At 72.3% G+C, this 226284-nt stretch carries 211 protein-coding genes, 1 tRNA gene and 3 pseudogenes (2 of these 215 only partly in view); 121 read left to right on the plus strand and 94 right to left on the minus strand.

The window, feature by feature from the left end; genetic code table 11:
* A protein-coding gene (locus OG361_RS31740) for a DUF4239 domain-containing protein (protein WP_405858986.1) crosses the window boundary here: on the plus strand, positions 1–220 show its final stretch. It extends 572 nt beyond the left edge of the window; the window shows 220 of its 792 coding nt (coding positions 573–792); its start codon lies off the left edge, out of view; its stop codon occupies positions 218–220.
* 126 nt (positions 221–346) lie between these two features.
* Here OG361_RS31740 and meaB read toward each other — a convergent pair whose 3' ends face one another.
* The 5 genes and pseudogenes from meaB to OG361_RS31765 all read right to left on the minus strand — a co-directional run.
* Positions 347–1333, minus strand: coding sequence for a methylmalonyl Co-A mutase-associated GTPase MeaB (gene meaB, locus OG361_RS31745; RefSeq protein ID WP_405858988.1), 987 nt, complete (start codon positions 1331–1333; stop codon positions 347–349).
* A gap of 4 nt (positions 1334–1337) precedes the next feature.
* On the minus strand, positions 1338–3512 hold the full coding sequence (scpA, locus tag OG361_RS31750) for a methylmalonyl-CoA mutase (protein ID WP_384561530.1): 2175 nt from the start codon (positions 3510–3512) through the stop codon (positions 1338–1340).
* A gap of 8 nt (positions 3513–3520) precedes the next feature.
* The gene (locus tag OG361_RS31755; RefSeq protein WP_405858990.1) at positions 3521–5338 is read right to left on the minus strand and encodes a methylmalonyl-CoA mutase family protein; all 1818 of its coding nucleotides are present in this window, start codon (positions 5336–5338) and stop codon (positions 3521–3523) included.
* 130 nt (positions 5339–5468) lie between these two features.
* Positions 5469–6026: a GNAT family N-acetyltransferase gene (locus OG361_RS31760; protein ID WP_405858992.1), complete on the minus strand. Its 558-nt coding sequence runs from the start codon at positions 6024–6026 to the stop codon at positions 5469–5471.
* Between the two features lie 81 nt (positions 6027–6107).
* A pseudogene (locus OG361_RS31765) lies at positions 6108–7425 on the minus strand (hypothetical protein); the annotation flags it as partial.
* A 3-nt stretch (positions 7426–7428) separates the two neighbouring features.
* Here OG361_RS31765 and OG361_RS31770 point away from each other — a divergent pair.
* Positions 7429–7605 (plus strand): annotated as a pseudogene (locus OG361_RS31770) (TOBE domain-containing protein); the annotation flags it as partial.
* A gap of 112 nt (positions 7606–7717) precedes the next feature.
* Here OG361_RS31770 and modA read toward each other — a convergent pair.
* The 3 genes from modA to OG361_RS31785 all read right to left on the minus strand — a co-directional run bounded on the left by modA (position 7718) and on the right by OG361_RS31785 (position 9723).
* Positions 7718–8533, minus strand: a complete 816-nt coding sequence (gene modA, locus OG361_RS31775) for a molybdate ABC transporter substrate-binding protein (protein ID WP_405858994.1) — start codon at positions 8531–8533, stop codon at positions 7718–7720.
* Positions 8534–8615: 82 nt separating this feature from the next.
* The gene (locus OG361_RS31780; protein WP_405858996.1) at positions 8616–9008 is read right to left on the minus strand and encodes a molybdopterin-binding protein; all 393 of its coding nucleotides are present in this window, start codon (positions 9006–9008) and stop codon (positions 8616–8618) included.
* Positions 9009–9324: 316 nt separating this feature from the next.
* Entirely contained in the window at positions 9325–9723 is a 399-nt protein-coding gene (locus OG361_RS31785; protein WP_405858998.1) for a molybdopterin-binding protein, read from the minus strand.
* Between the two features lie 126 nt (positions 9724–9849).
* On the opposite strand from OG361_RS31785, the gene OG361_RS31790 reads away from it, so the two are divergent.
* Positions 9850–10692, plus strand: coding sequence for a CPBP family intramembrane glutamic endopeptidase (locus OG361_RS31790; protein WP_405859000.1), 843 nt, complete (start codon positions 9850–9852; stop codon positions 10690–10692).
* Positions 10693–10868: 176 nt separating this feature from the next.
* On the opposite strand, the gene OG361_RS31795 is transcribed toward OG361_RS31790, so the two are convergent.
* Positions 10869–11465: a TIGR03086 family metal-binding protein gene (locus OG361_RS31795; RefSeq protein WP_405859002.1), complete on the minus strand. Its 597-nt coding sequence runs from the start codon at positions 11463–11465 to the stop codon at positions 10869–10871.
* A gap of 29 nt (positions 11466–11494) precedes the next feature.
* Positions 11495–12121 carry a helicase-related protein gene (locus tag OG361_RS31800; protein WP_405859003.1) on the minus strand — a complete coding sequence of 209 codons (627 nt, stop codon included), beginning with the start codon at positions 12119–12121 and terminating at the stop codon, positions 11495–11497.
* 518 nt (positions 12122–12639) lie between these two features.
* Here OG361_RS31800 and OG361_RS31805 point away from each other — a divergent pair.
* Together OG361_RS31805 and OG361_RS31810 are read left to right on the plus strand one after the other, a co-directional pair.
* Positions 12640–12849, plus strand: coding sequence for a hypothetical protein (locus OG361_RS31805; protein WP_405859005.1), 210 nt, complete (start codon positions 12640–12642; stop codon positions 12847–12849).
* A gap of 65 nt (positions 12850–12914) precedes the next feature.
* Positions 12915–13385, plus strand: a complete 471-nt coding sequence (locus tag OG361_RS31810) for a hypothetical protein (RefSeq protein WP_405859007.1) — start codon at positions 12915–12917, stop codon at positions 13383–13385.
* A gap of 88 nt (positions 13386–13473) precedes the next feature.
* Here OG361_RS31810 and OG361_RS31815 read toward each other — a convergent pair whose 3' ends face one another.
* The 9 genes and pseudogenes from OG361_RS31815 to OG361_RS31855 all read right to left on the minus strand — a co-directional run bounded on the left by OG361_RS31815 (position 13474) and on the right by OG361_RS31855 (position 22604).
* A complete protein-coding gene (locus OG361_RS31815; RefSeq protein ID WP_405859009.1) occupies positions 13474–13950 on the minus strand; it encodes a hypothetical protein in 477 nt (158 codons plus the stop codon).
* A gap of 288 nt (positions 13951–14238) precedes the next feature.
* On the minus strand, positions 14239–14655 hold the full coding sequence (locus OG361_RS31820; protein WP_405859011.1) for a hypothetical protein: 417 nt from the start codon (positions 14653–14655) through the stop codon (positions 14239–14241).
* Entirely contained in the window at positions 14648–16333 is a 1686-nt protein-coding gene (locus OG361_RS31825; RefSeq protein WP_405859013.1) for a hypothetical protein, read from the minus strand. The genes OG361_RS31820 and OG361_RS31825 overlap by 8 nt, the downstream gene beginning before the upstream one ends.
* Positions 16334–16347: 14 nt before the next feature.
* Positions 16348–16716, minus strand: coding sequence for a hypothetical protein (locus OG361_RS31830; protein WP_405859015.1), 369 nt, complete (start codon positions 16714–16716; stop codon positions 16348–16350).
* A gap of 508 nt (positions 16717–17224) precedes the next feature.
* Positions 17225–18307, minus strand: a complete 1083-nt coding sequence (locus OG361_RS31835) for a serine hydrolase domain-containing protein (protein WP_405859017.1) — start codon at positions 18305–18307, stop codon at positions 17225–17227.
* 52 nt (positions 18308–18359) lie between these two features.
* Positions 18360–18772, minus strand: a pseudogene (locus OG361_RS31840) (glycosyltransferase); the annotation flags it as partial.
* 1209 nt (positions 18773–19981) lie between these two features.
* Positions 19982–20683, minus strand: coding sequence for a hypothetical protein (locus OG361_RS31845; RefSeq protein WP_405859019.1), 702 nt, complete (start codon positions 20681–20683; stop codon positions 19982–19984).
* Positions 20680–21276 carry a hypothetical protein gene (locus tag OG361_RS31850; RefSeq protein ID WP_405859021.1) on the minus strand — a complete coding sequence of 199 codons (597 nt, stop codon included), beginning with the start codon at positions 21274–21276 and terminating at the stop codon, positions 20680–20682. Before OG361_RS31850 ends, OG361_RS31845 begins: the two co-directional genes overlap by 4 nt.
* Positions 21277–21497: 221 nt before the next feature.
* Positions 21498–22604: a magnesium and cobalt transport protein CorA gene (locus OG361_RS31855; protein WP_405859023.1), complete on the minus strand. Its 1107-nt coding sequence runs from the start codon at positions 22602–22604 to the stop codon at positions 21498–21500.
* A gap of 133 nt (positions 22605–22737) precedes the next feature.
* On the opposite strand from OG361_RS31855, the gene OG361_RS31860 reads away from it, so the two are divergent.
* Positions 22738–23865 carry a winged helix DNA-binding domain-containing protein gene (locus OG361_RS31860; protein WP_405859025.1) on the plus strand — a complete coding sequence of 376 codons (1128 nt, stop codon included), beginning with the start codon at positions 22738–22740 and terminating at the stop codon, positions 23863–23865.
* A 72-nt stretch (positions 23866–23937) separates the two neighbouring features.
* On the opposite strand, the gene OG361_RS31865 is transcribed toward OG361_RS31860, so the two are convergent.
* Positions 23938–24771 carry a response regulator transcription factor gene (locus OG361_RS31865; RefSeq protein ID WP_405859027.1) on the minus strand — a complete coding sequence of 278 codons (834 nt, stop codon included), beginning with the start codon at positions 24769–24771 and terminating at the stop codon, positions 23938–23940.
* A 116-nt stretch (positions 24772–24887) separates the two neighbouring features.
* Between OG361_RS31865 and OG361_RS31870 the strand changes: the two genes are divergently transcribed.
* Positions 24888–26573 (plus strand): AMP-binding protein, encoded by a 1686-nt coding sequence (locus OG361_RS31870; protein WP_405859029.1) that lies wholly within the window; start codon positions 24888–24890, stop codon positions 26571–26573.
* A complete protein-coding gene (locus tag OG361_RS31875) occupies positions 26570–28168 on the plus strand; it encodes an AMP-binding protein (protein WP_405859030.1) in 1599 nt (532 codons plus the stop codon). Before OG361_RS31870 ends, OG361_RS31875 begins: the two co-directional genes overlap by 4 nt.
* A 158-nt stretch (positions 28169–28326) precedes the next feature.
* Here the strand turns inward: OG361_RS31875 and OG361_RS31880 are convergent, their stop codons facing one another.
* The 3 genes from OG361_RS31880 to OG361_RS31890 all read right to left on the minus strand — a co-directional run bounded on the left by OG361_RS31880 (position 28327) and on the right by OG361_RS31890 (position 31359).
* Positions 28327–28842: a GNAT family N-acetyltransferase gene (locus OG361_RS31880; protein ID WP_405859032.1), complete on the minus strand. Its 516-nt coding sequence runs from the start codon at positions 28840–28842 to the stop codon at positions 28327–28329.
* A 19-nt stretch (positions 28843–28861) separates the two neighbouring features.
* Positions 28862–29689, minus strand: a complete 828-nt coding sequence (locus tag OG361_RS31885) for a TIGR04222 domain-containing membrane protein (protein WP_405859034.1) — start codon at positions 29687–29689, stop codon at positions 28862–28864.
* Positions 29690–29823: 134 nt separating this feature from the next.
* Entirely contained in the window at positions 29824–31359 is a 1536-nt protein-coding gene (locus tag OG361_RS31890) for a hypothetical protein (protein ID WP_405859036.1), read from the minus strand.
* A gap of 234 nt (positions 31360–31593) precedes the next feature.
* Between OG361_RS31890 and gcl the strand changes: the two genes are divergently transcribed.
* Positions 31594–33381, plus strand: a complete 1788-nt coding sequence (gcl, locus tag OG361_RS31895; protein WP_405859038.1) for a glyoxylate carboligase — start codon at positions 31594–31596, stop codon at positions 33379–33381.
* A 114-nt stretch (positions 33382–33495) separates the two neighbouring features.
* On the opposite strand, the gene OG361_RS31900 is transcribed toward gcl, so the two are convergent.
* On the minus strand, positions 33496–34488 hold the full coding sequence (locus OG361_RS31900) for an ArsR family transcriptional regulator (RefSeq protein ID WP_405859040.1): 993 nt from the start codon (positions 34486–34488) through the stop codon (positions 33496–33498).
* A gap of 73 nt (positions 34489–34561) precedes the next feature.
* Between OG361_RS31900 and OG361_RS31905 the strand changes: the two genes are divergently transcribed.
* The gene (locus OG361_RS31905) at positions 34562–35797 is read left to right on the plus strand and encodes an MFS transporter (RefSeq protein WP_405859042.1); all 1236 of its coding nucleotides are present in this window, start codon (positions 34562–34564) and stop codon (positions 35795–35797) included.
* Here the strand turns inward: OG361_RS31905 and OG361_RS31910 are convergent.
* From OG361_RS31910 to OG361_RS31925, 4 genes are all read right to left on the minus strand, one after another.
* Positions 35733–36398 (minus strand): HNH endonuclease, encoded by a 666-nt coding sequence (locus tag OG361_RS31910; RefSeq protein WP_384561378.1) that lies wholly within the window; start codon positions 36396–36398, stop codon positions 35733–35735. The genes OG361_RS31905 and OG361_RS31910 overlap by 65 nt on opposite strands.
* A gap of 621 nt (positions 36399–37019) precedes the next feature.
* A complete protein-coding gene (locus OG361_RS31915; protein WP_405859044.1) occupies positions 37020–38477 on the minus strand; it encodes a catalase in 1458 nt (485 codons plus the stop codon).
* Between the two features lie 185 nt (positions 38478–38662).
* Positions 38663–39553, minus strand: a complete 891-nt coding sequence (locus OG361_RS31920) for a 2-hydroxy-3-oxopropionate reductase (protein WP_405859046.1) — start codon at positions 39551–39553, stop codon at positions 38663–38665.
* 57 nt (positions 39554–39610) lie between these two features.
* Entirely contained in the window at positions 39611–40444 is an 834-nt protein-coding gene (locus OG361_RS31925) for a TIM barrel protein (protein WP_405859048.1), read from the minus strand.
* 140 nt (positions 40445–40584) lie between these two features.
* On the opposite strand from OG361_RS31925, the gene OG361_RS31930 reads away from it, so the two are divergent.
* From OG361_RS31930 to OG361_RS31970, 9 genes are all read left to right on the plus strand, one after another.
* Positions 40585–40836: a hypothetical protein gene (locus OG361_RS31930; RefSeq protein ID WP_351904120.1), complete on the plus strand. Its 252-nt coding sequence runs from the start codon at positions 40585–40587 to the stop codon at positions 40834–40836.
* A 44-nt stretch (positions 40837–40880) separates the two neighbouring features.
* Positions 40881–41219: a helix-turn-helix domain-containing protein gene (locus OG361_RS31935; protein ID WP_405862553.1), complete on the plus strand. Its 339-nt coding sequence runs from the start codon at positions 40881–40883 to the stop codon at positions 41217–41219.
* 155 nt (positions 41220–41374) lie between these two features.
* Entirely contained in the window at positions 41375–41890 is a 516-nt protein-coding gene (gene uraD, locus OG361_RS31940; protein ID WP_405859050.1) for a 2-oxo-4-hydroxy-4-carboxy-5-ureidoimidazoline decarboxylase, read from the plus strand.
* Positions 41887–42276 (plus strand): hydroxyisourate hydrolase, encoded by a 390-nt coding sequence (gene uraH, locus OG361_RS31945; RefSeq protein WP_384569743.1) that lies wholly within the window; start codon positions 41887–41889, stop codon positions 42274–42276. Before uraD ends, uraH begins: the two co-directional genes overlap by 4 nt.
* A 5-nt stretch (positions 42277–42281) precedes the next feature.
* Positions 42282–43205 (plus strand): factor-independent urate hydroxylase, encoded by a 924-nt coding sequence (gene pucL, locus OG361_RS31950; RefSeq protein WP_314621909.1) that lies wholly within the window; start codon positions 42282–42284, stop codon positions 43203–43205.
* Between the two features lie 69 nt (positions 43206–43274).
* Positions 43275–44681, plus strand: a complete 1407-nt coding sequence (locus tag OG361_RS31955; protein WP_405859053.1) for a nucleobase:cation symporter-2 family protein — start codon at positions 43275–43277, stop codon at positions 44679–44681.
* A gap of 48 nt (positions 44682–44729) precedes the next feature.
* Positions 44730–46118: an 8-oxoguanine deaminase gene (locus OG361_RS31960; RefSeq protein ID WP_384561358.1), complete on the plus strand. Its 1389-nt coding sequence runs from the start codon at positions 44730–44732 to the stop codon at positions 46116–46118.
* Positions 46119–46407: 289 nt separating this feature from the next.
* Positions 46408–47856 (plus strand): nucleobase:cation symporter-2 family protein, encoded by a 1449-nt coding sequence (locus tag OG361_RS31965; protein ID WP_405859055.1) that lies wholly within the window; start codon positions 46408–46410, stop codon positions 47854–47856.
* Between the two features lie 62 nt (positions 47857–47918).
* Positions 47919–48581, plus strand: coding sequence for an aspartate/glutamate racemase family protein (locus OG361_RS31970; RefSeq protein ID WP_405859057.1), 663 nt, complete (start codon positions 47919–47921; stop codon positions 48579–48581).
* Positions 48582–48593: 12 nt separating this feature from the next.
* Here the strand turns inward: OG361_RS31970 and OG361_RS31975 are convergent, their stop codons facing one another.
* The gene (locus tag OG361_RS31975) at positions 48594–48770 is read right to left on the minus strand and encodes a hypothetical protein (RefSeq protein WP_405859059.1); all 177 of its coding nucleotides are present in this window, start codon (positions 48768–48770) and stop codon (positions 48594–48596) included.
* A gap of 4 nt (positions 48771–48774) precedes the next feature.
* On the minus strand, positions 48775–49386 hold the full coding sequence (locus OG361_RS31980) for a hypothetical protein (protein WP_405859061.1): 612 nt from the start codon (positions 49384–49386) through the stop codon (positions 48775–48777).
* 131 nt (positions 49387–49517) lie between these two features.
* Here OG361_RS31980 and OG361_RS31985 point away from each other — a divergent pair, with 131 nt between their 5' ends.
* Both OG361_RS31985 and OG361_RS31990 read left to right on the plus strand, forming a co-directional pair.
* The gene (locus tag OG361_RS31985) at positions 49518–50489 is read left to right on the plus strand and encodes a fibronectin type III domain-containing protein (RefSeq protein WP_405859062.1); all 972 of its coding nucleotides are present in this window, start codon (positions 49518–49520) and stop codon (positions 50487–50489) included.
* A 76-nt stretch (positions 50490–50565) separates the two neighbouring features.
* Positions 50566–52365, plus strand: coding sequence for a hypothetical protein (locus OG361_RS31990; protein WP_405859064.1), 1800 nt, complete (start codon positions 50566–50568; stop codon positions 52363–52365).
* An 89-nt stretch (positions 52366–52454) separates the two neighbouring features.
* Here OG361_RS31990 and OG361_RS31995 read toward each other — a convergent pair whose 3' ends face one another.
* The 3 genes from OG361_RS31995 to OG361_RS32005 form a co-directional block, all read right to left on the minus strand.
* Positions 52455–53618 (minus strand): GDSL-type esterase/lipase family protein, encoded by a 1164-nt coding sequence (locus OG361_RS31995; RefSeq protein ID WP_405859066.1) that lies wholly within the window; start codon positions 53616–53618, stop codon positions 52455–52457.
* A gap of 240 nt (positions 53619–53858) precedes the next feature.
* Positions 53859–55481 (minus strand): malate synthase A, encoded by a 1623-nt coding sequence (gene aceB / locus OG361_RS32000; RefSeq protein WP_405859068.1) that lies wholly within the window; start codon positions 55479–55481, stop codon positions 53859–53861.
* Between the two features lie 238 nt (positions 55482–55719).
* A complete protein-coding gene (locus OG361_RS32005) occupies positions 55720–56334 on the minus strand; it encodes an NTP transferase domain-containing protein (RefSeq protein WP_405859070.1) in 615 nt (204 codons plus the stop codon).
* 193 nt (positions 56335–56527) lie between these two features.
* Between OG361_RS32005 and OG361_RS32010 the strand changes: the two genes are divergently transcribed.
* Positions 56528–56851: a DUF5955 family protein gene (locus tag OG361_RS32010; RefSeq protein WP_384561329.1), complete on the plus strand. Its 324-nt coding sequence runs from the start codon at positions 56528–56530 to the stop codon at positions 56849–56851.
* Between the two features lie 39 nt (positions 56852–56890).
* Here OG361_RS32010 and OG361_RS32015 read toward each other — a convergent pair whose 3' ends face one another.
* Positions 56891–57520, minus strand: a complete 630-nt coding sequence (locus OG361_RS32015; protein WP_384561326.1) for a response regulator — start codon at positions 57518–57520, stop codon at positions 56891–56893.
* On the minus strand, positions 57517–58623 hold the full coding sequence (locus OG361_RS32020; RefSeq protein ID WP_405862555.1) for a sensor histidine kinase: 1107 nt from the start codon (positions 58621–58623) through the stop codon (positions 57517–57519). The genes OG361_RS32015 and OG361_RS32020 overlap by 4 nt, the downstream gene beginning before the upstream one ends.
* A 256-nt stretch (positions 58624–58879) precedes the next feature.
* Here OG361_RS32020 and OG361_RS32025 point away from each other — a divergent pair, with 256 nt between their 5' ends.
* Together OG361_RS32025 and OG361_RS32030 are read left to right on the plus strand one after the other, a co-directional pair.
* On the plus strand, positions 58880–59956 hold the full coding sequence (locus tag OG361_RS32025) for an ABC transporter permease (RefSeq protein ID WP_405859073.1): 1077 nt from the start codon (positions 58880–58882) through the stop codon (positions 59954–59956).
* Complete coding sequence (locus tag OG361_RS32030; RefSeq protein ID WP_405859075.1) at positions 59953–60633, plus strand: ABC transporter ATP-binding protein; 681 nt, start codon at positions 59953–59955, stop codon at positions 60631–60633. The genes OG361_RS32025 and OG361_RS32030 overlap by 4 nt, the downstream gene beginning before the upstream one ends.
* 87 nt (positions 60634–60720) lie before the next feature.
* Here the strand turns inward: OG361_RS32030 and OG361_RS32035 are convergent, their stop codons facing one another.
* A complete protein-coding gene (locus tag OG361_RS32035) occupies positions 60721–61530 on the minus strand; it encodes an IclR family transcriptional regulator (protein WP_384561317.1) in 810 nt (269 codons plus the stop codon).
* A 334-nt stretch (positions 61531–61864) separates the two neighbouring features.
* Between OG361_RS32035 and allB the strand changes: the two genes are divergently transcribed.
* Together allB and alc are read left to right on the plus strand one after the other, a co-directional pair.
* On the plus strand, positions 61865–63199 hold the full coding sequence (gene allB, locus OG361_RS32040; protein ID WP_405859077.1) for an allantoinase AllB: 1335 nt from the start codon (positions 61865–61867) through the stop codon (positions 63197–63199).
* A 1-nt stretch (position 63200) separates the two neighbouring features.
* The gene (gene alc / locus OG361_RS32045) at positions 63201–64316 is read left to right on the plus strand and encodes an allantoicase (protein ID WP_384561312.1); all 1116 of its coding nucleotides are present in this window, start codon (positions 63201–63203) and stop codon (positions 64314–64316) included.
* Between the two features lie 307 nt (positions 64317–64623).
* On the opposite strand, the gene OG361_RS32050 is transcribed toward alc, so the two are convergent.
* Complete coding sequence (locus OG361_RS32050) at positions 64624–65364, minus strand: SDR family NAD(P)-dependent oxidoreductase (RefSeq protein WP_405859080.1); 741 nt, start codon at positions 65362–65364, stop codon at positions 64624–64626.
* Positions 65365–65533: 169 nt separating this feature from the next.
* Here OG361_RS32050 and OG361_RS32055 point away from each other — a divergent pair, with 169 nt between their 5' ends.
* The 3 genes from OG361_RS32055 (at position 65534) to OG361_RS32065 (ending at position 67560) form a co-directional block, all read left to right on the plus strand.
* Entirely contained in the window at positions 65534–66142 is a 609-nt protein-coding gene (locus OG361_RS32055) for a dihydrofolate reductase family protein (protein ID WP_405859082.1), read from the plus strand.
* A 117-nt stretch (positions 66143–66259) separates the two neighbouring features.
* A complete protein-coding gene (locus OG361_RS32060) occupies positions 66260–67195 on the plus strand; it encodes a DMT family transporter (protein ID WP_384561303.1) in 936 nt (311 codons plus the stop codon).
* A gap of 11 nt (positions 67196–67206) precedes the next feature.
* Positions 67207–67560, plus strand: coding sequence for a hypothetical protein (locus OG361_RS32065; protein ID WP_405859084.1), 354 nt, complete (start codon positions 67207–67209; stop codon positions 67558–67560).
* A gap of 19 nt (positions 67561–67579) precedes the next feature.
* Here OG361_RS32065 and OG361_RS32070 read toward each other — a convergent pair whose 3' ends face one another.
* On the minus strand, positions 67580–67801 hold the full coding sequence (locus OG361_RS32070; RefSeq protein WP_405859086.1) for a hypothetical protein: 222 nt from the start codon (positions 67799–67801) through the stop codon (positions 67580–67582).
* Between the two features lie 145 nt (positions 67802–67946).
* Here OG361_RS32070 and OG361_RS32075 point away from each other — a divergent pair, with 145 nt between their 5' ends.
* From OG361_RS32075 to OG361_RS32085, 3 genes are read left to right on the plus strand one after another with little or no spacing between them, the layout of a single operon-like run.
* Positions 67947–69173 (plus strand): sensor histidine kinase, encoded by a 1227-nt coding sequence (locus tag OG361_RS32075; RefSeq protein ID WP_405859088.1) that lies wholly within the window; start codon positions 67947–67949, stop codon positions 69171–69173.
* On the plus strand, positions 69170–69853 hold the full coding sequence (locus OG361_RS32080; protein WP_405859089.1) for a response regulator: 684 nt from the start codon (positions 69170–69172) through the stop codon (positions 69851–69853). The genes OG361_RS32075 and OG361_RS32080 overlap by 4 nt, the downstream gene beginning before the upstream one ends.
* A gap of 17 nt (positions 69854–69870) precedes the next feature.
* Entirely contained in the window at positions 69871–71049 is a 1179-nt protein-coding gene (locus OG361_RS32085) for a cytochrome P450 (RefSeq protein WP_384561289.1), read from the plus strand.
* 210 nt (positions 71050–71259) lie between these two features.
* Here the strand turns inward: OG361_RS32085 and OG361_RS32090 are convergent, their stop codons facing one another.
* A complete protein-coding gene (locus OG361_RS32090; protein ID WP_405859090.1) occupies positions 71260–72261 on the minus strand; it encodes a Gfo/Idh/MocA family oxidoreductase in 1002 nt (333 codons plus the stop codon).
* A gap of 153 nt (positions 72262–72414) precedes the next feature.
* On the opposite strand from OG361_RS32090, the gene OG361_RS32095 reads away from it, so the two are divergent.
* From OG361_RS32095 to OG361_RS32120, 6 genes are all read left to right on the plus strand, one after another.
* The gene (locus OG361_RS32095; protein ID WP_405862557.1) at positions 72415–73143 is read left to right on the plus strand and encodes a GntR family transcriptional regulator; all 729 of its coding nucleotides are present in this window, start codon (positions 72415–72417) and stop codon (positions 73141–73143) included.
* A 135-nt stretch (positions 73144–73278) separates the two neighbouring features.
* Positions 73279–74262, plus strand: a complete 984-nt coding sequence (locus OG361_RS32100) for a sugar ABC transporter substrate-binding protein (protein WP_384561521.1) — start codon at positions 73279–73281, stop codon at positions 74260–74262.
* On the plus strand, positions 74259–75308 hold the full coding sequence (locus tag OG361_RS32105; protein WP_405859092.1) for an ABC transporter permease: 1050 nt from the start codon (positions 74259–74261) through the stop codon (positions 75306–75308). The genes OG361_RS32100 and OG361_RS32105 overlap by 4 nt, the downstream gene beginning before the upstream one ends.
* The gene (locus OG361_RS32110) at positions 75305–76099 is read left to right on the plus strand and encodes an ATP-binding cassette domain-containing protein (protein ID WP_405859094.1); all 795 of its coding nucleotides are present in this window, start codon (positions 75305–75307) and stop codon (positions 76097–76099) included. Before OG361_RS32105 ends, OG361_RS32110 begins: the two co-directional genes overlap by 4 nt.
* 37 nt (positions 76100–76136) lie before the next feature.
* Positions 76137–77312, plus strand: a complete 1176-nt coding sequence (locus OG361_RS32115; protein ID WP_405859096.1) for an ROK family glucokinase — start codon at positions 76137–76139, stop codon at positions 77310–77312.
* Complete coding sequence (locus OG361_RS32120) at positions 77309–77887, plus strand: hypothetical protein (RefSeq protein WP_405859098.1); 579 nt, start codon at positions 77309–77311, stop codon at positions 77885–77887. Before OG361_RS32115 ends, OG361_RS32120 begins: the two co-directional genes overlap by 4 nt.
* A 113-nt stretch (positions 77888–78000) precedes the next feature.
* Here OG361_RS32120 and OG361_RS32125 read toward each other — a convergent pair whose 3' ends face one another.
* A complete protein-coding gene (locus tag OG361_RS32125) occupies positions 78001–80346 on the minus strand; it encodes a M4 family metallopeptidase (RefSeq protein ID WP_405862559.1) in 2346 nt (781 codons plus the stop codon).
* A gap of 809 nt (positions 80347–81155) precedes the next feature.
* On the opposite strand from OG361_RS32125, the gene OG361_RS32130 reads away from it, so the two are divergent.
* The 9 genes from OG361_RS32130 to OG361_RS32170 all read left to right on the plus strand — a co-directional run bounded on the left by OG361_RS32130 (position 81156) and on the right by OG361_RS32170 (position 90201).
* Entirely contained in the window at positions 81156–83372 is a 2217-nt protein-coding gene (locus OG361_RS32130) for a M4 family metallopeptidase (RefSeq protein WP_405862561.1), read from the plus strand.
* Between the two features lie 160 nt (positions 83373–83532).
* Positions 83533–84792, plus strand: a complete 1260-nt coding sequence (locus tag OG361_RS32135; RefSeq protein ID WP_405859099.1) for an alpha/beta fold hydrolase — start codon at positions 83533–83535, stop codon at positions 84790–84792.
* A 10-nt stretch (positions 84793–84802) separates the two neighbouring features.
* Positions 84803–85435, plus strand: coding sequence for an MBL fold metallo-hydrolase (locus tag OG361_RS32140; RefSeq protein ID WP_405859100.1), 633 nt, complete (start codon positions 84803–84805; stop codon positions 85433–85435).
* Positions 85436–85474: 39 nt separating this feature from the next.
* Entirely contained in the window at positions 85475–86254 is a 780-nt protein-coding gene (locus tag OG361_RS32145; protein WP_405859101.1) for an exodeoxyribonuclease III, read from the plus strand.
* 87 nt (positions 86255–86341) lie between these two features.
* Positions 86342–86788, plus strand: coding sequence for a DUF6278 family protein (locus OG361_RS32150; protein WP_405859103.1), 447 nt, complete (start codon positions 86342–86344; stop codon positions 86786–86788).
* A gap of 217 nt (positions 86789–87005) precedes the next feature.
* Positions 87006–87752 carry an amino acid ABC transporter ATP-binding protein gene (locus OG361_RS32155; protein ID WP_405859105.1) on the plus strand — a complete coding sequence of 249 codons (747 nt, stop codon included), beginning with the start codon at positions 87006–87008 and terminating at the stop codon, positions 87750–87752.
* Positions 87753–87766: 14 nt separating this feature from the next.
* Complete coding sequence (locus OG361_RS32160) at positions 87767–88684, plus strand: glutamate ABC transporter substrate-binding protein (RefSeq protein WP_405859107.1); 918 nt, start codon at positions 87767–87769, stop codon at positions 88682–88684.
* 18 nt (positions 88685–88702) lie between these two features.
* Positions 88703–89347: an amino acid ABC transporter permease gene (locus OG361_RS32165; protein WP_405859109.1), complete on the plus strand. Its 645-nt coding sequence runs from the start codon at positions 88703–88705 to the stop codon at positions 89345–89347.
* Positions 89344–90201, plus strand: a complete 858-nt coding sequence (locus tag OG361_RS32170; RefSeq protein WP_405859111.1) for an amino acid ABC transporter permease — start codon at positions 89344–89346, stop codon at positions 90199–90201. Before OG361_RS32165 ends, OG361_RS32170 begins: the two co-directional genes overlap by 4 nt.
* Before the next feature lie 37 nt (positions 90202–90238).
* Here OG361_RS32170 and OG361_RS32175 read toward each other — a convergent pair whose 3' ends face one another.
* Both OG361_RS32175 and OG361_RS32180 read right to left on the minus strand, forming a co-directional pair.
* Positions 90239–91804: an alpha/beta fold hydrolase gene (locus OG361_RS32175; protein WP_405859113.1), complete on the minus strand. Its 1566-nt coding sequence runs from the start codon at positions 91802–91804 to the stop codon at positions 90239–90241.
* 99 nt (positions 91805–91903) lie between these two features.
* Positions 91904–93184, minus strand: coding sequence for a hypothetical protein (locus OG361_RS32180; RefSeq protein ID WP_405859115.1), 1281 nt, complete (start codon positions 93182–93184; stop codon positions 91904–91906).
* 166 nt (positions 93185–93350) lie between these two features.
* On the opposite strand from OG361_RS32180, the gene OG361_RS32185 reads away from it, so the two are divergent.
* Complete coding sequence (locus OG361_RS32185) at positions 93351–94658, plus strand: cytochrome P450 (protein WP_405859117.1); 1308 nt, start codon at positions 93351–93353, stop codon at positions 94656–94658.
* On the opposite strand, the gene OG361_RS32190 is transcribed toward OG361_RS32185, so the two are convergent.
* Positions 94609–95340: a hypothetical protein gene (locus OG361_RS32190; RefSeq protein ID WP_405859119.1), complete on the minus strand. Its 732-nt coding sequence runs from the start codon at positions 95338–95340 to the stop codon at positions 94609–94611. The genes OG361_RS32185 and OG361_RS32190 overlap by 50 nt on opposite strands.
* Before the next feature lie 266 nt (positions 95341–95606).
* Here OG361_RS32190 and ggt point away from each other — a divergent pair, with 266 nt between their 5' ends.
* Entirely contained in the window at positions 95607–97415 is a 1809-nt protein-coding gene (gene ggt / locus OG361_RS32195) for a gamma-glutamyltransferase (RefSeq protein ID WP_405859121.1), read from the plus strand.
* A 137-nt stretch (positions 97416–97552) separates the two neighbouring features.
* Here the strand turns inward: ggt and map are convergent, their stop codons facing one another.
* A complete protein-coding gene (gene map / locus OG361_RS32200; RefSeq protein WP_405859123.1) occupies positions 97553–98320 on the minus strand; it encodes a type I methionyl aminopeptidase in 768 nt (255 codons plus the stop codon).
* A gap of 32 nt (positions 98321–98352) precedes the next feature.
* Here map and OG361_RS32205 point away from each other — a divergent pair, with 32 nt between their 5' ends.
* Entirely contained in the window at positions 98353–98604 is a 252-nt protein-coding gene (locus tag OG361_RS32205; RefSeq protein WP_384561227.1) for a helix-turn-helix domain-containing protein, read from the plus strand.
* Positions 98605–98689: 85 nt separating this feature from the next.
* Here OG361_RS32205 and OG361_RS32210 read toward each other — a convergent pair whose 3' ends face one another.
* The gene (locus tag OG361_RS32210; protein WP_405859125.1) at positions 98690–99394 is read right to left on the minus strand and encodes an NAD(P)-dependent oxidoreductase; all 705 of its coding nucleotides are present in this window, start codon (positions 99392–99394) and stop codon (positions 98690–98692) included.
* 61 nt (positions 99395–99455) lie between these two features.
* Between OG361_RS32210 and OG361_RS32215 the strand changes: the two genes are divergently transcribed.
* The 7 genes from OG361_RS32215 (at position 99456) to OG361_RS32245 (ending at position 106607) form a co-directional block, all read left to right on the plus strand.
* Positions 99456–99896: a winged helix-turn-helix transcriptional regulator gene (locus OG361_RS32215; RefSeq protein WP_405859127.1), complete on the plus strand. Its 441-nt coding sequence runs from the start codon at positions 99456–99458 to the stop codon at positions 99894–99896.
* Positions 99897–99925: 29 nt separating this feature from the next.
* Complete coding sequence (locus tag OG361_RS32220) at positions 99926–100348, plus strand: PPOX class F420-dependent oxidoreductase (RefSeq protein ID WP_405859129.1); 423 nt, start codon at positions 99926–99928, stop codon at positions 100346–100348.
* Positions 100349–100472: 124 nt separating this feature from the next.
* Positions 100473–101801 carry a UL36 very large tegument protein gene (locus OG361_RS32225; protein WP_405859131.1) on the plus strand — a complete coding sequence of 443 codons (1329 nt, stop codon included), beginning with the start codon at positions 100473–100475 and terminating at the stop codon, positions 101799–101801.
* A 214-nt stretch (positions 101802–102015) separates the two neighbouring features.
* Complete coding sequence (locus OG361_RS32230) at positions 102016–102858, plus strand: nitrilase-related carbon-nitrogen hydrolase (protein WP_405859133.1); 843 nt, start codon at positions 102016–102018, stop codon at positions 102856–102858.
* On the plus strand, positions 102855–104135 hold the full coding sequence (locus OG361_RS32235) for an aspartate aminotransferase family protein (protein ID WP_405859134.1): 1281 nt from the start codon (positions 102855–102857) through the stop codon (positions 104133–104135). The genes OG361_RS32230 and OG361_RS32235 overlap by 4 nt, the downstream gene beginning before the upstream one ends.
* 28 nt (positions 104136–104163) lie before the next feature.
* The gene (gene hydA / locus OG361_RS32240) at positions 104164–105567 is read left to right on the plus strand and encodes a dihydropyrimidinase (protein ID WP_405859136.1); all 1404 of its coding nucleotides are present in this window, start codon (positions 104164–104166) and stop codon (positions 105565–105567) included.
* A 23-nt stretch (positions 105568–105590) separates the two neighbouring features.
* Positions 105591–106607 carry a TIGR03842 family LLM class F420-dependent oxidoreductase gene (locus OG361_RS32245; RefSeq protein WP_405859138.1) on the plus strand — a complete coding sequence of 339 codons (1017 nt, stop codon included), beginning with the start codon at positions 105591–105593 and terminating at the stop codon, positions 106605–106607.
* An 11-nt stretch (positions 106608–106618) separates the two neighbouring features.
* Here the strand turns inward: OG361_RS32245 and OG361_RS32250 are convergent, their stop codons facing one another.
* Positions 106619–107146 carry an RICIN domain-containing protein gene (locus tag OG361_RS32250; RefSeq protein WP_405859140.1) on the minus strand — a complete coding sequence of 176 codons (528 nt, stop codon included), beginning with the start codon at positions 107144–107146 and terminating at the stop codon, positions 106619–106621.
* A gap of 73 nt (positions 107147–107219) precedes the next feature.
* Here OG361_RS32250 and OG361_RS32255 point away from each other — a divergent pair, with 73 nt between their 5' ends.
* Positions 107220–108752, plus strand: coding sequence for an NCS1 family nucleobase:cation symporter-1 (locus tag OG361_RS32255; RefSeq protein WP_405859142.1), 1533 nt, complete (start codon positions 107220–107222; stop codon positions 108750–108752).
* Here OG361_RS32255 and OG361_RS32260 read toward each other — a convergent pair.
* Positions 108706–109494 carry a serine protease gene (locus OG361_RS32260; RefSeq protein WP_405859144.1) on the minus strand — a complete coding sequence of 263 codons (789 nt, stop codon included), beginning with the start codon at positions 109492–109494 and terminating at the stop codon, positions 108706–108708. The genes OG361_RS32255 and OG361_RS32260 overlap by 47 nt on opposite strands.
* 160 nt (positions 109495–109654) lie before the next feature.
* Positions 109655–110545, minus strand: coding sequence for a hypothetical protein (locus tag OG361_RS32265; protein ID WP_405859146.1), 891 nt, complete (start codon positions 110543–110545; stop codon positions 109655–109657).
* A 263-nt stretch (positions 110546–110808) separates the two neighbouring features.
* On the opposite strand from OG361_RS32265, the gene OG361_RS32270 reads away from it, so the two are divergent.
* From OG361_RS32270 to OG361_RS32305, 8 genes are all read left to right on the plus strand, one after another.
* Positions 110809–111645: an inositol monophosphatase family protein gene (locus OG361_RS32270; RefSeq protein ID WP_405859148.1), complete on the plus strand. Its 837-nt coding sequence runs from the start codon at positions 110809–110811 to the stop codon at positions 111643–111645.
* An 81-nt stretch (positions 111646–111726) separates the two neighbouring features.
* On the plus strand, positions 111727–113130 hold the full coding sequence (locus OG361_RS32275; protein ID WP_405862563.1) for a phytoene desaturase family protein: 1404 nt from the start codon (positions 111727–111729) through the stop codon (positions 113128–113130).
* A 9-nt stretch (positions 113131–113139) separates the two neighbouring features.
* Complete coding sequence (locus OG361_RS32280) at positions 113140–113760, plus strand: L-threonylcarbamoyladenylate synthase (RefSeq protein WP_405859150.1); 621 nt, start codon at positions 113140–113142, stop codon at positions 113758–113760.
* A gap of 112 nt (positions 113761–113872) precedes the next feature.
* Positions 113873–114661: a metallophosphoesterase gene (locus tag OG361_RS32285; RefSeq protein ID WP_405859152.1), complete on the plus strand. Its 789-nt coding sequence runs from the start codon at positions 113873–113875 to the stop codon at positions 114659–114661.
* Between the two features lie 199 nt (positions 114662–114860).
* A complete protein-coding gene (locus OG361_RS32290) occupies positions 114861–116345 on the plus strand; it encodes an AlkA N-terminal domain-containing protein (protein ID WP_405859154.1) in 1485 nt (494 codons plus the stop codon).
* Positions 116346–116351: 6 nt separating this feature from the next.
* Positions 116352–116855 (plus strand): methylated-DNA--[protein]-cysteine S-methyltransferase, encoded by a 504-nt coding sequence (locus OG361_RS32295; RefSeq protein ID WP_405859156.1) that lies wholly within the window; start codon positions 116352–116354, stop codon positions 116853–116855.
* 331 nt (positions 116856–117186) lie between these two features.
* On the plus strand, positions 117187–117675 hold the full coding sequence (locus OG361_RS32300) for an RICIN domain-containing protein (RefSeq protein WP_405859158.1): 489 nt from the start codon (positions 117187–117189) through the stop codon (positions 117673–117675).
* 148 nt (positions 117676–117823) lie between these two features.
* A complete protein-coding gene (locus OG361_RS32305) occupies positions 117824–118330 on the plus strand; it encodes a DinB family protein (RefSeq protein WP_405859160.1) in 507 nt (168 codons plus the stop codon).
* 113 nt (positions 118331–118443) lie between these two features.
* Here the strand turns inward: OG361_RS32305 and OG361_RS32310 are convergent, their stop codons facing one another.
* Genes OG361_RS32310 through OG361_RS32320 form a run of 3 tightly spaced genes read right to left on the minus strand, consistent with a single transcriptional unit; the run spans position 118444 to position 121808 of the window.
* The gene (locus tag OG361_RS32310) at positions 118444–118938 is read right to left on the minus strand and encodes an NUDIX domain-containing protein (protein ID WP_405859162.1); all 495 of its coding nucleotides are present in this window, start codon (positions 118936–118938) and stop codon (positions 118444–118446) included.
* Positions 118935–120122 (minus strand): ADP-ribosylglycohydrolase family protein, encoded by a 1188-nt coding sequence (locus OG361_RS32315; RefSeq protein WP_405859164.1) that lies wholly within the window; start codon positions 120120–120122, stop codon positions 118935–118937. Before OG361_RS32315 ends, OG361_RS32310 begins: the two co-directional genes overlap by 4 nt.
* Before the next feature lie 6 nt (positions 120123–120128).
* Complete coding sequence (locus tag OG361_RS32320) at positions 120129–121808, minus strand: BCCT family transporter (protein ID WP_405859166.1); 1680 nt, start codon at positions 121806–121808, stop codon at positions 120129–120131.
* Between the two features lie 112 nt (positions 121809–121920).
* Between OG361_RS32320 and OG361_RS32325 the strand changes: the two genes are divergently transcribed.
* Entirely contained in the window at positions 121921–123072 is a 1152-nt protein-coding gene (locus OG361_RS32325) for a glycerate kinase (protein WP_405859168.1), read from the plus strand.
* 365 nt (positions 123073–123437) lie between these two features.
* On the opposite strand, the gene OG361_RS32330 is transcribed toward OG361_RS32325, so the two are convergent.
* Positions 123438–124637: a PucR family transcriptional regulator gene (locus OG361_RS32330; protein WP_405859170.1), complete on the minus strand. Its 1200-nt coding sequence runs from the start codon at positions 124635–124637 to the stop codon at positions 123438–123440.
* Between the two features lie 195 nt (positions 124638–124832).
* On the opposite strand from OG361_RS32330, the gene OG361_RS32335 reads away from it, so the two are divergent.
* From OG361_RS32335 to OG361_RS32355, 5 genes are all read left to right on the plus strand, one after another.
* On the plus strand, positions 124833–125651 hold the full coding sequence (locus OG361_RS32335) for an ABC transporter ATP-binding protein (RefSeq protein WP_405859172.1): 819 nt from the start codon (positions 124833–124835) through the stop codon (positions 125649–125651).
* The gene (locus OG361_RS32340; RefSeq protein WP_405859174.1) at positions 125648–126496 is read left to right on the plus strand and encodes an ABC transporter ATP-binding protein; all 849 of its coding nucleotides are present in this window, start codon (positions 125648–125650) and stop codon (positions 126494–126496) included. Before OG361_RS32335 ends, OG361_RS32340 begins: the two co-directional genes overlap by 4 nt.
* Complete coding sequence (locus tag OG361_RS32345; RefSeq protein ID WP_384561149.1) at positions 126493–127383, plus strand: branched-chain amino acid ABC transporter permease; 891 nt, start codon at positions 126493–126495, stop codon at positions 127381–127383. The genes OG361_RS32340 and OG361_RS32345 overlap by 4 nt, the downstream gene beginning before the upstream one ends.
* A gap of 127 nt (positions 127384–127510) precedes the next feature.
* Positions 127511–128617, plus strand: coding sequence for a branched-chain amino acid ABC transporter permease (locus tag OG361_RS32350; RefSeq protein ID WP_405862565.1), 1107 nt, complete (start codon positions 127511–127513; stop codon positions 128615–128617).
* The gene (locus OG361_RS32355; protein WP_405859176.1) at positions 128614–129879 is read left to right on the plus strand and encodes an ABC transporter substrate-binding protein; all 1266 of its coding nucleotides are present in this window, start codon (positions 128614–128616) and stop codon (positions 129877–129879) included. Before OG361_RS32350 ends, OG361_RS32355 begins: the two co-directional genes overlap by 4 nt.
* Here OG361_RS32355 and OG361_RS32360 read toward each other — a convergent pair.
* A complete protein-coding gene (locus OG361_RS32360) occupies positions 129867–130718 on the minus strand; it encodes an NAD-dependent epimerase/dehydratase family protein (RefSeq protein WP_405859178.1) in 852 nt (283 codons plus the stop codon). The genes OG361_RS32355 and OG361_RS32360 overlap by 13 nt on opposite strands.
* A 58-nt stretch (positions 130719–130776) precedes the next feature.
* Between OG361_RS32360 and OG361_RS32365 the strand changes: the two genes are divergently transcribed.
* Positions 130777–131868 (plus strand): GNAT family N-acetyltransferase, encoded by a 1092-nt coding sequence (locus OG361_RS32365; protein WP_405859180.1) that lies wholly within the window; start codon positions 130777–130779, stop codon positions 131866–131868.
* Positions 131869–131949: 81 nt separating this feature from the next.
* Here OG361_RS32365 and pssA read toward each other — a convergent pair whose 3' ends face one another.
* The 9 genes from pssA to OG361_RS32410 all read right to left on the minus strand — a co-directional run bounded on the left by pssA (position 131950) and on the right by OG361_RS32410 (position 142860).
* On the minus strand, positions 131950–132816 hold the full coding sequence (pssA, locus tag OG361_RS32370) for a CDP-diacylglycerol--serine O-phosphatidyltransferase (RefSeq protein WP_384561509.1): 867 nt from the start codon (positions 132814–132816) through the stop codon (positions 131950–131952).
* Positions 132809–133465 carry a phosphatidylserine decarboxylase gene (locus OG361_RS32375; protein WP_405859182.1) on the minus strand — a complete coding sequence of 219 codons (657 nt, stop codon included), beginning with the start codon at positions 133463–133465 and terminating at the stop codon, positions 132809–132811. The genes pssA and OG361_RS32375 overlap by 8 nt, the downstream gene beginning before the upstream one ends.
* A gap of 169 nt (positions 133466–133634) precedes the next feature.
* Positions 133635–134840 (minus strand): acyl-CoA dehydrogenase family protein, encoded by a 1206-nt coding sequence (locus tag OG361_RS32380; RefSeq protein WP_384561139.1) that lies wholly within the window; start codon positions 134838–134840, stop codon positions 133635–133637.
* Between the two features lie 2 nt (positions 134841–134842).
* Entirely contained in the window at positions 134843–135367 is a 525-nt protein-coding gene (locus tag OG361_RS32385; RefSeq protein ID WP_030320137.1) for a MaoC family dehydratase, read from the minus strand.
* Positions 135368–135372: 5 nt separating this feature from the next.
* Positions 135373–136338, minus strand: coding sequence for an HpcH/HpaI aldolase/citrate lyase family protein (locus OG361_RS32390; protein ID WP_376407775.1), 966 nt, complete (start codon positions 136336–136338; stop codon positions 135373–135375).
* Positions 136335–138371: a protein meaA gene (locus tag OG361_RS32395; RefSeq protein ID WP_405859185.1), complete on the minus strand. Its 2037-nt coding sequence runs from the start codon at positions 138369–138371 to the stop codon at positions 136335–136337. The genes OG361_RS32390 and OG361_RS32395 overlap by 4 nt, the downstream gene beginning before the upstream one ends.
* A 14-nt stretch (positions 138372–138385) precedes the next feature.
* The gene (gene ccrA / locus OG361_RS32400) at positions 138386–139723 is read right to left on the minus strand and encodes a crotonyl-CoA carboxylase/reductase (RefSeq protein ID WP_376407771.1); all 1338 of its coding nucleotides are present in this window, start codon (positions 139721–139723) and stop codon (positions 138386–138388) included.
* 421 nt (positions 139724–140144) lie between these two features.
* On the minus strand, positions 140145–140963 hold the full coding sequence (locus tag OG361_RS32405; RefSeq protein WP_405859187.1) for a TetR family transcriptional regulator: 819 nt from the start codon (positions 140961–140963) through the stop codon (positions 140145–140147).
* 115 nt (positions 140964–141078) lie between these two features.
* Positions 141079–142860, minus strand: a complete 1782-nt coding sequence (locus tag OG361_RS32410) for a 3-hydroxyacyl-CoA dehydrogenase family protein (RefSeq protein ID WP_405859189.1) — start codon at positions 142858–142860, stop codon at positions 141079–141081.
* Between the two features lie 339 nt (positions 142861–143199).
* On the opposite strand from OG361_RS32410, the gene OG361_RS32415 reads away from it, so the two are divergent.
* Entirely contained in the window at positions 143200–143802 is a 603-nt protein-coding gene (locus tag OG361_RS32415; protein WP_405859191.1) for a HEAT repeat domain-containing protein, read from the plus strand.
* Here OG361_RS32415 and OG361_RS32420 read toward each other — a convergent pair.
* From OG361_RS32420 to OG361_RS32435, 4 genes are all read right to left on the minus strand, one after another.
* On the minus strand, positions 143773–145047 hold the full coding sequence (locus tag OG361_RS32420) for an MFS transporter (protein WP_405859193.1): 1275 nt from the start codon (positions 145045–145047) through the stop codon (positions 143773–143775). The genes OG361_RS32415 and OG361_RS32420 overlap by 30 nt on opposite strands.
* A gap of 142 nt (positions 145048–145189) precedes the next feature.
* Complete coding sequence (locus tag OG361_RS32425) at positions 145190–145636, minus strand: RidA family protein (RefSeq protein WP_405859195.1); 447 nt, start codon at positions 145634–145636, stop codon at positions 145190–145192.
* Positions 145637–145752: 116 nt separating this feature from the next.
* A complete protein-coding gene (locus tag OG361_RS32430; RefSeq protein ID WP_405859197.1) occupies positions 145753–147438 on the minus strand; it encodes an alpha/beta fold hydrolase in 1686 nt (561 codons plus the stop codon).
* Between the two features lie 229 nt (positions 147439–147667).
* Positions 147668–148495 (minus strand): radical SAM protein, encoded by an 828-nt coding sequence (locus OG361_RS32435; RefSeq protein WP_405859199.1) that lies wholly within the window; start codon positions 148493–148495, stop codon positions 147668–147670.
* A gap of 26 nt (positions 148496–148521) precedes the next feature.
* Here OG361_RS32435 and OG361_RS32440 point away from each other — a divergent pair, with 26 nt between their 5' ends.
* From OG361_RS32440 to OG361_RS32450, 3 genes are all read left to right on the plus strand, one after another.
* Positions 148522–149907 (plus strand): recombinase family protein, encoded by a 1386-nt coding sequence (locus OG361_RS32440; RefSeq protein WP_405859201.1) that lies wholly within the window; start codon positions 148522–148524, stop codon positions 149905–149907.
* A 587-nt stretch (positions 149908–150494) separates the two neighbouring features.
* A complete protein-coding gene (locus OG361_RS32445) occupies positions 150495–150938 on the plus strand; it encodes an SRPBCC family protein (protein WP_405859203.1) in 444 nt (147 codons plus the stop codon).
* 238 nt (positions 150939–151176) lie between these two features.
* The gene (locus OG361_RS32450) at positions 151177–153669 is read left to right on the plus strand and encodes an MFS transporter (RefSeq protein WP_405859205.1); all 2493 of its coding nucleotides are present in this window, start codon (positions 151177–151179) and stop codon (positions 153667–153669) included.
* A 97-nt stretch (positions 153670–153766) separates the two neighbouring features.
* On the opposite strand, the gene OG361_RS32455 is transcribed toward OG361_RS32450, so the two are convergent.
* Positions 153767–155011, minus strand: coding sequence for a hypothetical protein (locus OG361_RS32455; protein WP_405859207.1), 1245 nt, complete (start codon positions 155009–155011; stop codon positions 153767–153769).
* Between the two features lie 247 nt (positions 155012–155258).
* Between OG361_RS32455 and OG361_RS32460 the strand changes: the two genes are divergently transcribed.
* The 6 genes from OG361_RS32460 to OG361_RS32485 all read left to right on the plus strand — a co-directional run bounded on the left by OG361_RS32460 (position 155259) and on the right by OG361_RS32485 (position 164384).
* Positions 155259–157106, plus strand: coding sequence for a hypothetical protein (locus OG361_RS32460; protein WP_405859209.1), 1848 nt, complete (start codon positions 155259–155261; stop codon positions 157104–157106).
* A 96-nt stretch (positions 157107–157202) separates the two neighbouring features.
* Complete coding sequence (locus OG361_RS32465) at positions 157203–158036, plus strand: M55 family metallopeptidase (protein ID WP_405859211.1); 834 nt, start codon at positions 157203–157205, stop codon at positions 158034–158036.
* On the plus strand, positions 158029–159363 hold the full coding sequence (locus OG361_RS32470) for a M20/M25/M40 family metallo-hydrolase (RefSeq protein ID WP_384561099.1): 1335 nt from the start codon (positions 158029–158031) through the stop codon (positions 159361–159363). Before OG361_RS32465 ends, OG361_RS32470 begins: the two co-directional genes overlap by 8 nt.
* Before the next feature lie 130 nt (positions 159364–159493).
* A complete protein-coding gene (locus tag OG361_RS32475; protein WP_405859213.1) occupies positions 159494–161497 on the plus strand; it encodes a prolyl oligopeptidase family serine peptidase in 2004 nt (667 codons plus the stop codon).
* Positions 161494–162447 (plus strand): LD-carboxypeptidase, encoded by a 954-nt coding sequence (locus OG361_RS32480; RefSeq protein WP_405859215.1) that lies wholly within the window; start codon positions 161494–161496, stop codon positions 162445–162447. The genes OG361_RS32475 and OG361_RS32480 overlap by 4 nt, the downstream gene beginning before the upstream one ends.
* A gap of 215 nt (positions 162448–162662) precedes the next feature.
* On the plus strand, positions 162663–164384 hold the full coding sequence (locus tag OG361_RS32485; protein ID WP_405862566.1) for a CocE/NonD family hydrolase: 1722 nt from the start codon (positions 162663–162665) through the stop codon (positions 164382–164384).
* A 129-nt stretch (positions 164385–164513) separates the two neighbouring features.
* Here the strand turns inward: OG361_RS32485 and OG361_RS32490 are convergent, their stop codons facing one another.
* Entirely contained in the window at positions 164514–165602 is a 1089-nt protein-coding gene (locus OG361_RS32490) for an adenosine deaminase (protein WP_405859217.1), read from the minus strand.
* Positions 165603–165707: 105 nt separating this feature from the next.
* Positions 165708–166502, minus strand: a complete 795-nt coding sequence (locus tag OG361_RS32495; protein WP_405859219.1) for a GntR family transcriptional regulator — start codon at positions 166500–166502, stop codon at positions 165708–165710.
* A 203-nt stretch (positions 166503–166705) separates the two neighbouring features.
* Here OG361_RS32495 and OG361_RS32500 point away from each other — a divergent pair, with 203 nt between their 5' ends.
* The 3 genes from OG361_RS32500 to OG361_RS32510 all read left to right on the plus strand — a co-directional run bounded on the left by OG361_RS32500 (position 166706) and on the right by OG361_RS32510 (position 168123).
* Entirely contained in the window at positions 166706–166957 is a 252-nt protein-coding gene (locus tag OG361_RS32500) for a DUF1049 domain-containing protein (RefSeq protein WP_405859221.1), read from the plus strand.
* A complete protein-coding gene (locus OG361_RS32505) occupies positions 166954–167313 on the plus strand; it encodes a hypothetical protein (protein WP_405859223.1) in 360 nt (119 codons plus the stop codon). Before OG361_RS32500 ends, OG361_RS32505 begins: the two co-directional genes overlap by 4 nt.
* Before the next feature lie 261 nt (positions 167314–167574).
* Positions 167575–168123 carry a GNAT family N-acetyltransferase gene (locus tag OG361_RS32510; protein ID WP_405859225.1) on the plus strand — a complete coding sequence of 183 codons (549 nt, stop codon included), beginning with the start codon at positions 167575–167577 and terminating at the stop codon, positions 168121–168123.
* A 42-nt stretch (positions 168124–168165) separates the two neighbouring features.
* Here the strand turns inward: OG361_RS32510 and OG361_RS32515 are convergent, their stop codons facing one another.
* A complete protein-coding gene (locus tag OG361_RS32515; RefSeq protein WP_405859227.1) occupies positions 168166–168498 on the minus strand; it encodes a DUF6204 family protein in 333 nt (110 codons plus the stop codon).
* Positions 168499–168674: 176 nt separating this feature from the next.
* Here OG361_RS32515 and OG361_RS32520 point away from each other — a divergent pair, with 176 nt between their 5' ends.
* Complete coding sequence (locus OG361_RS32520) at positions 168675–170627, plus strand: DUF5107 domain-containing protein (RefSeq protein ID WP_405859229.1); 1953 nt, start codon at positions 168675–168677, stop codon at positions 170625–170627.
* 380 nt (positions 170628–171007) lie between these two features.
* Here the strand turns inward: OG361_RS32520 and OG361_RS32525 are convergent, their stop codons facing one another.
* The gene (locus OG361_RS32525; protein WP_405859231.1) at positions 171008–171844 is read right to left on the minus strand and encodes a methyltransferase domain-containing protein; all 837 of its coding nucleotides are present in this window, start codon (positions 171842–171844) and stop codon (positions 171008–171010) included.
* A gap of 90 nt (positions 171845–171934) precedes the next feature.
* Positions 171935–172498, minus strand: coding sequence for a GNAT family N-acetyltransferase (locus tag OG361_RS32530; protein ID WP_405859232.1), 564 nt, complete (start codon positions 172496–172498; stop codon positions 171935–171937).
* 212 nt (positions 172499–172710) lie between these two features.
* On the opposite strand from OG361_RS32530, the gene OG361_RS32535 reads away from it, so the two are divergent.
* The 3 genes from OG361_RS32535 to OG361_RS32545 all read left to right on the plus strand — a co-directional run bounded on the left by OG361_RS32535 (position 172711) and on the right by OG361_RS32545 (position 176525).
* On the plus strand, positions 172711–173952 hold the full coding sequence (locus OG361_RS32535; RefSeq protein ID WP_405859234.1) for a sulfite oxidase: 1242 nt from the start codon (positions 172711–172713) through the stop codon (positions 173950–173952).
* 166 nt (positions 173953–174118) lie between these two features.
* Positions 174119–175351: an aminotransferase class I/II-fold pyridoxal phosphate-dependent enzyme gene (locus tag OG361_RS32540; RefSeq protein WP_405859236.1), complete on the plus strand. Its 1233-nt coding sequence runs from the start codon at positions 174119–174121 to the stop codon at positions 175349–175351.
* A gap of 106 nt (positions 175352–175457) precedes the next feature.
* On the plus strand, positions 175458–176525 hold the full coding sequence (locus OG361_RS32545; protein ID WP_405859238.1) for an MBL fold metallo-hydrolase: 1068 nt from the start codon (positions 175458–175460) through the stop codon (positions 176523–176525).
* On the opposite strand, the gene OG361_RS32550 is transcribed toward OG361_RS32545, so the two are convergent.
* Both OG361_RS32550 and OG361_RS32555 read right to left on the minus strand, forming a co-directional pair.
* Positions 176496–177242: a DedA family protein gene (locus OG361_RS32550; RefSeq protein ID WP_405859240.1), complete on the minus strand. Its 747-nt coding sequence runs from the start codon at positions 177240–177242 to the stop codon at positions 176496–176498. The two genes, OG361_RS32545 and OG361_RS32550, sit on opposite strands and share 30 nt — an antisense overlap.
* Positions 177239–178018: an MBL fold metallo-hydrolase gene (locus OG361_RS32555; protein ID WP_405859242.1), complete on the minus strand. Its 780-nt coding sequence runs from the start codon at positions 178016–178018 to the stop codon at positions 177239–177241. The genes OG361_RS32550 and OG361_RS32555 overlap by 4 nt, the downstream gene beginning before the upstream one ends.
* 137 nt (positions 178019–178155) lie before the next feature.
* On the opposite strand from OG361_RS32555, the gene OG361_RS32560 reads away from it, so the two are divergent.
* The 5 genes from OG361_RS32560 (at position 178156) to OG361_RS32580 (ending at position 183541) form a co-directional block, all read left to right on the plus strand.
* Positions 178156–178560: a hypothetical protein gene (locus tag OG361_RS32560; protein ID WP_405859244.1), complete on the plus strand. Its 405-nt coding sequence runs from the start codon at positions 178156–178158 to the stop codon at positions 178558–178560.
* A 194-nt stretch (positions 178561–178754) separates the two neighbouring features.
* On the plus strand, positions 178755–180791 hold the full coding sequence (locus OG361_RS32565) for a phage holin family protein (RefSeq protein ID WP_405862568.1): 2037 nt from the start codon (positions 178755–178757) through the stop codon (positions 180789–180791).
* 125 nt (positions 180792–180916) lie between these two features.
* Positions 180917–181303 carry a hypothetical protein gene (locus OG361_RS32570; RefSeq protein ID WP_405859246.1) on the plus strand — a complete coding sequence of 129 codons (387 nt, stop codon included), beginning with the start codon at positions 180917–180919 and terminating at the stop codon, positions 181301–181303.
* A 61-nt stretch (positions 181304–181364) separates the two neighbouring features.
* Positions 181365–181541, plus strand: coding sequence for a hypothetical protein (locus tag OG361_RS32575; RefSeq protein WP_405859248.1), 177 nt, complete (start codon positions 181365–181367; stop codon positions 181539–181541).
* A 146-nt stretch (positions 181542–181687) separates the two neighbouring features.
* Complete coding sequence (locus OG361_RS32580) at positions 181688–183541, plus strand: alpha/beta hydrolase (RefSeq protein WP_405859250.1); 1854 nt, start codon at positions 181688–181690, stop codon at positions 183539–183541.
* Positions 183542–183661: 120 nt separating this feature from the next.
* Here the strand turns inward: OG361_RS32580 and OG361_RS32585 are convergent, their stop codons facing one another.
* Positions 183662–184867 carry a low temperature requirement protein A gene (locus OG361_RS32585; RefSeq protein ID WP_405859252.1) on the minus strand — a complete coding sequence of 402 codons (1206 nt, stop codon included), beginning with the start codon at positions 184865–184867 and terminating at the stop codon, positions 183662–183664.
* 153 nt (positions 184868–185020) lie between these two features.
* Positions 185021–185692 carry a hypothetical protein gene (locus OG361_RS32590; RefSeq protein ID WP_405859254.1) on the minus strand — a complete coding sequence of 224 codons (672 nt, stop codon included), beginning with the start codon at positions 185690–185692 and terminating at the stop codon, positions 185021–185023.
* A 386-nt stretch (positions 185693–186078) separates the two neighbouring features.
* On the opposite strand from OG361_RS32590, the gene OG361_RS32595 reads away from it, so the two are divergent.
* Positions 186079–186501 (plus strand): hypothetical protein, encoded by a 423-nt coding sequence (locus OG361_RS32595; RefSeq protein WP_384561040.1) that lies wholly within the window; start codon positions 186079–186081, stop codon positions 186499–186501.
* On the opposite strand, the gene OG361_RS32600 is transcribed toward OG361_RS32595, so the two are convergent.
* A complete protein-coding gene (locus OG361_RS32600; protein WP_405859256.1) occupies positions 186491–187312 on the minus strand; it encodes a helix-turn-helix domain-containing protein in 822 nt (273 codons plus the stop codon). The two genes, OG361_RS32595 and OG361_RS32600, sit on opposite strands and share 11 nt — an antisense overlap.
* A gap of 91 nt (positions 187313–187403) precedes the next feature.
* Between OG361_RS32600 and OG361_RS32605 the strand changes: the two genes are divergently transcribed.
* Positions 187404–187709, plus strand: coding sequence for a 4a-hydroxytetrahydrobiopterin dehydratase (locus OG361_RS32605; protein WP_405859258.1), 306 nt, complete (start codon positions 187404–187406; stop codon positions 187707–187709).
* 71 nt (positions 187710–187780) lie between these two features.
* Positions 187781–188515, plus strand: a complete 735-nt coding sequence (locus tag OG361_RS32610) for a class I SAM-dependent methyltransferase (RefSeq protein WP_405862570.1) — start codon at positions 187781–187783, stop codon at positions 188513–188515.
* Between the two features lie 98 nt (positions 188516–188613).
* Here the strand turns inward: OG361_RS32610 and OG361_RS32615 are convergent, their stop codons facing one another.
* Complete coding sequence (locus OG361_RS32615; protein ID WP_405859260.1) at positions 188614–189534, minus strand: NmrA family transcriptional regulator; 921 nt, start codon at positions 189532–189534, stop codon at positions 188614–188616.
* 128 nt (positions 189535–189662) lie between these two features.
* On the opposite strand from OG361_RS32615, the gene OG361_RS32620 reads away from it, so the two are divergent.
* Positions 189663–190595 (plus strand): cupin domain-containing protein, encoded by a 933-nt coding sequence (locus OG361_RS32620; RefSeq protein WP_405859262.1) that lies wholly within the window; start codon positions 189663–189665, stop codon positions 190593–190595.
* Positions 190596–190736: 141 nt separating this feature from the next.
* A complete protein-coding gene (locus tag OG361_RS32625) occupies positions 190737–191660 on the plus strand; it encodes a class I SAM-dependent methyltransferase (RefSeq protein WP_405859264.1) in 924 nt (307 codons plus the stop codon).
* Positions 191661–191768: 108 nt separating this feature from the next.
* Here OG361_RS32625 and OG361_RS32630 read toward each other — a convergent pair whose 3' ends face one another.
* The 4 genes from OG361_RS32630 to OG361_RS32645 form a co-directional block, all read right to left on the minus strand.
* A complete protein-coding gene (locus OG361_RS32630; RefSeq protein WP_405859266.1) occupies positions 191769–192233 on the minus strand; it encodes an RICIN domain-containing protein in 465 nt (154 codons plus the stop codon).
* A gap of 54 nt (positions 192234–192287) precedes the next feature.
* Complete coding sequence (locus OG361_RS32635; RefSeq protein ID WP_384561500.1) at positions 192288–193082, minus strand: aldo/keto reductase; 795 nt, start codon at positions 193080–193082, stop codon at positions 192288–192290.
* Positions 193083–193307: 225 nt separating this feature from the next.
* Positions 193308–195137: an AMP-dependent synthetase/ligase gene (locus OG361_RS32640; RefSeq protein ID WP_405859268.1), complete on the minus strand. Its 1830-nt coding sequence runs from the start codon at positions 195135–195137 to the stop codon at positions 193308–193310.
* Between the two features lie 515 nt (positions 195138–195652).
* Positions 195653–196519 carry a LysR substrate-binding domain-containing protein gene (locus OG361_RS32645; protein ID WP_405859270.1) on the minus strand — a complete coding sequence of 289 codons (867 nt, stop codon included), beginning with the start codon at positions 196517–196519 and terminating at the stop codon, positions 195653–195655.
* A gap of 122 nt (positions 196520–196641) precedes the next feature.
* On the opposite strand from OG361_RS32645, the gene OG361_RS32650 reads away from it, so the two are divergent.
* Genes OG361_RS32650 through OG361_RS32660 form a run of 3 tightly spaced genes read left to right on the plus strand, consistent with a single transcriptional unit; the run spans position 196642 to position 198627 of the window.
* The gene (locus tag OG361_RS32650; protein ID WP_405859272.1) at positions 196642–197700 is read left to right on the plus strand and encodes a bile acid:sodium symporter family protein; all 1059 of its coding nucleotides are present in this window, start codon (positions 196642–196644) and stop codon (positions 197698–197700) included.
* A gap of 25 nt (positions 197701–197725) precedes the next feature.
* Positions 197726–198247 (plus strand): isochorismatase family protein, encoded by a 522-nt coding sequence (locus OG361_RS32655; protein WP_405859274.1) that lies wholly within the window; start codon positions 197726–197728, stop codon positions 198245–198247.
* Positions 198244–198627, plus strand: coding sequence for a (2Fe-2S) ferredoxin domain-containing protein (locus OG361_RS32660; protein WP_384561009.1), 384 nt, complete (start codon positions 198244–198246; stop codon positions 198625–198627). The genes OG361_RS32655 and OG361_RS32660 overlap by 4 nt, the downstream gene beginning before the upstream one ends.
* A 20-nt stretch (positions 198628–198647) precedes the next feature.
* Here OG361_RS32660 and fdhD read toward each other — a convergent pair whose 3' ends face one another.
* Entirely contained in the window at positions 198648–199475 is an 828-nt protein-coding gene (fdhD, locus tag OG361_RS32665) for a formate dehydrogenase accessory sulfurtransferase FdhD (RefSeq protein WP_405859276.1), read from the minus strand.
* Positions 199476–199710: 235 nt separating this feature from the next.
* Between fdhD and OG361_RS32670 the strand changes: the two genes are divergently transcribed.
* From OG361_RS32670 to OG361_RS32690, 5 genes are all read left to right on the plus strand, one after another.
* Entirely contained in the window at positions 199711–200667 is a 957-nt protein-coding gene (locus tag OG361_RS32670) for a beta-ketoacyl-ACP synthase III (protein WP_384561002.1), read from the plus strand.
* A 321-nt stretch (positions 200668–200988) separates the two neighbouring features.
* The gene (locus tag OG361_RS32675; protein WP_405859278.1) at positions 200989–201549 is read left to right on the plus strand and encodes a hypothetical protein; all 561 of its coding nucleotides are present in this window, start codon (positions 200989–200991) and stop codon (positions 201547–201549) included.
* 126 nt (positions 201550–201675) lie between these two features.
* Complete coding sequence (locus tag OG361_RS32680; RefSeq protein WP_405859280.1) at positions 201676–202350, plus strand: class F sortase; 675 nt, start codon at positions 201676–201678, stop codon at positions 202348–202350.
* Between the two features lie 430 nt (positions 202351–202780).
* Positions 202781–202865 (plus strand) — tRNA-Leu (locus OG361_RS32685).
* Positions 202866–202971: 106 nt separating this feature from the next.
* Positions 202972–203331 (plus strand): zinc ribbon domain-containing protein YjdM, encoded by a 360-nt coding sequence (locus OG361_RS32690; RefSeq protein ID WP_384569572.1) that lies wholly within the window; start codon positions 202972–202974, stop codon positions 203329–203331.
* Here OG361_RS32690 and OG361_RS32695 read toward each other — a convergent pair.
* The 3 genes from OG361_RS32695 to OG361_RS32705 all read right to left on the minus strand — a co-directional run bounded on the left by OG361_RS32695 (position 203318) and on the right by OG361_RS32705 (position 205071).
* Positions 203318–204043, minus strand: a complete 726-nt coding sequence (locus tag OG361_RS32695; protein WP_405859282.1) for a class I SAM-dependent methyltransferase — start codon at positions 204041–204043, stop codon at positions 203318–203320. The genes OG361_RS32690 and OG361_RS32695 overlap by 14 nt on opposite strands.
* A gap of 66 nt (positions 204044–204109) precedes the next feature.
* Positions 204110–204622: a hypothetical protein gene (locus OG361_RS32700; RefSeq protein WP_405859284.1), complete on the minus strand. Its 513-nt coding sequence runs from the start codon at positions 204620–204622 to the stop codon at positions 204110–204112.
* Between the two features lie 5 nt (positions 204623–204627).
* Positions 204628–205071, minus strand: a complete 444-nt coding sequence (locus tag OG361_RS32705; RefSeq protein WP_405862572.1) for an ATP-binding protein — start codon at positions 205069–205071, stop codon at positions 204628–204630.
* Between the two features lie 263 nt (positions 205072–205334).
* On the opposite strand from OG361_RS32705, the gene OG361_RS32710 reads away from it, so the two are divergent.
* The 3 genes from OG361_RS32710 to OG361_RS32720 all read left to right on the plus strand — a co-directional run bounded on the left by OG361_RS32710 (position 205335) and on the right by OG361_RS32720 (position 207357).
* Positions 205335–206240 (plus strand): helix-turn-helix transcriptional regulator, encoded by a 906-nt coding sequence (locus OG361_RS32710; protein WP_405859286.1) that lies wholly within the window; start codon positions 205335–205337, stop codon positions 206238–206240.
* On the plus strand, positions 206241–206477 hold the full coding sequence (locus OG361_RS32715; protein WP_024761545.1) for a DUF397 domain-containing protein: 237 nt from the start codon (positions 206241–206243) through the stop codon (positions 206475–206477).
* A gap of 73 nt (positions 206478–206550) precedes the next feature.
* Positions 206551–207357, plus strand: coding sequence for an SAM-dependent methyltransferase (locus OG361_RS32720; RefSeq protein WP_384569560.1), 807 nt, complete (start codon positions 206551–206553; stop codon positions 207355–207357).
* A gap of 147 nt (positions 207358–207504) precedes the next feature.
* Here OG361_RS32720 and OG361_RS32725 read toward each other — a convergent pair whose 3' ends face one another.
* Positions 207505–209400: a M64 family metallopeptidase gene (locus tag OG361_RS32725; RefSeq protein ID WP_405859289.1), complete on the minus strand. Its 1896-nt coding sequence runs from the start codon at positions 209398–209400 to the stop codon at positions 207505–207507.
* Positions 209401–209469: 69 nt separating this feature from the next.
* Positions 209470–210813: a 6-phospho-beta-glucosidase gene (locus OG361_RS32730; protein WP_405859291.1), complete on the minus strand. Its 1344-nt coding sequence runs from the start codon at positions 210811–210813 to the stop codon at positions 209470–209472.
* A gap of 100 nt (positions 210814–210913) precedes the next feature.
* Here OG361_RS32730 and OG361_RS32735 point away from each other — a divergent pair, with 100 nt between their 5' ends.
* Positions 210914–211363 (plus strand): YchJ family protein, encoded by a 450-nt coding sequence (locus OG361_RS32735; protein ID WP_405859293.1) that lies wholly within the window; start codon positions 210914–210916, stop codon positions 211361–211363.
* Positions 211364–211448: 85 nt separating this feature from the next.
* On the opposite strand, the gene OG361_RS32740 is transcribed toward OG361_RS32735, so the two are convergent.
* The 3 genes from OG361_RS32740 to OG361_RS32750 form a co-directional block, all read right to left on the minus strand.
* Positions 211449–213548 carry an MDR family MFS transporter gene (locus tag OG361_RS32740; protein ID WP_405859295.1) on the minus strand — a complete coding sequence of 700 codons (2100 nt, stop codon included), beginning with the start codon at positions 213546–213548 and terminating at the stop codon, positions 211449–211451.
* 155 nt (positions 213549–213703) lie between these two features.
* Complete coding sequence (locus OG361_RS32745) at positions 213704–213955, minus strand: hypothetical protein (protein WP_405859297.1); 252 nt, start codon at positions 213953–213955, stop codon at positions 213704–213706.
* A 404-nt stretch (positions 213956–214359) separates the two neighbouring features.
* A complete protein-coding gene (locus OG361_RS32750; protein WP_405859299.1) occupies positions 214360–215418 on the minus strand; it encodes an ATP-dependent DNA ligase in 1059 nt (352 codons plus the stop codon).
* 52 nt (positions 215419–215470) lie between these two features.
* On the opposite strand from OG361_RS32750, the gene ligD reads away from it, so the two are divergent.
* Positions 215471–216526 (plus strand): non-homologous end-joining DNA ligase, encoded by a 1056-nt coding sequence (ligD, locus tag OG361_RS32755; protein ID WP_405859301.1) that lies wholly within the window; start codon positions 215471–215473, stop codon positions 216524–216526.
* Positions 216527–216650: 124 nt separating this feature from the next.
* Complete coding sequence (locus OG361_RS32760; RefSeq protein ID WP_405859302.1) at positions 216651–217550, plus strand: alpha/beta hydrolase; 900 nt, start codon at positions 216651–216653, stop codon at positions 217548–217550.
* A gap of 210 nt (positions 217551–217760) precedes the next feature.
* Here OG361_RS32760 and OG361_RS32765 read toward each other — a convergent pair whose 3' ends face one another.
* From OG361_RS32765 to OG361_RS32775, 3 genes are all read right to left on the minus strand, one after another.
* Positions 217761–218468: a TetR/AcrR family transcriptional regulator gene (locus OG361_RS32765; RefSeq protein ID WP_405859304.1), complete on the minus strand. Its 708-nt coding sequence runs from the start codon at positions 218466–218468 to the stop codon at positions 217761–217763.
* 185 nt (positions 218469–218653) lie between these two features.
* Complete coding sequence (locus OG361_RS32770; protein ID WP_405859306.1) at positions 218654–219478, minus strand: NAD(P)H-binding protein; 825 nt, start codon at positions 219476–219478, stop codon at positions 218654–218656.
* A gap of 102 nt (positions 219479–219580) precedes the next feature.
* Positions 219581–220390, minus strand: coding sequence for an IclR family transcriptional regulator (locus OG361_RS32775; protein WP_405859308.1), 810 nt, complete (start codon positions 220388–220390; stop codon positions 219581–219583).
* A 199-nt stretch (positions 220391–220589) separates the two neighbouring features.
* Here OG361_RS32775 and OG361_RS32780 point away from each other — a divergent pair, with 199 nt between their 5' ends.
* From OG361_RS32780 to OG361_RS32810, 7 genes are all read left to right on the plus strand, one after another.
* Positions 220590–220703: a putative leader peptide gene (locus tag OG361_RS32780; RefSeq protein ID WP_384569494.1), complete on the plus strand. Its 114-nt coding sequence runs from the start codon at positions 220590–220592 to the stop codon at positions 220701–220703.
* A gap of 460 nt (positions 220704–221163) precedes the next feature.
* Complete coding sequence (locus tag OG361_RS32785; RefSeq protein WP_405859310.1) at positions 221164–222186, plus strand: ABC transporter substrate-binding protein; 1023 nt, start codon at positions 221164–221166, stop codon at positions 222184–222186.
* Between the two features lie 96 nt (positions 222187–222282).
* Positions 222283–223293, plus strand: a complete 1011-nt coding sequence (locus tag OG361_RS32790; protein WP_405859312.1) for an ABC transporter substrate-binding protein — start codon at positions 222283–222285, stop codon at positions 223291–223293.
* Positions 223290–224114 carry an ABC transporter permease gene (locus OG361_RS32795; protein WP_405859314.1) on the plus strand — a complete coding sequence of 275 codons (825 nt, stop codon included), beginning with the start codon at positions 223290–223292 and terminating at the stop codon, positions 224112–224114. Before OG361_RS32790 ends, OG361_RS32795 begins: the two co-directional genes overlap by 4 nt.
* Complete coding sequence (locus tag OG361_RS32800) at positions 224111–224959, plus strand: ABC transporter ATP-binding protein (RefSeq protein WP_405859316.1); 849 nt, start codon at positions 224111–224113, stop codon at positions 224957–224959. The genes OG361_RS32795 and OG361_RS32800 overlap by 4 nt, the downstream gene beginning before the upstream one ends.
* A complete protein-coding gene (locus OG361_RS32805) occupies positions 224956–225819 on the plus strand; it encodes an ABC transporter substrate-binding protein (protein ID WP_405859318.1) in 864 nt (287 codons plus the stop codon). Before OG361_RS32800 ends, OG361_RS32805 begins: the two co-directional genes overlap by 4 nt.
* Before the next feature lie 4 nt (positions 225820–225823).
* Positions 225824–226284 carry the start of an LLM class flavin-dependent oxidoreductase gene (locus tag OG361_RS32810; RefSeq protein ID WP_405859320.1) on the plus strand. It continues 730 nt past the right edge of the window, so the window shows 461 of its 1191 coding nt (coding positions 1–461); it begins with the start codon at positions 225824–225826; its stop codon lies beyond the right edge, outside the window.

Below are 226284 nucleotides of genomic sequence, written 5' to 3' on the forward strand. Positions count from 1 at the left end.
GGCGCTGGCCTTCGGGGGCGCGATCGTCCTGATCCCGCTCACCTTCCTCTACGGCATGCGCAAGCTGCGGATCCAGCTCCTCTTCGTCGCCTCCGTAGCCGCGCTCATCGGCTTCAGCCTGCTGCTGGTCTTCGTCCTCGACCGCCCGTTCGCCGGCGATCTCAGCGTGAGTCCCGCGCCGTACCGGGAGGGAGCGCTCGCGCGGTACTGGACGCCGTGACCGACCGCAGGACGATCAACACGACCGACATCACCTGCATCACCGACATCGGCATCACCGAGATCACCGAGATCACCGAGATCACCGGCATCACCGACACCGGTGGCACCAGGACTCGCGAACGCCTCAGTCCCGCCGCTCCCCGAACGCGCCCAGGATCCGCTCCGCCGCGAGCGTCGCGGTCAGCTCCCCGTTCCTGACCAGCCGCTCGACCTCCGGGGTGAGCGCCCGGACCGCCGGATGGGAGTGGAGCCGGCCCAGCAGCTCGTCCCGCACCATCGTCCAGGCCCAGTCGACCTGCTGCTCCCGCCGCCGGGCATCGAGCCGGCCCGCGGCGTCGAGGAGCGAGCGGTGGTTCTCCAGCCGCTCCCACACCTCGTCGAGGCCGGTCGACTCGCGCGCGCTGCAGCTGAGGACCGGCGGTGTCCACACCGCCTCCCGGCCGTGCATCAGCCGTAGCGCGCCCGCCAGTTCCCTGGCCGCGGCGCGCGCGTCGGTCGTGTGCGGACCGTCCGCCTTGTTCACCGCCACGACGTCCGCCAGCTCCAGGACGCCCTTCTTGATGCCCTGCAACTGGTCGCCGGTGCGCGCCAGCGTGAGCAGCAGGAAGGAGTCGACCATGTTCGCCACGGCCGTCTCCGACTGGCCGACGCCGACCGTCTCGACCAGGACCACGTCGTAGTCGGCGGCCTCCATGACCACGATCGACTCCCGCGTCGCCTTGGCGACACCCCCGAGGGTGCCGGCGGTGGGGGAGGGGCGGATGAAGGCCGCGGGGTCCACCGCGAGCCGCTCCATCCGTGTCTTGTCGCCCAGGATCGAACCGCCGGTCCGGGTGGAGGACGGGTCGACGGCGAGGACGGCGACCCGGTGCCCGAGGCCCGTGAGCATCGTGCCGAAGGCGTCGATGAACGTCGACTTCCCCACGCCGGGAACGCCGCTGATGCCGATCCGCCGCGCCCGGCCGCTGTACGGCAGCAGCCGGGTGAGCAACTCCTGGGCGAGTGCCCGGTGATCGGGCCGGGTGGACTCCACGAGGGTGATGGCCCGCGCCACGAGGGCGCGCTTCCCCTCGCGCACGCCCTTCACGTACGTGTCGATGTCGATGGCCATGGGATCAGAGATCGTGTCCCAGGTCGGCGGAGAGCCGGCGCACCAGGTCCGCGGCCGCGTCCGGGATCACCGTGCCGGGCGGGAAGACGGCGGCGGCCCCCATTCCGAGGAGCGTGGGGACGTCCTGGGGCGGGATGACCCCGCCGACCACGATCATGATGTCCTCCCGGCCCTCGGCGGCGAGCTCCTCCCGCAGCGCGGGGACGAGCGTGAGGTGGCCGGCCGCCAGCGACGAGACGCCCACGATGTGGACGTCCGCCTCGACGGCCTGTCGGGCCACCTCGGCCGGGGTCTGGAAGAGCGGGCCGACGTCGACGTCGAAGCCCAGGTCGGCGAAGGCGGTGGCGATCACCTTCTGGCCGCGGTCGTGACCGTCCTGTCCCATCTTGGCGACCAGGATGCGGGGGCGCCGGCCCTCGGCCTCCTCGAAGGAGTCGACGAGCGCGCGGGTGCGGTCCACGGTCGGGGACTCGCCTGCTTCGTTGCGGTACACCCCGGAGATCGTACGGATCTGGCCCGCGTGGCGCCCGTACACCTTCTCCAGGGCGTCGGAGATCTCCCCGACGGTGGCCTTCGCGCGCGCCGCGCGGACGGCCAGCTCCAGCAGGTTCCCGGAGCCCCCGGCGGCCCGGGTGAGGTCGTCGAGCGCGTCCTGGCAGGCCCGCTCGTCGCGCTCCGCGCGCAGCCGGCGCAGCTTCTCGATCTGCTGCGCCCGGACGGAGGAGTTGTCGACCTTGAGGACGTCGATCTGCTCGTCCCCGTCGACCCGGTACTTGTTCACCCCGATGACCGGCTGACGCCCCGAGTCGATCCGCGCCTGCGTACGGGCGGCGGCCTCCTCGATGCGGAGCTTCGGGATGCCCGCGTCGATGGCCTTCGCCATGCCGCCGGCCGCCTCGACCTCCTGGATGTGCTGCCAGGCCCGGCGCGCCAGGTCGTACGTCAGCCGCTCCACGTACGCACTGCCGCCCCACGGGTCGATGACCCGGGTCGTGCCCGACTCCTGCTGGATCAGCAGCTGCGTGTTGCGCGCGATGCGCGCCGAGAAGTCGGTCGGCAGCGCGAGCGCCTCGTCGAGGGCGTTGGTGTGCAGCGACTGGGTGTGGCCCTGGGTGGCCGCCATCGCCTCCACACAGGTGCGGGTGACGTTGTTGAAGACGTCCTGCGCGGTCAGCGACCAGCCCGAGGTCTGCGAATGGGTGCGCAGGGACAGGGACTTGGAGTTCTTCGGGTCGAACTCCTTGACCAGCTTGGCCCACAGGAGGCGGGCCGCACGCAACTTGGCCACCTCCATGAAGAAGTTCATGCCGATCGCCCAGAAGAACGACAGGCGCGGCGCGAACGCGTCCACGTCGAGGCCGGCCTCCCGGCCCGCCCGGATGTACTCGACCCCGTCCGCCAGCGTGTACGCCAGCTCCAGGTCGGCCGTCGCCCCCGCCTCCTGGATGTGGTAGCCGGAGATGGAGATGGAGTTGTAGCGCGGCATGTGCTGGGAGGTGAAGGCGAAGATGTCGGAGATGATCCGCATCGACGGCTTCGGCGGATAGATGTAGGTGTTGCGGACCATGAACTCCTTGAGGATGTCGTTCTGGATGGTCCCCGTGAGCTTCTCCGCCGGCACCCCCTGTTCCTCGGCCGCGACGATGTACAGCGCGAGGACGGGCAGCACCGCGCCGTTCATCGTCATCGACACCGACATCTTGTCCAGCGGGATGCCGTCGAACAGCTGCCGCATGTCGTAGATCGAGTCGATGGCCACACCCGCCATGCCGACGTCGCCGGTGACGCGCGGGTGGTCGCTGTCGTAACCGCGGTGCGTCGGCAGGTCGAAGGCGACCGACAGGCCCTTCTGGCCGGCCGCCAGGTTCCGCCGGTAGAAGGCGTTGGACTCCTCGGCGGTCGAGAAGCCCGCGTACTGGCGGATCGTCCACGGCTGGTTGACGTACATCGTCGGGTACGGGCCGCGCAGGTACGGCGCCGTGCCCGGGTACGTACCGAGGAAGTCGACGTCCTCCAGGTCACGCCCGGTGTACAGCGGCTGGACCGCGATGCCCTCGGGCGTCTCCCAGAGCAGGTCGTCCCCGCCGGACGCCCGCTTGACGGCGGCGCGCCACTCCTCGGCGCCGCCGGCGGCGGACGGCGACCCCAGTTCGATCCCGGTGAAGTCGGGGATTCCCATGGTTCCCATCAGGACACTCCCATGCGGTCGAGGGCGGCGGTGAGCACGGCGACCGCGTCGCACCCCGCGAAGACGTACGTGTCGACACCGGCGTACGAGCCGGGCCGGCCGGCCAGGGCGACGTGCCGGGCCCCGGCCTCCCGGAGGGCGGCCGCGGCGGACTCGGCCTGCTCCTCGTACAGGGCGTCGCTGGAGCACAGGCAGACCTCGGTGGCGCCGCTGTCCTCGAACGACCCCTCGGTGACGGGCTCGATGCCGCCCGCCTGGAGAAGGTTGGCGGTGAAGGTGAGGCGTGCCGTGTGTGCGGCGGCGGGTCCGAGGGGCGCCAGGTAGACGCGCGGCCGGGAACCCGTCGCGGCGAGGTGGGCGTCGGAGCGCGCCCGCAGCGCCTCGTACGCCTCGTCGCGCCGGACGCGCGGAAGTCCGCCGCCCGGCTCGGCGGGCGCCGGCTCGCGTGCCACCGGCTTCTCCGCCAGGTGCGGGAACTCGCTAACGCCGGTGACGGGTTCGCGGCGCTTGGCGAGCCGCTCGCTGCGCACCGCCCAGGTGGCGGCGAGCTCCCGGCCGACCAGGCCCGAGCGCAGGGCCGCGGCCTGGCCCCCCGACCGCTCGATCTCCTGGAAGAACTCCCAGGCGGCTCGCGCCAGTTCGTCGGTCAGCGACTCCACGTACCAGGATCCGCCGGCCGGGTCGATCACCCGGGACAGGTGCGACTCCTCGATGAGGATCGTCGAGGTGTTCCGGGCGATCCGACGGGAGAAGGCGTCCGGCAGACCCAGCGCGTGGTCGAAGGGGTGCACGGTGACCGAGTCGGCGCCCCCGACGCCGGCCGCCAGTGTGGCGATCGTCGTGCGCAGCATGTTCACCCACGGGTCGCGGCCCGTCATCATGACCGAGGACGTCACCGCGTGCTGCCGCTGCGCCCCGGCCGCCGGCGCACCGCAGGCCTCGGCCACCCGCGCCCACAGCCGGCGGGCGGCGCGCAGCTTGGCGATGGTCAGGAACTGGTCGGCGGTGGCCGCGTACCGGAACTCCAGCTGCCCGAAGGCCTGTTCCACCGTCAGCCCGCCCTCGGTGAGCGCCCGCAGATAGGCGACACCAGTGGCGAGCGCGCAGCCGAGCTCCTGCGCGGTGGAACCCCCGGCCTCGTGGTACGGCAGGGCGTCCACGGTCAGGGCCCGCAGCTTCGGGTAGGTCTCCGCGCAGCGCCGCGCCAGACCGACGGCGCCGGGGAAGCCGTCACCGTCGTACGCCTCTCCGGTCCGGGCCTCGGTGCCGAGCGGGTCGGCGCCGAGATTGCCGCCGACGGCCTCGGGCGCCACGCCACGCCGTTCGTGGACCGCGAACAGTTCCTCCGCCGCGGCCGAGGTCTCCCGGCCGGCGTCGAGGACGACCGGGGCCAGGTCGAGGTAGACGCCCCGGAGGACCCGGTCGAGCTCCGACACCGGAACGCCGTTCGGCCCGACGGCCAGCCACAGCGAGGTGACGCCGTTCTCCAGGTCGGTGAGGACCGCCTCGGGATCGGCCGTCGTCTGCCGCTGGCGTACGTCCCAGCCGCTCGCGGTGTTGCCCTCCGCCCGGCCGCCGCGGACGAACGGGGCGAAGCCGGGGACGCCGGGATCGGGCGCGCCGTCGGCGGCCGTGTACAGGGGGCGGGCGCGCAGGCCGTCTTCCAGGGCGGTGGACAGCGCGTCCTCGGCCTCGGCGTCCGGTACGTCCTTGCCCGACCTGCTCAGCACGCCCGCCACCAGGCGACGCCACTGCGCGTGGGTCGCTTCGGAGAACTCGGCGGCCAGCGAGAGGCCATCGTCAGGCAGCACAGTCATGCCTCGGATGCTAGGTGAAGGCACTTGAGCGGCAGCAGGGTGATCGGCTGTGACCTTGCCCTCTCCGGGACGGCCTTGATCGGGAAGCGCCTTCCGTGATCGCACGACGGGAGCGGCGCCACGGCTCTCATCAGCAGCCCACCACGGGAAGCCCGGCGAGCGCCGGATGACGCGGACCGAGGAACACCACCCGTTCCGGGCCCGCCCCCAGCCGGGGGAACACTGTCTGGCGCCAGCCCTGGTGACGGAAGAAGGAGAGCGCCGCGGTGTCCCGGTGATCGGGCGCCACCCAGACCCGGTCGTCGAGCGCGGGCACCGTCAGGGTGTCCAGGATCCGCGTCGCCACGCCGCGCCCCCGCGCCGCGGGAGCGACGACCAGGTCCGATATGCGCATGGCTCCGGCAAGCCACTCCTGGGCGCGGCCGGGTCCGAGCAGCGGTTCCCCGGAGTACGGATCCGGGGTGCGCGTGGCCGTTCCGAACGCGCACAGGAGACTGTCCGCCCGTGCCGTCACCGCCAGGAAGCCCGGTGTTCCGGCGTCCGCGGCGATCCGGCGGCGCAGCTCGTCGGCGCGTCGGTCGTCCTGCTCGGGCACCCGGCCGCGCGAGGCGAGCCGCCGCAGATGGACCAGCTCCTCCACGAGCCCGAGGGCGGCGTCTCCCGGATAGACCACCGTGGTGATGTCCATGAACCATCCTCTTCTTGCGAACTGTTGTGGTGCCGGGGGCGGAGCACGGGGTGCCCCGCCCCCGGCCGGAGGCCGTCCGGGTCAGGACGCGGGGAGCTCACCGCGGACGATACGGGCGGCCGCCACGAGGTTCTCCAGGGAGGCGCGGGTCTCGGGCCGGCCGCGGGTCTTCAGGCCGCAGTCGGGGTTGACCCAGAGCCGCTCGGCGGGGATCGCCCGGAGAGCGGTGCGCAGCAGCTCGGCCACCTCCTCCCGGTTCGGGACACGGGGCGAGTGGATGTCCCAGATGCCGGGCCCGGCTTCGCGCGGGTAGCCGTGGGCGGAGAGTTCGCGGGCGACCTGCATGTGGGAGCGGGCCGCCTCCAGGCTGATGACGTCGGCGTCGAGGTCGTCGATGGCCTGGACGATGTCGCCGAACTCGGCGTAGCACATGTGGGTGTGGATCTGGGTGGCCGAGCGCACCCCGCCGGTGGTGAGACGGAACGCCTCGGTGGACCAGTCCAGGTAGTCGGGGTGGTCGGCGGAGCGCAGCGGCAGCGTCTCGCGCAGGGCGGGTTCGTCGACCTGGATCACCGTGATGCCGGCGGCCTCCAGGTCGGCGACCTCGTCGCGCAGGGCGAGGGCGACCTGGCGCGCGGTGGCGGCGAGGGGCTGGTCGTCGCGGACGATGCGCTCCTCGTATCCGGCACCGTCGATGACCCCGGCCCGCAGCTCGGCGCGGGCGGTGCGCAGTTCACCGGTCTGCGGGAAGGAGCCGATGGTGGTGGTCGGCAGCAACGGCAGCCGCAGGAGCGCCCGTTGCGCGGAGGTCCTCTCCGCGTACGGCTGGGAGCGGCGGGGCGTCGGACCCGGTGACGGCGGCGGCGCGGGCCCGTACCGCCGGGTCGCGCGTGATCGGCGAGCCGGCGCGGGAGGTCAAGCCGGCCCGGTTGACCGCCAGTTGGCCGGAGACGGCGCCGGTGCCGCCGCCGAGACCCTTGGCGAGCGTGACGATCTCGGCGGTCTTCTGCCGGGCGAAGGAGAGCCACCGCTGGATCCGGGGATCGATGTCCCGCTCGACGGCGGCGTCGAGCGGGACGTGGAGCAGGGAGCAGGAGGCCGACACGTCGACCCGGTCGGCGAGACCGAGGAGCGTGCCGAGGGTGGCGAGGGACTTCTCCAGGTCGTTGATCCAGATGTTGCGGCCGTCGACCACTCCGGCGATCAGACGCTTGCCCGGCAGTCCGCCGGCGGCGGCGAGCGCGTCGAGGTTGGCCGAGGCCCGTCCGGTGAAGTCGAGCGCGAGCCCTTCGACCGGAGCCTTGGTCAGAACGGGCAGGGCGTCGCCGAGCCGGTCGAAGTACGAGGCGACGAGCAGCCGCGGCCGGTCGGTGAGCGCACCGAGCTCCCGGTAGGCCCGGGCGGCTCCGTCACCGAGGTGTCGACCGGCGGCGCCATGGGGTCGGTGAAGGTCTCCGTCGAGGGCGGGGAACTGACCGCCGCGATCACCAAGGACGCGGTCGAGGACCTCGGCCTGAACGCGGGCACCTCCGTCGTCGCCCTGATCAAGTCGACCGAGATCTCCCTCGCCTCCGCCTGATCCCCCTGCCGGAGCCGGAACGGCAGGAGGGGCTGTCCGTTCCCCCGGGACGGACAGCCCCTCGCGATACACGTGATCCGGACGGGTTGCGGCTTCCAGAAGCCGTCACCCGTTACGGCTTCTGGAAGCCGGCGCCCTGGAGGATCTTCTGGCCCTCGGGCGAGGACAGCCAGGCCACGAACGCGGCTGCGGCCTCGGCGTTCTTGGAGTCCTTGAGCGTGGCGGCCGGGTACGTGGCGATGGCGTTCTGCGCGTCCGGGATCTCGACGGCGTCGACCTTGTCGGCGGCGGAGGCGGCGTCGGTCTTGTAGACGAGACCGGCGTCGGCCTCGCCCAGCTCGACCTTGCTCAGCACGGCGCGGACGTTCGGCTCCTGGGAGACCGGCTTCACCGTGATCTTCTGCGCGTCGAGGACCTTCTTGCTGTACTTGCCCGCGGGCACCTCGGGAGCGGCGAGGACGACCTTGAGCCTGGTGTCGGCAAGGTCCTTCAGCTCGTCGACCTTGAAGGGGTTGCCCTCGCCGGTGGCGATGACGAGCCGGTTCTTCGCGATGATCGCCGGGGTGCCGGTGTCGGCCTTGACCTTGTCCATGCTCTTGGTGTCGGCGGTGACCAGGACGTCGGCGGGCGAGCCCTGCGACACCTGGGCGACGAGCTCCTGCGAGCCGGCGAACGAGAAGGTGATCCTCGTGCCCGGGTGGGCCTTCTCGTAGGCGGCACCGGCCGTCTTGAACACGTTGGTGAGGGACGCCGCCGCGAGGACGGTCAGGTTCGCCCGGGGCGCGGCACTCGCGGAACCGGAGGGTGTGGACCCGGCGGTGCCCTTCTCGGCGTCGTCGTTGCCGCAGGCGGCGAGGGGGACCAGCAGGGCAGCGGTGAGGGCGGCAGCGGCGGCACGGCGTCTCGTGAGGGTGAGGGCGAGGGACATGAGGGTCTGAACTCCATGGGGACGAAAGGAAAGTGCGGAGCGGTGGGCCGGCCGCGCCGACGGACCAGGGGGTGTCTGCCGGTCAGGTGCGGTCGATGTGCACGCTGGTCGACTTCACGCGGGCGGTGGCCTGCATGCCGACTTCCAGTCCCAGTTCCTCCACGGCCTCACGGGTGAGGAGGGAGACCAGCCGGTGCGGACCGGCCTGGATGGTGACCTGGGCCGCGATGTCGCCGAGCTTGATCGCGGTGACGATGCCGGGGAACGCGTTGCGCGCAGAGGTGTACGACGAGTCGTCCTCGCCGTCGCCCTGCGCGATCTCCACGGAGAACGCGGCCAGGGACGTGCCGTCGATCACCCGCCGGCCGCTCTCGTCGCGGTGGGTCGCGACCCGGCCCGCGTCGGCCCAGCGCCGCGCGGTGTCGGGGCTCACGCCCAGCAGACGCGCCGCCTGGCCGATGGTGTAGGACTGCATGTGCCACACCGTAGGGCGGTCTGGCTCTCATCTGCAACAATCTTGTGGGACTCTCCATGGCGAATGCGAGATGAGTCGTACGAAGGGACGAGAGGAGCCGTCCAGCGGTCTCAGCCCTCGGACGCCGGGGCTCAGGGGAGTCGTGGGCGTTGCGGAAGCCCGCGCGGAAACGCACGATGCCGCGCTCGTGAGCGACGCGTACCCGACTCGTATATCGCCTCGTGCATACGGGAAGGCGGGCAGGGACCTGTCCCGCCTCGACCCACGACACGGACCTGCGCGCGGCGGTGCTCCGCCGCTGACGTTCCCGGACCGGTCAGGGCACGTCGATGTGCACGCTCGTCGACTTCACCCGCGCGGTCACCGTGACGCCGACGTCCAGCCCCAGCTCTTCGACGGCCTCGCGCGTCACGAGCGACACCAGCCGGTGCGGACCGGACTGGACCTCCACCTGCGCGGCGACGTCGTCGACCCGTACGGCCGTCACGATCCCCACGAAGGAGTTCCGGACGGAGGTCGGCACGTCGTCCTGCGGAACGGCGTGCAGTCCCGCACCCCGTTCCTTCGCGAAGAGGGCCAGAGCCGTACCCTCGATGACCCGCTTACCGGCCCCGTCGCGCTCCATGCCCAGCCTGCCGCCGTCCGCCCACCGGCGAACGGTCTCCGAACTCACTCCGAGCAGCTGCGCGGCCTGCCCAATGCTGTACGACGGCACACCCGCACTCTAGGCCACGTCGGGCGCGGAGCTTCTTCCGGGTCTATGTCGATTTCACCCTTCAAGGACACTCTCGTACTCTATCGTTCGATAGTCCGAAAAGAGCAGCGGTGAGTGAGGTGGGCGATGACGGAGAGAGTCGACGACGGTCCGGTCACGACCTGGAAGGGCTTCTTCGACCGGCCGACCACGGGGAAAGCGGTCCTGGTGATCGCCGCGTACCTGGCCTACTACCTGCTCGTCGGCCTCGCCATCGGCGCCGTCTTCGGTGACGAGGTCGACGAGGGCAACGTGCTGGCGACCGGTGCAAGCATCTTCTTCGCCTTGATGCTGCCCATCGCGATCGGCGCCGTCACCCTGCTCGGCTTCACCGCCTCCATCGGCCGGCTCCACTCCGTCTTCGGCAGGCAGACGGTCGCGGGCCGGCCCTGGATGTGGATCGGCCCCGCGCTCGTGATCACCGCCATCGTCGCCCATGCCGCTGCCACCGACTGGAGCAGCTGGCAGCCGGAGCAGATCGTCCTCATCGCCCTCCTCGGCGTCTGCGTGGGCCTCGCCGAGGAACTCGCGACACGTGGCCTCGCGGTCCAGATGCTGCGCGGCGCCGGTCACTCCGAGCGGTTCGTGATGGTCGTGTCCTCGCTCCTGTTCTCCCTCATGCACGTGACCAACGTGCTGTCCGGGATGAAGGTGAGCACGGTGCTCCTCACCGTCGTCTACACCTTCGGCTTCGGCGTGTGCATGTACCTCACGATGCGCGTGACCGGCACCATCTGGGCCGCGATCGCCCTCCACGCCCTCACGGACCCGACGACCTTCCTCGCCAGCGGCGGCGTCGACGAAGCCGTCACGAACCAGACCGGAGGCTGGTCCGCCCTCGCCTCGACGGTCGCGATCCTCATGATCGCCTTCTCGTTCGTGGCCGTCTTCCTGGTCCGCGGGAACCGACGCGTCCCCGTGGGCGGCTGATCGCCGAGCCGCCGCACACGCACGGGAAGGGCGGCCAGGCTGGTGCCTGGCCGCCCCTTCGTGCGGGCCTTCCCGCCCACTACGGCTCGGGAAAGCGCGTCCGTACGAGGCCGAGGAACCGGGCCATCGACGGAACCCGGGACGCGACGATCAGATGATCGGAAAGAAGCCCCTGGCTAGGCCGGGCGCCAGTCGGGCCGACGGCCGCTGAGGCCGATCACGCGGTCCAGGAGGGGCGCGCCGTCCGGCACCGCGACGACGGGGCCGAAGAACCCCTCGCCGGAGGCGTCGTCGGCCGGAGTCAACAGAGCCTCGGAAACCCTCAGCTCCGCCTCGCTCACCTCGTACGCCTGACCGCTCGCCCGCGCCAGGTCCCAGCCGTGGATCAACAGCTCGTCGAGCGCGACCCGGCCCATGACGGCGGCCGGCAGCTCGACCCCGCCCGCCCGCGTGTCCCCCTCCCAGGCGCCAGGCTCCCGCCAGGCGGCGGCCAGCTCTTCCAGCGCCTTCGGCAGGGCCGTCCGCCAGTCGTCCGCCAGCACCGGACGGGACGAGCCGGGCGGCGTGCCGGTCGTCGGCCCGAACTGCTTGCGGGCCGCGTCGCGAAAGGCGACGCTGAGCCCCGCGACATGAGCGAGGACCTCCCGTACCGCGTACTCGGGGCAGGGCGTCGGGTCGCCGAGCTGCTCGTCGCCGATGCCCTCCGCGAGCCGGGCGACGCGCTCCGCGGCCGCCCCCAGATCGATCAGCCCCGTGCGTGAAGTGTTTTCCATGCAGGGCAGACCGCCGGGCCACCCGAAACTCATCGCTCCGCGCCCCGGGTTCTTCGGCTACAGCCAGTCCCGCCGCTTGAAGATGAAGTACGGGCTCGTGCCTGGTCCGTCGCTCCGGCGCTGTGCACCGCCCACGTCCGCCGAATCACGCCCGGTGCGTCGCCGCTGCCCACGGCGAACGAGAGGAAGGAGAAGGCCGACTGCTCTTCGCCTTCCAACGTGCCGATTTCCAGAGTGCCGCCGAGGACCTTCTCGATGAGGCTGTCGAGCCTGCTTCCGATGTCGTTTGCGGCGTCTTCCTGAGTCAGGAAGTGCGCGTCGGCCGCCCTGGCTACCTGTGCGCCATTGGCGCCAGCCGCCACGTGCGTGGCCCGCCCGGGCACGACCACCGCGATCGACCGCGCGGACGTGTAGGCGCGTCCCGCTCGGCCTATGGCGTTCAGGAGCTGGGTCCGTGAGCGGCGTTCACGCTCGGTTGCTGACGCATTCTGGTCGAACCCCATCTGTGTCCCGCCGATCACCACCGCAGTGGCTGGCAGGTTCAGGCCTTGCGAGAGCGTGCCCGTTGCGAAGAGCACTCGTATGCGGTCCCGGTCGAAGGCCATCTCGCTGGCCCGTTGTTCCTCCCTCAATAGCGCGCCGGTGTGTACTCCCACACCCTTCGCGAGGGCTTCCCTCAGCTGGACGCGACACCCAGCTCTGCGTCCGCCAGGTCCAGCAGGACGTCGATGTCCCCGTCGGCGCCGGTAGGCACCCAGCTAGGGGAACCGGGCTGCTTCACGGCTTGGGTGAAACAGTCGTGCCGGTTCTGCGGGAGGAAAGCGATGACACGGTGGTCGTCTCGGAGAGACCAGGGGGGCCGGACCAGCGCGTAGTCCGCGGGTTCGCTGGATGTCCAGGCTCCTTGAAGTCCCACTAGCAGCGATATGGGGGCCTTGTAGTCGAGCATCTTTCGACGGGTGGGAAGCGTAGCCAGGTCCCTCTCTGCGATGGAGCGAGCGGTTTCGTTACCTGTCCTGTCGAATCCTGCGATGGCGCGCAGTGTCCTCGTGGGACGCCACGGGTGGCTGATGGACACGGCTTCGACCCCGGTCGCCGTGGTGAGCCACTCTGCGAGTTCGTCCGCGTTGGCAACCAGCGCTGACAGGAACAGGGTCCTGACGTGCGGAGCTCGGTGCAGCACTTCGGCGATGACCAGCTCGGTGAGAGCGCCACGTCCGTGAGGTTCCTCGATGAGGTGCGCCTCGTCGAGGACACACAGTCTGAGAGGGCGGTTCGTGACTCTATGAGCAGTTATGTCGCCGTGTCCGCCCGCATCGTGGACGGAGTATTGTTCGAGACCGTCGTGGTCGAGAACTCCCCCGATTGGCAGACGACATGGTGAGGGTCGAAGAGCTGGAGGCCGCGCTGCCTTCGATGACACGGTGGCGTGTGCCAGGCGGACGCAGCGTGGACTGGGCCGCCCTCGAGGCGGGCCTCGGGACGGCGCTGCCCTCGGACTTCCGCTCACTGGCGGAGGTGTACCCGGTGCTTGTCATCGATGATTTCCTCATGGTGTCCCTTCCGACGCCCGGCGACGAGGCGCCATGGGCGTCCGAGTCCAGGGACGACGAGATCCTTCAGGATCTGTACGAGATGGGCGACACCGAGGACTACGTTCCCTACCCGCAGCCGGGAGGCCTGATCTCCTGGGCGTCGTCCAATTCGGGGGACACCTTCTACTGGAGGACGAGCCCTGCGGACCCGGACGCATGGCCGGTGGTCGTCCGCACGGACAACGCCGACTGGATCGAGTTCCCAGTCGGTGCCGTCGAGTTCCTGGCCGGCGTGTACGGGCGCACCATCGACGTGTCGGGCATGCCCAGGAACTTCCCCAGCGACGACCCGAAGGTGCTGGGCCTGAGCGACCGCATCGACTGATCGGCAACTCAGAGGGTGCATGTGAAGTTGGTGCCCGTGTTGCCCTTTCACTTGAGGCGAGCGGCCTGGCCGCGGGTTCGCTGGGCGGCTATGGCCGCGGCTGGGTGAACAAGCCCTGCTCGGCCTCGACCAGGATTCCGCGTTCGACCAGCCGCTTGAGCTTCAGGCGGACGTTGTTGATGTTGTTGGGCGCGATCTCCACGTCTATCGCCTCGCACACCGCTCGCGCCCGCAGCGGGGCGTCGGCTGTGGCGAACACTGCCATGATCTGGTGGTAAGCCGGATGGTCCGGCAGTTTCGCGGTCGGCGGCGCGGGCGGCCGCGGATCGGGCAGCTCGAGCAGCGTCTTGCGGGTGATCCGGATCTCCTCGGTGACCCTGCCGAGCCCGTCCAGAAGCACGGTCAGCTCGGCGATCTTCTCCCGGGCCGTCTCGGCCTGCGCGGCGATCTCCCGCTCCCGCTCCTCCAGGCGCGCGATCAGGCCGGAGGTCTCGACGTCGACCAGAGCCCAGTCGTTCGCGTAGTCGGGCAGGTGTGACACGTCGAGCGCGGCGGCGAAGGGCATGACAGTAAGGATGATCCGGACGCGATCCCGGCTTCAACCCGAATGCTGATTTGTCCCCGCAGTCTTACCGAGAGACCATCCCGAAACTTTGGGCCGTTCTTTCGGGCCGAACGGTTCCCGGAGGCCGCCTCTGGCAAAAAGAACCTCCCGAAGGAGGGTCAGTCGCGGAGCGCCCCCGGCCGGACTCGAACCTGCGGCCAAGTCCTCAGAAGGCACTTGGCGGGGTGGGAGCGTGTGGCGGCTCCGACCTTCGTAAACGCGCCCAGCTGCTGCCCTTGCCCAGAACTGCTAGGAACCAGGGGGCGGTGTGAGCCCTGGCTCGATCGTCGAGCGGAGGTAGATCCGGGTCGTGCCCGGTGTGTATTCGTGAGAGAACACCTTCACGCAGTACGCGAGGTGCTCGGCATCGGGCGAATCGACGTTGTCGGGGCAGAACCCTCCCATCAGCATCCCGTCGACGAGTGTCTCGGGCTCCGGAAGCCTGAGGTGCGTGAATCCGGCTGCCGGACGGTAGTCCGCCGGTTCGGGCTCCACGTTGCGGATCATGCGGGCACCCTTGGGTGTCAGCGGAGCCAGGTACGCCTTCGCTTCGAGGGTCGGCAGTGTGAAGCTGAGTAGCCCCGTGTCGTACCGCTCGCCGACCTTGTATCCGGCCCGCCGGTCCGCGGCCTTCTCGGGGACGCGCAGGCCGATCTGCTCACTCATCCACGCGGGCGTGGCTCCGGTCTCCCAGCAGCACTCCTTCTCCTTCCGGGCAGAGTCGGAGAGCCACTTGTCCGCGATCAGGTAGAACGTGCCGAGGGCCACGATGACGACTCCCACGAGCCCCGCGGCTGCGACAAGCAGCCGACGCCTCAGGCGTGAGCCACCTGGCCGCACGCTGTCCACAGCACTCACCTGCCTGTACCTGCCCGTCCTTCGCGTGTCTCCCGACCGTTGTCCGTGCGGCCTCCCTCGCGGCCCGGCTCGTCGGGTTCTGGTAGCGGACCGTCGTTCGGCGTCGAGGAGCCGAGATCGTAGTGCTTGACGGAGCTGCTTCCTGACATGTCGAACTCCTGTGCGAGACCTGTCGTGTGCAGTCGTGTGCCATCTGGCCGTCGGGAATGTCCATCACGCCGAAGATGTCCACGCCCTTGTTCTCGTCCCAGTTGTAGCGGTCCCAAGCGTTGGCTTGGTAGTCGAGGCCGACCTTGGGGTTGCCGTCGGCATCAGGGACGACTGTGACGACGCCGGTGACGTTCGCCCTGGTGGAGCCGACTGCGTAGAACCAGTTCTGGTTGCTCTCCTGGGTGAAGCTGTAGTCGTTGATGTTGGGCGTCTCCACCGGGATCGACACCGGCTTCCCGTCATTGGCCTTGAACTCGGCGAGAGCCATCTCCCGCCATTCGTCTTGATACATCCTGATGTGCCCGTCGATGTGCTTCCTGAAGCCGTCGTCGTCGGCCATCATCTTGTCGACGGGCAGGTTGATGGGTTTGCCGTCGTTGTCCAGGTAGTGATCCATGTGGCGGCCCGCGTCGACCAAGTCCATCGCGTCCGCGCCTTCCGTGATCCCCCGCATCTTCGCGAGGGTGGCCCACTCCTGGAAGCCCGGCTTCTCCACGTCGTACGGACCCGATCCCTTGTCCGGGGCGATCTGCTTCATCGAGGGGCTGAGCAGCCCGGCCGCCACCAGGTTGTTTTCTTGTTTCGCCCACAGCTCCGCCCTGGCTTCCGGACTCAGCGAACGCCACAGACGTACCAGCTCGGCGCGTTGTTCGTCGTTCGCGCCCTTGCCGAGCGATGCGAGCTTGGTCGCGCGGGGCAGCTGGTCCTCGTCGAGCGAGGTGTATACGGCATGGCCGGCGTTGTGCACATCGCCGCCGTGGCTGCGCCGCAGGGCCCGGGTGGCGGCGGCGTCGATCTCAGCGGCATGGGAGAGGAGACCGGTGAGGGTGTCCGCGTACCACCGCATCAGGTCCTTGGTGCGCTGCGTCGTCCCCTCCGGGGTGCACATCGCCTCCATGACTCGGACGGTGCCGTTGTCGCCGTCCGTCACCAGCAGACCGGGGTCCTTCTCCGAGCCCTTGGCGGCTTCCTCGGTGAGCGTCTTCGCCCGCTTCTGGATGCTGACGAGCTCAGTGTGGGCGTCCGCGAGAACGGCGTGGATGCTGGTGGCCTCGGACTTGAGATCCGTGATCTCCTTCGCGGCGCCGGCCACGAACTCCCTGGTGACGTCGGCATTGACGCCCTTCCACCGGGCCTGTTCCGACCTGCGCAGCAAGCCATCCCTGGCGGCGGTCTCCAGCTTGGCGAGCTTGGCGGCCATGGCCTTCCAGTCACCGACGGCGGTATCGAGCTTGCCGAGGTCCATGCCCATGAGGTCGGTATACGTGAGCGTCATCGGTCCACCGTCCTTCAGCGCACGTACTTGGAGATCTCCGAGACCGACACGGCGGTGCCGTCGCGGTGCCGCAGCGAGTCTTCGATGCGCTTGTCGTTCTGCGCGTACGACCTCTTCGAGTAGTCGAGGTGGTTCGAGATGTGTGCGCACATCTGCAGGACCGTCTTCACCTGTGAATCCCACACGGAGAGTGTGGTCAGCAGCTCATTGCCCATCGTCATGTGCCGGAAAGACAACTCGTTGGCGGCCTGCGCCGTCGACCCCTCCCCGCTCTTGTCGCTGCCGACGCCCGCGATGTCGGCCTCTTCGCGTAACTGCTCGTGCAGCAGATATGCCTCGTGCCCCACGGCACCCAGGTCGTCCTGTGTGACGACCAGATTCATCGGGCCCGAACCCGCATCTCCGGGACCGGCCGAGTTGAGCTGAGTGCCCGCCGACTGTCGATCCCGTGACGCGGACACGACCGCGGCCCAATCGTCATCGAACCCCATGGCTTTCCCCCGCTCGACGTCAATGGATTACCGAAAGGCCCATGGTAGGAGGGATGTTGGCGTCATCGCACATGCTGTGAGGTGACCACTCCTGCACGAGGGGCCGATATTTTTCCCGCAGAGGAGTCCAAGGGCGGACTGGGAATGCTGCTTTACATCCGCACAGCACTGGGCACCCCTTCGCGTTCGAAGCTGTCGTCTGGGCGGACGCCGGCCCCGTCGAGTTCGATCCGGAATCGGACGAGGAGCCGTGCGCTCTGCCCATCCGTGGCCTGAAACTGAGCAACGTCGCCCTTCGCGCCCACTTCGACGATCCTTGCGCCCTCGCGGTCCCACCCACGCGTTTGTCCTGCGTGCCCCCGGATGCCGGCCGCGTGCGCCGAACTGGTACGCGACGCGCTCATCGTTCACGGGCGACGGGCGCCTCGCATTGTGGTTCACCCTTGGTGCTGTCCGAAAACACAGCTTTGCAGAAGGAGTTACGAAGCGCGGCGAGGGGTTCGCGGTCGCGGGTGAAGTAGAGCTTGTTGGAGAGGAGGACTGCCCAGTGCTGCTGCTTCGGGCTGATCCACATGCCTGTGCCGGTGAAGCCGAAGTGGACCCAGACGCCGTCCCGGAGCTCGGTGCCGGGTGCGGGATGCCAGAAGAGACCGCGGGCGGGAGTGAGTTCGCCGGTGCGGATGCGGAGGGAGTCGGTGATCCAGGGCCGGCCGAAGGCGGCCTGCGTCGGGGCGAGCATGTACTGGAGGAGGCGGCTGAGGTCGGCGAGGGTGGAGAAGGCGCCGGCGATGCCGCAGGTGCCGCCGAGGAGGCGGGCGGAGAAGTCGTGGGCGGTGCCCTTGAGGTGGGTGCCGGTTGCCTCGTCGAGTTCGGTGGGGGCGCAGCGGGCGATCGTGGCTGCGGGCAGGGGGCCGAAGCGGGTCTCGGTCATGCCGAGGGGGTCCCAGATCCGGCTTGCGGCCAGGTGGTCGAGAGGTTGGCCGGCGAGGTACTCGGCCAGGTAGCCGAGGATCAGGGCGGCTCGGTCGGTGTACTCGACGGCCTGGCTGGGTTCGCGGTGGAGAGCCTCGTGGAGGACGCCGTCGCGGATGTCCTGGGGGTCGGTGCCGTAGAGGTTCCTGAGGTTGGCGCGTAGAGGCAGGCCGGCCGTGTGGGTCAGAAGCTCGTGGGTGGTGACCTGGGCGAGTGGGTGGCCGGTGACCTCGGGCCAGAAGGTGCCGAGCGGGGTGTGGAGCTGGAGCTTGCCTTCTTCGACGAGCGTGCCGATGACGGCCCACACGGCGACGATCTTGGTGAGGCTGGCGATGTCGAAGACGGTGTCGAGTAGCGTCGGCTCGTCGGGACGGGCCGGGTCAAGGAAACCGGCAGCCCCGCTCGCCGTCGTACCGGAGGCGTTGCCGACGGCCCAGACAGCTCCCGGGTAGACCCGGTCGCGGACACCGTCCTGGAGGAGCTGCTCAATGCGCGGGATGTCGAGCGTCATGGTGGTCCGATCGTAGTGAGACGGCCGGCCCTGATGGGGGCGCCACGGGTGATCAGGCGAGCCGCTGGCCGAGCTCGGCGAGGGCTGCGGCGGTGGCGCTCAGGGGAAGCGGGCCACGTTGATGGCGCCGGCCGCGCGGAGCGCAGGGAGGAGGCCGGGGCTGGTGCGGAGGCGGTCGGGTTCGCGGGCGACGGCGTGCGGGTCGGCGAAGTCGGTGGCGAGGCCGGTGCCGCCCAGTGCCTCGGTGAGGCCGGGAACGGGTTGGTAGAGGACGGGGAGCCCGCATGCCTGGGCTTCGAGCGCGACGAGGCCCATGGCCTCCAGTGTCGTGGAGGGCATGACGAGGACGTCGTGGTCGGCGAAGGTCCTCCAGAGCTGTGGCCGGCGTAGCCAGCCGAGGTAGTGCACGTGTACTCCGCGCTGGTGGAGGCGGGGGCGGATGGCGTGGAACTCGGCTCGGGGTGCGTCTCCGCGAAGAGGAGGTCGGTCCCGTGGACCAGGGCGATCCGAGGGCGCTTCGGGAAAGCTCTGAGTAGGGCTGGCGTGGCACCGAAGGCCTACGGGACTGCGGTGGAAGGGCGGTCGGGTCGGGGCGTACGAGACGTGTGGAACACGAGGTGAGAGAGGCGACGGCTCACTCCCCAGGGCGGCGCATTCTCCCCAGATTCTCCCCAGGCGAGGCCTTGTTTGTCTGGGGCACCTCAGTTCAGGTAACGATTGAGATCGAAGCATGCTGGGCCGGTGTTTCGGCTGGGCATCCATCAGCAGGTGGCTTGCCGGACGGGCACCAATTCGGTATTGGAATTGGGTCGGGTGGCACGACGGCGAGCGGATCGGTCGACTGGCTCCGAGGCCCTCCGGCGGCCAGGCGACAGGAGAGGCCGTCACGTTGGCACCGCTCGGCGACCGGGCCCCGGCCGTTTAGACGGCAGCGTCACCGCCACCCCCTGTCCCTGCGCCATCTCCCAGACCTGTGCCCTACCGGCCACCCGGAGCGGGTGCGCCGGGCACGCGCTCCAGGTCGCCGGGGACACGGCGAGCGCCACCCGGACCAGGACCCCGGCCTACGGGACCTGATCGGTGAGCCGCGGTGTCACCCGAAGCCCAAGGTCCGCCTGCACGCCCACCGGTCCTTGCGGGCCCTGCTGGAGCAGCAGACCTACCTGCACCGCACGTCGATCCTGCTACGACCTGCAACCGGACCTGGTCCGCACGACCATCCGAACCCTCTGCCAGACGAGTTTGGCACCCCAATCCCGGCCCGGACAGGGTTGCTGGAGCACGGCCATCCCGCCGCGCGTAAGACTGCAGTCAAGGGCGCATCGACATGGGTAGCCCGGTGATCCCCGTCCTCAGCCATGCCGCCGTCCGCGTCCGCCCCGACGGACGCTCGCTCTACGCAGAGGCCCTCGAATAGGCGCGACGGCAGTGAGTCGCTGACCCGGGGCAGACAAGCTGGAGTCGATCATCATGGTTCGGCCCTCGGAGCAGTTCCTGACGCCACGCACCGAGCCTTCGAGGTGGTCTGCTCCACGCGGCTGATCACCACCGGACCGTCTCGCCCTTTGCCGGTCGGGGGAGTGGGGTGGCTCTGTCCTGGGCGAACGGACTCGGGCGCTGGCCGTCCCGAAGGCCTCGGGCGTTTTCGGGACGGCCAGCGCTCTTGCGGGTGTCTCACCAGTGGGTGAGGTCATAGACGCCGGCAGGTGCGTAGGGGTCTACGGCGGGGGAGCGGTTGCCGTCGAGTTCGTCGGGCACGAGTGAGGGCAGTGCGGCCATGAGGGCCGTGTTGCCGACACGGACTCGGCCGTTCAGGTCGTGGAGGGAAACGTCGAGCCCGAGGGGGCCCGCGGTGTCGGGTGCGGTGACGTACAAGCGCGCGGTGGTGTCGTCCTGCAGGAGGAAGCCGTCCAGTCGCAGGTGACTCCTGTCGTCCGGCTTGTCTTCGGGCTGAAGCATCAAGGCGGAGGCGTGGAGGGCGTCTCCGAGCTCGAACGTGACCTGGTCGAGGGCGTCGAGCACGTGTCGACGTGCGTCCGCGATCGGGATGCCCACGGGGTCGGTGTCGTCGGGCGCGGGGGGATGGACGAGGACCTGCCGGAGAGCTGCGACCAAGTGGCTCCAGGGGATGTTGTCACCTCGTGGATGGACGAGAGGCACGTCGTACGCGACCGAGCGCTCCAGGCGACGGCCATCCCAGAGCACGACACGGGTGATGCCTCGTCGTTCCGGTGGCAGTAGTACACCGCGGACGAGCCTCACGTCGGTGGTGCCCGAGAGCGGCGATGACGTGAAACGGAGCAGTTGCCACATCAGGATGCGGTGCAGGTCCGCCAGTCCCTCGCCGTCCCACTCCGGTGACAGCTCCTCGGTCATGTCTGGTTGACCTTGTCGGGGCAGCGGTTGCGGGGGACGCTGCGGCAGTAGGCCGTGATGACGCCGATCTTGGCGTTCCTGTCGCTGAGGGAGTATCGGTTGTCCGCCGTCTGCCAGTGGTACTGGACGATGATGCGGATGTTGGCGATCTTGCGGGGCGGATCGAGCAGCCCGCCTTTTGCTACGAGGGCACCGTCGTAGACGAGCCGGTGCGGTTTGTCCCTGCTCGTCGTCGGGTTGCTGGTGCCGCCGATGATCTTCTTGACGACGTCGGGGTTCGTGATGTTGTGCGGGCTGGAGAAGTGCTTCCAGCCAAGTTCGTTGTTTCCGACCCGGGTCGGTACCACCTTGCCGCGTCGGTCCGTGCTGTTGAACTTCACCGTGGCCCAGCCCGGGGCCGCCGAGGCAGTTGCCGGGCTCTCGATACGGGGCGTCGCCAGAGGTGGTGCGGCGGCCCGCCCCCGACTGCCGAGCATCTCCTCGTACTGCTCGTTCGACATCACGGTCAGCTCCTCCAGCTCGTCCATGGCTTGTGCGGGAGTGCTGCCGAGGACGAGGGCTGTGGTGACGGCGAATGCGCTGAGACGGAGCAAGGACAACCTCCGGACGAACGTGATCCAAGGCGATCTGCTGACGCCTCACCGTAGCCGTTCGTCACGGAGAGTTTTCGGAGGCCGGGAGAGTCCTGTGGTCTGGGAGGCTGCGGCCCGCAGCCTCGGCGTCGCCAATTCTCCCCAGATTCTCCCCAGGGGCTTCTGGAGGTGACATCCGAAGTTTGCTCATGCGAAGTGGATCAAGGGCCTGGGGTGGGTGGCTACAGCCAGTCCTTCTTCTTGAAGACCACGTACAGGCTCGTGCACACCACCGCCATCAGCACCACCGCGAACGGATACCCGCCCGCCCAGTGGAGCTCCGGCATGGTGTCGAAGTTCATGCCGTAGATCGTTCCCACCAACGTGGGTGCAAACAGAATCGCCGCCCACGAGGAGATCTTCTTGATCTCCTCGTTCTGTTCGAAGCCGGCCTCCGCCAAGGCGCGCATTTCCGCGTTCTGTTGTTGGGTGACCAGGGTCGCGTTGACCGTGAGGATGTCCGTCAGGGCCTGGCGGAAGACGTCCACGCGTTCGCTGGTGTGGGTGACGTGGTCGGCCACGTCGCGGAGGTAGCGCTGGAGTTCCTCGTCCGTGCCGTACTTGGTGAAGCCGGCCATCAGGCCGTGGAGCATGCCCACCAGGGGGCGGGTCGCGCGTTGGAACTCGACCATCTCGCGGGAGAGTTCGTAGATGCGGCGGGAGACCGCGGGGTCGCCGCCGAAGACCTCCGTCTCGATCTCGTCGATGTCGTTCTGGACGCCCGCCACCACCGGGGCGTACCCGTCGACCACCGCGTCGAGGATCGCGTACAGGACCGCCTCCGGGCCGAGGGCGAGGAGGTCCGGGTTCTCCTCCATGCGGCGGCGGACCGTGGAGAGGTCAGGGGCGGCGCCGTGGCGGACCGTGATGAGGAAGTCCGGGCCCACGAAGATGTGGAGTTCGCCGAACTCGACCTCCTCCTGGGCGTCGAGGTAGCGGGCGGCGCGCAGGACGACGAAGAGGGTGTCGCCGTACCGCTCCAGTTTGGGGCGCTGGTGGGCCTCCAGGGCGTCCTCCACCGCCAGCTCGTGGAGGTCGAACTCCGCCGCCAGGGAGTGGAGTTCCTCCTCGGTCGGGCGTTGCAGGCCGATCCAGGCCATGCCGTCCGGGTGCTCGCGCAGCTGACGGAACGTGTCCGCGAGCGTGGCGGGGGAGGAGACCCGTCGGCCTTCGCGGTAGAGGCTCGCCTGCACCACGCTCGGCCGGTCGGTGGGCCCTGGCGTCGACTCGGGCTCGGACGACGGTTCCGTATGGCGGCGCCAGGCCGCGCGGGGACGGCGGTCGGACACGGTGCCCTCTCCTCCTGTGTGGCCTTGGGCTTCGTGGTCCTTCGCAGGATATATGGGGCCAATCGCACCGGCTCTGGCCGCCCCGCCGCATTGCGGACCGCAACTGTCCGCAAGTCCACGTAGCGTCCCTCGCATGGTCACCACGACGAAGCACCCGGTCCTCAGCCCCCGCGCCCTGAACCGCGCCACCCTCGACCGTCAGCTGCTCCTGCGCCGTTCCCCCCTCGGCGTCGAGGACGCCGTGGCCCATCTGCTCGGCCTCCAGGCGCAGAACACCAAGCCCCCCTACTACGCGCTCGCCGCCCGCCTCGAAGGCTTCCGGCCCGAGCAGCTGTCCACGCTCATGGAGTCCCGCGCCGTCGCCCGCATCGTGACCATGCGTTCCACCGTGCACACCCACACCGCCCGGGACGCGGTCGCCCTGCGCCGCCTCGTACAGCCCGGGGCCCCCGACCGGGAGCTCGCCGTCTTCGTCGGCCGCAAGGGGCTCGACGGCGTCGACCTGGAGCGGCTCGCCGCTCGCTCCCGCGAGCTCGTCGAGGAGCGGCCCCACACCCCCAAGCAGCTGCGCGAGGAACTCCTCCAGGAGTGGCCCGACGCCGACCCGCTCTCCCTCTCCGTCGCCGCCCGCTGCATCCTGCACCTGGTCCAGGTCACCCCGCGCGGCCTCTGGGGCCGCGGCGGGCAGGTCGCCCTCACCACCACCGACGTCTGGTTCGGGGACGCCGTCCCGGCGGAGACCGCCGACCTCGACGAGACCGTGCTGCGCTACCTCGGAGCCTTCGGCCCGGCCTCCGTCAAGGACATGCAGACCTGGTGCGGCCTCACCCAACTCCGTGCGGCCTTCGAGCGGCTCCGGCCCCGGCTCCTCGTCTTCCAGGACGAGCGCGGCACCGAGCTGTTCGACCTCCCCGACGCGCCCCGCCCCGACGAGGACACCCCCGCCCCGCCCCGCTTCCTCCCCGAGTTCGACAACCTCCTCCTGTCGCACGCCGACCGCACCCGGGTCGTCACCCCCGAGAACCGCTCCCGCAGCTGGAAGGGCAACCAGGCGTTCAGGGTCTTCCTCCTCGACGGCGTCCTCGCCGGGCTCTGGCACCTGGAGGAGACCAAGGAACGCGTGACCATGGCGATCGAGCCCTTCGAGGCGATCGACCGGCGGCAGCGGGAGGAGCTTCTCGCCGAGGCCGAGCGGACCCTTGAGGTCATGGGCCCGCAGGGCGTTCCGTACGAGATCGTCTTCCGCGCCCCGGAGCGATGACCGCGCCCCCTCCCGGAGGCGATGACCACGCCCCCTCCCGGAGCGATGACCACGCCCTCGCGGCGCCGACCGTCACGGCAACGCGCCCGCCCGGCGGGCCGCCACCACCGCCTCCAGGCGGGTGTGCGCGCCCAGCTTCCGCATCGCCGAGCGCAGATAGCCCTTCACCGTCTCCGGCCGCAGCCCGAGCCGCTCCGCCGCCGTCGCGTTCGTCGCCCCCGAGGCGACCGCCGCCAGGACGTCCGTCTCGCGCGGGGTCAGCGCCACCCGCGGGACGGGCGCCCCAGGGACCGGCGACGCCGACGAGCCGGAGGCCGCCTCCAGGCGCCCGCACACCGCGAGCAGCCGCTCCCGCAGCTCCTGGTCCGCCACCCGGGGCACCAGCTCCCGCAGCTCCCCGTACGCCTGCCGCACCTCCTCCCAGGACGGTCCCGAGGGCGGCGGGGCCAGCAGCTGCCGGACCTCGTCCCGTACGGCGAGCGCCTGCTCCAGGTCCCGGGCCGCCGCGACCGCCGCGTCGAAGACCCGCTCGCCGATCGGCAGCGCGTCGCGCAGCGCCCCGTACATCACGCCGCGCACCTTGCGGCGGACGACGACCGGCACCGCGATCACCGAGCGCAGCCCCTCCGCCGAGACCGGCACGTCGTACTCGTGCGTGATGTGCCGGGCCGAGGGGTAGTCGGTCACCGCGCACGGCCGGGCGAGGGCCAGGCACTTTCCCCCGAGTCCCCAGCCGTTCGAGATCGCGAGCCCGTGCAGCGACGGGGTCACCGCCCCGTTCAGCTCGGTGATCCGCAGGGCGCGGCCGTCGTGGAGCAGTCCCCCGAACACCACGGGGAGACCGGTGGTGCGGCGCAGCCGCAGCAGCGCGCCGCGCAGCTCCACCGATTCGGCGTGCTCGCGCACCGTTCACTCCCCGTCGTCCGTTGGCTGGGTGGCCGGTTCACCCCCGAACGGGGGTAGTGAGACCTGGGTCACCGATTACACGATGTCCGGGACCGGTCCCGCAACGAGGAGGACACATGACGGCAGCGAGCGCGACCAGCGCGACGGAGACGTTCAGGGAGGCCCGGGACTTCCTGCTCCACCATCGCGAGGAGTACGAGACGGCTTACGAGGGCTTCGTCTGGCCCCGGTTCGACCGTTTCAACTGGGCGCTCGAGTGGTTCGACGTCATCGCCGCCGGCAACGACAGAACCGCCCTGCACATCGTCGAGGAGGACGGTTCCGAGACGAAGCTGAGCTTCGCCGAGATGTCCGCCCGCTCCAACCGGGTCGCGAACTGGCTGCGCGCCCAGGGCGTCCGCGCGGGGGACCGGATCATCGTCATGCTCGGCAACCAGGCCGAGCTGTGGGAGACGATGCTCGCCGCGATGAAGCTGCGCGCCGTCGTCATCCCCGCCACCCCCCTCCTCGGCCCCGCCGACCTGCGCGACCGCGTCGAGCGCGGTCGCGCCCGCCATGTCATCGCCCGCGCCGAGGACACCGCCAAGTTCGACGACGTCCCCGGCGACTACACCCGCATCGCGATCGGCGGCGACGGAGTGAGCTGGCTGGGCTACGAGCACACGGCCCAGGAGTCCGCGGAGTTCGAGCCCGACGGCATCACCTTCGCCGAGGACACGCTGATGCTGTACTTCACCTCCGGCACGACCGCCCGCCCGAAGCTCGTCGAGCAGACCCACACCTCGTACCCGGTCGGCCACCTCTCGACGATGTACTGGATCGGCCTCAAGCCCGGCGACGTCCACCTCAACATCTCCTCGCCCGGCTGGGCCAAGCACGCCTGGTCCAACCTCTTCGCCCCGTGGAACGCGGAGGCGACCGTCTTCATCCACAACTACACGCGCTTCGACCCCACCCGCCTGATGAGCGAGATGGACCGGCACGGCGTCACCAGCTTCTGCGCCCCGCCGACCGTGTGGCGGATGCTGATCCAGTCCGACCTCGGCCGGCTGAAGACCCCGCCGCGCGAGGTCGTCGCCGCCGGCGAACCGCTCAACCCCGAGGTCATCGAGGCGGTACGGCGCGCCTGGGGCGTCACCATCCGGGACGGCTTCGGCCAGACGGAGACAGCGGTTCAGGTCTCCAACAGCCCCGGTCAGCGGCTCAAGGAGGGCTCCATGGGCCGCCCGAGCCCCGGCTTCCGCGTCACCCTGGTCGATCCGGCGAGCGGTCTGGCGGACGTGGCGGAGGGCGAGATCTGCCTCGACCTGTCGGCCAACCCGGTGGGCCTGATGACCGGCTACCACGGCGACCCGGAGCGTACGGCCGAGGCGATGGCCGGCGGCTACTACCGCACCGGCGACATCGGCGCCCGCGACGACGAGGGGTACATCACCTACATCGGACGCGCGGACGACGTCTTCAAGGCCTCCGACTACAAGATCAGCCCCTTCGAGCTGGAGAGCGCGCTCCTGGAACACGAGGCCGTCGCCGAGGCTGCCGTCGTCCCGGCCCCCGACCCGCTGCGGCTCGCCGTCCCCAAGGCGTACGTCGTCCTCGCGGCGGGCTGGCAGCCGGACGCCGAGACCGCGCGGGTCCTCTTCGCCCACTCGCGCACGGTCCTCGCCCCGTACAAGCGGATCCGGCGCATCGAGTTCGCCGACCTGCCCAAGACCGTCTCCGGCAAGATCCGGCGGGTCGAACTGCGCCGGCTCACCGCCGAGGGCGGCGGCACGGAGTACACCGAAGGAGACCTCGGATGACGGCGACGGCACTCTCCTACGCGCACGGCGCGTCCGGCACCCCCCTCCTCGGCGACACCATCGGCGCCAACCTCGACCGGGCCGTCGCCGCCTGGCCCGACCGGGAGGCGCTCGTGGACGTGCCCAGCGGGCGGCGCTGGACGTACGCGCAATTCGGCGCCGACGTCGACCGGTTGGCCGGTGCGCTGCTCGGGAGCGGCGTCCGGAAGGGCGACCGGGTCGGCATCTGGGCGGTGAACTGCGCCGAGTGGGTCCTCGTCCAGTACGCCACCGCCCGCATCGGCGCGATCATGGTCACCATCAACCCCGCCTACCGCGCCCACGAGTTGGCGTACGTCCTGAACCAGGCGGGGATCTCCCTGCTCTTCGCCACCCTCACCCACAAGACGAGCGACTACCGGGTCATGGTCGAGGAAGTGAGGGGAGACTGCCCGGAGTTGAGGGAGGTCGTCCACTTCGGGGACCCGAGCTGGGACGAACTCCTCACCCGTACGGCCGGGGAGCTGCGCCCGGAGCCGCTCTCCTGCGACGAGCCGGTCAACATCCAGTACACCTCGGGGACCACCGGTTTCCCCAAGGGAGCCACCCTCTCCCACCACAACATCCTCAACAACGGTTACTTCGTCGGGGAGATGATCGCCTACAGCGAGCAGGACCGGATCTGCGTCCCGGTCCCCTTCTACCACTGCTTCGGCATGGTGATGGGCAATCTCGCCGCCACCTCGCACGGCGCCTGCACGGTGATCCCCGCGCCCTCCTTCGACCCCGCCGCCACCCTCCGGGCGGTGCAGGAGGAGCGCTGCACCTCCCTGTACGGGGTGCCGACGATGTTCATCGCCGAGCTCAACCTCCCCGACTTCGCCGGGTACGACCTCTCCACGCTCCGCACCGGGATCATGGCCGGTTCGCCGTGCCCGGTGGAGGTGATGAAGAGGGTCGTCGCCGAGATGAACATGGCGGAGGTGTCGATCTGTTACGGCATGACCGAGACCTCGCCCGTCTCCACCCAGACCCGGCGCGACGACGACCTGGAGCGGCGTACCGGCACGGTCGGCCGGGTCATGCCGCACGTCGAGGTGAAGGTCGTCGACCCGGCGACCGGGCTGACCGTGGAGCGCGGCGCGGCGGGCGAGCTCTGCACCCGGGGCTACAGCGTGATGCTCGGGTACTGGGACGAGCCGGAGAAGACCGCCGAGGTGATCGACGCGGGACGCTGGATGCACACCGGGGACCTGGCGGTCATGCGGGACGACGGGTACGTCCAGATCGTCGGCCGTATCAAGGACATGATCATCAGGGGCGGGGAGAACGTGTACCCGCGCGAGATCGAGGAGTTCCTCTACGGATACGCCAAGATCGCCGACGTCCAGGTCGTCGGTGTCCCCGACGCGCGGTACGGCGAGGAGATCCTGGCCTGCGTGATCCCCCGCGACCCGGCCGACCCGCCGACCCTGGAGGAGGTCACGGCCTTCTGCCGTGACCGGCTCGCCCACTACAAGATCCCGCGCCGGGTGGAGATCCTCGGCGAGTTCCCGATGACGGTCAGCGGCAAGGTGCGGAAGGTGGAGCTGCGGCAGCGGTACGGGAGCGAGTAGCGATTGGTGAGGAGGGTTGGCGAGCAGCGAGTAGCGAGTAGCGGGAAGGGGCGGGCGGGTCCGGGGCGTGGCGCCGGTGGTCGGGTGTGCCGGTCGCGTCGGGCGTGCCGACCGCGGGTGGCGCGTCCGGAGGCGGTGCCGCCCCGGACCCGCCCGTATCAGCAGACCTCGCGGCGCATGCACACCCGGGGCCAGAAGGAGAGGCCGTGGGCCGCCTCCGCGAGGCTGATCGCGCGCAGACCGTCGGTGAGCGCCGGGTCGGACTCGGTGAGCGGGCGGAAGCCGAGCCGCGCGTAGTACGGGGCGTTCCACGGGACCTCGGTGAAGGTCGTCAGGGTCAGTGCCTTCAGACCCTGCTCCCTGGCGGCCGCGGCCAGGTGCTCGATCAGCTCCCGTCCGACGCCCCGGCGGGCGGCGTCCGGGTGCACCGACACCTGCTCGATGTGGGCGGAGCCGTCGACGGTGTCGGCGAGCAGGTACGCGACCGGGCGGTCGGCCGCGTCCACCGCCACCCAGGCCCGCCCCTCACAGCGGTATGCCTCCAGGACGTCCAGGGGCAGGGGGTCGTCGTCGGCGATCGCCGCCATACCGAGAGAACGGAACGGCTCGCCCGCCGCCCGTTCGATGTCCTGGAGCAGCGGAAGTTCGGCCGGAGCGGCCGCTCTGATGCGCATACGACAGTATGGCGCGGCCTCAGGACGAGGAGGGTCTCGCGTCCCTGCCGGGCCCTGGGGGCGGCCGGTTCTCGTCCGCTTCCCGCGGGCGGTCGAGCAGCCCGCCGTCCCGGGAGAAGCGGGGCAGGAACAGCGCGAGCGCCGGATCCCCGTACAGCGCGACGTACAGCTGGACGAGACGCCCGTCCGTCACCTCGCGCCGGTGGGCCGGCAGCGGATGCCGCTCCCGCAGCCCGGCGAGCAGGCGCCGCGCGGCACGCGTGGCCGGCGGCAGCCGCAGCAGCAGCGCGGCGACGAGGACCGGCGGCACGGCGACCGCGACGGCGAGGCCGACGGAGCCGGCACCGGAGGCGGCTTCTCCGTACCCGTTGCCGGCCCAGGCCACGAGCAGCCCGGCGCCGATCGTCAGCGGTACGCACGCGAGCAGGACCCGCGCGGCCCGCAGCCGGGCGGGCGGCCGCAGCAGCCCGGCCCGGCCGAGCTCCCCGCGCAGCGCGTCCACGGCCCGCCGCGCCTCGGGGCGCAGGGCGAGCGCCCGCAGGGCCAGGGCCCGGTGCAGCGCCCCGTGCACGCCGAGCTGTACGGGGTCACGGGTCCGGCCCGGGCCTCCGTTGGCCCGAATCGTACGTTTGCGGCCGGCGGCGACCGCGCCGCGCTGGTGCAGCGCGACGAGCGCGACCGTCACGGCCGCCCGGCGCCCTCCCCGCAGCAGCGCGAGGGCCTGCGGGGGCGGCTCGGCGCCCGTCGGCCACACTCCGCTTTCCTGGCTGCGGGTTCGCAACAGGGCGGCGGCGACTATCAGTTCCGCGCAGGCCGCCCCCATGAACCACCACATCGCCGTCGACATGACGCCACCCCCCGAGGGTGTTGTGCCCGGGGGAGCGTGATCGTCACGCGTGAATGGCCGGTTTCGGATGGCGAGGTGTTGTGTCGGGGTGCGGTGGGGGCCGGCGGGCGAGCCGGTGGGGCCAGGGGGCGGGGTCAGGCGCCGCCGGCGGCCAGTTCGTCGGCGGCGTTGTTGACGGGCTGCGGGGTGCCGGTCAGGTCGAGGACGAAGAGCGGGAGGCCTATCTCGGCGGCGCGCTTACGGGCCTCCGGGGTGTAGCCGGCCAGCGAGAAGAACACGCTCACGCTCTCGGTGGGCGAGCTCAGGCCGTTGAGCCAGAGGCATTCCACGGCCCGCAGACCGGCGGGCCGGGTGCTCGGGTCCACCTGGGCGACGAGCCCGGGAGCCCGCAGGTCCACGCCGGAGGCGGGGCGGTCCTCGGGCTGGACGACGTCCCGGAAACCGAGCCAGCGCAGGTACCCGGCGGCCGCGGCCACCGCGTCCCGCGCGGTCCGGATCGTCACCGGCCGGAAGGCTCCCCGCACCGGTGCCGGGCGAGGGGCCGTCGGTGGCGGCGGGATGTGCGCGGGGTACCGCTCGGCGAAGGTGCGGTGCGTGTGGGCCCGGGGCCGGCCGGCCGCCGCACCACGCCGACCCGCGGTGCCGGACCCGAAGCCGGTGGCGCCGGTGGGGGAGCCGTCCGGTTCGGGGGCGTCCGGGTCGGCGTCGTCGTCGGCGGGTCCGTCTGTACCCGCGCTCGTGCCTGTACCCGCGCTCGTGCCTGCATCCGCGCTCGCGCCCGTACCCATACCCGCACTCGTACCCGCGCTCGTACCCGCGCTCGTACCCGTGTCCGTACCCGTACCCGTGCCGTCCCGGCCGGTGGGTCCCGTGCCGAACCACTCCGAGCCGGGCTCGACGGACCGGGGCCGGGCCGCACCACCGCCTGGTGTCTCCGGTCCCCGGCGGCCGCCCTGGGCCTCCACACCATCGAAACCGCCGCCGCCCACCGCACCGCCCAGGCCGCCCGAGCGGCCGATACCGCCCGAGCCGTCTACGCCGCCGGGCCCGTCCACGCCACCCGCACGCCCCGAGCCAGCGGTGCCGCCCAGTCCGCCCGAGTCGCCGGCACCGCCCAGTCCGCCTGAACCGTTCGCGCCGCTCAGGCCGCCGAGGCCACCCGTCCCGCTCAAGCCACCCACGCTCGCCGAGCCACCGAAGCCACCCGTGCTTGCCGATCCGCCCGTGCTTGCCGATCCGCCCGGGCTCGCCGATCCGCCCGGGCTCGTCGATCCGCCCGCGTTCGCCGACCCGCCCGCGCCGTGCGATCCGCCCGCGCCGTGCGAGCCCCCGTCCGCCGTTCCCGCCGCCGGGGCATCCGCGCCGCCGTCCGCCCCGCCGGCCGCCCCGTCCGGGCCGGATTCCGCTCCCACCGGCCGGACCGGGACCCGGAGGACCGTGCCGCAGGCGCAGCCGAGCTCAGGGTGGGGCCAGTCGTCCTCGCGCCCGCAGGCGCCGCAGCGCACGGTGACCCACGCGTCCGTCCAGTTCCGGTGCGTGAGCGGTTCCGCCGTGGCGCCCGCCGTCACCGGCGGCGCCACCGGGCTCCCGCACGCGCAGGGGAAGACGGGCGCCGCGTACGCCTGCGTCCGCTGGCACTCCGGGCAGCGCACCGGTACCGACTCACCCACAACTCCGACCCCCTGTCGTTCCGCTCCATCGTCCACCCATCGGCCACCTCGGGGGAGGGAGTTCGGCCACTTCCGGATCCCGCGGGGCGGACTTCTCTTGACGGCTCTCCGCCACCCCACCTACATTACTTCCGTATAGCAGAACAGTATTTCCGCATTACGGAAACAAGCCTCCCGGGCTCCCCGAGCCGAAGGGCGTGCTTGCCTCCGACCGGCCGAAGCAGGAGCACTCCCATGCCTCGTATGACCGCCGCCGCAGCGGCCGTTGAGATCCTCAAGCGCGAAGGCGTCACCACCGCGTTCGGCGTGCCCGGCGCGGCGATCAACCCCTTCTACCGCGAGCTCAAGAACGTCGGCGGCATCGGCCACACGCTGGCCCGCCACGTCGAGGGCGCGTCCCACATGGCGGAGGGGTACACCCGCGCCAAGGCCGGCAACATCGGCGTCTGCATCGGGACCTCCGGCCCCGCCGGCACCGACATGATCACCGGCCTCTACTCGGCGATCGCGGACTCCATCCCGATCCTCTGCATCACCGGCCAGGCCCCGGTCTCGAAGCTCCACAAGGAGGACTTCCAGGCCGTCGACATCGCCGCGATCGCCAAGCCGGTCACCAAGGCCGCGACGACCGTCCTGGAGGCCGCGCAGGTCCCCGGCGTCTTCCAGCAGGCCTTCCACCTGATGCGCTCCGGCCGTCCCGGCCCGGTCCTCATCGACCTGCCGATCGACGTCCAGCTGACCGAGATCGAGTTCGACCCGGAGACCTACACGCCGCTGCCGGTCTACAAGCCGCAGGCGTCCCGCGCCCAGGCCGAGAAGGCCGTCCAGTTCCTGCTGGAGTCGGAGCGCCCGCTGATCGTCGCCGGTGGCGGCATCATCAACGCCGACGCCTCCGACCTGCTGGTCGAGTTCGCCGAGCTCGTCAACGTCCCGGTCATCTCCACCCTGATGGGCTGGGGCGTCATCCCGGACGACCACGAGCTGGCCGCCGGCATGGTCGGTGTCCAGACGGCCCACCGCTACGGCAACGCCACGTTCCTGGAGTCCGACCTCGTCCTGGGCATCGGCAACCGCTGGGCCAACCGTCACACCGGTTACAACCTGGACGCGTACACCAAGGGCCGGAAGTTCGTCCACGTCGACATCGAGCCCACCCAGCTCGGCAAGATCTTCGCCCCGGACTTCGGCATCGCCTCCGACGCCAAGGTCGCGCTCGAACTCTTCATCGAGATCGCCAAGGAGCTGAAGGCGGCCGGCAAGCTGCCGGACTTCAGCGCGTGGGCCGCGTCCGCGCAGGACCGCAAGGCGACGCTGCAGCGCCGTACGCACTTCGACAACATCCCCCTGAAGCCGCAGCGCGTCTACGAGGAGATGAACAAGGCCTTCGGCCCGGAGACCCGTTACGTCACCACCATCGGCCTCTCCCAGATCGCCGCCGCGCAGTTCCTGCACGTCTACAAGCCGCGTCACTGGATCAACTGCGGCCAGGCCGGCCCGCTCGGCTGGACCATCCCGGCCGCCATCGGTGCCGCCACCGCGGAGCCGGAGACCCCGATCGTCGCGATCTCGGGCGACTACGACTTCCAGTTCATGATCGAGGAGCTGGCGGTCGCCGCCCAGCACAAGGTCCCCTACGTCCACGTCCTCGTGAACAACGCCTACCTGGGTCTGATCCGGCAGGCGCAGGGCGGTCTGGGCATCAACTTCGAGGTCAACCTCGAGTTCGAGAACATCAACACCCCGGAGATCGGCGTCTACGGCGTCGACCACGTCAAGGTCGCCGAGGGCCTGGGCGTCAAGGCCATCCGCGTCACCGACCCGGACAAGCTGGGCGAGGCCTTCGAGGAGGCCAAGAAGCTGGCGCAGGAGTTCCAGGTCCCGGTCGTCGTCGAGGCCATCCTGGAGCGCATCACCAACATCGCGATGAGCAAGACGGTCGACATGAGCGACGTCACCGAGTTCGAGGAGCTCGCGACCGAGCCCGGCCACGCGCCGACCGCGATCAAGGCCCTCAAGGTCTGAGGGACCCGAAGGGCCTGACGGACCCGAAAGGCCTGAGGGACCCGAAAGGTCTGATCCGGGTGCCGTGACACGGCCCCCGCCCCGAGGAGCACCGGGGCGGGGGCCGCCCCACGTCTAGGGCCCGTCCGGCGGGCCGGCCCTCTGCGCCCGCACCAGAACCGCGCCCGCCTCCGTCCACTCGTACAGGACGGACCGGCCCGCCCGCCCCCGCCGTACGAGCCCGGCATCCAGCAGCACCTTCAGATGACGCCCCACCGACCCGAGGCCCTGTCCGGTCAGCGCCACCAACTGGCTGGTGGACTTGGGGGATTCGAGCCGTACGAGGACCCCGGCGCGCGCCCCGCCGAGCAGCGCGCCGAGCGCCTCGGGCACGAGGGGGCCCGTCCCGCCCGTGAGGGCGCCGGAGCACGCGTACACGATCGCGAACCGCTCGGAGCCTTCCCAGGAGACCCACGCCTGGTGCGGCGTCACGGGGACGAAGAGCAGCCGGCCGCCGTCGACCCGTCTCGGCGGATACGCGCGGGGGTTGACCTGGAGCCGCCCGTCCCCCAGCCAGCGCATCTTCCCCGGGGACAGCTCGTCGAGCGCCGCCGCCCAGCCGTCCCGGGCCAACCGCGCGGTCCGCGCCACCACATCGGCCTCCAGGACCCGGCGGCGGCGCGGCCAGTCGGGAAGCACCGTCTCCCGCCACACCCACTCCAGAACTCCCGCCATCCGGTGCGGCAGATCCCTCGCCGACCGCAGCGGCTCGGGTACGGGGCCGCCGACCGCCACCTCCAACTGCGGTACGGCGTCCAAGGGTTCCGCCTCGCGGACCGCCGCGACCTCCTCCTCGAAGGACCGCTCGCGCTCGCCCGTCGGCGTCGGCGTCAGGAAGTCGGCGTTCCAGGTGGCCCCCAGAGCCGCCCGTACGAGCAGTGCGTCGAGCGGTTCGGCGGCGAGGTGTTCCCGGTACGCGGGCAGGTGCGCCGTCAGCCAGGCCCGCTCGCCCGGGTGGGCGCCGACGGCGGCGTGCAGGGTCTTCAGGGCCGCGATCGTCTCGGCGAGCGGCGAGACGACGAACCTGCTCCCGGCGAGCGAGTCCGTACCGATCCGCCACCAGCCCATGGCCCCCGCCCCGTCGTTTCGCCTCCACGCGAAACAGTACCGGCGCGGACGGGCCGCCCGGAGACTCCCCGGCATGCCCCGCTACCGCGCGCTCTTCCGGACCCCCGAGTTCACGCCGCTCTTCCTCACCGGCTCCGCCCACAACGCCGCCCAGACGATCGCAGGGCTCGGTCTCGCCACGCTCGTGTTCCGCGCGACCGGCTCCCCGCTCCTCTCCGCCCTCGCGCTCTTCGGGCCGTCCCTCGCCCAGTTGATCGGCGCGACCACCCTGCTCTCGGCCGCGGACCGGCTGCCGCCGCGCGCCGCGATCGCCGGGCTCGCCCTCTTCTTCGCCCTGGGCACCGCCGTCCTGGCGATCCCCGCGCTGCCGACCTGGGCGGTCTTCGTGGTCCTCCTCGCCGAGGGGCTCGCGGCCTCGCTCGGCGGCGGCGTGCGCTACGGGCTCCTCAACGAGATCCTGCCCCGCGGGGAGTACCTCCTCGGCCGCTCCGTGACGAACATGGCCGTCGGCGTCTGCCAGATCGGCGGCTTCGCGGCCGGCGGCGTCCTGATCGCCCTGCTCTCGCCGCACGGCACGGTCCTCGTCGGCGCCGGGCTCTACCTCGCCGCCGCGCTCCTCGCCCGCCTCGGCCTCGGGAAGCGCCCGCCCCGCGCCGGCGGACGGGCCTCGGTCGCCGAGACCTGGCGCACCAACCGGCGCCTGTGGTCCTCGCCCGCGCGCCGCCGCTGCTACCTCGCCCTGTGGGTGCCCAACGGGCTGATCGTGGGCTGCGAGTCGCTCTTCGTGCCGTACGCCCCCGAGCGCGCCGGGCTCCTCTTCGCCTGCGCGGCGCTCGGGATGCTGGCGGGGGACGTCGCCGTCGGCCGGTTCCTCCCGGCACGGCTGCGCGGCCGGCTCCGCTTTCCGCTCCAGGCGCTGCTCGCGGCCCCGTTCCCGGTGTTCGCCCTGGACCCCGCGCCACCGCTCGCGCTCCTCGCGGTGACGGTCTCGGCGGTCGGGTACGGGGCGAGCCTGCTGCACCAGGAACGGCTGATGGAACTGGTGCCGGCGGAGCTGAGCGGCCACGCGCTCGGGCTCCACACCTCCGGGATGCTCGCCCTCCAGGGCGTGAGCGCGGCGCTGGCGGGCACCCTCGCCCAGTACACGTCACCGCGTACGGGGATGGTGCTGCTCGCCCTCGCCTCGCTCACCGTGACCCTGGCACTCGCGCGGGCCGACCGGAAGGCCGACGAGCCGCCACGTCCTACCGAGGCGCCTTCGAGCGGAACACGACCGTCTCCTCGCACGGCCCGTCGGCGAACAGCTTGAGCGCCTCCACCTCGTCCTTGTCGGCGGAGAGGCCCCAGCGCAGCTTGGTGCTCACCCACGCGCCGACGTAGGGGCAGTAGCGGCCGGCGTCCGTGGGCACCCACTCGGCCGGGTCGCGCCCGGCCTTCTCCTTCTGGCTGCGGGCGGTGACGGCGACGAGGGTCGCGGCGGCGCCCTGGTCGTTGGCGTACTGCTCGCGCCGGGCCGCCGTCCAGCCGGAGGCCCCCGACTGCCAGGCCTCCTCCAGCGCGACGAGGTGGTCGACGCGGAGCGCGGTCGGGTCGGTGACGCTCTGGCCGTCGTAGGAGGAGGTCCACCGGCCGCCGCTCAGCGCGCATTTCGCGCCGGACTTCGGGGCGTCCTGGGCCTCGGAGATGAGGACCTCGGAGCTGGTGTCGCAGCCGTCGGCCGGGTCGAGGCCCTGGTTCCAGTGGCGGAACGCCGTCGCCTTGTAGCCGTCCGGGTCCTCGGCCGCCTCGGTGAGCTCGGCGAGCGCGTCGGGGAAGAGGATGACGTTGGCGGAGAGGGCGGGGGAGGGGACGGCGAGCGGGGACAGGATCAGGGCGAGCGGCGCGAGACCGCGCATCAGGTTCTTGATCATGTACCAGTGGATAGCGCCGGTCGCGGGGCGCACAGGGCCCAAATCGCGGTGCGCTCGTCCGAGCGGGTGCGGATCTTCACCGCAGAAACGATGCGCTGGGCTCCCGTACGCCCGTCGGTGGACGTGTCCCTCCGTACATACGAAGAAGAGCGCGGAACCAGGGACCGTAAACCTGGTTCCGCGCTCTCCGGTGATGCCCGTCCGACGGCACGAGGCTGGCGCGACAGGACGTTCGCGCCGCCGGACGGAGTCTGTGGGCGTACCTGCTTCCGGGGCCGGCGGACGGAGTCCGACGCAGCCGTCCGAAGCCTGCGAAGCAGTGCGAGGGCGGCGTCGGGAGTGGGACGTTCGCGCCGCCGGACGGAGTCTGTGGGGCCCCACGGAGGGGCGGGGAGGGGCTGGGCGTTGGGACCGCGGCGGTGCCGACGGGCGTGCCGGCCGTCCCTTCTTTCAGGTCAAGAAGGGGGCCCGACGTCCTTACCACCGCACTGGCTCGGCGCCGCCGCGGTCCTCACGCTTGTCCGGTCCGCCGACCACCCCTCATCCGGGCCGGCGATCCGGACCGCGTACGGCACTGACCTCCCGTCAGGCGCCGTACGCAGTCTGGGTGCTGCGGTGCTGTCAGTCCTCGCGCAGGGCGCGGACCGCCTCGGCCACGCGCTTGCCGTACTCCGGGTCGGCGGCGGCGAAGTGCGCGAGGTTCTTCTCGATGACGTCCTCGCGGGACACCTGGGAGAGACCGCCGGCGATGTTGGCGATCAGACGGTTCTTCTCCTCGGCGGACATCAGGCGGTAGAGCTCGCCGGCCTGGAAGAAGTCGTCGTCCTTGGTGTGCGCGGGCGCCTCGTGGGTGCCGGTCCAGCCGTGGATCGCGAGCGGCGCGGAGAGCGCGGCGTCGGTCTGGGCCGGGCCCTGGTACGAGTTGGGCTCGTAGTTCTTGTCGTGGCGCGAGCCGTTGCGGGTGGCCATGAAGCCGTCGCGGCCGTAGTTCTCGGCCGTGGTCGCCTTGGGGGCGTTCACCGGCAGCAGGGTGTGGTTCACGCCGAGGCGGTAGCGGTGGGCGTCCGCGTAGGCGAAGAGACGGCCCTGGAGCATCTTGTCCGGCGAGGGACCGATGCCGGGGACGAAGTTGTTCGGGGAGAAGGCGGCCTGCTCGACCTCGGCGAAGACGTTCTCCGGGTTGCGGTCGAGGACCAGGCGGCCCACGCGCTGCAGCGGGTAGTCGCTGTGCGGCCACACCTTGGTGAGGTCGAAGGGGTTGAAGCGGTAGTCCACGGCCTCGGCGGCCGGCATGACCTGGACGTACAGGGTCCACGAGGGGTTCACACCGCGCTCGATGGCCTGGAGCAGGTCGGTCTGGTGCGAGTTCGCGTCCTTGCCGACGAGCTCGGCGGCCTGGTCGGCGGAGAGGCTGCGGATGCCCTGGTTCGTCTTGAAGTGGTACTTGACGAAGAAGGCCTCGCCCGCCTCGTTGGTCCACTGGTAGGTGTGCGAGCCGTAGCCGTTCATGTGACGGTACGAGGCCGGGATGCCGCGGTCACCCATGAGCCAGGTGATCTGGTGCGTCGCCTCGGGGGCGTGCGCCCAGAAGTCCCAGACGTTGTCCGCCTCCTGCTTGCCCGTGAAGGGGTCGCGCTTCTGGGAGTGGATGAAGTCGGGGAACTTGATCGGGTCCTTGATGAAGAACACCGGGGTGTTGTTGCCGACGAGGTCGTAGTTGCCCTCTTCGGTGTAGAACTTCAGGGCGAAGCCGCGGGGGTCGCGGACCGCGTCCGCGCCGCCGAGCGAGTCGGCCACGGTGGAGAACCGGATGAAGGTCTCGGTCCGCTTGCCGACCTCACCGAGGAAGTCCGCCTTGGTGTACGCGGTGACGTCGTCGGTCACCTCGAAGTAGCCGTACGCGCCGGAGCCTCGGGCGTGCACCACGCGCTCCGGGATCCGCTCACGGTTGAAGCGCGCGAGCTTCTCCAGCAGGTGCTGGTCCTGGAGGAGGATGGGGCCACCGACGCCGGCGGTGGCGGAGTTCTGGTTGTCGGCGACGGGGGCGCCGGACTCGGTCGTAAGCACGCGCTTCGACATCGTGACCTTCCGTACGGGAACTCTGCTGACGGTCCGAGGAGCGTAAATTCGGCCCGAACGTAACGTCAACAGTTTGTTGAAAATGAAGTGTGGTGTTCCGGTCGGCGGCGGCGCCTGGGCGCGACAGGACAGGTGTCAGCGCCGCCGCCGACCGGAAATCAGGGGCCCCGTTACGGGGCGCTGGGTCAGACCTGCTGGCCGGAGAGGCGCTCGACGGCGCGCAGCAGGGCCGAGTGGTCCAGGCCGCCGTCACCCTGAGCGCGCAGGGAGGCGACGAGCTGGGCGACGACGGCACCGACCGGGAGGGCCGCACCGACGTTGCGGGCGGCGTCGGTGACGATGCCCATGTCCTTGTGGTGCAGGTCGATCCGGAAGCCGGGCTTGAAGTCCCGGTTCAGGAAGTTGTCCTTCTTGCGGGTCAGGACCGTGGAGCCGGCCAGACCGCCGTTGAGGACGTCCAGGGCGGCCTGGAGGTTCACGCCGGACTTCTCGAGGAAGACGACGGCCTCGGCGCAGGCCTGGATGTTGACCGCGACGATCAGCTGGTTGGCGGCCTTCACCGTCTGGCCGGAGCCGTGCGGGCCGCAGAGCACGATGGTCTTGCCGAGGGCCTCCAGGATCGGGAGGGCCTCGTCGAAGTCGGCCTGCTCGCCGCCGACCATGATCGAGAGCACGGCCTCGATCGCGCCGGCCTCGCCACCGGACACCGGGGCGTCGATGACGCGGATGCCCTTCTCGGCGGCGTTCTTCGCGAGGTCGACCGAGGTCTGCGGGGTGATCGACGACATGTCGACGATCAGCGCGCCCCGCCTGGCGTTCTCCAGGATGCCCTCGGGGCCGTAGGAGATGGCCTCGACGTGCGGCGACGCGGGCACCATCGTGACGATGACGTCGGCGTCCTTCACGGCCTCGGCGATCGACGCGGCGGAGGTGCCGCCGGCCTTGGCCAGCCGGTCCAGCTTGTCCTGCTCCAGCGTGAAGCCGGTGACCGAGTAGCCGGCCTTCAGCAGGTTCTCGGACATGGGCGAGCCCATGATGCCGAGACCGATCCAGGCGATCTTGGGGAGATTGCTCATCGTGAGGGTGCCTCTCAAAACTGGTGGTACTGGGGAGGGTGGCGGCGGGGCCGCGCGTCAGCGGGCCGGGCGGGCCTCGGCCGGGAGCCACTCGAAGGACGCGGCGGCGTCGGCGGCCTTGTACTCCAGGCCGATCCAGCCGTCGTAACCGGCCTTCTTCAGCTCGTCGAGGAGCTGCTCCAGGGGGAGCTCGCCGGTGCCCGGCGCGCCGCGGCCCGGGTTGTCGGCGATCTGGACGTGGCCGGTCTTGTCGGCGTACTCCGCGATGACCCGGCTGACGTCCTCGCCGTTCATCGACAGGTGGTAGATGTCGAGCAGGAACTTGGCGTTGCCGAGCCCGGTCGCCTCGTTGACCTTGTCGACGACCTCGATCGCGGAGGGGGCGCTCACCAGCGGGTAGAGCGGCGACTCCGGCTTGTTGAGGGTCTCGATCAGCAGGATCGCGCCGACGCGGTCGGCGGCCCGGGCCGCCAGGACCAGGTTCTCCAGGGCGAGGGCGTCCTGGACCGCCGGGTCCACGCCCTCGACGCGGTTGCCGTAGAGCGCGTTGAGCGCCTTGCAGCCGACCGAGGCGGCGAAGTCCGCGGCGATGTCGATGTTGGCCCGGAAGCGCTCGGACTCCTCGCCCGGTACCGAGACCGCGCCGCGGTCCGGGCCGGGGAGCTGTCCGGCGTAGAAGTTCAGGCCCACCAGCTGGGTGCCGGCGTCCTCAAGGGCTTTCTTGAGGGCGTCGAGCTCGCTCTGCTCGGGGGTGGCGGTGTCGATCCAGGGCCACCACAGCTCGACCGCCGTGAAGCCCGCCGCGGCGGCCGCCGCGGGGCGCTCCAGGAGCGGGAGTTCCGTGAAGAGGATCGACAGGTTCACATCGAAGCGCTGGTCCGTGTATCCCATGAGGGGCGGCGCTCCTTCCGTATCGCGGAAGTAAGTTTCTGTCTGACGGAATGTTGCAAGCAGGGCGTCCCACTTGTCAAGAGGTCCCCGCAGGTCCGGGGCTCCCGCGGGCCGGAGCGGGGCCGTACTTTGGGTCCATGGTGCGTTTGAGAGTGGAGTTCACGACCGAGCCGTTCGACCTCGACGAGGCGCCGGCGCACGCGGTCGTGGCCCGTGAGGTCATCCAGTCGGCCGAACTGGACGCGGTCGACGTCGGCCCCTTCGGCAACACGGCGGAAGGTGGCGCCGACGAGGTGCTCACCGCGGTCGACGCGCTGCTGCGCAGCTCGCTCGCGGCCGGTGCCACCCGTGTCTCGCTCCAGGTGAATGTGATCGGGGAGGGCGAGAAGTGACGGAACACCCCTTGGTCGCGGCGGTGAAGCCGCTGGTCGACGCTATGGGAGCGGAGCTCGTCGGCGCCGCGCAGGCGGAGGCCGACGACGTGGTCCTCTCCTGGGAGGGGGAGGACGTGCTCGCCGTACGGCTGCCGCAGCTCTCGGACTCCCTGGACCGGATCCTCGCCGCGATGGAGCGGCGGCACGGGATGCCGCTGGCCGAACTCGACCGCAAGGCGAAGCAGGAGGCCGTCCGCCTTCTGGAGGCGCGCGGTGCCTTCTCGGTACGCCATGGGGTGGAGACCGTGGCGGGTGCGCTGGGTGTCAGCCGCTTCACCGTGTACAACTACTTGAACAGAGAAACCGCCCTGAACAGGGAAAAGGCCGCCGAGAACGGCTAGTTGATCTTGTTTGACCACAAGCCGTCGTCCAGATGTCGGGACGACGGCTTTTGTGTGGCCGAGTTTTCAACAAAGTGTTGACGTTGTGTTGCGGAGGGCGTTAGCTATCCGCAGCCCGTCCGACGCACAGCGAAAAACAGCCACGGAGGCTTCCCGTGACTTCAGGTACGACACCGGGTCTCACCCGGTTCAACACCTCGGCGGACAGCGAGGCCCTTGCCGCGCTCCACGAGGTGTGCTCCAGCTCGGCGTGGGGGAGCAAGCTTGTCGCCCAGCGCCCGTACACCACCGCCGAAGCCCTCTTCCTCGCCAGCGACGCCGCCATGGCCGACCTGACCGCCGAGGACCTGGCCGACGCGATGGCGGGCCACCCGCCGATCGGTCGTCCGAAGGCCGGGGACCCGACCTCCTCCCGCGAACAGAGCGGGATGGCCGGCGCCTCCGCGGAGCTCAAGGCCGAGATGCTCGAACTCAACCTGGCCTACCAGGACAAGTTCGGTCATGTCTTCCTCATCTGCGCCACCGGCAGGACCGGCGAGCAGATGCGCGACGCGGTCCGGGACCGGATCGGGAACTCGCCCGAGGAGGAGCGGGAGATCGTCCGCACCGAACTGGGCAAGATCAACCGCATCCGGCTGACCCGTCTCGTAGAGGAAGAGAGCTCCGCATGAGCACCGACACCACGGCCTCGGTGTCCACCCACATCCTGGACACCAGCATCGGCCGCCCCGCCGAGGGCGTGGCCATCACGCTCGCGGCCCGCAGCGGCTCCGACGCCGAGTGGGTCGCGCTCGGAGGCTCCGCCACCGACGCGGACGGGCGCTGCAAGGACCTGCCGGCCCTGCCGGAAGAAACCACCCACGTACGTCTCGACTTCGAGACCGAGACGTACTTCGCCAAGAAGCAAGCCGAGGCGCAGCAGGACGCCCCCCGCGTAAGGGACAGCGGTGCGTTCTTCCCGGAGGTGGCGATCACGTTCGCCGTCAAGCCGGGCGAGCACTATCACGTACCGCTGCTGCTCAACCCGTTCGGCTACTCCGTTTACCGAGGGAGCTAGCAGACATGCCCACGATTCTCGGCCAGAACCAGTACGGCAAAGCAGAGAACCGCGTCGTCAAGATCACGCGGGACGGCGACACCCACCACATCAAGGACCTGAACGTCTCCGTCGCCCTCTCCGGCGACCTCGACGACGTCCACCTCACCGGCTCCAACGCCCACTGCCTCCCCACCGACACGACGAAGAACACCATCTTCGCGTTCGCCAAGGAGTACGGCATCGAGTCCGCCGAGCAGTTCGGCATCCACCTCGCCCGTCACTTCGTGACGAGCCAGGAGCCGATCAAGCAGGCGCGCATCCGGATCGAGGAGTACTCCTGGGAGCGCATCGCCTCCTCCGACGCCAACTCCAAGTTCATCGGCGCCGAAGAGGTCAACCACTCCTTCGCCCGCAAGGGCCAGGAGACCCGCGTCACCCAGGTCACCTACGACGGCGAGAAGTGGGAGGTCATCTCCGGCCTCAAGGACCTCGTCGTCATGAACTCCACCAACTCGGAGTTCTGGGGCTACATCAAGGACAAGTACACGACGCTCCAGGAGGCGTACGACCGCATCCTGGCCACGCAGGTCTCCGCCCGCTGGCGGTTCAACTGGACCGACGACGACCAGCGCATGCCCAACTGGGAGCGGTCCTACGAGCAGACCCGGAAGCACATGCTCGAGGCCTTCTCGGAGACGTACTCGTACTCCCTCCAGCAGACGCTGTACCAGATGGCCACGCGCATCATCAACCACCGCTCGGAGATCGACGAAGTCCGCTTCTCGCTCCCGAACAAGCACCACTTCCTGGTCGACCTCGAGCCCTTCGGTCTGAAGAACGACAACGAGGTCTACTACGCCGCCGACCGCATGTACGGCCTCATCGAGGCCACCGTCCTCCGCGACGGAGCGACGGCGCAGATCCCGGTCGACATGACCAACCTCTAAGCGCCATCTGAGTGACGGCCCCGCCCGCCCGCAGTCGGGCGGGGCCCGCACCAGCCCGGAGGAACTCCCATGGCACAGCCTGCAATGGGGCCGGCATCCGCCGAAGGCCCGTGTTCCACCCCACCGGACACCACACACCAGGTCCATCCGGTGGACGAAAAGCTTCCCGCCTCGCGGCTCGTCCCCGCGGCACTCCAGCACATCGCCGCCATGTACGCCGGTGTCGTCACCCCTCCGCTCATCATCGGCCAGGCCGTCGGCCTGGACGCGGCAGGGATGACCCGGCTCATCGCCGCCAGCCTGCTCATCGCCGGCTGTGCCACGATCCTGCAGACCCTCGGCATCCGAACCTTCGCCGGCAACCGGCTCCCGTTCGTCAACGCCGCCTCCTCCGCGGGCATCGCGCCGATGCTCGCCATCGCCGAGACCAGTGCTCCCGGACACCAACTCCCCGCCATCTACGGCGCGGTGATGGTCGCCGGAGTCTTCTGCCTCGCCGTGGGCCCCTTCTTCGGGAAGCTCCTGCGCTTCTTCCCGCCGCTCGTCACCGGCGTCGTCATCACCCTCATCGGGGTCACCCTGATGCCCGTGCCCGTCGGCTGGGCCCAGGGCGGCGACAAGACCGCCGCCGACTTCGGCGCCATGAAGTACCTGGCGCTCGCCGGCTTCACCCTCGTCGTCATCCTGCTCTTCCAGCGCTTCGGCAAGGGCTTCGTCAAGCAGATCGCCCTGCTGCTCGGCCTCTTCATCGGCACCCTCGCCGCGATCCCCTTCGGGATGGCGGACTTCACCGCCCTGCGTGAGGCGCCCGTCGCGGCCCTGCCCGCTCCCTTCGCCTTCGGCGCACCCGAGTTCCAGCCCGCCGCGATCCTCTCCCTGTGCATCGTGATGCTCGTCCTGATGACCGAGTCCAGCGCCGGCATGCTCGCCCTCGGCGAGATCTGCGACCGGCGCAGCGACGGGAAGACCATCACCCGGGGCCTGCGCACCGACGGCATCGCGACCCTGCTCGGTCCGGTCTTCGGTGGCTTCCCGACCTCGGCCTTCGCCCAGAACGTCGGCGTCGTCTCGCTGACCCGGGTCCGCTCCCGGTACGTCGTCGCCGTCGCCGGCGGCGCCCTGCTGGTCCTCGGCGCCTTCCCGGTCCTCGGCGCGGTCGTCTCCACGGTCCCGATGCCCGTCCTCGGCGGCGCCGGCATCGTCCTCTTCGGCTCGATCGCGGTCAGCGGCATCCGCACCCTGTCGGAAGCCGGACTCGACGACAGCTCCAACATCATCCTGGTGGCCGTCGCGCTCGGAGCGGGCATCATCCCGCTCGCCGCTCCCACCTTCTACGCCGACTTCCCGGCCTGGGCGCAGACCGTGCTCGGCTCCGGCATCAGCGCGGGCGCGCTCGTCGCCGTCCTGCTCAACCTGTTCTTCCACCATCTCGGCACCCGGAGCCGTCACACGGCTCCGGCACTCAAATCCTCCTAGGGTCCTGCCGTGCCCACACCACCCCCGAGGAATGAAGGAAGCACCGCCATGGCAGCACCTTCGGCAGCCCAGCGCATCGTCATCGAGAACGCGGCGATCGCGACCGTCGACGCGAACGACACCGAGTACGCCTCCGGCTACCTCGTCGTCGCCGACAACAAGATCGAGTCCATCGGTGCCGGCAAGGCCCCCGAGGGTCTGGAGAACGTGGTCCGCCGGATCGACGCCACCGGTCATCTGGTGACGCCCGGTCTGGTCAACACCCACCACCACTTCTACCAGTGGATCACCCGGGGCCTGGCCACCGACCACAACCTCTTCAACTGGCTGGTCGCGCTCTACCCGACCTGGTCGCGGATCGACGAGTCGATGGTCCGCGTCGCCGCCCAGGGCTCCCTCGCGATGATGGCCCGCGGCGGTGTCACCACCGCCATGGACCACCACTACGTCTACCCGAAGAACTCCGGCGACCTGTCCGGCGCGATCATCGGCGCCGCCTCCGACATGGGCGTCCGCTTCACCCTCGCCCGCGGCTCGATGGACATGAGCGAGAAGGACGGCTTCCTGCCGCCGGACTTCGCCGTCGAGACCACCGAGGGCGCGCTCGCCGCGACCGAGGAGACGGTGCGGAAGTTCCACGACGCCTCCTTCGACGCGATGACCCAGGTCGCCGTCGCCCCCTGCTCCCCGTTCTCCATCTCCACCCAGCTGCTCAAGCAGGGTGCCGAGCTGGCCCGCCGGCTCGGTGTGCGCATGCACACCCACGGCTCGGAGACCGTGGAGGAGGAGAAGTTCTGCCACGAGCTCTTCGGCATGGGCCCGACGGACTACTTCGAGTCCACCGGCTTCCTCGGCGAGGACGTGTGGATGGCGCACTGCGTCCACATGAACGACTCCGACATCGCCGCCTTCGCCCGCACCGGTACGGGTGTGGCGCACTGTCCCTCCTCCAACGCGCGCCTCGCCGCCGGCATCGCCCGCGTACCGGACATGCTCAAGGCGGGCGTCCCGGTCGGCCTCGGCGTCGACGGCACCGCCTCGAACGAGTCCGGCGAGCTCCACACCGAGCTGCGCAACGCGCTCCTCATCAACCGCCTCGGCGCCCACCGCGAGGCCGCGCTCAACGCCCGCCAGGCCCTGCGCCTCGGCACCTACGGCGGTGCGCAGGTCCTCGGCCGCGCCGACAACATCGGCTCGCTCGAAGCCGGCAAGCTCGCCGACTTCGTCCTCTGGAAGATCGACGGCCTCGGCCACTCCTCGATCGCCGACCCGGTCACCGCCGTCGTCTTCGGCGCCGCTGCCCCGGTCACCGCCTCCTTCGTCAACGGCAGGCAGATCGTCGAGAACAACCGACTGCTGTTCGCCGACGAGGAGCAGATCGCGCGCGACGCACGCGCGGAGGCGCAGCGCCTGGCCCGTATCACGGCCCAGAGCTGACCCTCCCCATGGAGTCCGACCGAGGGGGACGGCCCTCGGCCGGTCGCCGTGGACCCGAGCGGGGTCCGCGGCAGCCCGACCGGGGGGTGCCGTACGCAGAAGACGTACGGCACCCCCCGGGAAGGTGATGCCTGCCCGCACCCCCACCGGGCACCCGTCCCGCAGCGCCTCCTCCCCAGCGCACCGCTCCACCCCGCAACGAGCCGCACCTCCTGTACTTCGCACCGCATCGCACCACCTCCCTGAACCCCGCGTCACTGCCGACGTGTAACCGACCGGAGGAACCGCCGTGGCCGCCAAGCCCCAGGTTCGCAATGCACAAGACGCAGGCTCCGCCCCCGAAGACCGCGAGAAGCATCCGGTCGACGAGACGCTGCCCCCACTGAAGATGCTCACCAGCGGCCTCCAGCACGTGGCCGCCATGTACGCGGGCGTCGTCGCGCCGCCCCTGATCGTCGGAGCGGCCGTCGGCCTCTCCGGCACCGAACTGACCTTCCTCACCGGCGCGAGCCTCTTCACCGCCGGTCTCGCGACCTTCCTGCAGACCCTCGGCGTCTGGAAGATCGGCGCCCGGCTCCCGTTCGTCAACGGCGTCACCTTCGCCGGTGTCGCCCCGATGCTCGCGATCGTCGACACCACCGACGACAAGGCCGACGCGCTGCCCGTCATCTTCGGCGCGATCATCGTCGCCGGACTGCTCGGCTTCCTTGCGGCCCCCTGGTTCTCCCGGCTCGTGCGGTTCTTCCCGCCGGTCGTGACGGGCACTGTGATCACCCTCATCGGTGTCTCCCTCCTCCCGGTCGCCTTCGGCTGGGCCCAGGGGCCCAACCCCAGGGCGGAGGACTACGGTTCGACGACCTACCTCTCCCTCGCCGCCGTCACGCTCGTCGTGGTCCTGCTGCTGCGCCGCTTCACCCGCGGCTTCCTCAAGCAGGTCGCCGTCCTGGTCGGCCTGGTCATCGGCACGCTCATCGCCATACCGTTCGGGGTCACCGACTTCTCGCCGGTGACCGAGGCGGACATCGTCGGCTTCCCGTCCCCGTTCCACTTCGGCGCCCCGCAGTTCGCGCTCGCCGCGATCATCTCCATGTGCGTGGTCATGCTGGTCTCCATGACCGAGTCGACCGCCGACATGCTGGCGCTCGGCGAGATCGTGGAGCGTCCCGCCGACGAGAAGACCATCGCGGCCGGTCTCCGCGCCGACACACTTGGCTCGGCGATCAGCCCGCTCTTCAACGGCTTCATGTGCAGCGCCTTCGCCCAGAACATCGGTCTGGTCGCCATGACCAGGATCCGCAGCCGCTTCGTCGTGGCCTGCGGCGGTGGCTTCCTGGTCCTGATGGGGCTCTCCCCGGTCGCCGCCTCGCTGATCTCGGTCGTCCCCCGGCCGGTCCTCGGCGGCGCGGGGGTCGTCCTCTTCGGCTCGGTCGCCGCCAGCGGCATCCAGACCCTGGTCAAGGCCGGTCTGGAGAAGGACAACAACGTCCTGATCGTGGCCGTCTCCCTGGCCGTCGGCATCATCCCGATCACGGCGCCGGAGTTCTACCACGCCTTCCCGGAGACCGCGAAGATCATCCTGGACTCCGGGATCTCCACCGGCTGTGTCGCGGCCGTCCTGCTCAACGTGGTCTTCAACCACCTGGGCCGGGGCCGGGACGACGACGAGGTCACCGCGCCGATGGAGCCGGGCGAGGAGATCTCCGGCAGCCACACGGCGAAGGCGGCGCACGTCCACTGAGCCCGCTCGTCGTCCCACCGACCGCCCCGGTCCCCGCGCACGCCGCGGGGCCCGGGGCCGTCGTGCTGATCAACCCCAACACCTCGGCGGAGACGACCGCGATGATGACCGCCATCGCCCGCCGGGCCCTGGGGGCTCCGGGCGCCCGTGCCGGCGCCCGGACGGTCCGTGGGGTCACCGTGTCCCGCGGCCCCGGCATGCTCACCGACCCCGCCGCCCTGCGCGCCGCCGCCCCCGAGGTCCTCGCGGCCGGACTCCGGGCCGCCGCCGAGGGCGACTGCGCGGCGCTCCTCGTCGGCGCCTTCGGCGACCCCGGCCTGGATGCGCTCCGCGCGGCGACCGGCCTGCCCGTGGCGGGCCTGGGCGAGGCGGCCCTCCTGGAGGCCGCCTCCGACGGCGCCCCGTTCGGCATCGCCACCACGACGCCGCTCCTGGCCGACTCCATCGCCGAGCGGGTGGCGGCCCTCGGCCTCGCCGACCGGTACACGGGCCTCCGGCTCACCGCCGGCACCCCCGAACGGCTCTCCGCCGATCCCGCGCTGCTCCTCGACCGGCTGGAGCGGGCCGTCCGCGCCTGCGCCCAGCGGGACGGGGCGCGCGCGGTCGTCATCGGTGGCGGCCCGCTGGGCGAGGCCGCCGAGGAGCTCCGCGCCCGGTGCGCGATCCCGGTCGTCGCCCCGATCCCGGCGGCCTGCCGCGCGCTCGCCCGCCTGCTGACCGCCTGACGCCACCCCCGATCAGCCAAGACGCCCCAGACCCAGACCCAGGCCCAGGCCGACGCCCAGGCCCAGGCCCAGGCCCAGGTCCAGGTCCAGGTCCAGGCCCAGGCCCAGGCCCAGGCCCAGGCACGGGCCCGGGCCCGGGCCCGGGTCCAGGCCCCGTACCCAGCCCCGTCCCAGGCGCCGGCCCCGCACCCGTTCACCGCTCCACCACGATCCGCCGCCGGCACTCCTCGGCCAGCGCCGGGTAGGCGGCGGCGATCGCCTCGTACAGCCGCCGCCGCAGCAACCGCTCGGCCTCCCGGCGGCCGCTCTCCCCGTACAGCCCGTCGAGCAGTGACTCGTACCGGGAGAGGGCGTGCCGCAGATAGTTCACCTGCCACCGCACCAGCGCGCCCTGAGGGGCGCCGCCGGGTGTGGCCCCGGCCCCGCCCGCACCCCCGCCGGGGCCCCGCGCGCCCAGCAGGTGCCGGTGGCGGACGGCGCGTCGCTCCAGCTCGGGGCCGGGGAGTCGCGGTACCTCGATCGGCTCGGCCCGGATCGCGGTGAGCACGGCGGCCCGTCGCCGCTCCGCGTACACCCCGGCCGCCGCCGACCTGGCCTTCGAGAGCACGGTGGCGGTGGTGAACTCGGCGGTCCGCTCCACCGTCTCCACGCGGGCCAGGAGATAGAGGCGCACGGGCGTGAGGGACCAGCGGCGCGGATCGCGCCCCTGGACGTCGGGCACGCCGAGCAGGTCCCGCACCATCGAGTCGGTCCAGCCCCGGCGGCGCACCCCGGTGAGCGTCACATAGATCGTACGGTCCGTCATGATTCCCCCTGATTCGACTACGGAGCGTGACTGTTTCAGTGAAGCGCACGCCACTGACAACGCCCTCTTGCCGGGCGCGGCCCGGCTGTGCGATATAGGTCTGGACCTTTTCGACGGACGGAGGGCTTCCCGTGCAACGCCCGCTCGCCGCACGCCTGTTGACCGCCCTGGCGCTGACCTTCGCGCTCGCCCTCACCGGCTGCTCCGGCTCCCCGGAACCCCCGCCGAAGGACACCCGCGCCCCGACCGTCCCGACCGGAGTCACCGCCACCGCCGGCAGCGCCGGCACCGTCCACGTCATGTGGAGCGCCGCCGCCGACGACCGCGCCGTCACCGGCTACGAGGTCTACCGCGAGGGCCGCAAGGTCAAGGATCTCCCCGCCACCACCGTGATGACCGACATCGTCGGACTCGCGCCCGCGACCCGGTACAGCTTCACGGTCCGCGCCCGCGACGCGGCAGGGAACGTCTCGCCCCCGAGCGCCACCGTCGCCGCGACCACCCTCCGCGCGACCGTCGAGGACCGCACGCCCCCCACCGCCCCGACCGCGCTCCGCGCCACCGCCGACGGCAGCCGCGCCGCCACCCTCGGCTGGACCCCGTCCCGCGACGACACCCGCGTCACGGCGTACGACGTCTACCAGGGGGACACCCGCGTCCACACCGCCCCCGGCGCCGCCACCACGGCCCGCGTCACCGGCCTGCGCCCGGGCACCGCCTACGCGTTCACGGTCCGCGCCCGCGACGCCGCCGAGAACTCCTCCCCGGACAGCCCCCGCGTCGAGCTCACCACGGCCACCGCCCCCGGCGCACCCCCGAACACCGCACCAGGGAACCTCACCGCTACGGCCGGCAAGGGTGAGGTCACCCTCACCTGGACCCCGCCGCGTACCGGAGCCCCCGTCACCCACCACGAGCTCCACCTCGACGGCCGCTTCACCACCACCATCGTCTGGGGCGCCACCCCGCCCCCCGGCCGCGCGACCTACACCTTCCCGGTCCAGGACCCCCCGGGCACCCGCTACACGGTCACCCTCCGCGCCCAACTCCCCGACGGCACCTGGGGCGACTTCTCGGCACCCCGCGTGGTGGTGGTGCGCTGACCGGCCACCGGGTCCGACACTCGCCCGGAGTGTCCCGTATGCCCGGAATCCCCTCCCCGGAACTACCCTGGGAAGCGTGGCCGAGACCGTTCTGACCAACACCGGGCTCGACAGCTTCCTCGACGGAACGCCCGAGCGCCGCGACCCCGTCTTCACACGCGCCGCCGAAGCGGTGCTCGGACTGCTCGCCCTGCGCGGGGCGGACCGGCGGACGGGGGTCCCCGAGCCGACGCCCGGGCTGGTGCGGCAGCTCCTCGTGGAGGACCTGCCGACGTTCGTGTACGCGGCGCCAGGGGAGCTCGGCGCCTATCCGGCCGTGCTCGGGGCGCTCGCCGCGCGCTTCGACGGCGGACGCGGCGAGCAGGTCGTCGCCGTGGTCGCGGAGGCCGGTCCCGACTTCGAGCGCGCCATGAACGACCCCGGCAACCTCACCTGGCACCGCTGGTACGCCTCCCTCCTGCGGAGCTGCGGCACCGACCTCGCCGACCCCGAGGACGTCCGCCGCCGGCTCGCCGCCCTCGACGGCGCGCCCCTGCCCGACGGCGTGCGCCGGGCGGACCTCATGGGCCGGACGGCCCTCGCCGACGTCCTCCTCGCGGAAGCGCTCACCCGGGCGTACGTACGGGATGCCGAGGCCGACCCGGCCTCCGGACCGCTGCTCACGGACCACGCCGTCGCCACCGGCATCGCACAGGTGGCCGCCGCGCTTCAGGACCGGTGGACCGCCGCCGGTCTCGCCGAACAGCTCGCCGGGCCGTACGCGCGCTTCGCCCCCGGCCCCGACGCCTTCCCCCACCTCGTCCTGGCCGACGCCCTCCTCGACGAGCACCTCGACTACTACGGCGACTCCGCCGCCCCCGTACCCCCGCCGCCCGCGATCGAGACACCGACGGCGCCCGGGGCCGTCGAGGAGGACGCCGACGCGCTCGCCGCCGCCGTCGAGAGCCTCGCGGAGGGGGAGTTCGGCTCCTACGGCGGCGAGGCGTCCCACCTGCTGTACGTGGTCTACCAGCGCGGCTGCTCCGCCGAGTCCGTCGCCCGCAAGACCGCCGAGTACGAGGACTGGACCGTCGACCCGGCCGTGGAGGACCTGCCCGTACCGGTCCCGGAGGAGGGGCCCACCGCGTACGCGATCCCGTCCCTGCCGGAGCTCGTACGGCTCCTCGGCACGCCGGAGCTGACCGAGGCGGACCGGAAGCGGCTCGCCGGTCCCGCCCGCGACCTGGCGGCCGTCGTCGACCGGCTCGCCGCCACCGGCCTGCTGTTCCGCACCGGCGACGCCTTCGGGCTCACCCCGCGCGGCGCGGGCGTGCTGCGCTATCTGCTCCGAGTCCGCGGGATCGCCGCCCCCGACGCGGGGGAGGCCGCGGCCTGGGCCGCGCCGACCGTCGTCGCCGCGGCCGCGGGCTGGCCCGCGGCGTCCGCCGCGCGCGTGCTCGCCGACTGGCTCCACGCGCGCGTGGACACCGCCGAGGCCTGGTCCCAACTGCTCGCCGCCCTCGGCATCGCCCACGCGGGCGCCACCGAAGCGGCCGACGCCCGGCGCCTCGTCGAGGTCCTCGACACGGCCGAGGCCCCCGTCGAGGCCCTGCGCGGCGCCCTGCGCGACCCGGCGATCGGGGAGTACGCCCACGAGGTCCTGCGCGCCAGGGGCGAGCGGCCGGACCACATCCAGGTCCCCACCTCGGCGCGAGCGCTGTACGTCCTCGACGGACTGCCGGCCAAGAAGGGGCCCCTGGAGTCCCGCCGCGCCGCCTTCGACGCGGCGGCGGCCGCCTGGCCCGGCGGTTCCGCCGCCCTGGTCCGGGCGATGGCCGAGGCGGACCGCCACGAGACCGCCCGGGTCCTCGGCCCCCTCGGCATCACCCCGACCTGAGGCGGGCCCGTCGTGAAGCGGGGCCTCACCCGGTCGTGAAGCGGGCCCCGCCGCGAAGCGGGGCCCCACTCTGCCGTGAAGATCCGGTCTCACCCCGCCGTGAGGTACATCCCCGAGGCCCCCGCACCCGCCGTGTTCCGGCAGCTGTGGTTTCCGGTGGGGCGGGCGTGGACGAGCGCCAGGCACCGGCCCAGGGCCTGCTGGCCGTATGCGTTCGGGTGCATCGACTCCTGGACGAGCCCCTGCGTGCTCTGGCTGTCGATCCAGCGCGCCCACTCGCTCGTCGTCGCCGAGGCCGGCACGGTCGACGTGACCTGCTTGCTCGCCTTGGCGCAGACCTCGCGTCCCTGGAGCGCGTCCCGCAGGTCCATGAACTGCACGCCCTTGGCCGTGGCGACCCCCTTCAGCCGGTTCGCGAGCTGCGGGACCAGGGAGTCCCGCGCCCAGGTGGAGTCGGCGTTCCAGAAGGGGCAGCCGCCGGTGTTGGTGCGGGTCCAGCCGCTCTCGCCGTACCGGTTGTCGGCGGCGCGCGGGATGGGGGAGGGGTACGACTGGAGCACGATCCGGTAGTCCGAAGAGGAGTACCCCGCGCCCGCCATGACGGCCCGGATCTCGTCGACCGACCGGCCGACGTCCGCCATCACGCCGTCGATCCGCGCGTCGACCTCGGCCTGCTGGTCGTCGTGGCAGTACGAGTACCAGACGATGTAGTCGGTCGCGCAGGTGGTGATGATGTCGGCGAAGCCGAGGTCGTTGCCGCCGATGGAGAGCGCGATGAGCTCGACGTCGTGCGAGGCGGCGACGGCCGCCAGCTGGTCGGCCTGCGGGGCCTCGCCCTTGTATGTCTGGCCGCCCTGGGAGGCCCGGATGACGTTCTTCGTGGTCGCCCCGGAGCAGGCGAGGTTGATCAGGGAGGAGGCGATCGCGCCGGCGCTCTTCACCTCGGCGGTGTCCGAGCGGTGACAGCCGCCCGCGGTGGTTCCGTACACCCGGGACGGGTCGTAGGCGCTGCCCGTCCAGGCCCGGTCGGTGCCGTTGCGGCTGCCGGAGTTGGTCAGGCTGTTGCCCTGCCAGCGTCCGGCCTCGCCGGAGATGTAGCTGTCGCCCATGGTGACGACGGCGGTGGGGCCGGTGCCGGGGGAGGCGGTGCCTGCGGCTGAGGCCGAGGCTGATGGAGCGGCGACGGAGGCGAGCCCGGCGGCGGTACAGAGAGCCAGGAATCCGCGCAGCGCACGGTGGGGGGTCGAAGGCATGGCTGTGCTCCTGCGGTATGCGGTGCGCAGTGACGTGGGGGACAGCCGCCGGCCGGTGGCAAGGCGGAATCTGACACGCGCCGGCTTGTTACCGCTAGGTAGCTGCATATCTCGGTTCAGTCACGTCACCTGTGACACGACAGGGAGCGGCACAGGGCTCTGCCCCCGGTGCCTGTGCGGACACCGGGGGCAGAGCCCTGTGCGGAACGCTGTTCAGTTCACTGTTCGGCCGCTGTGCGGTCAGCCGACCAGCTGTTCGTAGGCGGGGAGCGTCAGGAAGTCCGCGTAGTCCGCGTCGAGGGAGACGTGCAGCAGCAGGTCGTGCGCCTGCTGCCACTTGCCGGCCGCGAAGGCCTCCTCGCCGAGCTCCGCGCGGATGGCTGCGAGCTCCGCGGCGGCGACCTCGCGGGCCAGCTCCGGAGTCGCCGTCTTCCCGTTCTCGAAGACGACGCCCGCGTTGATCCACTGCCAGATCTGCGAACGCGAGATCTCGGCGGTGGCCGCGTCCTCCATCAGGTTGAAGATGGCGACGGCGCCGAGGCCGCGCAGCCACGCCTCGATGTAGCGGATGCCGACCTGGACGGCGCTGACCAGGCCGTCGTAGGTGGGCCGGGCGTCGAGCGAGTCGATCGCGATCAGGTCGCCGGGCGCGACGGAGACGTCCTCGCGGAGCCGGTCCTTCTGGTTCGGCTTCTCGCCGAGGACGGCGTCGAAGGAGGCCATCGCGATCGGGACCAGGTCCGGGTGCGCGACCCAGGAGCCGTCGAAGCCGTCGCCGGCCTCGCGGTCCTTGTCGGCCTTGACCTTCTCGAAGGCGACCTTGTTGACCTCGGCGTCCTTGCGGGACGGGATGAAGGCCGCCATGCCGCCGATCGCGTGCGCGCCGCGCTTGTGGCAGGTGCGGACGAGGAGTTCGGTGTACGCGCGCATGAACGGGGCCGTCATCGTGACCGCGTTGCGGTCCGGGAGGACGAACTTGCTGCCGCCGTCACGGAAGTTCTTGACGATGGAGAACAGGTAGTCCCAGCGGCCCGCGTTGAGGCCGGCGGCGTGGTCGCGGAGCTCGTAGAGGATCTCCTCCATCTCGTACGCGGCCGTGATGGTCTCGATGAGGACCGTGGCGCGGACGGTGCCCTGCGGGATGCCGACGTAGTCCTGGGCGAAGACGAAGATGTCGTTCCAGAGGCGGGCCTCCAGGTGCGACTCCGTCTTCGGGAGGTAGAAGTACGGGCCCTTGCCGAGGTCGATCAGACGCTGGGCGTTGTGGAAGAAGTACAGGCCGAAGTCGACGAGCGCGCCGGGGACCGGGCGTCCGTCGAAGGTGAGGTGACGCTCCTCCAGGTGCCAGCCGCGCGGGCGCATGACGACCGTGGCCAGCTCGTCGGCGGGCTTGAGGGCGTACGACTTGCCGGAGCGGGGGTCCGTGAAGTCGATGTTCCGGCTGTACGCGTCGATCAGGTTGACCTGGCCGAGGACCACGTTCTCCCAGGTCGGCGCGGAGGCGTCCTCGAAGTCGGCGAGCCAGACGCGGGCGCCGGAGTTGAGCGCGTTGATCGTCATCTTGCGGTCGGTCGGACCGGTGATCTCGACACGGCGGTCGTTCAGGGCCGCCGGGGCCGGCGCGACCTTCCAGGAGTCGTCGGCGCGGATCGCCGCGGTCTCCGGCAGGAAGTCCAGGGTGGAGGTACGGGCGATCTCGGCGCGGCGCTCCGCCCGGCGGGCGAGGAGCTCGTCCCGGCGCGGGGTGAACCGCCGGTGCAGTTCGGCGACGAAGGCCAGAGCGGCCTCGGTGAGCACTTCCTCCTGACGCGGCAGGGGCTCGGCATCGACGACGGCCAGGGGGGACGGCGCTGGTGCGGACATGAACTGTCACTTCCTTCAGCGAACTTCACGGGCGGTGCCAGGCGGCCGCCGGGCGTCGCGGGACGGCACGGAGTGCCGCAGGCGCCGAGATACGGCCGCGAGCGCCCTCTGAACTGGCAGGCGCTTCTGAACAGTGGATACTAGTTTCCTCATGGTGGAAGTTCAATGGTTTGTTGATGTCGAGATTCTCCGGATCGACAGAACATGGCGCGGGGTGCCACGGCCCGTGCCCCGCCGTTCACTCCAGGTGCGCCAGATCCGCCTCCGTGTCGATGTCGTAGGGCTCGGCCACATCCGAACAGTCCACCGGCGTGATCGCATCCCGGTGCGCCGCCAGATAGTCCCGTGCGCCCCGGTCACCGACCGCCCCCTCGGCGATCCCTGCCCAGTGGCCGGCGCCGAAAAGCACCGGATGGCCCCTCTCCCCGTCGTACGCGGCCGCCGCCAGGGACTCCCGCGAGCGGTACGCCGCACGGACCCGGGCCACCGCCGCCGGTCCGATCCCCGGCTGGTCCACCAGGAACACGAGCGCAGCGTCCACCCCGCGCGGATCCGCGGCGAGCGACGCGAGCCCGGCGCGCAGCGAGGAGCCCATCCCCTCGGCCCACTCCGGGTTCTCCACGAGCACGCACCCGGGCAGCTCGGCCCGCTCCCGTACGGTCCCGGCCGCCGCGCCCAGGACGACGTGCACCACCTCGCAACCGCCCTCGCGCAGCACCCGCACCGCGTTCTCGACGAGGGGACGCCCCCGATGGGGCAGGAGGGCCTTGGGCCGCCCCCCGAGCCGCCGTCCGCCCCCGGCGGCGAGCAGCAGTCCGGCGACGAGCGGGGTTCGATCTTCCGTAGCTGTCATGGGGCCTGCATACCTCATCAGGCGGAATCACACGCTCGCCTGAATTCCGTCCGTGGAGGGTGGCGCGCCGGGGTGGCGAAGGAGTTAACTGGCCCGCGACTCCCGGCGCCCGACCGCCGAGCCGGCGGGTCGGCGGGGCGTGTTCGGTGTGGTCGGAGTGGTGTGCGCACAGCGTTGTGCGAGGGGGAGAGCCATGTTGCGAAGCGTGGGGCAGAGGCGAGTGACCGGCGAGGGCGTGGACCCCAGGGTGGCCGAACTGCGGTCCGCCGTGTCCCGGCTCCGGCGCGAATTAGCAGGTCACCGGGTTGAGTTCGCCGACCGTGGCATCGCCGAGGACGAGCTGGCCGCCCTGGACGCCATGGCCCTCAGCGGCGCCCCCGAGGTACGGCGGCTGCGCCGCTCGCTGCTGCTGATCGCGGGCTCGGTCGGCTCCGTGAGCGCACTGGCCGAGGGCCTCGCCGGGGTCCGCCGCGCCGTCGAACTCTTCGGTCCGCCGCCGCAGGGACCTGTCGTCTGACGGGCCTATCCCTGATCAGGCGTCGGGCGTCTGACGGTCCTACCGCCTGATCAGGCGTCGGGCCGTCGCCGCCGCCACCGCGGCCGTACGCGAGTCCACGCCCAGCTTCGCGAAGATGTGCACCAGATGAGACTTCACCGTCGCCTGGCTCAGGAAGAGCGCCTTGCTGATCTGCTGGTTCGACAGGCCCTCGCCCACCAACTGGAGCACCTCCAACTCCCGCTTCGTGAGCGCCTCCGCCGGTGTCCGCATCCGGTCCATCAGCCGGTGCGCCACCGCCGGGGCGAGCGCCGACTGCCCGGCCGCAGCCGTCCGTACCGCCGCCGCCAGCTCCTCCGGCGGCGCGTCCTTCAGGAGGTAGCCGGAGGCGCCCGCCTCCACCGCCGCCAGGATGTCCGCGTCCGTGTCGTAGGTCGTCAGGACCAGTACCTTCGGCCCGCCGGGCACCGCCGTGATCGCCGCCGTCGCCTCCGAACCGTGCATCCCGGAGCCGAACTGCAGGTCCATCAGGACCACGTCCACGCTCCCGGTGCCGGCCAGCTCCACGGCCCGCTCGGCCGTGGCGGCCTCGGCGACCACGGTGAAGTCCGGCTCCGTGTCGAGGACCGCGCGCAGGCCCGCCCGTACCACCGGGTGGTCGTCCGCGAGGAGAAGCCTGATGGTGGTCATACGGAGACTCCTGCGGGGAGAGGGAGGGACACGGCCACCGCCGTGCCCTGACCGGGTGCCGACTCGACGGTGAAGGTGCCGCCCAGCGACTCGGCCCGTGAGCGCATCGCCGGAAGCCCGAAGCCGCCCTCGGAGGACTGCCGTACCGAGCCCGGCTCAAAACCCTTGCCGTCGTCGACCACGTCCAGGGTCACCGAGGCGTCCATGAACGACAGCGTGATCTCGGCCCGCGAGGCCGAGGCGTGCCGCACGGTGTTCGCGAGCGCCGACTGCGCGATCCTCAGCAGCGCCACCTCGTACGGGGTCGGCAGCTCGGCCGGCGTCCCGCTCACCGAGAACCGGACCCGAGGTCCGCCGCTCACCCCCGGCTCGCACAGCCGTTCCAGCGCGGCCGCCAGCGAACCGTGCTCCAGGTCCGGCGGCGACAGCGCCCGCACGAAGCGCCGCGCCTCCGCCAGGTTGTCCTGCGCCGCCTGCCGCGCCCGGTCGATGTGACCGGCGGCCGGCGAGCCCGGCGGCAGCGCCCGCTCGGCGGCGCGCAGCAGCAGCTGGATCGAGGACAGGCCCTGGGCGAGCGTGTCGTGGATCTCCCGGGCGAGCCGCTCGCGCTCGGCCAGCGTCCCCGCGTGCCGCTCGGCGGCCGCCAGCTCCGCCCGGGTCTCGATGAGCTCCTCGATGAGCCGGCGCCGCCGCTCGCTCTCCCGGTAGAGGGCCTGGTAGCCGAGGACGGTCGCCACCGCGACCGCTCCGCCGAGCAGCGGCCCGATGAAGACCCCCGGGTTGAGCGGGGCGCCGTGCCCCACGTACGAGAGGATGGCCGCGCCCGCCGTCAGCGCGACCGCCGGCAGCGACCAGCGCGCGGGCAGCAGGTGCAGCTGGAGGAAGTACAGGGGGAAGGCCACCCACAGCGCCTCGGGGGTCAGCCAGAGCAGCGCCAGCCAGGACGCGCCCAGGGCCGCCAGCCAGACGGCGGCGGCCCGCTGCGAGCTCCCCACGGACGGCAGGAACGATCCGGCCGCGTAGACCGCGCCGACGAGCACCGCCATCACCGTCCCGGCTGCCGAGTCCGCCTGTACCGCCGCGAGGACGAGAAGGCCCGCCATCAGCAGATGCAGGCAGAGGCGCAGCACGCGCGGAGCGGGGGTGAGGAAACGCCGGGCGGGGTGGAAGGAAGGGTGCTGTGTGGGGTGGAGGGAAGAGTGCTGTGCGGGGTGGGGGGAGGAGTACGGATCCATGTCCCCTCAAGCGTAGACAGCGGGCGGGCGGCAAACGGGCAATCCGGACTCAACCGAAAGTTTGATTGCGGAGCCATCCGTGGCGCGATGCCCCGACGGCCCCCCTCGCACCACCCTGGTCACCATGTTCGTGGCATGGAGAGACCTGAGATTCGCCAAGGGGCGATTCGCCCTCATGGGCACCGTGATCGTGCTGATCACCCTGCTCGTGGGGTTGCTGTCCGGGCTGACCGCCGGGCTCGCGCGAGAGAACGTCTCCGCGATCACCGGCCTGCCCGCCGACCGGCTGGCCTTCGCGGCGCCGCCGTCCGGGCAGTCGGTCTCCTTCACCAACTCGACGGTGACGGAGGACCAGTGGAGCCGGTGGGCGGACCGGCCGGGGGTGACGGCCGCCGAGCCGCTCGGCATCCGCACGCTCAACGCCGCCGCCGGTGACCGCACCGCCGCCGTCTCCGCCTTCGGTACGGAGCCGGGGGCCGGGCTCGCTCCCGGGACCGTCGGCGCCGGCAAGGCGGTCCTCTCGGAGTCGGCGGCGGAGGAGCTGGGCGTGGGCGTCGGCGACGCACTGCGCCTCGGCCCCCTGGAGGCCACCGTCACGGCGGTCTCCGGTGACGCCTCGTACAGCCACACCCCGGTGGTGTGGACCTCCCTCGACGACTGGCAGAAGCTCGGTCACAGCGGCACCACCCCGCAGGAACAGGCCACCGTCATCGCGCTCAGCGGCGGCGGGATCGACTGGGCCGCCGGTGACGGGGCCGCCGGGACCGAGGCCCGGACCGTCGACGGGGCGCTCACCGCCATAGGGTCCTACCAGGCCGAGAACGGCTCGCTCCAGCTCATGCGCGGCTTCCTCTTCGCCATCTCCGCGCTCGTCATAGGAGCCTTCTTCACCGTCTGGACCATCCAGCGCAGCGGCGACGTCGCCGTCCTCAAGGCGCTCGGCGCCTCCACGCCGTACCTCCTCAGGGACGCCCTCGGGCAGGCCGTCCTCATGCTCGGTGCCGGCACGCTGCTGGGCACCGGCCTCGCGGTCGGGATCGGGGCTCTGGTCAGCGGCGGGAACGTGCCCTTCGTCCTGGAGCCGCTCACCGTCCTCGGGCCCGCCGCCGTGATCATCGTGCTCGGTGTGCTCGGTGCGGCCCTGTCCATCCGGCGGATCACCGCCGTCGATCCCCTCACCGCCCTCGGGAGCGCCCGATGAGCCTCGTCCTCGACGCCGTCACCCTGACCTATCCCGACGGAGACGGTCGGCTCACCGCCCTCGACTCCGTCTCCCTCACCGTCCCCGCGGGCTCCCTCACGGCCGTCGTCGGCCCCTCCGGCTCCGGCAAGTCCAGCCTGCTCGCCGTGGCGGCGACCCTGGTGACCCCGGACCGGGGCCGGGTCGTCGTCGCCGGTACGGACACGGGGCCGCTCACCCCGGCCGCCCGGGCCGAGCTGCGGCGCGAGCACATCGGGATCGTCTTCCAGCAGCCCAACCTGCTGCCCTCGCTGAGCGCGGCGGAACAGCTCCAGGTGATGGCGCACCTCTCGGGGCGGGCGCCCAAGTCCGTACGGAGCCGGGCGCTCGACCTGCTCGACGCGGTGGGCCTCGCGGACCAGGCGCACCGCCGTCCGCACCAGCTGTCCGGCGGTCAGCGGCAGCGGGTGAACATCGCGCGTGCGCTGATGAACGAGCCGTCCGTGCTCCTGGTCGACGAGCCGACCAGCGCCCTGGACCACGAGCGGGGCGCGGCGGTCATGGACCTGCTGGCCGGTCTGACGGCGGAGCGGGGCACGGCGACGGTGCTGGTGACGCACGACCGCACCCACCTGGCCCGTACGGACAGCACGGTCACGGTCCAGGACGGCCGGCTGACAGAGGCCGAGCGGGTGTGACGCACGCGGAAGGGCGCCCGGAACCTCGTAGGGTCCGGGCGCCCTGCCGCGTATGGCGTCTTCCGCGTCCGCGGTACGGCCGCGAGCTCAGCCCTGGCCGTTGCCCGCCGTGTTGGCGAGCGCCGCCGACAGTTCGCGGGCGACCTGCTGGAGGATCGGGACGATCTTCTCCGTGGCCGCCTCGGTGACCCGGCCCGCCGGGCCCGAGATCGAGATCGCCGCGGCGGTGGGGGAGTCGGGGACCGGCACCGCGAGGCAGCGGACCCCTATCTCCTGCTCGTTGTCGTCGACCGCGTACCCCGTCGAGCGGACCGCTTCGAGGGCCTCCAGGAAGCCGTCCGGCGTGGTGATCGTCTTCTCGGTGGCGGCCGGCATGCCGGTACGGGCGAGCAGCGCGCGCACCTCCTCCGCCGGGGTGTGCGCGAGGAGCGCCTTGCCGACGCCGGTCGAGTGCGGCAGGACCCGGCGGCCGACCTCGGTGAACATGCGCATCGAGTGCTTGGAGGGCACCTGGGCGACGTAGACGATCTCGTCCCCGTCCAGCAGCGCCATGTTCGCGGTCTCGCCGGTCTCCTCGACGAGCCGCGCCAGGTAGGGGCGGGCCCAGGTGCCGAGGAGGCGGGAGGACGACTCGCCGAGCCGGATGAGGCGGGGCCCGAGCGCGTACCGACGGTTGGGCTGCTGGCGCACGTAGCCGCAGGCGACGAGGGTGCGCATCAGCCGGTGGATGGTGGGGAGCGGCAGTCCGCTGCTGGCGGAGAGCTCGCTCAGCCCGACCTCGCCCCCGGCGTCGGCCATCCGCTCCAGGAGGTCGAAGGCACGCTCAAGGGACTGGACGCCGCCGCTCGCGGAGGAGGGCTTGGCGGCGTCGGTGGTGCTGGCGCTGGACGTCGGCACGTCAACGGTCCTTTCGAGGCAGGCGGGCAAGTCAGCAGCCTACCGGGCCACCGGCCGGGGCACCTGGTCCCAGTGCCGGCGTACGGGCCGGTCAGGGGGTGTTTGTCCGGTGTCGGGGAGGGCCCGGCGGGGTCCGGGTCTGCCCCACATGTGCGGAGCTACGTTCTACTGTACGGAATTTCTATTCCACTTTGTGGAAACGTCCAAGTCGGGTTCACCGACGGCCGATGCTGGAAGTGTGCCCTTGACGACATGTCGTCCGGAAGTGAAGACTCCTTCAACAGTTCGTTGAATTTCTCGGTTTCCCAGTGGATCGCTTGAAGAAGGGGTACGGGTGGACGTCAACCTGGTCCTGCGCTCGACTCGCGTCATCACCCCCGAGGGGACGCGCCCGGCGTCGATCGCCGTCTCCGGAGGGACGATCGCGGCCGTGCTGCCGTACGAGGCCGAGGTGCCCGCCGGCGCCCGGCTGGAGGACGTCGGCGACGACGTCGTCCTGCCCGGCCTCGTCGACACCCACGTCCATGTGAACGACCCGGGCCGCACCGAGTGGGAGGGCTTCTGGACCGCCACCCGCGCGGCCGCCGCCGGTGGCATCACCACCCTCCTCGACATGCCGCTCAACTCCCTGCCGCCGACCACCACCGTCGAGAACCTGCGGATCAAGCAGGAGGTCGCCCGCACCAAGGCGCACATCGACGTCGGCTTCTGGGGCGGCGCCCTGCCCGACAACGTCAAGGACCTGCGCCCGCTCCACGACGCCGGGGTCTACGGCTTCAAGTGCTTCCTGTCGCCGTCCGGCGTGGAGGAGTTCCCGGAGCTGGACCAGGAGCAGCTGGCGAACTCGCTCGCCGAGATCTCCGGCTTCGACGGCCTGATGATCGTGCACGCCGAGGACCCGCACCACCTCGCGGCCGCGCCGCAGAAGTCCTCCACCGCGTACGCCGACTTCCTCGCCTCCCGCCCCCGGGACGCCGAGAACACGGCCATCGAGAACCTGGTCAACCAGGCCCGCCGGCTCAACGCCCGCGTGCACGTCCTGCACCTCTCGTCCTCCGACGCGCTGCCGGTCATCGCCGCCGCCAAGGCCGAGGGCGTCAAGATCACCGTCGAGTCCTGTCCCCACTTCCTCACGCTCACCGCCGAGGAGATCCCGGACGGCGCCACCGAGTTCAAGTGCTGCCCGCCGATCCGCGAGGCCGCCAACCAGGACGCCCTGTGGCAGGGACTCGCGGACGGCACGATCGACTGCATCGTCTCCGACCACTCCCCGTCCACCGCGGACCTCAAGACCCCCGACTTCGCCTCCGCCTGGGGCGGCATCTCCTCCCTCCAGCTCGGCCTGCCCGCCATCTGGACCGAGGCCCGCCGCCGCGGCCACACCCTGGAGGACGTCGTCCGCTGGATGTCCGAGGGCCCGGCCCGGCTCGCCGGACTCACCCGCAAGGGCGCCATCGAGGCCGGCCGCGACGCCGACTTCGCCGTCGTCGACCCGGAGGCCACCTTCACCGTCGACCCGGCCGAGCTCCAGCACCGCAACCGGATCACCGCCTACGCGGGCAAGACCCTGCACGGTGTCGTCGCCTCCACCTGGCTGCGCGGAGAGCGGATCGTCGACCGCGGCACCCTCGCCGATCCCTCCGGCCGCCTCCTCGAAAGGAACAACTGACGTGTCCGTCATACCCAGCTTCACCGGTGACGCGAGCCCCTACGGCGGCGGCGACCCGTACGCCGACTACCGGACGGCCGACTTCCCCTTCACCCAGTACGCGGACCTCGCCGACCGGCGCCTCGGCGCGGGTGTCGTCGCCGCCAACGACGAGTTCTTCGCCGAGCGGGAGAACCTGCTCAAGCCCGAGCCCGCCGAGTTCGACCCCGAGCACTTCGGCCACAAGGGCAAGATCATGGACGGCTGGGAGACCCGCCGCCGCCGCGGCGTCTCGGCCCAGCAGCCGCACCCCACCGAGGACGACCACGACTGGGCCCTCGTACGGCTCGGCGCCCCGGGCGTGGTCCGCGGCATCGTCCTCGACACCGCCCACTTCCGCGGCAACTACCCGCAGGCCGTCTCCGTCCAGGCCGCCTCGGTCGCCGGCTCGCCCTCGCCCGAGGAGCTCCTCGCCGACGACGTGAAGTGGACGACGCTCGTCCCGCGCACCGCCGTCGGCGGCCACGCCGCCAACGGCTTCGCCGTCGACGTCGAGCAGCGCTTCACGCACCTGCGCGTCAACCAGCACCCCGACGGCGGCATCGCCCGCCTCCGTGTATACGGAGAAGTGGCCCCCGACCCGCGCTGGCTGGCCGTCCTCGGCACCTTCGACCTCGCGGCGCTGGAGAACGGCGGCCAGGTCGAGGACGCCTCCGACCGCTTCTACTCCCCGGCCACCAACACCATCCAGCCGGGCCGCTCCCGCAAGATGGACGACGGCTGGGAGACCCGCCGCCGCCGCGACAAGGGCAACGACTGGATCCGCTACCAGCTCGTCGCCGAGTCCGAGATCCGCGCCGTCGAGATCGACACCGCGTACCTCAAGGGCAACAGCGCCGGCTGGGCCGCCCTCTCTGTCGCGGCCGAGGGCTCCGAGGAGTGGGCCGAGATCCTGCCCCGGACCCGCCTCCAGCCCGACACCAACCACCGGTTCGTGCTCGACACCCCGGCGGTCGGCTCCCGGATCCGGATCGACATCTACCCGGACGGCGGCATCTCCCGCCTCCGTCTCTTCGGCTCGCTCACCGAGGCGGGCGCGGCGCGTCTGACGGCGCGCCACCAGGAGCTGGGCGGCTAGGGCTGCCGGTCTCCCCAAGAACCGGGCGGGTACGACACCCCGCCCGGCCCGCGAGGGCGCACCGACCCGACAGCACGGTGCGCCCTCCCCCCTTTTTTTGGGCTCGGTTCGCCTCCGGGGCGCTCCAGCCGGGCTCACGGGGTCGACCGTGCTCGACCCCTCCTTCGTCGGGGGCTCCGCGCGCTCGACCCCGTTCCCCCGGCCGCGCCCCTTCGGCTCACTCGCCGGTCCCGTGGGTGACGGCTACCCGCTCGCGGTGGCACACGTGCCCGGCGGCGCACCTATCCCGTGGCCCCCGTGCCCGGGGTCACGCCGCGTGTCCGCCGTCCACCGCGAACTCCGCTCCCGTCACGTACCGCCCCTCCGGACCCGCGAGGAAGGCGACCGTCGCCGCCACCTCGTCCGCGGTGCCGAAGCGTCCGAGTGCCGTCATCGCCGCCTGGCCCGCCGCGTACGGTCCGTCCGCCGGGTTCATGTCGGTGTCGATCGGACCGGGGTGGACGATGTTGGCCGTGATGCCGCGCCCGCCCAGCTCCCGGGCGAGCGCCTTCGTCAGGCCGATCAGCGCCGACTTGCTCGTCGCGTACAGCGTGCCGCCCGGCCCGGGCACCCGCTGGGCCATGCAGCTGCCGATGGTGACGATCCGGCCGCCCTCCGGCAGGCGTCCGGCCGCCGCCTGTGAGGCGAGGAAGGCCGCCCGGACGTTCACCGCGAGGACCCGGTCCACCTCCGCGAGGGTCAGTGACTCCAGCGGGCCGATGGCCCCGACGCCCGCGTTGTTGACCAGGACGTCGAGCCGGCCCAGGGTGTCCGCCGCCCACTCCACCGCGCCCGCCGCGTCCCCGGCGTCGGCCGCGTCGGCCCGCAGGGGCAGTGCCTTGCGTCCGGCCGCCTCGATCCGCGCGGCGACCTCCTTGGCCGCCGCCTCGTCCCGTACGTAGGTGAAGGCCACATCGGCGCCCTCCCGGGCCAGGCGGACGGCCGTGGCCGCGCCGATCCCGCGGCTGCCGCCCGTCACCAGAACCGCCGTGCCGTTCATCGTGGACATCCCGAAACCTCCGTGAGAAGTACTTAGTTGTTGCGGGTTCAATGAAAGTCGGAGGTGTGGCCGGACGCTGGCGGGAAACGGACGCCGACCCGATCACCGATGAGTTCCGCCGAGCGGTGCGGTCCGAGCTTCTGGGACACGATGGACAGAACCAGAAAGGGCACCCGCCATGGCCACGCTCAGCCTCACCCAGTTCCTCACCCTCGACGGCGTCCACCAGGCGCCCGGCGGCCCGCAAGAGGACCCCAGCGGCGGCTTCGAGCACGGCGGCTGGTCCGTGCCGTACGGCGACGAGGACTTCGGGCGGTTCATGACCGAGGTCTTCACCCGCCCCACCGCCTTCCTCCTCGGCCGCCGTACCTACGAGATCTTCGCGGGCTACTGGCCGCAGCACACCGACCCCGCCGACCCCGTCGCCTCCAAGCTCAACGCCCTCCCCAAGTACGTCGCCACCACCACCCTCTCCACCGCCGACTGGGCCGGGACCACCCTGCTCCGCGGCGACGTGGTGAAGGAGGTCGCCGACCTCAAGGAGAGCCTCGACGGCGAGATCCAGATGCACGGCAGCGGCGGCCTCGCCCGGACCCTGCTCGACCACGACCTGATCGACACCCTCCACCTGCTCGTCTTCCCGGTGATCCTCGGATCCGGCCGCCGCCTCTTCTCCGACGGGGTGCGCCCCACCGCCTTCCGGCACACCGAGGCGCGCACCACCGGCTCGGGCGTCGCGCTCCACACGTACGAGCTCGGGGGCCGCCCCACGTACGGCAGCTACTGACCCGAGGGGGCCGCGGAAAGGTGTAGCCACCACCGGCCGGTCCGGGTACGGTGATCCCTCCGCGTGCGAGCCGTCGAAGTCTCCACCCCACCGCAAGAGTTGGAGAATCGGCCCGCAATGTCGGTTTCGTCTTCGATCGCCGCCCCCGTGTCCCTCGGCGCCCCGCGCCGGGCCTGGCTCACCGACCTGCCCGTACTGCTCGTCGCCGTCGTCTGGGGCGCCAGCTATCTCGCGGCCAAGGGCATCACCACCACGCACACCGTCATCGCGGTCCTCGTGCTGCGGTTCGCGGTGGTGCTGCCCGTCCTCGTCGTCGCCGGGTGGAACAAGCTCCGTGCACTGACCGCGGCCCAGTGGCGCGGCGCCGGCGCCCTCGGGCTGATCCTCAGCGGGATCTTCCTCCTGGAGACCTACGGCGTCGTCCACACCTCCGCCACCAACGCGGGCCTGATCATCAGCCTCACGATGATCTTCACCCCGCTGGCCGAGGCCGCCGTCACCCGCGTCCGCCCGCCCCGCGCCTTCCTCGCCGCCGCCGCGCTCTCCGTCACCGGCGTCGTCCTCCTCACCCAGGGCGGCGGCTTCACCGCCCCCTCCCTCGGCGACCTCCTCATGCTGCTCGCCGCCCTCGCCCGTACCGTCCACGTCCTGGCCATGTCCCGGATCAAGGCGGTCCGTTCGGCCGACTCGCTCTCCCTCACCACCGTCCAGCTCGGCTCCGCCGTCGCCGTGTTCGCCGTCATCGCGGCCTTCCCCGGCACGGGCGCCACCCCCTGGGCCGTGGCCCTCGACTTCGGCCCCCGCGAGTGGGCCGGGCTGCTCTTCCTCTCCGTCTTCTGCACGCTCTTCGCCTTCTTCGTGCAGATGTGGGCGGTCCGCCGCAGCTCCCCGTCCCGGGTCAGCCTCCTCCTCGGTACGGAGCCGCTCTGGGCCGCCGCCGCGGGCATCGCCCTCGCCGGTGACCGCCCCGGAATCCTCGGCCTCGCGGGCGCGATCCTCGTTCTCGCGGGCACCAGTTGGGGCCGCCGTACGGCAGACGAGGACGCCCGGTAGGTTCTTCGATCATGCGTTCACTTGCCTACGACACCGACTTCCGCGCCCGCGCCCGGCGCACCCAGGGCTGGGGCCTCGGCCTCCTCACGGTGGCCGGCCTGCTCTGGGTCTGGTTCGGAGTCCTGCTCCTCACCCCGTTCGAGCCGGGCGACAGCAGCAACACCTGCCCCGCGCTCATCACCAGCGAGTACGTCCACGACAAGGCCTGCGTCGAGTCGCGCGACTGGCCCCAACTCGTGGGGATCATCGGCGGTTCCGTCCCCGTCGCCGTGATCGGCGCGGTCCTCTACACCAGCGGCTCCGTCTCCCACCGCATGGCCGAGCACCTCGCCGAGGTGACCCGGCTCGACACGGCGAGCGCCTGACCGTGCGCCGGCCGTCCGCTCAGGACTTCCGCACCCGGTCCGACATGACCATGAGCACCAGGCCGAGCACGGCGATCACGATGTTGACGAACAGCTCCCGGCCCTCCATGAACCAGACGTTCTCGGTCAGGAAGCGGGTCAGGCCCATCAGCCTGAACCAGCCGTCCGTCAGCTCGCGGATCACCCCGCAGACGCCGAACACGGTGAGCAGGAAACCGGCGACCTCCAGAAATCTCTTCATGAAGTGATCATGGCCAGGCGACGGGTCCCGCCGCGTCCGACTCCGGTCCACGGCCACCGATACCGAAGTACCGACCCGTGCGACTTCGGTAGCGTCCCGCCCGCCCCTCACCCGCGCGGGGCCCCGGGCTGCGTACATTGCCGATATGACCCGTACGGACCGGCAGCGCTGGCTGCTCCCCTCCCACCTGGTCGAACCGGGCGAGAGCGGCGCGGCCAGGCCCCGCCGTACCGTCCGCGACTGGATCGTCGACACCTCGCTCTTCCTCCTCGCGGCCCTCGTCGGCCTCGTCGCCGCCGACGCCGGCGCGGAGTACAGCAGCGAGCCCGTCATCCTCTTCGACCAGCTCGTCGGCGCCGCCGCATGCTGCGCCCTCTGGCTGCGCCGCCGGTGGCCCGTCGGGCTCGCCGTCGCCCTCTCCCTGGTCAGCGTCGTCGCCCCGGTCGCCGGCGGTGCCGTCCTCGCGAGCCTCTTCAGCGTCGCCGTACGCCGCCCCTTCCGCGAGGTCGCCTGGATCGGGGCGCTCGCCGTCGCCGCCTCCACCGTCCAGGTCTTCGTCCGCCCCGACCCCACCCTCAACGCCGGGATCGCGGTCGTCCTCGGCTTCGTCCTCATCCTCCTCGTCACCGCCTGGGGCATGCTCGTCCGCTCCCGGCGCCAGCTCGTCGAGGCCCTCCGCGAGCGCGCCCGCCGCGCCGAGGCCGAGGCCGAACTGCGCGCCGCCCAGGCCCAGCGGCTCGCCCGGGAGGCCATCGCCCGCGAGATGCACGACATCCTCGCCCACCGCCTGACCCTGCTGAGCGTGCACGCGGGGGCCCTGGAGTTCCGGCCCGACGCCCCGCCCGAGCAGGTCGCCCGCGCCGCCGGTGTCATCCGCGACAGCGCCCACGAGGCCCTCCAGGACCTGCGCGAGATCATCGGCGTCCTGCGAACGCCCGGCGAGAACGGCGACGGCGGCGGCGACCGGCCCCAGCCCACCCTCGCCACCCTCGACGCGCTCGTCGCCGAGTCCCGCGAGGCCGGCGCGGACGTCGTCCTCGACCTCGACGTCGACACCGCCGAGGACACACCCGCCGTCCCCGCCTCCACCGGCCGTACCGCCTACCGCATCGCCCAGGAGGGGCTGACCAACGCCCGCAAGCACGCCCCCGGCACCAAGGTCACCGTCACCGTGCGCGGCCGCCCCGGCGAGGGCCTCGACGTCACCGTCCACAACCCCGCACCCGCCGGACCCGTCCCGCACGTCCCCGGCTCCGGCCAGGGACTCATCGGACTCACCGAGCGCGCCGCCCTCGCCGGCGGCCGGATGGAGCACGGCCCGGCCCCCGACGGCGGATTCGCCCTGCACGCCTGGCTACCGTGGCCCCCATGACCATCCGGCTGCTCATCGTCGACGACGACCCCCTGGTCCGCGCGGGCCTCACCCTCATGCTCGGCGGCGCCGAGGACCTGCGGATCGTCGGCGAGGGCGCCGACGGCCGGGAGGTCCCCGAGCTCGTCGACCGGCTCGCCCCGGACGTCGTCCTCATGGACATCCGCATGCCCGACGTCGACGGGCTGACCGCCACCGAACGCCTCCGCGCACTCCCCGGCGCCCCCGAAGTCGTCGTCCTCACCACCTTCCACGCCGACGAGCAGGTCCTGCGCGCCCTGCGGGCGGGCGCCGCCGGCTTCGTCCTCAAGGACACCCCGCCCGCCGAGATCGTCGCCGCCGTCCGCCGGGTCGCCGCAGGGGACCCGGTGCTCTCCCCGGCCGTCACCCGCCAGCTGATGACCCACGTCGCGGGAGAGCCGGACCAGCCCGACCGGCGGGAACGGTCACGCCGCGCCGCGATCTCCACGCGCCTCGCCGAACTCGCCGCACGCGAACGGGAGGTGGCCGTCGCCGTCGGCCGGGGCCGCTCCAACGCGGAGATCGCCGCCGAGCTGTACATGAGCGTCCCCACCGTCAAGACCCACGTCTCGCGCGTCCTCGCCAAGCTCGGCCTCAACAACCGCGTCCAGATCGCCCTCCTCGTCCACGACGCGGGCCTCCTCGACGAGGACGACTAGTCGGCTAGTCTGCTTCGATGTCCGTCATCGAACTGGGGGAGTACGGCGCGGACTTCACCGCGAACCCGTACCCCTACTACGCGAGGCTCCGCGACTCCGGCCCGGTCCACGAGGTGCGCACACCCGACGGCTTCCAGTTCTGGCTGGTCGTCGGCCACGACGAGGGACGCGCGGCGCTGGCCGACCCCCGGCTCGCCAAGTCCCCGTCCGTCATCGGCGTACGGCCGCCGGAGGAGGACATCATCGGCGTCCACCTCCTCGGAGCGGACGCCCCCGACCACACCCGGCTGCGCCGACTCGTCACGGGGGAGTTCACGGGCCGCCGGGTCGAGAGCCTGCGCCCCCGCATCGAGCGGCTCACCCGGGAACTCGCCGACGCGATGGAACCGGCCGGACGCGCCGACCTCGTCGACGCCTACGCCTTCCCGCTGCCGGTCACCGTCATCTGCGAACTCCTCGGCGTCCCCGCCGAGGACCGGGAGACCTTCCGCCACTGGTCGAACGAGCTCGTCACCCCGGGCAGCGAGGACGGCATGGTCGAAGCGATGGAGGGCTTCGGCGGCTACCTCGACGAGCTCATCGAGGACAAGCGGGCCGCCGGGCCCGCCGACGACCTGCTCTCCGGCCTGATCGCCGCCCGCGCCGAGGACGGCGACCGGCTCTCTGGACCCGAACTCCGCGCCATGGCCTATCTGTTGCTCATCGCCGGCCACGAGACCACCGTCAACCTGATCGCCAACACCGTCCGCAACCTGCTCACCCATCCCGAGCAGCTCGCCGCCCTGCGTGCCGACCCCGGCCTCCTCGACGGGGTGATCGAGGAGTCCCTGCGGTACGACGGGCCCGTGGAGACCAGCACGTTCCGCTTCACCCGGGAGGCCGTCACGATCGGCGACACCGTGATCCCGGCGGGCCAGAGCGTCCTCGTGGGGATCGGCGCGCTCGACCGCGACCCGGCCCGCTTCCCCGATCCCGACCGATTCGACATCCACCGCGACACCCGAGGCCACCTCGCCTTCGGCCACGGCATCCACTACTGCCTGGGCGCCCCGCTCGCCCGCCTGGAGGGCAGGATCGCCCTCCGCACCCTCCTGGACCGCTTCCCCCGGCTCGAACTCGACCCCGAGGGCGACCCCTGGGAGTGGCTGCCCGGCCTCCTCATGCGCGGAGTCCGCCACCTCCCGGTCCGGTGGTGAGCGGAGCGCCGACCGTCTCCGGGCGGTGAGCGGAGCGGCCGGCCCCGGTGGGGAACGGAGCAGCCGTCTCCGGTGGTCAGCGGGGCTTCGGCCGTCTCAGGCGGTCAGCGGGGGCCTCGGCCGTCTCCAGTGGCAGCGGGGCATCAGTCGGCCCCGGGTGGTCGGCGGGGCATCAGTCGGCTCCGGGTGGTCGCCGGAGCCTCAGCCGGCTCAGGGAGCGGTGCCGTCCACCCGCACCGGCCGCCGCTCCCGGCGCGAGCGCTCGCACGCCTCGGCGACCCGGAGCGCCGCCAGCGCCTCCCGGCCGTCGCACGGATTGGCCGCCTCGCCGCGCACCAGCCGGACGAAGGCGTCGAGCTCCGCCTCGTACGCCGGGGCGAACCGCTCCAGGAACCCCGGCCAGGGCTTCCCCGGAGCGGGCGGCCCCTGCGGCTCCACCGAGGTGAGCGGGGTCCGGTCGTCCAGGCCCACCGCGATCTGGTCCCGCTCGCCCGCCAGCTCCATCCGCACGTCGTACCCGGCGCCGTTGCACCGGGTCCCCGTCACCGTCACGAGCGTGCCGTCGTCCAGGGTGAGGAGCGCGGCGGCCGCGTCCACGTCCCCCGCCTCCCGGAACATCGCGGGACCCGCGTCCGAGCCCGTCGCGTACACCTCCACGACCTCCCGGCCGGTCACCCAGCGGACGATGTCGAAGTCGTGCACCAGACAGTCCCGGAAGAGACCGCCGGAGAGCGGCAGGTACGCGGCGGGCGGCGGCTCCGGGTCGGACGTCACCGCCCGCACGGTGTGCAGCCGGCCGAGCCGCCCCGACCGCACCGCCTCGCGCGCCGCCCGGTACCCGGTGTCGAAGCGGCGCATGAACCCCAGCTGGAGCTCGGTGCCCGCCTCCGCCACGGCCCGCAGCGCCGTTCGCGTGCCGGCCACGTCCAGGGCGATCGGCTTCTCGCAGAAGGCCGGAAGACCGGCGCCGGCGGCCCGGGCGATCAGCTCCGCGTGCGCGGCCGTCGCCGAGGCGATCACCACCGCGTCCAGGGCGTGCCCCAGCAGCGCCGCCACGTCCGGGGCCGCCTCCGCCCCGAGGGCCCCCGCGACCCCGGCCGCCCGGGTCGCGTCCGCGTCGGCCACGACCAGCGACTCGACCTCCGGGTGGCGGGCCAGTACCCCCGCGTGGAAACTCCCGATCCGTCCCGTACCGATCAGTCCGATGCGCATGGCCCCACCGTGGAGCCGTACGGCCACAGTGTCAAGGATTTGTCAGGACAACCGGACGTCACGACTTCCCGTCATCAGCTTCCTGTCACCGGCGCGCCCGGATACGCTCCCCCCGTGTCCAAGCAGCCCGGCTCCCCCCTGCCTCCGCTCTCCGTGGACCGCACCAGCCCGGTCCCGCTCTACTTCCAGCTCGCCCAGCAGCTGGAGAGCGCGGTGGAGGACGGGACGCTGCCGCCCGGCACCCTCCTCGGCAACGAGATCGACCTCGCCACCCGCCTCGGCCTCTCCCGCCCCACCGTCCGCCAGGCCATCCAGTCCCTCGTCGACAAGGGCCTCCTGGTCCGCCGCCGCGGCGTCGGCACCCAGGTCGTGCAGAGCAGGGTCCGGCGCCCGCTGGAGCTCGGCAGCCTCTACGACGACCTGGAGGCCGCGGGCCGCCGCCCCGCCACCCGGGTCCTCACCAACCGCCTCGAACCCGCCACCGGATCCGTCGCGGCCGCCCTCGGCGTACCCGAGGGCAGCGAGGTCCACTACCTGGAGCGGCTGCGGACCGCGTACGGCGAACCCATGGCGTACCTGCGCAACCACCTGCCCGCCGGGCTCCTCGAACCGGACGAATCGAACACGGAACGACTGGAGACCACCGGCCTCTACCGGATGCTCCGATCCGCCGCGCTCACCCTGCACAGCGCCCGCCAGTCCATCGGCGCCCGCGCCGCGACCGCCGACGAGGCCGCGCTGCTGGACGAGCGGGAGGGTGCCCCGCTCCTCACGATGGAACGCACCACCTTCGACGACAAGGGCCGGGCCGTCGAGTACGGATCCCATCTCTACCGGGCCGCCCGCTACTCCTTCGAGCTCCAGCTGATGGTCCGTCCGTAGCCCCCGGCCGGGTCCCCGACGGCCCCCCTGACAAGTGCCACGACCTGCATGACCGATACTGCAATGCACGCAGAAGGACACAAAGGAGGGCACGGCCTCGTGACCAGGCTTCGGACAGGAGGGGTACGGGCCGCCATCGGCGCCGTGCTCGCGCTCGCGCTCACAGGAGCGCTGGCGGGGTGCAGCAGCACCGGCGGAAAGCGGGCGGAGGACGCCCGCAAGGCCGCGGCGGCACAGGGCAGGGCGGCCGTCGACACCCCCCGCTGGACCTTCGCCATGGTGACCCACTCCGGCGACGGCGACACCTTCTGGGACATCGTCCAGAACGGTGCCAAGCAGGCCGCCGTCAAGGACAACATCAACTTCCTCTACGCCCACAGCGACGAGGCCCAGCAGCAGTCCCAGCTCATCGACTCGTACATCGCCAAGGGCGTCGACGGACTCATCGTCACCCTCGCCAAGCCCGACGCGATGAAGGCCTCCGTCGAGAAGGCCGTCAAGGCCGGCATCCCGGTGATCACCGTGAACTCGGGCGCCGAGCAGTCCAAGGCCTTCGGCGCCCTCACCCACATCGGGCAGGACGAGACCGTCGCCGGTGAGGCCGTCGGCGACGAGCTCGACAAGCGCGCCAAGAAGAAGGCCCTCTGCGTCCTGCACGAGCAGGGCAACATCGGCCACGAGCAGCGCTGCGCCGGAGCGAAGAAGACCTTCGGCGGCGAGCTCGTGAACCTCTACGTCGACGGCACCAACATGCCCGACGTCAAGGCCTCCATCGAGGCCAAGCTCCAGTCCGACAAGGCCATCGACGCCGTCGTCACCCTGGGCGCCCCCTTCGCCGACGCCGCCGTCCAGGCCGCCGAGAGCGCCGGGAGCAAGGCCGAGATCGACACCTTCGACCTCAACGCCAAGGTCGCCACCGCCCTCCAGGCCGGCACCCTCGGCTTCGCCGTCGACCAGCAGCCCTACCTCCAGGGGTACGAGGCCGTCGACCTGCTCTGGCTGTACCGCTACAACGCCGACGTCCTCGGCGGCGGCAAGCCCGTCCTCACCGGCCCGCAGATCATCACCAAGGACCAGGCCGGCGCGCTCAAGGAGTACGCGGAGCGGGGCACCCGATGAGCTCCTCCGCCCCATCCGGCATCGACCACGTCGACGAACGGCTGCTGCGCACCACCCCGCTGAAGAAGCTCCTCGCCCGCCCCGAGCTCGGCTCGGTCGTCGGCGCGATCGCCGTCTTCGTCTTCTTCTCGTTCGCCGCCGACAGCTTCCTGCGCGCCGCCAGCCTCGGCACCGTGCTGTACGCGGCCTCCACCATCGGCATCATGGCCGTCCCCGTCGCCATGCTGATGATCGGCGGCGAGTTCGACCTCTCCGCCGGCGTCATGGTCACCAGCTCCGCGCTCGTCTCCTCGATGTTCAGCTACCAGATGACGGCGAACGTCTGGGTCGGCGTCGGCGTCTCGCTGATCGTCACCCTCGCGATCGGTGTCTTCAACGGCGTCATGCTGACCCGCACCAAGCTGCCCAGCTTCATCATCACGCTCGGCACCTTCCTCATGCTGACCGGCCTGAACCTCGGCCTGACCAAGCTGATCAGCGGCACCGTCTCCACCAAGACCATCGCCGACATGGAGGGCTTCCCCTCCGCCCGGAAGCTCTTCGCCTCCCAGGTGACCGTCGGCGGCGTCGAGCTCAAGGTCACCATCCTGTGGTGGCTCGGCCTCGTCGCCCTCGCCACCTGGATCCTGCTGCGCACCCGCTTCGGCAACTGGATCTTCGCCGTCGGCGGCGGAGCCGACGCCGCCCGCGCGGTCGGCGTCCCGGTCTACCGGACGAAGATCGGCCTCTACATGGGCGTGGCCTTCTGCGCCTGGATCTCCGGACAGCACCTGCTCTTCTCCTTCGACGTCGTCCAGTCGGGCGAAGGCGTCGGCAACGAGCTGACCTACATCATCGCGGCCGTCATCGGCGGCTGCCTGATCACCGGCGGATACGGCTCCGCCATCGGCTCGGCGGTCGGCGCCCTCATCTTCGGCATGACCAGCAAGGGCATCGTGTACGCCGAGTGGAACCCGGACTGGTTCATGTTCTTCCTGGGAGCGATGCTCCTCCTGGCGACGCTGCTGAACGCCTGGATCCGCAAGCGCGTGGAGGCGACCAAGTGACGACGGAAACCAGCGCGCTGGTCGAGCTCGACGACGTCAGCAAGTACTACGGCAACATCCGCGCCCTCGAAGGGGTCTCCCTGAGGGTGGACGCGGGCGAGATCACCTGTGTCCTCGGCGACAACGGCGCCGGCAAGTCCACCCTCATCAAGATCGTCGCCGGACTCCACCGGCACGACGCCGGCACCTTCCGCATCGAGGGCGAGGAGGTCACCCTCGCCAACCCGCGCGACGCCCTCGACCGGGGCATCGCCACCGTCTACCAGGACCTCGCCGTCGTCCCCCTCATGCCGGTCTGGCGGAACTTCTTCCTCGGCTCCGAGCCCACGAAGGGCTCCGGCCCGTTCAAGCGGCTCGACGTCGACCTCATGCGCACCACCACCCGCGAGGCGCTGCTGCGCATGGGCATCGACCTGCGCGACGTCGACCAGCCCATCGGCACCCTCTCCGGCGGCGAGCGCCAGTGCGTGGCCATCGCCCGCGCCGTCCACTTCGGCGCCAAGGTCCTCGTCCTCGACGAGCCGACCGCCGCGCTCGGCGTCAAGCAGTCCGGGGTGGTCCTGAAGTACGTGGCCGCCGCCCGTGACCAGGGCCTCGGCGTGGTCCTCATCACGCACAACCCCCACCACGCCTACCTCGTCGGCGACCGGTTCGTCCTGCTCAAGCGCGGAGTGATGGCCGGCAGCCACACCAAGAGCTCCGTCACGCTCGACGAGTTGACCCGCCAGATGGCGGGCGGCAGCGAGCTGGAGGACCTCCGCCACGAGCTGGAGCGGCCCTCCGGCACATAACGGCCCCCTCACACCACACCTGGCAGAATCGGAGCCGATGAGTACCTACCGCGACCTCACCCACCGGGGATCCGCCCGGGGCACCGTGCTGCGGACCGTCGGGACCCGGGAGCGGCGCTCCCACCTGACCGCGCCCCGGGTGCCGACCGTCGGCATCGACATCGGCGGTACGAAGGTGATGGCCGGCGTCGTCGACGCGGACGGCAACATCTTGGAGAAGCTCCGCACCGAGACCCCGGACAAGTCCAAGAGCCCCAAGGTCGTCGAGGACACCATCGTCGAGCTCGTCCTCGACCTCGCCGACCGGCACGACGTGCACGCCGTCGGCATCGGCGCGGCCGGCTGGGTCGACGCCGACCGGGCCCGGGTCCTCTTCGCCCCCCACCTCGCCTGGCGCAACGAACCCCTCCGGGACTCCCTGCAGGGCCGGCTCGCCGTCCCCGTCATGGTCGACAACGACGCCAACACCGCCGCCTGGGCCGAATGGCGCTTCGGCGCCGGACGCGGCGAGGACCACCTCGTCATGATCACCCTCGGTACGGGCATCGGCGGCGCGATCCTGGAGGACGGCCAGGTCAAGCGCGGCAAGTACGGTGTCGCCGGCGAGTTCGGGCACATGCAGGTCGTCCCCGGCGGCCACCGCTGCCCCTGTGGCAACCGCGGCTGCTGGGAGCAGTACAGCTCGGGCAACGCGCTCGTCCGCGAGGCCCGCGAGCTGGCCGCCGCCGACTCCCCGGTGGCGTACGAGATCATCGAGCGGGTCAAGGGGAACATCTCCGACATCACCGGACCGCTCATCACCGAGCTCGCCCGCGAGGGCGACGCCATGAGCATCGAGCTGCTCCAGGACATCGGCCAGTGGCTCGGCGTCGGCATCGCCAACCTCGCCGCCGCCCTCGACCCCTCCTGCTTCGTCATCGGCGGGGGCGTCTCCGCCGCCGACGACCTCCTCATCGGCCCCGCCCGCGACGCCTTCCGCCGCCACCTCACCGGCCGCGGCTACCGGCCCGAGGCCCGCATCACCCGCGCCCAGCTCGGCCCCGAGGCCGGAATGGTCGGCGCCGCCGACCTCGCCCGGCTCGTCGCCCGCCGCTTCCGCCGCGCCAACCGGCGCCGCGTCGAGCGGTACGAACGGTACGAGCGCTACGCCCAGGCCCTGCGCAGCGGGACCTCCGTCCGGGCCCCCCGTACCCCCGAGGACCCTTCTTCATGACCGTGCCCCACCCGACCCGCCCTCCCCTGGGGCGGCCCGACAAGCTGCCCGAGGACCACCGGCACATGATCCGCCGGCGCTGGCTGACGGCCGTCATCATCGTGCTGCTCGTCGGCATCCCGGCCGGCTACCTCGTCGTCTCCGCCGGCCAGAGCCGCGACAGCGGCCGCGACAAGGAACGCGAGTCCTCGGCGGCCGGCCTCCAGACGAACCGGCCCTCGCAGATGAAGCGCCGGGTCTTCGAGGTCCCGATCCCCGCCGGGGCCTGGGACGTCGCGTACTACGAGACCAGCAACTGGAAGACCAGCCGGCTCTACGTCCAGTTCACGACGACCGCCACCGGCCTCGACACCTTCCTCGCCGAGTCCGGCACCGCCCGCACACTGCTCACCCCCGGGCGGATCGCCGTCGGTGACCGTGACGCCGACATCGCCGGCTGGACCTTCGTCGAGGGCATGAACTGGTCGGGAACCACCGTCAGGCGCGAGGAGCCGCGCCCGACCACCGACATCACGGTCGACCTCACCGACCCGGCCTTTCCCCGGGTGTACGCGGTCTCCACCACCAGCCCCTGACCCCCGGCACGACCACGATCACCTGACGAGCCGCGCCGCGGCTCGTCAGGGCCTCAGCTGTGTGCAGGGGTTCAGCTGTGTGCAGGGGTTCAGGGGTTCAGGGGTTCAGGAGTTCAGGGGTTGATGGTGATGGCGACGTCGTCGATCACGAAGGACGTCTGGTACCAGCTGTCCTCCGTGCCCGCGAACTTCAGGGTGACGCTCTGCCCGGCGAAGGCGGACAGGTCGTAGGTCTTCTTCACGTAGCCCTCGTTCGCGTCCAGGTTGGAGAACGTGGCCAGAGTGGTCGCGTTGGCCTGGACCGTCAGCTTGTCGTACTGGTTTCCGGCCATGGGCTCTTCGGTGTCGATGTGCTGCCAGTAGGTCAGGGTCGCGCCGCAGCCGGCCGGGATGGTCACCGTCTGGGAGAGGGTGTCGCTGTGGGTGTCGCCGTAGCCGGCCAGCCACGCCCTCCACGTACCGGTGTGCGCCGGCTGGATGGAGTAGTCGCCGATGACGCCGGGAGTGGCGGTCCATACGGTCTTACCGGACTCGAAGCCGGGGTTGCCGAGCAGCTGCTTCGGGTCGCAAGGGCCGGGCGTGTAGATCTTCCAGGTGAAGGTGGTGGTGCCGGTGGCGTTGGTGGAGTCCTTCGCCGTGACGGTGACGTTGCTGGTGCCCAGCGTGGTGGCAGTGCCGGAGATCAGGCCGGTGGAGGCGTTGATCGACAGGCCCGCGGGCAGGCCGGTGGCCGAGTAGGTCAGCGGGCCGGGGTTGGTGCTGGTGGCCTGGATCTGCAGGCTCGCGGCGCCGTTGACCGCCGTGTACTGGCTGCCCGGGTTGGTGGCCGTCACGCCCAGGACGATGCGGGGGCCGACGTTGACGGCGGCCCAGGCGTTGGTGGCGTTGTTGTAGGTGGGGCTGTATATGCCGTAGAGGTCGGCGGCGGCCTGGAGGGTGGCGGTGCGGGCGCCGGAGTAGGTGGTGGTGGAGGTCATGTAGGTGGTGAGCGCCCGGTACCAGATCTTGGCGGCGGCGTCGCGGCCGATCGCGGTGACAGGCAGTCCGTCGGAGGTCGGGGAGTTGTAGCTGACGCCGTTGATCGTCTTGGCGCCGCTGCCCTCGGAGGCCAGGTAGAACCAGTGGTTGGCCGGGCCGGAGGAGTAGTGGACGTCGATGTCCTTGATGCCGTTGTACCAGTAGTCCTTGGAGGCGCCGTCCTTGCTCGGCTTGTCCATGTAGCGCAGCGGGGTGCCGTCGCCGTTGATGTCGATCTTCTCGCCGAGCAGGTAGTCACCCTGGTCGGAGGCGTTGTTGGCCCAGAACTCCACCGACGTACCGAAGATGTCGGAGGTGGCCTCGTTCAGGCCGCCGGACTCGCCCGAGTAGCGCAGGTCGGCGGTGTAGGAGGTCACACCGTGCGTCATCTCGTGCGCGGCGACGTCGATCGAGGTCAGCGGCTTGGCGCTGCCCTCGCCGTCGCCGTAGGTCATGCAGAAGCAGGACGGGTCCCAGAAGGCGTTGACGTAGGCGCTGCCGTAGTGGACCCGGGAGTAGGCGGCCACGCCGTCGTTGCGGATGCCGTTGCGGGCGTGCACGTTCTTGTAGTAGTCCCAGGTCAGCTGGGCACCGTAATGCGCGTCCACGCCGGCGGTCTGGGCGTTGGCGGGCAGGCCGTTGCCCCAGACGTCGTCGGCGTCGGTGAACAGCGTGCCGGTGCCCGAGCGGCCGCCGTTCAGGTTGTAGGTCTTGTGACCGCCACGGGCGGCGTCGTTCAGGGTGTAGCTGCTGCCGGACCCGGAGGTGCCGATGGTGACCTGGCCGCTGTACTGGCCGGTTCCGGTGCCGGTGTGCACGCCCTGGTACTCGAAGAGCTTGGCGCCGGTGGTGGCGTTGGTGATCACGTGCAGTTCGGAAGGGGTGCCGTCGTGCTGGAGTCCGCCGATAACGGACTCCCAGGCGAGGGCGGGCTTGCCGGAGCCGGCCCAGATGACCTTGCGCACCGACTCGGCCGTGGGAGTCTTGGCGCCCTTGGCCTTCGCCCGGCCCAGGGCGAAGGACTTCGCCGACTCGGCGCTCTCGGCCGCGGCGGTGGAAGCCACCGTGATCGCAGAGGGGGCGCTCCTGGTGACGCCCTTGACCGTGCCGTTGGCGGCGGTGTGGACCACCAGGTCGCCGCCGAGTACCGGCAGGCCGGCGAAGGTGCGCTCGTAACGGGTGTGCACGCTGCCGTCGGCGTCCTTGGTCACCGAGCGGGGCAGCAACGCCTCCTGCCCGCCCAGACCCAGGGCCTTGGCGGTGACGGCCCGTTCGGCGTGGGCGTCGGCCAGCAGCGCGGCGCGCTCGGCCGGGCTGAGCTGGAGCGGCAGCGCGCCGGAACGGGCCTGCGCCGAGGGCGCCGGGGCCTGGGCCTGGGCCTGAGCCTGGGCCGGGGTGCCGGCGCTGGCGCTGGCGTTGCCGGGGAGCGCGACGGCGACCATCGCGGCACCGGCGAGTAACGCGCCCGCGGCGAGGGCCCTGTGGGGGAGAAGACTCAACGGAACTCCTTCTTCGGCGGCCGAGGGTCTCGGCCTGTGACAGCCGGCCGCATGGGGTTGTGAGCCGACCGGGAGAGCGGTGGAGCGGTAACCCCTGGGATTCCCCAGGGGGTTGGGTGTCGTTACCCGTGCGCGCACCGCGCACCGGAACGGGCGCAAGATTGGCAGAACTGACCCGTTCATGTCACTAGCGCGCAGGAACGAACTGCCGTTGCCGACATCGATACCTGCGGACAAGCCGGTGGTCATGCCCCTGATCGGCGGCCTGGCGATGCCTCCGGAGCCGTGCACCCCCGGGGGCGTGCGATCGACAGGAGGAGGAATTCAGCCAACTCCGTTGGCTGGGGGCCTCGTTGCGGAGCCATCGAGAAGGTAATGGGCCTCGTCGGTCGTTGTCTCCGAGCGCGGCATGGCGTGGTCGTGTGCTCGATCGGGGCGAACGGCCGCTCCCCCGGGGCTCGTTGATGCCCTCCGGATGCTGCGTGTTGATTGACTATCCTGCGCGCTAGTGACATGCGCGGGTCAGTTCTGGCAATCTCACGTCAGTTCTTGTGCGCTTAACGCGCATGTGCAACGGCATCAACTCCTGGGGAATCCCGGGGGTTACCCGCTTCACAGCTCTAACGGTCGGCTCACAACCCCATGCAGCCGGCTGTCACCGGCCGAGACCTTCGGCTGCCGCAGAAGGAGTTCCGTTGAGTTTCATCCCACCTAAGGTCCTCGCCGCGGGCGCGTTACTCGCCGGTGCCGCGATGGTCGCCGTCGCGCTCCCCGGCAACGCCAGCGCCAGCGCCGGCACCCCGGCCCAGGCCCAGGCGGCGCCCTCGGCGCAGGCCCGTTCCGGCGCGCTGCCGCTCCAGCTCAGCCCGGCCGAGCGCGCCGCGCTGCTGGCCGACGCCCACGCCGAACGGGCCGTCACCGCCAAGGCCCTGGGTCTGGGCGGGCAGGAGGCGTTGCTGCCCCGCTCGGTGACCAAGGACGCCGACGGCAGCGTGCACACCCGTTACGAGCGCACCTTCGCCGGCCTGCCGGTCCTCGGCGGCGACCTGGTGGTCCACACCGCCGCCAACGGCACGGTCAAGAGCGTCACCAAGGCCACCAAGGCCGCCATCACCGTCGCCTCCACCGCCGCAACCAAGAGCGCCGAGTCGGCGAAGGCCGTCGCGCTGGGCCGGGCCAAGGCCGGGGGCGTCAAGGCCCCGACCGCGGAGTCGGTGCGCAAGGTCGTCTGGGCCGGCTCCGGCAAGCCGGTGCTGGCCTGGGAGTCCGTGGTCGGCGGGGTGCAGCACGACGGCACCCCTTCCGAGCTGCACGTGATCACCGACGCCACCACCGGTGCCAAGCTCTTCGAGTACCAGGGGGTGCACACCGGCACCGGCAACAGTTCGTACAGCGGCACGGTGAACATCGGCACCTCGCTGTCCGGCTCGACGTACCAGCTGAACGACCCCAGCCGCGGCGGCAACAAGACCTACAACCTCGGCGGCGGCACCTCGGGCACCGGCACGCTGTTCACCGACGCCGACGACGTCTGGGGCAACGGATCCCCCTCCAACGCCCAGACCGCCGGCGTGGACGCGCATTACGGTGCCCAGCTGACCTGGGATTACTACAAGAACGTGCACGCCCGCAACGGCATCCGCAACGACGGTGTGGCCGCCTACTCCCGGGTCCACTTCGGCAACGCGTACGTCAACGCCTTCTGGTCCGACGGCTGCTTCTGCATGACCTACGGCGACGGCGAGAACAACGCCAAGCCGCTGACCTCGATCGACGTCGGCGCCCACGAGATGACGCACGGCCTGACCGCCAGCACCGCCAACCTCGTCTACAGCGGCGAGTCCGGCGGCCTGAACGAGGCCACCTCCGACATCTTCGCCGCCGCGGTGGAGTTCTGGGCGAACAACCCCGACGACGCCGGTGACTACCTGGTCGGCGAGAAGATCGACATCAACGGCGACGGCACCCCGCTGCGTTACATGGACAAGCCGAGCAAGGACGGCGGCTCCGAGGACTACTGGTACTCCGGCATCGGCTACATCGACGTCCACTACTCCTCCGGGCCGGCCAACCACTGGTTCTACCTGGCCTCCGAGGGCAGCGGCGCCAAGACGATCAACGGTGTGAGCTACGACTCCCCGACCTCCGACGGACTTCCGGTCACCGCGATCGGCCGCGACGCCGCCGCCAAGATCTGGTACCGGGCGCTCACCACCTACATGACCTCCGTCACCAGGTACGCCGGTGCCCGCACCGCGACGCTGAACGCCGCCGCCGACCTGTACGGCCTGAACAGCACCACCTACCTCAACGCCGCCAACGCCTGGGCCGGCATCAACGTCGGCCCCCGCACCGCCCAGGGCGTGACGGTCACCAACCCGGGCAGCCAGACCGCCCTGGTCAACGCCGCCACGAGCCTGCAGATCCAGGCCGGCAGCACCAACCCCGGCGCGCTGACCTACACCGCCACCGGCCTGTCCGCCGGCCTGTCGATCAACGCCTCCACCGGCCTGATCTCCGGCACCCCGACCACGCTGGGCACCAGCAACGTCACCGTCACGGTCACCGACTCCACCGGCGCCTCCTCCACCGCCACGTTCACCTGGAACGTCGCCAGCGTGATCACCACCTTCGAGAACATCACCGACGTAACCATCCCCGACGGGGGCGCCGCGGTGTTCTCCGACATCAACGTCATAGGCCAGAGCGGCAATGCGCCGAAGAAGCTCAAGGTGGGCGTCGACATCAAGCACATGTGGCGCGGTGATCTGGTCATCGACCTGGTCGCCCCCGACGGCACGCTGTATCGCCTGAAGGACTCCGACCTCGACGACGGGGACGCCAACGTGATCGACGCCTACACGGTGAACGCCTCCAGCGAGGTCGCCAACGGCACCTGGAAGCTCAAGGTCCAGGACATGTTCGGAGTCGACACCGGCTACATCGACAGCTGGAAGCTGACCTTCTGATCCACGGCGACCACCGGCCCGCCGACCGGTGACACCGATCCATCACACCCGACTGCTCCGCCGCCCGCCGCCTCGGTGGGCGGCGGAGCAGTTGTGGTACCCATGAACGTCGTGGGCCCCGACCACAGGGGGTTCCGTGAGAGATGAGAGGGTCTTGCGGGTGAGTGAGACATCGACGAACACCCTGCAATACCGCGTAGACGGGCGAGAAGACGCTCCGGTCCTGGTCATAGGGCCATCCCTGGGTACCACCTGGCACATGTGGGACCGGCAGATACCCGAGCTCACCCGCGAGTGGCGGGTCGTCCGCTTCGACCTGCCCGGTCACGGCGGCGCCCCCGCCCAGCCCTTCACCTCCGTCGCCGAGCTCGGGGACCGGCTCCTCGCCACCCTCGACGTGCTCGGCGTCGAGCGGTTCGGCTACGCGGGCTGCTCCCTCGGCGGCGCGGTCGGCCTCGACCTGGCCCTGCGCGCACCCCACCGGGTCGCCTCGCTCGCCCTGGTCGCCACCTCGCCCCGGTTCGGCAGCGCCGACGAGTTCCGGCAGCGCGGTGTCATCGTCCGTGCCAACGGACTGGAGCCGATGGCCCGCGCCGCGCCCGAGCAGTGGTTCACGCCGCTCTTCGCCGGAGCGCAGCCCGCCATCGTCGACTGGGCCGTGCAGATGGTCCGGACGACCGACCCCGCCTGCTACGTCGCCGCCTGCGAGGCCCTCGCGGTCTTCGACGTCCGCGAGGCCCTCGGCCGGATCGGCATCCCCGCCCTGGTCCTCGTCGGCTCCGAGGACCAGGTCACCGGCCCCGCCGAGGCCCGCACCCTGGTCGCCGGCATCGCCGACGCCCGGCTCGCCGTCGTGCCCGGCGCCTCGCACCTCGCCCCCGTCGAGCAGCCCGCCGCCGTCACGGACCTGCTCACCGAGCACTTCGCGGGCACCGCGCAGGAGGCCGGCGGCACCCTGACCGTGCCGCCGCTGCCGGCGGTGACGGACCCCGCCGCCGAGCCCGCCCCCGCGGCCCCGGCCGCCGAGCCCGCCGAGGCCGGCCGCCCCGACCCGTACGAGACGGGTCTCGGCCTGCGCCGCGAGGTCCTCGGCGACGCCCACGTGGACCAGGCCCTCGCCGACGACCCCGACAGCCCCTTCCAGGAGCTCCTCACCCGGTACGCCTGGGGGGAGGTCTGGAGCCGCGAGGGCCTCGACCGGCGCACCCGCAGCGTCGTCACCCTCACGGCCCTCATCGCCGGAGGCCACCGGGAGGCCCTCGCCGACCACACCCGCGCCGCCCTCCGCAACGGCCTGTCGCCCGACGAGCTCCGCGAGATCGTGCTCCACACGGGCGTCTACTGCGGCCTCCCGGCCGCCGAGACCGCCCTGCGCGTGGTCACCCGCGTCATCCAGGAGGAGACGACCCCTCCCGCGTAATCTGGGCCGCGTGAAGCTGACGAAGAAGTCCCACTCCTGCGTCCGGCTGGAGAAGGACGGGCGGACGCTCGTCCTCGACCCGGGGAATTTCACCGAGGAGGACGCGGCCCTCGGGGCCGACGCCCTGCTCGTCACCCACGAGCACCCGGACCACTTCGACGAGGGCCGGCTGCGCGCGGCCCTGGACGCCAACCCGGCCGCCGAGATCTGGACGCTGCGGAGCGTCGCCGCACAGCTCTCGGCGGCCTTCCCCGGCCGTGTGCACACCGTCGGCCACGGTGACACCTTCACCGCGGCCGGCTTCGACGTCCAGGTCCACGGCGAGCTGCACGCGGTGATCCACCCGGACATCCCGCGCATCACCAACGTGGGCTACCTCGTCGACGGAGCCGTCTTCCACCCCGGCGACGCGCTCACCGTCCCGGACCGGCCGGTCGACACCCTGCTGCTGCCGGTCATGGCCCCCTGGAACAAGATCTCCGAGGTCATCGACTACGTACGCGAGGTGAAGCCGCGCCGGGCGTACGACATCCACGACGCCCTCCTCACCGACCTGGCCCGGCCGATCTACGACCGTCAGATCGGCGCCCTCGGCGGCACCGACCACGCCCGCCTCGCGCCGGGCGCGTCCGCCGAGCTCTGAATCCGCCGACTGTCACACCCCGCCAGTAGGCTTGCGCCCATGCGCATCGCCACCTGGAACGTCAATTCGATCACCGCCCGGCTGCCCCGACTCCTTGCCTGGCTGGAGAGCAGCGGCACGGACGTGCTGTGCATCCAGGAGACCAAGTGCACCGCCGAGCAGTTCCCCACCGAGGAGCTGCGCGCCCTGGGGTACGAGTCGGCGGTCAACGCCACCGGACGGTGGAACGGCGTCGCCCTGGTCTCCCGGGTCGGCCTCGCGGACGTGGTCACGGGGCTGCCCGGTGGCCCCGAGTACGAGGGAGTGCAGGAGCCGCGGGCCATCTCCGCGACCTGCGGCCCGGTCCGCGTCTGGTCGGTCTACGTGCCGAACGGCCGCGAGGTCGTCCACGAGCACTACGCGTACAAGCTGCGCTGGCTGGAGGCGCTCAAGGCGGCCGTCGCGGAGGACGCGGCGGGGGAGCGGCCCTTCGCCGTCCTCGGCGACTACAACATCGCCCCGACCGACGAGGACGTCTGGGACATCGCCGTCTTCGAGGGCGCCACGCACGTCACGGAGCCGGAGCGGGCCGCCCTCGCGGGCCTGCGCGAGGCCGGTCTCGGCGACGTGGTCCCGCGCCCCCTCAAGTACGACCACCCCTACACGTACTGGGACTACCGCCAGCTCCGCTTCCCGAAGAACAAGGGCATGCGCATCGACCTGGTCTACGGGAACAAGCCCTTCGCCGAGGCCGTCTCGGACAGCTACGTGGACCGCGAGGAGCGCAAGGGCAAGGGCGCCTCGGACCACGCGCCCGTCGTGGTCGACCTCGACGTCTAGAAACCGCCCGGGGCGAGGCCCGGCACGCCGAGATGATCTCCGCGCGCCGGGTGGTCGACCCGTGGGTGACGGTGCGACGCTGTTCGGATGAACATCCCGTTTCTGGACAACTGGCGCAAGCGTCACGAGCCCGAGGACGACGCCGGCTCACCGCTGGCCACGGCCTTCGACCGCGACCCCGAGGGAGTGGGGGAGCTGCTCTCCGAGTGCGAGCTGCTCCGCGCCCGCGTCGAACAGGCCGGGGTGGCGCTCGACGACAGCCCGCGCTCCCTCCAGGAGCTGGACCAGCTGCCGCCCCGCTGGCGGGACGACCCGGAGGAGCTGCCCTGGGTCGGCAACGACGCCGGTCTCTACCTCGGCACCGTGATCGTCCGGAACGTCCCCGGGGCCCGGTGGCAGGTGTGGCCCGGTGGCAGTCCGGTGGTGCGGCTCGCATCCGGCCGGGAGATCCAGGTCGTCGAGGCCGGTATCGACTGGGCGATGACGGGTGCGCCGGAGCTCTACCAGGTGTACGCGGAGGCGGCGGAGTACTGAGCGGGCGCCCGCGCGGACCCCACACCGATCCCGCACCGACCCCGTACCAACCCCCGCATCGACCCCGCCGGAACCCCCTTCCGGCTCCACTCCACGCCACCCTTTTGCAGTAAATACGGCTTATTCCCGTTTCATGCGTGTCGGCCGTGAAGTCCCTTTTTCTGGTGGATAGTTTGCGCTGACCGCGACACCGCTGAGAAACGGGGCAGGGCAGCGTATGGCCGTCGTCGATCCGCTGATCGAACTGCGTGGCGTCAACAAGCACTACGGCGCGCTGCATGTCCTCCAGAACGTGGATCTCACCGTCGGCCGTGGCGAGGTGGTCGTCGTCATCGGCCCCTCCGGCTCCGGCAAGTCCACCCTCTGCCGGGCGATGAACCGGCTGGAGAACGTCGAGTCGGGCGAGATCGTCATCGACGGGCAGCCCCTCCCCGGCGAGGGCAAGGCGCTGGCCCGGCTCCGGGCCGAGGTCGGCATGGTCTTCCAGTCCTTCAACCTCTTCGCGCACAAGACCGTCCTCGCGAACGTCTCCCTCGCGCAGATCAAGGTCCGCAAGCGCAAGAAGGAGGAGGCCGACCGGCGTTCGCGCGAACTCCTCGACCGGGTCGGACTCGCCGCACACGCCGAGAAGTACCCGGCCCAGCTCTCCGGCGGCCAGCAGCAGCGCGTGGCCATCGCCCGCGCCCTCGCCATGGACCCCAAGGCGCTCCTCTTCGACGAGCCGACCTCCGCCCTCGACCCCGAGATGATCAACGAGGTCCTCGAGGTCATGCAGCAACTCGCCCGGGACGGCATGACGATGGTGGTCGTCACCCACGAGATGGGCTTCGCCCGCTCCGCGGCCAACCGGGTCGTCTTCATGGCCGACGGACGGATCGTCGAGGACCGCACGCCGGAGGAGTTCTTCACGAGTCCGCGCAGCGAGCGCGCCAAGGACTTCCTCTCCAAGATCCTCAAGCACTGACCGGGGTGGGAACCATGCAGCGCACGCGCCGGACCCTGGCCGCCCTCGCCCTGCTGCTCGCCGCGACGGCGCCGCTCGGCGGCTGCGGCAAGGAGGGCAGCCCCCCGGTCAAGGGCCCCCAGCCCGACCAACTCCCCGTCTACCAGGTCCAGTCGGGCTTCACCCTGCCCGACTCGGGCACCTGGAACCGGGCGAAGAAGCGCGGCCGTCTCGTCGTCGGCGCCAAGGAGGACCAGCCCTACATGGGCGAGAAGGACCCCGCCACCGGCCGCTACTCCGGCTTCGACATCGAGATCGCCAAGATGATGGCGGCCTCCCTCGGCTTCGATCCGGCCGGCATCGACTTCCGCACGATCGCCTCGGCCAACCGCGAGACCGCCCTGCAGAACGGCCAGATCGACTACTACGTCGGCACCTACACCATCAACGACAACCGCAAGAAGCTCGTCGGCTTCGCCGGACCCTACTACCAGGCGGGCCAGTCCCTCCTGGTGCGCACCGACGAGAACGACATCGCGGGACCGCAGGACCTGGACGGCAAGCGGGTCTGCTCGGCCGCCGGGTCCACCCCGTACCAGCGGATCGAGAAGGACTACCCCGAGGCCGAACTCGTCGCCTACGACACGTACTCCGTCTGCGTGGACAACCTGCTGACCTACCAGGTCGACGCGGTCACCACCGACGACACGATCCTCATGGGGTACGCCGCCAAGGTCCCCGACGAACTCAAGGTCGTCGGCAAGCCGTTCTCGAAGGAGCCGTACGGCGTCGGCGTCCCGCACGGGGACGACGCGCTGCGCTTCGCCCTCGACGACGCCATCGCCGCCCACGAGAGGAACGGCGACTGGAAGAAGGCCTACGACGCCACCCTCGGACTCTCCGGAGTCCCCGCCCCGACGCCGCCCGCCATCGACCGCTACCCGGCGAGCTGACCGGAGGAGCCTCCCGACATGGACGTCCTGACCGACAACTTCTCCCTCTATGCCGAGGGCTTCTTCGGCACCGTCGAACTCACCGTCTACTCATCGGTGTTGGCCCTCGTGCTGGGCTTCGTCATGGCGTCCTTCCGGGTCGCGCCCGTGGGCTCCTTCCGGGTCTTCGGCACGGTCTGGGTCACGGTCCTGCGCAACACCCCGCTGACCCTGCTCTTCTTCGCGGTCATGCTGGGTCTGCCCCGGTTCGGACTCGTCCTGCCCTTCGAGGTGTTCGCGGTCCTCGCGCTCGGCTGCTACACCTCGGCCTTCATCTGCGAGGTCCTGCGCTCCGGCATCAACACCGTGCCGCGCGGCCAGGGGGAGGCGGCCCGCAGCCTGGGGATGACGTTCTCCCAGACCCTCGGCACGGTCGTCCTGCCGCAGGCCTTCCGCACGGTCATCCCGCCCATCGGCTCCACCCTGATCGCCCTCGCCAAGAACTCGGCGATCGCCGGGGCGTTCAGCGTCACCGAACTCCTGGGCACCTACAAGACCTTGAGCGAGCTCGGCTACAACATCGTCTGGACCTTCGTCTGGATCGCCGCCGGATACCTGATCATCACCCTCACCATCAGCGCCCTCTTCCACGTCATGGAGAAGCGCTGGGGAGTCGCCCGATGACCGAGTCCACCGCCCTCTACGACATCCCCGGGCCGCACGCCCGGCGACGGCACCTCCTCTACGGCCTCGCGTCCACCGTCGTGATCCTCGCGCTGGTCGGCTGGTTCCTCTATCTCCTCTTCGACACCGAGCAGTTCACCTCCACCAAGTGGTCGCCCTTCGCCTACGAGGGCATCCAGGAGCTGCTCCTCGAAGGGCTCGGCAACACCCTCAAGGCCTTCGCCTACGCAGCGGTGCTCTCGCTCGCGCTCGGCGCGGTCCTCGCCACCGGCCGGCTCTCCGAGCGCCGCCCGCTGCGGTGGATCTCGACCCTGCTCATCGAGTTCTTCCGCGCGATGCCCGTCCTCGTGATGATCTTCTTCATCTTCGTGGCGCTGAAGGTGCAGCCGCTGCCCGCGCTCGTCGCCGGACTGACCCTCTACAACGGCTCGGTGCTCGCCGAGGTCCTCCGCACCGGGATCCACTCCGTCGCGCGCGGTCAGGGCGAGGCCGCGTACGCGCTCGGCATGCGCAAGACGCAGGTGATGACCTACGTCCTCGCGCCGCAGGCGGTCCGGGCGATGCTGCCGGCCATCATCAGCCAGCTGGTGGTCGCCCTCAAGGACACCTCGCTCGGCTTCCTCATCACCTACGAGGAGTTCCTGCACGCGGGGAAACTGATCGCGTCGAACCTCGACTACGACCTGCCGTTCATCCCCGTCGTGCTGGTCATCTCACCGATCTACATCGGGATGTGCATGCTGCTCTCCTGGTTCGCCACCTGGGTGGCCCGCCGAGAGCGCCGCAGCCCGAAGACGAAGGCCGTGGACGTCGCGCCGGCCGACCCCGGGACGCTGCTGCCGGGAGCGCAGTAGCTGCTGTGAAGCCCTCCCGCCCGGCAGCAGCCGGTGATCACTTCTCCCGCAGCGGTACCGACACGTACGACGGGTCGGCCGAAGGGGAGGAGAAGGTCAGCTGCGCGCCGGTCGGGTTGTGCTCGATGTAGAGCGGGTCGACGGTGTCGACGACCAGGGCGAGCCGGTGTCCGGCGGGTACGTCGTACGCCGTGGAGAACAGCTCCAGATCGACGGCGAACGGCTTCCCCGGCGCCTTGCCGTGGAAGGTGTACGGGGCGTTGCTGACCAGCTTGCCGATGCCGAGCGGGCCCACGTCGTAGAGGTACGCGACGAAGGTGCCGCTCTCCTTCGTGGAGGTGACCGTGGTGTGCACCTTGGCCGTGCCGCGCACCCGCTGCGGGGTGTCGTACCGCTCGGACTGCCAGACGCCGGCGAAGGCGCGGGGGAGCAGCGGGACGGAGACGGTGGGCGGGGTGCGGAAGAGCTGGTCCAGGAGATTGGTGAGCAGGGTGATGCCGCCGTTGGCGCCGGAGTCGACGTTCGCCCAGAGGTGCTCCGTGTCGGCGAGGGCGAACTTCCGCTGGTTGGCGTGGACGGACTTCCAGTCGGGGTAGCCCTCGTAGCCGTCGGCGGAGCGGGACTTGAGCTGGACGGGCTGCTCGCGGTCGATGCCGTTGTCGACGCCCTTGAGGTGGCGGTCGAACCAGCGGTGGGCGTTGGTCCAGGTGTCGTTGGGGAGCCCGAGGATGCCGGTGGCCTCGGCGGTGGCGTGGTCGCCGGGCCGGAACTCCAGCCGCTTCGGGCCGGTGAGCTTCTCGTAGAAGCTCGCGTACTGGTTCGGCGGGAAGATGGTGTCGCCCCAGGCGTTGCCCATCATGATCGCGGCACCGTTGGCGTTGATCCGGTCCAGGTAGGTGAGCGGGGACCGCTCGCGGCCCCAGGCGATCATCTCGTCCTCCTTGTCGAGGTTCGACGAGAGGAAGTCGCCCAGGATCTCCTGGAGTTCGGGTCCGGGACGCCCGGTGAGATATCCGGCGCCACCGAGCAGCGCGGCGGCCTGGAGGTGCTGGGTGCGGCCGCTGTAGATGGAGTCGATGAGGTCGGCCCAGCCGCTCAGCGCGGCGACGGCCTTGATCCGGGAGTCGTGCGCGGCGGCGAGCAGGCTGATCCCGGCGCCGTAGGAGACCCCCGCCATGCCCACGTGCGCGGGGTCGGCGGGCGTGTTGGCGAGGGCCCAGTCGATCACCTTCGAGGCGTCGGCTATGTCCTTCGGGCCGGCGGTCTCTATCTCGCCGCCGGACTGCCAGAAGCCGCGCGAGTTGTAACTCACCACGACGTAACCGGAATCGGCGAGCTTCTGGGCCTGGGCCAGGTACTCGATCTGGGGCATGGCCCAGCTGGTGGGCAGCACGACCAGGGGGAGGCGGGCGGAGCCGCCGGCCCCGGCGGGGGTGACGACGTTCGCCTTGAGGACGGTGCCGCCCTCCCCGGCGATGTCGACGAAGCGGATGCCGGCGGCCGTGCTCGTTCCGGTCTCACCGGCCTGGGCGGCGGGGGCGAGCCCGAGGGCCGTCCCGGCCACGAGAGCGGCCGAGACGGCGAGGCTCACGGGTGTGCGCACGGGTCACTCCTCACTGGGGGCACTGCTGGGGGGATGGGGGGCAGTGAAAGTGACCCGACGGTAACCGGAGCGCCTTACCTCTGGTAACTGGTCGGTAAGTTACGTGCGGGTAACGATTGGTGGCCGGATGGCGCCGTCGAGGAGGGCGACGACCTCCACGAAGTCCGCATGGGCCTCCTCGTACCGCTTGGCGGCGACGAGGAACATGGCGCGATCCGTGAGCGTGCGGGCCAACTCGGCACCGCCCCCCACGGGTTCCACCGAGGTGTCGAGACGGCGGGCGAGCGCCACGCCTTCGTCGAAGAGGGGACGCAGCGGGTCCTCGATCCGGTACGTGCGCTTCTCCTGGGACACGGCGGTGCGCCGGGCCAGCCGGTGGTGCGCGGCCACCGCCTCGGCGAGGCGCCCCGCCTCGGTCAGCTCGACGACCTCCGCCTCAAGAGCGGGGATGTCGCCGAAGTAGGTCTCCCTCGTGTCGGGCGACCAGTGAAGGTAGTCGGCCCCGAACGGCGGCACGGGTGCGTCCCGGGACCCGACCGGCTCCGCCGCCCGGCCCGACAGGGCGAACAGGGTCACCCACCAGGTGAGGATGTTGCTCCAGACCTTGGGCTCGCCCGCCTCCGCCAGGCGGGCGAGTACCAGGAGTGCCTCCTGCCGATCCGCCCCGGCCTCCCTCCGGTGACCGGCGGCGTCGAACATCCGGGAACGGTGGACCAGCTCCCACACCAGGTTGGCCAGCGGCGAGGTGTCGACCTCCACCTTGCTCCGGGTGTCGTCCACGAGTTCCGTGAAGGCGGCCAGGGCCTCCTCGTGCCGCCCGGCGGCGTCGAGCTCCGCCGCCCACTCGACCGTGGTCCAGAAGCAGACCTCAGGCCGCCGCGATCGGGCGTACCTCCCGCAGACGTCCGCCGCCTCCGCATGGCGCCCCTCCTCCGCGAGCATCTGCGCCAGTCGTCCCTGTCCGTACCCGGGACTCGCCACCTGGCCCCGCTCGAAGCCGAGCCGCCCGGCCTCCGCCTTCTCCTCGCCCACCGCGAACGCTTCCGCCCGCCGCCGGGCGGTGAGCAGCGTGCGTTGGTACACGTCCAGGGCGTGGCAGAGCACCTCGGTCCTGTTCGGTTCGCCGGCGTCGATGCGCCGTCCGGCGTCCGCGGCCTCGGCGTGCAGCGCGAGCCGCATTTCCAGGCCGCCCCGGTCCCCGACCTCGTACCCGTACGAGACCAACGCCCCGGCCAGCTTCGGCAGATAGGCCGCCGGGCTCACCTGTGCGAGCACCCGGTACGCCTGGACCTGCTGCGACAGGCTCGGCCGGCCGGACCCGAGCAGCATCGTCCGTGCCTGCAGCACCGCATCGTGATCGACGTTCTCGGAGTGATTCATGTCGGCGATTCTGGGAGCCGGGGGAGGGTCCGGACAAGGCCGTCGAAGTGTGCGATCAGTCCTACGAAAAACGCCCCTGACCTGTCATGATGGAAACGTCTTCACCCCTGGACCGCTCCTGGAACACCCCTGGATCATCCTCGGATTACTCCTGACGGGAGGCACGGTGGGGGACGCGAGCGACGTACCCGACGTCTTCGACCCGCGGATCTACGCGGCAGGCATCCCGCACGACCGCTTCCGTGTCCTGCGAGACCGGGCGCCCGTCGCCCGGCAGGAGGAGCCGGAGATCCTGGGATGGCCCGCAGGGCCAGGCTTCTGGGCCGTCACACGGCACGCCGACGTCGTCCGGGTGCTCAAGGACTCCCGTACGTACTCCTCACACCTCGGCGCCACGCAGATCCGGGACCCCGACCCCGCCGACCTGCCCTTCATCCGGCGCATGATGCTCAATCAGGACCCTTCCCCAAGCTCTCAACCGCGTTCGAACAGGGGGGACCCCAATGACCACGGGCGTCTCAGGCGCCTCGTCAGCCGGGCCTTCACCCCCGGACGGATCGAGCGGTTCGCCGCCACCGCGCGGGAACGGGCCCGCGGACTCCTCGCGGAGGCGCTCGCCGCGGCGGACGCGGCCGGCGGCGAGGTGGACCTCGTCCGGACCGTCACCGACGACTACGCCCTGCTCAACCTCACCGACCTGCTCGGCGTCCCCGCGAGCGACCGGGGGCTGCTCCACGCCTGGACCGAACGGGTCATCGCCTACCAGGACCCCGACGAGCCGCCCGTCCTCGACGCCGAGGGGCGGCCGGTCAACCCCCGGTCACCCGCGATGCTCGCCGAGATGTTCGACTACGCCCAGGAGCTCGCCGCGCACAAACGCGCGCACCCCGCCGACGACGTGATGACCTCGCTCGCCACCTCGGAACTCGCCGACGCCGAACTGGAGATGTTCTTCTTCCTGCTGACCGTCGCCGGGAACGACACCGTCCGCAGCGCCGCCCCCGGCGGGCTCCTCGCCCTCGCCGAGCACCCCTACGAACAGCGCAGGTTGTGGAGCGGAGAGGTCGCCATGGAGACGGCGGTCGACGAACTCCTGCGTGTGCACCCGCCCGTGCTCTCCTTCCGCCGGACGGCTGCCCGGGACACCGTGCTCGCGGGCCGGGCGATCCGGGAGGGCGACAAGGTCGTCGTCTTCCACGCCTCGGCCAACCACGACGAGCGCGTCTTCCCCGAGCCGCACCGCCTCGACCTCGGACGGAACCCGAACCCGCACGTCTCCTTCGGCGACGGCCCGCACGTCTGCCTAGGCGCCCACTTCGCCCGGCTCCAACTCCGCGTGCTCTACGAGGAGGTGCGCGAGGCCTGCGACGGTCTGACCCTCGCGGGACCGCCCCGCCGCCTCGTCTCCAACTTCATCAACGGGATCAAGGCGCTGCCGGTGCGACCTCGGGAGCCGTCCGGGCCACCCGCGTGACATCGGCGACCAGCTCCACCACATCGGGCCCGTAGGCCTGCGAGTTGATCACCTTCAGGAGCAGCACGAAGGAGCCCGAGCGGTAGCGGCGCGCCAACGACTCGTGATGGCGCGCCAGATAGCGGGTCGCCGCCTGGTTGGTGATGGCCCGCTGCCCGCAGAAGAGGAAGACCGGCCGGCCGCCCTCGCCCGCGGTGAGCCGGGCCAGGATCACGTACTCGGACACGCCCACCTCGGAGAGGTAGCGCTCCGAGCCGAGCTGGAACATGCCGCGCACGGGCCCGGGCTCCACCTCGACGTTGACCGTCAGCCCCGGCAGGAGCGTGGCCAGATGAGCGTCCATCCGCCGGTTGGAGTAGGGCCCGCCGACGCAGAACTCGGTCCGGTCACCGAAGCCCTGGTGCCCCTGGTCGTGCGAGAGGATCCGGGCCTGCGACCCGCAGTCCTTGATCAACGCGGAGAGTTCGAGCAGCGCGAACACGTCGAACCGGTGCACCGAACGCTCGCCGCCCGACTCCCTGTTCACCACCAGCAGGCACTCCGAGTTCCCCGGCAGCCCGAAGAACGCCTGCTTCCGGCGGAGCCCGCGCCGCCAGAGGTACGTGCGGGCCAGCCAGCCGAACGAGGCGCTGACCCCGGTCGCCAGGACCCCGAGCACGATGTTGCGCAGGTCTTCGTTCATGGGCGCGCATGTTAGGGGGTGTCTTGCCGATCAGGCCAGGCTCGCGGCGTCTGGCACCGCGCCTCGCCGCGTTGTCGTCACTCGTCATGACTCCGCCATGACTCCCTCCTCCGCCTTGCGATCCACGGCACCAGACGCCGCTCCCTGATCCGGCCTGATCGACAAGACACCCCCTTGCGCTCAACCGCCCTCCTGTTCGAGGCGGTCCTGACGGAAGGGGCGGGGGAAGTTACGCTGCGCGGACGGTCATTGACTGGAGGTTGGGAATGCGTCGATCCACCGCTGGGACGGTCTCCGTGCTCGCTGTCGCGGCCACGGTGCTCTCGATGGGCGCCGCGCCGCCCGCGGCCCCGCCGAGCGCCCCGCCGGGACCCGTCAAGGAGCCCGTCGCCGTCGGCTACGGAGGCGCCGTCGCCAGCGTCGACGCCGACGCCTCGGCCGCCGGCATCGAGGTGCTCCGCAAGGGCGGCAACGCCGTGGACGCCGCCGTCGCCGTCGCGGCCGCCCTCGGCGTCACCGAGCCCTACTCCGCCGGCATCGGGGGCGGCGGCTACTTCGTCTACTACGACGCGAAGAGCCGCACGGTCCACACCGTCGACGGCCGCGAGACCGCGCCGCGCTCCGCCGACGCCGGCCTCTTCACGGAGAACGGCAGGCCGATCCCCTTCGAGGAGGGCATGACCAGCGGCCTCGGCGTCGGCACTCCCGGCACCCCGGCGACCTGGCGGACCGCCCTCGACGCCTGGGGCAGCAAGCGGCTCTCCACCCTCCTCGAACCCGCCGAGCGGCTCGCCCGCGACGGCTTCACCGTCGACCCGACCTTCCGCGCCCAGACCGCGGCCAACGAGGCACGGTTCCGCGACTTCCCGGCCACCTCCGAACTCTTCCTGCCCGGCGGCCAGTTGCCGGTGGTCGGCTCGGTCTTCAAGAACCCCGGCCTGGCCCGCACGTACGAGACGCTCGGCCGCGAGGGCATCGGCGCCCTCTACCGGGGGCCGCTCGCCCGGGACATCGTGAACACCGTCCGCACGCCCCCCGTCCGCGAGGGCGCCACCCGGACCGTCCGCCCCGGCGACCTGACGGAGCGCGACCTCGCCGCGTACCGCACCGAGCTCCGCAGGCCCACCAAGGTCGCGTACCGCGGGCTCGACGTCTACGGCATGGCCCCGTCCTCCTCCGGCGGCACCAGCGTCGGCGAGGCGCTCAACATCCTGGAGGGCACCGACCTCGCCGCCGCCTCACCGGCCGGCTACCTGCACCGGTACATCGAGGCCAGCCGGATCGCCTTCGCCGACCGGGGCCGCTGGGTCGGCGACCCGGCCTTCGAGCCGGTACCGACCCGCGGACTGCTCTCCCAGCGGTACGCCGACTCCCGAGCCTGCCTGATCCGCGACGACGCCGTCCTGACCAGCCCGCTCGCGCCCGGCGACCCGAACGACCCGACGCCCTGCGCAAGCGGCGGCACCGCGGCCCCGACCACGTACGAGGGCGAGAACACCACCCACCTGACGGCGGCCGACAAGTGGGGCAACGTCGTCGCCTACACCCTGACCATCGAGTCCACCGGCGGCAGCGGGATCACCGTGCCCGGCCGCGGCTTCCTGCTCAACAACGAGCTGACCGACTTCTCCTTCGCCCCCGCGAACCCGGCCGTGCACGATCCGAACCTGCCGGGTCCCGGGAAGCGGCCGCGCTCCTCGATCTCCCCGACGATCGTCCTCGACCGGCACGACCGTCCCGTCCTCGCGCTCGGCTCCCCGGGCGGTGCGACCATCATCACGACCGTCCTGCAGACCCTCACGGGGGTCGTCGACCGGGGCCTGCCGCTCGTCGACGCGATCGCCGCGCCTCGCGCCAGCCAGCGCAACCAGGCCACCACCGAGCTCGAACCCGCCCTGTGGAACAGCCCGTTGAGGGCCGAGCTGGAGGGGATCGGGCACGGCTTCCGGCAGAACCCCGAGATCGGGGCGGCGACGGGCGTACAGCGGCTGCCGGACGGTCGCTGGGTGGCCGCCGCGGAGCGGGTCCGCAGGGGCGGCGGCTCGGCGATGGTCGTCAGGCCGGCGGGACGGTAGCCCGTACGCGGGGTCTTCCCGCAGGGCCGTGAGCACCCGCGGGCCGGTGGCATGCGGGGCTGCGGCCCGGTGGCTACAGGGCCGTGAGCACCCGCGGGCCGGTGGTTACAGGGCCGTGAGCACCCGCGGGCCGGTGGTTACAGGGCCGTGAGCACCCGCGGGCCGTCGTCCGTGATCGCGACCGTGTGCTCGGCGTGGGACGCGCGCGAGCCGTCGAGCGTACGGATGGTCCAGCCGTCCCGCGCCGTGTAGTGGTCGTCGATGCCGCTCCCGATCAGCATCGGCTCGATCGCGAGCACCATCCCGTGCCGCAGCTTCATGCCCCGGCCCGGGCGTCCCTCGTTGGGGACGCCCGGGTCCTCGTGCATGGTGCGGCCGATGCCGTGACCGCCGAAGCCGTCCGGGATGCCGTATCCCGCGTCGCGGCAGACCCGGCCGATCGCGTGCGCGATGTCGCCGATGCGGTTGCCGACGACCGCCGCCGCGATACCCGCCTCCAGGGCCTCCTCCGCCGCGGCGATCAGCCGTGTGTCCTCCGGCCGGGCACGGCCGACCGTGAAGCTGACGGCCGCGTCGCCGGCCCAGCCGCCCAGGATCGCCCCGCAGTCGGCGGAGACCAGGTCGCCGTCGGCCAGCCGGGTCCCGTCCGGGACGCCGTGCACGATCGCGTCGTTCACGGAGAGGCACACGACCGCGGGGAAGGGCACGGGCGCCCAGTCCGGGTGGTAGTCCAGGAAGGGCGAACCGGCACCCGCCTCCGCCAGGACCTCCCGTGCCGCCCGGTCCAGCTCCGTCAGCGTGACACCGGGCGCGGCCTTCTCCCGTACGGCCGCGAGGGCGCGGGCCACCACCCGTCCCGCCTCGCGCATGGACGCCACGGACTCGTTCGTCTTGATCTCCACCATGCCAATTACTATACCGGTATTAGAATGGCGTCATGGTGCGTACACCCCTGACCCCCGAAGAGCGCGAGCGCGGCGAGCGCCTGGGCCTCCTCCTGCGCGCGGCGCGCGGCGAGCGGTCCATGGTCGAGATCGCCGCGGCCGCCGGACTGTCCGCCGAGACCCTCCGCAAGATCGAGACCGGCCGGGCCCCGACGCCGGCCTTCTTCACCGTCGCGGCCCTCGCCGGCGTCCTCGACCTCTCCATGGACCAGCTCGTGGTGCTCTGCGTGCCGGCCCCGGTCTGACGGGCCGCCGAGGGCTCCGCCGAGGGCCCCGGCGAGGGCCCCGGCGAGGGGCCCGGCGAGGGGCCTCCCTCGGCGGGGGCCGGCCTCAGTGGGAGACGGCCAGCTGTACCCGGCTGTGGCGCGGGCGCTCGATCTCGTCGAGGAGCGCGAGCGCCAGATCGGCGTGCCCGATGCGGCCCGGGCCCTCGACCACCGACCCCACCGCCGTCCGGTAGCCGCCCGTCCGCTCCGCCTCCGCGTTCAGGTCCAGCGGCGGCACCACCATCAGCCAGTCGAGCTCCGGCCCCGCCTCGGCCGTGAGCAGTTCGAACTCGGCCACATGGCCCTGGGCGAAGGCGCGCCACTCCGCCGGGAACTCGGGCGCGTCCATGAGGCGTACCCCGGGCGCGGTCTCCAGGGTCGTCGCGATCCCGAGGGTGAGGAGCCGCCGCACCCCCGCCTCCCCGAGGCCCGCGACCAGCGCCTTCGCCGCCGCGGTGAAGTACTCCTCCGAGGGAAGGTCCAGCCGGGCCGCGGTGTGCAGCGCCGCGTCGTGGCCGGCGGCGAGCGCCGCCACCGAGACCGCGTCCGTCGCGTCTCCCCGTACGAGCGAGACGCCCGCGCCCTCCAGGTCGCGGTGCGCGGCCGGGTCGCGGACCACGGCGGTCACCCGGTGGCCCCGGGAGACCGCCTCCGCGACGGCCGCCCGGCCGACCCGCCCGCCGGCGCCGAAGATCACGAGGCGCGGACCGTGGCCGCTGTCGCCGCTGTTCTTGTCGCTCTTGCTGTTCTTGCCGTTCTCGATGTCCATGCCGGGACCGTAGAACGGGGGTCCCTGGTTACTTCAACGGTACTGGGCTAGCGTCGGTCCCATGCCTGATCAGCCCCACCCGCCCGCGCCGTTGGACTCCGCCCTCTTCGACGACCCCGACTGCGCGGGAAGCCCCGCCCAGCCCTTCCGCGTCGGCGACAAGTGGACCGGCATGGTGCTGCGCTGCCTGGAGGACGGGAAGCCCCGCCGCTTCACGGAACTGCGCGTGCCCCTGCACTGGATCACCCCCAAGGTCCTCACGGAGACGCTCCGTTCGATGGAGCGCAACGGCTTCCTCACCCGGACCGTCCACGACGAGAACCCGCCCCGCGTCGAGTACGCGCTCACGCCTCTCGGGCACTCGCTCATCGGCCCCCTCGACACGGCCTGCGACTGGGCCCGCGCCCACGCTCCCGAGATCACGGAGGCCCGCGCCTCCTACGAGCAGGCCGGCCCGGTGGCCCAGGGGGTGTCCGGCGGAGCATGGCCGGGTCGCCCCTGATCCGCCGGACACCCCCTAGGCTCCGGGGCATGATGCCCGATGAGCTGCGGCGCGGCCGCTACGTGAGCCTGACCACCTTCCGGAAGAACGGCACGGGGGTCGCGACGCCCGTCTGGTACGCGGTGGAGGGCTCCGAGCTGTACGCGTGGACCCGCTCCGACTCCTGGAAGGTCAAGCGGCTGCGGAACGACCCCCGGGTCGAGGTCGCCCTGTGCGACGTGCGCGGCAACGTCGCCGAGGGTGCCGCGCGCTTCCCCGGCGAGGGCAGGCTGGTCGAGGGGGAGGAGCTGCGCCGGATCCGGGGCCTGCTCTCGCGCAAGTACACCTGGCAGTACTGGCTGACCGACGTACCGGCCATGATCGTCCGGCTCGGCAAGCGCCCGCACACCGGGATCGTCGTGCGCTTCGGGGGGTCCCCGGAGTCCACGGATTCCCCGGAATCCGCCGACTGAGGCACCCGATCGAAAACGGACCGTAGTCGTCCCGTAACAAGACTGCGGTCCAATACCCGCGGACCGGAAGGTTCCAGTCGACGGCGGGGCAGGTGTGGATCACATGACGGTGTATCAACTCTCGGTGGAAGCTTCCACGTTCACGCGCTGGCTGACGGAGTTCGCGGCCCGCCTCCAGCCGGGAGCCGGCTGGTACGGGGTCTTCGCCGAGCGCGACCCCGAGGGATTGCGCGCCTGCTTCGACGGTACGGAACTCCTGCCCTGGGACGTCGTCGAGTCCCTGCTCCAGGACGCGGGGGAGCCTCTCGACGGGCCGCTCGCCGCCCGGGCCGGGGCGCTGTACGCGGCGGCGGCCACCGCCCACGACCGCCGCCCCGGCGGGGCCGCCTCACTCGCCGAGCGCCGGGGCCTGATGGAGCGGGAACGCCGGTACGCCGAGTCCCGCGCCCGCGAGCTGGGGGAGCGGCTCCGCCTCGCCCCCGGCCGGGAGGAAGCGGCCCGGCTGGAGAACGACCTCGCCTGGATCCGGGACGACCACGCCCGGGCCGTCGCCCGCGTCACCGAACTGACCACCCGCCTGGCCCGCCTCGGGCCGGAAGCGCGGACCGCGCCGCGCGGGCAGGCGCCGGCGGCCCCGCTCGCGATCCCGCCCGCGCCCGCGGCCCCGCCCGTGGCCGCGACCCCGACCCCGCCCGCGCCCGCGCCCGCGCCCGCCAAGCGGCGCCCCCGGGGTGCCCGGTACGCCTGGCTGGAGGAGGAGGGCGTCGAGAACGTGGCGGCTGTGTCCGTCCCCGTACTGCCGACCGGGGGAGCCGCGCCCCGGGGGGCACGCTTCGGCGGTGGCGGCGACCCCACCCCGGCGACAGGCGCGGCGGCGGGCCTGGCGGCCGGTGCCACCGGTGCCCCCGAGGAGGATCCCGCCGAGACCGCCCGCGCCGCGGCCAACGCGGTCTACGCCCTCCAGCGGCTCCGCGCCCAGGGCCGCAGCGGCGAGGCGCACGCCCTGCTCTGCGAGGCGCTCGGCGGCCCGCCCGCCCGGCTGCCCGCCCTCGCCGCGGAGCTGCACCGGGCCGGTCTCGGCGCGGACTGGTCCACGCTGCTCTGGGAGGCGTCCTCGCTGCCGCCCGGCCGGCTCGCCGCCGTCGCCGGGGCCCTCGCCGACGTGGGCCGGACCGCCGACTGCGAGCAGCTGCTCCGCCAGGGTGTGGCCCGCCCCGTGGAGGAGCTGGCCGGGGCGTGCGCCGCCCTGCACGCCGAGGACCACCACCGCGAGGCCCACGCCCTGCTCACCGCCTTCGTCCGGGTGCGGGCCCCCGAGGACGCGGCCCGTCTCGCGGGCGCGGACCCGCGCGGCCTCGTTCCCCAGCTTCTCGACGCGGCCCGCGCGGTCTCCGTCACCCGTGAGCGCGACCTCCTCCACGCCCTGCGCGTGGCGGGCCTGGCGGGCGCCTGACCCGCGGCGGGAGGGCCTTCTGGGGCACGTTTCATTACTTGCGGGTACGTGTCGGTACGTGTCCGACGTGGACCACTCGGGTATGAAACATGATCGACGCCGCTGCTTCACGGCGGTGGTCTTGCTCCGGGGTGTGACGGGGCTTACGTTCTCCTCCTACGCCCCGCGTCTACGGGCGTAGAGGCTCTCTGACGCCGTGCCGAAGGAGCAGCTCATGACCGACGTCGTACGCGCCGCGCTCGTCCAGGCGACCTGGACCGGCGACACCGAATCGATGATCGCCAAACACGAGGAGCACGCCCGGGAGGCCGCCCGGCAGGGCGCCAAGGTGATCGGGTTCCAGGAGGTCTTCAACGCCCCCTACTTCTGCCAGGTCCAGGAGCCCGAGCACTACCGCTGGGCCGAACCCGTCCCCGACGGGCCCACCGTCCGGCGGATGCAGGACCTCGCCCGGGAGACCGGGATGGTGATCGTCGTCCCCGTCTTCGAGATCGAGGGCGAGGGCTTCTACTACAACACCGCCGCCGTGATCGACGCCGACGGCACCTACCTCGGCAAGTACCGCAAGCACCACATCCCGCAGGTCAAGGGCTTCTGGGAGAAGTACTACTTCCGCCCGGGAAACGCCGGCTGGCCGGTCTTCGACACCGCCGTCGGCAGGGTCGGCGTCTACATCTGCTACGACCGCCACTTCCCGGAGGGCTGGCGCCAACTCGGACTCAACGGAGCCCAGTTGGTCTACAACCCGTCCGCCACCTCACGTGGCCTCTCCTCCTACCTCTGGCAGCTGGAACAGCCCGCCGCGGCCGTCGCCAACGAGTACTTCGTCGCCGCCATCAACCGCGTCGGCCAGGAGGAGTACGGCGACAACGACTTCTACGGCACCAGCTACTTCGTCGACCCGCGCGGCCAGTTCGTCGGCGAGGTCGCCTCCGACAAGAGCGAGGAACTCGTCGTCCGCGACCTCGACTTCCGCCTCATCGAAGAGGTCCGGCAGCAGTGGGCCTTCTACCGGGACCGCCGCCCCGACGCGTACGACGGGCTGGTGCAGCCGTGAGCAGTCTCTTCGACCGGCACAAGGCCGTCATCCCCGACTGGGTCGCCCTCTACTACCGCGACCCCATCGAGATCACCCACGGCGAGGGCCGCCACGTCTGGGACGCCGAGGGGCGCAGGTACCTCGACTTCTTCGGCGGCATCCTCACCACCATGACCGCGCACGCCCTGCCCGAGGTCACCAAGGCCGTCGCCGAGCAGGCCGGGCGGATCATCCACTCCTCGACGCTCTACCTCAACAGGCCCATGGTGGAGCTCGCCGAGCGGATCGCCGGCCTCTCCGGCATCCCCGACGCCCGCGTCTTCTTCACCACCTCCGGCACCGAGGCCAACGACACGGCCCTGCTCCTGGCCACCGCGTACCGCCGCTCGAACCAGATCCTGGCGATGCGCAACAGCTACCACGGGCGCTCCTTCTCCACCGTCGGCATCACCGGTAACCGCGCCTGGTCGCCCACGAGCCTCTCCCCGCTCCAGACCCTGTACGTGCACGGCGGCGTCCGCACCCGCGGCCCCTACGCCCAGTACACGGACGAGCGGTTCATCGACGCCTGCGTCGCCGACCTCGAAGACCTCCTCGGCCACACCCGGGACGTCGCCGCCCTCATCGCCGAGCCCGTACAGGGCGTCGGCGGCTTCACCTCCCCGCCCGACGGCCTGTACGCCGCCTTCCGCCGCGTCCTCGACCGGCACGGCATCCTCTGGATCGCCGACGAGGTGCAGACCGGCTGGGGCCGCACCGGCGACCACTTCTGGGGCTGGCAGGCCCACGGCCAGGCCGGACCGCCCGACATCCTCACCTTCGCGAAGGGCATCGGGAACGGCATGTCCATCGGCGGGGTCGTCGCCCGCGCCGAGATCATGAACTGCGTCGACGCCAACTCCATCTCCACCTTCGGCGGCTCGCCGATCACCATGGCCGCGGGCCTCGCCAACCTCAACCACCTCCTGGAACACGACCTCCAGGGCAACGCCCGCCGCGTCGGCGGCCTCCTCATCGAACGCGTGCGGGCGGCCGCCGCCGGCGTGGACGCCGTCCGGGAGGTGCGGGGCCGCGGCCTCATGATCGGCATCGAGCTCACCGAGCCGGGCACCGACCGGGCCAACCCGGAGGCGGCCTCCGCCGTACTGGAGGCGGCCCGGGAGGGCGGCCTGCTCATCGGCAAGGGCGGCGGACACAACACCAGCACCCTGCGCGTCGCACCGCCGCTCTCGCTCACCGTCGCCGAGGCCGAGGAAGGCGCCGCGATCCTCGAAGAGGCGCTCAGAGGCCTGTAGTTCACCCTCACTCACGCAGGAGAGTCCCGTGAGCACCCGTACCCTCATCCGGGGCGGTCTGGTCGTCACCGCCGCCGACGAAGTCCACGCCGACGTGCTGATCGAGGACGGCCGGATCGCCGCCCTCGCCACCCACGGCTCGGACGTCGCGGCCGGCTGGACCGCCGACCGCACCATCGACGCCACCGACCGCTACGTGCTGCCCGGCGGCGTCGACGCCCACACCCACATGGAGCTGCCCTTCGGCGGCACCTCCGCCTCCGACACCTTCGAGACCGGCACCAGGGCCGCCGCCTGGGGCGGCACGACCACGATCATCGACTTCGCCGTCCAGACCGTCGGCCGGAGCCTGCGGGAAGGGCTCGACGCCTGGTACGCCAAGGCCGACGGCAACTGCGCCGTCGACTACGGCTTCCACATGATCCTCTCCGACGTGAACGAGCACACGCTCAAGGAGATGGACCGGCTCGTCCAGGAGGGAGTCAGCTCGTTCAAGCTCTTCATGGCGTACCCGGGGGTCTTCTACTCGGACGACGGGCAGATCCTGCGCGCCATGCAGCGCTCCGCCGACAACGGCGGGCTGATCATGATGCACGCCGAGAACGGCATCGCCATCGACGTCCTCGTCGAGCAGGCGCTCGCCCGCGGGGAGACCGACCCCCGCTACCACGGAGAGGTCCGGAAGGTCCTTCTGGAGGCCGAGGCCACCCACCGCGCGATCCAGCTCGCCCGGGTCGCCGGGGCGCCGCTCTACGTCGTCCACGTCTCCGCGGAGGAGGCCGTCGCCGAGATCGCCGCCGCCCGCGACAAGGGACTCCCGGTCTTCGGCGAGACCTGTCCCCAGTACCTCTTCCTCTCCACCGACAACCTCGCGGAGCCCGGCTTCGAGGGCGCCAAGTACGTCTGCTCCACCCCGCTCCGCCCCAGGGAGCACCAGGCCGCGCTCTGGCGCGGGCTGCGCACCAACGACCTCCAGGTGGTCTCCACCGACCACTGCCCCTTCTGCTTCACGGGGCAGAAGGACCTCGGCCGCGGGGACTTCTCCAAGATCCCCAACGGTCTGCCGGGCGTCGAGAACCGCATGGACCTCCTCCACCAGGCCGTCGTCGACGGGCACATCTCCCGGCGCCGCTGGATCGAGATCGCCTGCGCCACCCCCGCCCGGATGTTCGGCCTCTACCCCCAGAAGGGCACGATCGCGCCCGGGGCCGACGCCGACGTCGTCATCTACGACCCGCACGCCCACCAGACGCTCTCCGCCGCGACCCACCACATGAACGTCGACTACTCCGCGTACGAGGGGAAGACGATCACCGGACAGGTCGAGACGGTCCTCTCGCGCGGCGAACTCGTCATCGACCAGAGGAAGTTCACCGGCCGCGCCGGACACGGCGCCTTCACCCCCCGCTCCACCTGCCAGTACCTGAACTGAACACCGAACCAGGAGGTCCCCGCGTGGACTTCGGACTCGTCCTGCAGACCGACCCGCCCGCCTCGCAGGTCGTCGGACTGATGCGCCGGGCGGAGCGGAACGGCTTCCGCTACGGCTGGACCTTCGACTCCGCCGTGCTGTGGCAGGAACCCTTCGTCATCTACAGCCGCATCCTCGAACACACCACGAAACTGCACGTGGGCCCCATGGTCACCAACCCGGGCACCCGCACCTGGGAGGTCACCGCCTCCACCTTCGCCACCCTCAACGACATGTACGGCAACCGGACCGTCTGCGGCATCGGCCGCGGCGACTCCGCCATGCGCGTCGCCGGCCGCAAGCCGAACACCCTGGCCCGCCTGGGCGATGCCATCGACGTCATCCGCGACCTCGCCGAGGGCCGCGAGGCGATCGTCGACGGCAACCCGATCCGGATCCCCTGGGTGAAGGACGGGAAGCTGCCCGTCTGGATGGCGGCGTACGGGCCGAAGGCCCTGGCCCTCGCCGGACAGAAGGCCGACGGCTTCATCCTCCAACTCGCCGATCCCTACCTCACCGAGTGGATGGTGAAGGCCGTCCGCCAGGCCGCCACCGAGGCCGGCCGCGACCCCGACGCCCTCACCGTCTGCGTCGCCGCGCCCGCCTACGTCACCGCCGACGACTCGGCCGAGGCCCTCGCACACGCCCGTGAGCAGTGCCGCTGGTTCGGCGGGATGGTCGGCAACCACGTCGCCGACCTGGTCGCCAAGTACGGCGAGCACTCCGACCTGGTACCCGAGGCCCTGACCGCGTACATCAAGGACCGGCACGGCTACGACTACAGCCACCACGGCCGCGCCGACAACCCGTCCACCGACTTCGTCCCCGACGAGATCGTCGACCGCTTCTGCCTCCTGGGCCCGGCCGAGGCCCACATCGAGAAGCTGCGCCGCCTCCGGGACCTGGGCGTGAACCAGTTCGCCGTCTACAACATGCACGACGCCAAGGAGGCCACCATCGACGCGTACGGCTCCGAGGTCATCCCCGCGGTGACCGGCTGAGCGGGGGTGGCTCAGTTCTCCGAATAGACGACGTTGAACAGGTCGAAGTAGGAGCTGTAGCTCGCTCCGCCGCAGAGCCCGAGACGCATCGGGGCGCTCTGGGCGGGACCGCCCGCGGCGGTGACGCAGGTGGCGAGGGCGACCTTGGGCTGGAACCGCAGGTAGCCGTTCCAGTCCGGGTCGACCTGGTTGAACCAGGAGTCGGTGCTGGCGCAGGTGTGGAGCCTGATGTCGCCGCCCTCCTTCGCCGTGCCCGTCCAGTTGTTCAGGCACAGGTTCCGGTTGCCTGCCGACCGGACCTGGAAGTACTTGCTGGTCACGTAGACGATGTCCCACTTCTGGGCGGTCGTGCCGTTGCAGCTGTACTCCTGCACGAGCACTCCGCTGCTGAAGTTGGAGCCGGGCACGTCGAGACACTTGCCGTCGGCGAGGTTGATCTCGATGTTGTCGCCCCGCCCGGCCCCGCAGGTGCACGCCCGGCTCGGCCATGACCCACCCCGCGCCCCGCAGGACCACGCCCCGCCCGGCCATGACCCCACCCCCCCCGCACGGTCACGCCCCCCAGGCCCCGCACGGCCTCGTTCCGTCCCCGAACGAAGGGTTCCCGTCGCCATGACCGCCACCACTCCCTCCAGAAGACCCGACATCTCCGACGACCGTGCCGAGTTCGCGCCCGGCACCGCCCCCGACGACCCCCGCTTCGTCAACGACGACCTGCTCCCCGTCCCGGTCGCCCAACGCCGTTGGACCACCTACAACTTCGCCGCCCTCTGGGTCGGCATGGCCCACAACATCCCCTCCTGGATGCTCGCCTCCGGTCTCATCGCCCTCGGCATGGACTGGAAGCAGGCCGTCCTCACCATCGCCCTCGCCAACGTCGTCGTCCTGCTGCCGATGCTGCTCACCGGGCACGCCGGACCCAAGTACGGCATCCCCTTCCCCGTTCTCGCCCGCGCCTCCTTCGGACTGCGCGGAGCCAACCTGCCCGCCCTCATACGCGCCGGCGTCGCCTGCGCCTGGTTCGGCATCCAGACCTGGATCGGCGGACAGGGCGTCTTCGTCCTCCTCGACAAGGTCTTCGGCGGCAGCTGGGCGGAGGTGTCGAGGATCGGCGGCCGGCCGTGGACTCTCTGGCTCTGCTTCGTCCTCTTCTGGGCCCTCGAACTCGCCATCATCTACCGGGGTATGGACGCCCTGCGCCGATTCGAGAACTGGGCCGCGCCCTTCGTCATCGTCGGCGCGCTCGCCCTCCTCGTCTGGATCACGGTGAAGGCGGGCGGCCTCGGCCCCCTCCTCGACCAGCCCTCCCGGCTCGGCTGGGGCGCGGACTTCTGGCCCGTCTTCTTCCCCGCGCTCATGGGCATGATCGCCTTCTGGGCGACCCTCAGCCTCAACATCCCCGACTTCACCCGCTTCGGCGCCGGGCAGCGTGCCCAGGTGTGGGGCCAGACGCTCGGACTCCCCACCACCATGACCCTGTTCGCGCTGCTCTCGGTGCTCGTCACCTCCGGCTCGCAGGCCGTGTACGGGGCGCCCGTCTGGGACCCGGTGGCACTCGCCGCCAAGACCGACAACGTCTTCGGACTGCTCTTCGCCCTCGTGACCGTGCTCGTCGCCACCCTCTCCGTGAACATCGCGGCCAATGTCGTCTCCCCGGCGTACGACCTCGCCAACCTGGCGCCGAAGCTCATCGACTTCCGTACGGGCGCGCTGATCACGGGAGTCGTCGGCGTCCTCGTCATGCCGTGGAAGCTCACCGCCACCCCCGAGCTCTACATCTTCACCTGGCTCGGTCTGGTCGGCGGGCTCCTCGGCACGGTGGCGGGCATCCTCATCGCCGACTACTGGCTGGTCCGCCGCACCGTCCTGGACCTCGATGGGCTGTACCGGGCCGACGGCCCCTACTGGTACCGGGGAGGCTGGAACCCGGCTGCCGTCCTCGCGTTCACGGTCGGCGGCGTCCTCGCCGTCGGCGGCTCGCACTCGGCCCCGGGCACCGGCCCCTTCCCCGAGGACGGCCTGATCCCCTTCCTCAAGCCCCTCGCCGACTACGGCTGGGCCGTGGGTCTCGCCGCCTCCATGCTCCTCCACACCCTGCTCATGAGGCGGCGGGGCGCTTCCCGGTCGTCCGGCCGATCCAGCTGAGGTAGGACCAGACACGGGTGTTCACGGCAGGGGTGTCGGTCGCGCACCCCTTCCCGTAGGAGACCAGGCCGACCAGGTACGGCTTGCGCCCGACCCTGCGGACCAGGGGGCCGCCGGAGTCGTACAGACAGGTGTCCCGCCCGGGGGCGTAGGTGCAGATCTGCGGGGAGGCGACGTGGGACATGCCCCTGTCCACGCATGTCGGGTTGCTCATGGTGTCGAGGACCACCGTGCGCAGGACGTCGGAGGCACGGCCGCCGAACGAGGTGGCGCCCCAGCCGGGCACCTCGACCTGCGTGTGGTCGAAGGTGCCGTGGGAGTACGGGGCCGGCAGACCGACCGGGCTCACGTCGCGGTTGTAGGCGACCGGTTCGGCCAACCGGACGAGCGCGATGTCGTTCCGCTGGGTCGCCGGGTCGTACTCCGGGTGCACGACGAACCGCTCCGGCGTCGCCAGGACGGCGTGGGGGCTGTCGTCCCCGGCCGTCAGGTCGTGCTCGCCGAGGAGGACACCCACCCGGGCGGGACTGCTGTAGGAACCGGTGAGGCAGTGGGCGGCGGTGAGCACGTACCGGTCGCCGACGAGCGCACCGCCGCACATGACCCGCTGCTCGGCGAGGTCCACCAGCCCCGCCATGAAGGGGTACTGGTGCGGCTTCGCCTCCTCACCTCCGACGATGGCGTGCGCCGGGGCGGGGCCGAGCGGGAGCATGGCCAGCACCGCCCCCGTGACCGTGGCCATGAGGCTTCTCATCCGTCTCAACCGTCTCATCCGTCCCACGAGATCTCCGAACTGTCGGCGGTGGTCTGCCGGGGCCGGTGGCATGCGGAGACGTTTCCTCTCGCCGTCTCCACGGCCCGTTCCGGCCCGTCCGGTCTTCAACGATCAAGGAGGGACGCGGTCACCGGTCCGCGTCGGGGGTCCAGCCCGGTACGTGCGCGGCGGCCGCCGCGTCCCAGGCCGCGGGCCCGCCCGGGAAGGGCCAGGCGCGGGTGAGGCGGGGCGTGCGGTCGAGAGCCTGGAGCTGCGCGGCCAGGCTGCGACTCTGGTGGCGGGCCCGGGCCGGGGCGAGCGGGCCCTCCAGAGCGGCCACCCGCTTCTCGTGCTCCGTCACGGGCAGCTCCGCCCAGCGTGCGATCCAGTGGGCGTCCATGGCCCGGGAGAGGAGCAGGACCCGAGGGCGGCCGCCCTCCGCGAGCGCCGCCGTCAGCCGGTCGTGACCGTCGAGGACCACGGGGGAGTTGAGCCCGCTGATCCACCACACGAACACCGGCGGGAGGACCCCCTCCCGGTACTGGCGGCGGTACGCCTTCACCCGGGGCGCCTCCGGGTGCGACAGCGCCCGCAGCGGCAGCAGGTCCCGCGCGTCCTCGACCGGGTCGCCGTAGCCGAACCACGTGAGGTGGCCCCGGTCCGGGTCGTGGGTGAGCAGTTTCGGCCAATTGCCGTCCACGAACCAGCGGTCCGCGTCCGGGGCGAGGTGCCACTCGCCCTCGTGCAACGGCCCGTCGGCCGCCCCGCGGAGCGCCTCCCCGCCGTACGCGGCCCAGCGCTCCGTCCACTCCTCCGAGCCCGGCTCCGCCAGCTCCGCGACACCCCGGGACCGGTCCGCCCGCAGCGGTGCCAGCGGGGAGACGTACCGGCCCGTCCGCGCGTAGTGCAGCCCGTGCTGGGTGACCCGCTGCCGGGCGAAGAGCACCGGAACCCCACCCTGCGTCAGCACCAGCCGGCGCCCGTCGGCACTCTCCATCCGCAGACCGGGCCTCACCGGCCCGTCGACACGCATCAGCATGCCCGCAGCCTAGGACGTGATCGCCTCGTCCGGCTCCAGGACGAAGCCGCCCGCCACCCGGACGTCGCGCAGGACCCGTCCGCGGTGTCGAGGTCGACGACCAGTAGCACCCGCCGGGGGCCTTGTACTCGCCGTGGAACGCGCCGTGCACGGAACACCCCCTGCATGTAAGGGGTGAACTCGGCCAAAGGGTACTCCCCGGGGAAACGGCGGGTGACAACTGCCGCATTCCGGTTGTCAGCACCCCGTGCTTAGCTGGAGGCATGATCGAAGACTTCCTTGAGCACGTCCTCGGCGGCCGTACGACCGAGGTGGAGGAGGCGGTCCGCAAGGCGGCCGCCGCCGAGATCATGCCGCGGTTCCGGCAGCTCGCCACGCACGAGATCGTGGAGAAGAACGGGCCGCACGACCTTGTCACCGTCGCCGACCGGGCCGCCGAGGCCCACCTCACGGCCTCCCTCACCGCACTGCTGCCCGGCTCGGTCGTCGTCGGCGAGGAGGCCGTCCACGCCGACCCCTCCGTGTACGAGGCGCTGCGCGGCGAGGCCCCCGTCTGGATCGTCGATCCCGTCGACGGCACCCGCCAGTTCGTCCACGGCGACCCCGGCTTCTGCACCCTCGTCGCCCTCGCGCTGCGCGGCGAGCTCCTCGCCTCCTGGACCTACGCCCCGGCCCTCGACGAGATGGCGATCGCGGTGCGGGGCCGCGGCGCCACGCTCAACGGGCAGCCGATACGGTCCGGCTCGCCGGCCCCCGGCGCGGTCCTGCGGGTCGCCACCTCGCACCCCGACTACACCACCCCGGACCAGAAGCGCGCCCTGCACGGCCTGCGGGCGGATGGCGTCGCCCCGCGCCCCTGCGGCTCCGCCGGTCTCGAGTACCTCTCCGTGGCCCGCGGCGACCTCGACGGCACCGCCTTCTCCTGGGAGTACGCCTGGGACCACGCTGCCGGACTCCTCCTCGTCGCCGAGGCGGGCGGCACGCAGACCACCGTCGCCGGGGAACCGTTCCGCGTCACCGGAGGGAACGCGCTGCCGTTCACGGCGGCCAGGGACGCGGCGACCGCCGAGCGGATCCGCGGCCTCCTCGGGGGCGCGTGAGGCGGGGGCGACCACCGGCCTATCCTGAGAGTCTTGACCATCGGCTGACGAAGGAGTCCGAAGGTGAGGAACGAGACGTCGATGCTCGATGCCGTCGTCGTGGGGGCCGGGCCCAACGGCCTCACCGCGGCGGTGGAGTTGGCCCGACGCGGCTTCTCCGTCGCCGTCTTCGAGGCGAAGGAGACCGTGGGCGGCGGCGCCAGGACCGAGGAGCTCACCCTCCCCGGCTTCCGCCACGACCCCTGCTCCGCCGTGCACCCGCTCGGCGCCGGCTCGCCCGTCTTCAAGACGATGCCGCTGGATCGGTACGGCCTGGAGTGGCTCCACCCCGAACTGCCCATGGCCCACCCCTGGGACGACGGCACCGCCGCCGTCCTCTCCCGCTCCGTCGCCGAGACCGCCGCCTCCTTCGGCCCGCGCGACGCCGGGGCGTACCGCCGGCTCGTCGCCCCCTACCTCGGCAAGTGGGACACCCTCTCCCGGGACTTCATGCAGCTGCCGCTCACCGCGCTGCCGAGCGACCCCTTCACCCTCGCCCGCTTCGGCCTCGACGGACTGCCGCCCGCCACCTGGCTGATGCGAAGGTTTCAGGATGAGAAGGCTCCCGCGCTCTTGGCCGGGCTTGTCGGTCATGTGATTGCCCCGCTGGGCGGCTTCGCCACGGGGGCCGTCGGCCTCGTCTTCGCGCTCGCCGCGCACGCGGGCGGCTGGCCGATGCCCAGGGGCGGCTCACAGTCCATCTCCGACGCCCTCGCCGCGTACCTCAAGGACCTCGGCGGCGCCGTCCACACCGACTACGAGGTCAAGCGCCTCGACGACCTGCCGCCCGCCCGCGCCTACGTCTTCGACACCTCGCCCACCGCCCTCGCCCGGATCGCCGGCTTCGGCGGGCACTACGACCACTACAAGTACGGCGCGAGCGTCTTCAAGATCGACTACGCCCTGGACGGCCCCGTGCCCTGGACCGCCGAGGAGCCCCGGCGCGCCGGCACCGTCCAGATCGGCCCCACCGCCGGCGAGATCGACACCGCCCTGCACCAGGCCTCCTCCGGCACCGCCCCGGACGCCCCCTTCCTCATCACCGCCCAGCCGAGCCTCGTCGACCCCTCCCGGGCCCCCGAGGGGAAGCACGTCTTCTGGGCGTACGGCCACGTGCCCAACGGCTGGCAGGGAGACCTCACCGAGGCGATCGAGCGTCAGATCGAGCGCTTCGCACCCGGCTTCCGCGACCGCGTCCTGGCCCGCGCCACCGCCGGCCCGGCCGAACTCGCCGCCCGCAACGCCAACTACGTCGGCGGCGACATCGCCTGCGGAGCCGCCCGAGGCCTCCAGCTCGTGCTGCGCCCCACCCTCTCGCTCCGCCCCTACGCGACCCCGCACCCGGCGGTCTTCCTCTGCTCCTCCGCCACCCCGCCCGGCCCCGGCGTCCACGGCATGTCCGGCCACAACGCGGCAAAGGCGGTCTGGCGCCGACTGCGAAAATAGACTGCCCCCATGGCCAAGTACTTCGACGTGCACCCCGACAACCCCCAGCCGCGCACCATCGGCGCGGTGGCCGACAGCATTCGGAACGGTGCGCTCGTCGCGTACCCGACCGATTCCTGTTACGCCCTCGGCACCCGACTGGGCAGCCGTGACGGCATCAGCCGCATCCGCGCGATCCGCGACCTCGACGACCGGCACCACTTCACGCTCATGTGCCAGAACTTCGCCCAGCTGGGCCAGCTCGTGCACATCGACAACGACGTCTTCCGCGCGGTCAAGGCCGCGACGCCCGGCGCGTACACCTTCATCCTGCCCGCGACCAAGGAGGTGCCGCGCCAGCTGCTGCACCCCAAGAAGAAGACGGTCGGCGTCCGCATCCCCGACCACGTCGTCACCCAGGCCCTGCTGGCCGAACTCGGCGAACCGCTGCTCTCCAGCACCCTGCTCCTGCCCGACGAGGCCGAGCCGCTGACCCAGGGCTGGGAGATCAAGGAGCGGCTCGACCACCAGGTGGACGCGGTCCTCGACTCCGGCGAGTGCGGAACCGAACCGACCACCGTCGTCGACTTCTCCAGCGGCGAGCCCGAGATCGTCCGGCGCGGGGCGGGGGACACCTCGCGCTTCGAGTAGGGCGCGCCGGAAAGCAGGCCACCGCCCGTGAACCGGCCCTTACGGTCAGGACCGTGACCGCCGTACGGTCGTGCGAGCCCCGCTCGCCGATACCGACGGAGGACCGAGCCACATGATCGTCATCGCCCAGGTCAGCGACATCCACGTCGACGGGGAACCGCGCAGCGTCGACCGCACGCGCGCGGTCCTGCGGTACCTGGAGGAGCTGCCGTACGACCTGGCGGCCGTCCTCGTCACCGGGGATGTCGCCGACCACGGGAGGCCGGACGAGTACGCGGTCGTCCGGGAGCTGCTGAACTCCCGTCACCCGCTGCTCGCCTGCCCCGGCAACCACGACGAGCGCGCCGCCTTCCGGGCGGCCCTCCTCGGCGCGGGCGCCGGGACGCCGGCGGTGACGGGGGACACCGCCCGCCCGGACGCGCCGGTCAACCAGGTGCTCCGGGGCGAGGGCTTCGTGGTGGCCCTCTGCGACTCCTCGGTGCCCGGCAAGGACGAGGGCTTCCTGGAGGACGAGACGCTGGCGTGGCTGGACGGGATCCTCGACTCCACCCCGCGCGAGGTGCCCGTCCTCGTCGCCTTCCACCACCCGCCGGTCCCGCTGCGCACCCCGTACGTGGACGGGATCCGGCAGTTCGGCGAAGAGCGGCTCGCCGCCCTCGCCGACCGCCACCCCCACCTCACGGCCTTCCTGGCCGGGCACGCCCACACGGCGGCCGCCACGACCTTCGCCGGGCGCCCGCTGCTCGTGGCTCCCGGAGTCGTCTCCACCCTCCGCCTCCCCTGGGAGAACCCGGGCCCGGACTCCCCGCACGTCCATCTCGACCTGCCGCCCGCGCTCGCCTTCCACGTCCTCGGCGAGGACGGCAGGCTGACCACCCACTTCCGGACCGTGCCCGTCTGACCGCCGGGCACGGGGACGACGGGGTCGAGGTCGGGGACGGTCGGGGCCAGTGACAGTGACAGGGACGGGGTCGGGGGCGGGGACAGGGGCGGGGACGAGGTCAGTCGGGGTCGGGGACGGGGACGGACGTCAGTACGTGAGAACGTCCATGTCGTTTTCTCGCCAGCCCGCGAGCCCCCCCGTCCCCGATCCTGGAACCATGCACAACGACACCGAGCGCTGCGTGCGGGCCGTCCAGTCGAAGGACGCCCGCTTCGACGGCGTGTTCTTCACCGCCGTCCGCACCACCCGGATCTACTGCCGGCCCAGCTGCCCCGTGGTCCCGCCGAAGCCCGAGAACATGGAGTTCCACCCCAGCGCCGCGTCCTGCCAGCGCTCCGGATTCCGGGCCTGCAAGCGGTGCCGGCCCGACACCAGCCCCGGTTCCCCCGAGTGGCACGTCCGCGCGGACGCCGTCGCCCGCGCCATGCGGCTCATCCAGGACGGGGTCGTCGACCGGGAAGGCGTCCCCGGGCTCGCCCGGCGGCTCGGCTGGTCCACCCGCCAGATCGAGCGCCAGCTCCTCGCCGAGCTCGGCGCCGGCCCCCTGGCACTGGCCCGCGCCCAGCGTGCCCAGACCGCGCGGGTGCTCATCGAGACCACCCCGCTGCCCTTCGGCGAGATCGCCTTCGCCGCCGGCTTCTCCTCCATCCGGACCTTCAACGACACCGTTCGCGAGGTCTTCGCCCTCACGCCCGGCGAGCTCCGCGCCCGCGCGGCCCGGACCCGTCCCGAGACGGCCGGCACCCCCGGGGTGATCAGCCTGCGGCTGCCGTTCCGCGCCCCCCTCGAACCGTCCAACCTCTTCGGCCACCTCGCCGCGACCGCCGTCCCCGGCGTCGAGGAGTGGCGGGACGGCGCCTACCGGCGGACGCTGAGCCTCCCGTACGGACACGGCATCGTCGCCCTCGCCCCGCGCGTCGACCACATCGCCTGCCGTCTCTCCCTCGCCGATCCGCGGGACCTCACCCACGCGATCAGCCGCTGCCGCAGACTCCTCGACCTGGACGCCGACCCGGTCGCCGTCGACGACCGGCTGCGCACGGACCCGCTGCTCGCGCCGCTCGTCGACGCGGCGCCCGGCCGCCGGGTGCCCGGAACCGTCGACCCCGCGGAGTTCGCCGTACGGGCCGTGCTCGGCCAGCAGGTCTCCACCGCCGCCGCCCGCACCCACGCGGCCCGGCTGGTCACCGCGTACGGCACCCCCGTCGACGACCCCGAGGGCGGCCTCACCCACCTCTTCCCGGCCCCCGGGGCGCTCGCGGAGCTCGACCCCGAGAACCTCGCCCTGCCCCGCAGCCGCCGCACCACCCTCCTCACCCTCGTCCGGGCCCTCGCGGACGGCACGCTCACCCTCGGCCCCGCCGACGACCGAGAGGAGGCCCGCGCCCGGCTCCTCGCCCTCCCCGGCTTCGGCCCCTGGACCACCGAGGTCATCGCGATGCGGGCGCTCGGCGACCCGGACGCCTTCCTCCCCGGCGACCTCGGCGTCCGCCGCGCCGCGGAGGGCCTCGGCCTGCCCGGCACCCCGGCCGCGCTCACCGCCCGCGCCGCCGACTGGCGGCCCTGGCGCGCCTACGCCGTCCAGTACCTCTGGGCCACCGACGCCCATCCGATCAACCACCTGCCCAGCGAAGAGAGCTGAACCGCCATGCCCGCCACCGTCCGTCACACCGTCGTGGACAGCCCGTACGAGCCGCTGACCCTCGTCGCCGTCGACGGCGTCCTCAGCCGCATCCACATGACCGGTCAGCGCCACCGTCCGCCCGAGGAGACCTTCGGCGAGCCCGACCCGCGGCCCTTCGACGAGGTGATCCGCCAGCTCGACGCCTACTTCGCCGGTGAGCTCACCGCGTTCGACCTCCCGCTCCACCTGGTCGGCACCCCGTTCCAGCTGCGGGTGTGGGAGGAGCTCCGCCGTATCCCGTACGGGGAGACCCGGACGTACGGCGAACTGGCCGAGGCCCTCGGCAAGCCCTCCGCCTCCCGGGCAGTGGGGCTCGCCAACGGCAAGAACCCGGTCAGCATCGTCGTCCCCTGCCACCGCGTGGTCGGGGCGGGCGGCGGCCTCACCGGCTACGGCGGCGGCCTCGACCGCAAACAGCGACTGCTCGCCCTGGAATCGCGTACGGGGGAGCCCGCCGGCCTCTTCTAGCGGAATGGTTGAATCCGCCAACTAGTGGTGGACAGCGCACTGGTGGGCGAAATACATCGGCCAGGCGAATGATCATTTTCAGCCATCAGAGGCCCTATGATGGCTGATAAGCGACGTGTACACGGCACACGATCGGTCGGATGCGCCCGCCTAATCGCCGGGCGCCCTCTCTCACCCATGGCCTCGAACTGACCATTCGCGGGCCTGCTTCGTGTGCCCCCGCGTGCGCTTGTGCCCGTGTCGGAGATCGGACCCTCCTGTGGTCGACCCGGCACGGACCACCACTCGCCGGCCCATGTGCCGGAGATCCCAAAAGGAACAGAAACAGAACATGATTCGCAAGGCATCCTCGGCGCTGATCGCGCTGCTGACCGTCATCGGCTTCAACTTCCTCGTCGCGGCCCCGTCCGCCCAGGCGGCTGGCAACACCAGGCTCTGGAACGTGGGCAGTTGCGCCACCCCCCAGGGGAACAGCACCGCCAACGGCACGATCATCACCGTGTGGTCCTGCACCGGCAGCGACCTGCAGAAGTGGCACTGGGAGGGCAACCTCCTCGTCCACGACGTCAGCGGCAAGTGCATGACGCCCCAGGGCAACGCCTCGGGCACCAACGGCGCCGTCCTCACGCTGTGGACCTGTAACCCCTACTCGTTCCCGAGCCCGCAGCGGTTCTACTACGAGGGTGACCGCATCTGGACGATGCACGGGACGAAGTGCATCACCAACAAGGGCAACTCGCTGTCGAACGGCACGTGGCTCACCCTGTGGACCTGCAACTCCGAGTGGAACTACGCGCAGTCGTGGCAGCTCTCCCAGTAATCCAGTGACCCAGTGACTGGAGGCCGGTTCGCCGGCCGAACGCAGGAGCCCCGAACTCGTTCGGGGCTCCTGCGCGTTGGGTGCGGGCGGGACGGGCCCGCCGGTAAATACCTCGACATCGGTCGTGTGATCGGGGACGCTTCGCGCGATGACCAGAATCGACGACACACCGCCCGCGTGGGACGAGCGCACCCAGCTCACCACGTTTCTCGACTACGCACGTGACACCGCCCGCGCCAAGTGCGACGGCGTCTCCGCGGAGAACGCCCGCAAGGCGCTCCTGCCGGGCTCACCGCTGATGACCATGAGCGGATTGATCAACCACCTCCGCTGGGTCGAGTACTACTGGTTCCAGGTGGTCTTCCTCGGCGAGGAGGACCAGGGCCCGTGGACCGACGAGGACCCCGACCGCGAGATGCGCGTCGCCGTCGACTTCCCGCTCACGCAGCTGCTCGACGAATACGCCGAACAGAGCGCCCGCTACCGCGAACTCGTCGCCGGGAACGGCCTGGACGGCAAGGCCGAGCGAGCCGTCCGCGGCGGTCTCCATGTCGACCTGCGCTGGATCCTCCTCCACCTCACCGAGGAGACGGCCCGCCACAACGGCCACCTGGACATCCTGCGCGAGATGCTCGACGGCACGACCGGCGACTAGGGCGTATGTCGAAAGTAGCGCCGTCTGCCCGAAGGGCAGGCGGGACTTTCGACACACGCCCTAGGGCCCGTCCGGCGAGCGGCCCGTCGTCGCCTCAGGCGAAGGCGGAGCGGTCACCCCCGGGCGGGGTGACCGTTCTCCAGTTCCACCGGGCCCCCGTCGGCCTCCAGGACGTCCAGTGCGGCGAGGACGCGAAGGCCCAGGCTCCCCGGGAGATGGGCGAGGACCTCCTCGCGCCCGATCAGCTTCCAGGAGAGCAACTCCTCCTCCTGGAGCCGGATCTCCGCGAACCGCTCCTCGGCCAGCACCCCGCCGTCGTAGACGTACGCCACGATCGGCGGCCGTTCCCGGCCGTGCGACCAGTCGACGGCGAGCAGCGGGCCGAGCCCCACGTCCAGGCCGATCTCCTCCGCCGTCTCCCGGCGCGCGGCCTGGCGCGGTGTCTCGCCTCCGTCGGACTCGACCGTGCCGCCGGGCAGCGTCCAGCCCTCGCGGTAGTTGGGCTCCACGACCAGGACCCGGCCCTCGGCGTCCCGGAAGAGCGCGGCGGCGCCGACCAGGACGCGGGGGAGTCCGGCGATGTACGTGGCGTATTCGGTGGTGGTCATCCCGTCAGCGTAGCCAGCCGCAGCGTCCGCTCGGCCAGTTCCGTGATCCCTACCCCGTCGTAGCCGAACACCGCACTGCGCACCCGGTCCCGCAGCGGCTCCGACCACTGCGGCGGGATCGCCGCCGCCCCGCACATCACCCCCGCCACCGAGCCCGCCGTCGCCCCGTTGGAGTCCGTGTCGAGGCCGCCGCGCACGGTCAGCGCGATCGTGCGGGTGAAGTCGCCCTCGCCGTAGAGGAGTCCGGCGGTGAGCACGGCCGCGTTCGGGACGGTGTGGATCCAGCCGAGCCCCGCCGTCCGCTCCGCCAGTTCGGTGAGCGTGTCGGACCAGTCGAGCCCCGACTCGTACAGGGCGATCGTCCCCCGTACGGTGCGGGCGAGCCGGCTGCTCTCCGGGACCCGCTCCAGGCCCGCCTCCAGGGCGGACCGGACATCGGGCGCGGTGAAGGCGGCGGCGATCGTCGCCGCTGCCCACATCGCCCCGTACACGCCGTTCCCGGTGTGCGAGAGGACCGCGTCCCTGCGGGCCAGCGAGGCGGCCCGCCGCGGGTCCCCGGGGCAGGTCCAGCCGTAGACGTCGGCCCGGATCAGCGCGCCGATCCACTCCTGGTACGGATTGTCGTACGTCGCCGTCAGCGGCGGCCTCAGCCCGTTCGCGAGGTTGCGGTAGGCGATCCGCTCGGCCGTGAACGTCTGGAGGTACGGCAGCCGCAGCAGCCACTCCTCGCCGAGCTGCTCGGTCGTGAACGCGAACCCGCGGGTCTCCAGGAGGTGCAGCCCGAGGACCGACCAGTCGACGTCGTCGTCCCGGCAGCTCCCGTCGATCCCGCCGCGCACGCACCGCTGCCACTCCGGCCGCAGCTCGAAGCCGGTCGCCCCGGGCGGCGGGGGCGGCAGGTAGTCGGTCAGCGGGAGCGCGTCCGTCAGCCGCAGATACGCGTCGATGTGCTCCCGCGTCCAGTGGTCACCGCGCTCCACGGGCTTGCCGAGCATGTTCCCGGCGATCCGGCCGGTCCAGCCGCCCAGGATCCGGTCCGCGAGTTCCCCGCGCGGGAGTTGACCCTGCGGGAGTTGACCTTGCGGGAGCTCCTCGTGCGGGAGTTCCCTGCGCGGGAGTTCCTCGCGCGGAAGGTCCCTATGTGTGAGATCCCCGTTCCCGGGGTCCCCCTGTGTGCGCCCCATGGTGCGTCAGCCCTCCTCTTCCTCCGTGTCGGTGCGCGACTTCGCCGCCCGGCGCAGCCCGTGGTGGCGGGCGCCGCCGCTCTGCTCGGTCATCGCCTCGCCGACCAGCGTCCGTACCGCGTCCCCCAGCCCGTGCAGGGCGTGGTGCCGGACCGGGCCCGCGCCCGGGTCCTCCCGCAGCTCCTTCAGGAGCGCCCAGCACAGCGCCAGCATGACCATCACGAACGGCAGGGCCACCAGGATCGTCGCCGTCTGGAGCGAGTTCAGCCCGCCCACCACGAGCAGTCCCGCGGCCACGGCCGCCATCAGGACGCCCCAGGTCACCACGAGCCAGGTCGGTGGGTGGAGCGAGCCCCGGCTCGTCAGCGAGCCCATGACGAGCGAGGCCGAGTCCGCGCTCGTCACGAAGTACGTCATCACCAGGATCATCGCGATGACCGAGGTCACCGTGCCGATCGGCAGCGCGTCCAGCATCGCGAACAGCGAGGCCTCCGGCCCGTCCTGGACCGTCGTCGCCAGGTCCGCCTCGCCCGTCGACTGCAGCCGGATCGCCGTGCCGCCCATCACGCAGAACCACACGACCGTCGCACCGGACGGCACGAGCAGCACGCCCAACAGGAACTCGCGGATCGTCCGGCCGCGCGAGATCCGGGCGATGAAGGTGCCGACGAACGGCGCCCAGGACAGCCACCACGCCCAGTAGAAGATCGTCCACGTGCCCAGCCAGTCGCGGTCGGTGAAGGCGCCCGTGCGGCTCGCCATCGGCAGCAGCTGGTGCAGATAGCCGCCGACGGAGGCCGGGACGGTGTCCAGGATGTAGACGGTCGGGCCGAGGAGGAAGACGAAGAGCATCAGGCAGCCGGCGAGGACGATGTTCAGGGTGGAGAGCCACTTCACGCCCTTGTGGAGCCCCGAGAACGCCGACAGGACGAAGGCCGCGGACAGCGAGACGATGATGATCAGCTGGGTGGACGTGGAGTTCTCGACGTCCATCGTCAGGTTCAGCCCCTCGGCCACCTGGAGGGCGCCGAGCCCCAGACTCGTCGCCGTGCCGAACACGGTCGCGAACACCGCGAGCAGGTCGATCGCCTTGCCGGGCCAGGACCCCGCCCGGCGCGCCCCGATCAGCGGCACGAAGACCGAGCTCAGCTGGTTCCCGCGGCCCTTGCGGAAGCCCGCGTACGCGAGGGCGAGCCCCGCGATGCCGTAGATCGCCCACGGGGTGAGCGTCCAGTGGAAGAACGAGTACTCCATGGCGGTACGGGCGGCCGCGCCGCTCCCGGCCGGGACCCCGCTCGCCGGGGGAGGGCTCAGGAAGTGCTGGAGCGGCTCCCCGACCCCGTAGAACATCAGACCGATGCCCATGCCGGCGCTGAACATCATCGCGATCCACGCCAGGTTGGTGAACTCGGGCTCCGAGTCGTCCGCGCCCAGCCTGATCCGGCCGAAGCGGCTCAGGGCGATCACCACGCACAGCACGAGGAAGGTGTCCGCGGCGACCACGAAGAGCCAGGCGAAATTGGACAGCACCCACCGGAGGGCCGTGGACGACGCGCTGTCGAAGGAGTCCTCGCCCAGGGTCGCCCAGGCCGCGACCGCCACGACGGCCGCGACCCCGATCCCGATGACCTTGCCATCGGGCGCGAACCGCTCACGCGGCGTCTGTTCGGTCGGTTCCGTGCTCATGTGACCCCACTATGGTGTGGAATATCGCCTTATCAGGGGGTGGCACGCCGTCTGGCGGTACGGATAGGGTCGACCTCGGCGCGACTGCACGTTCGAAAGCAAGGGATGCAAGGTGACGGACGGGGCAGCAACTCAGGTCGCTCACGTGCTCGTGGCGGCTGACAAGTTCAAGGGTTCGCTCACGGCCGTACAGGTCGCGGAGCGGGTCACAGCGGGACTGCGACGTGTCGTCCCCGGGCTCACGGTGGAGACGTTGCCCGTCGCCGACGGCGGCGACGGCACCGTCGCGGCAGCGGTCGCGGCCGGCTTCGAGCGCCGCGAGGTGCGGGTGACGGGACCGCTCGGCGAGCAGGTCACCGCGGCCTTCGCGCTGCGCGGCACCACCGCGGTCGTCGAGATGGCGGAGGCCTCGGGCCTCCAGCTCCTCCCGGCCGGGGTCTTCGCCCCGCTGACGGCGACCACGTACGGCTCCGGGGAGCTGCTCCGCGCGGCCCTGGACGCCGGCGCGACCACCGTCGTCTTCGGCGTGGGCGGCAGCGCCACCACGGACGGCGGCGCCGGCATGCTCGCCGCGCTCGGCGCCCGCTTCCTCGACGAGGCGGGCGAGCCCGTCGGCCCCGGCGGCGCGGCCCTCGCCGAGCTGGCCACGGCCGACCTCACCGGACTCGACACCCGCTTCGCCTCGGTCGACCTGATCCTCGCCAGCGACGTCGACAACCCGCTCACCGGCCCCAAGGGCGCCCCCGCCGTCTACGGCCCGCAGAAGGGCGCCACCCCGGACGACGTCCGGACCCTGGACGCGGCCCTCGCCCACTTCGCCACCGTCCTGGAGAAGGCCATCGGCCCCAAGGCGGCCGAAGCGGCCCTCGCTCCCGGCGCGGGCGGCGCGGGCGGCATCGGCTACGGCGCCCTCATCCTGGGCGCGAGCTTCCGCCCCGGCATCGAACTGATGCTGGACGTCCTCGGCTTCGCCCCCGCTCTGGAGCGGGCCACCCTCGTCATCACCGGCGAGGGCTCCCTCGACGAGCAGACCCTCCACGGCAAGGCCCCCGCCGGCGTCGCCGCGGCGGCCCGCGCGGCCGACAAGGAGGTCGTCGCGGTCTGCGGCCGCCTGGCCCTGCCTCCCGAGGCCCTCGGCACGGCCGGCATCCGCCGCGCCTACCCGCTCACGGCCATCGAGCCCGACACGGCGAAGTGCATCGCGAACGCGGGCCCGCTCCTGGAGGACGTGGCCGCGAACATCGCGCGGGACTTCCTGACGTAGTCCCCGGGCACCGGGCGACCCGGTTCGCGGCCGCGCCGCCGGACCTCCGGCGGGCGGGCCGAAACCCGCCGTCCCGTGGTGAGCAGCCACTCCGCCGGGCCGACACCTGCCCGCCACCCACCCCGTTGTGGGCAGTCGTTCCGCTGGGGCGGAACGGGTGGGCACAACGGGACGGCGCCCCTTCCCGGGCCTAGGCTTCCGGGCCTGGACCCGCAACTCCGTGTGCGCCGCGCTGGGGTGCGGGTAGGCGCAGGGGGGGGCGGAGGCGCCGCAAGGGCGCCGTCCCGTGTGCCCACCCGTCCCGCCCCGGCGGGACGCATGCCCACACGGGGCGGGGTGCGGCCACGCGAACCGCCCGATCCGTCCTACCCCGACGCCGTCAGCCGGAACGCGTCCAGCGCCAGCGTCATCTCCGTCAGGTCCCGCGGCCGGGACAGCGACCGCGAGGTCAGCTGCTCCAGGCGCCGCAGGCGGTTGAAGACCGTGTTCCGGTGGCAGTACAGGCGCCCCGCCGCCCGCCCCGCCGAGCCCTCGCAGTCGAGCCAGACGTCCAGCGTCTCCAGGAGAACCGCCCGGTCCGCCGGATCCAGTTCGAGCAGCCCGCCCAGGACGTCCGAGACCAGCAGGCTCGCCATCTCCGGCTGGCCCACCACCAGCGCCCCCGCCATCCGGCGGTCCAGCCGCACGATCTGCCGGCTGCCCGGCGGACACGTGCGCAGGGCCAGCTCCGCGAGCCGCCGCGCCCGGCCCAGCTCGGTCAGACCCACCACCACGGGACTGATCCCGCCGGGCCCCGGGCACCGCCCGTCGAGGAGCTCCGACAGCGCGTCAAGACCGGCCTCCCCGGCCAGCGCCACCACCCCGATCTCGCAGTCCGCGCCCATCCGCCACAGGAACCGCACGTCCTCGCCCTGGACCTGCCGGTGGAACGGCTCCCGCTCCTCCCGCCGGTCGTAGCGCAGCACCACCACCGCGTACCGCCCCTGCTCCGGCAGGTCCAGGCCGGCCGCCGCCCGCGCCACCAGCTCGGGCGACCGCTGCCCCTGGAGCAGCGCGTCCAGGAGCGCCTGGAGCTGTTCGTCGGTCCGGCGGCGCAGCTCCGCCTCCGTCGTCCGGTACGCCTCCGAGGCCGTGTCCGCCTGCGCGTCCACCGCCGACCACACCGTCGTCGCCGACTGCATCAGCGCCGTCAGCTGCGCCGAGTCCGCCCCCGCGCCCTCGATCAGCGCGTCCCAGACGAGGTGCCCCGCGTGCCGGTACGCGTGCACGACGAGCTCCAGCGGCATCCCCTGCGCGGCCCGCCGCCGGCCCATCTCCTCCGCGTGCTGCAGGTCCCGCCGGGGCGAGTTCCGGGGCGCCGAGATCATCTCGATCCCGATCCGCATCGCCTCCTGGGCCTCCTGCCAGTGCTGGTCGTACGGCAGGATCCGCCCGTAGGCGGGCTCGTACGAGTGCAGCTCCCTCAGGTGCTCGTCCACCAACTCCGGCACCCGCTCCAGAAGTGCCGTGCACGCCTCGGCGAGCACCTTCCAGTCGTCACCGGTCCGCCGTCTACGCCGTCCCATGCCCGGAGGATCCACCGCGCCGGGCCCCTCGGCACACCCCTGACGCGCAGCGTTGTGCGCATGCACAGCCCACCGCCGTCCCCGCTGGTCACCGGCAGCGATTCGGCCGCGGGACGTGGACGGACGGTCCGGCGCGGTGTTGGGGTGAGCGCCACTGAACGGCCGAGTAACAAAGACGGCCGGGGAAGGGGATCCATGGGAGGAACCGCACCCGCCCTCGAGGTCAAGGACCTCACGGCGGGATACGGACCGGTGCGCGCGCTGCGCCAGGTGTCGCTGACCGTACCGGCGGGCGCCGTCGTCACCGTCCTGGGCGGCAACGGCGCCGGCAAGTCGACCCTGCTGCGGGCCGTCTCGCGCACTCTGCGGTTCCACGGCGGGTCCGTGGTCTCCGGCACGGTGAGCCGCGACGGCCGGCCGCTCGACGGGCTCCCGCCGGACCGGGTCGTCGCCGCGGGCGTCTCCCAGGTGCCGGAGGGCCGCCAGGTCTTCGCCCGGATGACGGTCGAGGACAACCTGCGCGCCGGCGCCCTCGGCCGGCGCGGCGACCGGGCCGCGAAGGCCGCCGCCCTCCGCCGGGTCCACGAGCTCTTCCCGGTCCTGGCCGACCGCGCCCGCCAGCAGGCCGGGCTGCTCTCCGGCGGCGAACAGCAGATGCTCGCCGTCGGCCGCGCCCTGATGGCCGCGCCGGGCCTGCTCCTCCTCGACGAGCCCTCCCTCGGGCTCGCCCCGCTGATGGCCGCCCGGATCGCGGACGCCGTCCGCGAGATCAACGCCCAGGGAACGGCGGTGCTGCTCGTCGAGCAGAACGCGGCGCTCGCGCTGCGGCTCGCCTCCCGCGCGTACGTCCTGGAGGTCGGCGAGGTCACCCTCTCCGGCCCGGCCGCCGAACTCGCCGCCTCCGACGAGGTGCGCCGCCGCTACCTGGGCGTGGTCGACGAGGACGCCGCGGCCGACGTGGACCGCGCCCGGTCCGCGCACCCGGTCCTGTCCCGCTGGGAGGAGACCCGATGACCGACGCACCGACGGACGCCCCCGCGCCCTCCCCGGCCACCCCGGCCGCTCCGAAAGCCGCGGACGTCCCCGACGTCCCCGCCCTCGTCGTCGAGGAGCTGACCGTCCGGTTCGCCGGGCTCACCGCCCTCGACGGCGTCGGCTTCACCGTCCGGCCAGGGACCGTCCACGCCCTCATCGGCCCCAACGGCGCCGGAAAGTCCACCTGTTTCAACGTGCTCTCCGGTGTCTACCGGGCCACCGAGGGCTCCGTCCGCCTCGGCCCGCACGACCTGACCACCCTTCCCCCGCACCGGATCGCGGACCTCGGCGTCGGCCGGATCTTCCAGAACCTGGCCCTGCCGCCCCGCGCCACCGTCGAGGACAGCCTGATGCTCGGCCGCCACCGGCTCACCCGCACCGGCTTCCTCGCCGCCGGGCTCCGGCTCCCCTCCGCCGCCCGCGAGGAGGCCCGCCACCGGGCCAGGGTCCGGGAGATCGCCGCCTTCGTCGGCCTGGAGGGGCAGCTCGCGCGGCCCGCGGGCTCCCTCCCGTACGGGCAGCAGAAGCTCGCCGAACTCGCCAGGGCCCTCTGCATGGAGCCGAAGCTCCTGCTCCTCGACGAGCCCGTCGCCGGGATGACCGCCGACGAGCGGCGCCGTACCGCCTCGGTCATCGCGGGCGTCCGCGACAGCCTCGGCATCTCGGTCCTCCTCGTCGAGCACGACATGGGCCTGGTGATGCGGCTCGCCGACTCCGTCACCGTCCTCGACTTCGGCCGCCGCATCGCCGACGGAGCCCCCGGCGACGTCCAGAACGACCCGGCGGTCGTCCGCGCCTACCTCGGAGAGGAGACCGCTGCGTGAGCACCTTCGCCGAATTCCTGATCAACGGCGTCTCACTGGGCTCGATCTACGCCCTCATCGCCCTCGGATTCGTGGTCATCTTCCGCGCCACCGAGGTCGTCAACTTCGCCCATGCCTCGCTCCTCCTGGCCGGCGGCTACGTCACCGCCGTGCTCCACGACGAGATCGGCTTCTGGCCCGCCCTGCTCGCCGGGATCGCGGGCGCCGCCGTGGTCGGCGCCGCCGTCGAGTTCTTCGTGATGCGCCGCCACCGCGGCGCCGACCACAGCGTCCTCGCGATCGTCACCATCGGCGTCGACATCCTGCTCGCCACCGAGCTGACCCGCCGGATCGGTACCGACATCCTGGCCCTCGGCGACCCCTGGGGCGACGCGGTCCTCACCGTCGGCCCGGTCACCATCGCCCAGACCAGGATCGCCGCCCTGCTCGCCGCGGCCCTCCTCATCACCGCCTTCCTGCTGGCCTTCCGGTACACCTCGTGGGGCGTCGCGATGCGGGCCGCCGCCGAGAACCAGGAGACCGCCGCCCTCATGGGCATCCGGCTCGGCCGGGTCTCGCTCGGGGCCTGGGCGGTGGCCGGCGGACTCGCCGCCGTCGCCGCGCTCTTCCTCACCGTCTTCCCGACCCCCGGTCTGGAACGGGCCACCTCGCTCGCCGCCCTCAAGGCCTTCCCCGCCGCCATCCTCGGCGGCCTCGACTCGACCACGGGCGCCCTCGTCGGCGGACTGCTCGTCGGCATCACCGAGTCCCTCGCCACCGGCTACCAGAGCGACCTGGCCTTCCTCGGCCGGGGCATCGGGGACCTCGCCCCGTACCTCGTCATGGTCGCGGTGCTGCTGATCCGCCCGGCCGGACTCTTCGGCACGAAGGAGCTCGCCCGTGTCTGAGACCGCTTCCGAGACCGGTTCCGAGACCGGTTCCACGACCGCCTCCACGACCGCTTCCCGGACCGCTTCGGCGACCGCGTCCGGGACCGCCGCCGGGACCGCGTCCGGGACCCGCGTCCGCGCCGGTATCCGGATCCGTACCGGGCTGTACGCGTGGGCCGCCGCCGCCGGCCTCCTCCTCGCCGCCCTCCCGTTCTACCTGGACCGCTTCTGGCTCCAGGCGGGACTGTTCGCCATGGCCGCGGCCCTCGGCGCCCTCGGCATCAACCTGCTGACCGGCGCCACCGGCCAGCTCTCCATGGGGCACGCCTTCTTCCTCGCCGTCGGCGCCTACGGCTACTGCCTCTTCGCCGGCGACGGCACGGACGGACTCGCCGGCCTCGGCCTGCCCGGCTGGCTCGCCGCCGTCCTCGCGGTGGCTCTATCGGGCCTGGCCGGCGGGGTGTTCAGCCCCATCGCCGGCCGGCTGCGCGGCGCGTACCTCGGCATCGCCACCCTCGCGCTGATCTTCATCGGGCAGCACGTGCTCTTCAACGCACACGACCTCACCGGCGGCTACAACGGCCGCGCGGTCCCCCCGCTCAGCCTCTTCGGCCTCACCTTCGACGACACCGAACTCCTCGTCGCCCAGGTGCCGTTCGGCGCCGTCGAGAAGCTCTGGTACCTCGGTCTGATCCTGCTCCTCGGCGGGGTGCTCTTCGCCAGGGGAGTCCTCAGGGGCCGCCCGGGACGCGCCATGAACGCCATCCGGGACCACCGGATCGCCGCCGGAGTCATGGGCATCCCCGTGGCCCGCTACCGCGCCGCCGTCTTCGTCCTGTCCTCCATGTACGCGGGTCTGGCGGGCGTCCTGCTCGCCCTGGTCTTCCAGCGCACCGTGCCGGAGTACTTCGGCATGGCGCTCTCCCTCGAATACCTGGCCATGATCGTCATCGGCGGTCTCGGCTCGGTCGCCGGCGCGGTGGCCGGAGGCGTCTTCGTCTCCCTCCTGCCGCAGCTCCTCACCCGCTACAGCGACGCGCTGCCCCTGGTCTCCGCCCCGGGGACGGGCGGGATCGCCCCGGGGGAGGCCTCGCGCTACCTCTACGGCGCCGCCGTCGTGGCGGTGGTGCTGTTCCTGCCCGGCGGCCTGGTCCGCCTCGCCGCCGGGAAACCCAAGAGCCCCCCACCCGCGGACCCCACGTCCACCTCCACCCAGCCCTCTTCCACCGAACCCTCAGGGGAGACACGATGACCCACCGCAGACAGGCCGCGCGGGGCCTGGCCGCCGCGCTCGCCGCACTGGTCGCCCTCACCGCCGCCGGATGCAGCTCCAAGGCGAAGACCGACGACGGCAAGCAGACCGGCGCGGGCGGGGTGAAGACCGGCGAGGGCGTCACCGACAAGACGATCGCGCTGGGCGCCCTCACCGACATGACCGGGGTGTACGCCACCCTCGGCAAGAGCGTCACCCAGGCCCAGCAGCTGTACGTGAAGCAGGTCAACGCCGCCGGCGGGATCTGCGGCCGGCAGCTGGAGCTCACGGTCCGCGACCACGGCTACGACCCGCAGAAGGCGCTCGCCGCCTACACGGAGCTGGAGCCGAAGGTCGTCGGCTACGCCCAGTTCATCGGCTCCCCGTTCGTCGCCGCCGTCAAGCCCCGCGTCGACGGCCAGGACAAGGGGCTCGTGCTGCCGCAGGCCTGGTCCGCCTCGCTGCTCGGCTCCCCGTACATCCGCGTCCTCGGCGCCACCTACGACGTCGAGACGATCAACGCCGTCGACTTCCTGCTCAAGGAGAAGGGCCTCAAGTCCGGCGACAAGCTCGGCCACGTCTACTTCGAGGGCGACTACGGCGAGAACGCGCTGAAGGGCTCGAAGTACGCCGCGGGCAAGGCCGGCCTGACCGTCGTCGAGCAGAAGATCAAGCCCACCGACAACGACATGTCGGCGCAGGTCGCGGCCCTCAAGCAGGCCGGGGTCAAGGCCGTCGTCATCAGCGCGGGCCCCCGCCAGGCCGCCTCCCTCGTCGGCGTCGCCGCCGCCACCGGCCTGCGCGTCCCCGTCGTCGGCAACAACTCGGCCTTCGCCCCGCAGCTCCTCGGCACCCAGGCCGGGCCCGCCCTGGAGAAGATGTACTGGTTCGCCTCCCCGAGCCTGCCCATCGGCGCGGACACCCCGACCGCGAAGAAGCTCGTCGCGGACTACCAGGCCGCCTACCCGGGCGACAGCCTCGACAACGGCATCGTCGCCGGCTGGACCGCGGCGAGCGTCTTCGGCGAGGCCCTGAAGAAGGCCTGCGCGGACAAGGACCTCAGCCGTGAGGGCGTCGACAAGGCGCTCCTGAGCATGAAGGCCCACGACGCCGGCTTCGGCATGACCCACGACCTCGGCGACCCGAAGGCGCCGTCGTCCCGCGAGTCCGTCATCATCCAGCCGGACAAGTCGGTCCCCGGCGGCATGCGCACGGTCCGGCAGCCGTTCGTCGCGGAGGCCGCGAAGTCCTACACGCCGTAACCCACCACGCCCTGGTCCGCGAAGCCCGTCCGCCAGGACGGGCGGGCCGGGGCCCAGCCCAGCTCACGGGCCCTGGCGTTCACCGCGCCCCGGGCCCAGGGCGCCCGGCCCCCGCTCCGCTCCGGGGCCGGGACGCCCAGGGCCCCCGCCAGGACCGGCAGCCAGTCGTGGCCGGGCGCGGGCTCGTCGTCCACCACGTTGTACGCGCCCGGGGGCCACGCCAGGGCCCGTACGGCCGCCTCGGCGGCATCGGCGACGTGCACGAAGGAGCTCACCGAAGCGTCGGCCGCCGTGCTCCCGGGGAACCGGGCCCCCGGCTCCCCCGCTAGCGCGGCGGCCACCGCGCCCCCCGGCGCGTACCAGGTGCCGGGCCCGTAGAGGATCCCGTACCGCAGGACGACGGCCTCCGGGAGCTCAGCCACCGCGGACTCCAGGGCGCGGACCCCGGCGACGATCCGGGCCCGGGGCAGCTCCTCCGTCGCGTCGAGCGGTACGGACTCGTCGGCGGGCGCGTCCCCGGGGGCGTACGCCCAGGCGATCGACTGCGCGACGATCCGGCCGACCCCGGCCGCGCGCGCCGCGTCCACCAGGTTCCGGGTGCCCTCGACCCGCACCCGGTTGTTCGCGGCCCCGTCCGCCCCGCCCAGGTCCGTGAGCTGGTGCACCACCGCGTCCGGCGCGGCCTCGGCCACCGCCCGGCGCACCGCCCCGGCGTCCAGGACGTCCACGGGGCACGGCCCGCACCGGGAGATGCCCACGACCGCGTGGCCCGCCGCTTCGAGGCGGGGGACGAGCTGACGACCCACGGCGCCCGTGGCGCCGGCGACCAGAACACGCATGGGCCGAGCCTAGTGGATCTTCACATCCCCGAAACATCGCGGTGTGAAGCTCGGGCCCATGACTGCACGCATCGAGGAGAACCGCTCCCACCCGCACCTCCGTGACCTGCTGGCCGCCTACCACTTCGTCAACCAGGCCGAGAAGGGGACGGCCGTGGAGACGGTCGCCGAGCTGCCGGACGTATACCGCGGCGAGGCCGAGGACCCGGCCGCCGCCTTCGCCGCCGACACCGTCCTGCTCGCCACCGCGCCCGGCGACGACACCCCCTCGGGCTGCGTCGTCCTCAAGGCGCCCCGTGCGGGCGGAGCACCCGAGATCAAGCGGCTCTGGGTGGCACCCGAGGCCCGCCGCAAGGGCCTCGCCAAGGCCCTCATGACCGAGGCGCTGCGCCGGGCCGCCGCCTCGGGAGCGCCCGCCGTGCGCCTCACGGTCTGGTCCTGGCGGGGCGAGCCGCTCGCCCTCTACCGGGGCCTCGGCTTCGAGACCGTCGACTCCTGGGACGAGCGGCCGGACCTCCTCTGCCTGGAGCGGCCGCTCGACACCGACGAGGGCCACACCCCTGTCGAGCGCCTCACCCCCGACACCGACGAGCACCGCACCTCCGACGCCGTCGAGCGACTCACCTCTGACACCGTCGAGCGCCTCACCCCCGACGCCGTACGCGCCCACGCCCCCGGCGGACTCGCCGAGCTCCTCGTCGACGCCGTGGACGGCGGGGCCTCCGTCGGTTTTCTGGCACCCCTGGAGGCGGCCGAGGCGGCCGCCTGGTGGTCGGGTGTCGCCGAGGAGGCCGCGGCGGGCGTACGCGACGTCTGGGTGGCCCACGCCCCGGACGGCGGCCTCACCGGCGTCGTCACCCTCGTCCGCAGCGGCACGGCCAACGGGCGCCACCGCGGCGAGATCGCCCGGCTCCTCGTGCACAGCTCCGCCCGGGGCCGGGGCCTCGGGCGCCGCCTGCTCGCCGCGGCCGAGGCGCACGCCGCCGCCACCGGTCTCCGCCTGCTCGTCCTGGACACCCAGACCGACTCCCCGGCCGAGCGCCTCTACCGGGGTGCGGGCTGGACGGCCGCCGGGACGATCCCGGACTTCGCCGCCGACCCGGCCGGCACCCTCCGCCCCACCACGCTGTACTACAAGCGCCTCGGTTGACCCGGGGCGCCCGGCAGGGCAAGCGAAAGGGCCCCGGGAGGCGTATCGCCTCCCGGGGCCCTTCTCGTATCGCTTGTTCCGCTACGGCAGCTGTGCCGCACGAGCCTCCCGGCTCTCACGCCGGTTGCCGCGGAAGGTGTTCACCCGGCGGGCCGTCGCGAAGAGGGGGATCACGGCGCCCATCACCACCTGGAGCGCGCAGCCGGTCTGGAGCAGGAACGCCCCGCCGGGAGCGTCGAAGGCCCAGGCCGCCAGCATGCCCATCGCCCCCACGATCCAGGCGAGCATCGCCACCGCGAGGACACCCCGCGGCTTGGGGTACTCGACCCGGCTCACCATCAGCCACGCGACACCGATGATCGCGAGCAGCGTCGGGATGAACGGCAGCTCGAGGAGCACGATCGAGACGACCGTCAGCGCGCCGAAGGGGCTCGGCATGCCCTGGAACATGCCGTCCTTCATCGTCACGCACGAGAATCTCGCGAGCCTCAGCACCACCGCGAGCAGCACCACGATCGCGGCCACGGCCGAGACCTTCTGCTGCGCGTCGTCCGCGACCATCCCGTACACGAGCACGAAGTAGGCCGGGGCAAGACCGAAGCTGATCAGGTCCGACAGGTTGTCGAGCTCGGCACCCATCGGCGAGCTGCGGAGCTTGCGCGCCACGATGCCGTCGAAGAGGTCGAAGATCGCCGCGCACAGCATCAGGATCACGGCGGTGGCGGCGCTGTTGCGCGCCATGCCGGTCTCGGTGCTGCCGGTGAGGTGCGGGATGAGAATGCCGGTCGTCGTGAAGTAGACCGCCATGAAGCCACACGTGGCGTTACCGAGCGTGAGGGCGTCCGCTATGGACAACCTCAACGACAGCGGCATCTCCTCGGCCTCTTCGGCCGACTCCGCCTCACTGTCGGCAACCCATTCGGCAGCCCGTGTGTCGGGATCAATCACGGTCAATGCGAGTCACCCCCGCGGTCGTGGCCTGGCCGACCTCGACGGCGACCTCGACACCCTCCGGGAGGTAGATGTCGACCCGCGAGCCGAAGCGGATCAGACCGATCCGGTCACCCTGCTCGACCTTCGTCCCCTGCGGGATGTACGGCACGATGCGCCGTGCGACGGCTCCCGCGATCTGCACCATCTCGATGTCGCCGAGCTCGGTGTCGAAGTGCCAGACAACGCGCTCGTTGTTCTCGCTCTCCTTGTTGAACGCCGGGACGAAACCGCCGGGGATGTGCTCCACGGACGTCACCGTGCCGGACAGCGGCGCGCGGTTGACGTGGACGTTCAGCGGGCTCATGAAGATGGCGACCCGGGTGCGCCCGTCCTTCCACGGCATGATGCTCTGCACCACGCCGTCGGCGGGGGAGATGACCCGGCCCTGCGCGATCTCGCGCTCGGGGTCGCGGAAGAACCACAGCATGCCGGCCGCGAGCGCGGTGGTCGGCACGGCGATGGCCGCGGCACGCTTCGAATTGCGCGCGCGCAAGAGGGAGAGCGCCGCGGTGGCGACGGTCGGCAGAAGCCACGGCGAGGCTCCGCGCGCGAGGCGTACGCCCGTGAGGCTGTCGCGGTGTGCAGAGGTTTGGCTGTGGGGCATGGATGACCTTCGTAGCGGATGATGCCGCACTGGCAACGGGGGACGGCGGCTTTCCGGCGATGCTATCGGTTGCGGGGCGCAACTGGGCAAGCCAGGAACCGAGTCGACGGCCGGAAGACGAACACAGGGTGTGATCTTCTTCGCGGCCGAACCGACTCAAAAGCCACAATCAACCCTGGAATCGGTACTCCTCGAGCAGCCGACGACCAATGATCATTTTCTGGATCTCGGCGGTACCTTCACCGATGAGCAGCATCGGCGCCTCACGGTAGAGACGCTCGATCTCGTACTCCTTCGAGAACCCGTATCCGCCGTGAATGCGGAAGGCGTCCTCCACGACCTCCTTGCAGTATTCGGAGGCGAGGTACTTCGCCATCCCTGCTTCGAGGTCGTTTCGTTCCCCGGAGTCCTTTTTGCGTGCTGCGTTCACCATCATGGCATGAGCAGCCTCGACCTTGGTAGCCATCTCGGCAAGCTTGAACTGAATCGCCTGGTGCTGGGCGATCGGCTTGCCGAAAGTGTGACGTTGCTGGGCATACGAGACACCCAGTTCGAAAGCACGCTGAGCGACGCCGCAGCCACGGGCCGCCACGTTCACGCGGCCGACCTCCACGCCGTCCATCATTTGGTAAAACCCTCGGCCCGTGGTGCCGCCGAGGACCCGATTGGCCGGAATGCGCAGTCCGTCCATGATGAGTTCGGTCGTGTCGACGCCCTTGTAACCCATCTTGTCGATCTTCCCGGGAATGGTGAGGCCCGGGCGGACCTCTCCGAAGCCGGGCTCCTTCTCGACGAGGAAGGTCGTCATCGACTTGTGGGGGGCCGTGCCCTCCGGGTGTCCTTCGTCACTTCGGACGAGAACGGCGACCAGCGTTGACGTGCCGCCGTTCGTCAGCCACATCTTCTGGCCGTTGAGGACGTACTCGTCGCCGTCCTTGACCGCCTTGGACGTGATGGCGGACACGTCCGAGCCGAGGGCCGGCTCCGACATCGAGAAAGCGCCGCGTGTCTCGCCGGCCGCCATCCGCGGAAGGAAGTACTCCTTCTGCTCCTGGGTGCCGTGCTGCTTCAGCATGTACGCGACGATGAAGTGCGTGTTGATGATGCCGGAGACCGACATCCAGCCGCGGGCGATCTCCTCCACGCACAGCGCGTAGGTGAGCAGCGACTCGCCCAGGCCCCCGTACTCCTCGGGGATCATCAGACCGAAGAGGCCGAGCTCCTTGAGCCCGTCGACGATCTGCTGGGGGTACTCGTCGCGGTGCTCCAGCTCGGTGGCGACCGGGATGATCTCCTTGTCGACGAACTCCCGGACGGTCTTGAGGATCTCCTGCTGGACGTCCGTGAGCCCGGCGGTCTGGGCGAGTCGGGCCATGGCTACTTCTCCGTCTTCTTGGCGGGCTCGATCAGCTCGGGGCGGCCGGGCTGCTCGCCGCCGCGCTCCTTGATGTACGTCTCGGTGGGCACCATGACCTTGCGGCGGAAGACGCACACGAGGGTGCCGTCCTGCTTGTAGCCCTTGGTCTCGACGTAGACGATTCCGCGGTCGTTCTTCGACTTCGACGGGGTCTTGTCGAGGACCGTCGTCTCGCCGTAGATGGTGTCGCCGTGGAAGGTCGGCGCCACGTGCCGCAGCGACTCGATCTCCAGGTTGGCGATGGCCTTGCCGGAGACGTCCGGCACGGACATGCCGAGCAGCAGCGAGTAGATGTAGTTGCCGACGACGACGTTCTTTCCGAAGTCCGTCGTGTTCTCGGCGTAATTCACATCCATGTGCAGCGGATGGTGGTTCATCGTCAGCAGACAGAAGAGATGGTCGTCGTACTCGGTGACCGTCTTTCCGGGCCAGTGCTTGTAGACGGCACCGACTTCGAACTCTTCATAGGTACGGCCGAACTGCATCGGGCTCAGGCCTCCGGGATCTCGAACTTGGTGGTGCGCTGCATACCGGCGGCGCGGCCCTTGCCGGAGATGACCAGGGCCATCTTGCGGGAGGCCTCGTCGATCATCTCGTCGCCGAGCATCGCGGAGCCCTTCTTCCCGCCGGCCTCGGACGTGTAGTAGTCGTACGCGTCGAGGATCAGCTCGGCGTGGTCGAAGTCCTCCTGCGCGGGCGAGAAGATCTCGTTCGCGGCGGCGACCTGGTCCGGGTGCAGCACCCACTTGCCGTCGAAGCCCAGGGCGGCGGCGCGCTGCGCGACCGCCTTGTAGCCCTCCGGGTTGCGGATCTGGAGGTAGGGGCCGTCGATGGCCTGCAGGTTGTTGGCGCGGGCGGCCATCAGGATGCTCATCAGGATGTGGTGGTAGGCGTCCGCCGGGTAGCCGGGCGGCTGCTCGCCCACGACCAGCGACTTCATGTTGATGGAGGCCATGAAGTCGGCCGGGCCGAAGATGATCGTCTCGACGCGCTGGGAGGCCTGCGCGATCGCGTTGACGTTGGTGAGGCCCTGGGCGTTCTCGATCTGCGCCTCGATGCCGATCTTGCCGACCTCGAAGCCCATCGTCTTCTCGATCTGGGTGAGCAGCAGGTCGAGCGCGACGATCTGCTGGGCGTCCTGGACCTTCGGCAGCATGATGCAGTCGAGGTTCTGGCCGGCGCCCTCGACGACCGTGACGACGTCCCGGTACGTCCAGTGGGTCGTCCAGTCGTTGACGCGCACGACCCGGGTCTTGCCCGTCCAGTCGCCCTCGTTGAGGAACTTCACGATGGTGTGCCGCGCCTCGGGCTTGGCCAGCGGCGCGCACGCGTCCTCCAGGTCGAGGAAGACCTGGTCCGCGGCGAGGCCCTGGGCCTTCTCCAGGAACCGCGGGTTGGAGCCGGGGACCGCGAGGCAGGAGCGGCGCGGACGCAGGCGGTTCACGGGGCTGGTCATGCGGGGACCTCCGTACTTTCAAGGGGGCTGAGCTTGTGGGCTTTGCGGATCTCGTCGACGATACGGCCGATGATCTCCGTGATACCGAAGTCCTTCGGTGTGAAGACGGCGGCCACGCCCGCGCGCTTCAGATCTGCGGCGTCGGCGTTCGGGATGATCCCGCCGACGATGACCGGCACATCGGTCGCGCCCGCCTCGCGGAGGCGGTCGAGGACGTCCGGGACCAGCTCGGCGTGCGAGCCGGAGAGGATCGACAGGCCCACGCAGTGCACGTCCTCGGCGAGGGCCGCGTTGACGATCTGCTCGGGGGTCAGCCGGATGCCCTGGTAGACCACCTCGAAACCGGCGTCACGCGCGCGTACGGCGATCTGCTCGGCCCCGTTGGAGTGCCCGTCCAGGCCCGGCTTGCCCACGAGCAGCCGGAGCCGCCCGGCGCCGAGCTCGTCGGCGGTCCGCGCCACCTTGTCCCGTACGGCGGCCAGCGGGGTGCCCTCCTCGGCCGTCACCGCGACCGGGGCGGAGGAGACGCCCGTGGGCGCCCGGAACTCGCCGAAGACCTCGCGCAGGGCCCCGGTCCACTCGCCGGTCGTGACCCCGGCGCGGGCGCACTCGAGGGTGGCCTCCATGAGGTTGCCGGTGCCCTTGGCGGCCTCCTTGAGGCGTTCGAGGGCCTTGCAGGGGCGCGGGTGGTTGAACGGCGGCTGGTAGCGGTTGTCCCGCCAGGTCTTCAGCGAGCCGACCACCCGCGCCTCGACCGCCGGGTCGACCGTCATGATCGCGGTGTCGAGGTCGGCCGTGAGGGGGTTCTCCTCGGTCGACTGGAAGATGTTGACGCCGATGATCTTCTCGTCGCCGGCCTCGATCCGGGCGCGCCGCTCGGCGTGCGAGGAGACGAGCTGGGACTTGAGGTAGCCGGACTCGACGGCGGCCATCGCGCCGCCCATCTCCTGGATCCGCTCGATCTCGGCCAGGCACTCCTCGACGAGCGACTCGACCTTGGCCTCGATCACGTGCGAGCCGGCGAAGATGTCCTCGTACTCCAGCAGGTCGGACTCGTGGGCGAGCACCTGCTGGATGCGGAGCGACCACTGCTGGTCCCAGGGCCGCGGCAGACCGAGCGCCTCGTTCCAGGCGGGGAGCTGCACGGCCCGCGCGCGGGCGTCCTTGGAGAGGGTGACGGCCAGCATCTCCAGGACGATCCGCTGGACGTTGTTCTCCGGCTGGGCCTCGGTCAGACCGAGCGAGTTGACCTGCACGCCGTAGCGGAACCGGCGCTGCTTCTCGTTCTCGATGCCGTACCGCTCACGGGTGATCTTGTCCCAGATGCGGCCGAAGGCGCGCATCTTGCACATCTCCTCGATGAAGCGGACGCCCGCGTTCACGAAGAAGGAGATGCGGGCGACGACGTCGCCGAACCGGTCCTCGGGGATCTGGCCGGAGTCGCGGACCGAGTCGAGCACCGCGATCGCGGTGGCCATCGCGTACGAGATCTCCTGGACCGGAGTGGCCCCCGCCTCCTGCAGGTGGTAGCTGCAGATGTTGATCGGGTTCCACTTCGGGATGTTGTTGACCGTGTAGCAGATCATGTCCGTCGTGAGGCGGAGCGAGGGGCCGGGCGGGAAGACGTGCGTCCCGCGCGACAGGTACTCCTTCACGATGTCGTTCTGGGTGGTGCCCTGGAGCTGGGTGATGTCCGCACCCTGCTCCTCGGCGGCCACCTGGTAGAGCGCCAGGAGCCACATCGCCGTGGCGTTGATGGTCATCGAGGTGTTCATCTGCTCCAGGGGGATGTCCTGGAACAGCCGCCGCATGTCACCGAGGTGCGAGACGGGGACGCCGACCCGGCCGACCTCGCCGCGGGCGAGGATGTGGTCGGGGTCGTAGCCCGTCTGCGTCGGCAGGTCGAACGCGACCGAGAGGCCGGTCTGACCCTTGGCGAGGTTGCGCCGGTACAGCTCGTTGGACGCCTCGGCGGTCGAGTGACCGGCGTAGGTCCGCATGAGCCACGGCCGGTCCTTCTGGCGCTCAGTCATCTATGGTCCCGGTGTCAGATGTTGCGGAAGCGGTTGATGGCGTCGATGTGCTTCTCACGCAGCTCGGGGTTGCTGACGCCCAGGCCCTCCTGCGGCGCGAGCGCGAGGACGCCGACCTTGCCCTGGTGCAGGTTGCGGTGGACGTCGTAGGCGGCCTGGCCGGTCTCCTCCAGGGAGTAGACCTTCGACAGGGTCGGGTGGATCTTGCCCTTGGCGATCAGGCGGTTCGCCTCCCACGCCTCGCGGTAGTTGGCGAAGTGCGAGCCGATGATCCGCTTCAGCGACATCCACAGGTAGCGGTTGTCGTACTCGTGCATGTAGCCCGAGGTGGAAGCGCAGGTCGTGATGGTGCCGCCCTTGCGCGTGACGTACACGGAGGCGCCGAAGGTCTCGCGGCCCGGGTGCTCGAAGACGATGTCGATGTCCTCGCCGCCGGTGAGCTCGCGGATGCGCTTGCCGAAGCGCTTCCACTCCTTCGGGTCCTGGGTGTGCTCGTCCTTCCAGAACTTGTAGCCCTCGGCGTTGCGGTCGATGACCGCCTCGGCGCCCATCGCGCGGCAGATGTCGGCCTTCTCCGGGGAGGAGACGACACAGATCGGGTTGGCGCCGCCGGCCAGGGCGAACTGCGTGGCGTACGAGCCGAGGCCGCCGCTCGCGCCCCAGATGAGGACGTTGTCGCCCTGCTTCATGCCGGCGCCGTTGCGGGAGACCAGCTGGCGGTAGGCGGTGGAGTTGACGAGGCCGGGGGAGGCCGCCTCCTCCCAGCTCAGGTGGCCGGGCTTCGGCATCAGCTGGTTCGACTTGACGAGGGCGATCTCCGCCAGCCCGCCGAAGTTGGTCTCGAAGCCCCAGATGCGCTGCTCGGGGTCGAGCATCGTGTCGTTGTGGCCGTCCGAGGACTCCAGCTCGACCGAGAGGCAGTGCGCGACGACCTCGTCGCCGGGCTTCCACGAGTTCACGCCGGGGCCGGTGCGCAGCACGACGCCCGCGAGGTCGGAGCCGATGACGTGGTACGGCAGGTCGTGGCGCTTGCTGAGGTCGCTGAGGCGGCCGTAGCGCTCCAGGAAGCCGAAGGTCGACACCGGCTCGAAGATCGAGGTCCAGACCGAGTTGTAGTTGACCGAGCTGGCCATGACGGCGACCAGGGCCTCGCCCGGGCCGAGCTCGGGCAGGGCCACGTCGTCGAGGTGCAGCGACTTGCGCGGGTCCTTGTCGCGGCTGGCGAGTCCGGCGAACATCTCGGCCTCGTCCTTGTGGACGGTGATGCCCCGGTACGACTCGGGGAGCGGGATGTTCGCGAAGTCGGCGGACGTGGCGTCCTGCGACTGGATCGCGGCCAGGATTTCCTTCACGGGTTGCCTCCGGCGGTGAGCGTCCTGAGGGAGGGACGCCTGAGGGTTACGGCGGGGAGTGCTGTTGCTGTGGAGGTGTGCCGTCGGTTCGGCTCGGGTGGTGCGGTGGCGCGGCGCGGGTGGGCGCGAGGGTGCCTGTGACGCAGGCGTCCGGGCACACGAGCCGGTGGCTTGTGGGGACAGCCGGCGAACGAGGTGATCTCTGCTCGCCGACCGCCCGGACACAATCAACGTATGGCACGCCGTGTCACCGCACAAGGCACTGCGTGCCAACAATTTCACTCAGATGCAATCTGCCCGTCACGGATGAGCGATGATCGATCGAAAACTGCCCTGAACTGGGACGATACGAGGACGGCCGCCCCCGGAAACCGGGGGCGGCCGTCCTCGTGGAGCGTCTTCAGAGGGCTTCGGAGGCTCCTCAGGGGTTCTGCAGGGCCTGCTGGATGGTGCGCATGACCTCGTCGAGAGGAGCGTCCGTACGGGCCACGGCGACCACCACGTCGCCGGTCGTGGAGGCCCTGGCCACCGGAACCTGCTCGGTCTGCGGGGACGGGGCCGGCCGGCCCGCGCCTATGCCGCTGCCGAAGGTCTCCCGGACGATCGCGAAGGCGTGGTCGAGCTGGGTCTCCACGTCGCCCTCGCCGCCCGCCCGCAGCCAGCGGCGCAGCACGTGGTTGTGCGCGGTGACGACCGCGGAGGCGGCCACCTCCGCCAGCAGCGGGTCGTCGTTGCCGTCGTGGTGGTCGCGCTCGTCGAAGTGGCCGAGAAGATAGCGGGTGAACAGCCGCTCGTAGCGGGCCACCGAGGCGATCTCGCGCTCCCGGAGGGTCGGCACCTCACGGGTCAGCCGGTAGCGCTCCACGGAGACGGCGGGCGAGCCCGCGTACATCTTCATGACTTCCTTGATGCCCCGGCACACGGTGTCCAGCGGGTGCTCGTGCGGCGGAGCGGCGTTCAGCACCGCCTCCGCCCGCACCAGGGTGTCGTCGTGGTCCGGGAAGATCGCCTCTTCCTTGGACCGGAAATGGCGGAAGAAGGTCCGCCGGGCGACCCCGGCCGTGGCGGCGATCTCGTCGACCGTGGTCGCCTCGTACCCCTTGGTCGCGAAGAGCTCCATCGCCGCCGTCGCGAGCTCCCGGCGCATCTTGAGCCGCTGAGCGGCGGCACGGGTGCCCGCCGCGCTCTCCGGAGCGTCGGACGGGGACGTGGCACGGGGTGTCTTCGCGGCCTTGGGCATGGTCCGAACGTACTGCATCGGAGTGGAAGTGTGCCCAGGTGGGGGCGGGGAGCCCCCCGGGGCACCGGAGGCGCCCGGGGAGCTCAGCAGGCCGCCCCAGCCCGTGGTGCCCGGCTCAGCGGCGGGCATATTCGCGGAAGCCGCGTCCCGTCTTGCGGCCGAGGCAGCCGGCCGCCACCAGGTGCTCCAGGAGCGGGGCGGGGGCGAGGCCCGGGTCGCGGAACTCGCGGTGCAGCACCTGCTCGATCGCGAGCGAGACGTCCAGGCCGACCACGTCCAGCAGCTCGAACGGGCCCATCGGGTAGCCGCCGCCCAGCTTCATGGCGGCGTCGATGTCGTCGAGGGTCGCGTAGTGCTCCTGGACCATCTTGATCGCGTTGTTCAGGTACGGGAAGAGCAGCGCGTTCACGATGAAGCCGGCCCGGTCGCCGCAGTCCACCGGGTGCTTGCGGATCTTCGTGGTGACCTCGCGGACGGTGGCGTGGACGTCGTCCGCCGTCAGGACCGTACGGACGATCTCGACCAGCTTCATCGCCGGCGCCGGGTTGAAGAAGTGCATCCCGATGACGTCCTGCGGGCGAGTGGTGGCGCGGGCGCAGGCCACGACCGGCAGCGAGGAGGTGGTGGTGGCGAGCACCGCGCCCGGCTTGCAGATCTTGTCGAGCCGCGCGAACAGCTCCTGCTTGATCTCCAGGTCCTCGGCGACCGCCTCGACCGCCAGGTCGACCTCGGCGAAGGCGTCGAGCGTGCCCGCCGCGGTGATCAGGGCCAGCGTCGTGTCACGCGCCTCGCCCGTCATCCGGCCCTTGTCGACGGAGCGGGCCAGGGACTTGGCGATCCGGGCCTTGGCGGTGTCCGCCTTCTCCTGCGAGCGGGCCGCGAGGACGACCTCGTACCCGGCCTTCGCGAAGACCTCGGCGATGCCGGAGGCCATGGTGCCCGAGCCGGCGACGCCGACCGAGCGGACCTCGCGGCCGGCGGCGTCGGCCGCGGCGCCGAGCGGGGTGAGCGCGTCCCGCACGACCTCGGCGGAGCCGGGCGCCTCGTACGTGTAGAAGCCGCGGCCCGACTTGCGGCCGGTCAGACCGGCCTCGCTGAGCTGCTTGAGGATCGGCGCGGGGGCGTGCAGACGGTCGTGCGAGGAGGCGTACATGGCCTCCAGGACCGTACGGGCCGTGTCGACGCCGATCAGGTCGAGCAGGGCCAGCGGGCCCATCGGCAGGCCGCAGCCCAGCCTCATCGCCGCGTCGATGTCCTCGCGGGAGGCGTACTTGGCCTCGTACATGGCGGCGGCCTGGTTCAGGTAGCCGAAGAGCAGCCCGTCCGCGATGAAGCCCGCCCGGTCGCCGACCGCCACCGGCTCCTTGCCGAGCTCCTCGGCGAGCCGGGTGACGGCGTCGACGGCCCGCGGGTCGGTCAGCACGGAGGAGACCACCTCGACCAGCTTCATCGCCTGCACCGGGGCGAAGAAGTGCAGGCCGAGCACCCGCTCCGGGTGGGCCGAGTCGGCGGCGAGCCGGGTGACGGAGAGCGCGTTCGTGCCGGTGGCGAGGATCGCGTCGGTGCGGACGATTCCGTCGAGCGCCCGGAGGACCTCCTGCTTCGCCTCGTACGACTCCGGCACGACCTCGATGACGAGGTCGGCCTCGGCGGCCGCCTGGAGGTCGGAGAAGGTGCGGAAGCGGGCCAGGACGTCCTGCCGCTCCTCCTCGGTGATCCGCTCCCGGGCCACGGCGCGGGCGGTGGAGGCCTCCAGGGCGGCGACGGCCCGGGCGGCGGCGGTGTCGCTGATGTCGATGCCGATGACCTCGCGGCCGGCCCGGGTGAGGACGTCGGCGATGCCGGTGCCCATGGTGCCGAGGCCGACGACGGCGATGGTGGAGAGAGGGGTGTCCATCAGGGGACTCCAGGGAGGAAGAGTGACGACTGAGGGCAGTGCGCGCGCGAAAGAAAGGGCGCGGGAATGAAACGAGGGCGATGCCCGGGAAGGCGGGCGATGCCCTGGAAGTCGGGGGATGCCCTGAGAAGGGCGATGCCCTGGAAATGGGGCGACGGACTCTGTCCCGGAGTCACATCGAAACTGCCGAACCGACGAAACGCTCACTACGGCTGCGTCACCAGGCCGTTGTGAGTGCGGGGGTTACCCGCTCACCTGAGACTAACCGGCCGGTAACGAGCGCGCCAGTCCCGGGAAGTTGACGACGATGTGATCTGGATCGCGGATAGGCTCGGATTCATGGAAATCTCCGATGATCCGGAATTCTGCTCGATGATCGATCGATTGCGGGACGAGATCGAGAATGACACCGGACACGTCCCGGCCGTATTCGGAGAAGTCGCCGGAACCGCGGACCCGGAGGAACTCCACCGGGTCCTCACCGCCCCGGGGCAGCCCCTCTGGGCCCGCGAGATCGCCGCCTTCAAGCTCGGACTCGCGGGCGACCCGCGCGCCTTCGAGGCGCTCGTCCTCCTCCTGAACCACCGCGACCCCGAGCGCTGCGTCACCGCCGCCCACGCCCTGATCCGGCTCGGCGACCCGCGCACCGCCCGCGCGGCCGCCACCCTCGCCACCAACGAACTCCGGGTCGCCTACGCCCTTCTGCCGGTGCGACTGCTCGCCGCGCTCCGCGCCCCCGAGTCCGTACCGGCCCTGATCACGGTCCTCCAGCGGCGGCTTCCGGCCGACGACCCGCACTGGCGGGTCGGGCTCGCCTGCGTCGAGGGCCTCGGCACCCTCGGCGACCCCAGGGCCCGCCCCGCCCTGGAGGCCGCGCTCCCGCACCCCCGGCTCGGGCGCGCGGCCGAGGACTCACTGAGCCGGCTCGGCACCGGCCACTGACTTCGGGAGCGGGCGCAGGCGCCGCCAGGAGACGGCCGGGACCAGGGTGCCGACCGCCGTACCGACCGCCGGAAGCGCCGCGAGCGCGAAGCACACCGCCGGCGGCAGGGTGCCCACCAGCAGGCCCGCAGCGGCCGTCGCCCCCGTCGCGCCCGCGTTGAACGCCGTATTCACCCAGGCGCCGGCCTGAGTGCGCCGCCCCGGCCCGGCGGACTCGTCCGCCAGCAGATAGGCGCTCGTGAGCGCGGGCGCCAGGAACAGTCCGCCGAGCGCCACCCAGCCGATCAGGGCGTACGGATGCGGGGAGAGCCCCGCCACCGCCAGGACGGCGCCGAGCCCGAGCGTGAGCAGCGGCAGCCGTACGGCGGTGGGCATCCGCCAGTCCACGGCGCCGTGCACCAGACCGCCGACCGCGCTGCCCGCCGAGAGCGCGGCCAAAGCCCACGGCACGGCCCCGGGCATCCGGTGCTCCTCCGCGAACGCGATCACCAGCAGGTCCACGGCGCCCAGACACACGCCCATCGCCGCCGCGACGGCCACCGCGCGCAGCACGCCGGCATCCCGGGTGGCCCCCATCTCCTCGGCTGTCTCGTTCTCCGGGGCCGGGGACGCCGGCTTCCGCTTTCCGCTCCGGGCCACCGGAGACGTGACGAGGGCGAGCGTGCCGACGAGGACGAGCCCGGCGCTCACCACGAGCCCGGCCGGTGCCGACGCGTACCCGACGATCAGCCCCACCAGCAACGGGCCCGAGACGAAGAGGAGTTCCTCGGCCACCGTGTCCAGGCTGTACGCGCGCCGCAGCAGGTTCCGGTCGGACAGCATCTCGCTGAACAGGGCCCGCATCACCGGGCCGAGCGGCGGGGTCAGCGTGCCCGCCGCCGCGGCGAGCACCACGAGCGCGAGCGTAGGCGTTCCGCTCGTGGCCGTCGCCACCGCGAGCGCCGTGAGCAGCAGCGCGTACCCGGCGGCCAGCGGGGGCAGGACCCGGCGCGGCCCGAACCGGTCGACCAGGGCGGCCCGCGCGGGCGACAGCGGGACGCTGGTGAGCCCGAGCACGGCCATGACCGTGCCGGCCACGGCGTACGAGCCGGTGCTCCCCTTGACGGCGAGGATCAGGGAGAGCGGGGCCGTCCCGTTGGAGAGCCGGCCCAGGAGCGCGGCCCCGAAGGTGCGGCGGGCGTGCGGAGTTCTCAGCACGGCCGCGTAGGTGGGCGCGGGGGAGTGGACAGGAGAGGTCGCGGACATGGCGACGTACCTCGGAGTTCCTCGAAAAAGGCGCCGGGCAGAGGCCTGCGGCGCCGAAGCGTGCGGGGTCGGCGGGACACCGTGCCGGGTGGGCACGGTCGTCGGATCGCCGACTCCTACGCACGGAAGAGGAACATGCGCGTCAACCTAGCAAACGAAGATCCGCCCCGGAGCCACCGGCCCTCGCCGTCTCGGGGACGAGGGCGAAGGCCTCGATCTCCACGAGGAGTTCCGGCCGGACCAGCGCCGACACCTGTACCGCCGAACTGGCCGGGAGCGGTGCTCCCGCGAAGTACGCGTCCCGCGCGTCCCGCACCGCCGGCAGGTGGGCCACGTCCGTGACGAAGTAGGTCAGCTTCACCACGTCCCCGAAACCGGCTCCGGCCGCGGTGAGGCAGCGCTCCAGATTGGCGAAGACCTGGTGGGCCTGGGCCACCGCGTCGCCCTCACCGACCACCGCGCCGGAGGCGTCCAGCGCGCACTGCCCGGATATCGCGACGAACCGGCCCGTCCCCCAGACGACGTGGCTGTACTGGGGACTGGGCGCGAGGCCGTCGGGGGCGGGGACGTGGGTCAGGTGGCTCGTCATGTCGCACATCCTCGCGCACGCCACCGACAGTGCCCGCGGCCCATGGGCCGCGGGCACTGTCGGTCGGTGAGGGTGCCGTCAATCGGTGAGGGCGTCGTCGGTCGGTGCTGGCGTCGTCAGCGGACGTGGCCGAGGAGCCCGTGGAGCGTGACGCCGGTCGCCTCCGCCCGCAGGACGCCGACCCGCTTCTCCGCGGGCTTCTCCGCCGGACCGTCCGTGGCCTTCGGCGCGTCCTTCCCGGTCTTCCCGCCGTCCTTCCCCGCCTTCTTCCCGGCCGGGGCCATGGGCTCCGGCTCCGGCTCGGGGAGCGTCTCGCAGACCGCGTCCACCTCGGCCCCGTCCTTGCCGCGCGGCACCTTCCCGGTGGCGAGGTAGGTGGCCAGGTGGCCGTCCAGGCAGTCGTTCCCGCCGAGGGTCACCCCGTGGTTCCCGCCGCCCTCCTCGACGACCAGACTGGAGCCGCGCACCAGCCGGTGCAGGGCCACACCGCCCTCGTACGGGGTCGCCGCGTCGTCCGTCGCCTGGAGGATGAGGACCGGCGGCAGCTGGTCGTTCGTGACGTCCGGCGGGGTCAGGGACGGCACGGGCCAGAAGGCGCAGGGCGCGTTGTACCAGGCGTTGTTCCAGGTCGAGAAGGGTGCCTTGGCGTGGACGTCCCAGCTGTCCTTGCGCCAGACGTTCCAGTCGCGCGGCCAGGCCGCGTCCCGGCACTGCACGCTCGTGTAGACCGAGTACCCGTTGTCCGCGGAGGCGTCGGCCTCCCCGTACTTCTCGTACGCCTCCGTCAGGGGCGCCGCGTCACCGTCGTTCACGTACGAGGAGAAGGCGCTCGCGAGGCGGGGCCAGTACCCGTTGTAGTACCCGCCGGGCAGGAAGGTGTCCTCCAGCTCGCCCGGTCCGACCTTCCCGCCCGCCGGGGCTTCGCGGAGCGCGTCGCGCATCCGGTACCAGGCGGCCTCCACCGCGGCCGGGTCGGTACCCAGCTTGTAGACGGCGTTCTGCCGGGCCACCCAGGCCATGAAGTCCTTGTGGCGGGTGTCGAAGGCGTAGTCCTGCGCGATGTTGTCCTCGTACCAGACGCCGTGCGGATTGACGACGGAGTCGAGCGCCATCCGCCGCACCCGGTCCGGGTGGAGCCGGGCGTAGACCGCGCCCAGGTAGGTGCCGTACGAGTAGCCGAGGTAGTTGATCTTCGGGGCGCCCAGCGCGTGGCGGATGGCGTCCAGGTCCCGGGCGGTGCTCACGGTGTCGATGTACGGCAGCACGTCGGCGTACTTCTTACCGCAGGCCTCGGCGAAGGCCTGGGCGCGCTCGATCGCGGCCCGCTCGCCGTCGGCGCCGCTGGGCACCGAGTCGGGGCGCACCGGCGCGAAGTGGCCCGGCCGGCAGTCGAGCGCGGGTTCGCTCTTGCCGACCCCGCGCGGGTCGAAGCCGATCACGTCGTACTCGGCGGCCACCTTCGGCGGCAGTGAGGCCGCCACGTACCCGGCCATCGTGCGTCCGCTGCCACCGGGCCCGCCCGGGTTCACGAGCAGCGGTCCCTGGAAGGTCTTCGCGGTGTGCGGGACCCGGGTGAGGGCGAGCGTGACGCTCCGTCCGGCCGGGTCGTCGTGGTTGAGCGGCACCTCCAGGGTGGCGCACTGGAGCTTCGGGTACGCCTTGGTGGCGCAGTCGGTCCAGGCGAGCCGGGGGATGGGCCGGGGGGTCGGTTCACCGGCGCCTGCGGGGGTGGCGGGCAGGACGGTGACCGTCCCGGCGACCAGCGCTCCTGCGGCGATCAGCATTCCTGCGCGTGGGGTCATAGGGCGTCCGTGCCCCGAACGGGCCGGGGAAGGACCTGTTTCGCCCAGAGTTGACCCGAACAGAGGATCATCCGACGGCGTGTCAGGTGACCGGGCCGATGATCGGAGGAATCGGAGGAGTCGGAGGGGGAGGGGCGTTCGGGGAAGCCGGCGGGGCCGAGGGGTCGGGGAGTTCGGGGGAGCCGGAGGGTCGGAGAGTGCGGGGAGTTCGAGGGCCCGGAGGGGTGGGTCAGAGGAGTGTGAGCTGCTCGGGGGCGGCCGCGAGGGCGGGCTCCTCCGGTACGGGGATCCGGCGCGGCGCGCCCCGGTCGGCGGGCCCTATGCCGAACTCGGCGGCCAGCTCGTGGACCTGACGGGTGATCCGGCGCTGGTACCAGGTCGGCGCGTAGGCCCCGTCCGCGTACATCCGCTCGTACCGCCGGACCAGGCCGGGGTGGTGGTGCCGCAGCCACCGCATGAACCACTCGCGGGCGCCCGGCCGCAGGTGCAGGACGAGCGGGGTGACCGAGCTCGCCCCGGCCTCGGCGATCGCGCGGACCGTCTCGCGCAGCTGCTCCGGCCGGTCGCCCAGGAAGGGCACGACGGGGGCCATGAGGACCCCGCAGTCGATGCCGTGCTCGCCGAGGGTGCGGACGACGTCGAGGCGGCGCTCCGGGGACGGGGTGCCCGGTTCGATCGTGCGCCACAGCTCCCGGTCGGTGAAGCCCACGGAGACGGAGATGCCGACCTCGGTGACCCGGGCCGCCTGGGTGAGGAGCTCCAGGTCGCGCAGGATCAGAGTGCCCTTGGTGAGGATCGAGAACGGGTTGGCGTGGTCGCGCAGGGCGGTGAGGATGCCCGGCATCAGGCGGTAGCGGCCCTCGGCGCGCTGGTAGCAGTCGACGTTGGTGCCCATGGCGACGTGGGCGCCCTGCCAGCGGGTGGGGGCGAGCTGGCGGGCCAGCAGCTCCGGGGCGTTGATCTTGACGACGATCTGGGAGTCGAAGCCGAGCCCGGTGTCGAGGTCGAGATAGCTGTGGGTCTTGCGGGCGAAGCAGTAGACGCACGCGTGCTTCACCCAACCCCCCGCTAGAATTCCCCGCCATGACCGACCATCAGCGGGCCGCTACGTACTGCCGGATCAGCCGGGACGACGACCTTACCGAGGACGGGGTGACCCGGCAGGCCGAGGACACGGAGGCACTCGCCCTCTCGCGAGGCATCCCCATCCAAGGGCGCTACCAGGACAACGACATCTCCGCGACGACCGGCAAGAAGCTGCGCCCGGACTACGAGCTGCTCATGTCCGCCGTGCGCTCCGGCGAGGTGAACGTCATCGTCGTCCGCGAGCTCACCCGACTCTGGCGCAACCGGCGCGAGCGGATGGAGGGGATCGAGCTGTTCAGCGCGCACAAGGTCCGCATCCTGGCCGTGCGCGGACCAGAGCTCGACTTCTCCCACGCGGTAGGCCGCATGCTCGCGGACGTCCTCGGAGGCATGGCCACGTTCGAGACAGACGTCATGTCCGAACGCACCGTGCGGGAGATCCGCCAGCGGGCCGAGCGCGGGCACCCGCCTACCGGCCACCGGACCTTCGGCTACGACGCGAGCGGCTGGGAGATCGTCCCGAGCGAGGCGGCCGAGGTGCGCGCCGCGTTCGACGCGCTGCTCTCGGGAGCCAGCCTCTCCGGCATCGCGGCTGGGCTGAACTCCCGGGGTGTGCTCAACCGCAACGGCCGCCCGTGGACGCACAACTCCATGCGGGTGCTGCTCATGAACAAGCGCTACGCGGCGCTCCGTGACCTCCGTGGGCAGGAGTACCCGGGCGCTTGGCCCGCGATCGTCTCCGAGGACACCGTGAGGGCGGCCCGGCACGTCCTCACGGAGCCGGACCGGCGGAGCTCCCCGGGCCCGGCACGCGTCCGGCTGCTCTCGGGACTCGCCCGGTGCGGCGTGTGCGACGACGGGACGACCGTCACGGCCGGATCGAAGGGGCGAGGGCAGGCCACGTACCGGTGTCGCCTCCACCTGCATCTCAATCGCAGCGTGGAGGCCATCGATCTGACCGTGGAGGAGTACGTCATCGGGCGCCTGTCTCGCCCCGACGCGGCGGCTCTGTTCCACGACGAGCAGGCCGAGGGGGCCGAGGAACTCCGGGCACAGGCCGTGACCCTGAGGGGGCGCCTGAAGGCCCTGGCCGCCGAGTTCGCGGACGACGATGAGGGCGACGTGACCGAGTTCCGGACCGCCGTGCACCGCCTGAGGGGGCGCCTCGCGGACGTGGAGAGCCGCATGGCCCACCCGCAGCGCGCCCGGGTGCTCTCGGGACTCGTCGATGCGGCCGACGTCCGGGCCGCGTGGGGCATGCTCTCCCTGGACCGGCGGCGCTCCGTGGTCGAGCTCCTTGTCGAGGTGACGATCCTGTCCGGCGGGACGGGCGGCCGGCGCCCGTTCGACCCGGCCTCGGTGCGCATCGTCCCGAGAGCCTGAGGGACTAACCGGGGCGCCCCACCCGTTGAAGGCCATACAGGCCCGACCACCCAACTTCCCCTGGAAACAGAGATGGTCGCGTTCGTTCGCAAAGAGGCCCCCGTCAGCCGGGCGGCTGACGGGGGCCTCGGGTCTCGCTACTGGCTCAGGGGCCAGCCGTTCAGGTCCTGCGCAGGCGCGGCGGCCGGGTCCAGGTGCACACCGACGTAGTACTGCGACTGTCCGCTGTCGTCGCGCATCCGCTTGGCGACGATCCCCGGGTACGCCGCGAACAGGTCCTTGGCGAACGTCTGCTCGGTGCCGACCTTGTCCCGGCCGACCTCCTCCGTACACCACGACTGCGAAGGTGCGGGTGGTCACCGCGTCCGTACCGAACAGGCCGATGTCGGCGGGGGCCGTCGGGTTGTCGCCCAGATTGTTCCAGCGTACGGACGCCTCCTCGGTTGCTCTGCCTCGCCTCTGACTCCACCCTGCGCTCAGAATAGAGCACCTGTTCCCTTGATCGCCGCAACCCGGATTTCGCGCCCCGGAGCCCGCGTGGTTCGCTTGGCCCACACCCCCGAGGAACCACAAGCTGGAGGCAGGCAATGGCGCAGGTCGAGGCCACGACGGAACGGATCATCGCCGCGGACGCGGAGACGGTGTTCGACGCGCTGGCGGACTACAGCGGCACGCGCGCGAAGGTGCTCCCCGAGCACTTCAGCGAGTACGAGGTGCGTGAGGGCGGCGACGGCGAGGGCACCCTCGTCCACTGGAAGCTCCAGGCCACCAGCAAGCGCGTCCGCGACTGCCTCCTGGAGGTCACCGAGCCCACCGACGGGCAGCTCGTCGAGAAGGACCGCAACTCCTCCATGGTCACCACCTGGACCGTGACGCCCGCCGGCGAGGGCAAGTCCCGCGCCGTCGTCAGCACCGTCTGGAACGGCGCCGGCGGCATCGGCGGCTTCTTCGAGAAGACCTTCGCGCCCAAGGGCCTGGCCAGGATCTACGACGCCCTGCTCGCCAAGCTGGCGGACGAGGTCGAGAAGTAACGCCCGGAGCGTTCACCGATTCGAGTGGTTCGCCCGCACCCCCGTACCGGAGCCCCCGCGCACCGAGGGGGCGCGGGCGTTCTCGTAAACGCGCTGATGAGCGCCTCAAGTGCGCCGTACCGCAGGGTCGTTCACCTTCCGGGCGTCACCGACCTCCCGTACCGCCCGACTTGCTCCCGCTTCGCGCCCAATGCGAAGAATGGCGCGGCGCAGACGCCGTGACGAGGGGAGCAGGTCCGTGGGTGCGATCACGATGGTGAAGTCCACCGAGGGCGCGGGGGGTGAGGGGCGCACAGGGGTCGCGGAGAGCACGGAGCCGCTCCCCGCGGGCGGCCCGCCCGCCGCCCCACCGCACGACCCCGCACCGGCCTCCCTCGACCCCCGCCGCGTCCGGCTCGTCTTCTGCGGCCTCATGCTCGCGCTGCTCCTCGCCGCGCTCGAGCAGATGATCGTGGCCACCGCCCTGCCGAAGATCGTCGGCGAACTCCAGGGCGTGGACCGGATGTCCTGGGCCATCACCGCCTATCTGCTGACCGCCACCATCGGCCTGCCGATCTACGGCAAGCTCGGCGACCTCCTCGGCCGCAAGGGCGTCTTCCTCTTCGCCATCGTCGTCTTCGTCATCGGCTCAGGGCTGGCCGGCTGGTCCCGGAGCATGGACCAGCTGATCGCCTTCCGCGCGCTCCAGGGCGCCGGCGCCGGAGGCCTGATGATCGGCGTCCAGGCGATCATCGCCGACATCGTCCCGGCCCGGGAACGCGGCCGTTACATGGGCCTGATCGGCGCCGCCTTCGGCCTCGCCTCCGTGGCCGGACCCCTGCTCGGCGGCTTCTTCACCGACCACGTCTCCTGGCGCTGGTGCTTCTACTTCAACGTGCCCTTCGGGCTCGTCACCCTCGCCGTCGTCGCCACGGTCCTCAAGCTCCCCAAGCCCACGGCACGCCCGCGCTTCGACGTCCTCGGCGCGCTGCTCCTCGCCGCCGCCTCCACCTGCCTGGTCCTGCTGACCAGTTGGGGCGGGACCGAGTACGCCTGGGACTCCCGCGTCGTCCTCGCCCTCGCCTGCGGCGCCGCCGGAACGACCCTGCTCTTCCTGGTCGTCGAGTACTTCGCGCCCGAACCCCTCATCCCGCTCCGGCTCTTCCGCGACTCCGTCTTCACCGTCACCGCCCTCGTCGGCGCCGTCGTCGGCATCGCGCTCTTCGGCGCCGCCAGCTACCTCCCCAGCTACCTGCAGATGGTCGAGGGCGCCAGCGCCACCGAGTCCGGCCTCCTGATGCTGCCCCTCATGGGCGGGATCGTCGTCGCGTCCGTCGTCTCGGGCCAGCTCATCAGCCGCACCGGCCACTACAAGATCTACCCGGTGGTCGGCGGGGCCGTCTCCGTCCTCGGCATGTGGCTGCTCTCCCGCATGGACACCGAGACCCCGCGCCTCCAGCACAGCCTCTGGCAGGCCGTCCTCGGCACCGGCATCGGACTCGTCATGCCGGTGCTCGTCCTCGCTGTACAGAACTCCGTCCGCCCCGCCGACCTCGGCACCGCCACCAGCGCCCACAACTACTTCCGCCAGATCGGCGGCAGCGTCGGCGCCGCCGTCTTCGGCACCCTCTTCGCCTCCCGGCTCGACGACGCCCTCGGCGACCGGCTCGCCGGGGCGATGGCCCGGAGCGGCGCCGCCGCGTCCCTGCCGCCGGCCGAGTCGATCACCCCGCAGTCGGTGCACACCCTGCCGCCCGCCCTGCGCGACGCCTACATCCAGGCGTACGCGGACGCGATGCCGCGCATCTTCCTCTACCTCGTGCCGGTCCTCGTGCTCGGCCTCGTCCTCGCCTTCTTCCTCAAGGAGAAACCGCTGGTGTCCCACCACAGCCCGCTCACCGAGGCCACCGAGGCCACCGACTTCGGCGGCGCCCAGGCGGTCCCGCACGCCCGGCACGCCGCCCCCGCCCCTTCTCATGGGGGGCCTGCCCACTCCGGGGTCCCGGTCTGCGGCACCGTCCAGCACCACGACGGCAGCCGGGTGCCCCGGGCCGCCCTCACCCTCATCGACGTGCAGGGCCGCCAGGTCGGGCGCGGCGCGAGCGGAGAGGACGGCCGGTACGCGCTGAGCGTGCCCGACCGGGGCGCCTACGTCCTCATCGCGGCGGCCGGCGGACACCAGCCCCAGGCCGTCTCCGTCACCGTCGGCGACCGGCCGATCGAGCTCGACGTCGTCCTCGGCGGCGCCGGGCGGCTCGCGGGCAGTGTCGTCACCGCCGACGGGACGCCCGTACGGGACGCGGCCGTCACCCTCACCGACGTGCGCGGCGAGGTCGTCGCCTCCACCCGCAGCGGGCGCGAGGGCGGGTACGTCATCACCGAACTCGTCGCCGGCGAGTACACGCTCGCCGCCAGCGCCCCCGCCTTCCGGCCCGCCGCGCTCCCGGTGAGCGTCCAGGCCTCCCGGGAGACCCGCCAGGACATCGAGCTGGCCGGCGGCGCGGTGCTGCGCGGCACGGTACGGGCCGGTGGGGGCCGCCCCGTCGAGGACGCCCGGGTCACCCTCCTCGACGCGGCCGGCAACGTCATGGACACCCTCACCACCGGGGCCGACGGCACCTTCCGCTTCGTGGACCTGTCCTCCGGCGAGTACACGGTCATCGCCGCCGGGTACCCGCCCGTCGCGACGGTCCTGCAGATGGCCGGCGGGGGCCGCACCGAACACGACCTCCAGCTCGGCCACCAGGACTGACAAGGACTGACCAGGACTGATCGGTCCAGGTCAGTCCAAGGTCGGTCCAAGGTCGGTCCAGGCCGGTCCAGGCCGGTCCAGGCCGGTCCGGATCGATTCAGGAGGCGGTCGACGCCCTGCGCAGCGTGCTGATGCAGGAGCTGATCGCCTCCTGGAGGGCTTCGAGGCGCTGGAGCATGTCGTCCTCGAAGATCTCCTCCTCCAGGACCTCGTCGAGCGTCAGCTCCTCGAAGACCTTCGTCGCCTTCTGCAGGCTGTTGTAGAACTTGGTGCGCCGCTCCTGGACCCGCAGCGTCGGGTCCTCCTCCACCGCCCGTGCGACCAGCCCCTTCACCGCGTCGTACGCCTCACCGGCCCACTCGCCGGCCTCCTCGGAGTCGTCGAGCTCGTCGATGAGCGACAGATGGCGCTCGGCCTCGGCGCGCAGCTCCGCCGGCGCCGCCACTGTCTGCCCGGCCGGGGTCTTGATCTGGCCGTTCTCGACGATCTGCCGCACGTACCCGATGCGGTCGGCCGCCTTCGCCTCGCTCGCCACCGCCTTCTTCAGGTCGTCGGTGCGGGCGAAGGCCCGGGCCATCTCCGTCTGGAGGGCGGGGTCCTCCTTCATCCGGTCGAGCAGCGCACCGCGCGCGGCCTCCGCCGTCCCCGGGTCGGCGAGGATCGCGGCCCGCAGCGCCGTCGGGTTCTCGGCGACCTCCAGCGCCTTCGTGGGCCGGATGCCCTCCGCCTCGGCCGCCGCGCTGATCGCCTGGCCGCGCACGGAGGAGGCGCTGTTGCGGGAGGTGTAGTACGAGAGCCAGACGTCCGCATCGGGCAGTTCGACGTCCTCGCCGGGCACCAGGACCTCGAACTGCGGGACCAGACCGTCGTCGGCCGCCATGTCCCAGGCCTTGTAGTAGCGCATGACCCGCTCCGGCGAGCACTCCGCCAGCCGCGCGAAGGCCTTCGCCGAGACCTTCGTCCGGGCCGTGCCCTCGGCGGGCTGTCCGCCGGGGCGCACGCTCCGCGCGACCTTGAGCGCGAAGGCCCAGCCGCCGGTCCGGGCGTAGACCCCGAAGTCGCGGGCGTCGCGGACGACGACGGGGTCGTGCGCGTCCGAGGACTCGTCTTCCGACTCCGGCCCGGAGGTCTCGTCCTCCGACTCCGGCCCGGCGTACTCCGCGTCCGACCCCGGCTCGGGGGACTCCGTGTCCGACACGGGGGACGCGGGCTCCGGAGCCGACGGCTCCCAGAACTCCGGCTCCGAGATCGGCGCCGGGACGGTGTCGGGCGCGAAGGCCTCAGGAGCGGCGGTCCCGCGCTCTTCGGCGGACGTTTCGGACGGGGTGATGGCGATGGTCACCGAGAGCTCTCCGGAAGGTCGGGTGCGACAACTGCGGCCGACAGCCTATACGCACATGTTGGCGATATTTCGCCCTATTCGAGCCATCGTTGAGGAACCCGTTAATTCGATGGCGGGTCGGGCGGCCCGGCGGGCAGCATGCTCCCATGACCTACGGAATCGAGTTCCACCCCGCGCGGTGAGCGCCCGGCACGAGCGCCCCGCGCTCGCTCCTTCCCTCTTCGCATACGCCCGGGACCTACGGCGCGTGACACCGGCCGCGGCCCTGCCCGAGAGCGGACATCCCCTGCCCGGCACCGCGCGCCCACCGAGACCCCGAGGCGTCGGCCGAGGCCATCGCGAGGCCCGGATCGCCGTCACCGACGCCCTCGTCCCGCTGCTCGCCGATCCCGACGGCGAACGGGCCGCGGCCGAGGCCCACCGTGCGCTCGCCGCGACGGGAGTCCGCGACGGGACCGTCTTCGCCGCGGTCGCCGCGTTGCCGCCGCCCGACGATCCCGCTGACCTCGCCCGGGCCAGGGCACTCGCCCGGCGCCTGAGCCGTGACGGGACGACCACGGTCACCGTGGCCGCCGGCCTCGGACTGCTCGCCCGTCTTGGCGAGGCCGAGGACGTGCCGTACCTGCGCACCCTCGGCGTACTCGAAGGGCTCGACCAGGCCGTCGTCACGACCCTCACGCCCCTGGACCGCAGGAGCGCCGCCTTCGTACGGCTGATCCACCGAGCCCGGGGAGCCGAGCTGCGCGCCCTCGTCGACGCCCTTTCCGCCGGAGACGCCGAAGACCGTGACGACACCGAAGGAGCGGCGGAGGCCGTACGCGACCGGTTCCTGGAGATTCCGACCGGGCCCCGCGGTCTCGGGCCCCAGGCCGCCCGGCACGTCGCGGAGGCCGTCGGCCTCGCGGAGCTCCTCCGGCGGGAGCCGGACCGCCCCGGGCTCCTCGCACAGGCGGTCCGCGTGCTGGTCCGGATGACCAGCCGCAGGAACTACGAGGCCGAGATCCTCGGGTACGGCGAAGCCGTGGCGCTGTACGGGACGGTGGCCGCCCACGCCCACCGGCTGCCCCGGGAGCTCGCCCACCGGGCCGCCCTGGTCTCCCTCGCCCTGGACCTGCACAGCGGCCCCGGGCACCTCCTCGCCTGGCCGGCGGGGCGGCGCGAGGAACTCCTCGACACCCTCCTGGCCGTGGTCGGGGAGGCGGACGACGCGCCCGCCGATCGGGAGGCGAGGCGGCGGGCCCACTGGATCCGCCGCACGGTGCGGCAGCTCCGCACCGCCCGCCGACTCTCCACGAACCGCACGGAGAGGCCCTCCGACGCCCCTGACGCCCCCGACGCCCCCGACGCCCCCGACGCCCCCGACGCCCCCGACGCCCCCGACGCCCGCGATGCCCCTGACGCCCCCGACGTCTCCCGGCTGCGGATCGAGGTCGCCGTCGGCGATCCCGCCGAACCGGACGTCGTCGAGACCCGCTTCCTGATCGACGGGCGACCCCTCGTCCCGTGGGCCTTCGGCCGGGGGCCCGGCGAGCCGCCCGAGTGGCTTCTCGGCGGAGGAGCCCTGCGGGCCGCGCCCGAACCCCGCGAGGTGCGGCTCGCCGAGGCGTACTGCACCGAGGGCTGCTGCGGCGCGCTGTACGTCACCGTGCGGCGCGAGGGCACCCACGTCGTCTGGGACGGCTGGCGGCGCCCGTGCACGCCGCCGGGACTGCCGGAGCTCTCCGCGTACCGCTTCGACGCGGGCGACTACGACACCGAGGTCGAGCGCGCCGAGCGCGACCACAGCTGGACCTGGCCGGCTCGCCGGACCGCTTGGCTGATCGGCGCGGGGCTGCGCGAGCGGCCCGAGCTGCTGACCCGCTGGGGGCTGGGGCGGGGATGGATCTCCACGGACTTCCGCGCACCGGACACCACCGTGGTCACCTTCAACGGCCCGCCCCTGAACGCCGACGGCACTCCCGACACCGGACAGCCGGCGCGCCAGTTCCTCTGGCGCCTCCCCGACGACGGCACCCCGCCCGAGGAACAGGCGGCCGCGGCCCTGCGCCGCCTGGCCGAACGCGATCCCAGGGGGTATCCGGAACGGCGCGGATGATCCGTACCGCCGTCCCGGTGACTGCCAGTGGTCCACTCCAACGGCGGTTATCCACAGGGGTGGTAGGGCCGCCGGGCGGCGCGTACGGTGCCAGGCATGAAGATCCTCATCAGTGCCGACATGGAGGGCGCGACCGGTGTGACCTGGCCCGCCGACGTGCTGCCGGGTACGCCCCAGTGGGAGCGCTGCCGTTCGATGTTCACCTCCGACGTGAACGCGGCGGTGCTGGGCTTCTTCGACGGCGGCGCCGACGAGGTCCTCATCAACGAGGCGCACTGGAGCATGCGGAACCTGCTCCTGGAGCGGCTCGACGAGCGCGCCGAGATGCTCACCGGCCGGCACAAGTCCCTGTCGATGGTCGAGGGCGTGCAGCACGGGGACGTCGACGGGATCGCCTTCGTCGGCTACCACACGGGAGCGGGCACCGAAGGGGTCCTCGCGCACACCTACCTCGCCAACTCGATCACGGGCGTCTGGCTGAACGGCGAGCGGGCGAGCGAGGGCCTGCTCAACGCCCATGTGGTGGCGGAGTACGGAGTCCCGGTCGTCCTCGTCACCGGCGACGACCTGACCTGCGAGGACGCCCTCGGCTACGCGCCCGAGGCCCGCAAGGTCGCCGTCAAGGACCACGTCTCCCGGTACGCGGCGGTGTGCCGCACCCCGGCCAGGACCGCCGCCGACATCAGAGCGGCGGCCAAGGACGCGACGGCGCTCGCCGTCCGGCACGAGCCGGTCCGCGGCGGACCGTTCACGGTGGAGCTGGAGTTCGACGCCGACCACCTGGGCGCCGCCGCCACGGTGGTTCCCGGCGTGGCGCGGAGCGGCGAGCGGCGCGTCTCCTACACGGGAGAGACGATGTACGAGGCAATTCGCACGTTCAAGGCGGTCACGACCATCGTCTCGGCCGCGGTGGAGGAGCAGTATGGCTGAGGAGGTCCGGGGCCCGGACACGACGGCGCTCGACGAGGTGGTCACCTTCACCTCCGAGCTCATCCGCATCGACACCACCAACCGGGGCGGCGGCGACTGCCGCGAGCGCCCCGCCGCCGAGTACGTCGCCGAGCGGCTCGCCGCCGCCGGGATCGAACCCACCCTCCTGGAGCGGACCCCCGGCCGCACCAACGTCGTGGCGCGCATCCCGGGCACCGACCCCTCGGCCGAGGCGCTCCTCGTCCACGGCCACCTGGACGTGGTCCCCGCCGACCCCGCCGAATGGACCGTGCACCCCTTCTCCGGCGAGATCCGCGACGGAGTCGTGTGGGGGCGCGGCGCCGTCGACATGAAGAACATGGACGCGATGGTCCTGGCTGTCGTCCGCTCCTGGGCCCGGCAGGGCGTCCGGCCGCGCCGCGACATCGTCCTCGCCTACACCGCGGACGAGGAGGCCAGCGCCGAGGACGGCTCCGGCTTCCTGGCCGACCGGCACGCCGCGCTCTTCGAGGGCTGTACGGAGGGCATCAGCGAGTCCGGGGCGTTCAGCTTCCACCCGCAGCCCGGCACCACCCTCTACCCGATCGCGGCGGGGGAGCGGGGCACCGCCTGGCTCAAGCTCACCGCCCACGGCCGGGCGGGCCACGGCTCCAAGGTGAACACGGCCAACGCGGTCACCCGCCTCGCCTCGGCCGTCGCCCGGATCGGCGCGCACACCTGGCCGGTCCGCCTCACCACCACCGTCCGTGCCGCCCTCACCGAACTCGCCGCGCTGTACGGCATCGACGTCGACACGAGCGCACCCGACCTCGACGTGGACCTCCTCCTCGACAAGCTCGGCCCCGCCGCCGCGCTCGTCGAGCCGACCGTCCGCAACAGCGCCAACCCGACGATGCTGAAGGCCGGTTACAAGGTCAACGTCATCCCGGGCCAGGCCGTCGCGTACGTCGACGGCCGGACCCTGCCGGGCGGCGAGGAGGAGTTCGCCGCGACCATGGACCGGCTCACCGGGCCGGACGTCGAGTGGGAGTTCCACCACCGTGAGGTGTCCCTGGAGGCCCCGGTCGACTCGCCGACCTTCGCCAAGCTCCGGGCCGCCGTCGAGCGCTTCGACCCGGCCGGGCACGTCGTACCGTTCACCATGTCCGGCGGCACCGACGCCAAGCAGTTCTCCCGGCTCGGCATCACCGGCTACGGCTTCTCGCCGCTCAGGCTGCCCCCGGAGCTCGACTACGGGGCGCTCTTCCACGGCGTCGACGAACGGGTCCCGGTCGACGCCCTGCACTTCGGCGTCCGCGTGCTCGACCATTACATGAAGTCCGCTTAGAGACATGCGTCAGGCACACGAAGTCCGCTGACGCACACGAAGACTGCTGACACACACGAGGTCAGCCGGCGAACACGAGGTCCGCCGACGCGCACGAAGGCCGCGCGGGACCGTGACAGGGGGAGTTGAGATGGCCACGACCACGGCCGCCCACGGCAGCTGGCCGTCGCCCGTCGACGCCGCGCTCGCCGCCGCCCACGACGGACGCCCCGAATACGTGGGCGCCGTCGGCGACGAGCTGTGGTGGACCGCCCCCCGCCCCGCCGAGGGCGGCAGGCGGGCCCTCGTCCGGCGGCGCGCCGACGGCGGCGAGGAGACCGTGCTCCCCGCGCCGTGGAACGTCCGCAGCCGGGTCATCGAGTACGGCGGACAGCCCTGGGCGGCGATCGCGCGGCCGCGCGGCGGACCGCTCGTGGTCTTCAGCCACTTCCCCGACCAGCGCCTGTATCTCTACGAGCCGGAGGCCGGACCCGGCGCCGGACCCCGGCCGCTCACGCCCGTCTCCGGCGTCGGCGGCGGACTGCGCTGGGTGGACCCGGTGATCCACCCGGACCGCGGCGAGGTGTGGTGCGTCCTGGAGGAGTTCACCGGGCCCGCGCCGACCGACGTGCGCCGGGTGCTCGCCGCCGTGCCGCTGGACGGATCGGCGGCCGACGACCGCACCGCCGTACGCGAACTCTCCGACGGACGGCACCGGTTCGTGACCGGACCCCGGCTCTCCCCGGACGGGCGCCGGGCGGCCTGGATCGCCTGGGACCACCCCCGGATGCCCTGGGACGGCACCGAGGTCCAGCTCGCCGAGGTCGGCCCCGACGGCACCTTCGGCGGCGCCCGCACCGTCGCCGGCGGGCCCGCCGAGTCGATCGCGCAGGTCGGCTGGGACGCGGCCGGGCGACTGCTCTTCGCCGGTGACCGCACCGGCTGGTGGAACCTCTACCGGGCGGAGATCGGCGCGGCCGGCGAGGTCGGCGAACCCCTCGCGCTCTGCCCCCGCGACGAGGAGTTCGGCGGACCGCTCTGGAAGATCGGGCTGAGCTGGTTCACGCCCCTGGAGGACGGACTGATCGCCGTCGTCCACGGCAGGGGCACCACCGCCCTCGGACTGCTCGATCCCGAGAGCGGCTCCCTCACCGACGCCACGGGCCCCTGGACCGAGTGGGCCTCCACCCTCGCCGCGCACGGCACCCGGGTCGTCGGCGTCGCCGCCGGACCGCACCGCTCCTACGAGCTCGTCGAGCTGGACACCAGCACCGGCCGCACCCGGGTGGTCGGCGCCGCGCACACCGACGCCGTCGACCCCGCGTACCACCCCGAGCCGCGGATCCGGACCTTCACCGGCCCCGGCGGGCGGGAGATCCACGCGCAGGTCTACCCGCCGCACCACCCCGGCTTCACCGGCCCCGCCGGCGAACTGCCGCCCTACGTCATCTGGGCGCACGGCGGGCCCACCGGGCACGCACCGCTCGTCCTCGACCTGGAGATCGCCTACTTCACCTCGCGCGGGATCGGCGTCGCCGAGGTCAACTACGGGGGCTCCACCGGCTACGGCAGGGAGTACCGGGAGCGGCTGCGCGAGCAGTGGGGCGTCGTCGACGTCGAGGACTGCGCGGCCGTCGCGGCGGCGCTCGCCGCCGAGGGCACCGCCGACCCGGCCCGGCTCGCGGTGCGCGGGGGCAGCGCGGGCGGCTGGACGGCCGCGGCCTCCCTCGTCACCACCGACGTGTACGCCTGCGGCACGATCATCTACCCCATCCTCGACCTTCGGGGCTGGGCCACCGACGAGACCCACGACTTCGAGTCCCAGTACCTCCACGGCCTCGTCGGACCGCTCGACGAGGTGCCCGCCCGCTACGAGGAACGCTCGCCGATCGAGCACGTCGACCGGGTGACCGCGCCCTTCCTGCTTCTCCAGGGGCTCGACGACGTCATCTGCCCGCCGGCGCAGGCCGAGCGCTTCCTCGCCCGGATGGCCGGACGGGGCGTTCCGCACGCCTACCTCGCCTTCGAGGGGGAGGGCCACGGCTTCCGCAGGGCCGACACCATGGTCCGCGCCCTGGAGGCCGAACTCGCCCTGTACGCCCGGACCTTCGGCATCGCCCGAACCGACGTCCCCGACCTGGAGCTCCGCTCGTGACCCCCAAGGGCCCGCACGCCACCACCGAACCCCTGACCCGGCCCGCCCGCCTCCGGCCCGGGGCGCGCGTCGCCGTCGTCGCGCCCAGCGGACCCGTCCCCGAGGAGCGGCTGCGGGCGGGGCTGGACATCCTGCGCGGCTGGGGCCTGGAGCCGGTGGTCGCCCCGCACGTCCTGGACGCCCACCCCACGCTCGGCCACCTCGCGGGCGCGGACCGGGCACGGGCCCGCGACCTGACGGAGGCCTGGTGCGACCCCTCGGTCTCCGCCGTGATCTGCGCGCGCGGCGGCTTCGGGGCGCAGCGCATGGTGGACCTCGTCGACTGGCGGGCGGTCCGGGCCGCCGGGCCCAAGGCGTTCGTCGGCTACAGCGACGTCACCGCCCTGCACGAGGCGTTCGCCGTCCGCGCGGGACTGGCGACGCTCCACGGACCGATGGTCGCGGCGGGCACCTTCCTGTCGGACCCGCGCACCCGGGAGTCGCTGCGGGCCACCCTGTTCGAGCCGGAGTCGGTGCGGACGCTCGGCCTGGAGACCGCGCGGCCGCTGGTCCCCGGCCGCGCCCGGGGCGTCACGCTCGGCGGCTGCGTCAGCCTGCTCGCCGCCGATCTCGGGACCCCGTACGGCAGAGCCTCGGCCCGCGGCGGGCTGCTGCTCCTGGAGGACGTGGGGGAGGAGCCGTACCGCCTCGACCGCGTCCTCACCCAACTGCTGCGCTCCGGCTGGCTGGACGGCGTCGCGGGCATCGGCCTGGGCTCGTGGGAGGAGTGCGGTCCGTACGAGGAGGTGCGGGCGGTCCTCGCCGACCGGCTGGGCGGCCTCGGCGTACCCGTGGTGGAGGAGCTGGGCTTTGGACACAGCGCGACGGCGCTGACGGTCCCGCTGGGAGTGCCCGCGGTCCTGGACGCCGAGAAGTGCACGCTGACCCTGGACGTGCCCGCCCTGGTCTGAAGTGCCTTGTGGCAGGTCTTCACTGAATTTCCGTCAGCAACCTCTGTGCGTTGTATTGACGGTGCACTTACACGTGTCACAACATGGGCGCGGCCCCCTTACTTACCGGTAGGTAGGTGGTTGGTGAGGCCACTCATGTGCCCTTGTGTGGAGGTCCCGTGTCCCGTGCACTGCCCAGATCCCGCAAGATCCTCGCCCTGGTGGCCGGTACGGCGATGGCGGCACCGCTCGCCCTCGCCGGTCCGGTGAGCGCCGCCGAACCCGGCGCGTACACCGTCACCCCGCTCACGTTCACCGTCGACGCCGGCGGTCGCACCTGCACCGTCGAGGCCGATCTCTACCGGCCCGCCGGGGTCGACGCCGCCAGTCCGGCGCCGGCTGTTCTCGCCACCAACGGCTTCGGCGGCAGCAAGGCCGACGGCCAGACCGACGTCCTCGGCAAGGCCTTCGCGGCGCGCGGCTACGTCGGCCTCGTCTACTCGGGGCTCGGCTTCGGCAAGTCCGGCTGTCTGATCTCCCTCGACGACCCGGCCATCGACGGACAGGCCGCGGCCCGGCTCGTCGACTTCCTCGCCGGCACCCGCGCCGCCGACGACGGCACCCGCGTCGACTACGTCACCAAGGACGGGGCGGGCGACCCCCGGGTCGGCATGATCGGCGGCTCCTACGGCGGCGCGGTCCAGCTCGCCGCCGCCTCCGTGGACCCCCGACTCGACGCCCTCGTCCCCCTGATCACCTGGAACGACCTGGCCTACGCCCTGGCCCCCAACGGGGCCGACCGCTCCACCCCCGGCGTCTTCAAGTGGCAGTGGTCCAACGGTTTCTACCTGATGGGGGAGGGGCAGACCCTGCTCTCGCCCTCGCTCGACCCGAGCCGGATCAACTCTCTCAACTGCCTGCACTTCGTCACCAGCGCCTGCGACACCGTCCGGCTCCTGAACTCCGGCGACTTCCCGGCGGCCGCCACGAAGAAGATGCTCGACTACGCCCGGAGCGTCTCCCCCGCCTCGTACCTGGACCGGGTCAAGGCGCCGACCCTGCTCGTCCAGGGACAGACCGACAGCCTCTTCAACCTCAACGAGGCCCAGGACACGTACGAGAAGCTCGAAGCGCACGGTGTCGAGACCAAGATGATCTGGCAGTCCTGGGGGCACAGCGGCGGCCTCATCAACCCCATCGACGGTGAACTCGACCTCGCGAAGGGCAATCTGGAGACGAGCTACGTCGGACAGCGCATCCTCGCCTGGTTCGACCGCTACCTGCAGGGCGACCAGGACGTGGACACGGGTGCGGAGTTCGCCTACTACCGCGACTGGCAGAGCGGCTACGGCACCGCCGGCACCGTTCCCGCGCTCAGCCAGAAGCTGTACCTGTCCGGCGACGGCAAGCTCGTCGACAACCGGTCCAAGGTCACCCTCGGCGCGCGGGCGTACAGCAACTGGCTGATCCCGACGAGCCACTCCGAGGTCTCGCTGGCCGGTCTGATCGGGCTCCCCGACGCCCCGCTCTCCGACACCGAGGGCACCTACCTCGGCTGGACGAGCGCGCCGCTGGCCGCCCCGGTCGACGTCGTCGGCTCCCCGAAGGCCACCCTCAAGGTCATCTCCCCGAGCCCGGAGCTCGTGCAGAACTCCGGGAACGCCGCCGACAAGCTGGTGCTCTTCGCCAAGGTCTACGACATAGCGCCGGACGGCAAGAAGACCCTGGTCAACAAGCTCGTCGCCCCGGTCCGGGTGCCGGACGTGACGCGTCCGTTCACGGTCGAGCTGCCGGGCATCGTGCACCGGTACGAGACCGGCCACCGCATGGAGTTCGTGATCGCGGCCAGCGACTCGGCCTACTTCGGCAACCGGGGCATCAAGCCCGTGATCGTCACCAGCGCCCCCGAGGACACGGGGACGCTGGAGCTGCCCATCGTCGGCGGCAGGGTCGGCTAGACACACCCCAGGGCCGGCGCGAGGCCTGGCGACAGGGCGCGCGCGGCGAGGCGCGCGGCGGGGCTCGCCACAGGCCTCGCGGCAGCCGTCGCGACAGGGCGCGCGGCAGGGCACGCGTCGGAGCTCCCGCTAGAGCGCGGCGTACCCGGGGCGGACGACCTCGTCGATCAGCCGCTGCCGCTCCGGCAGCGGCAGGAAGGCGGCGTCCAGGGCGGCGACCGTGAACTCCTCGAACACCTCGGGCCCGTAGCCGAAGGCGTCCACCATGTGCTGGAACTCCTCGCTCATGGTGGTGCCGGAGACCAGACGGTTGTCGGTGTTGAGCGTGATCCGGAAGCCGAGGCGGCGCAGCTCGTCGATCGGGTGCGAGGCGTAGTCCTTGGCCGCACCCGTCTGGAGGTTGGAGGTCGGGCAGACCTCCAGGGCGATGCGGTTGTCCCGGACGTACGAGGCGAGCCGGCCCAGGGTGCCGTCCTCGGTGATGTCGTCCGTGATCCGCACGCCGTGACCGATCCGCTCCGTGCCGCAGACCTGCACGGCCTCGTGGATCGACTCCGCGCCGACGGCCTCGCCCGCGTGGATCGTGAAGTGGCAGTTCTCCCGCTTCAGGTGCTGGAAGGCGGGGAGGTGGCGGGCCGGCGGGTTGCCGATCTCGCCGCCGGCTATGTCGAAGCCCGCCACACCCTTGTCCCGGTGGGCGACCGTGAGCTGGGCGATCTCCAGGGAGCGGTCCGTGTGGCGCATACCGGTGAGGAGCGTACGGACGGTGATCCGGCCGCCCGAGCGGAGCTCGCCCTCGCGGAAGCCGTCGTTGACCGCCTCGACCACCTCGTCGAGGGTCAGCCCGCCTTCGAGGTGCTGCTCGGGGGCGTAGCGGATCTCGGCGTAGACGACACCGTCCGCCGCCAGGTCCTCGGCGCACTCGGCCGCGATGCGGGTCAGCGCCTCGCGGGTCTGCATCACCGCGCAGGTGTGGGCGAAGGTCTCCAGGTACCGCTCCAGCGAACCGGAGTCGGCGGCGTCCCGGAACCAGACCGCGAGCTCGGCCGGATCCTCGGTCGGCAGCGCGGTGTAGCCGCACTCCCGCGCCAGCTCGACGATCGTCGCGGGGCGCAGCCCGCCGTCGAGGTGGTCGTGGAGAACGGCCTTGGGGGCCCGGCGGATCCACTCGGAGACGGTGGTGGCGACAGGCGTGGCAGGGTTGTCAGACAAGTGCATGGCGGGGAAGTGTACGCCACGGCCGAGGGGGGCGCTGTGACGGCCGTGACGGACACCCGGCGCCGAGCGGCCGGGAACGGGCCTCCGCGAGCGGCGGGACGTTTCCTAGTGGGACTGGAGCACCGGCAGGGCGGGGGTGCCCGTCGGCAGCATGTGCTTGGCGGCGAGGACAGGGGTCTCGCCGACCCGGACGACCTGGGTGACCAGGACGGCCGGGGTGTCCGCCGGGCGGCCCAGCTGGTCCCCGCGCCGCCGCCCCAGCAGGGTCGCCGTGATGCCGCTGTGCGCGCTCAGGGCGGTCTCCCGGGAGGCTCCGACGAGGACGGCGAGCATCGAGACCGCCGGCGTCCGGCCCGCGGCCGCGCGCCCGCCGCGGGCCGCCGCCGGGGACCCGGCCTCCGCCGCCCGCAGGGCGCTCGCGAACTCCGGGTGCACCCGGTCGAGCACGTCGTCCGCCGCCGCCCACTCGTGGCTCAGCGCCACCGCCGTACCCTCTCCGGCCAGCACGGACTCCCAGAACCGCAGCTCGGCCCCGGCCGGGGCGAGCAGGTGCTGCGTGGTGAAGTCGGTGGGCTCCTCGACCGTCCGCAGCAGCGCCCGCACCCGCAGCGGAACGTCCGTCCCGATCAGCTCCTCCAGCGGCTGGACGTGCTCGAAGCCCCGGCGCGGCGGCCGGTCGTTGACGGTCCGGCCGACCCCGCGCCGCACGGTCAGCAGGCCGTCCTCCTGGAGCAGTAGCAGGGCCTCGCGCAGGGCGGGCCGGCTGACGCCCAGTTCGGCGGCGAGCTTGGGCTCGGAGGGGAGTGTCGAACCGGGCGGATAGGTGCCGTCGTGGACGGCGTCCGCGATCCGCTCGTAGAGCGCCACGACCGGTCGCCGCCGCTGTCCGCCGACCGCCACGGCCGCCTCCTCGTCTGGTCCCCACCGGTGTACCGGCACCACGGTAGTCGGCCCACGTTGTCTGACAAGTCACCCGTACGGCTCTCCTCACCGTCACCCTGGGGCTCCGCTCACCCCATTCTGGTCCCACGGCTGGTCCCAGGGCGCGGGCCGGGTACGACCGACGGGCACCACCGACGGCACGACGGAGGAGAGGGCCGGGCATGAGTCCCAAGGAGACGTCACGAACACCGGGCGGGGGTGCGACCCGGTTCGGCGGAGCCTTCACGCCGGGCCGGATCGCGATGACGGCCGTCGCGGTCCTCACCCTGGTCTTCATCTTCGAGAACACCGGCGAGGTCGGGATCAGGATCCTGATCCCCGAGGTGTCCATGCCGCTCTACCTGGCCCTCCTGGCGACCGCCGTCCTCGGCGCCGGCTGCGGCTACTACGCCGCTGCCCGGAGGCAGAAGTGAGGCGGGGGGCGGCCGTCGTGGGCGCGGGCGCGGTCCTGGCCCTCGCGGCCGTCGCCGTCGCCTCGGCGGAGGGGGCAGCCGCGCCCGGCGAGGAGACCGCGACCGGGACGCGGGTGATGCCGGACTTCCTGGGCGGCGGGCTGTGGCGGGTCTTCACCCGGCTGGACCGCAGGACCCGTCTCGACGTCCACGACGTGAGCGGGCGGGACCGGCGCGTGCTGTGGCCGGCGAACTGGCGGGTGTGCACGCAGTACCCGGCGGCGGGCACGGGCCTGGACCGGCGGACCACCGTCATGATCGGAGTCGTCCGCGCGGGCGAGACCTGCCCGCCCCGCGTCCGCACCGCCCGCCGCTGACGCGGGGCGGACCCGCCTCCCTCGCCGGCCGCTGACGCGGGGCGGGCCCCCTGCTCCGTCGGCCGGTGACGCGGGTCGACCCGTCCGCCCCGCCGGAGCCGTCATGCGGGTGACCTGCCCGCCGGCCGCCGACGCGGGTCGACCCGCCCGCACCGCCCGCCCGCCGGCCGGTCACGCGCCCGCGCTCCGTGGTGCTCCGGCGCCGGCGGGGCCGGTGGGGATGGCGTGGCGGAGGGCGGGGGCAGGTCCTAGCCTGGGCGCATGCCCGACGATCTTGGACGCTTTCTCGCCACCGGGCCCCGTGTGGGCCTGCGCCCCTTCTCCCACGGCGACGCCGAGGAGTTCGCCGCGCGCGCCCGCGAGAGCCGGGAGCTCCACCACCCCTGGCTGTTCCCGCCGTGCACCCCCGAGGCGTACGCCGGCTACGCGAGCGTGCTCATCGACGACCCGACCCGTGCCGGATTCCTCGTGTGCGAACGTGCCGAGGGCGGCCGGATCGCCGGGTTCGTCAACATCAACAACATCGTCCGCGGCGCCTTCCGCAGCGGCGCCCTCGGCTACGGCGCCTTCGCGCACGCGGCCGGACGCGGTCTCCTCACCGAGGCCCTCGGGCTCCTCCTGCCGTACGCCTTCGGGCCGCTCGAACTGCACCGCCTGGAGGCGAACATCCAGCCCGGCAACACCGCCTCCCGCGCGCTCGTCCGCCGCGCGGGCTTCCGCCTGGAGGGCTTCTCGCCCGCGATGCTCTTCATCGACGGGGCCTGGCGGGACCACGAGCGCTGGGCGATCACCGCCCCGGAGCCGCGGTAGTGCGGTAGGTGCGGTAGGTGAGATCGGTGCGATCGATGAGTCTCAGCGCTTGTAGTTGATCTTCATCGTGTCGAGGTCCGTCACGGTCGAGCGCAGCCCCTTGTACGCGTGACCGAGCCCCTTCAACGCGGTCTCCACCCGGTCCTCCGCGAGAGCGCCCGCCATCTCGTCGCCGTCCTCCGCGTCGGAGACCACGACCAGGCGGTACGAGAAGTGCTTCAGGGTCCGGTCGTAGGCGAGCGAACCCTCCTCCGTGAACTGCATCGCGGTCAGCCCGTGCGCGTCCACCTCGGCGAGCAGCCGGGTCCGGCTCTCCTCCGACAGGCCGTCGAACGTACCGCGCACGATGACCCGGTAGGTGTGCTGCGTGCCCATCCCTCGTACTCCCTGTGCCACTGCTCCACCGCCGCCGGGGCGGCACCGACCCTCCACAGTACGGTGGCGCCCGCCCGGTCCGCCCGGAATATCCGTGCGGACCGGCACCGTTCCCGACCGCAGCCTGGCGTGAAGAGCCCCTGGTCAGGACGGGCTCCGGAGTGTTCCATGGGTGAATGACGACCGTGCGACGTGCCGTACTGACGCTGCCCGCGGCCCCGTTGGGCCCGGACAACCCCCTGCCCGCTCTGCGCACCCACGACGGGACGCACGCGGTCGACGAACAGACCCTCGCCGAACTCCCGCGCGACATGGCCCGGGGAATCGGCCGCGCGCCCCTGCGCAGCCTGCTGCCCGCTCCCGTGCGCGACGGCTACGGGCGCGAACGGAACCCCACCGAGCTCGACGCCGTCGTGATCGAGAACGACCGGCTCCGGGTGACCGTGCTGCCCGGCCTCGGCGGCCGCGTCCACTCCCTGCACCACAAGCCCACCGGCCGCGAACTCCTCTACCGCAACCCGGTCCTCCAGCCCGCCGCCTTCGCCCTCAACGGCGCCTGGTTCTCCGGCGGCATCGAATGGAACATCGGAGCCACCGGCCACACCACCCTCTCCTGCTCGCCCCTGCACGCGGCGACCGTCCGCGCGCCCGACGGCGGCCCGATGCTCCGCCTGTGGGAGTGGGAGCGACTGCGCGACCTGCCCTTCCAGGTCGACCTCTGGCTCCCCGAGGACTCCGACTTCCTCCACGTCGGCGTCCGCGTCCGCAACCCCCACGAGCGGCCCGCCCCCGTCTACTGGTGGTCCAACACCGCCGTGCCCGAGGACCGCAGGGTCATCGCCCCCGCCGACGCCGCCTGGCACCACGGCTACGAGCGCGGCCTGCGCCGTCTCCCCGTCCCCGTCACCGAGGACGGCACCGACCGCTCGTACCCGCTCAACGGCGACCACGCCGCCGACTGGTTCTACGACCTGCCCGACGGGCAGCGCCGCTGGATAGCCGCCCTCGACGCGGACGGCACCGGGCTCGTCCAGACCTCCACCGACCCGCTGCGCGGCCGCAAGCTCTTCCTGTGGGGCGGCGAGCGGGGCGGCAGGCGCTGGCAGGAGTGGCTCACCGAGCCCGGAACCCCCGGCTACGCCGAGATCCAGGCCGGCCTCGCCCGCACCCAGCTGGAACACCTGGAGCTGCCGGGCGGCGGGGAGTTCAGCTGGATGGAGGCGTACGGACCGCTCGCCACCGATCCCGGGGACGCGCTCGGCGACGACTGGGACGCCGCCCGCGCCGCCGTCGAGAGCGGCCTCGCCTCGGCCCTGCCGCGCACCGCGGTCGACGCGGCGTACACGGCATGGCGGGAGGGCGCCGCCGACGCCGAGCCCGACACGCTCCTCGCCGTCGGCTCCGGCTGGGGAGCCCTCGAAGTCCTGCGCGGACACCACGAGTTGCCGGGCACGCCGTTCCCCGAGTCGACGCTCGGTCCGGACCAGGAGCCCTGGCGGGAACTGCTGCTCACCGGAGTCCTGCCCGCTCCCGAGAAGGGCGCGCCGCCCGGCGCCCCGCTCGTCTCGGCCCCCTGGCGGGACATGCTGGAGACCGCCCCTGCGGACCCCACCACCGAGTACCACCTCGGCATCGCCCAGTGGCACGCCGGAGACCGCGCCCAGGCGGTACGGAGCTGGGAACGCGGACTGCGCGAGGCCACCGTGCGCTGGCCGCTGCTCTACTGCCTGGCCGTCGCCGACCGGGAGGACGGGCACCCGGCGCGGGCCGCCGAACGGTTCGCGGAGGCCTTCACCGACCACGCCGACCGGGCAGGGGAGGACGCGGTCGTGGCCGCCGCCCTCGGCCGCGAGGCGATCGTCGCGCTGCTCGCCGCCGGACGGCCCGCCCGGGCACGGGAGTCGTGGTCGCGGATGTCGCAGGAGATCCGGGAGCGGGGCGCCTTCCGCTTCCTGGAGGCCCGGCTGCTCATCGCCGAGGGCCGGACGGGCGAGGCCCGCGCCGTCTTCGACGCGGGCTTCGAGGTCGCGGACCTGAGCGAGGGCGCCGAGATCCTCGGCGAGGTATGGGCGGAGGTCACCGACGAACCCCTGCCGGACGCCTACGAGTTCAGGATGCGGCCGAGCTGACGGGCGGGTCCGCGACGGGCGCGGACCGCTACCCTGGACGGTGCGAAACCGGTCGACGGTCGCGGAGGGACGGGGGTCCGGAGATGGCAGCCTGGGCGACGGCCGAGTGCCGGTGCGGACACCCGCGCTTCCGCCACGGGGAGCCCCGGTTCTCGGGCTCGTGCGGCGCCTGCCGCTGCGAAACCTTCGAGCTGCCGCCGCCGGAACCGGGTTTCCTGGACCCCGAGCCCTCACGGCCCGAGCGGGACCGCACGCCACATCCGGGGTGCCCCCTCCAGGACCCGGACTGCATCGGGATCCACGACTTCTTCAGGGACTGAGCTCCTCCCCGGCGCGCGCTGCGAGCGGCAGGCGCGCGCAGGGGCGCGGTAGGCGGCGGGTCAGGACACCCGGCACAGGATCTCGCCGTGCGGGACCATGAACCAGGCGTCCTCCCGCTCGCCCCACTCCCGCCAGGCCTCCCCGATCGCCGCCAGTTCGTCGGCGGTCGCGTGGCCGCCCTGGACGGCCAGCTCGGCGTAGACCGAGGCGGTCGTCCGGTCCGCCCACAGGCCGCTCCACCAGGCCCGCTCCTCGGGGGTGGCGAAGCACCACGTGCCGGCGGTCGCCGTGATGTCGGTGAAGCCTGCACGCCGGGCCCAGGAGAACAGCCGCCGCCCGGCGTCCGGTTCGCCGCCGTTGGCGCGTGCGACCCGGTGATACAGGTCCAACCAGCCGTCCAGCGCGGGGCGTTCGGGGAACCAGGCGAAGGCCCCGTAGTCGCTGTCGCGGGCCGCGACGATTCCGCCGGGGCGGCACACCCGCCGCATCTCCCTCAGCGCCCGGACCGGGTCGCCGACGTGCTGCAGCACCTGGTGGGCGTGGACCACGTCGAAGGAGTCGTCGGGAAAGTCCAGGGCGTGGACGTCGGCCACGGCGAACTCGACGTTCTCCAGGCCGCGTTCGGAGGCGACGGCGCGGGCCTTCTCCAGTACGTCCTCGGCGGAGTCGACCGCCGTCACCCGGCCGGGCGCCACCCGCGCGGCCAGATCGGCGGTGATCGTGCCGGGCCCGCAGCCCACGTCCAGGACGTCCAGTCCCGCCCCCAGCTCCGGCAGCAGGTAGGCGGCGGAGTTCTCGGCGGTCCGCCAGCTGTGCGAGCGCAGCACGGACTCGTGGTGGCCGTGGGTGTAGACGGCGGTCTCGTGGGCCGGGGACGGGGCGGCGGCGTGTGTCATGGAAGCGACTCCCTCGGTGTGGGTGCGTCCCCTCACCGTACGCACTCCACTCGAATGGTGAGACCCGCGTCTTGCTATATGGACATCGGTTCAGCTGAACAGCTCACGCCGGTACCGGAGTTCCTCCAGCTCCCTCCCGGCCGTCACGTCACGGACGGACCTGCCGTCCGGCCGCCAGCCCGCCGCCTCGTAGAACCGCCGGCCCCGCGCGTTCCCCGCGAACACCCAGAGCGCGGCGGTACGGAAACCCGCCGCCGCGATCGCCTCGGTGGACGCGGTGAGCAGCTCGCGCCCGATGCCCGTGCCCCACACCTCCGGAAGGGCGTACAGCGCCGCCAGCTCCGCCGTCGTCGCGGGGTCGAAATCGTCGAACCCCTCGGTCCCGTCGGCCGAGTCGGCCCCGTCCGGCTCCTCGCCCCGCCAGGCCCGGAAGCAGGCGAAGCCCACCACCCGCCCGCCGGCTCCCGTCGCGAGCAGCACGGTGGGGCGGTCCGGCGCCACCAGGCGGGCGCCCCACACGGCGGCGCGCTCCTCCGGGTCCAGGGCGTCCAGGTACGGGCCGGGGAGCAGGTCGCGGTAGGCGGCCCGCCAGGACAGGACGTGGACGGAGGCGAGGTCCGCCGCGTCCTCGGGAAGGGCTTCACGTATCGGCATGCCACATTCTCGGCCCGGTGGACCGTCGAACGCTCCCGCATTTCCCCGGCACCGCGCCCGGTGCCGGGCGGGCGCCGCCGCGCTTTTCGCCTCCGACCTGACGTATCCCTGTGTGACAGCACCGTGAACGGACCGCTCGGAGCGCCCTCGCGCGCCTAGGATCGGCCCGCCGCCGTCCGGTGGCGCGTCCGTCCCACGTGCCGAGGAGTCCCGTGCCGTACTCGCCCGCGCCCGACCGCCGCTCCCTGCTGAAGCTGTTCGCGGCGGGCCCGGCGGTCTCCGCCCTCGGCGGGCTCGCCGCCGCCTCGCCCGCACTCGCGGCACCCGCACTCGCGGCACCCGTGAACGGGGCCGCCACGAACGGCGCCACCGTGCCCGGGATAGTCAAGGCCCTCCCGTCCGAGTGGTTCACCGCCCGGGGCACCAACGCCGAGGCGCGGTTCGACGCCTTCGCGGACACCGGCCTCCTCACCCCCAACGACCGGTTCTTCGTCCGCAACCACACCTCCACCCCCGTCCTCGACGCCGCCGACTGGCGCCTCACGCTCTGGGGCGACGGGCTCCACGGCCGCGGCCCCGTCCACTTCACCTACGGGCAGCTGCGCGACCTGCCCTCCGTCACCCGGACGGCCCTGATCGAGTGCGCCGGAAACGGCCGCAGCCTCTACACGAGCCAGCAGGGCGAGCCCGTCACGGGCACCTCGTGGACCCTCGGCGCCGTCGGGGCCGCCCGCTGGCGGGGTGTCCGCCTCTCCGACGTGCTGCGCCGCGCCGGGATCGCCCACGACGCCGTCGACCTCCTGCCGCGCGGCCTCGACGACCCGTACGTCTCCGGCGGCGTCGACTTCGGCCGGGTCCGCCGCCCGCTGCCGGTCGCCAAGGCCTTCGACGACGTGATCCTCGCGTACGAGATGAACGGCGAGCCGCTCCCGTACGACCACGGCCACCCGGTCCGCCTCGTCGTGCCCTCCTGGGTCGGCATCGCCTCGATCAAGTGGCTCGGCGACATCGAGGTCTCCACCCGGCCGCTCACCTCGCCCTGGTCCACGGACTGGTACCGCCTCTTCGGCGCCGCCCACCCGTCCGGCGGCAGCGCTCCGATCAGCCGCCAGACGATCAAGTCCGCGTACGAACTCCCCTTCGGCGCCACCCTGGAGGCCGACCGGGTCCACCGGCTCACCGGGCGCGCCTGGTCCGCCCACGCGCCCGTGCGATCGGTGGAGGTCTCCACCGACGGCGGGGCCCACTGGCGACGCGCCCGGCTCCTCGACACCCCGCGCCGCGACGGCTGGGTCCGCTGGACCGTGCCGTGGCGCCCGCACCGCACCGGCCCGGGCACCCTGCTCTCCCGTACCACCGACGCCGCCGGCAACACCCAGCCCGAGCGGGCCGTCCACAACACCCAGGGCTATCTCTTCGACGCGGTCGTACGCCACCCGGTCACCATCGCCTGAGCCGCCCTCCGGGCCGCAGCCTCGGCCGCCCCCGAGTCGTCGCCCTAAGCGTCCCCCGAGTCGTCGCCCGAAGCGTCGCCTGGAGCGGCGAAATCTCCTGAATCTTCGTATAAAGGGCTCGGGGGTGCCGTTCCCGGCGCCCCCGTGCGCTCAGGAGGTACGGGACATGCGCCACACGGCTCCGGAAGGCCGCGGCCCGGTCCGTTACGGCCCTCCCGCGCCCGACACCGGGCTGCCCGTCCTCCCCGGGCTCGCCGCCCTCCTCGCCGCCGCGGCCGGCCGGACCGCCCCCGAGCCGCCCGGCGGCGGCCCCGTCCTGCGCGAGGCGGCGGCGGGCTACTGGTGGCGACGGGGCCTGCGCACCCACGCCGAGGACGTCGTCGCGGCCCCCGGCGCCCCCACCCTGCTCCTGGCCCTCATCGCCGCCCACGGCGGCGACCTCCTGCTGCCCCGCCCCTGCCCCGCCTGGTGGACCCCGCAGGCCCGCCTCCTCGGCCGCCCCGCGTACCACGTGCCCACCCCCGCCGAGTGCGGCGGCGTCCCCGACCCGTACGCCCTCCTGGAGACCGTCCGGCGGGTCCGCGCCGAGGGCGGGGACCCCCGGGTCCTGCTGCTCTCCGTCGCGGACGACCCCACCGCCACCGTCCCCCCGCCCGAGACCGTCCGCGAGGCCTGTGAGGCCGCCGTCGCCGAGGGCCTCCACGTCATCAGCGACGAGACCTGGCGCGACACCCTCCACGACCCGCAGGACACCGTGCTCCTCAGCCCCGCCGAGATGTGCCCGGAGGACGTCACCGTCCTCAGCGACCTCGGCGGTGCCCTCGCCCCGGCCGCCTGGCCCTGCGCCGTCGCCCGCTTCCCGCCCACCGACCCGTCCCGCGCCGACCGTTGGACCGACCGCAGGGCCCGCACCCTCGACGTCCTCACGGCCCTCGGTGCCGTCGTCCCGGGCCCCGTCGCCCCCGCCGTCGCGCACGCCCTCGACGAACCCGAGGACGTGACCGTACGGGCCCGGCGTGCCGCCACCGTCCACGGCCGGCTCGCCGCCGCCGCCCACCGCGCCGTCCTCCATGCCGGAGCGCTCGGCCGGCCGCCGAAGGCCGGCCGCCATCTGTACGCCGACCTCGGGCCGTTGAGGGCCGGACTCGCCGCCCGGGGCGTCACCGACTCCCTGGAGCTGGAGAGCCACCTGAGCGCGCGGCTCGCCGCGCCGGTCCCCGGCGGCCACCGCTTCGGCGACGAACTCGGCGCGCTGCGTGTCCGGTTCGGGACCGAGATGTTCCTGGGGGCCACCGAGGAGGAGCGCGCCGAGACCCTCGGTGCCGCCAGGCCCGAGGAACTGCCCCATGTGGCACGTGCGTTGAAGGAATTCGGAGGAGCTCTGGAGGAGCTCCGATGAGCCCGGAAGCCGGCCGTCGACGCCACGAGCTCCGCCGGTCGCTTCCCGAACCCCGTCGGTCACGCCCCGGCGACCCCGTACGAGCCGCGCAGGACGGAGCCCGCAGATGACCGAACGGACGGCAGACACCGCCCGGGCCGCACAGGCCCCGTACCCCTCCGACCCCGTCGCGGCCCCCGCCCCTGCCCCCGCCCCCACCTCCGTACTCCAGCCGGTCGGCCGGCTGCGCCTCGACTGGCCCCGGAGCTTCGTCGACCGGCTCACCGCCCCCCTCCCCGGCGTCCGGGCCATGGCGCGGCTCGCCCGCGAGGGCGCCGTACGCCCCCGCCCCGAAGGCCTCCGCGACATCCCGCTGCTCCCCTTCGAGCCGGGTCCGCTGCCGTCGGCCGGACCCGACGCGCTCGCCGTCACGTGGGCGGGGCACGCCAGCTGGATCCTGGGCATCGGGGGGCTCACCGTCCTCACCGACCCGGTCTGGTCCCGCCGTATCTTCGGCACCCCGGCCCGGCTCACCCCGGTCGGCGTGCGCTGGGAGGACCTGCCGCCCGTCGACGCCGTCGTCATCAGCCACAACCACTTCGACCACCTCGACGCCCCCACCCTGAAGCGACTGCCCCGGCACACCCCGGTGTTCGTCCCGGCCGGGCTCGGGCGCTGGTTCGCCCGCCGCCGGTTCAGCCGCGTGACCGAGCTGGACTGGTGGGAGGCGGCCGAACTCGGCGGTGTCCGCTTCGACTTCGTCCCCGCCCACCACTGGTCCAAGCGCACCCTCCTGGACACCTGCCGCTCCCTGTGGGGAGGCTGGGTCCTCACCGACCGGGCCGGGCGGCGCGTCCACTTCGCGGGGGACACCGGGTACGGCCACTGGTTCGCCGAGATCGGCCGCCGGTACCCCGGCATCGACCTGTCGCTGCTCCCGATCGGCGCCTACGACCCGCGGTGGTGGCTCAGCGACGTCCACACCGACCCGGAGGAGGCGGTCCGCGCCCACCAGGACCTGGGGGCGCGGCGGATGGCCCCCATGCACTGGGCCACGTTCGTCCTCTCCTCCGAACCCGTCCTGGAACCCCTCACCCGGGTCAGGGCAGCCTGGGAGAAGGCCGGCCTGCCCCGCGAGGACCTGTGGGACCTGCCGATCGGCGGCTCACGGGTGCTCGTTCCCCGAGACGCCTGAGGCCCCCGAGGTCCCTGAGCCCCCTGAGGCACCCGAGCCCCCGGAGCCCCCCGAGGTCTTCGAAGCCCCCGGGGCCGTCCGCCGCCCCGACCTCCCCCGCACCCGCCGCCACAGTGCCGGAACCGTGCTGACCAGCACCGTGAGCCCCACCGCCGCCACGATCCCCTGCCACGGCTCCGGGAAGAGCGAACCGCCCAGGATGCCGATCAGCTGGTACGTCGCCGCCCACGCCAGGCAGGCCGCCGCGTCGCCGCGGACGAACCGGGGCAACGGCATCTCCGAGAGCAGACAGGCCAGCATCACCGGGATCCGCCCCGCCGGCACCAGCCGGGAGAGCACGAGCACCGACACCTGATGGGAGTCGAGCCGCTCCTGCGCCTGCGCGAGCCGCTCCTGGGTGACCCGGCTCCGCAGCGCGGCCAGCCAGCGCGAGCCGTTGCGCGAACGGACCCCGCGCTGCCCGAGCCAGTACAGCGCCATGTCGCCCAGCCAGGCGGCGAACGCCGACACCAGGAAGACGAAGAGAAGCGCCGGCGGCCAGTTCTGGTGGAAGGCGACCACCGCCGCCGAACTCACGATCGCGCCCGTCGGCACGACCGGCACCAGCGCGCCGAGCGCCACGAGCAGGAACAACGAGGGGTAGCCGACCGCCTGCTGCGTCGACTCCGGCGGCAGCTCGCGCACCACCGCGGCGATCCGGACGAATCCGTCGATCACCGGGCGACCTCCGGTCGCACCCGCTCGCCGTGGCCGAGCAGGTGCACCACCACCTTCGGCGTGAGCCGCGCGGCCTGCCGGACGAACTCGTCCCCCGGCGCGTGGAACTCGTGCGGCCGGACCCCGTCGAGCCCGATCGGCCAGTACGTGCCGTAGTGCACCGGCACCGCCGCCGCGGGCGAGAGCGCGGCGAGCGCCTGGGCCGCCCGCCCCGCGTCGAGATGACCGTGGCCGAGGTACGGCCCCCAGCCGCCCACCGGCAGCAGCGCCACGTCCACCGGGCCCACCGCCTCCGCCATCCCGTCGAAGAGCCCGGTGTCCCCGGCGAAGTACGTCCGCGCCTCGCCCTCGACGACGTAGCCGAGCGCGGGGGAGCGGTGCGGGCCGACCGGCAGCCGCCGCCCGTCGTGGAGCGCCGGCACGGCCCGTACCGTCACGCCCTCCACCGTCACCGTGTCGCCCGGCTCCACCTCGGTCAGCCGCAGCCCGTTCCCGTCCAGCCTGCGCAGCCCCGGTACGGCGGCGGGGGCCCCGCGCGGCACGATCAGCAGCGTCCCCGGCGCGAGCCGGGCCAGCGAGGGCAGGTGGAGGTGGTCGGCGTGCAGGTGCGAGACGAGGACGGCCTCGGCGCGGGCGGCCTCGGGCGGCGGCAGGGCCCCGCGCCGCCGCCGCAGGTGCGCGAGCCGCCGGGCGAACAGCGGATCGGTGAGGAAGCGGACCCCGGAGTCCTCGACCGTGCAGGTCGCGTGACCCCACCAGGTGACCTCCACCGGCATGCCGCCTTCCGTCCTCGCGGGCTCGGCCGCCGCACTCCGATGTCCGCGACCGTTCCGTAACTCCGTAACGAGGGTAAATGTCCGGAGCGGGCTCCGGAGGATGTTCCGCCGTGCCGATCCCGCAGTAGGGTCGGCCCATGGACGACGTTCGGGTGGCGGCGATCGCCAGCCTCACCCCGCTCGAAGAGCTGGACAGCGACCCCTTCCTGGTCGACACGCGCGGCCAGCACGAGATGTGTGCCCGCTGGGCCGCCGGCAAGGGGTACGTGCTCGCCCGCCAACTCCTCTTCTACGGCCTGCGCCCCGACCATGCCGCCCTGTGGGCGGACGTGGAGGCGGGAGCGGTCGATCTCTTCGTCGCCGCCAACGAACGGGTCCTCGCCCGCGCCGTGACCTCGGTGCCCGGCTTCCGCGCCGAATGCGAGCGGCGTGGCGTGCGCGTCGAGACGGTCTGCCTCGACGAACCGGCGTACGACACGGCGGCCAAGGCCGGCGTGCACCGGCGGCTCTCCATGCCCACCGCCGGGTACGACGGCTCCTGACCCGTCCGCACGTGCGCCCTTCGAGGGCGCGACCTGACACACCCGGGCCGTTCGCCGTCACCCGTTCGCCACCCCGACCGTGGGCGTTGTGCCACGCTTGGGGCAGGTAACGGGCGAAAGGTGAATCGGGCGTGGGAGACGGGCGATGGGGTGGCGCCGACCGCTGGCGGACCGCGGGCGGTGCGCTGGTGCGGATGATCGTGGTCTGGGCGGTGTCCACACTCACCATGCTCGTCCTCGCGGGCGCGCTGCCCGACTTCCAGCTCCAGTCCGCCGACGGCGACAGCTTCACGAGGACGGCGCTCACCGCCGCCACGGCCGCGGGCGCCTTCGGCCTCCTCAGCGCGCTCGTGTGGCCGGTGATCGTCCGCGCCCTGCTCCTCGTCCCGGCCCTGCTCCTCGGCCTCTTGGTGTTCTTCCTGAACGGCTCGATGCTGCTCGTCGCGCTCTGGCTGATCCCCGACGGGCGCGGCGCCGCCGACCCCGAGACCGCCGTCGTGGTCGCCGCCGTCATGTCCGCCGTCGCCTCCGCCACCGCCACGGGCCTCGCCGTCCGCGACGACGACGCCTACCGCCGCCGCCTCTACCGGCTCACGGGCCGCACCCAGCCCCGCGACCCCCACGACACCCCGGAAGCCGTCCCCGGCACCGTCTTCCTCCAGCTCGACGGCGTCGGCCACCACGTCCTGCGCGCCGCCGTCGCCGACGGGCTCATGCCGACCGTCGCCGGCTGGCTGGACGCCGGCCACCGGCTCACCCCCTGGCGCACCGACTGGTCCAGCCAGACCGGCGCCAGCCAGCTCGGCATCCTGCACGGCTCCAACGAGGACGTGCCCGCCTTCCGCTGGTACGAGAAGGACACCGGCCGCCTCATGGTGTCGAACCGCCCGGCCTCCGCGGTGGAGCTCCAGCGCAGGGCCGTGCGCCGCACCGGGGACGGCGGGCTGCTCACCTTCGACGGCGCCTCCCGCGGCAACCTCTTCAGCGGCGGCGCCGACCAGCTCGCCCTCGTCCTGTCGATGGCCGCCCGCCGCGGCCCCCGCAACCGCTCCCGGGCCGGCTACTTCGCGTACTTCTCCGACCCGGCCAACGCCGTCCGTACCGCCGGATCCCTCGTCACCGAGTGCGCCCGCGAGATCTGCCAGTCGATCGGGGCACGGCTGCGCCGCGAGACCCCGAGGGTCTCGCGCGGCGGCACGTACCCCTTCGTGCGGGCCTTCGCGACGGTCGTGGAGCGGGACGTGGTGGTCTCCGCCGTGATGGGGGACATACTGGCCGGGCGGACCGCCGTCTACGCCGACCTCGTCGCGTACGACGAGGTGGCGCACCACTCCGGCCCGCACGGCCGGGACACCGACCAGGTCCTGCGCCGCCTCGACCGGGCGATCGCGCTCATCGAGACCGTCGCCGAGCACGCCCCGCGGCCGTACCGGATCGTGCTCCTCTCCGACCACGGGCAGAGCCCGGGCGAGACCTTCGAGTCGGCGTACGGGCTCTCGCTCAAGGAGCTCGTACGGGCGGGGTGCGGGCTGCCGGTGCCGCGCCGCGTCCGGCGCACCCGCAGCGGGTCGGAGGCGCGCGACGCGGCGAGGGACGCGCTGCGCAGCGCCCTGCACCGGCCGCTGGACGAGAGCGGGGAGGAGGCGCGGGAGCTGCCCGCCAAGCCGTCCGAGCCGGTGGTCCTCGCCTCGGGCAACCTCGGTCTGATCTCCTTCCCCGACGTGCCGCACCGGATGACCCGGGAGGAGATCGACCGGCGCCACCCGGCGCTCCTGCGCACCCTCGCCCACCACCCGGGCGTCGGCTTCGTACTGGTGGCGAGCGCCGAGCACGGCTCGCTGGTGCTCGCCCGCGACGGGGCGGAGGTGCCGGTGGCCGAGCTCACCGACGAGGGGCCGCTGGCCGTCTTCGGGCGGGGCGCGGCGGACGCCGTGCGGCGCACGGACGGCTTCCCGCACGTCGCGGACATCATGGTCAACTCGATGTACGACCCGGCGACCGGCACGGTGCACGCCTTCGAGGAGCAGATCGGTTCCCACGGCGGGCTCGGCGGAGAGCAGTCGCACCCCTTCCTGCTGTCGCCGCCGGAGCTCTCGGCGCCGGTCGGCGAGGGGGAGGAACTGGTCGGCGCGGAGCGGGTCCACACGGTGCTGCGGCGCTGGCTGCGCGAGTCCCTGGGACCGCAGGTGCCGCTGGGGCCGGAGGAGTCGCGGGAGACCGCCCCGTCGTGACCGCCGGGGGAGGCTCGGCCGTGACCGCCGGGGCGGTGAAAGCGGGGCCCCGGACGTAGGCCGCCCGGGCGGATCTCGGCTGCCGGGTGCCGTACGTGTACCCCGGTGGGGCAGTACGGATCTCCGTGAGCCCCGCGCCCGAGCCGACCGCCGAGCCCGCCACCCCGGCGGGCCGCCGGACGCGCTCCGCGCCGGGCGCGGGCCGGTGGATCGCGCTCCTCCTGATCCTCACCGCCCTGCTCGGCACCGGTGCCTCGAACGCCCTCTCCGGCGGCCCCGAACTCCGCCCGCCCGCCGTCGCCCCCGCCTCCGACCCGGGCGGCGAGACGTACGACCCGGCCGCCGCCGAGGCAGGGCTCCCCGGCCGGACCCGGCGGCACCGCACGGGCGTCCGGCCGGTCCCGGTGCGGCGGCGCCCCCGTACGAACCGCCGCCGCACGCGTACCGCCGCCCCCGCTCCCGTACCCGCCCCGCGTGGCGACGCGCTCCGGCGCGTGGTGATGCGCTGCTGAGAGGCCCTCACCTCCCGGCAGTCCCGACATCACCCCCCTCCGCACCGCGAGGAGTTCCGCCATGCCCGTCGACCCGTACGCCGTCCTCCAGGCCCTGCTGCGCGCCGAGGCCTCCCGTGCCCAGCGCGCCGACCGCCGCTCCGCCGAGCCCGCCGACCGCCGCTCAGCCGAGTCCGCCGAGCCGGCGCCCGCCCCGGTGACCGAGCCGCCCGCCCCCAGGGAGGACCCCGTCCACTGAAGGAGCGGGGCCACTGAGCGCGTGGACCCACTGAACGCGCGGAACCCCTGACCGCGCGCACCCACTGAGCGCGCGGAACGATCCGACGCGGGCCCCGGCGGACAAACTGTTTGCGGACCGGTGTACGGACGTACGAGGCTGATCGAATGACCTCGACCGACCGGAACACCAGCCCCGATCGGTCCGCCGGCCCCGCGTCCGGCCCGGGCCCGGACACCGCGGCGCGAGACGCCGACACCGGTGATCGAGGCGCCCGCGCCCGCGGCCTCCCCGCCCGCGCGGGCGCCGGCCTCCTCGCCTTCGCGCGGCGCCCCTACTGGGACCGCCCCACCCCCTCGTACCGCATCCGGCGCTGGCCCGATCTCACCGCGCTCTGCTTAGCCACCGTCTTCTTCTGGTCGAGCCTCACGCCCTCCCTCGTGCCCCGGCCCTGGTACCTCCAGGGGATCGTCGGCGGCATCACCGCCGCCATCGGCTACGCCCTCGGCTCCACCCTCGCCTGGCTCGTCCGCGCCCTCGCGCCCCGGCTCCCCGGAGAGCGGATCCGCACCCGCTGCTGGCAGGCATACTGGCTGCTCAGCCCGGTCCTCGCCGTCTCACTCATCTCCGAGAGCGCCCGGATGCAGCGTCAGCTCCGGGTCCTGCAAGGGCTCCCGCCCACCCTCACCTGGCACACGCCGATGATCGCGCTGATCGCCCTCGGCCTCCTCCTCGCCGCGCTCCTCGTCGCCCGCTCCGTACGGCTCGGGTCCGTCACCCTGATCCGGCTGCTCGGCAGGCTCCTCCCGGGCCCCGTCGCCTTCGCCGTCGGCGTGGCCCTGTCCGGCCTCGTCGTCCTCGTCGGCGTCCGCGACGTCGTCTTCGACCGGGGCGTCGTCGACATCGCCGACCGCATCGCCGAGGCCACCAACGACGGCACCAAGGACGGCATCCGGCGCCCCGCGTCCCGCCACGTCTCCGGCGGCCCCGGCTCCCTCGTCCGCTGGGAGGACCTCGGCTTCCAGGGCCGCAACTTCACCGGCTCCACGCCCACCCGCGCCGGCCTCACCGCCTGGACCGGCCGGCCCGCCCGCGAACCGGTCCGCGTCTACGTACCCTCCGCGCTGCCCGCCGCCTTCCGGGACGACAGCCCCTTCGCAGCCCAGGCCCGGCTCGCCGTCCGCGAACTCGAACGCACCGGAGCCTTCGACCGCGCCGTCCTCGCCGTCGCCGGCACCACCGGCACCGGCTGGATCGACCCGAACGTCACCGAGGCCCTGGAGTACATGTACGAGGGCGACACCGCGATCGTCGCCGTCCAGTACTCGTACCTCCCGAGCTGGGTCTCCTTCCTCGTCGACAAGGAGAAGGCCGGGCGGGCGACCCGGGCCCTCCTCGACGCCGTCCGCGCCCGCCTCGGCACCCTCCCCACCGACCGGCGGCCCAAGCTCGTCGTCACCGGCGAGAGCCTCGGCGCCTATGCCGTCGAGGCCTCCTTCGGCAGTGCCGACGCGCTCCTCGCCGGAACCGACGGCGCCCTCCTGATGGGTGCCCCCCACTTCTCCCCGATCTCCCGGGAGATCCGCCGCGACCGCGACCCTGGCAGCCCCGTCTGGCGCCCCCAGTACCGGGGCGGCACCCACATCCGCTTCGCCCAGTTCCCCCGGACCGACCTCGCCCGCCCGACCGCCGTCTGGGAACGACCGCGCGCGGTCTACCTCCAGAACGCCTCCGACCCCGTCGTCTGGTGGTCGCCCGACCTGCTCCTCGACCGCCCCGACTGGCTCGACGAACCGCTCGGCCCCGACATCACCCCCGAGATCAGCTGGTTCCCGTTCGTCGCCTTCTGGCAGACCTCCGTGGACATGACCGTCTCCTACGGCGTCGACGCCCCGCACGGCCACCGGTACGGGGCCGGCGCCGTCGACGCCTGGGCCGCCGTCCTGCCGCCACCCGACTGGACCCCCGACGACACGAACCGCCTGCGCGCCTTCATCCGCCATCGCAAGGCCGCGTACTGAGGGAACGTCAGGGCTGGACGAGGCCCGAGTGGGCGGTGGGAGGACGGGGTCGGGGGAGCCATGGGGGCTCCTCCAAGGAGGTGGCTACGCCTCCGCGCCGTTACGCCTCCGTCCGCCCCGTTACGCCTCGGCGACCGTGAGCGCCTCCGGAGCCCGCCGGCCGTGCAGCGTGACGAGGACCGCCGTCGTGGTGGCGAGGACCGCGAGCGCCGGCAGCGCCGGGACGAGACCGACGAGCGGCCCCGCCGCCAGACAGCACACCCCGCCCACGGCGAGGGCGGTCGGCCGCCGTCCCGAGGTGCGCAGCACGATCGCGGCGGCGCCGAGCAGATAGACGCCGACACCCCCGGTCAGGGACCAGGCGACGACCCCGTGCAGCGGCTCGGCGAGGCCGTAGTGACCGGTGTCGGCGACCTGTTGGAGGACCTTCTTCATGCCGAGCGCGCAGAGCACGACACCGGCGACCAGCGGCAGGTGCAGGAAGGTGTACACGTCCCGGGCGAAGCGGGTGCGGTCGTCGCCCTCGAGCCGGGCGAGCCGGTGCTCGGCGGCCTCGCCGAGCTGCCGGAAGTACAGCCGCCACAGCCCGGCGGCGAGCAGCAGCCCGGCCGCCGAGGCGCCGAGGACCGCGAGGGTGAGCGGGAAGCCGGAGACCCCGACGCCCATCGCCACGATGGACTCGCCGAGGGCGATGATCACGATCAGGCCGTGGCGTTCGGCGAAGTGCCCGGCGGAGTTGACCCGCCAGCCGGAGGAGCCGGTGACGTAGATCCCGCCGTAGTCGACGACCACCGCGCCCAGCCACAGCAGGAGTTGGACCCGGCCGCTGTACGCGCTCCCGATCAGCAGCAGGGCCAGCGGCGGCAGTACGGACAGCAGCGCCGTGCGGCGCAGTGTGGCCCGCAGCGCCGTGTCGCCCGGGCTGGAGACCCAGTACGAGGCGAGGTGCAGGACGCGCACCGCCCCGTAGCAGAGCACGAACACCAGCGGTTCGGAGAGCCCGCCGGGGGCGTCCGCGAAGACCTTGGGCACGGCGAGCGACACGATGAGGACGACGGCCATGACGGTGACGAGGACCGCGAACACGCCGCCCGAGTCGGCCCGTACGACATTTCCCAGCCACGCGAAGCAGCACCAGCACCACCAGAGCAGCGCGAGCACGACCATCGCGCCGACCACCCGCACCGGCGAGGGGCCCGCCGCCATCAGGGCGGTGACCTGCGTGATCGCGTACACGAACACCAGGTCGAAGAAGAGTTCCGCGGGCGTCACCCGGTGATCGTCCCCGGTGGCCACCATGCGGGCCCGTTGCCTGTTCCATGCCATGAGCCGTCTCCCCCTCCGGGGGACCGGTCCCGGCCACCCCGGCGCGAACACTACTCACGGCGGGGGAGCGGCGACACGGTTGTCCGAAGTCCGGCACGCTTCCCGAATCGTGTTCGTCGCCCCGGCGCTCGACACCATCCGCAGCCTCACTTCTCACCGCATGAGGGACTCCGCGTCGACCACGCTCTCCCAAGCCGGGTTCGGGGCTTCACCGGGCCAGGTGAACTTCGTGGAGCTCGCCTTGGACGACGCGCCTGCGGCGTCTTCCCCGACGAGCAGGGCCAGACTGACGTAGCCGCCCTCGTTCTGCACGGAGGTGTCTTCGGCCACCACGACGAGGACTCGATCGCCCACTCGCGCGTGCTCGATCCCGTTGATGCGGTAGTCGACCGTCTCGGCCAACTCCTCATCGGTCAAATCGCGTCCCAGCTTGCCCTCGAAGTCGGAGCGCACCTGTGCGACCGAGACGATTCCTCCCTGCTCCCGCACCTCGACGGTGGTAGGGGCGCCGGTGTCCCGCTGCCGCTCCACGGAGATCGTCAAGATCGTCTCGACAACGGCAGCCGACTCGGTGACCAGCGGTCGGGTGGCGGTGACCGTGCCGCTGATCACGTTGACGGCCTTGGACTGGCGGACGAACGCGGCAAGGCTGGGAGCGGCGTAGCTGCGGACGGGAGTGCCGATGAGGGGCACGGTGTGGTCCGCGGTGTCGCGCGAGCCGGTCTCCGTCCCACGGCTCGGTGCCGACTGCGATCCGCGCGCGGAGTCCTTCACCGAGGGGCCCTCGGCGTCGCCGGAGCACGCCGACAGGGTCAGCGGCAGCATGAGCCCCGCCGCCAGGACGCCAAAGGTGACACGGCGCGAAGCCGACCTGTCAGTAGAGGTGGTTGATGCCATTTCCGTCATCCCCTGTCGGAGTGGTTGGTCGGATCCACAGGATCCGGCGATATGACGTCGGCCCGACCAGCCCGGTTTCACGCGCGGCGACATCCGGCGGACGCAGGCGAACCTCGGCGACCGCCGTGGCTCCCTGAAGCCTGGGGGAGGGGGCGCCCGATCGAGGCTCCGGGGGGCTCCGCATTACCTGACAGGTAATCGACCCGCCCCGGGCCTCGCGGCATGCTCAGGGACACCGGAACCCGGGCGGCGCACTCCGCTCGGGCTCCGGACCCACCACCAGCACGAACGTCCCCCATGGAGGGTGATCCGCCATGTCCCAGGCCCTGCTCGCCGGCCTCGCCCGCACCACCCGCCCCCACTCCGCGGTGCGCCGCTTCCTCGCCCTCGACGCCGTGGTCACCGGGGCCAACGGGCTCGCCTACCTCACCGCCTCCGGCCCCCTCGGCGAGCTCCTCGGCGTCGACGCGGGCCTGCTGCTCGAACTCGGTGTCTTCCTGACCCTGTTCGCGGCCGGGGTCGCCTGGCTCGCGAGCCGCCCGCAGCCCCCGGCGCTCGCCGTGAAGCTGGTCGTCGACGCCAACGCGCTCTGGGCCGTCCTGAGCATCGTCGCCCTCGTCGCCTGGCTGGAGCCGACCACCGCCGGCCTGCTGTGGACGCCGATGCAGGCGGTCACCGTCGCCGGGTTCGCCGGGCTCCAGTGGGCCGCGCTGCGGGCCGTCGCGGCTACTCGCTGACCGGGGCCGCGGCCGGTGACCGGAGGTACGCGACCGTCTCCGCGTCGGCCGGGAGCAGCGTCTCGATGGCCAGCTCGGCGACGGTCACGTCCATCGGCGTGTTGAACGTCGAGATCGACGACACGAACGACAGGATCCGCCCGTCGTGCTCGATCCGCATCGGCAGCGCGATGTACGGGTACGGCTCGTCGTCGGGCGCGCTCTCGTCCTCGGCGCCCGGCGGCAGCGGATAGGCCGCCACCTCCTCGTACAGCGCGCGCAGCGCCTCCGACCTGGCCAGCGCGATCTGCCGCTCCATCTGCGCCAGCAGATGCCCCCGCCACTCCCGCAGGTTCCGGATCCGCGGCGCCAGGCCCTCCGGGTGCAGGGTGAGCCGCATCGCGTTCAGCGGCGGGGCCAGCAGATGCTCCGGCAGCCCGTCGAGCAGCAGCCCGATGCCCCGATTGGCCGCCACCACCGTGTACGAACCGTCCACCACGAACGCCGGATACGGCTCGTACCCCTGCAACAGCCGCTCGATGCCCTCCCGCAGCGCCTCCAGGCGCGGGGCGTCGAGCGGCGACTCCGTGTACCGGGGGGCGTACCCGGCGGCGAGCAGCAGCGCGTTCCGCTCCCGCATCGGCACGTCCAGGTGCTCGGCGAGCCGGAGGACCATCTCCTCGCTCGGCCGGGAACGGCCCGTCTCCACGAAGGAGATGTGTCGCGCCGAGGAGTCTGCGCGCAGCGCGAGCTCCAGCTGACTCAGCCGGCGCTGCTCACGCCAGCTGCGCAGCAGCGGCCCTACCCCCGTGTCGCTCACGACAGTTGTCATGGCCAGACGGTATCCCAGAGGGGGACCCGGGTACGTTCTCCCCGGGACCCTGTCCTTCACCGCGCACCACCCGACCGGAGGGAGCACCATCGTGCCCACACAGCCGCTGTCGCAGAAGGAGATCGAGGACCGTCTGCGGGAGCTCCCCGGGTGGTCCCTCGAAGGCGACCGTCTCGCCCGCAGCTACCGGCTCGGCGACCACTTCGCCGCGACCGCGCTCGTCGTGCACGTGGCCCAGATCCAGCAGGAGCTCGACCACCACTCCGACCTGACCCTCGGCTACAACACCGTGGCCCTGTCCGTGAACACCCACTCCGCCGGCGGGGCCGTCACCGAGAAGGACTTCCAGCTCGCCGAGCGCGTCGAAGGGATCGCCCCCGGCCACGGTGCCGCCTGACCCCCTGTCTCCTCCGGCTTCCTCCGGCCTCCTCCGATGCCTTTCGTAGGATCACCGGCATGGCGGACACCATGCTCGACTACGAGGCCGAAGCGGCGCACTACGACCGGACCCGCGGCGGAGTGCCCCGCGCCGAGGCCGCGGCCGAGGCGGTGCTCCGCCTCGTGCCGGCCACCGCCCGCACCCTGCTCGACGTGGCCTGCGGCACCGGCCTCGTCACCGAACGGCTCACCAGGGCCGGGCTGCACGTGTACGGCGCCGACGCCGCCCACGCCATGCTGCGGACGGCCGACGGGCGTCTGCCCGGACGGACCGTCCGCGCCGACGCCCGACGGCTGCCGCTGCCCGACGCCTCCGTGGACGCGGTCACCGCCGTCTGGCTGCTGCACCTCGTCCCCTTCGCGCCGCGGATCGTCGCCGAGGCGGCCCGTGTACTGCGCCCCGGCGGCGTCCTCGTCGCCACCGTCGACAAGGACGCCGCACACGACGTCGGCAGCGACATCGACGAGCTCCTGCGCCCCCACCGCTCGCACGCCGCCGCCTCCGACCGCTCCGACCTGATCACCCGGCACGCCGCGGCCCACGGCCTCGCCCCCGCCCCCGGAACCCACTTCACGGGCCACGGACAGGGCCGCACCCCGCGCGACACGGCGCGGAAGCTGCGCAGCGGCTACTTCGCCTCCTGGTTCGACGGCGACACGGCGTCCATCGACGCGCTCGCCGCCGCCCTCGCGGCCCTCCCGGACCAGGATCGCCCCCGTGACGACCCCCGATACCGGCTGGCCCGCTTCGTCAGGCGCGGCTGACCGTTCAGAGGTGGAGGTCCTGGGACCCGAGGAGCTCCGGGCCCGCCTCGCCGAGACCGTACGGACGCCGGCGCTGCGCTACGCCTGAGGACGACCCCTCAGGACTCCGCCCCGCCCCAGGCGTCCGCGGCGAACGCGGCGAACGCGCGCGGCTCGCGGCCCAGGATCCGCTTCACCCCGTCCGTCGCCGAGGCGTTGTGGCCGTCGAGGAGCGTCGCGAACAGCGCCGCGAGCCACTCGGCCTCCGGCGCCGGGAGGCCGAAGCCGGTGAGGAGTCCGGCGTACTCGGCCTCGGACGCCGCCTCGTAGACCACCGGGCGTCCCGAGGCGTGCGAGATCTCCGCCGCCACCTCCGCGAAGCCCACCGGCCGCGGCCCCGTCACCTCATGGACCCGGCCCGCGTGCCCGTCCGCCGTCAGGGTCTCGACGACCACGTCCGCCAGGTCGTCCGCGTCGATGAAGGGCTCGGCCGTGTCACCGGCCGGGAAGACCAGCACGCCCTCCGCGACCCCCTCCGCGAGCAGCCCCTCGGAGAAGTTCTGCGCGAAGAACGAGGCCCGGACGACGGTCAGTTCGACCCCGGCGGCCGCCGCCCGCAGGGCCTCCTCCGCCACGACGGCCTCGGGCTCCCCGCGCCCGGACAACAGCGTCAGGCGCCGCACCCCGCTCTCGGCGGCGAGCCGGCCGAAGGTGCTCATCGCCCCGGCCGCGCCGGGAGCCGCGAGGTCCGGGTAGTAGGCCACGTACGCGGCGTCCGCGCCCCGCAGCGCCGGGCCCCAGGTCGCCGGGTCCTCCCAGTCGAAGGGGGTCGTGCCGGTACGGGACCCGGCGCGGACGGTCGCCCCGCGGGCCCCGAGCCGCTCGGCCACGCGCCGACCGGTCTTGCCGGAGGCGCTGGTGACCAGGACGGTCGACGTGCTCCGAGCGTCCTGATCGCCGTGCGCGCTCCCGGTGTCCTGCGTGCTCGGGGTGGACTGGGCGCTCTGGATGTTCCGCGTGTTCTGCGTGTTCGTCGTCATGGCTCAAGCCTCCCGCCCACGGCCCCGCCCGCCCATGCTCCGCCGTCTCACCCACCTACGCCTCCGTCTCATCCTCCGCACCCCCTAGGCCTCCGTCCCACCCTCCGCACCCCCTACGCTTGCGGACCATGGACGCACTCGCCGGACTCCTCGACGGGCCCCGGGCCAAGGGCGCCTTCCTGCTCCGCATGATCATGGAGCCGCCGTGGTCCGTACGGATCGAGGACGGCGCGCCGCTCTGCCTCATGTGCGTCACCGAGGGCGAGGCCTGGATCGTCCACGACACCGGTGAACCCGTCCTCCTCCGGCCCGGCGACATCGCGATCGCCCGCGGCCCGGAGCCGTACACCGTCGCCCACGCCCCCGACGCACCGCCCCGCGCCCGGATCGGCCCCGACGGCGGCTGCACCACCCTCACCGGGGAGCCGCTCGCCCAGACCATGCGGCTGGGCGTCCGCACCTGGGGCAACGCCCCGGACGGCAGCACCACGGTCCTCGTCGGCACCTATCGGATGGACGGCGAGGTCGGCCGCCGACTGCTCGACGCGCTGCCTGCCCTGCTCCACCTGCCCGCCGAGGTGTGGAACTGCCCTCTCATGCCCTTCCTGGACGAGGAGATCGCCCGCGACGAACCCGGTCAGACCGTCGTCCTCGACCGGGTCCTCGACCTGCTGCTCATCGCCGGGGTCCGCGCCTGGTTCTCCCGGCCGGGAGCCGAGGCGCCCGCCTGGTACCGGGCCATGGGCGACCCCGTGGTCGGCCAGGCGCTCCGGCTGCTCCAGAACGACCCGGCCCACCCCTGGACCGTCGCCTCCCTCGCCACGAAGGCGGGCGTGTCCCGGGCCGCGCTCGCCAGGCGCTTCACCGAGCTCGTCGGCGAACCCCCGATGGCGTACCTCACCGGCTGGCGGCTCGCGCTCGCCGCCGACCTGCTGCGCGAGACGGACGCCACCGTCGAGGCGGTCGCCCGACAGGTCGGCTACAGCGGCGCGTTCGCCCTGAGCGCGGCCTTCAAGCGGGTCCGGGGCCTCAGCCCGCAGGAGCACCGCGCCCGGAGCTGAGCCGTACGGCCGACCGACCGGCCGACCGGCCGACCGGCCGACCGGCCGACCGAGCGAGCGACCGTACGGCCCGCCCTTGTGTTCGTTGCCGGACCGGCAACATTTCTCGCGTGTTCTGCCGCCCCACGGCACCCTGGAACCATGAGTCAGCACCGCGCATCCCACCACGGCCACGACCACCAGCAGGACCAGGGCCACGGTCACGGCCATCGCCACGACGGCACCCACCTGGACTGGAACGAGCTGGCCCCGGTCCTGGAGCGGGAGGCCGAGATCGCGAGCCCCGCCTACCTCGACGCGGCGGCCTGGCTCGGCACCCTCGCCCCGGTCCACGGCGTCCGGCGGATCCTCGACATCGGCAGCGGTCCCGGTGTCGTCACGAGCCTGCTCGCGGAGGCCTTCCCGGCCGCCGAGACCGTCGCGGTCGACGGCACCCCCGAACTCCTCGTGCGGGCCCGCGACCGTGCCGGGACCCGAGGCCTCGGCCCCCGGGTCTCCACCCTCCACGCCGAACTCCCCGAGGACATCGGCACCCTGGGCGAGGCCGACCTGATCTGGGCCGGCAATTCCCTCCACCACATCGGGGACCAGCGGGCCGCGCTCGCGGAGCTCGCCGGCCTTCTGCGCCCCGGCGGCCTGATCGCCCTCGTCGAGGGCGGCCTGCCCACCCGCTACCTGCCCCGGCACATCGGCATCGGCCGACCTGGCCTGGAGGCCCGCCTCGCCGCCGCCCACGCCGACTCGTTCAGCGGGATGCGCACCGAACTGCCCGGATTCAAGGACGAGCCGGAGGACTGGCGGGCGCTCCTCGCAGGTGTCGGCCTCACCCCGGCCGGCACCCGCACCTTCCTCACCGACGTCCCCGCGCCCGTCTCCCCGGTCGTCCGCGAGCTGGCCCTCGCCCACTACCAGCGGCTGCGCGAGGGCCTCGGCGAGCGGATCGACCCGGACGACCGGAAGACGCTCGACCGGCTCCTCGACCCGGCCGACGAGAAGTCCCTGCACCACCGCACGGACCTCTTCCACCTCACGGCCCGCACCGTCCACACCGCCCGCAAGGGCTGACGGCCGGGGGCGCCAGGGGCGCCGGGATGCCGAGGCGGCGAGGCGGCGAGGCGATGAGGCCGGGCGCCCCGGGGGACCGGGGGTGCCCGGCCCCCGGGGCGCCGCGTGTCAGGACACCGGCTCCAGCCGCCACCACTGGAACGGGGAGTCGGTGTCCTCCCACTGCCGTACGGCTCCGCCGGCGTCCCGCGAGCCGTCCGCGACCTCCAGGTAAAGCCCGCTGACGAAGCTCGCCAGCGCCACCGTCCCCGGCGACTGGAGGTCCCGCTCGATGACCCACTCCTGGGCGCCGAAGTTGTTCGGCTTCCACTGCTGGATCAGGGCGCCGTTCTCCGTGGACGCGTTCATGACGTCGAGCCGTTTCCCGCTGGCCGCGTTGACCAGGTGGTACAGCCCGCCGCCGTTCGGCACGGGCGTGATGTGCCAGTGCTGCCCGGGGGTCGCGCTCTCGGCCCCCTGCTGCACCTTGGCACCGCTGCGGCTCGACCCCTCGTACACCTCGAGGAGCAGTCCGCTCGCCACGTTCCGTATGCGGTAGAGGCCCTCCTCGACCGGCGTCGGGGCACCACTCACCGTTCGTTCCCCTTCTCGCACTTCTCCCACGCGTTCTCCCCCGGGCGCCCCTTCTCAGGCGCCGACGTGGAACTCCGCCGGGTCCGGACCGATACGGCGGTTCTCGTCCAGGGCGGCGATCGCCGCCAGGTCCTCCGTGTCCAGCTCGAAGTCGAAGACGTCGATGTTCTCGCGGATGCGCGAGGGGGTCACAGACTTCGGGATCACCACGTTCCCCAGCTGGAGGTGCCAGCGCAGGACCACCTGGGCCGGCGTCCGCCCGTGCTTCCGGGCGATCGCCACGATCGCCGGCACGTCGAGGAGCCCCTTGCCCTGGCCGAGCGGCGACCACGCCTCCGTCGCGATGCCGTGCCGGGCGTGCGCCTCGCGCGAGGCCCCCTGCTGGAGCTGCGGGTGGAGCTCGATCTGGTTGACGGCGGGCACGACCGAGGTCTCGCCGATCAGCCGCTCCAGGTGCTCGGGAAGGAAGTTCGAGACGCCGATCGCCCTCGCCCGCCCGTCCGCGTGGATCTTCTCGAACGCCCGGTACGTGTCGACGTACGCGTCCTTCGACGGCAGCGGCCAGTGGATCAGGTACAGGTCGACGTGGTCGAGGCCCAGCTTGTCGAGCGAGGCGTCGAAGGCGCGCATCGTCGAGTCGTAACCCTGCTCGCTGTTCCACAGCTTGGTCGTGACGAACAGCTCCTCGCGCGGGATCCCGGAGGCGGCGACGGCCTGCCCGGTGCCCCGCTCGTTCTGGTAGATCGCGGCTGTGTCGATCGAGCGGTAGCCGGACTCCAGGGCGGTGGTCACGGCCGTCGCCGCCTCGTCGTCCGGCACCTGCCACACGCCGAAGCCCAGCTGCGGCATGCGCACGCCGTTGTTGAGGGTGACCGAGGGGACCTGGCCGGGGGTGCTGTCCGTGCTCACGTGGAGAGGATCCTTACGTCGTCGCGGGCTCTACTGGTCGTACCGGGTGTACGCGTCCTGGTCGTACGAGGCGTACAGAGGTACCTTCCAGCGTCAACGATCACGGACCCCTCGGCATTCCGCGCCGCCCGCCTGACACGTACGACGCCTCACCCGTACGACGCCTCACCCGTACAGCGCCTCGACCTCCGCCGCGTACGCCCGCTCGATCGCCTTCCGCTTCAGCTTCAGCGACGGGGTCAGCAGCCCGTGCTCCTCGCTGAAGGGGTGCGCCAGGATCCGGAAGGTCCGGATCGACTCGGCCTGCGAGACCAGCGTGTTGGCCGCCACCACCCCCCGCCGGAGCTCCGTCTCCAGGGACGGATCGCGCACCAGCTCGGCCGGCGAGAGCGGCGCCCGCCCCTGCATCGCGAGCCAGTGCTCCACCGCCTCCTGATCGAGCGTCACCAGCGCGGCGATGTACGGCCGGTCGTTGCCGACGACGATGCACTGGGCGATCAGGGGGTGCGCCCGCACCCGCTCCTCGAGACCCGACGGCGCGACGCTCTTGCCGCCCGAGGTCACCAGGATCTCCTTCTTCCGCCCGGTGATCGTCAGATAGCCGTCCTCGTCGAGCGAGCCCAGGTCACCGGTGGCCAGCCAGCCGTCGTTGAGCACCGCCGCCGTCGACCGCGGGTCGTTGAGGTAGCCGGAGAAGACCTGCCCGCCGTGCAGCCACACCTCGCCGTCCTCCGCGATGTGCACCGTCGTACCGGGGACCGGCTGCCCCACCGTGCCGTACCGGGTCCGCTCGGGCGGGTTCGCGGTGGCGGCCGCGGAGGACTCGGTCAGCCCGTACCCCTCGAAGATCGTGATGCCGGCGCCCGCGAAGAACAGCCCCTGCCGACGGGCCATCGCCGAGCCGCCCGACATCGCGTGCCGCATCCGCCCGCCCAGGGCGGCGCGGACCTTCCCGTACACCGTCTTCTCGAAGAACTGGTGCTGCACGCGCAGCGCGGCGGACGGCCCCGGGCCGATGCCGAACGCCTTGTGCTCCAGGGCCTCCGCGTACGCGACCGCCACCTCCACGGCCTTGTCGAAGGGGGCGGTCCTCCCCTCGCTCTCCGCTCTGCGGCGGGCCGCGTGGAAGACCTTCTCGAAGACGTACGGGACGGCGAGGACGAAACTCGGCCGGAAGGCCGCCAGGTCCGGCAGCAGCTCGGAGGCCGTCATCACGGGCTGGTGGCCGAGTTTCACACCGCCCCGGACCGCCGCCACCTGCACCATCCGCCCGAAGACGTGCGCCAGCGGAAGGAACAGCAGGGTCGACGCCTGCTCCCCGGGCCGGGACCGGAAGACCGGCTCCCAGCGGCCGGTCAGCATGTCCGACTCGAACATGAAGTTGGCGTGGGTGATCACACAGCCCTTCGGGCGGCCGGTCGTCCCCGAGGTGTAGATGACCGTGGCGACCGACTCCGGCGTCACCGCCCGCCGGTGCCGCTGCACGACCTCCTCGTCGATCTCCGCACCCGCCTCCGTCAGCTCGGCCACGGCCCCGGCCCCCGCGTCCAGCTGCCACAGCCGCTGGAGCCGGGGGAGCCGGTCGACCACCGAACCGATCGTCATCGCGTGGTCCTCGTGCTCCACCACGCACGCCGTGACCTCGGCGTCGTGCAGCATCCAGAAGACCTGCTCGGCGGAGGACGTCGGATAGATCGGCACGGGCTGCGCGCCCAGCGTCCACAGCGCGAAGTCGAAGAGCGTCCACTCGTAGCGCGTACGGGACATGATCGCGACCCGGTCGCCGAACCGCACCCCCTGCGCGATCAGCCCCTTCGCGAGGCCGAGGACCTCGTCCCGGAACCGCGCGGCCGTCACGTCCCGCCACTGCCCGTCCGCGCCCTTGCGGCCGAGGGCGACCCGGTCCGGGTCGGCGAGGGCGTGATCGAACACGGCGTCCGCAAGACCGCCGACCTGAGGCGCCGCCGCGACGGGCGGCACGGTGAACTCACGCACTGGCCTGCTCCTCCCTCACCGGCTCGACGGCACGACGGCACGATGGCTCGATGGCTGAAAGGGACCGCTGTAGCGCTCCGTACAGCGCGGGTGACGGTACCCCACCCGCCAGCCCGGTGGGAGGGCCTTCACCAAGCCGGGACATTCCGCGTTCGCACAGGTCAGAGCGGGTGACGGGGGCAATTCGCGGGTACGGCGGCGCCGTTGCCGACCGCTCGGTACGTCCGCCGGGCGTGAATCTCCACGGAATCTGTACCCCCTGCTCACGGGAGGGCGGGAGGAAGGCGCCGTGGCCGGTCCGCGAGGTCCCGCCGAGGAACGCGGCCCGGCGCGGCGGCCGGGGTCGGTCCGGGGTGGCCGGTGCGGTCGGTCCGGCACGGAGGGCGCTGCCCGGTCCGTCCGTTCCCGCTGCCCGTTCCGTTCGTTCACCTGCCCGTTCCGTTCGTTCACGGCTACCCGGTCCGTCCGGTCATGGCTGCCCGCTCCGCCCGTTCACCCGCGGCCGGTCCGGCCGTTCACCGCGGCCGGTGCAGCCGGTCACCGCCCGCCAGGATCGCCTCCGCCAACGCGTCCGCCGCCTCCTGCGTCGCCCCGCCCCGCCGCCCCCGGAGCAGGACGAAGCCGACCTCGCCGAGCTCCGGAAGCCCCGCGCGGGCCGGTACCGGGACGAGCCCCTGCGGCACCAGGCCGCGCGTGTGCGCCATCACCCCGAGCCCGGCACGGGCGGCCGCGACGTTCGCGCTCAGGCTGGAACTCGTACACGCGATCCGCCACGCCCGGCCCTGCGCCTGGAGCGCCTCCAGCGCCCGCGCCCGCGTGATGCCCGGCGGCGGAAACAGGATGAGCGGCACCGGACGGTCCGGTTCGACCCGCAGCCCCGGCGCCCCGATCCAGATCAGGGAGTCCTGCCACACGAGCCGGCCCTCGCTCTCCTCGCCGCGGCGCTTCGCCAGGATCAGATCCAGCCGGCCTGCCGCGAGCCGGGCCTGGAGCGTCCCCGACAGCTCCACCGTCAGCTCCAGGTCGACCTCGGGGTGCTCGCGCCGGAAGGACTCCAGGATCTCCGGCAGCCGGGTCGTCACGAAGTCCTCCGACGCGCCGAACCGCAGCCGCCCGCGCAGCCGGGTCCCGCTGAAGAAGGCCGCCGCCCGCTCGTGCGCCTGGAGGATCGAGCGCGCGAAACCGAGCATCGCCTCGCCGTCCTCCGTCAGCTCCACGCTGTGCGTGTCCCGGGTGAACAGCGGACGCCCCGTCGCCTCCTCCAGGCGCCGTACGTGCTGGCTGACCGTCGACTGCCGCACGCCGAGCCGGCGCGCGGCCTGCGTGAAGCTCAGGGTCTGGGCCACGGCGAGAAAGGTGCGCAGCTGCGTGGGTTCGTACACATGACGACCGTAGCCCCTGTCATCACGGAACACGATGACAGTCAGAGTGCTGTGCGGGATTCCCGATCACCGCCCGCTGGACCAGGATGGAAGCGCACCCGCACTCGACAGAGCTGAAGACCATGAACCCCCGCGCCACCCGCCGTACCCTCCGTCCGCCGTCCCGGCTCCCCGTCGACGCGTACGTCCTGGCGCTCCTCGGCACCGTCGGCCTCGCCGCGCTCCTCCCCGCCTCCGGGGCAGCCGCCACCGTCGCGGAGGGCGCGTCGACCGGGGCGGTGGCGCTGCTGTTCTTCCTCTACGGGGCCCGGCTCTCCACCCGGGAGGCGCTCGACGGCCTCCGGCACTGGCGGCTCCACCTCACCGTCCTCGGCTGCACCTTCCTGCTCTTCCCCCTCCTCGGGCTCGCCGCACGGGGCCTCGTCCCCACCGTGCTCACCCCGCAGCTCTACGGCGGTCTGCTCTTCCTCTGCCTGGTGCCCTCCACCATCCAGTCCTCCATCGCCTTCACCTCGATCGCCCGGGGCAACGTCCCCGCGGCGATCTGCGCGGGATCCTTCTCCTCCCTCGCCGGAATCGTCCTGACCCCACTCCTCGCGGCGCTGCTCCTCGGCGGCGCGGGCGGCCTCTCCGCCGACTCCCTCATGAAGATCGTGCTCCAGCTGCTCGTGCCGTTCCTGGCCGGGCAGTTCCTGCGCCGCTGGGTCGGCGGCTTCCTCGTCCGCCACAAGAAGGTCCTCGGACGGGTCGACCGGGGCTCGATCCTCCTCGTCGTCTACACCGCCTTCAGCCAGGGCATGGTCGCCGGCGTGTGGCAGCTGGTGACCCCGGCGCGCCTCGGGCTGCTCCTCGCCGTCGAGGCCGTCCTGCTCGCCGTGATGCTGACACTGACCTGGTTCGGGGCGAAGCGGCTCGGCTTCGACCGGGCCGACCGCGTCGCCATCCAGTTCGCCGGATCGAAGAAGAGCCTGGCCGCCGGACTGCCCATGGCCAGCGTCCTCTTCGGCGCGCACGCCTCGCTGGCCGTGCTCCCGCTGATGCTCTTCCACCAGATGCAGCTGATGGTCTGCGCGGTCGTCGCCGGCCGGCGGTCCCGCGACCCGGACCCGGCCCCCGCCTCCGCCCTCGCCTCCGTACCCGTACCCGTCGGCCGGATCACACCCCCACCCGCCCCGCGATGATCATCCGGGCCGCTACGGTGCTCCCATGCCCTCACTCGATTCCGGCCGCACCGCGCTCGTCCTCGTCGACCTGATGGAGCGCATCGTCGCGCTGCCCCTCGCCCCCCGCCCCGGCACCGACGTCCTCGCCGCGGCCGCCAGGCTCGCCGACACCTTCCGGGCCGCCGGTGCGCCCGTCGTCCACATCCGGGTCGAGCGGCCGAACGTCGCCGTCCAGCCGTCCGGCAGCGAGCTCGTCCCCGACCTCGTCGAGGACGGCGACTCGGTCGTCGTCAAGCGCACCATCGGCGGGTTCCACGACACCGGACTCCACGAGCTGCTCGCCGGATCGGGCGCCAAGACCCTCGTCCTCGGCGGCATCGCCACCAACCTCGGCGTCGAGTCCACCGCCCGTGCCGCCTGCGACCTCGGCTACGACCTCGTCTTCGCCGAGGACGCGATGACCGCCCTCACCGCCGACGAGCACCGGGCCTCCGTCGAGCTCGACTTCCCCCGCCTCGGCACGGTCGCCGCCGTCGCCGACATCACCCTGGACGGCCCCGCGTGACACCGGTCCCGATACGGTACGGGGCCCGCCCCTGCTCCCTCGTCGTCTGCCGGGGCTGCTGCTGCGGCGACGCCCGCAAGAACCCCGGCACCGACCACGCCGCCCAGCTCGCCCGCCTCCGCGAGGCCGCAGCTGCCTCCGGCGGCCGGCTCGCGGTCCGTACGAGCGACTGCCTCGGCCCCTGCGCCCAGGCCAACATCGTCGTCGTCCAGCCCTCCACCGAGGGCCGCCGCCGCGGCGGACGGGCCGCCTGGATCGGCTTCACCCTGGACGAGGACTGCCTCGACGACATCCTCGCCTGGACGGCGGCCGGCGGCCCCGGTTTGGCGAAGCCCCCGGCCACCCTCACGCTCCAGATGATCGACCCGCCGAAGAACTGACCCGCACCCGGATCACCGGATCAGACGGCGATCCGGTGCTCGCCCGCGTACACGTTCATATGCGTCCCGCGCAGGAAACCGACCAGCGTCAGACCCGTCTCGGCGGCCAGGTCCACGGCGAGCGAGGACGGCGCGGAGACGGCGGCGAGCACCGGGATCCCCGCCATCACCGCCTTCTGCGCCAGCTCGAACGAAGCCCGCCCCGACACCAGCAGCACCGCCCGCTCCAGCGGCAGCAGACCCTCCCGCAGCGCCCGCCCCACCAGCTTGTCCACGGCGTTGTGGCGGCCCACGTCCTCCCGTACGTCGAGCAGCTCGCCGTCCTCCGTGAACAGCGCCGCCGCGTGCAGCCCGCCCGTCGAGTCGAAGACCCGCTGCGCGGCCCGCAACCGCTCGGGCAGGAGCGACAGCAGCGCGGGCGTGAGCCGTACGGGGGGAGTGTCGGCGATCGGGAAGCGGGCCGTGGTGCGTACCGCGTCCAGGCTGGCCTTCCCGCACAGCCCGCACGAGGACGTCGTGTAGACGTTCCGCTCCAGGGTGATGTCCGGGACGACGACGTCCGGCGCCAGCTGCACGTCCACCACGTTGTACGTGTTGCTGCCGTCCTCCGTGGCCCCCGCGCAGTAGACGATGTTCCGCACGTCCGCGGCGGCCGCCAGGACGCCCTCGCTGACCAGGAAGCCCGCCGCGAGCGCGAAGTCGTCCCCCGGCGTGCGCATGGTGATCGCGATCGGGCGGCCGTTCAGCCGGATCTCCAGCGGCTCCTCCGCCACCAGAGTGTCGGGCCGGGTGTTCACCGCCCCGTCACGGATCCGCATGACACGCCGACGCTCGGTGACCCGTCCCATCGTGACCGCACTCGATTCTCTCGCGGGGAAGGCCGTTCAGCCGCGAAATCGCGACGGAATCGACCGTGAAAAGGCCATTCTCCGCCACCCGTGGGCCGTGCCCCACCTCGGCCCTTGTCATGGTCGGCCAAGCGCTACGGGGGAATGTTGGTGGGTTACGTCACCTGTTACCGATCAGTCGCTGGCAAGACTGGGGGGTCCTGCCGGACGAACGAACCACCGAGGGGGTCCCGGTATGACGGGCACTCGCATTGCCGCGCTCGGGCACTACCAGCCTGCCAAGGTGCTCACCAACCAGGACCTCGCGGAACTGGTCGACACCGACGACGCGTGGATCACCAGCCGGGTCGGCATCCGCACCCGGCACGTCGCCGGGCCCGACGAGCCGGTCGACGAGCTCGCCGCACACGCCGCGGGCAAGGCCCTGGCGGCCGCGGGGCTCGTCCCGGACGACATCGACCTCGTCCTCGTCGCCACCTCCACCGCGATCGACCGCTCGCCCAACACGGCAGCCCGCGTCGCCGCCCGCCTCGGCATGACCTCGCCCGCCACCATGGACCTCAACGTGGTCTGCGCGGGCTTCACGCACGCCCTGGCGACCGCGGACCACGCCGTACGGGCCGGCGGGGCCCGCCGGGTCCTCGTCATCGGCGCCGACAAGATGACCGACGTGTGCGACTGGACGGACCGCACCACGTGCGTCCTCGTCGGCGACGGCGCGGGCGCCGCGATCGTCGAGGCCGTCGAGGGCGAGGACGCGGGCGACCCGCCCGGCATCGGCCCGGTCCTGTGGGGATCGGTCCCGGAGATGGGCAACGCCGTCCGGATCGAGGGCACCCCGCCGCGCTTCGCGCAGGAGGGCCAGTCCGTCTACCGCTGGGCGACCCAGCAGCTGCCCGCGCTCGCCCGCAAGGCCTGCGAGCGGTCCGGCATCGCCCCCGAGGAGCTCGCGGGCGTGGTGCTGCACCAGGCCAACCTGCGGATCATCGAGCCGCTCGCCGCGAAGATCGGCGCCGTCAACGCGATCGTCGCCCGCGACGTCGTCGACTCCGGCAACACCTCCGCCGCCTCGATCCCGCTGGCCCTGGCCAAGCTCGTCGAGCGGGGCGAACTGCCCTCCGGCTCCCCGGTCCTGCTCTTCGGCTTCGGCGGCAACCTCTCGTACGCGGGCCAGGTCGTCCGGGTCCCGTAGCGCGACGCGGGGCCTCGGGTCAGGCAGGAGACGGTAAGCGGGTCCCGGAGGGGATCCCGGAGCGGCCCCGGAGCGGGCCCCGAGCGGGCCCCGGAGCGGCCCCGCAGTGAGCCCCGGAGTGGCCCCCGTGGTGAGCCCCGGAGTGGGCCCGGGGGCCGTGCCTGCCGAGCAGCGGGCGGCCGCGAGGCTGCGTGCCCCGTTCGGCGGAGCCCGGTGGCGGCGCGCCGTGGCCGGACCTAGCTTCGATCGCGGTGAGGGTCGTCCAGCACCGGGCGCGGAATCGCTCCGCCTCCGCACCCTCGCGTGATCTGGAGGACCGCCATGCGCGCGATACGTGTCGCTTCCGCCGCCCTGCTCACCGCCGCGGTCGTGGGCCTCGCCGCCGCGCCGGCGGCCCTGGCGGACGAGAACGAACCGAACATCACGTCGTTCGGCTTCTCCGTCACTCCCGCGACGGTCGCCCCCGGCGGCACCGTCACCCTCACCTCCGACGGCTGCGAGGTGCCGTCCGTGACCGTCACCTCCGGCGTGTTCGACACGGTGACCCTGAGCGAGGGCCGCCCGGGCACCGCCAACGTCGACTTCGACGCGAAGGCCGGCGCCCGCTACGAGATCACCTTCGACTGCAAGGGCGAGCGCGGTACCACCAGCCTCACCATCGCCGCCTCCACCGGCCCGGGTCACGACACGGAGACCGTCACCGGCCCCGACACGTCCCCCGGCGCCCAGAAGGGCGTGAAGGCCGGGTTCGGCTCCCGGGCCGCTTCCGCCGACGAGGGTCTCGCCACCACCGAACTGGTCACGGGCGTCCTGCTCATCGCCGGAGCGCTCGGCGCCGCCGTCGTGCTGACCCGCCGCCGTGGCGCCGACGGCAGCCCCTGACGGCAGCACCCCGGGGGGACCGAAACCGCCCCTCCGCCCCGGTGTGACGAGGTCCGGGGCGGAGGGGCGCCAACGCGCGCGGGGCGCCATCACCCGCGCGGAGACGGGAGACGGAGGAGGGCGGCCGTGCAGGGGTCGAACGGTACGGGGAGGCACGGTGCCTGGGGTGTCGTCGCCGTCGTCCTCCTGGTCGGCGTGCACCTCGTGCGCGGCGGCGCGGAGGAGCTCCGCGCCGAAGGCCCCCCGCAGCCCGTCGCGGTGGCCGCCCCCGACGGGAGCGGGGCGGTCGACGGGAGCCGGGCGGTCGACGGGGGGCCCGCCCCCGCCTCCGTACCCGATCCGCTGCCCGCCTCGCCGCCTGTCCGGGTCCGCGTCCCGGCGGTCCGCGTCGACGCGCCCGTCACGGAGGTCGGCCTCGACACGGACGGCTGGATCGAGGCCCCGCCGCCCGAGGACGACCACCTCGCGGGCTGGTTCACCGGCGCGGTCACCCCGGGCGAGCGGGGCACCGCCGTCGTCGTCGGCCATGTCGACACCCCGCGAGGCCGGGCCGTCTTCTACGACCTGGGCGCCCTCGGCAAGGGCCACCGTGTGGAGGTCGTCCGCCGGGACGGCCGCACCGCCGTCTTCTCCGTGTACGGCGCCGAGGTCGTCCCCAAGGAGGGCTTCCCCGCCGCCCGCGTCTACGGCGACTCCGGCCTCCCCGAGCTGCGGCTCATCACCTGCGGCGGCACCTTCACCGAGGAGACCGGATACGAGGGCAACGTGGTGGTCTCGGCCCGCCTCGTCGAAGTGCGCTGACCATCGCCGCCGTCTCCACCTCCCGTCGCCTTCACCGCGGACATGACGGACTGCCGGGTGAGCATTGGCCTGGACCGCGTAGTGGTCGTCAATGTGGCCTCCACGGAGCCGGCGTCGGGGGGCGTCGGGCTCCCACCCAGCACGCTCCACGCCGCCGCGGCGCTCCGCGCGGGCTGCCCTTACGTTCACCCGGCGGCCACCGCCGGCAAGAGAGCGCCGGGAAGGAACGCGACCTCATCGGCACTCCTCGTTCACTCTGTGTGAGTACGCGAGGGCATGGCGTACGTGCGACAGGGCGACGCGGACTTGATCAAGGTGAACCGGGCCGTCGCACGCCACTGACCACGGAAAACACTGGTGAAGCGCACCTCGAACCCCTGGTAGAGTTATCTCTGTCGCCGCGGGGAGAACCCAAGACGACAGACACCTTGTCCGGGTGGCGGAATGGCAGACGCGCTAGCTTGAGGTGCTAGTGCCCTTTATCGGGCGTGGGGGTTCAAGTCCCCCCTCGGACACCGAAGGGAAGTGCCGGTCGATCTCGTATCGACCGGCACTTCTCGTTTTCCACAGGCGGAGCGGTCGGCCGGGATGGCGAGGGCGGGCGGCGCCTATCCTGAGGGAGTGATCGAGAACATTCCTCCCTGCCCCCAGTGCTCCAGTGAGTACACGTACGAGATGAACAACCTGGTGGTGTGCCCCGAGTGCGGCCACGAGTGGGTCCCGGCCGCCGACGGTGCCGCCGGCGCGGACACCGCCGGAGAAGTCGTGATCAAGGACGCCGTCGGCAACGTGCTGAGTGACGGCGACACGGTGACCGTCGTGAAGGCCCTCAAGGTCAAGGGCAACCCGTCCGGGATCAAGGCGGGCACCAAGGTCCGCAACATCCGGCTGGTCGACGGCGTCGACGGCCACGACATCGACTGCCGGATCGACGGCTTCGGCGCCATGCAGCTGAAGTCCAGCGTGGTCAAGAAGGCCTGACGTCGGGCTTCCGCGCCACCACCAGCCGGCAGTGCGGGCTGCCGTCCTCCCGGCGGCCCAGGGCCTCGATCGGGTTCAGGGATACGTCGAAGCCCGCGTCCACCAGGCGGGAGCGGACGTCCGCGAGGCGGAACGTGCGGTAGTACATGACGAACGGCGGACGCCAGAGCGCGTTCCGGACGCGCATGGCCGCGTCGAAGCCCCACAGCGTCCAGTAGAGACGCGAGCCGACCGGGGGCGGGGCCGGGAGCGGGAAGGCGAAGGTGCCGCCCGGCCGGAGCGAGGCGTGGACCTGGGCGAAGAGGGTGCGCTGGGCGTCCGGGAGGAAGTGGCCGAAGGCGCCGAAGCTGACCGCCAGGTCGAAGACCGGCGCGAAGGGCAGGGCCAGGACGTCGGCGCGGACCAGGGCGGCCGACGGGTGGGCGCGGCGGGCCGCGGCCAGCATCCCCGTACTGAAGTCGACGCCCGTGATCCGGCCCGCGCACACGGAGCGGAGGACGCCGAGCCCGGCGCCGGTGCCGCAGCACACGTCGAGCCCGGTGTCGAAGGGGCCGAGCTCCTCCAGACCGCCGGCGACCGCGCTCAGGAGACGGTCGGAGGTGCGGAAGGGGGTCGCGTCGAACTTGTCCGCGAGCAGGTCGTAGCCGTGCTCGACGGAGGAGAGGGCCTGGACGGTCAGCTCGCGGAGGCTGGGACCCTGCGGGGTGAACATGGATCCGAGCCTATGCCGTCACGGCCCCCGAGCGGCAGAGCGCACGACGCTCGTCCGACCCGCGCGTCAGAGCGCGCTGCGTACCGGCGGAGCCGACCAGGACGGGGCGGTGCCCGTCAGCTGGCAGGCCAGGAGGTAGAGGGGGATCGGCGGCGTGTAGGGGGACGTGCCGTCGGGGTGGTGGACGAGGCGTGGGCCGCGGTCCGGGATCTCGGCGCCCGGCGCGTAACAGGCGGGGAGCGGCCAGGTGAGGTCGAGGTCGGAGCCGGCCGGGACCAGCCACCACCACCAGTCGCTGTCTGCGTAGACGCAGCCCTTGGCGGGGAGGCGGGAGAGGATCTTGAAGCCGAAGCGGGCCGGGACGCCGACCGCGTCGCAGCCGAGGCCCGTGTGCAGGCCCACGGGGACGGCCAGGCGGGTCGCGCCGAGCTCCGCGGAGTCGAGGGTCCTGGACTCGGACGACCTGGGGCCGAGGCCCTTGGGGCGGGTTCCCCTGTGATCCGATGTGCCGCGCTGTCTCGGCACGGCGGGTGTCTCCGGTGGCTTGCGGACCGACCGGGGGATCAGCAGTGCGGCCATCGACCTCAGCACGGTTCCCCCATGCCGTGGGCCAGTTCCGCCCAGACGATCTGTGCCGTGCCGTGACCGGTGCGGTCGGCGCCCCAGGCGGTGCACAGCGCGTCGACTATGAGGAGTCCGCGGCCGCGTTCCTCCTCGCCGCAGTCGCGCATCCGCGGTCCCGCCGGACCGCCCTCGTCCCGTACCGCTATGCGCATGGTGTCCTCGCCCTCGCGGAGTTCGCAGACCACGCGGCCGCTCGCCGTGTGCACCACGGCGTTGGTGACGAGTTCCGAGACGACCAGGGCGACCGTGTCGCGTATCCCGGGACCGCAGCCCCACAGGATGAGGCGCTCCTCCGCGAGCCGACGGGCCCGTGCCACCGAGGCGGTCAGGGCCGGGAGCTCGAAGGCGAAGCGGCGCACGGTGTCGGTATGGGTGTCGGTCTGAGGCTGCGGGCGCTGGGCCATGACTCGAGGGCTCATGAGAGCTGAAGGCTGCGCGTTACCAGAAGCCACGGACCGGTTCCTCACAACAGTGGGCAGGAGTGCCGTACGGCGCTGCCCCCGTGGCGCGGTGGCGCACGGCAGCAGCGAGTACTGGTTCACCGGAACACTGTCCTCCTGACTCGGACACTTGGCAAGTGGCACTCTGAAAATTGCAGAGTGCCGTGTTCTCTACGGCCTGGCTTCGTGGCACACTCATCGAAAACAGTGCGTCGGGGAGGTCGAGAGTGAGCGAGCCGCGGTCCGCCCCCACGGTGGGACAGGTCGTTCTCGGAAGGCGTCTGCAGGACCTGCGCGAGCGGGCCGGCCTGAAGAGGGAAGAGGCGGCCAAGATCCTCCGGGTGGCCCCGGCCACCGTCCGGCGCATGGAGACGGCCGAGGTCGCGCTGAAGATCCCGTACGTACAACTCCTGCTCAAGGAGTACGGGATCACGGACTCCGAGGCGGAGGGCTTCATCGCCCTTACGGAGGAGGCCAACCTCCCGGGTTGGTGGCAGCGGTTCCACGACGTGCTGCCGGGCTGGTTCTCCATGTACGTGAGCCTGGAGGGGGCCGCCAGCCTGATCCGGGCGTACGAACCCCAGTTCATCCCCGGTCTCCTGCAGACCGAGGCCTACGCCCGAGCCATTCTGCGCAGCGGGGCGGTCGGTGGCAACGACGCGGAGCACCCCAGGCGTACGGAAGACGCCGTCGCGGAGCGTGCCGAGGAGACCGAGCGCCATGTAGCCCTACGGATGGAGCGCCAGTCCCTGCTGACCAGGGAGGACGCCCCGAAGTTCTGGGTGATCATGGACGAGACGGTGTTCCGCCGACCGGTCGGTGACGGGCCCGAAGTGATGCGCGACCAGCTCGACCGGCTGCTCGAAGCGTCCGAGTTGCCGAACGTCACCCTGCAGATCGCGGAGTTCGCGTCCGGCCACCACCCCGGCACCTACGGACCGTTCGTCCTCTTCCGCTTCGCCATGCCGGAACTCCCGGACATGGTCTACAGCGAGTACCTGACCGGCGCCGTCTATCTCGACGCGCGCCCCGAGGTGGCATCCCACCTGGAGGTCATGGACCGCATGGCGGCTCAGGCCGCGACTGCACAACGCACGAAGGAGATTCTCCGGGATCTCCGCAAGGAGCTGTGAATGGATCGCATATACAACGGCATGCCCGCCGCTGAGCTCGGTGTCGATGGTTGGCACAAGCCCTGGAGCGGCGGGAACGGGGGCAACTGTGTGGAGGCCATGAAGCTGGCCGACGGCAGAGTCGCCGTGCGACAGTCCGCAGACCCTGAAGGACCCGCGCTCATCTACACCCACGGGGAGATCGCCGCTTTCATCCAGGGGGCCAAATCCGGTCAGGCTGATTTTCTGCTCACCTGACCCTTCCGCCCCGCCCGTACCGTCGCGTAACTCTTGCTGCAGTGCTACTCGTTCGTCCCGACCAGGAGAGCCGATGACCCAGGACCCCGCATCCGCACGGATCGACACCAGCAAGCCGCATCCGGCGCGCATGTACGACTGGTTCCTGGGCGGCAAGGACAACTACCCGGTCGACGAGGCGATGGCGAAGCAGCTGCTCACCGTCGACGCCCGGGGCCGGGACATGGCCCGCGTCAACCGGGCCTTCATGCACCGCGCCATCCGCTGGCTCAGCGCCAACGGTGTCCGGCAGTACCTGGATGTCGGTACGGGCATCCCGACCGAGCCCAATCTGCACCAGATCGCGCAGGCGGCCGCGCCGGAGTCCCGCATCGTCTACTGCGACAACGACCCGATCGTTCTCGCGCACGCGGCCGCCCTGCTGCGCTCGACCCCGGAAGGGGCCACCGAGTACATCCAGGCGGACGCCCGCGACCCCGAGATCATCCTCGAAAGGGCCGGAAAGGTCCTTGATTTCGACAAGCCCATCGCGCTGTCGATGCTCGCCCTGCTGCACTTCGTCGGGGACGAGGACGGGGCCTACGACCTGGTCGCCAAGCTCGTCGACCAGCTGGCCCCGGGCAGCTACGTCGTCCTCTCCCACGTCACCGGGGACTTCGACCCCGAGGGCGCGGCGAAGGCCAGTGCCATGTACAAGGCGCGCGGGCTGACCCTGCGGCCCCGCTCGCGCGACGAGCTGGCCGCCTTCTTCGACGGCCTGGAGTTCGTCGAGCCGGGGGTCTCGCTCACCGCCGAGTGGCATCCGGAGCTGGGCGAGCCCGTCCCTGTCCAGGGCGACGACCCCATCCCGGGGTGGGCCGCCGTGGCCCGCAAGCCCTGACGGGGGACCCCTGACCGGGAATCCCTGGCCGGGGACTCCTGATCGGAAACCGTTGCCCCGGAGCCCCTGGCCCGGAATCCCTGGACAGCGCGACACGAAGGCCCGCGGACCGGATCGTCGGTCCGCGGGCCTTCGTCGGGCGGCCGTCTACCGCCCCGGTTCGACCAGCGTCACCAGGAAGCTCCGCGCCCGGCTCACGTTGCCGGCCGCGTCGATCGTGCGGTACTCGACGGTGTGCGTGCCGTAGTCCGGGGTGGCGTCGTCCCACGGAACCGCCCGGCTCCGGCCCAGCTTCCCGTACACCAGGTCGTCGATCACCGTGCCGCTCGGCGAGAAGCGGAACGGCGCGTCCGCGTCCGTCGGCCAGCCGTAGTACGTGTACCAGCCGTCGCCGTTCACCCGGAACTGGCTCACCACGGCACCCTCCTGGTCGTCCCGCGCGGTCAGCCGCATCGTGAACGCGCCGTCGTAGACGTACTCGACGGGCCGACCGGGGCGCCGCACGGTACGCAGCGGAGCGGACAGTTCGTACGCGGCCGAGGCCGGGCGGGCGTCCACCGTCCAGCTCAACTCCTCGCCCGTGCCCGGGATACGGGCCGTCAGCGTGTGCGACTCGGGAGCGAGGTCGAGCGAACCCAGGTCCAGGTCACGGTCGTTGCGGCCGGAGGGGTGGACGGGGCGGCCGTCGAGGCTCCAGTGCACGGCCGGGACGCGGTCCGCCGGATGGGTGGTGTCCGCGTGGACGACGGTCCCGGCGCCGACCGGGGCCCCCGTCGGGGTGTGCCCGGTGAACGCGGCCCGTACGGTCCCGTCCCGGGTGGTGAGCGAGGTGTCCACCGTCCAGCCGACCGTCCGGGTGAGCGCCGTCGAGGCGCGGACCGCCGGGTCGCGGACGAAGGGCGTCGGGTCGGTGACCGTCGCCGTGAGCGTGTGAATGCCGGGGGAGAGGTCCAGTCTCCGCAGGTCGACCGTGCGTGCGCCACGGGTGGTGAGGGCCCGCCCGTCCAGCTTCCAGGTGACGGAGAGCGCGCCGCCGACCGGGTGCAGGGTGTCGACCCACACGGTCCGGTCCGCGCCGATCGGCGCGGTGTTCGGCGTGTGGTCCTGGACCAGGTTCACCTTCGCGGAGATCGCCCGGACCATCACCTCGCGCTCGACCTGGTCGAAGGCGTAGCCGAGGGTCTTCATCAGGGAGTGGCGGCTCGGGCGCCAGACGCCCTCCGTGCTGTACAGGCCGCCCTCGTGGCGGCCGATGACGCCGCCCGACTCGCTCTCCTCGCCGAGCCAGCGCCACCACTTGGCCCGCTCGTCCCGCATCTGATCCTCCGTCAGGAGGGTGTGGTGCGTGGAGCTCGGCTCGGGGCCGGAGTACGCGCCGCCGGGGACCCCGCGGGCGTAGTAGTCGTACTCGTCCTGGAGGCCGCCGAGCGAATGGCCTATCTCGTGCGGGGTGATGAGGGAGGAGAGGGCGTTGCCACCCGAGGCGGTGGCGTAACTGCCGCCGGCCCCGCCGTAGGTGGAGCTGTGGGCGAGGGCGACGATCTGCCGGTTGGCGCGGCTCGTGCCCGGGACGAGGTCGGCGAGCGCGCCGGCCTTCGCGCTGTCGACGGTGAGCAGCCGCTGCACGCTGTCCGGGTTGCAGCCGCCCCAGAAGCCCATGTCGAGCGCGGTGTCGCGGACGGGGGCGGCGAGACCCGGGTCGCAGTCCACGCCGGACTCGGCCGAAGGGACCTCCACCGCCCACACGTTGACGTACGAGCGGTACGAGGCGAACGGCTCGATGCTCCACAGGGTGTTCAGATGCCGTTCCAGGTCCGCCCGGAAGGCCGGCATCTCCGCCGCCGTGTAGCCGTCGCCCATGAACACCAGGTTGAACCGCCGGTCCGCCGGCCCGGTCGTCTGTACGGGGACGACGACCGGGCCGCCGGCCGTCGTCGGCGTCTCGGCGGCCGCCGGCCCCGTTCCCACGAGTCCGACGGCCAGCAGACAGACCGCGACGATGCGGGCCAGGCCTCTCCGTGCTCCATTGCGCTGTGAGGTCATGGGGCGCGAGCCTAGGCCGCGCCCCCGATCCCGTAAAGATGTTCGTCAGCCGTACGACTTCGCGTCGGTTCAGCGGTGCAGGTAGGCCAGACCGGCGTGTTCCGCCGTGTAGTTCTCCACCAGCCGGCGGGCCACCGAGACCGAGTCGACCAGCGGATGCAGCGCGAACGCCTTGACCGCCGTCGCCCGCGAACCGCTCTCGACCGCGGCGAGGACCTCCCGCTCCACCGCCTTCACGGCGGTCACGAGACCGACGGCGTGGTACGGAAGCGGGGACACCGACACCGGGTGGGCGCCGTTCGCGTCCACGAAGCAGGGGACCTCGATGACCGCGTCGGCGTCGAGTTCGGCGAGTGTGGTGCCGTTCCGGACGTTGAGGATCAGGGTGGCCCGCTCGTTGCGCGCGACCGCCCGCATCAGGGCGAGTGCCACCTTCTCGTAGCCGCCGGACTCCAGGTCCTCCTCGTCGCGTTCCCCGATCCCGGCGGCCTCGCGGTTCGCCGCCATGTACGTGGCCTCGCGGTCGGCGAGCGTACGGTGCCAGGCGTCCAGGGCGGGCGTGTCGGGCTTGCCCATCTCCGCGTAGAAGCCGGCCTGTTGGTCACGCAGATAGGCCCCGCGCGTCCGTTCGGCGGTCCGGTAGGCCTGTACCGCCTCCCGGTTGAAGTAGTAGTAGTGCAGGTACTCGTTGGGGACGGCGCCGAGCGAGCGCAGCCACTCCGGGCCGAAGAGCCTGCCCTCCTCGAAGGAGCCGAGCGCCGCCTCGTCGGCGAGCAGCCGGGGGAGTTCGTCGCGGCCGCCGATCCGCAGACCGCGCAGCCAGCCCAGGTGGTTGAGGCCCACGTAGTCGATCCACGCCTCGTCCGGATTCGCGCCGAGGACGCGGGCGACGCGCCGGCCCAGACCCACGGGGGAGTCGCAGATGCCGACGACCCGGTCGCCGAGGATCCGGGACATGGCCTCGGTGACGAGCCCGGCCGGGTTGGTGAAGTTGATGACCCAGGCGTCCGGGGCGAGTTCGGCGACCCTGCGGGCGATGTGCTCCGCGACCGGCACCGTCCGCAGGCCGTACGCGATCCCGCCCGCCCCGACGGTCTCCTGGCCGAGCACGCCCTCGGCGAGCGCGATCCGCTCGTCGGCCGCCCGGCCCTCCAGGCCGCCGACCCGGATCGCGGAGAACACGAAGTCGGCCCCGCGCAGGGCCTCGTCCAGATCCGTCGTCGCGGTGACGGCGGGCGCGTCCGGCACCCCTTCGCCCTGCTCCGCGAGGACCCTGGCGATGGCCGAGAGCCGGCCCTCGTCGAGGTCGTACAGGGTGACGTGGGTGACCCGCCCCTCGGCGTGGTCGCCGAGGAGGGCGCCGTACACCAGCGGCACCCGGAATCCGCCGCCTCCGAGAATCGTCAGTTTCATGCCCGTACGCTACTCGGGCGCGCCCGCCGGGCAGCGGGATGACGGGCGGTCGTCCACCGGGGCGTCCACATGCCGGGCGCCGCTGAGGGACAATGGCGGCATGTCCCGACGCAAGACCCGCGCCCGTACGTCTCCTGCTGCTGTCGCCGTCCCGGCCGTGACCGCGGACTCTCCCTGCCCCTGCGGCCTCGACGCCGAGTACAGCGTGTGCTGCGGCCGCTTCCACGGCGGCGCGGCGGGCACGGCGCCGACGGCGGAACTGCTCATGCGCTCCCGCTACAGCGCGTTCGTCGTCCGCGACGAGGCGTACCTGCTGCGCACCTGGGCGCCGGAGACCCGCCCCGGGGAGGTCGACTTCGACCCGGCGCTGCGCTGGACGGGACTGGAGATCCAGGGGACCACCGACGGCACCGCCTTCCACCAGCACGGCACCGTCACCTTCACGGCGAGCTACGCGCACGGCGGCAAAGCCGGCGCGCTCCACGAGCGGAGCCGTTTCGCCCGCCACGAGGGCGCCTGGGTGTACGTGGACGGCGACGTCACCGAGTAGCGACGTCACCGAGTAGCGACGTCAGCGAGGGCCGACGTCAGCGAAGGCCGGCGTATCGGAGGGTCGACGTCATCACGTGCCGACGTCACCGGGCGGAGGAGACCACCCGGTCCTCGGGCCGCCGTGCCGGGATACCGGTCGCGAGGTCCTCGGCGACGAACTTCTTCGCGATGGCGTCCGTCGCCACCCGCAGCTCGGGCCCGCTCGGCCGGCCGCGCTCCTGCTCGATCCGGTCGGAGAGCCAGTCGCCCCACGCCCGCGTGATGACCCCCGCCTCCCGCTCGCCCGCCGGGGTGTGCGAGAGCAGGCTGCCGTCCCGGGTGAGGAAGCCCTCGTCGACCATCCGGTCGAAGACCGGCAGCAGCACCTCCGGCGGAACCCGGCGCCCGGCGGAGATCAGTCCGAGGCTCGCGTGCCCGACGGTGCGGGTGAAGAGCTCGACCTGCATCACCGCCCAGGCCCCCGCCGTGTCGAGCCGGGTGTCGGACGCGTCGACGATCCGCCGGGCGGTGTCCAGGTCGATGCGGCGCAGGATCCGGCCCACGGACAGTTCGAGGAGCTTCGCCGAGTCGCCGGAGGAGGTGGGGGAGGCGAAGCCCTCTCCCATGTCCGGGGCGGCGGCGCGCGCCGAGTCGCGGAGCGTCACCTGCTTGAGGAAGAGGGCCACGACGAACCCGATCGCGGCGACCGGCACCGTCCAGAGGAAGACGGTGTGGAGGGTGTCGGCGTAGGCGTGCACGATGGGCTCGGCCACCTCGTCCGGCAGGCCGTGCACCCCGGCCGGGCTCTGCGCGGCCTGCGCGAGCCCGGCCGGGTCGATACCGAGGCTTCCCGCGACGGCGGCCGCCTCGCCGACCCCGGCCGCGAGGTTGGGCTTGAGGGAGTTCACGTAGATCGTGCCGAAGACGGCGGTCCCGAAGGAGCTGCCGAGGGTGCGGAAGAAGGTGACGCCCGAGGTCGCGGTGCCGAGATCGGCGTAGTCGACGGTGTTCTGCACGACGATCGTCAGCACCTGCATGCACAGGCCGATGCCCGCGCCGAGCACGAACATGTAGAGCGACTCCAGCCAGGTGCTGGTCTCCGGCCCCATGAGCGAGAGCAGATAGAGTCCGATCCCCATCACCAGACAGCCGACGATCGGGAAGATCCGGTAGTGGCCCGTCTTGCTGACCACGTTGCCGCTGAAGATCGAGGCGATGAGCAGTCCGACGACCATGGGGAGGGTGCGGATGCCCGAGACGGTCGCCGAGTCCCCGTCGACGTACTGGAGATAGGTCGGCAGGAAGGTCATCGCGCCGAGCATGGCGAAGCCGACGACGAAGCTCAGTACGGAGCAGACGGTGAAGACCGGATTGGCGAACAGCCGCATGGGCAGCATGGGTTCGGCCGCGCGTGTCTCCACCCAGCAGAACAGGGCCAGGGCGAGGAAGCCGCCGACGAAGAGCCCGATGATGACGCCGGAGGTCCACGCGTACTCGTTGCCGCCCCAACTGGTCGCCAGGATGAGGGCGCTGGAGCCGGCGGCGACGAACGCGATGCCCGCGTAGTCGATGACCGGCCGGCTCGCGGAGCGTACGGAGGGGATCGTGCGCGCGGCGGCGATCACGACCAGGATCGCGATGGGAACGTTGACGTAGAACGCCCAGCGCCAGCTCAGATGGTCGGTGAACAGACCGCCGAGGAGCGGGCCGATGACGGTGGAGACACCGAACACGGCCCCGATCGCGCCCTGGTACTTGCCCCGTTCGCGCAGCGGGATCACATCGGCGATCAGCGCCATCGAGGTGACCATGAGGCCGCCGGCGCCGATGCCCTGGAGGCCGCGCCAGGCGATCAGCAGCGTCATGTTGGTGGCGAGTCCGCAGAGGAACGAGCCGGTGATGAAGATGATCGCCGAGATCTGGAAGATCACCTTGCGGCCGAAGAGATCGCCGAACTTTCCGACGAGGACGGTGGCGACCGTCTCGGCGAGCAGGTACGCGGTGACCACCCACGACATGTGCGCTGCGCCGCCGAGGTCCGAGACGATCGTGGGCAGGGCGGTGCCGACGATCGTCTGGTCGAGGGCCGCGAGGAGGACGCCCAGCATGATCGTGCCGAAGACGATGTTGCGGCGGCGTTTGTCGAGCACGGGTGGCTCGGTGGCGGCCGGGGGCGCGGGCACTGCGTCGCTGGTCGTGGTCACCTTCGCAGCGTCACACCGCCGCCACCCTCATGCATGCGGGGGACGGCCGAACAGGCGTACCCCATCGGGCCCCGGGGGAGGGGGAGGGAGGGAGCCCAGGGGCGAGGGGCCGAGGGCCCGAAGAAGCCCGAGGGGGGCGAGGGAGCGCAGGGGCCTCAGGGGGTGACGGGCAGCTGGGGGTGGTGCTTGGCGAGGATCTTGTTGGCCCGCGCCAGCGCCGCGAGGGCGTGCTCGCGGTCCGCCCGGTCCTCCGCGCAGAGCGGCCCACGGAACCGGTACACCTCGCGCGCCGCGCAGTCCGCGTCGACCTCGGCCTGAAGGACGTGCAGCGGAAGGCAGGAGCCGATCAGCGCGGCCACGCTGTCGGGGATCGGGACGGGGATGAGGGGCGAGGGCGAGGCGATCACGGGGCAGTCCTTGTGGGTGCGGGAAGTGTGCGGAGGCGTCTCCTCTCCATACGTACCGGATCGCGGTACGGGTTCCGGCACGGTGTTGTCATGACGGGGTGACAGCGGGACGGCCGACGGGCGGTGAGCACGGTCGGCAGGGGAGTGGGAGGCGCTCCGGAGCTGGGTGGGGGCGGAGGCGTTCCCGCAGGTACGGGGGGTGGTCGACCGCTCGGTCCGGCACTCCGAGGTCCGGACATCGCTCGTGCGTTCGTCGAACGCGTGCTCGGGAAACGGGTGTTGGGGCGGGTGAGGCGACCGCGAAATGTGAAGCATCTCACTCGGGCTTCCGACGGCTTCCGCACGCGGAGATTCCGTGCTCGATGCGGCTGGGGTGCTCACGTGCCCGGCATGTCGTACTCGGTCTACGCGAGGATCTCGGCCAGGTCGTACGAGACGGGCTCGTCCAGCTGCCCGTAGCCGCAGGACTCCGGCGCCCGGTCCGGGCGCCAGCGCTTGAACTGGGCCGTGTGGCGGAAGCGGTCGCCCTCCATGTGGTCGTACCCGACCTCGCAGACCCGCTCCGGCCGCAGCGCCACCCACGACAGGTCCTTCTTGCCGGACCATCGGCTCGGCGCACCCGGGAGCCGCGCCCCCTCGTGCGCGGACTCGTCCGTCCACGCCGCCCACGGGTGCCCGTCCGGCGGGTCCATGCGCAGCGGCTCCAGCTCCTCGACGAGCTCGGCGCGCCGGGGGGCGGTGAAGGCCGCGCACACGCCGACGTGCTGGAGGGCGCCCCCGTCGTCGTACAGGCCGAGCAGCAGCGAGCCGACCACCGGCCCGCTCTTGTGGAAGCGGTAGCCGGCCACCACCACGTCGGCGGTCCGCTCGTGCTTGATCTTGTACATCAGGCGGGCGTCGGGCCGGTACGGCAGGTCGAGCGGCTTGGCGATCACCCCGTCGAGCCCCGCGCCCTCGTACTGCTCGAACCAGCGGGCCGCGAGCTCGACGTCCTGGGTGGCGGGCGCCAGATGGACCGGCGCGTCGACCCCGTCGAGGACCCGCTCCAGGCTCGCCCGCCGCTCGCTCAGCGGGACGTCGAGCAGTGACTCGTCCCCGAGTGCGAGCAGGTCGAAGGCGACGAAGCGGGCGGGCGTGGTCTCCGCGAGCATGCGGACCCGGGAGCCGGCCGGATGGATCCGCTCGGTGAGCCGGTCGAAGTCGAGGTGGCCGTCGTGCTCGATCACGATCTCGCCGTCGACCACGCACCGCTCCGGCAGCCGGGTGGTGAGCGCCTCCGCCAGCTCGGGGAAGTAGCGGGTGAGCGGCTTGCCCGTACGGCTGCCGATGACGAGCTCCGGTCCGTCGCGGTGGACGATCGCCCGGAAGCCGTCCCACTTCGCCTCGTACTGCATCCCGGGCGGAATCTTCTTCACGGCCTTGGCGAGCATCGGTTTCACGGGCGGCATCACCGGCAGATCCATGGGTTGATTGTCTGGTATGCGGGAGTTGTCGGCGAGCCCTAGGCTGACCGGCATGGCAGGCAAGGCGGCAGCGGTGGAGTTGGAAGTCGGGGACCGGACCGTGCGGGTCTCCCACCCGGACAAGGTGTACTTTCCCGAACCCGGCTACACCAAGCTCGACATGGTCACCTACTACCTGACCGTCGGCGACGGCATCACCCGCGCCCTGCGGAACCGGCCCACCACGCTGGAGCGCTACCCCGACGGGGTGACCGGCGAGTCCTTCTTCCAGAAGCGTGCCCCGAAGTACCTGCCCGAATGGATCCCGACGGCCCACATCACCTTCCCCAGTGGCCGGTCGGCCGACGAGATGTGCCCCACGGAGCCGGCCGCCGTGCTCTGGGCCGCCAACCTCGGCGCCGTCACCTTCCACCCCTGGCCCGTACGCCGGGAGGACACCGATCACCCCGACGAACTGCGGATCGACCTCGACCCGCAGCCCGGCACGGAGTACGCCGACGCCGTCCGCGCCGCCCACGAGCTGCGTGCCGTGCTCGACGAGCACGGGCTGCGCGGCTGGCCGAAGACCTCGGGCGGGCGGGGGCTCCACGTCTTCGTCCCGATCGTGCCCGAGTGGACCTTCACGCAGGTCAGGAGGGCGGCCATCGCCTGCGGTCGTGAGCTGGAGCGGCGGATGCCGGAGCGGGTGACCACGAGGTGGTGGAAGGAGGAGCGCGGGGAGCGGATCTTCGTCGACTACAACCAGACCGCCCGGGACCGCACCATCGCCTCCGCCTACTCCGTACGCCCTCGTCCGCACGCTCCCGTCTCGGCCCCGCTGCGGTGGGAGGAGATCGACGACGCGGTACCCCGCGACTTCGACATCAGGACGATGCAGGTCCGGTACGCCGACCTCGGCGACGTCCACGCGGACATGGACGAGGAGCGCTTCAGCCTGGAGTCCCTGCTCGAACTGGCCCGGCGTGACGAGGCGGAGCACGGGCTCGGGGACCTGCCGTATCCGCCGGAGTATCCGAAGATGCCGGGCGAGCCGAAGCGGGTCCAGCCGAGCCGGGCGAAGAAGGAGCCGGAGGAGGAGCCGGAGGACGAGACGGAGGCAGGCGGCTGAGCAGAGTGTTCGGGCGGATCGGCGTCTTCCGGGTGGGCGCCGATCCGCCCTCTCGTTCACTCTAAAACAACACGAACGGTCGTGCTAGCATTTTTCCTACCCAGGCACACCGAGGAGATCCGGCATGTACCCGATGGCTCCGCTCGTTCGCACCGTCCTGAACACCGCCGCCCGCGTCGCCCCGGGACCGGCCGGCCGCTTGGCCTTCCACCTCTTCGTCCGACCGCTCGGCCGGCCCCGGCCGAGGCCCGAGGAACAGGCCCTCTTCGCCGCCGCCCGTACGGGCAGCCTCCACGTCCGGGGCAAGGAGGTCGTCACCTACGCCTGGGGTGACGGCCGCCGGCCGGTCCTGCTCGTCCACGGCTGGTCCTCGCGCGCCTCACGGCTCACCGCCTTCGCCGAGGGGCTCCTCGATCGCGGCTACAGCCCGGTCGCGTTCGACGCACCCGGCCACGGGGAGTCCTCGGGCAGGGCGAGCAACATCATCGAATACCGGGAGATCATCCGGGAGTTGCACGGGCGGCACGGAGACTTCGACGCCGTCGTCGCCCACTCCTTCGGCGTCCTCGCCACCCACTTCGCCCTCCGTGACGGCGTCCGCGCCGGCCGACTCGTCGGCGTCGGTGGTGTCGGCTCCTTCAGCATGCTGCTCGCGAGCTTCCAAGGGGGCTTCTGTGTGGGCGAGTCGGTGGTCCGGCGTATGCGCGAGCACGTCGAGCGACGGGTCGCGCCGGGCGAGCCCGGGATCTGGGAGCGGTTCGACGCCGACCGGTCGGCCGCCGAACTCGACCTCCCCGTACTGCTGTTCCACGACGAGGGCGACGACATGGTGCCGCTCGCCCAGGCGCGCCGCCTCGCCCGCGCCCACGGCGACCGGGCCCGGCTCGTCGTCACACGAGGCCTCGGACACCGCCGCATCCTGACGGATCCGGGGGTGGTGGCCGAGGCCCTGGACTTCGTGACCGCCGGCTCCGTGGCGGAGCCGGCGGTCACGGTGCCCGACGGGCGACGGGTGGCCGGCTGACCACCACGGGCCGACCGCGCGGCCGTGGGGCCTTGGGGCCTTGGGGTGCGGTGGGTACGCCCGCCGAGTCCGCCCGCTGCGCACACCCGGGATGCGGCGGGTGCGGGGCGTGAGAGAAGCACCCTTGGGACAGAGTCGGCAGAACCGGCAGGGCGGGCAGAGTTGAGCGGGGCGGGCCGGGCCGGACCCTGCCGGGCCGTGCCGAGCCGATCAGGCCGGGTCGGTGAGTGCCGCGCGGCCCCGGTCCGTGGCCGAGGAGCGCAGCCGGGCCGTGACGCCCCGCTCGGCACGGCCGTAGGCCAGGGTGTCGCCCAGGAGCACGGACTGCGCGTTGGCCGCCTCCATGAGGGCGATCACCTCGAAGGCCAGCTGCTCCACGTCAAGGTCCTCGGTGAAGTCGCCCACCGCGCGCGCCTCCGTCAGGGTCCGCTCCATGTACGCGGTCCAGTCGCGCCTGGTCTGGGCCACGGCGTCGTGGACCGGGCCCGTGCGGGCGTCGAACTCGGCCGAGACCGCGTAGAAGAAGCAGCCGCCCGCGAAGACCCGCTCCGAGGAGTACGTCAGCCAGTTCCGGCACAGCTCGCGCACCCGCGGAGCGCCCGGCGGCATCTCCTTCAGCGGGGTGACGACCCGGTCGGCGAAGACGGCGACGGCGGCCCGGACGGTGGCGAGCTGGAGTTCCTCCTTGGAGCCGAAGAGGGCGAAGACGCCGCTCTTGCTCAGCTCCAGCTCGGTCGCGATCCGCCCCAGGGACAGGCCTTCGAGCCCCTCGACGGACGCGATGTCCATGGTCCGGCCGAGCACGAGGCGCCGTGTCTGGTTGCCGCGCTCGACGCGTCCGTCCGTCTTGGTGCCGGTGCCGGTGCCGGTGCCGGTGCCGGTGCCCGTACCCGTGGCGTTTCCGGTGCTGCCGCTCATGCCCCCATCGTACTGAACGCACGACCGTGCGGATATCTCCGTACGGTCATACGCCCGCACGCCCGCATGCCCATACGCCGCACGCTCATGCGCTGGTACGTCCGCACGCCAGCACGCCAGCACGCCAGTACGCCAGGGCGTCCGCACGCCCGCCCGCCCGCGGGCTTCTGCGCCGAGCCGTGCGGTCAGGCGCGGAAGGCGTCCGCGTGGTCGGAGGCCCACCGGGCGAAGCTCCGGGGCGGACGGCCGAGGACGTCCTCGACCGTCGTCGTCACCTCGGCCACCGACGCGGGCACCGTCGCCCACATGTGCAGCATGAAGGCGATGCCCTCCTCGGGCAGGCCCTCGGCCCGCCACTGGCGGCGCGCCTGGTCGTCGGTCAGTTCGGTGAAGCGGAGTTCGCGGCCGGTCGCCGCCGCGAGCGCGGCCACCTTGTCGGCCGGGCTGAGTGCCTCCGGCCCGGTCACGACGAGCCGCCGCCCCGCGTGGCCGCCCCGAGCGAGCAGGGCCGCGATCACCTCCGCGACGTCCGCCTCGTCGGCCGATGCCGTCCTGCGCGCCGCGTACGGCTCGCGGACCTCCGCCGTGGCGCGGATGGCGTCGGCCCAGCCCAGGGCGTTGGGCATGAGGTCGATCGGCCAGTCGAACGTCCACTCCACTCCGCCGGCCCGTACCGCGTGCTCCAACTCGCCGCCCTCGTCGGGGGCGAGGACCGTCAGGCGGCGTACCCCCGCCGCGGTGGCCATCGCCATGATCTCCGGCCCGGTCCGCAGCGGGGCGTGGTCGTGGCCGGTGGCTCCGAGCAGATGGACGGCGGAGACCCCGTCGAGGGCCGCGGTCAGGGTCCGCGGTTCGGTGAGGTCGCCGCCCACCACCTCCACGTCGCCGGGCAGGCCGGTCCTCCCGCCCGGGGTGCGGGTGAGCGCCCGTACCGTCCGTCCCTCGCGCCGGAGGCGATCGACCACCCGGCGCCCCAGGGTTCCCGTCGCACCGGTCACCAGAACCGTCATGCCGCTCACTCCTCTTCCGCGCGGGACGGCGGCCGGAAGTGTCCGAATCACGGCCGCACGGAACGGACGGTAGGCGCCGTATAGGCCGGATCCTGTCCTACTTCACCGCGCGGCGAGCTCCCCGGCCTGCGCTCCGGGGTCCCGCCGCTCGGTCGGAGCGAGGAGCAGCACCTCCAGTGCCCTGGCGCAGGACCTCGCCTGTGCCAGGTACCAGTCGAGCCGCGCGTCGGTGATCAGCTCCGGCGTCGCACGGAGCGCGAGAGCGAACCGCGCGTGCCCCGCCCGCTCCAGGACCGGTACGGCCACGGTCCGTACCCCGTGGGCCGACTCGCCGTCGTTGAGGGCGTACCCCGCCTCCCGTACGCGCGCCAACTCGGCGTCCAGGGCCGGAGGTTCGACGATGGTCCGTTCGGTGAACGCGTACAGCGGCGGCAGGGACCGCGGGCCGCCCTCGCCCGCCCGGGGCCAGGCGAGCAGTACCTTGCCGAGCGCCGTCGAGTGCAGCGGCCGGCGCAGACCGACCTTCGGGGTCACCGATCCGCCCGCCACGATCACGACGTGCGGGCCGCTGCGCAGCGCCAAGTCGGCCGTCGCGCCCGTCCGTTCGGCCAGATCGGAGAGTTCCGGCGCGGCCAGGTGCAGCCCACGCTGGTGGTAGGAGAGACGGCCCAGTTCCGTCACGGCCGGGCCGAGCCGGTATCGGGCGGTCCGGGCGTCCTGTTCCAGGAAGCCCGCACCGAGCAGGGTGCGTGCCAGCCGGTGCGCCGTGGAGGTGGAGAGCCCGAGCCGGCGTGCGAGTTCGGAGGCGCTCAGATCGGGCCCGTTGTCGTGGAAACAGTGCAGCACGTCCAGTGCGCGGCGGACCGCCTGGGCGCCCGCCGGGGGTCGGGCGATGCCGGCCTCGGTCGTCATAGGGTTCGCTCCCCGTGGGTGATCGGGCTCCCACGCTCCCACATGGCGGGAGTCGATTCAGGGACGGGACAAGGTCGGAAACACTCTGTTCATACGCAATCCCACATTGTGGGAGTCGAGTTGTGAGCGCCGGACCTTCCGTGGCAGGGTTCCGGCCAACACACCACAGCGGCGACGACGCGGAGGGAGCAGGCCGGCGATGAACGAACGACGTACCGCACGCTCCACGCGCACCGCCTCCCCCGTGCCGCTCGCACTCACCCGACGCCGCCACATCGACCTGGCGCGTGTCGCCGGCGCCACCTGTCGCTGACGCATTCCGTACGCCGTCACCCAGCGCGCACCGTCGTAAGGCCCGGCGCGTACCGGCGTACGGTCACCCAGCGCGTACCGGCGTACCGCCCAGCACGCACTGGCGTACCGGCGTACGGTCACCCAGCGCGTACCGGCGTACCGCCCAGCACGCACTGGCGTACCGGCGTACGGTCACCCAGCGCGTACCGGCGTACCGCCCAGCACGCACTGGCGTACCGGCGTACCGCCCCGCGCGTAGCGGCGCACCGCACGGCATGACCGGCGCCCCTTCCGCGCCGATCTCCCTCCCGCGCTGACGCCGTCCGCCGCCCCGGCTCGTTCCCTCGTGCCGGCGTGCCCGACCCACGCGCTCCCCTTCACGTCACCGCGCCGCCCCCTACCCGTACCCGGGCGCCGGCGCGGCCGACGCCTTCGCCGGTCGGGCCCCTCCCGACCCACCACACCCCGGGACTCCCTCCATGACCCCTGCCCGCGTTCCCGACACGCTCTGGTTCACCCGCTGCCCCGTTCCCACCGCGACCGGTGTCGCCGCCGACCGCGGCTGGCTCGCCGGGGAGTTCGCCCCGGACGGCATCGCCGTCCGCTCGCTCCAGGACGCCGACCCCGGCGCCGACCGTGCCGCCCACTTCACGCACGCCCTCCCCGGCCTCTTCCGCGAGGGCGGCAACGTGCCCGCGCTGTGGGCCCGTTCACTCGGTGAGCGCACCAGGCTCGTCGGACTCACCTGGATCGAGGAGCGGCAGGCGGTGCTCGTCGCCCCCGGCTCCCCGGCGCGCGGAGCTGCCGCCCTGCGCGGCCTCCGGCTCGCTGTACCCCGCCACTCCGTGCCCATCGACTTCTGGCGGGCCATGGCCCTGCGCGGCTTCGAGGGCGCCCTCGCCTCGGCAGGGTACGGACTCGCCGACGCCGTCCTCGTCGACGTCCCCGCCGACGGGCACACCGGCCAGTGGGCGGCGGAGCTGGCCGCCCTGCGCCGGGGCGAGGTCGACGCCGTCTACGTGAAGGGCGCCCTCGCCGTCGAGGCGGCCCGCCGCGCCGGGGCCGAGGTGGCGGTGGAACTCGACGAACTCCCCGACCCCGCCCACCGCGTCAACAACGGCACCCCCCGCCCCCTCACCGTGCACCAGGACCTCCTGGACGAACACCCCGAGCTCGTCGCCCGCTTCCTCGCCGTCCTGCTGCGCGCCGCCGACTGGGCCGCGGACGAGCCCGCCGAGGTCGCCCGCATCCTCGGCGCCGAGACGGGCGCGGGCGCCGAGGGGGTCGCCGGCGCCTACCGGCCCGGCACCCACCGCACCCTCCACCCGGACCTGTCCGCCACCCGGCTCGATCTGCTCGCCCGGCAGGAGGCGGCGCTGCGCGCCCACGGCTTCCTGCCCGAGGCCGTGGACGTACGGGCCTGGGCCGACCCGGAGCCGCTGCGCCGGGCCCGTCTCCTCGTACCCGCCGCGGGGCAGCAGCCGTCGCAGCCTGTCGCGTAACCGAGTAACCGAGTAACCGAGTAACCGAGTAACCCCGCACCCCGGAAACCCCCGCCTTCCCCTTCCCTCCCCTCCCCTCCCCGAAGGACGACCGTCATGCGCCCACGCACGAAGCTCGCCGCTCTGGTGGCCCTTGCCGCCCTCTCCACCGTCACCGCCTGCGGAGGCGACCCGAAGGGAACGGAGGGAAAGAACGGCGCGAACAGCACCGCCACGGTCACCGTCCGCATCCCCGACCCCGGCAACGCCGGCGTCCTCGCCCGGGGCAAGAAGGACGGCAGCCTCGACAAGGCCCTCGCCGCCGTCGGCGCCAAGGTGGCCTGGACCGGCAGCGCCGGTCCCTTCGCCCCCGCCGCCCAGGCCATGAACGCCGACCAGCTCGACATCGCGACCGGCTCCATCACCTCCGGCATCACCTCCCTCTCCCAGAGCCCCGGCTTCGCCTTCTTCACCGCCACCGACCCCGACCCCGTCGGCGAGGGCATCCTCGTCCGCGAAGGCTCGGACATCGCCTCCGTCAAGGACCTCGTCGGCCGCAAGGTCGCCGTCAACAAGGGCGGCACCGGCGAGTACCTGCTGCTCAAGGCCCTCGCCCGGGCCGGTGTCCCCGCCGACCGGGTCGAGCGGGTCTACCTGCGCCCCGACCAGACCGCCGCCGTCTTCAACGCCGGCCAGGTCGACGCCTGGGCCGTCTGGTCCACCTACGCCGTCGCCGAGATCGGCTCCGGCAAGGCGCACTTCGTCGCCGACGGCACAGCCATCGGATCCGACAACTACAGCCTCAACGCGGTCCGTTCGGACTTCGCCGAGCAGCACCCCGAAGTCGTGAAGGCGCTCTACCGCTACCTCCGCGAGAACAGCGCCAAGGAGAGGCGGGACCCGGCCGCGTACCTCAACGTCTTCACCGACGCCGGCCCCACCGCCGTCAACGGAAAGGCCAAGGAGGTCCAGATCGGCTTCACCCGCGAGGGAGGCACCGTCGACCCGATCGGCGCCGAGGACATCAAGCGCTTCGAGACGGTCGCCCAGTTCTACGCCGACCAGAAGGTCACGCCGAACAAGGTCGACATCGCCGCCCATCTCCTCGACATCGAGAAGCTCTCATGACGACCACCGGCCTCGTCGCGCCCCGCCCGCCCGTCCGCCGCCCCCGCTCCCGTACCCACTCCGTCACCGTCCGGACCCTCGGCCCGGTCGCCCTCCTCGCCCTGTGGTGGGCCTCCTCGGCCACCGGCCTCCTCACCCCCGACGTCCTGGCGTCGCCGACGCAAGTCATCGACGCGGTAGGGGAGTTGTGGGGGAACGGGCAGCTGCCGGACGCGCTGGCGACCTCCCTCACCCGCTCGGGAATCGGTCTCGTCATCGGCCTCACCGCCGGGCTCACGCTCGGCATCACCACCGGCTTCACCCGGCTCGGCGACGAACTCCTCGACTCCTCCCTCCAGACCCTGCGGACCATCCCCTTCCTCTCCCTCGTCCCGCTCTTCATGGTGTGGTTCGGCATCAACGAGACCGCGAAGATCCTGCTCATCGCGGTCGCCACCACCTTCCCCATGTACGTCTCCACCTCCGGCGGCGTCCGCAACACCGACCGCAAGCTCGTCGAGGCCATGCGCAGCTTCGGCCTCGGCCGCCTGGCGATCGTCCGGCAGGTCGTCCTGCCGGGCGCGCTGCCCTCGCTCCTCGCCGGGCTGCGGCTCTCCATGACGCTGAGCGTCATCGCGCTCATCGCCGCGGAGGAGATCAACGCCACCGAGGGCATCGGCTATCTGATGTCCCAGGCGCAGAGCTACGCCCGCACCGACATCCTCGCCGTCTGCATCCTCGTGTACGGGCTCCTCGGCCTCGCCGCAGACGTCCTCGTCCGCGGCCTGGAGCGGGTCCTCATGCCCTGGCGCACGGCCGGCCCCGGGGGAGGAGACCGATGAGCACGGACACGGACACATTCGCGGCCACGGACACGGACACGGCCGTACGGGTACGGGGTCTGCGCCGCGTCTTCGGCACCCGCGCTGTCCTCGACGGCCTGGACCTCACCCTCGCGCGCGGCGAGTTCCTCGCCCTCCTGGGGGCGAGCGGCAGCGGCAAGACGACCCTGCTCCGCATCCTCGGCGCCCTCGACGGCGCCGACGGGGGAGAGGCCCTCGTCCCCGCCGCCCGCACGATCGTCTTCCAGGAACCGCGGCTCATCCCCTCCAAGAAGGTCCTCGCCAACGTGACCGTCGGGCTGCCGCGCGGGGAGCGGACCCGGGCGACCGGTCTGCGGGCCCTCGCCGAGGTCGGTCTCGACCGTCATGCCGATGCCTGGCCCGCCACCCTCTCCGGCGGTGAGGCCCAGCGCGTCGCACTGGCCAGGGCGCTCGTCAGGGAGCCCGAACTCCTGCTCCTGGACGAGCCGTTCGCCGCGCTGGACGCCCTGACCCGGCTCCGGATGCAGGACCTCGTCGGTGAGCTGCGCCGTATCCACCGCCCGGCAGTCCTCCTCGTCACCCACGACGTCGACGAGGCCGTACGCCTCGCCGACCGGGTCGCCGTCCTGCGCGACGGCCGCCTCGTCACCGACGTGCCCGTCACCGTCGCCCGGCCCCGCGACCCCGGCGACCCGGAGTTCGTCGCCCTGCGCCGACGCCTCCTCGCCGACCTCGGCGTCCACGTACCCCCGTCGCCCGAGGAGGCCGACCCGCCCCGGCTCGAAGAACCCCCCACCCGCACCCCAGGCCACACCTCCGCACCCGCCCCCGCCCCCGTCCTCGCAGAAGGAGCCCCCGCATGACCGTCACCATCGGTGTCCACCGCAGCAACCCCTCCCTCTACCACCTCTCCCGCCTCGGCTACGCGGAGGAGGAGCTCGCCGCCCTCGGCGAGACCGTGACCTGGCACCCGTACACCGACGGCGTCCGTACCGGGGCCTTCCTGGCCGACGGCACCATCGACTTCGGCGGCACCGGCTCCACCCCGCCCGTCACCGCGCAGGCCGCCGGCCACGACATCGTCTACACCGCCGTCTCCGCGCCCCGCCCCGACCACGGCGCCCTCCTCGTCCCCGAGGACAGCCCCGTCCGGACCGTCGCCGACCTCAAGGGCGGCACCGTCCACCTCGCCGTCGGCTCCTGGCAGACACATCTCGTCGCCAAGGCCCTCGACGACGCCGGTCTCTCCTACGCCACCGACATCACTCCCGTACGAGGGGACTCCGGCAGCGAGGAGAAGCTCCGCGCCGGTGAGATCACCGCCTGGGTCGCCCAGGGCGCCGAGCTCGCCGCCGCCCGACGCGCCGGCGGTCTGCGCACCCTGGTCCGCACCGGCGAGATCATCACCGACCGGTCCGTCTTCTTCACCCGCCGGGACCTCGCCGAGCAGCGGCCCGAGCTCGTCGAGGCGCTCACCCGCGCGCTCCGGCGGGCCGACGACTGGGCCGCCGCGCATCCGCGCGAGGCCGCCGAGATCGCCGCGGCCGACCAGGGCGGCACCGCGGACGACTGGGAGACCGCGCTGCGCGCCCTGCCCTGGACGATCGAGCCGGTCACCGAGGAGTTCATCGCCGAGCAGCAGCAGGCCGCGGACATCTTCCACCGCACCGGATTCATCGACCGCGCGATCACCGTCGCCGACGCCCTGCCCCGGAAGGCCTGAGCCCATGACCTCCCCGACACCCCCGGCCTCCCCGACACCATCGGTAACCCCGGCATCCCCGGCACCCTCGGCCTCCCCGACACCATCGGCAACCCCGCCGGCCCCGGCATTCCCCGCGTCCCCGGCGCCCGAAGTCCTCTGGTACATCATTCCGCGCGAAGGCGCCTATCCGTGGGAGCCGGCCGGCCGCCGCCCCGTCGACCTCGGCTATCTCCAGCAGCTCGCCGGCACCGTCGAACGCCTCGGCTACACCGGGGCGTTGCTCGCCACCGACCTCTACGACGTCTGGCCGCTCGGCTCCGCGCTCGCGGCCTCCACCAGCACCCGGTTCAAGCCGCTGCTCGCCGTCCACCCGGGCCTGATCGCCCCCACCCTGCTCGCCAAGATGGCGCTCAGCTTCGACAACCTCTTCGGCGGCCGGCTCCGCTTCAACGTGGTCAACGGTTCCACCTCCGCGCTGCGCGA

This window comes from Streptomyces sp. NBC_00090 (assembly GCF_045160815.1).
In the GTDB taxonomy this organism is placed as follows: Bacteria; Actinomycetota; Actinomycetes; order Streptomycetales; family Streptomycetaceae; genus Streptomyces.

Bases quoted from the DNA above. Each gene is read 5' to 3' on its own strand.
- meaB (WP_405858988.1), bottom strand. From the start codon at position 1,333: ATGGCCATCGACATCGACACGTACGTGAAGGGCGTGCGCGAGGGGAAG.
- scpA (WP_384561530.1), bottom strand. From the start codon at position 3,512: ATGGGAATCCCCGACTTCACCGGGATCGAACTGGGGTCGCCGTCCGCC.
- OG361_RS31755 (WP_405858990.1), bottom strand. From the start codon at position 5,338: ATGACTGTGCTGCCTGACGATGGCCTCTCGCTGGCCGCCGAGTTCTCC.
- OG361_RS31760 (WP_405858992.1), bottom strand. From the start codon at position 6,026: ATGGACATCACCACGGTGGTCTATCCGGGAGACGCCGCCCTCGGGCTC.
- modA (WP_405858994.1), bottom strand. From the start codon at position 8,533: ATGTCCCTCGCCCTCACCCTCACGAGACGCCGTGCCGCCGCTGCCGCC.
- OG361_RS31780 (WP_405858996.1), bottom strand. From the start codon at position 9,008: ATGCAGTCCTACACCATCGGCCAGGCGGCGCGTCTGCTGGGCGTGAGC.
- OG361_RS31790 (WP_405859000.1), top strand. From the start codon at position 9,850: ATGACGGAGAGAGTCGACGACGGTCCGGTCACGACCTGGAAGGGCTTC.
- OG361_RS31795 (WP_405859002.1), bottom strand. From the start codon at position 11,465: ATGGAAAACACTTCACGCACGGGGCTGATCGATCTGGGGGCGGCCGCG.
- OG361_RS31815 (WP_405859009.1), bottom strand. From the start codon at position 13,950: ATGCCCTTCGCCGCCGCGCTCGACGTGTCACACCTGCCCGACTACGCG.
- OG361_RS31820 (WP_405859011.1), bottom strand. From the start codon at position 14,655: ATGAGTGAGCAGATCGGCCTGCGCGTCCCCGAGAAGGCCGCGGACCGG.
- OG361_RS31825 (WP_405859013.1), bottom strand. From the start codon at position 16,333: ATGACGCTCACGTATACCGACCTCATGGGCATGGACCTCGGCAAGCTC.
- OG361_RS31830 (WP_405859015.1), bottom strand. From the start codon at position 16,716: ATGAATCTGGTCGTCACACAGGACGACCTGGGTGCCGTGGGGCACGAG.
- OG361_RS31835 (WP_405859017.1), bottom strand. From the start codon at position 18,307: ATGACGCTCGACATCCCGCGCATTGAGCAGCTCCTCCAGGACGGTGTC.
- OG361_RS31845 (WP_405859019.1), bottom strand. From the start codon at position 20,683: ATGACCGAGGAGCTGTCACCGGAGTGGGACGGCGAGGGACTGGCGGAC.
- OG361_RS31860 (WP_405859025.1), top strand. From the start codon at position 22,738: ATGGTCACCACGACGAAGCACCCGGTCCTCAGCCCCCGCGCCCTGAAC.
- OG361_RS31870 (WP_405859029.1), top strand. From the start codon at position 24,888: ATGACGGCAGCGAGCGCGACCAGCGCGACGGAGACGTTCAGGGAGGCC.
- OG361_RS31875 (WP_405859030.1), top strand. From the start codon at position 26,570: ATGACGGCGACGGCACTCTCCTACGCGCACGGCGCGTCCGGCACCCCC.
- OG361_RS31880 (WP_405859032.1), bottom strand. From the start codon at position 28,842: ATGCGCATCAGAGCGGCCGCTCCGGCCGAACTTCCGCTGCTCCAGGAC.
- OG361_RS31885 (WP_405859034.1), bottom strand. From the start codon at position 29,689: ATGTCGACGGCGATGTGGTGGTTCATGGGGGCGGCCTGCGCGGAACTG.
- gcl (WP_405859038.1), top strand. From the start codon at position 31,594: ATGCCTCGTATGACCGCCGCCGCAGCGGCCGTTGAGATCCTCAAGCGC.
- OG361_RS31900 (WP_405859040.1), bottom strand. From the start codon at position 34,488: ATGGGCTGGTGGCGGATCGGTACGGACTCGCTCGCCGGGAGCAGGTTC.
- OG361_RS31905 (WP_405859042.1), top strand. From the start codon at position 34,562: ATGCCCCGCTACCGCGCGCTCTTCCGGACCCCCGAGTTCACGCCGCTC.
- OG361_RS31910 (WP_384561378.1), bottom strand. From the start codon at position 36,398: ATGATCAAGAACCTGATGCGCGGTCTCGCGCCGCTCGCCCTGATCCTG.
- OG361_RS31915 (WP_405859044.1), bottom strand. From the start codon at position 38,477: ATGTCGAAGCGCGTGCTTACGACCGAGTCCGGCGCCCCCGTCGCCGAC.
- OG361_RS31920 (WP_405859046.1), bottom strand. From the start codon at position 39,553: ATGAGCAATCTCCCCAAGATCGCCTGGATCGGTCTCGGCATCATGGGC.
- OG361_RS31925 (WP_405859048.1), bottom strand. From the start codon at position 40,444: ATGGGATACACGGACCAGCGCTTCGATGTGAACCTGTCGATCCTCTTC.
- OG361_RS31935 (WP_405862553.1), top strand. From the start codon at position 40,881: ATGGGAGCGGAGCTCGTCGGCGCCGCGCAGGCGGAGGCCGACGACGTG.
- uraH (WP_384569743.1), top strand. From the start codon at position 41,887: ATGAGCACCGACACCACGGCCTCGGTGTCCACCCACATCCTGGACACC.
- pucL (WP_314621909.1), top strand. From the start codon at position 42,282: ATGCCCACGATTCTCGGCCAGAACCAGTACGGCAAAGCAGAGAACCGC.
- OG361_RS31955 (WP_405859053.1), top strand. From the start codon at position 43,275: ATGGCACAGCCTGCAATGGGGCCGGCATCCGCCGAAGGCCCGTGTTCC.
- OG361_RS31960 (WP_384561358.1), top strand. From the start codon at position 44,730: ATGGCAGCACCTTCGGCAGCCCAGCGCATCGTCATCGAGAACGCGGCG.
- OG361_RS31980 (WP_405859061.1), bottom strand. From the start codon at position 49,386: ATGACGGACCGTACGATCTATGTGACGCTCACCGGGGTGCGCCGCCGG.
- OG361_RS31995 (WP_405859066.1), bottom strand. From the start codon at position 53,618: ATGCCTTCGACCCCCCACCGTGCGCTGCGCGGATTCCTGGCTCTCTGT.
- aceB (WP_405859068.1), bottom strand. From the start codon at position 55,481: ATGTCCGCACCAGCGCCGTCCCCCCTGGCCGTCGTCGATGCCGAGCCC.
- OG361_RS32005 (WP_405859070.1), bottom strand. From the start codon at position 56,334: ATGACAGCTACGGAAGATCGAACCCCGCTCGTCGCCGGACTGCTGCTC.
- OG361_RS32010 (WP_384561329.1), top strand. From the start codon at position 56,528: ATGTTGCGAAGCGTGGGGCAGAGGCGAGTGACCGGCGAGGGCGTGGAC.
- OG361_RS32015 (WP_384561326.1), bottom strand. From the start codon at position 57,520: ATGACCACCATCAGGCTTCTCCTCGCGGACGACCACCCGGTGGTACGG.
- OG361_RS32020 (WP_405862555.1), bottom strand. From the start codon at position 58,623: ATGGCGGGCCTTCTCGTCCTCGCGGCGGTACAGGCGGACTCGGCAGCC.
- OG361_RS32025 (WP_405859073.1), top strand. From the start codon at position 58,880: ATGTTCGTGGCATGGAGAGACCTGAGATTCGCCAAGGGGCGATTCGCC.
- OG361_RS32030 (WP_405859075.1), top strand. From the start codon at position 59,953: ATGAGCCTCGTCCTCGACGCCGTCACCCTGACCTATCCCGACGGAGAC.
- OG361_RS32050 (WP_405859080.1), bottom strand. From the start codon at position 65,364: ATGTCCACGATGAACGGCACGGCGGTTCTGGTGACGGGCGGCAGCCGC.
- OG361_RS32055 (WP_405859082.1), top strand. From the start codon at position 65,534: ATGGCCACGCTCAGCCTCACCCAGTTCCTCACCCTCGACGGCGTCCAC.
- OG361_RS32060 (WP_384561303.1), top strand. From the start codon at position 66,260: ATGTCGGTTTCGTCTTCGATCGCCGCCCCCGTGTCCCTCGGCGCCCCG.
- OG361_RS32065 (WP_405859084.1), top strand. From the start codon at position 67,207: ATGCGTTCACTTGCCTACGACACCGACTTCCGCGCCCGCGCCCGGCGC.
- OG361_RS32070 (WP_405859086.1), bottom strand. From the start codon at position 67,801: ATGAAGAGATTTCTGGAGGTCGCCGGTTTCCTGCTCACCGTGTTCGGC.
- OG361_RS32075 (WP_405859088.1), top strand. From the start codon at position 67,947: ATGACCCGTACGGACCGGCAGCGCTGGCTGCTCCCCTCCCACCTGGTC.
- OG361_RS32080 (WP_405859089.1), top strand. From the start codon at position 69,170: ATGACCATCCGGCTGCTCATCGTCGACGACGACCCCCTGGTCCGCGCG.
- OG361_RS32085 (WP_384561289.1), top strand. From the start codon at position 69,871: ATGTCCGTCATCGAACTGGGGGAGTACGGCGCGGACTTCACCGCGAAC.
- OG361_RS32090 (WP_405859090.1), bottom strand. From the start codon at position 72,261: ATGCGCATCGGACTGATCGGTACGGGACGGATCGGGAGTTTCCACGCG.
- OG361_RS32105 (WP_405859092.1), top strand. From the start codon at position 74,259: ATGAGCTCCTCCGCCCCATCCGGCATCGACCACGTCGACGAACGGCTG.
- OG361_RS32115 (WP_405859096.1), top strand. From the start codon at position 76,137: ATGAGTACCTACCGCGACCTCACCCACCGGGGATCCGCCCGGGGCACC.
- OG361_RS32120 (WP_405859098.1), top strand. From the start codon at position 77,309: ATGACCGTGCCCCACCCGACCCGCCCTCCCCTGGGGCGGCCCGACAAG.
- OG361_RS32125 (WP_405862559.1), bottom strand. From the start codon at position 80,346: ATGGTCGCCGTCGCGCTCCCCGGCAACGCCAGCGCCAGCGCCGGCACC.
- OG361_RS32130 (WP_405862561.1), top strand. From the start codon at position 81,156: ATGGTCGCCGTCGCGCTCCCCGGCAACGCCAGCGCCAGCGCCGGCACC.
- OG361_RS32145 (WP_405859101.1), top strand. From the start codon at position 85,475: ATGCGCATCGCCACCTGGAACGTCAATTCGATCACCGCCCGGCTGCCC.
- OG361_RS32150 (WP_405859103.1), top strand. From the start codon at position 86,342: ATGAACATCCCGTTTCTGGACAACTGGCGCAAGCGTCACGAGCCCGAG.
- OG361_RS32155 (WP_405859105.1), top strand. From the start codon at position 87,006: ATGGCCGTCGTCGATCCGCTGATCGAACTGCGTGGCGTCAACAAGCAC.
- OG361_RS32160 (WP_405859107.1), top strand. From the start codon at position 87,767: ATGCAGCGCACGCGCCGGACCCTGGCCGCCCTCGCCCTGCTGCTCGCC.
- OG361_RS32165 (WP_405859109.1), top strand. From the start codon at position 88,703: ATGGACGTCCTGACCGACAACTTCTCCCTCTATGCCGAGGGCTTCTTC.
- OG361_RS32170 (WP_405859111.1), top strand. From the start codon at position 89,344: ATGACCGAGTCCACCGCCCTCTACGACATCCCCGGGCCGCACGCCCGG.
- OG361_RS32180 (WP_405859115.1), bottom strand. From the start codon at position 93,184: ATGAATCACTCCGAGAACGTCGATCACGATGCGGTGCTGCAGGCACGG.
- OG361_RS32190 (WP_405859119.1), bottom strand. From the start codon at position 95,340: ATGAACGAAGACCTGCGCAACATCGTGCTCGGGGTCCTGGCGACCGGG.
- ggt (WP_405859121.1), top strand. From the start codon at position 95,607: ATGCGTCGATCCACCGCTGGGACGGTCTCCGTGCTCGCTGTCGCGGCC.
- map (WP_405859123.1), bottom strand. From the start codon at position 98,320: ATGGTGGAGATCAAGACGAACGAGTCCGTGGCGTCCATGCGCGAGGCG.
- OG361_RS32205 (WP_384561227.1), top strand. From the start codon at position 98,353: ATGGTGCGTACACCCCTGACCCCCGAAGAGCGCGAGCGCGGCGAGCGC.
- OG361_RS32210 (WP_405859125.1), bottom strand. From the start codon at position 99,394: ATGGACATCGAGAACGGCAAGAACAGCAAGAGCGACAAGAACAGCGGC.
- OG361_RS32215 (WP_405859127.1), top strand. From the start codon at position 99,456: ATGCCTGATCAGCCCCACCCGCCCGCGCCGTTGGACTCCGCCCTCTTC.
- OG361_RS32220 (WP_405859129.1), top strand. From the start codon at position 99,926: ATGATGCCCGATGAGCTGCGGCGCGGCCGCTACGTGAGCCTGACCACC.
- OG361_RS32230 (WP_405859133.1), top strand. From the start codon at position 102,016: ATGACCGACGTCGTACGCGCCGCGCTCGTCCAGGCGACCTGGACCGGC.
- OG361_RS32255 (WP_405859142.1), top strand. From the start codon at position 107,220: ATGACCGCCACCACTCCCTCCAGAAGACCCGACATCTCCGACGACCGT.
- OG361_RS32260 (WP_405859144.1), bottom strand. From the start codon at position 109,494: ATGGCCACGGTCACGGGGGCGGTGCTGGCCATGCTCCCGCTCGGCCCC.
- OG361_RS32265 (WP_405859146.1), bottom strand. From the start codon at position 110,545: ATGCTGATGCGTGTCGACGGGCCGGTGAGGCCCGGTCTGCGGATGGAG.
- OG361_RS32270 (WP_405859148.1), top strand. From the start codon at position 110,809: ATGATCGAAGACTTCCTTGAGCACGTCCTCGGCGGCCGTACGACCGAG.
- OG361_RS32275 (WP_405862563.1), top strand. From the start codon at position 111,727: ATGCTCGATGCCGTCGTCGTGGGGGCCGGGCCCAACGGCCTCACCGCG.
- OG361_RS32280 (WP_405859150.1), top strand. From the start codon at position 113,140: ATGGCCAAGTACTTCGACGTGCACCCCGACAACCCCCAGCCGCGCACC.
- OG361_RS32285 (WP_405859152.1), top strand. From the start codon at position 113,873: ATGATCGTCATCGCCCAGGTCAGCGACATCCACGTCGACGGGGAACCG.
- OG361_RS32290 (WP_405859154.1), top strand. From the start codon at position 114,861: ATGCACAACGACACCGAGCGCTGCGTGCGGGCCGTCCAGTCGAAGGAC.
- OG361_RS32295 (WP_405859156.1), top strand. From the start codon at position 116,352: ATGCCCGCCACCGTCCGTCACACCGTCGTGGACAGCCCGTACGAGCCG.
- OG361_RS32300 (WP_405859158.1), top strand. From the start codon at position 117,187: ATGATTCGCAAGGCATCCTCGGCGCTGATCGCGCTGCTGACCGTCATC.
- OG361_RS32305 (WP_405859160.1), top strand. From the start codon at position 117,824: ATGACCAGAATCGACGACACACCGCCCGCGTGGGACGAGCGCACCCAG.
- OG361_RS32310 (WP_405859162.1), bottom strand. From the start codon at position 118,938: ATGACCACCACCGAATACGCCACGTACATCGCCGGACTCCCCCGCGTC.
- OG361_RS32315 (WP_405859164.1), bottom strand. From the start codon at position 120,122: ATGGGGCGCACACAGGGGGACCCCGGGAACGGGGATCTCACACATAGG.
- OG361_RS32320 (WP_405859166.1), bottom strand. From the start codon at position 121,808: ATGAGCACGGAACCGACCGAACAGACGCCGCGTGAGCGGTTCGCGCCC.
- OG361_RS32330 (WP_405859170.1), bottom strand. From the start codon at position 124,637: ATGGGACGGCGTAGACGGCGGACCGGTGACGACTGGAAGGTGCTCGCC.
- OG361_RS32335 (WP_405859172.1), top strand. From the start codon at position 124,833: ATGGGAGGAACCGCACCCGCCCTCGAGGTCAAGGACCTCACGGCGGGA.
- OG361_RS32340 (WP_405859174.1), top strand. From the start codon at position 125,648: ATGACCGACGCACCGACGGACGCCCCCGCGCCCTCCCCGGCCACCCCG.
- OG361_RS32355 (WP_405859176.1), top strand. From the start codon at position 128,614: ATGACCCACCGCAGACAGGCCGCGCGGGGCCTGGCCGCCGCGCTCGCC.
- OG361_RS32360 (WP_405859178.1), bottom strand. From the start codon at position 130,718: ATGCGTGTTCTGGTCGCCGGCGCCACGGGCGCCGTGGGTCGTCAGCTC.
- OG361_RS32365 (WP_405859180.1), top strand. From the start codon at position 130,777: ATGACTGCACGCATCGAGGAGAACCGCTCCCACCCGCACCTCCGTGAC.
- OG361_RS32375 (WP_405859182.1), bottom strand. From the start codon at position 133,465: ATGCCCCACAGCCAAACCTCTGCACACCGCGACAGCCTCACGGGCGTA.
- OG361_RS32380 (WP_384561139.1), bottom strand. From the start codon at position 134,840: ATGGCCCGACTCGCCCAGACCGCCGGGCTCACGGACGTCCAGCAGGAG.
- OG361_RS32385 (WP_030320137.1), bottom strand. From the start codon at position 135,367: ATGCAGTTCGGCCGTACCTATGAAGAGTTCGAAGTCGGTGCCGTCTAC.
- OG361_RS32390 (WP_376407775.1), bottom strand. From the start codon at position 136,338: ATGACCAGCCCCGTGAACCGCCTGCGTCCGCGCCGCTCCTGCCTCGCG.
- OG361_RS32395 (WP_405859185.1), bottom strand. From the start codon at position 138,371: ATGACTGAGCGCCAGAAGGACCGGCCGTGGCTCATGCGGACCTACGCC.
- OG361_RS32405 (WP_405859187.1), bottom strand. From the start codon at position 140,963: ATGCCCAAGGCCGCGAAGACACCCCGTGCCACGTCCCCGTCCGACGCT.
- OG361_RS32410 (WP_405859189.1), bottom strand. From the start codon at position 142,860: ATGGACACCCCTCTCTCCACCATCGCCGTCGTCGGCCTCGGCACCATG.
- OG361_RS32415 (WP_405859191.1), top strand. From the start codon at position 143,200: ATGGAAATCTCCGATGATCCGGAATTCTGCTCGATGATCGATCGATTG.
- OG361_RS32420 (WP_405859193.1), bottom strand. From the start codon at position 145,047: ATGTCCGCGACCTCTCCTGTCCACTCCCCCGCGCCCACCTACGCGGCC.
- OG361_RS32425 (WP_405859195.1), bottom strand. From the start codon at position 145,636: ATGACGAGCCACCTGACCCACGTCCCCGCCCCCGACGGCCTCGCGCCC.
- OG361_RS32430 (WP_405859197.1), bottom strand. From the start codon at position 147,438: ATGACCCCACGCGCAGGAATGCTGATCGCCGCAGGAGCGCTGGTCGCC.
- OG361_RS32440 (WP_405859201.1), top strand. From the start codon at position 148,522: ATGACCGACCATCAGCGGGCCGCTACGTACTGCCGGATCAGCCGGGAC.
- OG361_RS32445 (WP_405859203.1), top strand. From the start codon at position 150,495: ATGGCGCAGGTCGAGGCCACGACGGAACGGATCATCGCCGCGGACGCG.
- OG361_RS32465 (WP_405859211.1), top strand. From the start codon at position 157,203: ATGAAGATCCTCATCAGTGCCGACATGGAGGGCGCGACCGGTGTGACC.
- OG361_RS32470 (WP_384561099.1), top strand. From the start codon at position 158,029: ATGGCTGAGGAGGTCCGGGGCCCGGACACGACGGCGCTCGACGAGGTG.
- OG361_RS32475 (WP_405859213.1), top strand. From the start codon at position 159,494: ATGGCCACGACCACGGCCGCCCACGGCAGCTGGCCGTCGCCCGTCGAC.
- OG361_RS32485 (WP_405862566.1), top strand. From the start codon at position 162,663: ATGGCGGCACCGCTCGCCCTCGCCGGTCCGGTGAGCGCCGCCGAACCC.
- OG361_RS32490 (WP_405859217.1), bottom strand. From the start codon at position 165,602: ATGCACTTGTCTGACAACCCTGCCACGCCTGTCGCCACCACCGTCTCC.
- OG361_RS32500 (WP_405859221.1), top strand. From the start codon at position 166,706: ATGAGTCCCAAGGAGACGTCACGAACACCGGGCGGGGGTGCGACCCGG.
- OG361_RS32510 (WP_405859225.1), top strand. From the start codon at position 167,575: ATGCCCGACGATCTTGGACGCTTTCTCGCCACCGGGCCCCGTGTGGGC.
- OG361_RS32515 (WP_405859227.1), bottom strand. From the start codon at position 168,498: ATGGGCACGCAGCACACCTACCGGGTCATCGTGCGCGGTACGTTCGAC.
- OG361_RS32520 (WP_405859229.1), top strand. From the start codon at position 168,675: ATGACGACCGTGCGACGTGCCGTACTGACGCTGCCCGCGGCCCCGTTG.
- OG361_RS32525 (WP_405859231.1), bottom strand. From the start codon at position 171,844: ATGACACACGCCGCCGCCCCGTCCCCGGCCCACGAGACCGCCGTCTAC.
- OG361_RS32530 (WP_405859232.1), bottom strand. From the start codon at position 172,498: ATGCCGATACGTGAAGCCCTTCCCGAGGACGCGGCGGACCTCGCCTCC.
- OG361_RS32540 (WP_405859236.1), top strand. From the start codon at position 174,119: ATGCGCCACACGGCTCCGGAAGGCCGCGGCCCGGTCCGTTACGGCCCT.
- OG361_RS32545 (WP_405859238.1), top strand. From the start codon at position 175,458: ATGACCGAACGGACGGCAGACACCGCCCGGGCCGCACAGGCCCCGTAC.
- OG361_RS32555 (WP_405859242.1), bottom strand. From the start codon at position 178,018: ATGCCGGTGGAGGTCACCTGGTGGGGTCACGCGACCTGCACGGTCGAG.
- OG361_RS32560 (WP_405859244.1), top strand. From the start codon at position 178,156: ATGGACGACGTTCGGGTGGCGGCGATCGCCAGCCTCACCCCGCTCGAA.
- OG361_RS32565 (WP_405862568.1), top strand. From the start codon at position 178,755: ATGATCGTGGTCTGGGCGGTGTCCACACTCACCATGCTCGTCCTCGCG.
- OG361_RS32575 (WP_405859248.1), top strand. From the start codon at position 181,365: ATGCCCGTCGACCCGTACGCCGTCCTCCAGGCCCTGCTGCGCGCCGAG.
- OG361_RS32580 (WP_405859250.1), top strand. From the start codon at position 181,688: ATGACCTCGACCGACCGGAACACCAGCCCCGATCGGTCCGCCGGCCCC.
- OG361_RS32585 (WP_405859252.1), bottom strand. From the start codon at position 184,867: ATGGCATGGAACAGGCAACGGGCCCGCATGGTGGCCACCGGGGACGAT.
- OG361_RS32590 (WP_405859254.1), bottom strand. From the start codon at position 185,692: ATGCTGCCGCTGACCCTGTCGGCGTGCTCCGGCGACGCCGAGGGCCCC.
- OG361_RS32595 (WP_384561040.1), top strand. From the start codon at position 186,079: ATGTCCCAGGCCCTGCTCGCCGGCCTCGCCCGCACCACCCGCCCCCAC.
- OG361_RS32600 (WP_405859256.1), bottom strand. From the start codon at position 187,312: ATGACAACTGTCGTGAGCGACACGGGGGTAGGGCCGCTGCTGCGCAGC.
- OG361_RS32610 (WP_405862570.1), top strand. From the start codon at position 187,781: ATGCTCGACTACGAGGCCGAAGCGGCGCACTACGACCGGACCCGCGGC.
- OG361_RS32615 (WP_405859260.1), bottom strand. From the start codon at position 189,534: ATGACGACGAACACGCAGAACACGCGGAACATCCAGAGCGCCCAGTCC.
- OG361_RS32620 (WP_405859262.1), top strand. From the start codon at position 189,663: ATGGACGCACTCGCCGGACTCCTCGACGGGCCCCGGGCCAAGGGCGCC.
- OG361_RS32625 (WP_405859264.1), top strand. From the start codon at position 190,737: ATGAGTCAGCACCGCGCATCCCACCACGGCCACGACCACCAGCAGGAC.
- OG361_RS32635 (WP_384561500.1), bottom strand. From the start codon at position 193,082: ATGCCGCAGCTGGGCTTCGGCGTGTGGCAGGTGCCGGACGACGAGGCG.
- OG361_RS32650 (WP_405859272.1), top strand. From the start codon at position 196,642: ATGAACCCCCGCGCCACCCGCCGTACCCTCCGTCCGCCGTCCCGGCTC.
- OG361_RS32655 (WP_405859274.1), top strand. From the start codon at position 197,726: ATGCCCTCACTCGATTCCGGCCGCACCGCGCTCGTCCTCGTCGACCTG.
- fdhD (WP_405859276.1), bottom strand. From the start codon at position 199,475: ATGGGACGGGTCACCGAGCGTCGGCGTGTCATGCGGATCCGTGACGGG.
- OG361_RS32670 (WP_384561002.1), top strand. From the start codon at position 199,711: ATGACGGGCACTCGCATTGCCGCGCTCGGGCACTACCAGCCTGCCAAG.
- OG361_RS32675 (WP_405859278.1), top strand. From the start codon at position 200,989: ATGCGCGCGATACGTGTCGCTTCCGCCGCCCTGCTCACCGCCGCGGTC.
- OG361_RS32695 (WP_405859282.1), bottom strand. From the start codon at position 204,043: ATGTTCACCCCGCAGGGTCCCAGCCTCCGCGAGCTGACCGTCCAGGCC.
- OG361_RS32700 (WP_405859284.1), bottom strand. From the start codon at position 204,622: ATGGCCGCACTGCTGATCCCCCGGTCGGTCCGCAAGCCACCGGAGACA.
- OG361_RS32705 (WP_405862572.1), bottom strand. From the start codon at position 205,071: ATGGCCCAGCGCCCGCAGCCTCAGACCGACACCCATACCGACACCGTG.
- OG361_RS32715 (WP_024761545.1), top strand. From the start codon at position 206,241: ATGGATCGCATATACAACGGCATGCCCGCCGCTGAGCTCGGTGTCGAT.
- OG361_RS32720 (WP_384569560.1), top strand. From the start codon at position 206,551: ATGACCCAGGACCCCGCATCCGCACGGATCGACACCAGCAAGCCGCAT.
- OG361_RS32725 (WP_405859289.1), bottom strand. From the start codon at position 209,400: ATGACCTCACAGCGCAATGGAGCACGGAGAGGCCTGGCCCGCATCGTC.
- OG361_RS32730 (WP_405859291.1), bottom strand. From the start codon at position 210,813: ATGAAACTGACGATTCTCGGAGGCGGCGGATTCCGGGTGCCGCTGGTG.
- OG361_RS32735 (WP_405859293.1), top strand. From the start codon at position 210,914: ATGTCCCGACGCAAGACCCGCGCCCGTACGTCTCCTGCTGCTGTCGCC.
- OG361_RS32750 (WP_405859299.1), bottom strand. From the start codon at position 215,418: ATGGATCTGCCGGTGATGCCGCCCGTGAAACCGATGCTCGCCAAGGCC.
- ligD (WP_405859301.1), top strand. From the start codon at position 215,471: ATGGCAGGCAAGGCGGCAGCGGTGGAGTTGGAAGTCGGGGACCGGACC.
- OG361_RS32760 (WP_405859302.1), top strand. From the start codon at position 216,651: ATGTACCCGATGGCTCCGCTCGTTCGCACCGTCCTGAACACCGCCGCC.
- OG361_RS32765 (WP_405859304.1), bottom strand. From the start codon at position 218,468: ATGAGCGGCAGCACCGGAAACGCCACGGGTACGGGCACCGGCACCGGC.
- OG361_RS32770 (WP_405859306.1), bottom strand. From the start codon at position 219,478: ATGACGGTTCTGGTGACCGGTGCGACGGGAACCCTGGGGCGCCGGGTG.
- OG361_RS32775 (WP_405859308.1), bottom strand. From the start codon at position 220,390: ATGACGACCGAGGCCGGCATCGCCCGACCCCCGGCGGGCGCCCAGGCG.
- OG361_RS32780 (WP_384569494.1), top strand. From the start codon at position 220,590: ATGAACGAACGACGTACCGCACGCTCCACGCGCACCGCCTCCCCCGTG.
- OG361_RS32785 (WP_405859310.1), top strand. From the start codon at position 221,164: ATGACCCCTGCCCGCGTTCCCGACACGCTCTGGTTCACCCGCTGCCCC.
- OG361_RS32790 (WP_405859312.1), top strand. From the start codon at position 222,283: ATGCGCCCACGCACGAAGCTCGCCGCTCTGGTGGCCCTTGCCGCCCTC.
- OG361_RS32795 (WP_405859314.1), top strand. From the start codon at position 223,290: ATGACGACCACCGGCCTCGTCGCGCCCCGCCCGCCCGTCCGCCGCCCC.
- OG361_RS32800 (WP_405859316.1), top strand. From the start codon at position 224,111: ATGAGCACGGACACGGACACATTCGCGGCCACGGACACGGACACGGCC.
- OG361_RS32805 (WP_405859318.1), top strand. From the start codon at position 224,956: ATGACCGTCACCATCGGTGTCCACCGCAGCAACCCCTCCCTCTACCAC.